We start from the raw sequence: 169,462 nt of genomic DNA on the forward strand, positions 1-169,462 counted from the left end.
AGGTCTCGTGGGCGACATCGGCGGGTGTCGCGATGCGGCCCGCCTTTGCCTCTGCCGCCGCCACGAAGACCCGCTGCGGAAGAAGAAGTTCGGCGTCCACGCCCGGCCAGTGCCCGGTTCCCATGCGGATCGCCACGTCGACGTCGGAACCGCGCAGGTCGACAAGCCCGCCCGAAGCGTCGATGCGGACAAGCACCTGGGGGTGCCGATCGAAATGGTAGCGCAGGCGCGGCACCAGCCACTTCGACGCGAAGGCCGGGGCGACCGAGACCACCAGCGTGTCCGAACCCGGCGAGCGCGCCTGCGCCACCGCCGCGTCGAGTTCGCGGAAGGCCGTGGAAAGCCGCGCGAACAGGGCAGCCCCGGTTTCGGTCGGCAAGAGCCCGCGCGCTGTGCGCAGGAAGAGTGCCGTGCCGATCTGCTTCTCCAGCCGGTTGACCTGCTGGCCGACCGCGCTGGCCGTCACCCCGAGTTCGTCGGCCGCGCCTTGCAAGGAACCCGTCCGCGCCACCGCTTCGACGGCGCGAAGCCCGTTCAAGTGGACGGAGTTAAGCGACTTGTTCAAGTTTTCCTAAACCAAACACATGAAGTTCTGGATCGAAGAGAACCGCATGAACGCCTATTTCAGTTGGCTCCAGATGGTTTTCGGGAGACTAGATCATGATGGAGTTTTTCTCAACTCTCCTCGCGAATGTACGGCGTCCCGGCACGGCCTTCGAAGCAGGTTGTCTCCCGTCGCGCGATGAGGACTCAGACATGCTGTCCCATCCGGAAATCGCCCGGATGGACCTTCGTCAGCTCGCCGACCTGCCGTTTCCGCGTCCCGGCCCGGAAGCTTCGCATGGCGAGATGCAAGACGGCCGGAAGTGCCGTTCGGCCTGAGCGAACTGGCGCAATCCACATCTCATCGTCGTCCGCGGCGCACATTTTTTGATCAGTGGCAACATTTCCGCTACAGGTCGATCTCGCCCCGTCCGGGCCTGTTCGTCGTCGGCCTCTCGAAAAGACCTTCTCCCGAAAGTCGCCCGGATATGCCACATCCGGCGCCCGCCCGGCGTCTGAGCAACATCGAGGAGGCAGATCATGTCCACTCCATCGGCCGACGCCGGCATCGACGACCACGGCCTCGAACCCGGCCAGGACAACGTCCAGATCCTCGGGCTCGACATTCACAACCCGGTTTTCTTCATCTCGGCGCTGACGATCATCGTCTTCGTAGCCCTCACCCTCATCTTCGGCGAACAGGCCGCTGCGGTGCTCGGCGGCCTGCGCGTCTGGCTCACTGACACCTTCGACTGGCTGTTCATGCTGTCGGCCAATCTCTTCGTGCTCTTCTGCCTCGTGCTGGTCGTCTCCCCGTTCGGCAAGGTGCGGCTCGGCGGGCCCGACGCGTTGCCCGACTTCTCCTATCCCGGGTGGTTCGCGATGCTGTTCGCGGCTGGCATGGGCATTGGCCTGATGTTCTTCGGCGTTCTCGAGCCGATGTATCACTTCAACAATCCGCCGCTCGGCATTGCCCCGCCCGTCGTCGACGGCGCGCTGGTGGCCGAGCGCGTGCAGGCCGCGCGCGACGCGGGCATGGCGGCGACGATCTACCATTGGGGCCTGCATCCGTGGGCGATTTACGCGGTGGTGGCGCTTTCGCTGGCGCTCGCCAGCTACAACAAGGGCCTGCCGCTCTCTATCCGATCGGCCTTCTACCCGATCTTCGGCGAGCGGGTGCGCGGCTGGACCGGACACGTCATCGACACGATGGCGGTGTTCGCAACGCTGTTCGGTCTGGCAACATCGCTGGGCTTCGGCGCTTCGCAGGCTCTGGCGGGGCTCAACGATCTTTACGGGGTCCCCGACACCGACCTCGCCAAGGTAATTCTGATCGCCGGCATCACCGCGGTCGCGCTCCTGTCCGTCGTCGCCGGACTGGACGCCGGGGTGAAGCGGCTTTCCGAGCTGAACATGGTGCTGGCGGTGTTGCTGCTCGTGTTCGTCATCGCGCTAGGCCCCACGCTCGCGATCTTCACTGGCTTCTTCGAGAACACCTGGCTCTACGTGAAGAGCCTGCCGGCGCTGTCGAACTGGGTCGGACGCGAGGACGACGCCTTCATGCACGGGTGGACGACCTTCTACTGGGCCTGGTGGATCTCCTGGTCGCCGTTCGTGGGCATGTTCATCGCCCGGGTCTCGCGCGGTCGCACAGTGCGCGAGTTCATCACCTGCGTCCTCATCATCCCCACCCTGGTCTCCATCCTGTGGATGACGACCTTCGGCGGCACCGCGCTCGACCAGTTCCTCACGGCCGGCTATGCCGGCGTGCAGCAGACGGTGGTCGACTACGTGCCGGAACTGTCGCTCTTCCGCATGCTCCAGCCCCTGCCGCTGGCCGGCATAACCTCGCTGATCGGCATCGTGCTCGTGATCGTGTTCTTCGTCACCTCGTCCGATTCGGGCTCGCTGGTGATCGACACCATCACGGCGGGCGGCAAGGTCGACGCGCCGGTGCGCCAGCGGGTCTTCTGGGCGATCTTCGAGGGGTTGGTCGCGATCGTGCTTCTCCTCGGCGGCGGCCTGGCCGCGCTTCAGGCGGGCGCCATCGCGACGGGTTTCCCCTTCGCGCTTCTCCTGCTTCTGATGATGTACGCCACCTGGATGGGCTTGCGCAGCGAGCATCGGGCGCTCACGGCCACCTGACGCCGTCCGGCGAGGGGCCGCCTTCGGGTGGCCCTATCGTTGGGCGCGGCCGCGGCATTGAAAGCACGGCGCGCCCGGATATGGTCGCGGCATGAACCCCGAGACGACCGCCCCCTTCCGCTACGCCATCGCCGGCATGATCGCCATGGCCGCCGCCATGGGCGTCGGCCGCTTCGTCTTCACGCCCATCCTGCCCGGCATGATGGAGGGCTTGCAGCTTTCCGCCTCTGATGCCGGCCTCATCGCTTCGGCCAACTATCTCGGCTACCTTGTCGGTGCCCTGCTGGCGGCGGGCGGCTGGGCGCACGGGCACGAGCGCCGCGTCATGCTGGCCGGGCTCGGGATCAACGCCCTCCTGCTCGGCTGGATGGGCATTGCCGACACGCTTCCCGCCTTTCTGCTAATCCGCTTCGTCGCCGGTCTGGCGAGCGCGTTCATGATGATCTTCATGACCGCCATCGTCTTCAGCCGCATCGCCGCCGCCGGCCGCGGCGACCTGCAGGCGGTGCATTTCGGCGGCGTCGGGGTCGGCATCGCCGTCTCCGCACTTCTGACCGGCGTGCTTTATCTGGGAGAGGCGGGCTGGCGGGCGGGGTGGCTCGCCTCGGGGGTCGTCGCCCTCATCGCCTTCGCCGTAGTCTATCTCATGGCGCCGGGCGGCACCCTTCAGCACGCTGGCGCCGGCGCGACGAACCGCGAGCCGGCGCTGCCTCGCAGTCCGGAACTGACCAGGATCATCCTCGCCTACGGCATCTTCGGCGCGGGTTACATCGTTACCGCAACCTTCCTCGTGGCGATCGTGCGGCAGGGCGGAGAGGGTCGGCTCTTCGAGTCCGCCGTGTGGCTCGCGACCGGTCTCGCCGCGGCGCCGTCTGTGTGGCTCTGGGGCAAGGCGGTGCGCGGCATCGGCCTGACGGCGACGTTCGGCATCGGATGCATCGTCGAAGCCGTCGGCGTGGTTGCCAGCGTCTCGATCCCCGGACCCGCTGGACCACTGGCCGGCGCGGTACTGCTCGGCGGCACCTTTGTGGCGATCACAGCCTACGGTCTCCAGGCCGGGCGGCAGTTGGCGGCAGCGGCACCCCGGCGCGCGCTGGCGCTGATGACAGCCTCCTTCGGAACGGGCCAGATACTCGGGCCGATCGCCGCCGGCTACGGCGCGGATTGGACCGGCAGCTTCGCGGCACCCTCGGTCGGCGCAGCGATGGCATTGCTCGTGGCCGGCGCGATCGCATGGTCGGCGGGGCGTCGGCCGTTGGCGACCTGACGCCGCGGCACGACGGCGGCTGGCGAGAACCGGGGATAAGCGGCGGGAAGGGACGGCGCGACGGCAAGGCCGCTTGCGAGAGCCTCCGGCTCTGAATAGCGTCTGCGTGCGGCCGGTAGCGCGGTCGCTGAGGCGCTGCCGACCGAAGGAAACCGCCGTGTTCGTATCGTTTTTCCCCAAGCCGAAGCTGTTCTTCATCTCCTTCGTGGCCTGGACCGCCTTGGCGGTGGCCGTCTGGTACATCTTCGGCCGGGATCTGGGAACGGCGTTCGGCCTCCCGCCGGCGGCGGCCGACGCTGTGCCCATCGTCGGTGCGCACTACTTCTGGGCACCGGAATTCCTCTGGTTCTACATCTATTTCGTCGTCACCACGGGCCTCTTCGCCGCGTTCTGGTACGTCTACTCGCCGCATCCCTGGGCGCACTGGTCGATCCTCGGCTCAGCGCTGATCCTGTTCTCGACCTATTTCTCCGTCCAGGTCAGCGTCGCCATCAACAACTGGCGTCGTCCGTTCTTCGACATGGTGCAGCAGGCGCTCACCCCGCCGGCGTCCGTCGCGCCGGGCGATCTCTATGCGCTGATCCTGGTCTTCGCGCAGATCGCCTTCCTGTGGATCGCCGTCTATGTCGCCACGCGCTTCTTCGTCAGCCATTACATCTTCCGCTGGCGCACCGCGATGAACGACTACTACATGGCCCACTGGCCGCAGTTGAGGAAGATCGAGGGCGCATCGCAGCGTATCCAGGAAGACACGATGCGCTTCGCCTCGACGGTGGAGGGGCTCGGCGTCGCCGCGGTCGACGCGGTCATGACGCTGATCGCCTTCCTGCCGATTCTCTACGTCCTGTCGGCGAACGTGACCGAACTGCCGGTCATAGGCGCGGTCCCGGCCCCGCTGGTCTACGCGGCGATCTTCTGGTCGCTCTTCGGCACCGTGCTCCTGGCGGTGGTGGGCATACGGCTGCCCGGGCTGGAGTTCCGCAACCAGCGCGTCGAAGCCGCGTACCGCAAGGAACTCGTCTACGGAGAGGACCACGAGGATCGTGCCGAACCGCTGACGGTGCGCGAACTCTTCGCCAACGTGCGGAAGAACTATTTCCGCCTCTATTTCCACTACATGTATTTCAACATCGCCCGATCGTTCTACATCCAGGCCGACAACATTTTCGCCTACTTCATCCTGATACCCACGATCGCGGCGGGCCGTATTACCTTCGGCCTGCTCCAGCAGATCCTGACGGCGTTCACGCAGGTGAGTTCGTCATTCCAGTATCTGGTCAACGCCTGGCCGACGATCGTGGAACTCCTGTCGATCTACAAACGCCTAAAGTCCTTCGAGGCGGTGCTGAGCGGTGAAAGGCTGCCGGAGATCGACCGCCGCTACATGGAGCGCGAGGCGGCGGGCGTTCCGCCGGAGGACCAGCCGGCAGCGTGAAGTGAGGCGCCGGTCAGCCGCCGGCGTGCATCTCGGCCGCCTCGTCGAGATGGTCGGAGAGGTCACCATAGGTGACGCATTCGACGTCGGCCTTGATACAGACTTCGCCGGCGAACCGCTCCAGCGCGCGCCAGTAGGCGCCGCCGTTCATCAGCGTGAAGTGGAAGCCTGCCTGGAAGGGGATACGCTCCCCGTCATACTGCCGTTGGAAGGCCGCCATGAAGGCGCGGTAGGTGCGATCCTCGAAGCTGCCGTCCACGTCGTCCCTCTCGAAGCCGCCGGAATGGCGCACGAAGAGATTGTAGTCCATGGCGATGATCCGCCGCTCCTCCGGCCCCTCGGGTACCATCGGCAGCGCGAAATGCCGCAGCCCGTTCTTGGCTGCCGGGAAGACCGGACCGCGCGAGACGGTACTGGCATCGTAGGTGAGGCCGCGCTCCCTGAGTGCTGCGTCGAGATTGTGCCCGGTCGATAGATACGGCGCCCGGAAGCCGTGGATGGCGGTCGACGCGAACGTCTGCCAGCCTTCGGGCTCGGGCTCGATGCCGTTGATCGTCCAGGCGTCGCGAAAGATGCGGTCGAACTCAGAGAATTCCGCCTTCCAGTCGGCGCGAGTCCACTCTTTCCCGTCGAAATGCCCGCAGCCATGGCTGGCGATCTCGTGGCCTTCGCCCCTCGCGGTCCAGACCTGCTCCAGCCGCTCCGCCACTTCCTGCCTCGACCTGGCGAAGCCGACATTCGATCTGCCGGCCTTCATTTCCGGCGGCCGATAGGTCTCCTTCGTCTCGGGCGAGAGCAGATAGACGCAAGACAGGAAATAGGTGAAGCGCGCCCCGATCGCCTTCGCGAGCGCACGACTGCGCTTCCACTGAGCGATCTCGTGCGCTCCATCGAACGAGATGACGACGTATTGGACCGGCTTCTCCGGTGTGTGTGAACCGGCAGGCGAGGCGAGGAACACGGAGGCGGCAAGACAGAGGAGGGCGCGCGAAGATACAGGCATTTATGAAACCGCTCGATTTGGAATGCCGCACGCGTGAGGGCGAAATGTGGCGAGGGTGGGGAGTGCGGCGACGTTTCCGGTTTCCAAGCCGCACCGGCCGCGATAGGTTCGCGTCCAACGATCCGCGGGGCTGACATGCTGATCCTCATACTGGGACTGATCCTCTTTCTCGGAATACACTCCGTGCGCATCCTCGCGCCCGCGTGGCGCGAGGCGCGGCTCGCCGGCATGGGCGAGAACGCCTGGAAGGGGACCTACTCTGTCGTCTCCTTCGCCGGCCTGATCCTCATCGTCTGGGGCTATTCGCTGGCATGGGCGACCGCACCCGTGCTCTACGAGCCGCCGGTGTGGATGAAGCACATCGCGGCGCTGCTGATGCTTTTTGCGCTGATTTCGCTCATGATTTCGTTCGCGCCGACGGGGCGCCTCAAGAAGGCGCTCAAGCATCCGACGCTGCTTGCGGTGAAAATATGGGCCCTTGCGCATCTGCTCGCGAACGGCGACCTGGCGTCTATCCTGCTCTTCGGCAGCTTCCTGGTCTGGGGCGTGCTCGCCCGCATCTCAGTCAAGCGCCGCGGCGACAACGGGCCGGCGGTGGCCGGTCCGGTGCGCAACGACGTGATCGGCGTCGCGGCGGGCGTGGCGCTCTACCTGCTGTTCATATGGCGGCTGCACCTGTGGCTTTTCGGCGCCGTGCCCCTGCCGGTCGCCTGAGCGGCATTTTCCGCGACCGGCCTTCCATATGGCGCATTTTCGGATAAAAGGCGCAGTCAACAAGACCCCGAACGAAAAGTGCGGGGAGGAAACCACGGTTGTATTGAATGTCGGACGACAGTTTCATCCGCGAGGTCAACGAAGAGCTTCGCCAGGACCAGGCGCGGGCGCTCTGGGACCGCTACGGCACCTATGCCATCGTAGTCGCCGTGATCGTGGTCCTTGCCACCGGGTCGTGGGTGGCGTGGGAATACTGGACCGAGCGCCAGGCAAACGCCTCCGGTGACGCCTTCTCGCAGGCGCTGACGCTCGCCGACGAGGGCAAGACGGACGAGGCGCTGGCCGAACTCGCGCGGCTGCAGGAGGAAGGTTACGGCTCCTATCCCGTTCTGGCGCGCATGCGTTCGGCGACGGTGCTTTCAGCGCGCGGCGATGGTGAAGCGGCGGTCGCCGCCTTCGACGAGGTCGCGGCCGACAGCTCGGTCGCCGAACCAATCCGCGACATGGCGCGTCTCCGCGCCGGGCTGATCCTGGTGGATCAGGGCTCCTACGCGGATGTCTCGGCGCGTGTCGAAGGACTTGCGGCCGACACCAACCCGCTACGGCATTCCGCGCGCGAGGCGCTGGGTCTCGCGGCCTGGAAGGACGGCCGCCCGGCCGATGCGCTCGTCTTCTTCGAGCAGATCGTTGACGACCAGGAAGCGCCGCGCAACACGCGCGAGCGCGCCACCCTCATGTCCGAACTGATCCGCGGTTCGGGCGTCTCGTCGTAACGGGGCCAGATGACCTTCAAGATCGCGATCGTAGGCCGGCCCAATGTCGGCAAGTCGACGCTCTTCAATCGGCTGGTCGGCAAGAAGATCGCGCTCGTCGATGACACGCCCGGAGTCACGCGCGACCGGCGCGTGCACGATGCCCGGCTCTATGACCTGCGCTTCGAGGTGATCGACACGGCCGGCTTCGAGGAAGCCGCCGCCGCGTCGCTCGAAGGCCGCATGCGCGCTCAGACCGAGCTTGCGATTTCGGAAGCCGACCTCGTGCTCTTCATGATGGACGCCAAGGCCGGGCTCACGCCGAACGACCGCGCCTTCGCCGACGTCGTCCGCCGCTCCGGAAAACCGGTCGTCCTCGTTGCCAACAAGGCCGAGGCGCGCGGTGCCGAATCGGGCATGTTCGAGAGCTTCGAACTCGGCCTCGGCGAGCCCATCCCGATCTCGTCCGAACACGGACAGGGAATGCCGGACCTGCGCGAGGCGATCATCGCAGCCCTCGGCGAGGAGCGCGTCTTCCCGGATGAGGACGAGGAGGAGACCGCCTTCGCGCTGGAACCGCTGGTCGGCGAAGACGTCGACCCGGACGCCGAAGAGGTGCCCGCCTACGATCCGACGAAACCGATGCGGATCGCTGTCATCGGCCGCCCCAACGCCGGCAAGTCGACGCTGATCAACGCACTCGTCGGCGAGGAACGGCTGCTGACCGGCCCCGAGGCCGGCATCACGCGCGATTCCATCTCCGTCGAATGGGAGTGGCGCGGCCGCGGCATCAAGCTCTTCGACACCGCCGGCATGCGCCGCAAGGCGAGGGTGCAGGAGAAGCTGGAACGTCTCTCGGTCGCCGATGGCCTGCGCGCCATCCGCTTCGCGGAGGTCGTCATCATCGTGCTCGACGCCACCATTCCCTTCGAGAAACAGGATCTGCAGCTTGCCGACCTGATCGTCCGCGAGGGCAGGGCACCCGTGATCGCCTTCAACAAGTGGGACCTGATCGACAATCCCCAGGTGCTGCTCGCCGAACTGCGCGAGAAGACGGAGCGGCTTCTGCCCCAGGCGCGAGGCATCCGTGCGGTGACCGTCTCGGCCGAGACCGGCCGCGGCCTCGACAAGCTGATGGACGCGGTTCTGAAGACGCACGAGATATGGAACCGGCGCATCTCGACGGGCAGGCTCAACCGCTGGCTCGAAGGCGTCATCGCCCACCATCCGCCGCCCGCCGTGGCGGGCCGCCGGCTCAAGATAAAGTACATAACCCAGGTCAAGGCGCGCCCGCCGGGTTTCGTGATTTCGTGTTCGCGTCCGGACGCGGTGCCGCAATCCTACATCCGATATCTGGTTAACGGCCTGCGCGAGAGTTTCGAGATCCCAGGCGTTCCGATCCGCATCATGCTGCGCGCGCCCGACAATCCGTATGCGGGCAAGGCGAAATCACGCGGGTAGGGGCTTTGAAAGCCCGTTCGACGGCCATATTGATGCCGTTAACTCTCCCTCAAGGTTAATTCCGCATTGTCACTCTCAGTCGTGTCGAGTGGCGTCCGGGAGAGTGCTGGTGAAACGGAAACTGGTGTCGCGGCAATCTGCCGCCACGACCCATAAGTCCCCCTTGGTATCCATCCTTCTCGTCGGTTTCGGTCTCTGGATCGGCTTCCCGACGTTGACAGCCCAGCAGGACATGGCGAGCTACGTCGTCGGCATCGAGGCGCCGAAGGCGCGCTGGGGTGCCGTGGTGGAGAAGGCCGTCGCCGGCTCCGTCCATTTGGCCGAGATGCGCTTCGCCGATGGCGACATCACCGGCTCGATCTCCGGCTCCGGCGTCCGGACGGAAGAGCTCGGCGCCGTCGCCTTTACCGGCAAGAACGGTTCGACCAGCGACGTCCCGGACGAGGAACGTGTCAACCGCGGCGACAAGAAGGACCGCATCGTCAACGTGGCGCCCGTTGCGCCGCCGAAGGACTTCAACGCCGGTTCGGTATTCAAGCGCACCAGCCTGCTCGAGCCTCCCGCGCTTGGCCAGGAGATCGTCATGGCCTTCGACAGGCCGGCCATCGCCGGCAAGGAGATCGAGATCGCCGCCGCCTTCCATCAGCGCACGGAAAAGAAGGTCGATCCCGGCGTTCCCGCGATGCTGGCCAGCCTCGTCAACAACGACAAAGCGGATATCCTCGCCACAGCCTACGCACCGCCGGAACCCGACTACGCCGAAGCCTCTCCTTTCGAATCGCTGCTCAAGGGCGAGACCGATCCGAACGCCGGCCGCTTCATTCCCCCGCTTGCCAAGGGCGACCACGCCTGGATGAGCCAGCCGCTGCCGCCCTCGGTCTTCTCGGACGGCGAGCAGAAATGCCTGACCGCTGGCGTCTACTTCGAGGCGCGCGGCGAGAACCTGAAAGGCCAGGCCGCCGTCGCCCAGGTGATCCTCAACCGCGTCCGCAACCCGACCTATCCGAATTCCATCTGCGGCGTCGTCTACCAGAACGACAGCTGGCGCAACCGCTGCCAGTTCTCCTTCGCCTGCGACGGCATCCGCGACCGCGTCGCCAGCCCGAGCCACTGGAAGACCGCCAAGGAGATTTCCATGGCAGTCACGGCCGGCAAGATCTTCATCCCGGAGGTGGGGTCGTCGACGCACTACCACGCCACCTACGTTCATCCGCGATGGGCGAATGCCATGCAAAAGATGAAGAAGATCGGCCTTCACGTGTTCTATCGCACCCATGGCGGCGGCTGGAACTGACCCGGCCGCACGGGCGATGCGCGGGGATTCGCCGCGCTGCCGGCGAACTTGATTCACGGACGTAGTGTCGCAGTGGATTAAGTCATTGAAATAAAATCCAAAAATGCTTCTGGTGCGGGTGCTTTCATTGGCTTGACTGCCAGAAGCGCCCTCACTATGGTGCGCGCGACTTTGAAGCGGGCAATCCGTCCAGGATTGAACGGGCAGGAGGTTGGGTCGCCATGTCGAAACGGCCAGGCGATACCGGTCATGAAATGCCCGGGCAGGACAGGGGCGCGGGGGGCCGCGAGGACGATCTCGACCGCAGGCGCAAGGACCTCGACGCAGCCATTCTGGCGCGCCGCCCTGCCGCAGGTGAGAAGGATCGCGCCGATGGGTCGAGTGGCATGGCCGGGATCGGCAACGCGCTGAAGCTTTCCAGCGAATTCATCGCGGGAATCGTCGTCGGTGCAGCGATCGGCTGGATAATCGACCGCCTGGCGGGCACGTCGCCTTTCGGGCTGGTCGTCTTCCTGTTGCTCGGTTTCGGCGCCGGGGTGTTGAATGCGCTACGGTCCGCGGGATTGATTACGCAGGCGGGGATACGTTCGTCCGGAAAGGACGAGGGCGGCCCCGGTCGGAAATGAATGGCGCCGCATGCGCGTCGATGTTGATGAAGGCGGGGTAACACGGTGGCCAACGATCCAATCCACCAGTTCCAGATCTCCAGATGGGTGCCGATCGAGATCGGCGGCCTCGATTTCTCCTTCACCAATTCGTCCGCCTTCATGGTGGCGACGGTGGTGGCGGCCGGGGGCTTTCTCTATCTGTCGACCGCAAGCCGCGGGCTGGTGCCGAGCCGCATGCAGTCGGTCGCCGAGATGTCCTACGAGTTCGTCGCCAACATGCTGAGGGACGCGGCGGGATCGCAGGGGATGCGGTTCTTCCCGCTGGTGTTCTCGCTGTTCATGTTCGTGCTCTTCGCCAACCTGTTCGGCATGTTTCCCTATTTCTTCACGGTGACCAGCCACATCATCGTCACCTTCGCGCTGGCGCTGCTGGTGATCGGAACCGTCGTCGTCTACGGCTTCATGAAGCACGGTTTCGGCTTCCTCAAGCTGTTCGTGCCCGAGGGTGTGCCGGGAATACTGGTTCCGCTTGTTGTCGCGATCGAGGTCATTTCGTTCCTCTCGCGCCCGATCAGCCTTTCGGTGCGTCTCTTCGCCAACATGCTGGCCGGCCACATTACGCTGAAGGTGTTCGCGGGCTTCGTGACGTCGCTCGGTGCGATGGGCGCGATCGGCATCGGCGGCGCCATCCTGCCGCTCGCCATGACCGTGGCGCTGACCGGCCTGGAATTTCTCGTTGCCTTCCTGCAGGCCTACGTATTCGCGGTGCTGACCTGCATGTATCTCAACGACGCGCTCCATCCGGGGCACTGACCTTTCACCGGCGGGTCGTCCGCCGCAACACCAACAACCGACCTTACGGACTTCAAGAAGGAGAATTCTCATGGAAGTAGAAGCAGCTCAGGCGATCGGCGCCGGTATCGCATGCCTCGGCATGGGTGGCGCGGGCATCGGCCTCGGCACCATTTTCGGCAACTACCTCGCCGGCGCCCTGCGCAACCCCTCGGCAGCCGACGGCCAGTTCGGCCGCCTGATCTTCGGCTTCGCCGTGACGGAAGCTCTCGGCATCTTCTCGCTCCTCGTCGCGCTGCTGCTGCTGTTCGCCTAAGAACCGGCCGCACGTCGCACGTTGCCGGCCGCGCATTCGCGGCCGGAGGGTTTTGACAGGAAGAGCGCATGTTTGTTGTACCGGCATATGCCCAGCAAGAAGTACCGGCGGGGCAGGACTCGGCACATGGCGAAGTGATCGAGGGGACCGAGACCGGTCACGGGGAAGGTTCCTTCCCGCCCTTCGAGCCTGCGTCGTATCCGTCGCAGATCCTGTGGCTGGCGATCATCTTCGGCCTCTTCTACCTGTTCCTGAAGCGCGTGGCGCTGCCTCGCCTGGGCGGCATCCTGGAGGTGCGGCGCGATCGCATCGCTCAGGACCTCGACCAGGCCGCGCGGCTCAAGCAGGAGGCGGACGAAGCCATCGCCGCCTACGAGCAGGGTCTGGCGGACGCCCGCAAGAAGGCCAACCAGATCGGCCAGAAGGCCCGCGACGCCGCCAAGGCGGACGCGGATGCCGAGCGCAAGAAGGTCGAGGCCGGCCTCGAGAAGAAGCTGGCCGAGGCCGAGACGCGCATCGGCGAGATCAAGGCTTCGGCCATGCAGGACGTCGGCGCCATCGCGGAGGAAACCACCGCCGCGATCGTGCAGGCGCTCATCGGCGGTTCCGTCGGCAAGGCCGAAGTGGCCTCCGCCGTCCGGTCGTCGTCGAAATAGGGGGGCGGAATGGACGCCACATTCTGGGCAACGGTCGCCCTCGTCATCTTCCTCGGGATCATGATCTACGTGAAGGTCCCGGGCATGATCACCAAGTCGCTCGACGACCGCGCCGACCGCATTCGCGACGAACTGGAACAGGCCCGCAGGCTGCGTGAGGAAGCGCAGGAACTGCTCGCCGAGTACCAGCGCAAGCGCAAGGAAGCCGAGAAGGAGGCCGACGACATCGTCACGGCCGCCAAGCACGAAGCCGAGCTCCTGGTTGGCGAGGCCAAGCAGAAGACCGAGGAGTACGTCGCGCGCCGCACCGCGCTCGCCGAACAGAAGATCAGCCAGGCCGAGCGCGAGGCCGTGAACGAGGTCCGCGCCAACGCCGTCGACATCGCCGTTGCCGCCGCGCGGAAGCTCTTGGCGGACCGGGTCGATGGCAGCGTCGCGGACAGCCTCTTCAAATCTTCGGTGCAGGATTTGAAGACCAAGCTCAACTGAGCTTTCAAGCGATCATCATCACATGAAAAATGCCGCTCACCGGGCGGCATTTTTCGTTTGTTGAGATGATGCTTACTCGAACTCCAGCGCCATCGGCTCGGCGTCGGCCTTGAGCGGCGCGAAGGTCATGCGGTGGATGCGCATGACAGCGCCGCTTTCGACGATCGCGGTGCGATGGCGCACGGTCGCGTAGCCCATGTGGAACTCGAAGCCGTAGGACGGGTGTACCGCGGCGCAGCGCGTCATCATGCGGTCGCGCGTCACCTTGGCCACGATCGATGCGGCGGCGATCGACTGCGAGCGCTGGTCGCCCTTGATCAGCGCGTCGGCATCGCAACCGAGCCCCGGCGGAATGTCGCGGCCATCGACCAGGGCATGGCGTGGCGTCACGCAGAGCGTGGCGGCGGCGCGGCGCATGGCTTCCAGGCTGGCGCGGAGGATGTTGATCGTGTCGATCCCATCGGCCGCGACCGAGGCTACCGAAACGGCAACCGCCTTGCGCACGATCTCCTCAAACAGGCGCTCGCGGTCGCAGGGCTTCAGCCGCTTGGAATCGTCCAGTCCCTTCGGGATTCGCTTCGGGTCGAGGATGACGGCAGCGGCGACCACCGGTCCCGCCAGCGGCCCGCGTCCGGCCTCGTCGAGCCCGCATACCGGACCCTTGCCACGCGCAATCAGCCGCTTCTCGATCGAGAAGTCGGGCGCCTGCGGCAGGTCGAAGAGCAGCGGGGCGGCGGTCTGGGGGCGATTCATCCTGCGCGGAGTCTTTCATCCGGCGCGGCTCGCCGCAAGACGGCGCAGTCCGATTCTCCCCGTTTTTCCTAGATCACCTTGCCGGGGTTCATGATGCCCGCCGGATCGAAACTCGCCTTGATGCGCCGCATCAGGTCGGTGGCGACAGGCGGGGCGGTGGCGATCAGTTCGTCGCGCTTCATGCGGCCGATGCCGTGCTCGGCCGAGATCGAACCGCCGAACCGCCGCACGACGCCGTGCACGATGTCGTTGACCTCGCGGTAGCGGGCCAGGAAGGCCTGTTCCTCCATGCCTTCGGGCTGCGAGATATTGTAGTGCAGGTTGCCGTCGCCCATGTGGCCGAAGGTGACGAGCCGCGCGCCCGGCGCGGCCTGAAGCACTGCCGCGCCCGCCTCGTGGATGAAGTCGGGAATGGAAGCCACCGGCACCGAGATGTCGTGCTTGATCGAGACGCCTTCCGGTTTCTGCGCCTCCGACATCGCCTCGCGCACTGCCCAGAAGGCGTCGGCCTGCGACAGGTTCTGGGCGATCACCGCGTTGTCGGCGAGTTCGCCTTCGATCCCTTCGGCGAGCACCTCCTCGATCAGCGCGCGCGCGTCCTCGGCCGAGCGGCCGGACGAGATCTCCATCAGCACCAGCCAGGGATGCTCACTCGCCAAAGGCGCGACGATGCCAGGGATGTGGCGGACGGAGAAGTCGACCGCGATCCGGGCGCAGAGCTCGAAGGCCGTCAGCCCGCTGCCGGCGCGGTCCGAGGCCAGCGCGAAGAGCGCCAGCGCGGCTTCGGGCGACTGCAGGCCGATCCAGGCGACCTCGCGCCCCTTGGGCTTGGGGAAGAGCTTCAGGACCGCGGCGGTGATGATGCCGAGCGTGCCCTCCGCGCCGACGAACAGGTTCTTGAGGTCGTAGCCGGTGTTGTCCTTCTTGAGCTTGCGCAGGTCGTCGAACACCTCGCCTGTCGGCAGCACGACCTCCACGCCGAGGCAGAGTTCGCGCGCATTGCCGTAGGCGAGCACACCCGTTCCGCCGGCATTGGAGGAGAGGTTTCCGCCGATCTGCGCCGTGCCCTGCGAGGCGAGCGACAGCGGAAACAGCCGCCCCGCCGCGTCGGCCGCCTCCTGCGCGCGCTGCAGCACCACGCCGGCCTCCACCGTCATGGTGTTGGAGGCGACGTCGACCTCGCGGATGCGGTCGAGCCGCGAAAGCGACAGCACCACCTGCCCGCCGCTCATGTCGGGCGTCTGGCCGCCGACGAGGCCCGTATTGCCTCCTTGCGGCACGACCGGAGTGCCGGTTTCGCTCGCCAGCGCCAGGATGCGCGACACCTCCTCAACGCTTCCCGGCCGCAGCACGAGGCTCGTCCGCCCGCCGAAGAGACCGCGCCGCTCACTCACGAAGGGCGCGATGTCTGCCTCGGCGACCAGCGCATGGCGCTCGCCGACGATTTCGGCGAAGCGGGCAACGAGGGAGGCGGAAAGGATCGGATCGCTCATCAATGCTCCTCCCCATCCCGCGGCGCCGCGGCGCGCGCCAGTCGGTCGTTGATCGCCTCGCCGATGCCCCGCATCGGCACGGGCTCCACCGCGATGGCGCGCGCGCCGGAGCGGTCGAGCCCGGCGAGATGCGAAAAGAGGCTGGCCGCCGCCTCGCGCAGGTCGCCAGTTTTCGAAAGGTTCTCCACCGCCACGGCCTCCCCCGCACCGGCGATCCGCTTCGGTCCGAAGGCGAGCAGCGCCTCTCCGCCACGCACCTCGGTCGCGTTCAGCCGCACAGCGGTATTCGGCGCGTAGTGCGAGGCGAGCATGCCGGGCGCTTCCACCGTCGCTTTGGCGCTTCCGCGCGCCAGCGGCGCGCCGATCACCGCCTCGATCTCCTCGGCCGCCACGCCGCCGGGACGCAGGAGCCGTGCCACACCGTCCTCAACCTTGACGATGGTCGATTCCACGCCGACCGCAGTCGCGCCGCCGTCGACGATGAGCGGAATGCGGTCGCCCAGCCCGGCATCGACGGCCGCGGCGGTCGTCGGGCTCACGCGGCCCGACGCATTGGCGCTGGGGGCCGCGATCGGCCGGCCCGTGCGGGCTGCGAGCCGTGCCGCGAAGCCGAGCGGCATGCGGATGCCGACCGTATCGAGCCCCGCCGTCACCAGCGGGCTCACCTGTGCGCCGGCCTTCAGCGGCAGCACCAGCGTCAGCGGACCCGGCCAGAATTCTTCGGCAAGCCGCGCCGAAACGGGATCGAACACGCCGATCTCCTCGGCCATCGCCCGGTCGCAGACATGCACGATCAGCGGGTTGAAGCGCGGGCGACCCTTGGCCTCGTAAATGCACGCCACGGCCTCGCCGTTCGTTGCGTCGGCGGCCAGCCCGTAGACTGTCTCGGTCGGCACGGCGACGGGACGGCCGGCGAGGATCAGCTCGCACGCCCGCTCCAGCGCCTGGTCTTCCCGGATGATGTCCGCCATCGGCCGCCTTTCGTCTCGACGGCGCTGCCTATCGCGCGCCACCGCCGACGGCAAGTGACGCGGCGTCATCCTTTTCTTAATTAGTCGAATGTTATGGATGGTGGCAACGGGAGTGAAGGCGCCTGCGTGCTAGGGGCCTTCCGTTGCATTTCCACGCCCTGAGTAAGGCGGGAGCGATATGAGATCTTTGGGCCTGGCCATGTTCGCATGCGGCCTGTTGCTGGCGCAGCAGGCGGGCGCCTCCTCGTTCGCTGTCGTCGGCGCGCCACCGTCGGGGCCGTCGCGCTCGATCATCATGCTCGGCGAACCCGCCGAGGAGGACCCGCAGGTGGTCCTGGCACCGACCGACGACATGATCCAGACAGCGGCCTTCTCCACCACCGACGAGACGTCGCGCGCCGCCGTCGCGCCGATCACCGACTTCGACGAGAGGGACAACGCTGCCTGGCCGCCGCCGCTCAGCACATCCATGGTCGCATATGGAGAACCTCCAGCCAGGCCGCGCAAGGAGGGTATGACCGGATATGGCGGGCAGGCCGGCCTGCCCATGGTGATCCGTGGCGGTCTGGTTGGCGAAGCCTATCCCACCGCTTCCGCGCCGCCCGCGCCCCCCGTCCTCCCCGCGCCGGAACCGCGCACGGAGCGCATCGAACGGCGCGCCGAACCGAAACCCGAGGCGTCGAAGGTAGCCGACCAGCGCGGCAGCCTGCCGCACGACGAGCCGCCGGGCCGCAACAAGTCGCCGGAACCCGCCGCACCACCCCCGGCCCCCGCGCCGCCCCCGCCGCCGACACAGCGGCTGGAGTAGCGAGCGGCGGTTCGGTCTGCCCTCAGCCGGCGATCCTGGAAAAATCCGCCACCTGGCCAGTGACGGTTCGGATGCCGGTCAAGAGTGCCAGCCGGTTGGCCCGGATCTTCTCGTCCGGATCGTTCACCAGCACGGTATCGAAGAAGGTGTCGATCGGCCCGCGCAGCCGTGCCATGGCGCGCATCGCGGCCGAAAAATCCTCGGCCCGGATCGCGTCGCCCGCCTCTTCGCCGGCCTGACCGATCGCTTCGAACAACCGCTGCTCCTCGGGCGCCACCAGAAGCGCGGGATCGACGGCCGGCGCGATCTCCGTCCCCCTCTTCTCCTCCGCCGCGATGATGTTCACCGCGCGCTTGGTTCCCGCAAGCAGGTTCTTTCCGTCTTCGGTATCGAGGAGGTCCCCAAGCGCCTTAACGCGCCGCACGATCATTAGGAGATCGTCGTTCGAGGCGGCGGCTGAGGCCTGCGATTGGCTGGTATCCCCCCTCCCGGGGGAGATGCCCGGGAGGGCAGATGGGGGCGCCTGGCGCGATCCTGCTTCATACCCCTCGACGACAGCAGCCCCGCCGCTCACCAGCACCGCATCGATCAGATCGTGCCGCGCGCCCTGATCGCGAAGATAAACTTTCAGGCGGTCGTGGAAGAAGGAGAGGAGATCTAGCGCGTATGTCTCCAGTACGCCTTGACCTTCAACGTGGCGCACAGCCTTCTGCAGCGGCGGTCGGGTTGTCGGATTGGCAATTATCGACTGGCTCAATTCGAGCAGGTTCAATCTTACGCCGTTCTCCACCAGGATCCGGATCACCCCTAGCGCCGCGCGCCGCAGCGCGTACGGATCCTTGCTCCCCGTGGGTTTCTCGTCGATCGACCAGAACCCAACCAACGTGTCGAGCTTGTCTGCCAGCGCGACCGCCATCGAGGCGGGGTCGGCCGGCACGGTGTCGGATGGACCCTGCGGACGGTAGTGTTCCTCGATCGCGGCGGCGACGCTCGGGTCTTCGCCCTGAAGCTCCGCATACTTGCGGCCCATGGCGCCCTGCAACTCCGGAAATTCGCCCACGACCTCGGTCTGCAGATCGGCCTTGGCGAGGATCGCGGCGCGGCGGGCGAGGGCGGGATCGGCGCCGACCATCGGGGCGATTTCCTCCGCCAGTCGTGCGATGCGCTCGACGCGCTCGCCCTGCGTGCCGAGCTTGGCGTGGAACGTCACGCCGAGATGATCCAGCCGTGCCATGCGCTGGTCGAGCGGCTTCTCGAGGTCCAGCCCGAACTTCTTCGCCGACTCCGTCAGCTGCCCGAGGTCGGGAAGGTCGGACTGATCGGTCTTCCAGAAATACAGCGCATCCGAAAGCCGCGCCCGCACCACCTTGCCGTTGCCTCGAGCGATCTCGGCTCCGCCGTCCGTCGCTTCGATGTTGGCGGTCAGGATGAAGCGGTTTGAGAGTGCGTCCTTCGAGGCCGGCTTCGCCGGCACCTCAGGATGAGGGCTTACGGTGGCAGGATCCGCGCCATCGTGCGTGGAAGGCCCGGGATGAAGGACGCCCGCACCATGGTCCTCATCCTGAGGCGCCGGCGAAGCCGGCCTCGAAGGACGCACCACAAAGCACTTCTGGTTGGCCCGGATCGTCAGCCGCACCACTTCCGGCGGGATCGCGAGATATTCCTCCTCGAATTCGCCCATCAGCACCACGGGCCATTCGACCAGTCCCGAAACCTCTTCCAGCAGCCCCTCGTCCTCGACGAGTTCCAGTCCGCTGGCGAAGGCGAGATTGCGGGCGTCTTCGAGGATGATGCTCTTGCGGCGTTCGCCGTCGAGCACAACCTTGGCCGCCTCCAGCTTGGAGACGTAGTCGTCGAAGCGGCGCACGGTGATCGCGTCAGGGGCGTGGAAGCGGTGGCCGTAGGTGACGTTGCCGGAGCAGATGCCGTCGACGGTGAAGTCGACCACCACCGGCTCCTCCGTCTCCGGCCCGAAAGTGCAGACGATCGATTGCAGCGGCCGCACCCAGCGCAGCGTCTCGCCGCCCTTGGCCTCGTCGCCGTAGAAGCGCGTCCCTTTTGGCGCCGACGCGCGGCCCCAGCGCATCGACTTCGGCCAGGGAAAGTTCCGGATGACGCCCGGCATCAGACCGGCGATGATCTCCTCCGTCGCGCGGCCCGGCCGCTCGACGACCGCGACGTAAAAATCTCCCTTCTTCGGGTCGGTCTGGACTGTCAGCTGGTCGGTCGAGGAAAGCCCCGCCTTGCGCAGGAAGCCCTGCACCGCCTGTTCGGGCGCTTTCACCGGCGGCCCCTTGATCTCTTCGCGCACGTCCTTCGAGCGCGCGGTCAGACCGCGCAGGTCGAGCGCCAGCCGGCGCGGCGTCCAGTATTCGCGCGCCGCCTCGTAGGTCAGGCCCGCCTCCACCAGCCCGTCGGTGACCAGCTTCCTCAGGTCGCCCGCCGCCTTGCGCTGCATGCGGGCTGGAATTTCCTCGGACCGGAGTTCGAGCAGGAGGTCGGGCATGGTGAAAAAGGTCCGTGTCAGGCCGGTTGGATGAAGGCCAGGGTGGCACCCGCCGGGTCGTCGAGAACCGCGATGCGTCCGAAGCCGGGCACGTCGAAGGGCGCCCGGCGCACATGCGCGCCGTTCGCCTTCGCCGCTTCGCAGCGCGCGTCGATGTCGTCAACGGCGAAATAGGTCAGCCAGAATTCCTGTGCGCCGTCGAACATCGGCGAGGTGTAGGTGAAGATGCCGCCCGCAAGTGCATCGCCCGAGCGCGCGAGGATGTAGGTCTGGCCGTCGCCGGTCGGCACTTCCTGGAACGTCCAGCCTAGCACGTCGCCGTAGAAGGCCTTCGCATCCTCCGGGTTCCAGGTGTTCAATTCGTTGAAGTAGACCGTTCCGCCGGGCATCAAACCGCCTCCGCCATCGCTCCGCTCGCTTCCGTCCTCAGAAACGCCTCGCCGCAGGCTTTCGCGAGGTTGCGCACCCGCAGGATATAACTCTGCCGCTCCGTCACCGAGATGACGCCGCGCGCGTCGAGCAGGTTGAAGGCATGGCTCGCCTTGATGCACTGGTCGTAGGCGGGAAACACCATTCTGTGAAGGCCGCGATCGACGTTGTCGGCAGGCGCCCCGGCATCGAGCAGCGCCTTGCATTCCTTCTCGGCATCCTCGAAATGCCGGAACAGGATCGCGGTGTCGGCATGCTCGAAATTGTGCCTGGAATACTCCTGCTCGGCCTGGAGGAAGACGTCGCCGTAGCTCACGCGGTCTGCGCCTTCGCCGCCGTTGAAGTTCAGGTCGTAGACGTTGTCGACGCCCTGCACGTACATGGCCAGCCGCTCCAGCCCATAAGTGAGTTCGCCCGAAACCGGGGCGCATTCGATGCCGCAGACCTGCTGGAAATAGGTAAATTGCGACACTTCCATGCCGTCGCACCAGCATTCCCAGCCGAGCCCCCAGGCGCCGAGAGTCGGGCTTTCCCAGTCGTCCTCCACGAAGCGGATGTCGTGGCGCAGCGCGTCGATTCCGATCGCCTCCAAGGAGCCGAGATAGAGCTCCTGGAGATTGGGCGGGTTCGGCTTCAGGATCACCTGGTACTGGTAGTAGTGCTGGAGCCGGTTCGGGTTCTCGCCGTAGCGGCCGTCCTTCGGGCGCCGCGAGGGCTGCACGTAGGCCGCCCTCCAGGGGCGCGGCCCCAGCGCCCTGAGCGTTGTGGCCGGATGGAACGTGCCGGCACCCACCTCCATGTCGTAGGGCTGCAGCACCACGCAGCCGTAGCGGGACCAATAATTGTGCAGCGTCAGGATCAGATCCTGGAAGGATCGGGTCGGGCGCAGCTCTGCTGAAAGATTGGCGTTCAAGAGGGGCTTCCCGGCGGTCGAATGCGGCGAGCACGTCGTAGAGACGCGCGGGTGATAGGTCAAGGATCGAGGCGGCGTCGCGAGAATGCTGGAACGCACGAGCCCGCTGTACTATTTGTGGAGGACAGAGGCCGCTTCGCGGCCGCCGCCGTAACCACTCGGATCAGAGGACACTTCATGTTCACGTCTCCCATCGCAAAGGCGCAGTTCGCGGCCTGCGTCGCCGGCATCTTCATGTCGCTGGCTATTCCGGCCTCGGCCCAGAACTGGCCCGATATCAACAGCAACACGCGCGACGACGTCACCGGCTACATCTGCGTGACGCCGGGTTGCGACGTGGTGCGGCTCCCGCAGTCCAACTGCCTGTGCCAGAAGGAAAACCCCGCCGAGAATGACTTGAGGAAGCTCAAGCTCACCTGCAGCACCACCGTCGGCCTGAAATGGGTGGCATGCCCGGTCAAGCCGCCGTTCGGCAACTGACCCCGCGCCGACGGCGCGGATATCCGCGTAACATGCCGGTCGCGTGGAAGTGATCCTTCCGACGCTGTCCCGTTACGGCAGGCGGACTACCTTCTCCCGGACCGGCGGCGAGTGAGTCGCACCCGCTGCGTCCCCGAAGGAGTTCTCCATGGTCCGCAATTCCCGCCATTCATTCCGCCTCATCGCGCGCTCGGCGCTGGTCGGCGGCGTCCTGCTTCTCGCATCCGCCCCCGGAGCCTTCGCACAGTCGAGCAGCCACGGACCGACCAGCGATTCGGTCACCGGATGGCGCTGCATCAATCCGTTCTGCGATACGATTGTGCAGCCGAAGACGCAGTGCCTGTGCCAGAAGAACAATCCGAATGAGACGGTCGCTTCGCGGCTGTCGCTGACCTGCGTCCCGCCGCGAGCCGGGCAGAGCTGCCCGGCGCCGCGCTTCGGCAGGTAGGCCAGGAACGGCCGATGTTCAGAACATATCTCGGAATAGCGGCCTAGACCCGAGAGGGCGGGCTGCGAACGTCGGCGTGCTGCCTCAGCCGGGCGGGAGTACCAGTTCCTGCCCGGGCCGGATGTTGCCGGGATTGCCGCGAAGACCCGGATTTAGTTCGAGGATTTCGCGGAAACGCTCGCCGTTGCCGAGCTCGTCCGCCGCGATCGACCAGAGCGACTGGCCGGGCCGCACCGTGTAGGTGGCGGACTGCGGCTCGGCGACGGCCTTCGGCGCCGGCACGTCGGGAAGCATGATCGGCGGGATTTCCGCCTTCTGCTCTTCCTTCAGCGGTGCCGTTTCGGGGGGCAGGCCTTCGGCCAGCTTGCGCTCGACCTCGACCAGCACGTCTGCGTCCGGCTTCAGGTCGCGCGCATGCGCCCACTGGAAAGTCGCCTCCAGCTTGCGGCCCGCGCGCCAGTAGGCGTCGCCCAAATGGTCGTTCAGCACCGGGTCGTCGGGCTTCAGCGAGACGGCGCGTTCGAGTTCTGTCACCGCCTCCTCGTAGCGCCCCATCCGGTAGTGGGCCCAGCCGAGTGAATCGACGATGTAGCCGTCGTTGGGGCGCAGTTCGACCGCCTTCCTGATGAGATCGAGGCCTTCCTCAAGGTTGATACCCATGTCGACCCAGGAATAGCCGAGGTAGTTCAGCACCTGCGGCTGGTCGGGATAGAGTTCCAGCGCCTTGCGGAAGTTCGGCTCGGCCTTGTCCCACTCCTTCAGCCGCTCGTAAGCGATGCCGCGCTGGTAGAAGAGGTTCCAGTCGGCCCGCTGCGGCTCGTCGATGCGCTGGAGAGCGCGATCATAGAGGTCGGCCGCCTCGCGATACTCTTCCTTCGAGGCGTAGACGCCGCCGAGCGCGAGATAAGCGCGCATGTCGTTCGGGTCGCTGTCGATCAGCGCCTTCAAATGCTCCTTGGCCTCGTCGGCACGTTCCAGGTCGGCAAGGTTCAGGCCGAGCTGGAGCTCGGCGATGCGCTTGAGCGGCGATGTCTCGGGAACCTGCTCGTAGAAGGATATCGCTTCCTCCGCGTGGCCCTGCTGCTCGGCGACTTGCCCAAGCTGGATGAGTACACCGTCGAGATCGGGCTTCAGCGCCCGCGCATACTGAAGGTAGAGCCGCACGAAGGCTTCGCCGCCGCCGCGGTTCAGCGCGCTGCCCATGTCGTAGAGCACTTCGGCCGCACCGTCGCGCACGCTCGCCACCATCGGAGCGATCTCGGCGCCCGCCTCGATCTCGGCGCGCAGCGCCACGATCGAGGGGCGGTTGGAAGCGAAGGCCTCGCTTTCGTCGAGAACGGCGAGCGCGTCGTCCTTGCGGCCCTCCCGCGCCAGCAGGCGCGCATAGGCCTCGACGGCGCGCAGGTAGGTATCGGGCGCGGCGCCTCCGGCGGCCGCGTTCTTTACCGTCTCGTCATAGGCCTTCAGCGCCTCGTCGGTAAGGCCGGCCCGGTCGGCGATCAGGCCTTCGTGGAAGCCCTTGAAGAGCGTGTACCATTCAGGCCCCTCGAGCGTGCGCACCTGCTCGAGCGCCTCCTGCGCCTCGCCGGCTCCGAGCATGGTCCACCCGGTCATCAGTCCGGTGATAAGCCGGTCGAGATCCGATTCCAGCGCCAGCTTCAGATAGTTCTGCGCGGCGCCGAAATCCTGCTTCTGGATCGCCGAGACGGCGAGCGCCAGCCGCGAGAAGCGCTCCACCTCGGGAACCGTCTTCAGCTTCTCCGCATAAGGCAGCGCCTCCTCGAAGGAGCCGCGCGAGATCAGCGCCAGCATGACGCTCTGCTGCAGGCCGAGATTGTCGCGGTCGAAGGAGAGCGCACGCTTGTAGTATTCGATCGCGCTGTCGAGGTCGTTGTCGACCTCGGCGACGCGCGCGGCCAGGAATGCGCCGGAGAACGAGCCGATCTGCACCGTCTCCTGGTCGGCCTTCGAAGCCGCGTCCTTGGCCGAGCCCGGCGTCGCGCCAATCGCGCCCGCCAGAGCGATCGCCGTCGCGATCAACCATTTGCCGCCAATTCGCTGCATGCTTTCCCTTCCTGCGCCCAGCGCCAGATCGGATCAATCTATGCCGCCGGAGCATGGCCTTTTTGCGGACGCACATCAACGTGCTTCCCGCCGTGCCGCCGTCACGCCGCGGCGGTCCCGAATCGATGTACTTCGGGCGGCTAGGATACACGATCGATGCAGAAGTCGATGACCTCCAGCAGCGCGTTCTTTTGCGGTGTATCCTTCAGCGGCGCCAGCGCGTCGCGTGCGATGTTGCCGAAATGCCGGGCGCGGCTGATCGTCTCTCCGATCGCGCCGTAGCGAGCCATCAGCGCGGTCGCCTTCTCCAGCGCCGCGTCGTCGTTGCCGGCGTCCTCGATGGCGGCCTTCCAGAACAGGCGCTCCTCCTGGGTGCCGCGCCGGTAGCTCAGGATTACCGGCAGCGTGATCTTGCCCTCGCGGAAATCGTCGCCCGTGTTCTTGCCGAGGTCGCGCGCATTCCCGCCATAATCCAGCGCATCGTCGATCAGCTGGAAGGCGAGCCCGAGATTGGTGCCGTAGGACCGCAGCGCCGCCTGTTCCGACTTGCTGGCGGAGGCGATCACTGGTCCGACCTCGGCCGCGGCCGAAAACAGGGCCGCCGTCTTGGCCTTGATGACCGCCAGGTATTCGTCCTCGGTCGTCTCGAGGTTCTTCGCCGCGGCGAGTTGCATCACTTCACCCTCGGCGATCACCGAGGCGGCGGAGGAGAGGATTTCCAGCGCCTTCAGCGAGCCGACCTCGACCATCATGCGGAAGGCCTGGCCGAGCAGGTAGTCGCCCACCAGCACGCTCGCCTGGTTGCCCCAGATCATGCGTGCGGTCTTCTTGCCGCGCCGCATGTCGCTCTCGTCGACCACGTCGTCGTGCAGAAGCGTCGCAGTGTGCATGAACTCGACGCTGGTGGCGAGCTTGACGTGGCCGTCTCCCCCGTAACCGAACATGCGCGCGGCCGCGAGCGTCACCATCGGCCTCAGCCGCTTGCCTCCCGAGGAGATCAGGTGGTTGGCGACCTCCGGGATCATCTCCACGTCCGAGCCGGCCTTCGACAGGATGAGCTCGTTGACCCGCGACATGTCGCTATCGGTCAGCGCGATCAGCGGCTGGATCGACGCCTGTTGCTTCTTGCCATCCTCAAGCGATACGACGACGCCCACCGACACTTCTCCACTCCGTACCCGCGCACGCGGTGACTTTTCGTCCTGACACTATGGTGCGCCCGCGCGGCCAGACAAGGGGCGAATTGGCGCGCCGGCAACCGCTGGACCGAGCAATATAAGTTTACAGGGTCGGGTCAAGCTGCGAACCTTGGCGGATGATCGAGCTTCTGCGTACCAACGACCCAGTCGTGATCTCCTACATCGAGGCCCTGATGCGCGATGCCGGCCTTTCCTTCTTCGTGGCCGACCAGAACATGAGCATCATGGAGGGTTCGCTCGGCGTCCTGCCGCGTCGCGTGCTCGTGGCTGAGGACGACGTGGAACAGGCACGCCGCATCCTGACCGACGCCGGGTTCGCGGACGAGATGCGCGACGGCTGAGCCCGGCCGCCGATGGAACCGGAAACGGCAGCGCCCGACGCCACGCTCGACGCGTTCCATCGCGGCGCGTTCTGGCTGGTCCAGCCGCGTACCGGCGGTCATCGGGCCGGCATGGACGCGATGATGCTGGCGGCGGCGGTTCCCGGCAATTTCACGGGACGTTTGGCCGACCTCGGCGCCGGCGCCGGAGGGGCGGGGCTCGCCGTGCTGGCGCGCTGCGGACGGGCGCAGGCCGTGCTCGTCGAGCGCGAGCCCGGCATGGCCGGCTACGCCGCGCGCACGCTCTCCCACCCTTCCAATTTCGCGATCGCCCCGCGCGCCTCGCTCCTGGTGGCGGACGTCTCGCTCGCCGGACACGCCCGCGCCGCTGTCGGCCTGGGCGACAATTCCTTCGACTTCGCCATCCTGAACCCGCCCTTCAACAGCGGTCGCGACCGTCAGACGCCGGACGAATTGCGGAAGGCCGCGCACGTCATGGAGCCGGACCTGTTCGAGCGCTGGATCAGGACCGCCGCCGCGATCGTGCGTCCCTCCGGCGGGCTGGCGCTGATCGCCCGCCCCGAATCCCTTCCGGCGATCCTGGCCGCGCTCGAGGGCCGCTTCGGCGCAGCGGCTATCAAGCCGATCCATCCGCGACCGGACGCCGCTGCGATCCGCGTCGTGCTGCGTGCCGTCCGGGCGTCGCGCCGGACAATGTCGCTCGCTCCGCCGCTCGTCCTGCACGAGAGCGGCGGCAACCGGTTTTCCGCCGAGGCGGACGCCATCAACAACGGCCGCGCCTCCCTCTTCGGCGACTGAACGCGGCGATCCGACGCCCGAGCGGGATTGCAGCGCGCCGCCGAGTTCCTACATCCGGTGGAAACCCTCCGAGACAAGGCACCCCGTGACCAGTTTCCTCAAGCGCCTACTCCCGAAGTCTCTGCGCGGCGACCAGGTGGTCGTTCCCGTGGTCAGGCTGCACGGCACGATCATGGCGACCAGCGGTCCGATGCGGCAGAACCTGTCACTCGCAAGCACCGCGGGGGTGCTGGAAAAGGCGTTCTCGTTCAAGAGCGCCCCGGCTGTCGCCATATCGATCAATTCGCCGGGTGGTTCGCCGGTCCAGTCGCGCCTGATCTACCAGCGCATCCGCGATCTCTCCGTCGAAAAGAAGAAGCCGGTTTTCGTCTTCGTCGAGGACGTGGCCGCCTCGGGCGGCTACATGATCGCCATCGCCGCCGACGAGATCGTCGCCGACCCGTCGTCCATCGTCGGATCGATCGGCGTCGTCTCGGCCTCCTTCGGTTTCCAGGAAATGATCAAGAAGATAGGCGTCGAGCGGCGCCTCTATACCGCCGGGAAGAACAAGGCGACGCTCGATCCCTTCTCGCCGGAGCGGAAGGAAGACGTCGACCACCTGAAATCGCTTCAGCTCGAGGTACACCAGACCTTCATCGACATGGTGAAGGCGCGCCGTGGCCCCAAGCTCGCGGAAGACGACGACCTTTTCACTGGCCTCTTCTGGTCGGGCATCCGCGGCAAGGAACTCGGTCTGGTCGATCATTTGGGCGACATGCGGGGCTTCCTGCGGCAGCGATTCGGCGAGAAGGTGAAACTGCGCCTCGTCTCCGCGCCGCGCGGGCTGTTCGGCCGCAAACTGGGCTTCTTCGGCATCCGCGGGGGCGCCGAAACCGCGGAACTTTCCGCCGGTCTGGCGAGCGGCGTGCTCGACGCCGCGACAGAGCGTGCGCACTGGGCCCGCTACGGCCTGTGACATTTTCGCGTCGGTCGCCGGCGCGGATCATGGTATGATGCCGGATGGGACGAGCCGGCCTTGCTTGAGGAGCAGGAAGACATGCCGCAGTTGATCTTCTTCGTCGTTATCGCGGCGGTCGGCTACATCGGCTACCGCGCCTTCATCAAGGAAGCCGAGCGCGTGTCGGCGCGGGTTCGCCGGGCCGAAAAGGAATCCTCTGTCGGCTCGACGGGCACGCTGGTGAAGGATCCCGAGACGGGCGAGTACAGGCTGGCAAAGGACTGAGCATCCGGGCTACTTGGCGCGGCATGCCTCCGGTTCCTTTTTCCCTGTGCGCTCCCGCCAAGATCAATCTCGCCCTGCACGTCACGGGCAGGCGGGCCGATGGCTACCATCTCCTCGAAACGCTCGCGGTCTTCTGCGAGCTCGGCGACCGGCTCGAGTTCCGCGCCGCGCGCAAGGACGCCTTCGCGATTACCGGCCGCTTCGGCGCCGGGCTTTCCGATGATGACAACCTCGTTCTTCGCGCCCGCGACCGCCTGCGGCAGAAAACCGGCGCCGCACGCTGCCCGCCGGTGTCCATCCTGCTCGAAAAGAATCTCCCCGTCGCTTCCGGCATGGGCGGCGGATCGAGCGACGCGGCGGCCACCCTGCGCGGCCTCTCGCGACTATGGGACCTGCATCTTTCCAATCCGGCACTCACCGAACTTGGCGCCGCGCTCGGGGCCGACGTGCCGATGTGTCTCGCCGCGCACCCCCTCGTCGCTTGGGGAATCGGCGAGAAACTCGCCCCGCTGGAGGACTGGCCGGCGCTGGACATGGTGCTGGTCAACCCGGCAATGGCCGTTTCGACCCCCGACGTCTTCCGCCGGCTCGAAAGCCGCGAGAACCCGCCGCTCGGCGTACCCCCGCGACAGGCGGATTACCGCGCCGCCTGTTTCTGGCTCGCCGGCACACGCAACGATCTCGAAGCCCCGGCTCGCTCGATCGTTCCGGAGATCGGGCAGGCGCTTGACGCGCTGCGCGAGGCGGGCGCAGGCTTCGCGCGGATGACCGGGTCGGGCGCCACCTGCTTTGGCCTTTTTTCCGGACCCCGGGCCGCCGGGCAGGCCGCGGCCGGTATCCGCGACCGGCACCCAGACTGGTTCGTGGAACCGACGAGAACCATGGGAGCGCCTGCATGAGCCTGGAACGTCTGGACGAGACCCGCCCCTTTCTCCCCGTCGGCATCGCTGTGCTGACCGTCTCCGACACGCGCACGATGGACGAGGACAAGTCGGGCCGCACGCTGGCCGAACGCATCGGCGAGGCCGGCCACCGTCTCGCCGACCGCGGCATCGTCACCGACGACAAGGAAAAGATTGCCGCGATCGTTCTGGAATGGTCGCGCGACCCCGCCGTCGACGTCGTCATCACCACGGGCGGCACCGGCTTCACCGGCCGCGACGTGACGCCCGAGGCGCTGGAGCCGCTGTTCGAGAAGCGGATGGACGGCTTCTCCGAAGTCTTCCACCGCATCTCCTATGACAAGATCGGCACTTCGACGATCCAGAGCCGCGCCACCGGCGGGCTGATCAACCAGACCTTCGTCTTCGTGCTGCCCGGCTCTCCCGGAGCCTGCCGGGACGCCTGGGACGGCATTTTGAAAGCGCAGCTCGACTACCGCCACATGCCGTGCAACTTCGTAGAGATCATGCCTCGGCTGGACGAGCACCTGAAGCGCGGCGGCACCGTCGTCTGAGGCCGGCTGGCTTCAGCCGATCTCCGAGATCCGGCGCCTGTTCTGCTTGATTTCGGCGGGGATGATTTCCGCACCGATGCGCTGGCCCGAGATGCGGCGGGCAAATGCGTCCACCTCGTCGCCCGGTCTCAGCTTCGCCAGCGCCTGCGGCTTGCTCACCAGCAGGCCTTCCGCCAGCGGCCGTCTGCGGGAAAACCAGCGCGAGGGGAACCACGCGTCGGACGACCGTGAGCGCAGGAAGCGTCCGGGCGTGGTACGGCGTCCGACATGGGCGACCACTGCGTCGATCCAGCCATCCGTGAGCTTCGCGCCGGGCTCCATGAACAGCAGCCAGTCGCCTTTGGCGCACCGCATTCCGGCGGCGAGTTCGCCGTTCGGGATCAGCGCGCAACCGGCATGGTCAGCGACTGCCTTGGTGTGGTCCGTCGAGCCCCTGTCGTGCACCAACACTTCGCGCACGACTCCTTCCACGGCGCCGGAAACCAGCGACATCAACGTGCGCGCGAGCGCATCCTCGTCGTTGCGCGTCTCGATGAGCACCGTCAACATCCCTTTCGCTTAGCCGAAAGATTAGCCGAATTCCAGCGCTGCACCGCACAACGAGAAAGTTCTTGATTTGTTCTCATTCGGTGAATAGGAATAGTTTCATCGAAACGACGATTCCCCGGGCCACCGGACGGAGACGAGAATGGAACAGATCGCACGCGCGGACATTGCCGCTTTTACAAGCGGAGACAGCGGATTGGCCAACGCCATGATCGAGCAGAGCGGTGTCAGGGTCGGCGGCGAACGGCGGCGCGGCCGCGCTGCGGGGATCAATCCGGCCGGCCGCTTCGAGGCGATCCGGCGCGACGTCTTCGACGACGGTTGGAACACGCTGGAAGACCTGCCGCCGTTCAAGACCGAGGTGCAGGCGGAAAAGCCGCGCACGATCATCACGCGCAACGAATCTCCCGACATTTCCTTCGATCGCTCGATCAATCCCTATCGCGGCTGCGAGCACGGTTGCGTCTACTGCTTCGCGCGGCCCACACACGGGTACATGGGGCTGTCCGCCGGGCTCGATTTCGAATCGAAGCTTTTCTCCAAGCCGGACGCCGCGAAGCTCCTGGAACGTGAGCTCGGCAAGGAGGGCTATCAGCCCAAGACCATCGCGATCGGCACAAACACCGATCCCTACCAGCCGATCGAAAAGCAGTACCGCATCATGCGCGAAGTGCTCGAGGTTCTGGAAGCGCACGACCATCCTGTCGGCATCGTCACCAAGTCGGCGCTGGTGACCCGCGACGCGGATATCCTGGGACGCATGGCGGAGAAGGGCCTCGCCAAGGTCGCATTCTCGGTGACGTCGCTCGACCGCCGGCTCGCCCGCACCATGGAGCCGCGCGCCGCCACCCCTACCCGACGCCTGGAGGCGATGAAGGCGCTGGCCGGCGCGGGGATACCGGTGTCGGTCATGGTGGCGCCCGTCGTGCCGGGCCTCACCGACCACGAGGTGGAGCGCATCCTGGAATCGGCCGAAGCCATGGGGGCCCGCGAAGCCGGCTACATCATCCTGCGGCTGCCGCTGGAGGTGAGCCCGATCTTCAAGGACTGGCTGCTCCGGCACTATCCCGATCGCTACCGGCACGTGATGTCGCTGGTGCGCTCCATGCGCGAGGGCAAGGACTACGATGCCAGCTGGGGAACCCGCATGAAGGGCACCGGTCCCTATGCCTGGCAGATCGGCCGTCGCTTCGAGATCGCCGCGCGCCGCCTAGGCCTCAACCGCTCCAAGCTGACGCTCCGCACCGATCTCTTCAAGCCGCCGGTCCGTGCTGGAGAGCAGTTGATGCTGCTCTGAGCCCGTCTCCGGAGAGCGCGAACAAACAGCATGAACTGGAAGCGTTGCGGACGGATCGCAAAGGTCTGCGCCGCTCCCGCTTCCCAGCCCGCCGCTCTCCGCAACAGCCTTCCGTCCGGCCCGTCCCCCCCGTCCCCGGCCTGACGGCGCCCTCCCGGTCCGCCCCTCCGGGAGGGCTTTTTTCCTTCGGTGCCCGCCCTTGTGTGGTCGCCGCACAGCCCGAAGAGCATGTGCTACGCCCGTGCCGGTTGCAATCCGCTAACCATCGAACGGATCAGCAAAATTTAACCCAACTTCTTAAGGCCGCCGGTAAGGCTGGCGCGCTAGTCTGCAGACATAACGAGGCCGGAAACAATCCGGCCCGCGAGGACCGCAAGAACGGCTCTCAGGGAAGCAGGAAGGCGAATGATGAACTCGGTGACCAACCCCGCGTGGGCTGGCCGCGCATTGCGGCTCGACCCTTTCAGACTGCCGCAAGTGACGAGCTTTTCCGCACGCGACGACATGGGCGAGGTCACCGTGACTATCGACCGGCGCGGCGCGGTGATGCGGCGCATGCTGGTGCGCTCGGGGCTGCCGGTGTCGATCCTGTTGCCGGCGCGCACTTTCAGAGGCGTCGCCGCGCGTGCGATCGAGGAGGGCGACGGCAGCGTCACGGTGACGCTCGAACTCCTCCACTCCGACCCCATGTTGTGCATACCGTTGCTGGTCGCCTACGATCTTGACGACGTCGCGGCCGACTGGCGGGCCTGGGCGGAAGCCTATCGCCTGCCGATGCTTCTCATTGAGGCCGACGGCATCGCCCGCACGTTGGAGGAATCGCTGTCGGCGGCCGCCAAGGCCGCGCCGATCCAGCGTCGCAAGCGCGTCGGTTCGCAGCCGCGCCGCCCGCGCTTTCTTGCCCGCCGCAAGGCCGCCACGCTCGGCCTGCGTCTCGTTATCAGCGGCGAGGAGATCATCGCCCGCTCGTGAGGCGGGCGGTTCCGCTCAAAACTGCGGGCTGATCGTCGCCCAGATCCCGGCACCGACGAAGCCCAGGAAGACCAGCCAGCCCACGACGTTGTTCGACCGGAATAGCCGCAGGCACTGGTCGGGATCGTCGATGTCGAGCGCTTGCACCTGACGCATCATGTGGGCGCCAGCCGCTAGAAGCCCCGCCAGTGCGGGAAACGGCGCCATGGCCGAGGCGCAGGCAGCCCCCATCAGTACCAGCGCCCCGCCGTAGAGGCCGATCAGCCAGGGCTTGGTCCGTTCACCGAACAGTCGCGCCGTGGAGCGAACGCCGACCACGGCGTCGTCCTCCTTGTCCTGATGCGCATAGATCGTGTCGTAGCCGATCACCCACAGGATCGAACCGGCGTAAAGCAGCAGCGCCGGCGAGCCGAGTTCCCCGAAGGCCGCCGCCCAGCCCATCAGCGCACCCCAGGAGAAGGCGAGCCCCAGCCCGAACTGAGGCCAGTCGGTGAAGCGCTTCATGAAGGGATAGATCGCCACGACGGCCAGCGAAGCGACGCCGAGCAGGATGGTGAAGCCGTTGAACTGTACCAGCACAACGAGCCCGATCAGCGCCTGCGCGATCAGGAACGCCCAGGCCTGCCGCCGCGTGACCTTTCCCGATGGCAACGGCCGCGAACGCGTGCGCTCGACGCCGGCATCGATGTCCTCGTCGGCGAGATCGTTCCAGGTGCAGCCCGCGCCGCGCATCGCCATCGCGCCGACGAGGAACAGCACGAGGTGCCACGGGTTCGGCAACAGGCTCAGCACCGGATCGCCCGGCCGCGCATGTGCGATCGCCGCGAGTGCCGCCGACCACCAGCAGGGCCAGAGGAGCAGCTGCCAGCCGATCGGCCTGTCCCACCGCGCCAGCTGCGCATAGGGCCAGGCCCGCTGCGGCAGGGCGCGGTAAACCCAATGCCGGCTCGGGGCATCGGCAACGCGCCCCTGGGCGTCACGGGATTGGATCGTCTCCATGCCGGGTTGAGTGGCAGGGCAGGGCGGGCGCGTCAAGAAGCCCTTTCCCTTGACCCGCCCCTCCCGCCGGCCTAGGCGGTCACGGCAACCGAGACAGCGGGGAACCGGGACATGAACGTGCTTCTGATCGGGTCGGGCGGACGCGAACATGCGCTGGCCTGGAAGCTCGCCGCCTCGCCGATGCTGACGAAGCTCTACGCCGCGCCCGGCAATCCCGGAATCGCACGCGAGGCCGAATGCGTGGCGCTGGACGCGGCCGACCACGACGCCATGTTGTCTTTCTGTCGTACGAACGCGATCGACCTCGTGGTGGTCGGACCCGAAGCGCCGCTGGTGGCGGGGCTCGCAGACCATCTGCGAGACGGCGGCATAGCCGTCTTCGGTCCCTCGGCCGAGGCCGCACGGCTCGAGGGCTCCAAGGGCTACACCAAGGACCTCTGCGCCCGCATGGACATCCCGACCGCCGCCTACCGCCGCTTCAACAACGCTCCGAAGGCGAAAGCCTATCTGAGAGATATCGGCGCGCCGGTGGTGGTCAAGGCAGACGGACTGGCGGCCGGCAAGGGCGTTACGGTGGCGATGACCCTCGAGGAGGCGCTCTCGGCCGTCGACGACTGCTTCGAGGGCGCCTTCGGCGGAGCAGGCGCCGAGGTGGTGGTGGAGGAATTCCTCACAGGGGAGGAGGCGAGCTTCTTTTGCCTGTGCGACGGAAAGATCGCGCTGCCCCTCGGGACCGCGCAGGACCACAAGCGCGTTGGCGAAGGCGACACGGGGCCGAACACCGGCGGCATGGGCGCCTATTCGCCCGCCTCGGTGATGACGCCGGAACTCGTCGACCAGGTGATGCGCGAGATCGTCGAACCCACCATGCGCGGCATGGCCGAGGCCGGCGCGCCGTTCTCCGGCGTGCTCTACGCCGGGCTGATGCTCACGTCGGACGGGCCCAAGCTTATCGAATACAACGTCCGCTTCGGTGATCCCGAATGCCAGGTGCTGATGATGCGGCTGAAGGACGACCTCCTGGTGCTCCTGAAGGCCGCCGCCGACGGCCAGCTCGGCCACATGTCGGTGCGCTGGCGCGACGAGGCGGCGCTCACCGTGGTGATGGCCGCGAAGGGCTATCCCGGTACGCCCGAAAAGGGTGGTGCCATCCGCGGCCTGGCCGAAGCGGGATCCGGTGGCGTCGAGGTCTTCCACGCCGGCACCGCGGAGAAGGACGGCGCGATCGTGGCCAATGGCGGCCGCGTGCTCAACGTTACCGCCACCGGCCGCACGGTCGCCGAGGCGCGCGACAAGGCCTATGCCGCGGTCGAGCGGATCGACTGGCCCCAAGGCTTCTGTCGCCGCGACATCGGCTGGCGCGAGATCGAGCGGGAGACGGCGGGCGCCTGAACGCCACTCTCGGAGGGAAGCCATCGGCCGTCGCAGCGGCACGCTGCTCTTGCGGCCTCACTCACCGCCCTTGCATTCGCCCCGGATAAGGCCTACCTGAAGAGTGCGTTGATTTGGCCGACTTGGCTGTAGCGGTGTCAGAGACCCGCCATTTACCCCCGAATTCACGATAGCGACCGCGCGCGCCGAATGGCGCGGCAGGTCGTTTCGTCCGGACACGGAACCTGTCCCGGCGCTGACCACGGATGTACTGGCAGCCCGGTGGCGTTCCGGTTCGGACACGAACAATAAGCGGCCCGCTTGCGTTGCCGCGGGGGAGCCGACCGTGACGACACGCACCACGCAGACCACCGTCGCCTTCTCCTCGCCCTTCCTGCTGCCCGGCTTCGACCAGCCGCAACCCGCCGGAGACTATCTCGTCGATCATGACGAGGAAGCGATCGAGGGGCCTTCCCACATCGCGTGGCTGCGTGTCGCCGCCTTTATCCACCTCCCCGCCGTCGGTGTCCGTTCGACGACCCGGCGCATGGTGCCCATCACTCCCGGCGATCTCGACGCCGCACTGGAAAAGGACCGCAAATGACCATTACTCCAATCAGGCCCGCGCCGCAGGTGGCCCGACCCGCCCGCCGCGAGGCGCCCACCCACCTCTTCACCATCGGCCAGGCAGTACGCTTCCGGGGTGGTTTCGGGCAGCAGCCCGCTCGGGCGGAGATCTACTACGTCACGCGCACGCTTCCGCCGCAGGGCGGAACACTGCAGTACCGCATCCGCAACGACGAAGAACGCCACGAGCGGGTGACGTCGCAGAGCGACCTTGAAGCCGTCCGCGAGCCCGCGGCCGACACCTCCCTCATGGAAAGGACCTTCGGTCATGGCTAAGGGACAGAAACGCAGCTCGCGCGAGATCAGAAAGCCGAAGCAGGAGAAGGTGGCTGCTAAGGCCGAACCGACGCTCGGGAGCCAGATCAAGCAGGCGACGAGCGGGACTTCGACGCTGGCGCGCAAGAAGAGCTGACACGGGACGCGGCGGCCGCCGCTGCGGAGCGGCTGGCCAACGGGACTTGATCGCCGCGTGCGCACAAGTGGCCAAGCGGCGAGACACTTGACATCAGCGAAAGCATATCCGATTAGTTATATAACTAAACGGATATGCTTATGCCCGACCCACTCTCTCAGACTTTTTCGGCGCTGGCCGACCCGACCCGACGGGCGATTCTGGCGGAACTGGCGCGCGGAGAGCGCACGGTGAACCAACTCGTCGAAGGCCGGGGGATGAGCCAGCCGGCGATCTCCAAACATCTCAAGGTCCTGCAGCGGGCCGGGCTGATCGAGCGCGGGCGCGAGGCGCAGACGCGCCCTTGCCGCATCGTGCCCGAAGGGCTCGAGGTCGCGCGGCGCTGGATCGATCGCTGCCGCGCCGACTGGGAAGAAGCCTTCGGACGGATGGACGCGCTGCTGGCGGCCATGCCGGCGCGGCAAGGGGAGGGAGACCAGCCATGACCGCGCTCGCGGACCGCCGCCACAACGTGCTTCGCCTGGAGCGCCGCTTCGCCGCCGCGCCCGATCGGGTGTGGCGCGTCTGGACGGATCCGGACTGCGTCTCGATCTGGTTTGCTTCCTCGCATGGTTTTCGCGCTCAGGTGCTCGAACTCGACCTGCGCCCCGGCGGATTGTGGCGGCTGGAAAACCGCAAGGACGGCGTGATCGAGCATCCGTGGGGCGTCTACCACGAGGTCGAAGCAGGCCGCCGGCTGAGCTATTCCTATCTCTTCGCCGGGACCGACTTCCACTCCACGGTGTCGGTTGATTTTTCGCCCGACGGCGACGGCACCCGCGTCGATCTCGTCCAGACCGGTTTCCCGGACGCCGAGGCAGAGCGGGAGCACGGCAAGGGCTGGCCGGTCGCGCTGCGGATCATGGAGGACGCGCTGCTTGCCGCCAGCGGCATCGGCTCCGTCGTGCCGTCGCTGCCGAAACGGCCTGCCTCGGGCGTTGTTGCCGATCTGGAGGAGGCCCGGCGCCGCTGGGAGAACGAGCGCGACGGCAAGCCGCCGGGAGAGCGCAGCTAGACGGACGTGTTCCTCATTCCATCGGATTGTCCGCCGGCCGTCGCGGCAGCGTACCCTCCTCGGCGCGGCGCTGCGTATGGGCGAGCGAGCAGGCCGGCGAGCACAGGACTCCGCGATCGCACCAGTAGGCCGGGCCGTTGTCCAGCTTGCCGTAGTAGTTTCGAAAGCCCTCCTGCCCGAAGGCCAACCCGCATTCGACACATCTGAACTTTTCCGGTCGCGCAAGCATGGGAGGACTCCTTCGGGCGGATTTATAACCGGAGGCGGCGAAACGGTCGAGCTTTCATCCGGCAGCGACGCATTCGCCGAGCAGGCATCGAGGGGACCCCACCCGTAACTCTGCCATCAGGGGGAAGGGGTATCCTGCGCCTCCGCACACCACAATCATCACACGGATTTGCCCGGCCTTCCCATGCGCTCTGATTGACGTAAACGTCAAAAAACACTAGCCGTGAGCGCGACGCATGCCGGCCGACTGGCCCGCGCGCCGAGGAATGCAGGAGGACCATCCATGTACCGTGCCCCCGTCGAGGACATCGCCTTCGCGCTGAACGACATCGCCGGCCTCTCCGCCGCGATCGAGGACGGGGCCTTCCCCGAACTGACGCCCGATCTGGTGGAGGCGATCCTGTCGGAGGCCGGACGATTTGCCGGCGAGGAGGTGGCGCCGCTGGCAAAAGCCGGCGACGAGCAGGGCGCGCGGCTGAAGGATGCGGCCGTCACCATGCCCGACGGCTGGAAGGATCTCTACGCGCGCTGGTGCGAGGGCGGCTGGAATGCGCTGTCCGGCCCGGAGGAATTCGGAGGGCAGGGGCTGCCGCAGATGCTCGGCGTGGCGGCGCTGGAGATGTGGAACTCCGGCTCGATGGCCTTCGCTCTGGGCCCCACCCTGACGATGGGCGCGGTCGAGGCGATCGAGAAGCACGCCAGCGAGGAATTGAAGGTGCTCTATCTGCCGAAGATGGTGTCGGGCGAATGGATGGGCACCATGAACCTGACCGAGCCGCAAGCTGGCTCGGACCTCGCCGCGCTGAGGACGCGGGCGGAACGGGCCGGCGACGGCACCTACCGCGTCTTCGGGCAGAAGATCTACATCACCTTCGGCGAGCACGATTTCACCGACAACATCGTGCACCTGGTGCTGGCGCGATTGCCCGACGCGCCGGCCGGCACGCGCGGCATCTCGCTGTTCCTGGTCCCAAAATTCCTGCCGGACGAACAGGGCAATCCCGGCGCCCGCAATGACGTCTTCTGTTCCTCGCTCGAGGAGAAGCTCGGCATCCACGCCTCGCCGACCTGCACGATGATCTACGGCGATGGCTTCGCCAAGGACCGCGAGCCCGGCGCGGTGGGCTTCCTGGTCGGCGAGGAGAACAAGGGGCTGGCCTGCATGTTCACCATGATGAACAACGCCAGGCTGGCCGTCGGTATGCAGGGCGTGGCGATCGCCGAGGCCGCCTGGCAGAAGGCGCACGCCTATGCCATCGAGCGCCGCCAGGGCAAGGCGCCCGGCTTCACGGGCGAGGGCATGGCGCCGATCGTGCTCCATCCGGACGTGCAGCGGAACCTGTTGACCATGAAGGCGCTGACCGCGGCCTCGCGCGCCATCGCCTATTCCTGCGCGCACGCCACCGACATGGCACGCGCGAAACAGGGCGATGCGGCGCGCCACTGGCAGGACCGCGCCAACCTGCTGACGCCCGTGGCCAAGGCCTTTCCGACCGACGTCGGGGTGGAGGTCGCCTCCATTGGCGTACAGGTGCACGGCGGCATGGGCTTCGTCGAGGAGACAGGGGCTGCCGTGCTCTATCGCGATGCGCGCATCGCGCCCATCTACGAGGGCACCAACGGCATCCAGGCAATCGATCTCGTGGTGCGCAAGCTTCCAACCGGCGGTGGCGACCACGTCGCGGGCTACATCGGCGAACTGCGCAAGGACGCCGAGGCGGTGCGGGCCTCGAACCTGCCGGAGTTCGGCCGCACGGCGGAAAAGATTTCGGCCGCGCTCGACGATTTGGAAGCCACGACGCGTTTCCTCATGGACAGCCACGAAAAGGGCTACACGCACGCCGCGCTCGCCGGCGCCACGCCCTACCTCCGCCTCTTCGCGCTTGCCGCCGGCGCCGCCTATCTCGGCCGCGGCGCGGTGGCGTCCAAAGCCTCCGACCGCATCGCGCTCTGCCGCTTCTTCGCGGAAAACCTTGCCGGCGAGACGGCCGCCCTGCGGGATCGCGTGGTCGACGGCGCCGACAGCCTCGCCGAAGCCGCGAAGGCGCTGGGCTAGCCCGGTAAGAAACAGCTGGGCTCGCCGAGGGGAGAAGAAAATGACCGACCACATCGATGTCACGCGGCAAGGACCGGTGCAGATCATCCGGATGAACCGTCCGGACAAGAAGAACGCCATCACTCGCGCCATGTATGCCGCGATGGCCAAGGCGCTGACCGAGGGCGACGCCGATGCGTCCGTGCGGGTCCATGTGATCCTCGGCGTACCGGGCGCCTTCTCCTCCGGCAACGATCTGTCCGACTTCATGGCGGTTGCGACCGGCGGCGAGGGCGGCATGGAGGTCTATGATTTCCTGCTGGCTCTGGCGAAGTCGCAGAAGCCGCTGGTCTCGGCGGTCGACGGCATCGCGGTCGGGATCGGCACGACCATCAACCTGCACTGCGACCTGACCTTTGCCACCCCGCGCACCGAGTTCCGCACGCCCTTCGTCGATCTCGGCCTCGTGCCCGAAGCAGGCTCCAGCCTGCTCGCGCCGGCGGTGCTGGGGCGCCAACAGGCCTTCGCCCTGCTCGGTCTCGGCGAGGGCTTTTCGGCGGAGCGGGCGAAAGCCGCCGGTCTCATTTATGCCGTCGTTGGCGAGGACGAACTCGAGGCCGCCGCGCTGAAGGCCGCCGAGGCCATCGCCGCCAAACCGCCCGAGGCGCTTAAGATCGCGCGCGACCTGATGCGCGGCGACCGAGAGGACGTGGTCGCCCGCATCAAGGAAGAAGGCACCCACTTCCGCGCCCGGCTGAAGTCCGACGAGGCCCGCCAGGCGTTCATGGCCTTCATGAGCCGCAAGAAGGGGTAGGGGCCGGTCGCCGCTGGCGCGCGAGCGTCGGCTCGTTCCCGCTACACCTCTTCGTAGCGCGCCATGAAGGCTGCGATCTGATCGGCAGACAACGCGTTCGCCTGCTCCGCCGTGACCGCCATCAGCTGGGCGCGCGTGAGGTTCGATATCGCCGCCGTCGACAGCCCCGGCAATGCTGAGATACTGATCGCGGCGATGTCTTCCGGTGAAAACGCGGTGATCCTGTCCGGTCGGATGGACGACATCTGCGTGGCGCTCAAGGAGGCGACCTGAGGTGCGGTCAGGGCGGCCACCTGGTCGAAGCCGAGCGCGCCGATCTGCGCCGGCGAGACGCCGCCGATCGCCTGTGGGGCGATGGACGCGATCTGCTCCAGCGAGAAGCGGTTCTGGATATCGCCGCCGAGCGCCGCCACCTGCAGTGCATTGAGCGCCCCGATCTGCGGGCCCGACAGGGTGCCGATCTGCGCCGGCGTCAGCGCCCTGAGCTGGTGGTAGCCCAGCGACGAGAATTGGCTGGTCGTAAGGGCAGCGAGCTGGTCGAGGTCGAGCGCAGCGACATTGTGGGTCGAGAGTCCCGAAATCGCCGACACGCTGATCGCCGCAATATCCTCCACCGACAACGTCGCCACCTGCTCGCTGGTGAGCGCGCCCAGTTGCGAAGCGGTCAGGGCCCCGATCTGGGCGGAGGACAAGGCGTCGACCTGCTGCGTCGACAGGAGCCCGACCTGCGTCGCCGTCAATCCGGAAACGGCCGAGGGCGTGATGGCTCCGATCTGCTCCGCCGAGAAGGCGAGAACCGCGTCCGGCGTCAGTGAGGAGATCTGCCCCGATGTCAGCGCGGCCACCTGCGTGGTGTCCAGCGCGGCGGCCTGGGTGGGCGAAAGGGCCTGGAGCTGCATGCCCGTCAGGGACGCGATCTGGGTCGGCTTCACGGCCGCCAGTTGCTCCAGCGTGAGCCCCGCCACGAGCCCGGGAGCGAGGCCGGAGATTGCGGCCGGCGCGATGGCGGAAATATCCTCGGGTTCGAAAGCCGAAAGCACGTCGGTACCGACCGAGGTCAGTTGCAGAGCGGTGAGGGCGCCGATCTGGGCCGGCGACAGCGCATCGATCTGAAGCACGCCGAACGCGCCGAGCTGCGCGGAAGTCAGGCCGGGTATGGCCTTCGTCGCGAGCGCAGCGACCTGCTCCGCCGTCAGGCCGGCGATGCTTTCCGCCGGAATCGCGGCGAGCTGGGCCGCGCCCATGCCCGCGATCTGGCTCCCGGTCAGCCCCTGCAACTGCGCCGGGCTGAAGGCTGCGACCTGTTCGGGCTTCAGGGCGCCGATATGGCCGGCGGTCAGCGCGCCGGTCTGCTCGGCGGTCAGCCCCGGAATCCGCTCCGGCATCATGCCGACGATCGCGGCGGGGGTGATGGCAGCTATGTCCTCGGGAGAAAACGTCGACAGTTGTGCCGGCGTGAGCGCTGCGATCTGCTCGGCGGCGAGGCCGCGAACCTGTACCGCCGTCAGCGCGTCCATCTGGTCTGCGCTGAGCGTCGCGATCTGCTGCGCGGTGAAACCGCCGACGGCCTTCGCCGTCAGACCGGCAATCTGCGCGGTGCCGAGCGCCGCGGTACTGTCCAGCGTCAACGCGGCAAGCTGCGCCGGGGAGAGCGCGCCCATCTGGGCCGGAGTGAAGAACTGTGTCTGCGAAACTGTCAAGGTGCCGATCTGGCTCGCCTTCAGCGCGCCGATTTGGGGCTTGGTCAGCGCGGCGATGTGGTCGCCGCTGAGTGCGGCGATGCTTGCCGGTGGCAGGCCCGCGATCGCACCGCCGGTCAGCGCCGAGATCTCGGAAGGCAAGAATGTCGCGATGTCCTCTGCCTCGAACGCCGCGACTTGGTTCGACGACAGGGTAGCAAGCTGGGCGCCGGTGAGCGCCTCGGCCTGCAGGGGTGTCAGCGCGGCCACCTGCGCGGTCGTGAGACCCCCGACGGCTTTGGGGCTCAGTGCCGAGATCTGATCGGTCGTCAGCGCGGCGAGGGCGTCGAGGCTCATCGAAGCCATCTGGCTGGCGCCCAGCGCCCGCATCTGGGTGGCGCCGAAGGCCGAGAACTGGTCGCTGGACAAGGCGGCGACCTGGTCCGGCTTCAGCCCGGCCGTCTGTGCCGGCGTCAAGGTCGCGATCTGGTCGGGAGAAAACGCGGCAATCGAGGCTGGGGCCAGCCCGGAGAGTGCCGACGGACTGATCGCGGCGAGTTCGCTGCCGACGAGTATTTGCAGCGCTGGGGCGGAGATTGCGTCGAGCTGCCGCGCCGTCAGGGCGGCGACCTGCTTGGCGGCCAGCGCGTCGACGTGGCTTTCGCTCAGCCCTGCCATCTGCTCCGTCGTCAGCCCCGGGATCGCCCTGACGTTGATGGCGCCGATCTGCGCCGGCGAGAACGTCTGCAACGCGTTCGTCTCCAGCGCGGCGAGCTGCAGCCCGCTGAATGCGCCGATCTGCGCCGTCGAAAGCGCCTCCACCTGCGTCGGCGAGAGCGCGGCGACCTGGGACATCTTCAGCGCGGCGATCTGGCTCGTGGTCAACGCCGATATCTTCTCGGGTTCGAACGCGGCGATGCTGGCCGGCGACAGGGCGGCGATGGATGCTGGAGGAATCGAGGCTACGCTGGCCGGCGGCAGGGCCTGCAATGCCTCGGCACCGAGTGCGGCCACCTGCCGGGAGCTGAGACGCGACACCTGTGCCGCGGTGAGCGACTGGACCTGGTCGGGCGTCAGCGCGCCGACCTGCGCGGTCCCGAGGCCCGCGATTGCGCGGGGATCGAGCGCGGCGATCTGGTTTGTGGCGAGCAGCGCGAGCTTCTCGGGCGCCAGCGCCGCGACATGCGCCGACGTCAGGGCGCGCATCTGGGACGCCGACAGCACATCGAGCTGGGAGGAGCCGAGGGCGGCGACTTGCCCCGTCGACAGGGCCGATATCTGCGACGGCGAAAGCACCCCGATCTTCTCGCCGCTCAGTGCCGACATCGTCTCGCTGGAGATTCCCCTGATCGCGAGCGGCTTCAGGAAAGCGAACCTCTCGCTTTCGATCGCCTCGATCTGCGCCCCGTCGAGCGACGACACCTGCGAAGCGCTCAGGGCGGCGATCTGTGCGGACGAGAGGGCGCCGAGCTGTTCGGCGGACAACGAGCCGATCTGGGCAGCCGAGAGACCGGGGAACGCCCGGGGCGAAATCGCAGCGATTTGCGTGGCCGAAAAAGCTTCGACGCTGGCCAGCGCGCCGACCTGGCGCGAAGTGAACGCCGCGATCTGGGAGGGGGACAGCGCCGGCAGCTGCTCCTCCGTGAATGCGCCGACCTGTCCGCTCTGGAGCGCGGCCACCTGGGCCGGTGTCAGTCCGGCGATCTGGTCGGCGCTCAGGAGGGAGATGACCTCGGACCTCAGGCCCGAAATGGCCCGGGATTGAATGGCGGCGATGTCGGTGGCGGTAAACGCTTCGACCTGCTCCGGCCCCAGTGCCGCGACCTGCCTGGCATTCAGCGCCGCGATCTGCTGGGGAACGAGCGCCTGCGCCTGATCGGGCGTCAGCGCTGAAATCTGGCCGACGGTCAGCCCCGGCACTGCGCCGGCCGCTACCGAGGCGATCTGGTCGGGCGACAGTATGGCCAGCCGCTCGCCCAGCGCCCCGATCTGCGTCGACCGCAGTGCAGCAATCTGCGATCCCGCAAGCACCGGGAGCTGTTCGTCCGTGAAGGCGGCGACTTGCTGGGGCGTCAGCGCCGACATCTGCATGGGGTTCAGGGCACCGAGCTGCTCGGCGGTCAAGGTCGCGACGATCTCGGGCGGGAGGCCGCGCAGCGAGGCCGGCCTGATCGCCGCGATGTCCTCTGGCGAGAAGGCGGCGATGTCCTCGGCAGAGAAGGCGGCGATCTGGCGGACGCTGAGACCCGCGATCTGGGTGGGCGTCAGGGCTTCGGCCTGCTCCGTGCTCAGGCCGGTGATCTGGTCGGTGGTCAGCGCCGAGACCTGGGACGAGGTGAGGCTCGCCACGTTGCCGGTCGATAGGACGCTCAGCTGGTCCATCGTCAGCCCGCTCATCGCGCTCGGCGCCAGCGCGCTGGTCTGCGTCGCCGTCATCGAATCGACGATGTCGGTCGACAGCGCCGAGACCTGCGTCGCCGTCAGCGCCGCCACCTGCCCGGGCTTGAGCTGGGAAAACTCGTCCGGCGTCCAGGCGCCGATCATGCTGGCCGACAGCGACTTGATTTGAAGGGTGGTGAGGCTTGAGAGCATCGAGGCGGGTTCCGGTATCGACGGCGAACATCCGACACCTGGTCTATCCCGTCCGGCCGCCGGGCGATCGCCGATGCAGCGGCGGCGCCACCTCCAGCCGAGCGCGTCCGGTCGGACCCTGCTTCGTCGGTGCGCCAGCCTATCGCGCCTGGCTTGCCCGAAGCTGCCGCGCAACGGCGATCGGGATCCGTTGAGAATCTCGTCCAACCGACGCTATGCAGAGAGGATCTCTGACCCGGCGCCGTGGTGGTACCTGCCCGACCTCCTGTCCGGCTCTCCGGCGCTGGCGCTGACTTGCCGGATTGGCTACATCCTCCTTGCCACCCGAAGGATCCCGCCATGGCCGCCACGACCCGAAAGCTGACCACGGTGTTCGCCGCAGACGTGCAGGGCTATTCGCGTCTGATGGAGCACGACGAGGAGGGCACGCTCGCTACGCTGAAGCAGTATCGCGAGGCGATGGGCCGGCTGGTGGAAACCCACAATGGCCGGGTGGTGAACACGTGGGGTGACGCGGTGATCGCCGAGTTCGGCAGCGTGGTCGAGGCGGTCCGCGCGGCGATCGACGTGCAGAACGAACTTGCCCAGCGCAATGCGGCGCGGCCGCAGGAAGCGCGGATGTTCTTCCGCATAGGCATCAATCTCGGCGACGTCATTGTCGACGGTGACGATATCTACGGCGACGGTGTCAACATCGCCGCACGGCTGCAGTCGGAGGCAGAGCCGGGCGGCATCCTGATCTCCAGCACGGTCTACGAGCAGGTCCGCAACAAGGTCGCCGTTGGCTTCGATTTCCTCGGCGACCTTGCCGTGAAGAACATCGAGGAGCGCGTGCCGAGCTATTCCGTGCGGATCGGCGGTGAGGCGGCAAGGCCGCGTCGTCCCGAGGCGCCGCCATCTGCGTCCGATCCAGCCTCCTGGGGCCGCAATGCACCCCCGGCGCCCGCGCCAGCGGGTAGCCTCGCCTCCCGGCTCCCGATCCCGAAAGAGTTTGCCGGCCTTGCCATCGCTGCGGCGGTGGTGACGGCCATCAACCTTTTCACATGGGGCGGCGATTTCTGGGCGAAATGGCCGCTGCTCGGCATCGCAGTCGCAGCCGCGATCCGGTTCTTGCGCTATTCCGGCCGCGGCCGGCGCGAGCGTTGACCGCTCCTGCCGCTCACGGATAGAGCCTGGTCTTCTCCCAGCCGCCGTCCCGGGCCTCGAAGCGCATACGGTCGTGCAGCCGGAATGGCCGGTCGTGCCAGAATTCCATCTCCTGCGGCATCAGGCGGAATCCCGACCAGTGCCCGGGGCGGGGAATTTCGCCGATCGCGTGGTGGGCCGTGAATTCCGCCACCGCCTTCTCAAGCGCGAAGCGGCTTTCGAGCGGGCGCGACTGCTTCGACGCCCAGGCGCCGATGCGGCTGCCGCGCGGGCGGGATGCATAATAGGCATCGGCTTCCTCGGCGGAGACGACCTCCACCGGGCCCCGAATGCGCACCTGGCGGCGCAGCGACTTCCAGTGGAAGCACATGGCCGCCTTCATGGAGGCGAGCAATTCGGTGCCCTTGGCGCTCTCGAGATTGGTGTAGAAGACGAAACCCTTCTCGTCGAAGCCCTTGAGCAACACCATGCGCACGTTCGGCAGCCCGTCCTGGTCGACGGTCGCTAGCGCCACGGCGTTTGAATCGTTGAGTTCGCTCTTTTCGGCATCGGCCAGCCACTCGGCGAAGAGCCGCAACGGCTCCGCGCTTTCGGTGAAGTCATGCTTCGTTAACTCTGTTTCCGCCATTGTTTCCCGGGAGGTGGTGAGGCCTGGGAAGGAGATGGCCCATTGTCGCGGCGCGTTCAAGCATTCCGGAGCGGTCTCCGGGCGGTTTTCGTCTGTGCCAGGCGTCCGCTGGTGGCTGCCGCGACAGTTGTTCTCGTGCTGTCGGGCTGCGCGTCCAGAGGGCTCGATCTCGACAGCCTGGCGGTCGACGCCACCATCACCACCAACGCGACCGGCGCTGGCAAGGCCGCTGCCCCCGACGCGGAAAGGCTCTCGGACGAGGTGTCGATCCGCAACGCCGTATCCTCCGCCAATCTCGACGAACTGCCCGACGGCCGCATCCACTGGGCCAATCCCGACACCGGATCGCGCGGCGAGATAAGCCGCATCGTCGAACGCCGCGAGGACACCACGCTCTGCCGCCGCTTCATCGTCTCGCGCGAGAGTTTCCAGGGCGTGGCGCTCCATTCCGCCGAGGTCTGCCTGGCGCAGGACGGCAGCTGGTTCACCCGCGTCTTCGAGGCGGCCTGAGTATCAAACTTTTTGCGACGGATTCCTGCGGCGAAAACTGGAATTTCTTCCTAGAACCCTCATATTGAGGACAATTCAGGTTCCTTTCACCACAGGCAGCTCACATGCGTGATCCCTACGAGACACTGGGCGTGGCCAAGTCCGCGAGCGCCAAGGACATCAAGTCCGCGTTCCGCAAGCTCGCCAAGAAGTACCATCCGGACCAGAACCCGGAGGATCCGAAGGCGAAGGAGCGGTTCAATGCCGCCAACCAGGCCTACGAGATCCTCGGCGACGAACAAAAGCGTGCGGCCTTCGACCGCGGCGAGATCGATGCCGACGGCAAGCCGCGCTACCAGGGCTTCGAGGGCGCCGCCCACGGCGATCCGTTCGCCGGTTTCCGGCGCGGGCCGGGCGCCGGCAGCACGCGCTTCGAGTTCCGCAGCGGCGGTCCCGACGGCGCCGGCCTCGGCTCGGAGGACATTTTCAGCGAACTGTTCGGCCAGGCCTTCGGCCGTGGCGGCGCGGGTGCCGCTGGTGCCGGTAACCGCCGCGCCGGCCCGCGTCCGGCCGACACCACGGCCACCCTCGACATCTCGCTCGAGGAAGCCGCGACGGGTGCGCATGTCAACGTCCTGTTCCCCGGTGGCCGCAAGCTCGCCGTCAAGCTGCCGCGCTACGTCGAGGACGGCCAGACGATCCGCCTGAAGGGGCAGGGCGAGAACGGCGGCGACGCGCTGGTCAAGCTACGGTTCCGCCCGCATCCGCGCTACCGCATCGAGGGCCGCGACCTTCACGCCGACCTCTTCGTCGACCTGAAGGATGCGGTGCTCGGCGCCAAGCTTCCCGTGGAGACGGTGGCGGGAAAGCTGGCGGTCACGGTTCCCGCATGGTCGGGCTCCGACAAGGTGCTGCGCCTCAAGGGCCGCGGCCTGCCGGAAAAGACCGGCGGCGAGGGCGATCTCTACGTCCACGTGCGCATCATGCTGCCGGAGGACCAGCGTTCCGACCTGGAGGTCCTGGCCCGCCGCATGGCTCACTGATCGCCGCCCTGTCCGCTTGTCCCGAGGGGATCGCTGTGCGATAGGCAGTGCCGCGAGAAAGCCAGTCCGGGAGAGAATGCGATGGCGACGGGTAATGGTCTGATGGCCGGCAAGCGCGGCCTGATCATGGGCATCGCCAACAACCGTTCGATCGCCTGGGGCATCGCCAAGGCCTGCGCCGACCAGGGCGCCGAACTCGCGCTCACCTACCAGGGAGACGCCTTCAGGAAGCGGGTCGGCCCGCTCGCCGAGGAGCTGGGCGCCCATCTCGCCGGCCATTGCGACGTCACCGATCCCGCCACCGTCGACGCCGTGTTCGACGGCCTGAAGGAGCGCTGGGGCGGTATTGACTTCCTTGTCCACGCCATCGCGTTCTCCGACAAGGACGAACTCGACGGGCGCTACGTGGAGACGACGCGCGAGAATTTCCTCCGCACCATGGATATCTCCGTGTACTCGCTGACGGCGGTCGCCAAGCGCGCCGAGCCGCTGATGACCAATGGCGGATCGATCCTGACGCTGACCTATTACGGCGCCGAGAAGGTCATGCCGCACTACAACGTCATGGGCGTCGCCAAGGCGGCGCTAGAAGCCAGCGTGCGCTATCTCGCGGTCGATCTCGGCGGCAGCGGCATCCGCGTCAACGCGGTCTCCGCCGGCCCCATCAAGACGCTCGCGGCATCCGGCATCGGCGATTTCCGCTACATATTGAAGTGGAACGAATACAACTCCCCGCTGAAGCGCACCGTATCGATCGAGGAAGTCGGCGATTCGGGCCTGTACTTCCTGTCCGACCTGTCTCGCGGCGTCACCGGCGAGGTGCACCACGTCGATTCGGGCTATCACGTCGTCGGCATGAAGTCCGTCGACGCACCGGACATCTCCACGGTCAAGGACTGACGCCCGTAATTCCGCCCCCCAACCGTCCCGGAACCAGGAAGCGATGCCCCCGCTCGTCTACTTCGTCCGCCACGGCCAGACCGACTGGAACGTCGAAAGCCGGTTCCAGGGCCAGCACGACGTCGACATCAACGCGACCGGCCGCGAACAGGCGCGCCGCAACGGCCGCAGGCTTGCCGAACTGATCGATGAACCGGCCCGGTTCGACTTTGTCGCCAGCCCCTTGAGGCGCACCCGCGAGACCATGGAAATCGTGCGGACCGAACTCGGCATGGAACCGCAGGGGTACCGGCTGGAACCGAGACTGATGGAACTGCATTTCGGCGACTGGCAGGGGCTGACGATCGACCGGATCGAGGCGGCATTTCCCGGCTCGGAGGAGGCGCGCGAACGCGACAAATGGGGCTTCCTGCCGCCGGGACCTTCCGCCGAGAGCTACGAGATGCTGTCGGAGCGCGTCCGTCCCTGGCTTGCCGCGATCGGGCGCGACACGGTCTGCGTCACGCATGGCGGTGTCATCCGTTCCATCTTCCTGCAGACCGGCACGGCCACCCGTGCCGAGGCCGAGATGATGGACGTGCCGCAGGACAGCATTCTGCGCTATTCCGACGGGCGGCTCGACTGGCTGTGAGCCGCCGCGTTCGCGGACGCCCCTATTCGTAGACCGCCATGTCGGTGATCTGCTTCACGCCGTTGATGACGTCGAAGGCGATGACGATGTCGATGCCGGGCTCGATGCCCGCGAGGTCGACCTCGCCGGGCAGCTTGTAGGTCTGCCCGTCCTCCAGCGTGATCGTCAGTTTCTCCTCGTCGACGGACTTGATCGTGCCTTCGGTCTGGTCGGCGAAGGCGGTCGCCGACATCAGGAGGAGCGCCGACAGGGCCGACAGCAGGATGCGCATGGGATACCTCGTTCGTGCTTGTCCGGCGCGTTCCGGACGGTGCTGTGGATCGGATTCGAGGAGAGCAGAAATACAAGGAATGTGTCAAAACTAATTCCGCGCCCCGACCGTTTGACCCTTTCTCCAAAGCTCAATAGAAGGCGGCGGGGCGCCGTCATCATTGCGGGCGTCCGCCGCCGGGATCTCCGCACCGCCATGTCTCACAACACTTTCGGCCATCTCTTCAGAGTGACGACTTGGGGCGAGAGCCACGGCCCGGCACTTGGCTGCGTGGTTGACGGATGTCCGCCCGGGATCCGCTTCACACTCGCCGACATCCAGACCGAGCTCGACCGGCGCCGTCCCGGGAAGTCGCGATTCGTTACACAGCGTCGCGAGCCGGACGCGGTCAGGGTGCTCTCGGGGGTGCTTGCGGAAGAGGACGGCGAGACGCTTGTCACCACCGGCACTCCGGTCTCCATGATGATCGAGAACGTCGATCAGCGCTCGAAGGACTACGGCGAGATCGCGCGGCAGTTCCGACCGGGCCACGCCGACTATACCTATGATGCCAAGTATGGCATCCGCGACTATCGCGGCGGCGGTCGCTCCTCGGCACGTGAGACCGCCGCGCGGGTGGCTGCGGGCGCCCTGGCGCGCAAGGTCGTGCCGGAATTGGTTGTGCGAGGCGCGCTGGTCTCCATGGGAGAAAAGTCGATCGACCGGGCCCACTGGGACTGGGATTTCGTCGACGACCCGGAAAACCCCTTCTTCACGCCGGATCCCGGTTCGGTCCCCGTCTTCGTCGACTATCTCGACGGCATCCGCAAGGCCGGATCGTCGGTTGGGGCGGTCATAGAGATCGTCGCCGAGGGCGTACCGGCCGGGCTCGGCGCGCCGATCTACGGCAAGCTCGACCAGGACATCGCCTCGCTCCTGATGTCGATCAACGCGGTCAAGGGCGTCGAGATCGGCAACGGCTTCGAGGCCGCGCGCATCACCGGCGAGGCCAATGCCGACGAGATGCGCATGGGCAATGACGGCCGCCCGATCTTCCTGTCCAACAATGCCGGCGGCATCCTGGGCGGCATCTCGACCGGCCAGCCGGTCGTCGCCCGATTCGCCGTCAAGCCCACCTCCTCCATACTCAGCCCCCGCCAGTCCATCGACGTCGAAGGCAACAACGTCGAAGTCGTCACCAAGGGCCGCCACGACCCCTGCGTCGGCATCCGCGCCGTCCCCATCGGCGAAGCCATGGTCGCCTGCGCCATCGCAGATCATTATCTGCGGCATCGGGGGCAGGTGGGAGAGAAGGCGGTCGACAATCGGCAGTCGACAATCGGAGACGGTTGACGCGGCCCGATCTGTCGCTACTCCCCGACTGCCGCGAACGAAGTGAGCCCCATGCCCTACGATCAGAAAAAAACCGTCGAAGCCCTGCGCGCATTCGAGCGCGGCGAGATCGTCGTCGTCATGGATGACGACGGCCGCGAGAACGAGGGCGACCTGATCGTGGCTGCGGTCCACTGCACGCCCGAGAAGATGGCCTTCATCGTGCGCCACACCTCGGGCATCGTCTGCGCGCCGATGGGCAAGGAAGACGCGCGCCGTTTGAACCTCCAGCCGATGGTCGCAGACAACGACGCGCCGCATTCGACCGCCTTCACCGTCAGCGTCGACTTCAAGCACGGCACCACCACCGGCATCTCGGCCGACGACCGGACGTTGACCGTGCGCAATCTCGCAAACGGAAACGTCGGCGCGTCGGATTTCGTGCGTCCAGGCCACATCTTCCCGCTGGTGGCACGCGAGGGCGGCGTGCTGATGCGCTCGGGCCATACGGAAGCGGCAGTGGATCTCTGCAAGCTCGCCGGCCTGCCCCCGGTCGGCGTCATCTGCGAACTGGTCAACGATAACGGCACCGTCATGCGCGGCCCGCAGGTGACGGCCTTTGCCGAGGCGAACGGCCTCAAGCAGGTCTCGGTAGCCGACCTCATCGCCTACCGCCAGCGCCAGGAAACATTCGTCCAGCGGATCGAGAGCTTCGACATCGACACTCCAGGCGGCCCGGCACGCGCCCACACCTACACGCTGCCGTGGGACCCGATGCACCACCTCGCCATCGTCTTCGGCGACATCCGCGACGGCGAAGACGTGCCGGTCCGGCTTCACCCGGAGGATGTGGTGCGCGACATGTTCGGCAAGACCGACCGGCTCCAGCGCATTATGAAGATCATGGGCGAACGCAAGCGCGGGGTCATCGTCTATCTGCGCGAAGGCTCCGTCGGCGTCGGCCACCACGAGCGCCACCGCCCGGGCCAGGGCGGCGGCGAGAACCACGAGGAAGCGGTCCGACGCGAGAGCGAATGGCGAGAGATCGGGCTCGGCGCTCAGATCCTGCGCGATCTCGGGATCGCATCTATCCAGCTACTCGCCTCGCGCGAGCGGCACTATGTAGGGCTGGAAGGGTTCGGCATCCACATCACGCGCACGGAGATACTGGAACGCGATTGAGACTCCTCGCCACTTTCCTCTCGCTGCTTTTATCGGCCGGTGCGGCCAGCACCGGCGAGGTCCGCGCGATCGAAACGCCAGCACCGGTGCAGCGGATCGAGGTGGCCGGCGACGCGGCGTTCCTCAAGACCGTCGCCGGCTCGGTCTTTCGTCTCAAGGCCTGTCCGGACCGTCTGATCTGCCTCGATCCCGCCGCCGCCATGCCCGAGCGCGCGAAGCCGCCCGCCGGCGGGCTGCCCGACGGCTCGACAGCCACGGCCACCTCGGGCGACATCGTCCGCGCATGGTACACGCGCCCGACCGGGCGCTACGGCCACGGTGTGCTCGGCGATGCAACCGAGGCGGGCGGCCTGAAGGTCGAGACGCAGTCCGGTGAGGAACTGGAATTCGTTCTTCCCGATACGCATGTCTTCGAGGACCTGACCCCCAGGATCGCCGATATCGACGGCGACGGGACCAACGAGGTGGTGACGATCCGCTCCTCGCTGATCAGGGGTGCCGCCGTCGCCGTCTATGGCCTGCGCGATGGGGCGCTGCGGCAACTCGACGTCGCGCCGGAGATCGGCCGCAGCAGCCGCTGGCTCAACATCGCCGGCATCGCGAAGTACTGGGGCTCCGATGCGCCGCTGATCGTGTGGGTGGAGACACCTCACATCAGGGGCACGCTGCGCATGGCACGCTTCCGCGATGGGCGCCTCGAGGTCCTCCCCGACGAGACGCGCGGCTTTTCCAACCACGTCATCGGCTCGCGCGAACTCGGGCTGTCGGCGACTGGCGATCTCGATGGCGACAACATCGAAGACCTCGTGCTCCCCACCGCCGACCGCCGCGGCATGGTGGTCCTGACCGCGCGGGGCTCCGACATCATCCCGCTGCCGGGTGCGGTGGCCCACCGCATCGTCATCGTTTCGGACATCGTGGTCTCGGCGACAGAGAACGGAAACCTGCTTGCGATAGTCCCTGAACCCGACCGCTAACTCTGGTTGGCGCCGCACAAAGGAACGGGGGTTCTCATGTGGGATTTCGACATCGGGCGCACGCTCGGCATCATGGCGCGCACCTGGCCCTTCATCGCACTCCGGCTCGTCGTCTATTTCGCCATCACGATGGGCTATGTGGTCGCGACCGGCACGGGAGCGGGGGTCGGCTACGGCGTCGGCCACGTCATGTCCGATCCCGACGGGCCGGTGACCTTCGCCTTCTGGGGCGGCATCCTCGGCTTCGGCGCGGTCTCGCTGCTGCTCTACTGGCTGCGCGAATACATCCTCTACATCATCAAAGCCGGCCACATCGCTGCGATGGTCCTCCTGATCGACGGGCGCGAATTGCCCGAAGGGCAGGGCCAGATCGCCTATGCCCGCGCGATCGTGACCGAACGCTTCGCCGAGGCGAACGCGCTCTTCGTGCTCGACCAGCTGGTGAAGGGTGTGATTCGTGCCATCACCGGCCTGATCGGCGGCGTCGCCGCGTTCCTGCCCATCCCGGGACTGCGGGGAATCGTCGGCTTCATCAACAGCGTCATCCGCATGTCGCTGACCTATGTCGACGAGATCATCCTCGGCTACAACATCAAGGTCGAAAGCGACGCACCCTTCGACACGGCGCGCGAGGGCGTCGTGCTCTATGCGCAGAACGCCACGACCATGGTCAGGAACGCCGTGTGGCTGTCGGTTTTCATGTGGTTGATCGCCATCGTCGTCTTCTTCTTCATGCTCGCGCCCGCAACGGCGATCCTCTACGCCATGCCAGGACAGCTCGCCGGATGGTCCTTCGTTCTGGCGATTGTATTCGCCTGGGCGCTGAAGGCGGCGCTGCTCGAACCCTTCGCCATCTCGGCGCTGATGTCGGTCTATTTCCGCACCATCGAGACGCAGACGCCGAATCCCGAATGGGATCGCAAGCTGACCGAGGCGTCGGAGCATTTCCGCGAGCTGAAGGCGAAGGCGGCGGCGCAGTTTCGACCCTCCGGTTCGTCCGGCCCATCCACGGCGCCCCGACCCGCCTGAGGCCGGCGTGGGCGTTCTGTCGCAACTCTGTTGAGGGAAACACGCCTGGAGCGGTTCGGAGGTGGCGCATCGCCGCGGGAGTGCTAAGTTCCCGCGCATGACAACACGCCTCTATACCCACCCGATCTATCTCGAACACCTGACGCCACCCGGCCATCCCGAACGACCGGATCGGCTGCGCGCGATCGCCAAGGCGCTGGAGCACGAGAGCTTCGAGACCCTCGATCGTGTGGAATCGCCGCAAGCCGACCCTTCCGCCGTTTTGCTGGCGCATCCGGAGGAGTATCTGGAGCGCATCCGCAAGGCCATGCCCGAGGAAGGCATGGTGCGCATCGACGCCGACACCTCGGCGAGTTCGAAGACCTGGGAGGCCGCGCTGACCGCCATCGGCGCTGCGACGGCGGCCGTCGACGACGTCTTCACCGGCAAGGCTGACAACGTCTTCGTCGCGGCGCGCCCGCCAGGCCACCACGCCGAGAAGCTGACCGCCATGGGCTTCTGTCTCTTCAACAACGCGGCCATCGCGGCGCGCAACGCGCAAAATAAGTACGACGCCGAGAAGGTCGCCATCGTCGACTGGGACGTGCACCACGGCAACGGCACGCAGGACATCTTCTGGGACGACCCGACGGTGCTCTATTGCTCCACCCACCAGATGCCGCTCTATCCCGGTACCGGCGCGAAGGACGAGACGGGGGCGGGCAACATCGTCAACGCGCCTCTCTCGCCGCACACCGGCAGCGACAATTTCCGCGAGGCCTTCCGCTCGCGCGTGCTACCGGCGATCGACCGATTCAAGCCGGACCTGATCATCATCTCGGCCGGCTTCGACGCCCATCACCGCGATCCGCTGGCCGAGATCGACCTCTACGAGGATGATTTCGACTGGGCCACCGGCGAGCTGATGGACCGCGCCGGCCGCTTCTGTTCCAACCGCCTTGTCAGCCTGCTGGAGGGCGGTTACGACCTCCAGGGCCTGGCAACGTCGACGGCGGTGCACGTCAGGCGGCTGATGAGGGGATAGGAAGCATGCCGGAACAGGCCAACGAGGATGTCAGGGCGATGAGCTTCGAGCAGGCGCTCGAGGCGCTGGAGCGCATCGTCGACGACCTCGAGAAGGGCGACGTCCCGCTGGAAAAATCGATCGCCATCTACGAGCGCGGCGAGGCGCTGAAGCGCCACTGCGAGCAGCTATTGAAGGCCGCCGAAGCCAAAGTGGAGAAGATCCGCCTGTCGCGCGACGGTCAGGCCGTCGGAACCGAGCCGCTCGATCCGGACTAGGCGGCACCCGGCGCCTTACGCCTCGGCTCGCCCGCCACGAGAATCACCACCGAAAACTTCCGGCCGCGCGGCGTAGAAGCGCGGCGGAGATGTCAATCTGTTGTGGGAAGCCTGTTCGAGCGGATGACGAAGGCGGGTTCGCTTTCATCCAGATTAGTTTGCCATCCCCTCTGACATGTATTATCTTGGTCAGGATTGGCTAAGGAGCGCAACGATGCCTGTCGTCAATATGCTGGAGGCAAAGACGAACCTGTCCAAGCTGGTAGACGCCGTCGAAAGCGGCGCGGAGGAAGAGGTTATCATCGCCCGCAACGGCAAGCCGGCGGCGAAGCTGGTTCAACTGGACGCACAGCCGAAGAAGCAACGGCAACTGGGCTTTCTTGCCGGAACGTATCCTCCGATGGATTTCGAGGGATTTCAGGCCATGGATGCCGAAATCGAGAAGATGTTTATCGGAGAAGAAGCTAGGCCTGAAGAGGAGTGAGACTTCTTCTCGACACTCACGTCGCGATATGGACGCTCACCGCCCCGTCGCGCGTAGCTCCGCACGTCTTCGAGTCGATTGGGGATGCCGACAACACGGTCTTGGTATCGGCGGTTGCTGTTTGGGAGATTGCTATCAAGCATCGTCTCGGTCGTCCCGACGGTCCTCCTTTCTCCGGCAATGAGGCGATCGGACACTTCCAGACCGCCGGCTTCTCTCTCCTCGACGTCACGGCTGGACACGCCGCAATGGTGGAGCGGCTGCCGCCGATCCACGCCGACCCCTTCGACCGCCTCATGCTTGCGCAGGCGATCATGGAAAATCTTCAACTGGTGACTTACGATCGGCACCTGGCGCGCTACGATGTCGCCCTGCTGACCTGGTCCTGACGAAGGGAACCCGCCATGAGCTTCTTTCCCGGCAACGACCCCGAGCCCGGCGATGCCTTCGCCTGCGATGCCATCGAGCTGATGGTCATTCCCAATGCCAAGGACATTGGCGGTTTCGAGGTTCGCCGTGCGCTGCCGACGGCGAAGCGGCGCCTCGTCGGTCCCTTCATCTTCTTCGACCGCATGGGACCGGCGATCCTGCGACCGGGCACGGCGATGGACGTCAGGCCGCACCCGCACATCGGGCTCGCCACCGTCACCTATCTGTTCGACGGCCGCATCCGCCACCGCGATTCGCTCGGCACCGAGATGGTCATCGAACCGGGCGACGTGAACCTGATGACGGCCGGGCGCGGCATCGTCCATTCGGAGCGTACGCCCGAGGAACTGCGCGGTTCGCCCATGTCGATGTCGGGCTTGCAGACCTGGATTGCGCTGCCTGACGACAAGGAGGAGGTGGCGCCGACCTTCGAGAACACCGGCCGCGCGCTCCTGCCGGAGTTCGACGACGACGGCGCGTCTGGCCGGATCGTCATCGGAAATTTCTCGGGCGTGCGTTCGCCGGTCCGCACGGCGAGCGACACCCTCTATGCCGACATCAGGCTGAAGCCAGGCGGGCGCGTGCGCGTCCCGGCCGATGCGGAGGAACGGGCGATCTATGTGCTCGACGGCAAGGTGACGATTACCGGCGACCGCTTCGGCGCCGATCGCCTGCTGGTCTTCCGACCCGGCGACGAGATCGTGGTGGAATCGGAAGAGGGCGCGCATTTCATGCTCTTCGGCGGCGCCTCGCTTGGCTCGCCGCGCCACATCTGGTGGAACTTCGTCTCGTCTTCGAAGGAACGCATCGAGCAGGCCAAGAACGAGTGGCGCACCCGCCGCTTCGACATCGTGCCTGGCGACGCGGAGGAGTTCATCCCGCTGCCGGAATAAGGAGCCCAGCGCGTTTACTTTGGCCGGTCGAGCCCCTATCTGCTAGGATCAGCCAAAGCAAAAGCACGCCATGAACTCCAAATCGCCACCCGATACGCCGCTGCTGGACAAGGTTTCCGTCCCGGCAGACCTCCGGAAGCTTCCGGAGGCCGATCTCCCTCAGCTCGCGAGCGAATTGCGCGCGGAGATGATCGACGCGGTCTCCCAGACGGGCGGCCATCTCGGGGCGGGGCTCGGCGTGGTCGAACTGACGGTGGCCATCCATTACGTCTTCGACACGCCAGCGGACCGGCTGATCTGGGACGTCGGCCATCAGGCCTATCCGCACAAGATCCTGACCGGGCGGCGCGATCGCATCCGCACGCTGCGCCAGGAAGGCGGCCTGTCGGGCTTCACCAAGCGCGACGAGAGCGAATACGACCCGTTCGGCGCGGCGCATTCCTCCACCTCGATCTCTGCTGGTCTCGGCATGGCCGTTGGCCGCGACCTGAAGGGCGGCAGGAACAACGTCATCTCGGTCATCGGTGACGGCGCGATGTCGGCGGGCATGGCCTACGAGGCGCTCAACAATGCCGGGGCGCTCGACGCGCGGCTGATCGTCATCCTCAACGACAACGACATGTCGATCGCGCCGCCGTCCGGCGCCATGAGCGCCTATCTCGCGCGGCTGGCCTCGGGGCGCACTTATCAGGGCTTCCGCGAGTTCGGCAAGAAGCTCACCTCCTATCTCGGCAAGGCCGCCGACCGGGCCATTACCCGCGCTGTCGAGCACGCGCGCGGCTACGTCACCGGTGGCACCCTGTTCGAAGAAATGGGCTTCTTCCACATCGGCCCGATCGACGGGCACAATCTGGAACATCTGATCCCGGTGCTGAAGAACGTGCGCGACAATGCGCACGGACCGGTGCTCATCCATGTCGTTACCCAGAAGGGCAAGGGCTACGGCCCGGCCGAGGCGGCCGACGACAAGTATCACGGCGTCGGCAAGTTCGACGTCATCACGGGCGCGCAGGCCAAGGCGCCCGCCAACGCGCCGGCCTATACCAAGGTCTTCGCCGAGAGCCTCATCCAGGAGGCGCGGGAGGACGACACGATCGTCGCCGTCACAGCCGCCATGCCGGGCGGCACGGGCCTCGACCTCTTCGGCGAGGCGTTTCCGAAGCGCACTTTCGACGTCGGCATCGCCGAGCAGCACGCGGTCACCTTCGCCGCGGGCCTGGCGACCGAGGGCCTGAAACCTTTCGCCGCGATCTATTCGACCTTCCTCCAGCGCGCCTACGACCAGGTGGTCCACGACGTCGCCATCCAGCGCCTGCCGGTGCGCTTCGCCATCGACCGCGCTGGCTATGTCGGCGCCGATGGGGCGACGCATGCCGGCTCCTTCGATGTTGGCTATCTGGCGATGCTGCCGGGGTTCACCGTCATGGCCGCCGCCGACGAAGCTGAATTGCGCCACATGGTGCGTACGGCGGTGGAACATGGAGACGGCCCGATCGCCTTCCGCTATCCGCGCGGCAACGGCGTGGGCGTCGACATGCCGGAACGCGGCACTGCGCTTGCCATCGGCAAGGGCAGAATCATGCGCGAGGGCACCAAGGTGGCTCTTCTTTCGCTGGGCACGCGGCTTGCCGACTGTCTGACGGCGGCCGAGGAACTGGACGCGGCCGGTCTTTCGACCACCGTGGCCGACGCGCGTTTCGCCAAGCCGCTCGACAGCGACATGATCGCCCGCCTGGCAAGAGAACACGAGGTGCTGATCACCGTCGAGGAAGGGTCGGTCGGCGGCTTCGGCAGCCACGTGCTGCAGTTCCTCGCGCATGAGGGCCTGCTCGACAACGGGCTGAAGGTGCGCCCGTTGGTGCTGCCGGACGCGTTCACCGACCAGGCGAAGCCTGAGAGCATGTACACCAATGCCGGGCTCGATTCTGCCGGCATCGTGCGTGCCGTCTTCGCGGCGCTCGGCACCGCCTCGCGGGCCGCACGCGCCTGATCCAGAAGGCCGGCATGCTCCTAACGGTCTGTTTACGCTGACCGTTTGCCTCCCGCTTACCCTTTCCCTTGGCCGAATCTTAGCGCGCCTGCGCTAGACAGGCTCCCGGGACAGGGAGATAAGAAAATGAAGAAGCTCTTGGGGGCAGCGGCGCTGGTCGCCGTCATCTGCTCGCCCGCTGTCGCGGACGAGAAATACGACCGCTCGATCGACGAAGCCGCGGCGCGCATCCTGGCGCAGAAGATCGGCGACATCCGCGGCAGCTTCGCGCCGGACGCGGAGCAAGTCTTCGTGCCGGCCGCGATCGACCATACGGCCTCCGTCGGCTCCACCCGGCGCTGGCCGGAGGGGCTGGTACGGGCGCGCGATCCGCTGGTCGCGGTCAACGTCGCTTTCTGAATTCGTTCAAGCGCTGCTTGCCTTGCGGCGGTGCATCCCCCAATGAGTGCGGATGCTGCCCAGCGAAAACCATTCCGGCAAGCGCCGCCTCGATGACCTGCTCGTCCGGCGCGGCCTGTTTCCGTCGCGCTCGCGGGCGCGCGACGCGATCCTGCGCGGTACCGTCTCGGTTGACGGCAGAGCTGACGTCAAGCCGGGCCAGTCCGTCCCCGACACGGTCGCCGTCGAGGTCCGCGATCCCGCGCGCGGCTACGTCTCGCGCGCCGCACTGAAGCTCGCCGCCGCGCTCGACCGTTTCGGCCTCGATCCGAAGGGCGCGACTGCGCTCGATATCGGTGCCTCCACCGGTGGCTTCACCCAGGTACTGCTGGAGCACGGCGCGGCAAGCGTCATCGCGCTCGATGTCGGCCACGGCCAACTTCACGAGGACCTTCTGCGCGACACGCGCGTCAGAAACGTCGAGGGGCTGAACGCCCGCGACCTGATAGCCCATGGCCTCGGAGGTATTGCGCCCGATTTCCTTGTCTCCGACGTCAGCTTCATTTCCCTTCGCCTCGCGTTGCCGCCTGCGCTTGCGCTCGCCGCCCGGGGCGCGCGCGGCGTCTTCCTGGTCAAGCCGCAGTTCGAGGCCGGACGCGCGGCGATCGGCAAAGGGGGCATCTTGCGCGATCCAACCGAGGGCGCACGCATCGCCGCCGACATGCCAGCCTGGCTGGAGACGCAGCCGGGCTGGCGGGCGCTCGGCACCGCTGCCTCGCCGATCGAGGGCGGCGACGGCAACCGCGAGTTCCTGCTGGCGGGAGTAAAGGACCGATGAGGGAAGTGAGCACCCGCCTGAAGATCGGCCGCCTTGGCGGCCAGGGCGACGGCATCGCATGGACCGAGCGCGGCCAGGCCTACGTTCCCTTCGCCCTCCCGGGCGAGACCGTAACGGCCGCCGTGGAAGGCGAGCGAGCCACCATGATGGCGCTCATCGAGCGCTCGCCGCAGCGCGTCGAGCCCCTGTGCCGCCATTTCGGTGTCTGCGGCGGCTGCGTGCTGCAGCATCTCGAACCGTCCGCCTACCGCAGCTGGAAGCGCGACAAGGTCGTGCAGGCGCTGAAATCGCGCGGCATCGAGGTGCCGGTCGACGATCTCGTCGCCTGCGCGCCTGAAAGCCGCCGCCGCGCCGCCTTCACCGCCCGCCATACGGAGAGCGGCCTGCTGCTGGGCTACAACGAGGCGCAGTCGAACAGCGTGGTCGACATCGCGGAATGCCCGATCCTCCTGCCCCAGATCGTCGAGGCGCTGCCGGAACTGCGCAAGCTCGCTTCCATCGTCGCCATGACGAGTTCTCCGTTCCGGCTGCTTGTCACCGCGACGGCCTCCGGCCTTGACATCGCCTCCTCCGACCAGGGCACCCTGTCGGAGGAGGCGCGTCATGCCGCAGCCCGTTTTGTCCTGAAGGCCGGGTTCGCGCGGCTGTCGGTCGACGGCGAGATCGTGGTGGAGCCGCGCAAGCCGGCCGTCATGGCGGGCGAGTTGGCGATCGAGCCGCCGTCGGGCGGCTTCCTTCAGGCTGTGGCCGCCGCAGAGGACGCGATGGCCGCGCTGGTCGTGCCGCACCTCGCCAAGGGAAAGAAGGTGGCCGATCTGTTTTCGGGCGCCGGCGCCTTTGCGCTGCGGCTTGCCCGTCATGCCGAAGTGCATGCCGTGGAGACGGACGAGGCCGCGCTCGGCGCGCTCGACCGTGCCTTCCGCCAGGCGACGGGGCTGAAGCGCGTCACCACCGAGAAGCGCGAACTCTTCCGCCGTCCGCTGACCTTCAAGGAACTGAACGCCTTCGGCGGCGTCGTCTTCGACCCGCCGCGCGCCGGCGCCGAGGATCAGGCGAAGCAGCTGGCGCGCAGCGACGTGCCGAAGCTCGCCGCCGTCTCCTGCAATCCGCTGACGCTGGCGCGCGACCTGAAAATCCTGATCGACGGCGGATACCGGCTGCAACGCATCGTGCCCATCGACCAGTTCCTCTGGTCGGCCCATGTCGAAGCAGTCGCCTTGCTGGAGAAGCCGAGGAAGCGCCGCTGAGTCAGGCGCGCTCGGCAACCACGAAGTCGCGCCCGAGAAGGCGCGCGAAAACCGCCTCCGCATCCCCGTCGTCCGCGCCGCGCCAGGCGACGATCTGGTCCGGTCGGATCAGCACCAGCGGCCGCTCGTAGAGCGCCGCGACCGCTTCGTCGGAGATGCGCACCACCGCGAGATCGATCCCGATGCGCGCGGCTTCGCTGATAAAGCCTTCAGCATCGGGCGGATTGCTGCCCAGGCGCAACAGCGTCCATTCGAAGCCGAAGACATCGTAAAGCGATTTGCCCGGCGCCAGCCAGTAGTGCGGAGGGCGTCCTCCGGGCACCGCTGAGGGTCTGTATTCGTTGACGAGGTCCTCCGGCGGCGTCGCTCCGTCGGAGAGGATCGCCGGCGAGCCGTCGTAGCGCGCGCCGAAGGTGATGCCGGGAATGTTGAACTCCCTGCGCCCGTGCGCTTCCAGATAGGCGCCGGCCTCGCGGCGCGCCACCTCGCCCGCCTCTGTCTCGTCCTCGATCTCGGGGGCAGGCACGTAGTTGCCGAGCGAATCGGCGAAGGCGCGTGCAAAGCGCGTGTTGCGCACCGCTACCGCGCGGCGCTCGGTCGCGTAGCTGGCGAGCAGCGCGGGGCCAGCGACGCCCTTCAGCGCGGCGGCGAGCTTCCAGCCGAGATTGACCGCATCCTCGATGGCCGTGTTGTAGCCGAGCCCGCCGGCGGGCGTGAAGAGATGCGCGGCATCTCCGCCGATGATTACGCGCCCCTCACAAAACCGGTCGGCGACCAGCGCGTGGCCGGCCGTCCAGCCGGTCTTCGACAGGATCTCGCAGTCCACCAGCACGCCGACGGCGGTCTGGAACATGCGCCGCGCATCGTCGTCGGTGATCGCCTCCTCGTCCTCGCCGTCGCGCAACTGCGTGTGGAAGGCGAACTCCCCGCGGCCATCCACCGCTGCCATGAAGGCGCGTCGGTCCTCGTTGAAGGTGCAGTTCATCCAGGCCGGCGCATGCGGCACCACTGCGTAGAACTGCGGACAGCGCAGGTAGATCGCGAACATGCGCCCGCCGAAGAAGTGGCGCCGCACGCCGGTCTCGCCGCCATAGGTGATACCGAGCCCGCGCCGCACCGAGCTGCGCGGCCCGTCGCCTCCGACCAGATACCGCGCGACGATCTCCCGCGCCTCCGATCCATCGTTGCGCTCCACCCAGGCGCGTACCCGCTCGCCCTCGTCCTCGAACCGGGTCAGGCGCCAGTCGAAACGGACCTCGATGCCGGGAAGCGCCTCGGCGTGGCTGCGCAGCACGCGCTCTACGTACTTTTGCGAGACCCGGTGCGGCGGCTCCGCCGCGTTCCACGACCCGGCATTGCTGGCGGTGGTCCTGTGCGCGTCTTTTGCCGACGGCAGCTTGAAGCGCGCCAGTTCGTGGCCAGCGTAGCGGGTGAAATAGGCGATGTCGGTCGGGTAGTCCGGCGGCAGGCCGAGCCGCCTAATCTCGTCGGCGAAGCCGAGGCGGCGATAGTGCTCCATCGTGCGCGCTTGCGTGGCGTTCGCCTGCGGATTGAAAGCGGTCGAGGGCTTGGCGTCGAACAGCGCCGCCGTCACCCCGCGCCGCCCCAGTTCGTTCGCCAGCATCAGCCCGAAGGGACCGCCGCCCGCGATGAGGACGTCAACCTCCTGCTCGTTCATCCGCAGTGCCTCCCTTCGCCGGGATATCGCGCAAGACCGCCGGTGCCAAGCCAGGGAGGAGGGCCGTCACGTATTCGGCGTCTAGCCCCGAGCGCCGAGCAGCCGCTCAACATACTTGGGAACGATCTCGGTCGCCTTACCGTGCTCTGCTTCAGTGAACAGGGAAAACCCCTCCGACGGTTCGAGATTGAGCTCCACCGTGTGGGCGCCCGCACGCTGCGCCTCCTGCACGAAGCCGGCGGCGGGATAGACGTTACCGCTGGTGCCGATCGAGACGAACAAATCGCAGGCCTCGAGCGCCGCCTGGATGTGCTCCATGTGGTACGGCATCTCGCCGAACCACACGACGTCGGGCCGCATGTATCCCGTCGACCCGCAGGCCGGGCATAGCGTGTCGGTCGCCATGTCTGCGGCCCAGGCGTGCCGGTTGCTGCAATTGGCGCACAGCGCCTTGCCCAGTTCGCCGTGCATGTGGATCAGCTTCGAGGACCCGGCGCGCTCGTGCAGGTCGTCGATGTTCTGGGTCACCAGCAGGAAATCGCCGTCGAACTTGCGCTCCAGCCGCGCCAGCGCGGCGTGCGCCGCGTTCGGCTCCACCCCGGCCATCCCGCGCCGCCGGGCATTGTAGAAGTCGTGCACGAGCGCCGGATCGCGCGCAAATCCTTCGGGGGTCGCAACGTCTCGATAGTCGACCTTCGACCAGATGCCACCCTTGTCGCGAAACGTGTCCACCCCCGATTCCGCCGATACGCCGGCTCCGGTGAGGATGACGATGGAGGAGGGGGGGTTCATGCCGCACTACCTATGGCCGTCAGCGATGCAATGGAAGTTCCCGTTTGATGTGCAAAGCCCTGCTGCCGCGGACGAACGCTTCCTAGCTCTGAGCCCTCACACCGCCTGCGTGCCGCCCACCGTCATCCGGTCCATCCTGAGATGCGGCTGGCCGACGCCGACGGGCACGCCCTGGCCGGCCTTGCCGCACATTCCGATGCCGGTGTCGAGCTTCATGTCGTTGCCGATCATGGAGACGCGGTGCATGGCGTCGGGGCCGTTGCCGATCAACATGGCGCCCTTGATCGGCTGGGTTACCTTGCCGTCCTCGATCATGTAGGCCTCGGTGCAGCCGAACACGAACTTGCCGCTGGTGATGTCCACCTGTCCGCCGCCGAAGGAGACGGCATAAATGCCCTTCTTCACTGAGGCGATGATCTCCTCGGGCGTCTTGTCGCCGGCGGTCATGAAGGTGTTGGTCATGCGCGGCATCGGTTGGTGGGCATAGCCCTCGCGCCGTCCGTTGCCGGTGGCGGCAACCCCCATCAGGCGCGCGTTCTGGCGGTCCTGCATGTAGCCGACGAGCTTGCCGTCCTCGATGAGCACGTTGCGCGCCGAGGGCGTGCCCTCGTCGTCGATCGTCAGCGAGCCGCGCCGCTCGGCGATCGTGCCGTCGTCGACCACGGTGACGCCTCTGGCCGCCACCTGCTGCCCCATGAGGCCGGAGAAGGCCGAGGTCTTCTTGCGGTTGAAGTCGCCTTCGAGCCCGTGGCCGACCGCTTCGTGCAGCATCACGCCCGGCCATCCGGAGGAAAGAACGATGTCGAAGGTGCCGGCGGGCGCCGGGACAGCCTCGAGGTTCACCAGCGCCTGGCGCAGTGCCTCGTCAGCCGCATGCTTCCAGGATTCCTCGGCGACGAACTCCCCAAAGCCCTTGCGGCCGCCCATGCCGTAGGAGCCGCTCTCCTGGCGGTCGCCGTCTCCGACCACCACCGACACGTTCATGCGCACCAGTGGGCGGATGTCGCGCACCAGATGCCCGTCGGCACGCAGGATCTCCACCTGCTGCCACGAGGCCGCAAGCGAGGCCGTCACCTGGCGCACGCGCGGGTCCTTGGCGCGCACCCAGCCGTCGATCTCCTGCAGAAGCTTCGCCTTCTCGGCGAAACCGGGCGCCGCGATCGGGTTGACGTCGTCGTAGAGCCGGCGGTTCGTGCCGGTCGGCGCCGCGGCGAGCGAGCCTGAATACCCGGCCTTGACTGTCGATACCGCGTCGGAGGCGCGCAGCAGCGCCGCCTGCGAGAGTTCGCTCGCATGGGCGAAGCCCGTCGCTTCCCCAGCGACGGCGCGCAGCCCGAACCCCTGGTCGGTGTTGAAGTTCGCCGTCTTAAGCCGTCCGTTGTCGAAGACGAGCGCCTCCCCTTCGGAGTATTCGAGGAACAGTTCGCCATCGTCGGCGCCCGAGATAGCGTCGGAGACGATTCGGCGGACGGTCTCTTCGGAGACGTCGAATTTCTCAAGCAGGCTCTGGGTCATGCGGGTTCCCGATCGGACTTGGTTCGCTTTCCTGCTAGATAGGCGAAGGTCGGGATCATTCCCACACCCCGGGAGGCATTTGGCGATGGCTTACACGCAAAAGACTTTGCCGACGGATGCCAGCGTTGCGGACTTCGTGGCCGCAATCGCGGACGACCGTCGCCGCGACGAGGCCGCGCGCCTGGTGCCGATACTGGAACGCGCGAGTAGCGAGGCGGCGCGCATGTGGGGCGTATCGATGGTGGGGTTCGGCGAGTATCACTACAGGCACCCGGGCGGCCAGAGGGGCTTCTGGTTCCTGACCGGCTTCGCGCCGCGCAAGGCGGCGATGACCATCTACGTCATGCCGGGGTTCGAAGGATGGCCGGACCTGATGGGCCGCCTCGGCCGCTTCACCACGAGCAAGTCGTGCCTCTACCTGAAGCGGCTGACCGACGTGGACGAAGAGGTGCTGGAAGAACTCGTGCGCAGGTCGGTGGATCTCATGCGCGAGCGCTACGCAGTGCGCGAGTAATCGTGCCCGAAAGGCCGCCGCCTCAAGGCAGCGCGGCGAATCCTTCGCCGAAGCCCTTCAGGTCCACGGGGATGCCGATGCCTTCCTCGGGTGTCTGGAAGACGATGAAGGTTGCCGAGGTGCCGGTCTTCAGCGTCTCCAGTAGCGGCTCTTCGAGAATCACCTCGGCATAGCAGCCGTCCTGGAAGCAGCGGACGAAATAGGCGCGGCCGATGTCCTTGCCGTCGACGTTGAGGCCCAGCCCGTTCGGCAACAGCACGCCGAGCGGCGCCAGCACGCGCAGGATCTCGGCCTTGTTGTCGGCGGTCTTCAGCACCACGACCGAGAGACCCACCTCCGGCCTGTCCTCCGCCACCACGTTCTGCATCATCACACATTGTTCGCCGGTGGCGCCCGCCGGTATGTCGCAGATGATCGACCAGGCACCGTGCGTGGAGCGGGCGGGGCTGGTCTGCTGCGCGCCGGCTGGCAAAGTCGCGATTGCGAAAGCAACGGCGCCGAGGCCGGTGAGAAAAGTCCGTGCGGGAAGGATGCTCATCTGCGCTCCGTGGCGAATCAGGTGGAATGTACCGCGCGGCACGCGCCGGACCAAGCGCACACATCGGCATCGCGGATTACTCGTGCCCTACTGTGCGGGGAATTTGCCCGAATTGCGACGCGGGGGCGATTCGCCGCGCGCGCTCGCCTCTTTGTCTGCTATTCGCAGCGCACCGGCGCCCCAATCTGCCACCACGGACGGGGTGCCGATTTGATCTGGCGCAAAAATGCCGCACGGATGGCAGCGGGCGTTTTGTTGCGGTCCGCGAGAGAGTATGGTTTTAACGGCGCGAGTCATGCCGGGCCTTTCCAGCCCGGCTGGGAAATGTGCGCGGCGGCCCTTCCGACCGCGGCGATCGAGGAGAAATCGAGCGTGACGAGAAAGTTCCTGACGCTGGTGTCCGGCACGATTGCGCTTATGGCGGCGGCGACAGCCGCGGTGGCCAACCCCGTCGACTGGCAGACGACCATGAATCCGGCGGCCACGCCGATCATGGAAGAGATCCGCTGGTTCGAGCAGTACACGCTGTGGTTCATCACGCCGATCACGCTCCTTGTGCTCCTGCTCCTGGCCTGGGTGATCTTCCGCTACCGCGCCAGCGCCAACCCGGTGCCGTCCCGCACCAGCCATCATACGGTCATCGAGGTGATCTGGACGGTCGGTCCTGTGGTGATCCTGCTGTTCCTGGCCATTCCCTCGTTCCAGCTGCTCACGGCGCAGTATACGCCGCCTGAGGAGCCGGAACTCACGATCAAGGCGATCGGCAACCAGTGGAACTGGGACTACGAGTATCAGCTCGAAGAGCCTTTCAATTTCAATGCCGCTCTGCTGCAGGATGGCGCTCGCGCCGAACTCGGCAAGGAGGACCTCGTCGGCTATCCGCGGCTCCTGGCCGTCGACAACGAGGTCGTGGTCCCGGTCGATACGACCGTGCGCGTCCTCGTGACGGCCAGCGACGTGCTGCACGCATTCGCCATGCCGTCCTTCGGCATCAAGGTCGACGCGGTCCCCGGCCGCATCAACGAGACCTGGTTCAAGGCGACCAAGGAAGGGCTCTATTATGGCCAGTGCTCGGAACTCTGCGGCAAGGACCATGCCTTCATGCCGATCGGCATAAGGGTCGTGAGCCGCGAGCAGTATGATTCCTGGCTGATTGCCGCGCGGGAGGACCTCCCCGGTGCCAACCGGGCCCTCATGGCCCAGATCGAATCGAAGACGAAGCTAGCGGCCGCCGGCGACTGATCCCGGGCCCTGACAGAATGACAATGGAGCGGTGAAGATGGCAGGCGCTGCAGCTCACGACCACCACGAGCACAAGCCGTATGGCTGGACGCGGTGGGTCTACTCGACCAACCATAAGGATATCGGAACCCTCTATCTGATCTTCGCGATCTGCGCCGGCATCATCGGCGGCGCGCTCTCGGTCGTCATGCGGTGGGAACTCGCCGAGCCCGGCATCCAGATCTTCCATGGCCTGGCGGGCATGGTCTACGGCGTCGAGGGCGACGCCGCCGTCGATGCCGGAAAGTCCATGTACAACGCCTTCACGACGGCACACGGGCTGGTCATGATCTTCTTCATGGTCATGCCGGCGCTGATCGGCGGCTTCGCCAACTGGATGGTGCCGATCATGATCGGCGCGCCGGACATGGCGTTCCCGCGCATGAACAACATCTCCTTCTGGCTTCTGCCGCCGGCCTTCATCCTGCTTCTGATGTCGGCCTTCATGCCGAGCGCTCCCGGCGCCCACGGCGTCGGCGGCGGCTGGACCATCTACCCGCCGCTCTCGACGTCGGGCCAACCGGGTCCTGCGATGGATTTCGCCATCCTGTCGCTCCACATCGCCGGTGCGTCCTCGATCCTCGGCGCGATCAACTTCATCACCACGATTTTCAACATGCGCGCTCCGGGCATGACGCTGCACAAGATGCCGCTGTTTGCCTGGTCGGTGCTGATCACCGCCTTCCTGCTGCTTCTGTCGCTGCCGGTCCTGGCGGGCGCCATCACCATGCTACTGACCGACCGCAATTTCGGCACGGCATTCTTCGCGCCGGAAGCCGGTGGTGACCCGATCCTGTTCCAGCATCTGTTCTGGTTCTTCGGCCACCCCGAGGTCTACATCCTGATCCTGCCGGGCTTCGGCATCGTCAGCCACATCGTCTCGACCTTCTCCAGGAAGCCGATCTTCGGCTATCTCGGCATGGCCTATGCGATGGTCGCGATCGGCGTCGTCGGCTTCGTCGTGTGGGCGCACCACATGTACACGACCGGTCTTTCGCTCGACACGCAGCGCTACTTCGTCTTCGCCACGATGGTTATCGCGGTGCCGACGGGCGTGAAGATCTTCTCGTGGATAGCAACCATGTGGGGCGGATCGATCTCGATGCGCACGCCGATGCTGTGGGCGATCGGGTTCATCTTCCTGTTCACGGTCGGCGGCGTGACGGGCGTCCAACTCGCCAATGCGGGCCTCGACCGGGCGCTCCACGACACCTACTACGTTGTCGCGCACTTCCACTACGTGCTGTCGCTCGGTGCCGTGTTCGCCATCTTCGCGGCCTGGTACTACTGGTTCCCGAAGATGACCGGCTACATGTACTCGCCGCTGATCGCGCGCACCCACTTTTGGGTCACTTTCATCGGCGTCAATCTCGTCTTCTTCCCGCAGCACTTCCTGGGTCTTGCCGGCATGCCGCGCCGTTACATCGACTATCCGGATGCGTTCGCCGGATGGAACATGGTGTCGTCCTACGGGTCCTACCTCTCGGCGATCGGCGTGCTGATCTTCCTCTACGGCGTCTTCGAGGCCTTCTCGAAGAAGCGCGAGGCCGGCGCCAATCCCTGGGGCGAAGGTGCGACGACCCTGGAATGGCAGCTCTCGTCGCCGCCGCCCCACCACCAGTGGGAACAGCTGCCGAAGATCAAGTAGGCTGCGCATCGACATCGAAGCCGCCGCGACGACGGCGGCTTCGCATTAACAAGAAGAACGAAGACTGGAAACGTTTGAAATGGCAATGGCCGGACTAGACAGCCGCTTGGAAGACGGCGTCCATCTCTCGGAGGCGACGCCCGGTGACTATTTCGCGCTTCTGAAGCCGCGCGTGATGGCGCTCGTGGTGTTCACGGCCGTCGTGGGGTTGCTCGCGGCACCCGTCGCGCTGAACCCCTTGATTGCGCTCATCGCCATCCTATCCATCGCCGTCGGCGCGGGCGCGTCCGGCGCGCTCAACATGTGGTACGACGCCGACATCGACGCGGTGATGTCACGCACCGCGAGCCGTCCTGTCCCGTCCGGCCGGGTCCTTGGCGGCGAGGCGCTGGCCTTCGGCCTGGTGCTCTCGGCGCTGTCGGTAATGACCCTCGGTGTCCTGGTGAACTGGCTCGCAGGCTCGCTGCTCGCCTTCACCATCTTCTTCTACGCCGTCGTCTACACCATGTGGCTGAAGCGCTCGACGCCCCAGAACATCGTCATCGGCGGCGCCGCCGGCGCCTTTCCGCCCATGATCGGCTGGGCTGCGGCGACCGGTTCCGTCGGCCTGGAGAGCGTAATCCTGTTCCTGATCATTTTCCTGTGGACGCCGCCGCATTTCTGGGCGCTGGCGCTCTTCAAGTCGGGCGAATACGGCCGCGCCGGCATTCCCATGATGCCGAACGTCGCCGGCGAAGCATCGACTCGCCGGCAGATCTTCGCCTATTCGCTGGTGGTCGCCGCCGTCGGCGTGGCGCCGTGGGTGTTCGGCTTCTCGAGCGCGGCCTACGGCGTCTGCGCATCCGCGCTCGGCGTGGGCTTCGTTTGGTACGCCTGGGGCGTGCTCAACCAGCGCGACGAAGACCGGGTCATGAAGCCGGCCAAGGCGCTGTTCGGATATTCGATCGTCTACCTGTTCGCCATCTTCGCGGCCTATCTGATCGATGCGGTCGTCGCCCGCGCGCTGGTGGCATGAGGATGATGGTCTTGGCCGAAAAAGAGAACGAGGGCATCACGCTCACCGAGAAGCAGCGCAAGGCGCGTCGCGCCCGTTCGATCGCGATCGGGCTCGGGCTCGCCGCGCTGGTGATCATTTTCTACATCGCGACGATCGCCAAGTTCGGCCCTGCAATCCTCCAAAGGGCGCTGTGAGGCGGCGATGGCGGACGCGATGAAGAGCGGCAACGAAAGGCTGAGGACGCGGTCGAACCTGATCGTGGCCGGTGCCTGCCTGGCGACCTTCGCCGGCATGGTCGGTGTCTCCTTCGCCGCCGTTCCGCTCTACAAGATGTTCTGCCAGGTCACCGGCTATGGCGGCACCACGCAGCGCGTCGAGCAGTATTCCGACAGTGTGCTCGACCGGCAGATCACGGTCGGCTTCGACGCCAATGTGGCGGGGAACCTGCCGTGGGAATTCAAGCCGGTCCAGCGCGCCGTCAAGATGCCGATCGGCGAGACGACGCAGGTTCACTATACAGCGACCAATCCCTTCAGCCGCACAACGCGCGGCCGCGCCACCTTCAACGTCACGCCCGAGATGGCCGGCGCCTACTTCAACAAGGTCGAGTGCTTCTGTTTCACCGACACGGAACTGAAGCCGGGCGAGACCCTGGACATGCCGGTCGTGTTCTACGTCGATCCCGCGATCGACGAGGTGCCTGAACTGAAGAACATGACGACGATCACCCTTTCCTACACATTCTTCGCAATCGACGAGGAACCCGCGGCAGCCAACGCCGCCGCGGTCTCGCCCGACGCGACCACCAACAAGTCCAGCAATCTCGGGGGCTGAAATGGCTGACGCACACGCCAAACCGCAACACGACTACCATATCATCGACCCCAGCCCCTGGCCCTTCATCGGCTCCGTCGGTGCCCTGGTGATGGCCATCGGCGGCATCGCATGGATGCAGAGCATGAAGTCGGGCTCGGTGCCCTTCCTGGGCCTCGACCTAGCGGGTGCCCGTTACTGGATCTTCGCGGTCGGCTTCATGATCGTCATCTACACGATGATCTCGTGGTGGTCGGACACGATCAAGGAAGCGCACGAGGGGCATCACACCCGTGTGGTGTCGCTGCACCTGCGCTACGGCATGATCATGTTCATCGCCTCCGAGGTGATGTTCTTCGTCGCCTGGTTCTGGGCTTTCTTCGATGCCGCGCTCTTCCCCGGCGAGGCGGCGCAGGTCGCACGGGCGGAGTTCACCGGCGGCCAGTGGCCTCCGCAGGGCATCGAAGTACTCGATCCCTTCCACCTGCCGCTCTACAACACGATCATCCTCCTGCTTTCCGGCACGACGGTCACCTGGGCGCACCACGCGCTGCTGCATGATGACCGCAAGGGCCTCATCTGGGGACTGGTGCTCACGGTCGGGCTCGGCGTGCTGTTCTCCTTCGTCCAGGTCTACGAGTACATGCACGCACCGTTCGCCTTCGCCGATTCGATCTACGGCGCTACCTTCTTCATGGCGACCGGGTTCCACGGCTTCCACGTGCTGATCGGGACCATCTTCCTGCTCGTATGCCTGTTCCGTGCCATGGCAGGCGACTTCACGCCCAAGCAGCATTTCGGCTTCGAAGCGGCGGCCTGGTACTGGCATTTCGTCGACGTGGTCTGGCTCTTCCTCTTCGCCTCGATCTACGTCTGGGCGTCCGCCGGAGCGACCATCGCCGCCGGCCACTGACGCCCGCGAACAAAGACAACAAACGGCCGCGCTAGCGCGGCCGTTTCCTTTTTATGGCCACCGCAGCGCACCATATGAGGTGTCGAACGACAGCGGAGCGGGAGAACGATGAGCGAAGACAAAGCCCACTATCCCCCGGTCGATCCTGTGTCCGCCGGCCTCAAGGGCCGCTGCCCTCGGTGCGGCGAGGGAAAGCTGTTTGACGGCTTCCTCTCTGTCGGCGACAACTGCGCTAACTGCCGGCTCGATTATTCCTACGCGGACGCCGGCGACGGCCCGGCCGTCTTCGTCATCCTCATCATCGGCTTCGTGGTCGTCGGCCTAGCGCTGTGGATGGAGGTCACCGTCAATCCGCCGCTGTGGGTACACTTCCTCCTCTGGATTCCGCTGACCATCGTGCTGGGCCTGGTATCGTTGCGCCTCATCAAGGGCGTGCTGCTGACCCTGCAATACTCCAACAAGGCGGCCGAGGGGCGCCTGGACCGGGAATGATGACGGGGACCCATCCCCTGCGCTCCGGCGCACGACGGCGTTGGATCGCGCTCGCCGCCGGCCTCGTCGTCTTTGCCATCCTCATCGGCCTCGGCACCTGGCAGGTGCAGCGCCTGCACTGGAAGGAAGCGCTGATCGCGCAGATCGACGAGCGCACGCATTCGCAGCCGGTTGGAATCGCCGACATCGAGGCGATGGGGGAACGGGAAGGCTCGCTCGAATACACGCCGGTGACCGTGCACGGCCGGTTCCTCAACGATCGCGAGATGTTTTTCTTCGCCACCAGCGAGGGCCAGTCGGGATGGTACGTCTATACGCCGCTGGTGCTCGCCGACGACGAAAGCCAAGCGGCGGGAGACACGGTCATCGTCAACAGGGGTTTCGTCCCCTACGACCTGCGCGACGCCGCGCGCCGGCCAGGCTCGCAGCCGGAGGGCGACGTGACGGTAACCGGCCTGGTCCGCGAAAGGCTCGACGGCAAGCCGAGCTTCATCGTGCCGGACAACAAGCCCGAGGAGCGCACCTTCTTCTGGAAGGACTGGTCGACAATGGCCTCGATCTCCGGCCTCGACCCGGCTGAAACGGTGCCGTTCTTCATCGACGCCGAAAAGGGCGGCGATTCGAGCATGCTGCCGGTCGGCGGCGTCACAATCATCGACCTGCCCAACAACCACCTCCAGTACGCCGTCACATGGTACGGGCTTGCCGCCGCGCTCGCGGCCGTGCTGGCGGTGACGCTTTGGCGGGACGAGCGGCACTGACCATCGCCCGCAACGGGTCCCGCCCTTGACAGGGTGGGGGAGGGCACATCATGTCCGCCCCGGAGATGTTTGAAATGACGCAGCCCCCGAACAAGCCGCCCCTGACGATCCGCCTGTGCGAGCCGCGCGGCTTCTGCGCCGGCGTAGACCGCGCGATCCAGATCGTCGTCCTGGCGCTGAAGAAGTACGGCGCGCCGGTCTATGTCCGCCACGAGATCGTACATAACCGCTATGTCGTGGAAGGGCTCCAGACGCTCGGCGCCTTCTTCATCGAGGAACTGTCGGAGATCCCGCCCGAACACCGCGAATGCCCGGTCGTCTTTTCCGCCCATGGCGTGCCGAAATCGGTGCCCGAGGACGCCAGGGCGCGAGAACTCTTCTATCTCGATGCCACATGCCCGCTGGTTTCCAAGGTCCACAAGCAGGCCATGCGGCATCAGCGGCAGGGACGGCACGTCGTACTGGTCGGCCATGCAGGACACCCCGAGGTGATCGGCACGATGGGGCAACTGCCGGATGGCGCCGCCACCCTGATCGAGACCGAGGCGGACGTCGCAGTCTTCGCACCGGAGGACCCCGCGGCGCTCGGCTTCGTGACGCAGACCACGCTTTCGGTCGACGACACGGCGGGCATCCTCAAGGCGCTCCAGGCGCGGTTTCCCGCGATCCAGGCGCCCGCGGCCGAATCGATCTGCTACGCCACCACGAACCGCCAGGACGCGGTGAAGGAAACCGCCGCAGGCGCCGATCTCTTTCTCGTCGTCGGCGCGCCGAACTCGTCGAATTCCCGCCGCCTGGTGGAGGTCGCCGAACGCGCCGGGGCGAAACGCGCGCACCTCGTGCAGCGCGCGGCCGATATTCCCTGGGACGACACGCACGGCATAGCGGTGCTGGGGCTTTCCGCCGGTGCGTCGGCGCCCGAGATTATCGTCAACGAGATCATCGAGGCGTTCCGCGATCGCTTCGACGTCACGGTCGAGCTTGCCGTGACCGCCACCGAGACGGAGGAGTTCCCCGTGATGCGCACCTTGCGCGACGTCGAGCTCACGCGGGCCGACATGGCCTTCGTCAACGGCTGACCACGGAAATGGCCGTCTACACCGACGTCTCGGAAGAAGAGCTCTCGGTATATCTGCGCGATTACGCGCTCGGCGACATGATGTCCTACAAGGGCATCGCCGAAGGCTCCGAAAACTCCAACTACCTCCTGCACACCACCGTCGGCACCTACATCCTCACGCTCTACGAGAAGCGCGTCGACGGAGCCGAACTGCCCTTCTTCCTCGGCCTGATGCAACATCTGGCGCGCAAGGGCATCAACTGCCCCCTGCCGGTCGAGCGCCGCGACGGCGGCCTGATCGGCACGCTCGCCGGCCGTCCGGCCGCGATCATCACATTCCTGGAAGGCGTCTGGATGCGGCGCCCGACCGCCGCGCATTGCCGCGAGGTCGGCAAGGCGCTGGCCGGCATGCACCTTGCCGGCGGCGATTTCGACATGCGGCGTCAGAACCGCCTCTCGGTCGAGGGCTGGAAGCACCTTTGGGAGATGACACGTCCGCGCGCCGACGAATACGAGGCCGGCCTCGCCGCCGAGATCGACGCGGAGTTCGCCGCCTTCGCCGAAGCCTGGCCGGGCGACCTGCCCTCGGGCGTCATCCACGCCGACCTCTTCCCCGACAACGTCTTCTTTCTCGGCGAGCGGCTGTCGGGCCTGATCGACTTCTATTTCGCCTGCAACGACCTCTTCGCCTACGACGTGGCGACCTGCCTCAATGCCTGGTGTTTCGAGAAGGACAATTCCTTCAACCTGACCAAGGGCCGCGCCCTGCTCGCGGGCTACCAGAGCGTCAGGCCGCTGGAACCGGCCGAGCGCGAGGCGCTGCCGCTCTTGGCGCGCGGCTCGGCGCTGCGCTTCATGCTGACGCGGCTCTACGACTGGCTGACCATTCCCGACGGTGCGCTGGTGCAAAAGCGCGACCCGTCGGAATTCATCCGCCGCTTGCGGTTCCACCGCCACATCTCCTCCGCCACGGAATACGGACTGACCTTACCATGAAGACCATCGAGATTTTCACCGACGGCGCCTGCTCGGGCAATCCGGGCCCCGGCGGATGGGGCGCCGTCATGCGCTACAACGGCAAGGTCAAGGAACTCTCGGGCGGCGAGGCCGCCACCACCAACAACCGCATGGAGCTGATGGCCGCTATCTCCTCGTTGAACGCGCTCAAGGAGCCGTGCACGGTGCTCATGCACACCGACAGCAAATACGTGATGGACGGCATCAACGGCTGGATCCACGGCTGGAAGAAGCGCGGCTGGAAGACCGCCGACAACAAGCCGGTGAAGAACGTCGAGCTGTGGCAGGCGCTGGACGAGGCCAACCGCCGTCACAAGGTCACGTGGCACTGGGTACGCGGCCATGCGGGCCATGTGGAGAACGAGCGCGCCGACGAACTGGCGCGCATGGGTATGGCGCCGTTCAAGCGCGGCGGGGCGGAAAAGCCCCGCACGCCTGCCGTAGGCTGATCAGAGTTGTTCGAGGATCTTCGCGGCGCCCGATTCGATGGCCTTGCCCGGCATGTCCTCGATGTTGAGAGCCGCGACCTTGCCGTCCTCAACGATCATCGAGAAGCGCTTGCAGCGCAGGCCGAGCCCGCCGCCGCTCGCATCCATCTCCAGGCCGGTGGCACGCGCAAAGGCGCCGTTGCCGTCGGCCAGGTAAAGCAAGCGTCCCTCGCCGCCAGTAAAGCGAGCCCAGGCGCCCATCACGAAGTGGTCGTTGACCGAAACCACCGCGATCGTATCGACGCCCTTGTTCAGGATGGCGTCGTGGTTTTCCAGGTAGCCCGGCAGGTGGTTGTTGCTGCAGGTCGGGGTGAATGCGCCCGGCACACCGAACAGCACCACCTTCTTGCCGGCGAAGATTTCGTCGACCGTGATGTCCTTGGCGCCGTCCGCCGTCATTGTCTTGAACGTCGCTTCCGGCAGCTTCTCGCCAACTGAAATCATGATCCGCAAATCCCCGAATGAATCCCCCGGAATTCCGGGTCGTTGTCCCTTCATTACCGAGCCGATGGCGTTTGTCCAGTTCCGCAAGGTCAGGGGAGCTGGAATTCGCCGGAAGCTGCTTTGCCGCCCGCAACCAGCGTATAGGCGATGGAGGCAGCGCCATCGCCGTCCTTCGGCTTTGCCATGACCGGAAGTTCAAAGGCGGCCTTTCCCGGCGCCATTTCCGTTCGGTGCGGCAAGCCGAACACGTAGCCGTCGCTGCCCGCCACGAACAGCTGTGCGTCCGCCGCGTTGGCCGGCAGCACCGCCTCGATGGTCACGGCGTCATCCGAGACGTCTGCACCGACGATCCCGAAGTCCTCGCCGGCGGGGGCGGGCAGTCTCGCGAAGGCCGCGTCGACGAACTGCCTGTCCAGAAGATTGTCCGGATCGCTCCCCGGTTCGACCGAAAGCGTCGCATGCACCGGCACGCAGATGTCCTCGCAAATGCCGAGAAACAGGTCCGCCTCGATCAGCGAATAGCGGTCCGGCGCCGGAATGGAAAAGGTCACCGGCAGCGTCACCGAACCGCCATAGCCCGCCCAGGCGCCGTAGCTGTCCTCGTGCCATTCGGGTGCCGGGAAGTGCAACTCCGCGCCAGACACATTCAGACTTTTGGACACGTCGATCTGCGGCGGCACGCCGGAGGAGCCCGGCTCGCGCCAGTAGGTTTTCCATCCCGGTTCGAGGGCGATCTCGATCGCCCCGCGAAGAGTGCCGTCCGGTCCGGCGAGGCCTGTGGTCACCAGGCGCAGCGCCCCACCCTCGGTGCGGTAAACATCGCTGGAGGACGCGCCTGCGGGCGCGGGAAGAAGGACGGCGAGCGCGATGGCGGCCTGGGTGGCGCGAAGCGGAATCATGGCACGAGTTGGTCCAAGATGCCCCCGCTTATCAACCCAATTCCAACCACGCGGGTTCATTTCTGCGTGACGCACTAGTTCTGCGCGGTGGCGGCGGGAGGAATCGCCTTTCAACGCCGGGCAAAAGGCTGTAAATTTCGCGCATGGACATGCTGCGCCAGAAGAAGGGTCCCGCTGCGAGCGGCTTCCTGGACGACCAGTTCCTGATTGCCATGCCGGGCATGCAGGACGATCGCTTCGCGCGTTCCGTAGTTTATATGTGCGCCCACAGCGAGGAGGGCGCCATGGGCATCATCATCAATCAGGCCCAGCCGATGCGCTTTCCCGACCTGCTGGTGCAACTCGGCGTCGTCGACGAGAAGCAGGCGATCCGACTTCCGCCCGGCGCGCGCGATCTTCCGGTCCGCAACGGCGGCCCCGTCGATCGCAGCCGCGGTTTCGTGCTCCATTCCGATGATTACGTGGTGGAATCTTCGCTGCCGGTCTCGGAGGACGTCTGCCTCACGGCTACTATCGACATCCTGCGCGCCATCTCGGCCGGCAAGGGGCCCCGCCATGCCCTGATGGCGCTCGGCTATTCCTGCTGGGGCGCGGGCCAGCTCGAGCGAGAGATCGCCGACAATGGCTGGCTGACCTGCCCGGCTTCGGCCGATTTCCTCTTCGACGGCGACATGGACCGCAAGTACGACCGCCTGCTCGCCTCGCTCGGCATCGACGTGACGCATCTCAGCCCGGTGGCCGGTCACGCCTGAGTGAGCGGGAACTGCTCCTTGAGCATCCGCGTGACCGCGTCGGCGGTCATCGGCGATCCGAACATGAAGCTCTGTACGTATTCGCAGCCCATCTGCCTGAGCTGAAGCGCGTCGGCCTCCGTCGACACGCCTTCCGCCACGACCGAGAGCCCGAGGTCGTGCGCCATGCTCACCATCGACTTCAACAGCACCGGCTTCTTGGCGCTCTGGTCGTCGATGAAGCTCTTGTCGATCTTTATCGTGTCGAACGGAAAGCGCGTCAGGTAGGAAAGCGACGAATAGCCCGTTCCGAAATCGTCGAGCGAGAGGCCGATCCCAAGCTGGCGCAGCTTGTCGAGGATGTGCGTGGAGCGCTCCGGATTGTCCATCACCAGCGATTCGGTGAGTTCGAGCCGGAAGTAGATCGGCTTCAGGTTGGCGCGCGCCAGCACGGAGCGGACGTCCGACACGAGATCTTGGCGCATCAGCTGCCGGCTGGACAGGTTGACCGAAACCGAAAGCGGTGTCTCGCCCGTCTGCTTCTGCCAAGAGGCCAGGTCCTCGGCGGCCTTCTGCATGGCGAAGAAGCCGAGCTGGACGATGAGTTCGCAGCTCTCGGCGATCGGGATGAAGTCCGAAGGCGGGATCATGCCGCGGCGCGGATGTTCCCATCTCAGCAGTGCCTCGAACCCGGCCACCGACGTGTCCTCGAGACGGATGATCGGCTGGTAGGCGAGGCGGAACTCGCCGCGTTCCAGCGCCCGCCTCAGATCGGATTCGAGCTGCAGCCGATCGGTGCCGTATGCGCGGAACGCCGGACGGAAGGGCTCGATGCGGTCGCCGCCGAAGCGCTTGGCCTGGTGCATGGCGAGCTCCGCGTCCTTCATCATGTCCTCGGCCGTCGTCTGCGGCGAGGTCCACGAGATGAGGCCGAGCGAGGCGGTGAGCACGATGTCGCGCTTGGCGAAGTTGATCGGCGCGCGGATCGCCTGCTTCACTGCATCGGCGAAGGCCGCGACGCGGGCGGGATTGTGTTCCGAAAGCAGGATCAGCCCGAACTGGTCGCCCGAAAGCCGCGACAGCGAATCGTTCGGCTTTAACAGCCTGTGCAGGCGGCGCGCGATCGTCAGGAGCATGGTGTCGCCCGCCGACATGCCGAGCCCTTCGTTGACCTGCTTGAAGCGGTCGATGTCGATGATGAAGACTGTCGGCCTGACCGTTTCCTCGGTGCCGGCAATGGAAATGACGGTCTCCAGCCGGTTCATGAAGAGTTCGCGATTCGGCAGCCCGGTCAGGTTGTCGTGGACGGCGTCGTGGAGAAGCCGCTCCTCCGCCTTCTTCTGCTCCGTCACGTCGAACAGCGTACCCACGCAGCGGATGATCTCGCCGTCCGAGCCGATCACGGGGCGGGCGCGCAAATTGTACCAGTGATAGTAGCCGTCGGCGCCCCGGAGGCGAAAGCTCAGCGAGACGCGGCCGCGCCGGTGCTCCAGCACCATGTCGAGCGTGGTGCGGAACGTGTCGCGGTCGTCCGTGTGAAGCGCCGGCAGCCAGTTGCGTGCCGGGCCGTGCAGGCTGTTGAGCGGAAGGCCGAGCGGCTCGCCGATATCCGGCCGCGTGACGACGCGGTCCCGAAGCACGTCCCAGTCGAACACGATGTCGCCGGACCCGGTGATGGCCAGCGCCTGACGTTCCATGTCGCTGAACAAGCCCTGGTGCAGCGCTCCGCCCGAGAAGGCATGCTGCATGACGGTGAAGCCGATCAGGAGGATGATGAGGATCAACCCGCCGCCCAGTGCCGGCTGCACGATGTCGTTGTCGAGCACGCCGGTGATGGCCATCCACGCCCCGGCGAGCCAGACCAGCACCATCAGCCAACTCGGCACCAGCATGATGGCGCGGTCGTAGCCGCGGAAGCCGAGGAGCACGATCAGGAAGATGCCGACCACGGCGGTGGTGGCGAAGGAGATGCGCGCGATGCCCGCCGCGATAGAAGGCTCGATGACGGCGACGCCCGCGATCATCATCAGGCCGAGGATCCAGGCCACCGCGCCGTAGCTGAAATGGCCGTGCCAGCGGTTGAGGTTGAGGTAGGCGAACAGGAACACCACGAAAGTGCCGGCGAGCGCCACTTCGGTACCGGCCCGCCAGATCTGTTCGTTGCCGGGCGCGATCTCGATCACCTTGGTCAGGAACCCGAAATCGACGCACACATACGCGAGCACCGCCCAGGCAAGCGCCGCCGTGGCAGGGAACATCGAGGTGCCCTTGACCACGAACAGGATGGTCAGAAACAGCGCCAGCAGGCCGGCGATTCCGATGACGATGCCGCGGTAGAGCGTGTAGGAATTGACTGTGTCCTTGTAGGCCTCCGGCTCCCAGAGATAAACCTGCGGGACTTCGGGCGTGCTCAGATCGGCGATGAAGGTCACCACCGCGCCCGGATTGAGCGTGAGCAGAAAGACGTCGGCGTCGGCGCTCGGCTGGCGGTCGAGCCTGAAGCCCTCGCTCGGAGTGATCGCGGCGATGCGGCTTGAGCCAAGGTCGGGCGACAGGATCCCGGAATTGACCAGCCGGTAGTGCGGAGCGACGATCAGCCTGTCGATCTGCTGTTCGGTGGTGTTGGCAAGGGCGAAGACCGCCCAGTCGCCGCTCGATTCCTGGTCCTTCGCCTCCACCTCGATGCGGCGCACGATGCCGTCGCTGCCCGGAGCGGTCGAGACCTGGAAATTGGCGCCCTGGTTGGGATGAAAGTCCAGCGCACCCGACAGGTCGAGCGCGACGTCATCCCGCGATATCTTGATGGGCTCGATCGCCATAGCAGGAGCGATGAAGGCGACGACGGCCACGAGGAGAGCGGCAAGCGCCGTCAGGAAGGCCTTTGGCGGTCGACGATATCTCGTTTCAGCTTCCAACCGCCTGATCCCGATATTCCTGCACGTGATACTCTCCGGCTATGAGCGAGTAAAGGTAATGGTCCTGCCACAGGCCGTTGATCTTGAGGTAGGACCGCAACAGGCCTTCGCGGGTAAATCCGGCTTTTTCAAGCACGCGAACCGAGCGCTCGTTGCCGGGGATGCAGGCCGCCTCGATCCTGTGCAGCCGCAGCGGCCCGAAGCAGTGGCCGACCACCAGCCGCACCGCCTCCGCCATCAGCCCGCGCCCCGCGAACGGCTCGCCCATCCAGTAGCCGATCTGGCCGCTCTGGGCGACACCGCGCCGGATGTTGCCCACCGAAATGCCACCGACGATCTCGCCCGTCTGCTTCAGCACGATCAGGAACGGCACGCCGTTGCCGCGGGAAAACTCTTCGCGATAGCGCCGCACCCGCATGCGCCAGGCCGATCGCTCCAGCTCGTCGCTCCCCCATTTCGGCTCCCATCGTTCCAGGAAGCCGCGGCTGCGCCGCCGCAGTTCGGCCCATTCCGCGAAGTCGGAATTCTGTGGAAAGCGCAGCACGACCCGCTCGCCCGTCACCCGGGGAAGTTCCCGTCCGAAGTGGGGCAGGCTCAGCATGGACTGCCGGCAGGCCGGAACGGCGGCTCAGACGGCGAGCTTGCGCATGGTGAACGGCGGCGCGGTCAGCATGCCCGCGACATCCTCGAAGGCCGCCAGTGTTCCCACCGGTCCCACCGCCGCCACGGTCGGCTTGGTCGTGAAGAGCCGCGACGACAGGTCGGTCAGCCGCTCGATGGTGATGCCCGCCAGCCGCTCCATCAGCTCTTCCTTCGCCACCGGGCGCCCGAACAGCATGATCTGCCGCGCGATCTGCGAGGCCCGGCTCGCTGCACTCTCGCTCGACATCATCAGGCCCGCCCGGTACTGCGCGCGCGCACGGTTGAGCTCGTCCAGGTGGATGAAGTCGCCGGTCTTCTGCAGTTCGCCGAGCAGCACCGGGACCAGTTCCTCGATGTCCTCCTTGCCGGTTGCGGCATGGATGCCGAACACGCCGGTGTCCGAAAAGCCCCAATGGAAGGCATAGACGGAATAGCACAACCCGCGCTTTTCCCGCACCTCCTGGAAGAGCCGCGACGACATTCCGCCGCCGAGGATCATGGACAGGAGCTGCGAGGCGTAGAAGTCGCGCACGTGGTAGGCGCGTCCCTCGAAGCCGAGCACGATCTGCGCGTCCATCAGGTCGCGGTCTTCCCGGTAGTCGCCGCCGACGTAGTTTGCGCTGGAGGGCGCCTCGCCCGGCGCCTTCTCGCGGAATGAGCCGAGGCGCTTTTCCACTTCGCGCACGAACTCGTCGTGCTTCACCGCGCCGGCCGCCACCACCACCATCCGGTCGGCGCCGTACTGCCGCGCCATGAAGTCGTGGATCTGTTTCGGCGTAAACGACTTGACCGTTTCGGGCGTGCCGAGGATCGAGCGGCCGAGCGTCTGGTGCCGGAAGGCCGTCTCGGTGAAGCGGTCGAACACGATGTCGTCGGGCGTGTCGTGCGCGGCGCCGATCTCCTGCAGGATCACGTGCTGCTCGCGCGCCAGTTCGTCGGCGTCGAAGCGCGAGTCCATCAGGATGTCGGCCAGGAGGTCGATCGCCAGTGGAATGTCGTCGCGCAGCACCCGGGCGTAAAACGACGTCGTCTCGACGCTCGTCGCCGCGTTGATTTCCCCGCCCACGTCCTCGATCTGCGACGCGATGTCCCAGGCGGAACGGCTGCCCGTTCCCTTGAACGCCATATGCTCGAGCAGATGGGCGATCCCGTGTTCGTCGTCGCGTTCGTTACGAGAGCCGGATTTCACCCAGACTCCGAGGGCGACGGTCTCGATGTGGGGAAGGTTTTCGGTTGCAACCGTCAGGCCGTTCGACAGACGGCTTACCTCAACTCCCATATAAGGCGAACTCCTCGTACTCCCTAAGCCGCCGTACGTGCACGGCTGCTTATGTGATCTTCCACCATTTTCACGTCGGATGGAAGGACCGTGTACTTTTCCTCCCGTTCCATAAGCCCGGCCAGCCATGATGGCAAGTTCGGGCGGATTCCCGCGGCCGCTTCCACCGCGTCCGGAAACTTAGCCGGATGCGCCGTCGACAAGACGATCATCGGCGCAGAACCCGCCGCTTCCCGCCGTGCGACCGCGAGTGCGGTGGCCGTATGGGGGTCGGTGAGATAGCCGCAGTCGGCGAGCGTATCGGCGATCGTCGCGGCGGTCTCGTCCATCGACGAGCGCCCGGCGGAGAACTCCGCACGGATCGCGGCGAGCGTGGCTTCCGGCACCGTGAAGGCGCCGGACTGCTTCAGTCCCTCCATCGCCGAGACCGTTGCCTCGGCCGAGCGGCCCGCCGCCTCGAAAAGCAGGCGCTCGAAGTTCGACGAGATCTGGATGTCCATCGACGGCGAGGTGGTGGCGATCACCGAGCGCGTCTCGTAGCGCCCCGTCTCCAGCGTGCGGGCCAGAATGTCGTTGTCGTTGGTGGCGATGACCAGCCGCTCGATCGGCAGGCCCATGCGCTTGGCGGCATATCCGGCGAAGATGTCGCCGAAATTGCCCGTCGGCACGGTGAAGGAGACCGGACGATCGGGCGCGCCGAGGCTGATCGCGGAAGAGAAGTAGTAGACAATCTGCGCCATAATGCGCGCCCAGTTGATCGAGTTCACGCCCGACAGGCCCATGCGATCGCGAAAGCCGTGGTCGTTGAACATCGCCTTCACGATGCTCTGGCAGTCGTCGAAATTGCCCTCGATCGCCAGGGCGTGCACGTTGGGCGCGGCCGAGGACGTCATCTGGAACTGCTGCACCGGCGACACCTTGCCGTGCGGGAAGAGCACGAAGAGATCGGCCCGGTCGCGTCCCGCGAAGGCCTCGATCGCGGCGCCGCCGGTGTCGCCCGAGGTGGCGCCGACGATGGTTGCGCGCTCGCCGCGCTCGGCCAGCACGTGGTCCATCAGCCGCGCGAGCAGCTGCATGGCGACGTCCTTGAAGGCCAGCGTCGGACCATGGAAGAGTTCCAGCACGAACTCGTCCGCCCCCGTCTGCACGATCGGGCAGGTGGCGGGATGGCGGAACGTCGCGTAGCTCTCGTTGACGATGCGCGAGAACGTCGCCGCGTCGATCTCCCCACCCAGGAACGGCGTCAGGATGCGGATGGCGATCTCTGGATATGACAACCCGCGCAGCGCCCGGATATCCGCCGGCGACAACTGCGGCCACGTCTGCGGCAGATAGAGCCCGCCGTCGCGCGCGAGGCCGGCGAGCAGCACGTCGCCGAATCCGAGAACGGGCGCAGTGCCCCTGGTGCTGATGTAGCGCATGATTTCCTTGCCGATGCTGGACGCGGCCGCGTCGTCGAAAAACCTTATTCGTTCGGTCGCATTTGTCGCGCGGCGTTGATATAGAACGTCCGCTTTGCCAAGGGGAAGTGCGGTAGATGGCCTTTGTTTCAAGGATTGCACGTTCCGGTGCCGGAATCACCGGCCTGGTGTTGACGATGGCGCTGGCGGGCTGCCAGTCGGGTGCCGGCGGCCTGGGCCTCGGGCTCGGCGGCGGCACGAAGACGCAGGACGTAACCCAGCAGGAAAAATACAACGCCGACGAACTGCGCGCCTATTGCCCGCGCGTGACGCTGCAATCTGGAACCGCCTTCTACAACTCCTTCGAAAAGGGCGCAGAGGGCGACCGCGACAGGATCGTCTACCAGGCCTCGATAACGGACGTGACCAGAAGCTGCGCCTACGGCGCCGGCACCATGACGATCACGGTGGCCGCCGCCGGAAAGGTCGTGCCCGGCCCTGTCGCCCGCGACGGCACCATCACCATGCCGATCCGCGTCGCGGTGGTACGCGGCGAGGAAGTCCTCTATTCCAAGCTCCATCAGTATCAGACCGCCATCGTCGCCGCGTCCCCCGCCACCCAATTCGTCTTCTCCGATCCCAACGCGACGATCCCGACGCCGGACGGCCACGGGATACGAGTGCTGATAGGGTTCGACGAAGGTCCGGCGCGGTAGGGTGAAGCTGGCGGTCTGGGGCTGCTGGGGAATGGGGAAATCGACCCATTGCCACGATAGCCCGAAAGCTGCCGTTGCTAGCCAATCCACCTCTCGGCAGCTACGAGGCCGAGAACGGAATGTCGGCAGCTGAGGAAAAATGACTTCCGCAGCGGACATTCCAGTCCGCCCGTTTGCGTTGTTTCTCGCCGTGCGCGCCTTCCCCGATAGGTATTGAGGCCGGAGAGTTCCTTGGAAGATTCTCCAGGATCTGTACGATGGACCTGAAACTTTCGCGATGGCGTGCGGCAAGGTAGACAGCCACCATCGAAGGACCCGAGGGCGAAGTGGGCTTTCTGCACCGGTCGACCGGCACGGGACATGTGCTGCGGAACCGTTCGGCGAACTGGGGCCGTGTGATTCGGCATCTGCCTGGCGTGTTGATAGTTCTGTTTTCGGCGGTGCTGTACCAGCCATCCCAGGGCAATGGTGCTCCGGGAGAGCGACCGCTACGGTTGGGCCACGGCGTCACGACCGATCGGATTGGCGACCACGCAGCATACTTGGAAGTGCGCCGGGCTTCCGTCGACCTGCGGACCGCACGGGACATGTTCACCCGCGGTCTCTTCATGGCCGTCCCCGATCCGGACTTCTCGTTCGGACTTACGCACAGTGGATTCTGGCTGACGTCACTGCTACGCAATGAAGGCTCGGTTGCAGAAGAGTGGGTTCTCGATGCCGGACGACCTTACTTGCGCAAGCTGGAGGTCTGGCTTGAGGTCATCGGGCAGACCCGCAAGATTCTCGATGAGGATGATGAAACACCGTTCTACGATCGGGCTGTGCTCTCTCGGCATCTCGTAAGCGAGGCCTTCTCGCTCGGTCCGGGAGAGGCGATCCGTCTCTGGCTCTATGCCGAGTTCGATGGTCCCGCGACGCTGCCCCTGTCGATTTACCCCTCCTCCCGCGCGGCGGAGGTCAATCTCGCCCGGGAGATCCCGCTCGCCATCTTTTATGCCGCCGCACTGGTTCTGCTCGTTTTCATCCTCACCTTCGCCGTTGCGCTTCGCTCAAAGGTTGCTGCGCTCTACGCGGGGGTTTTCTTGTCGGTCATGGCTTACAATGCCCAGCTCGACGGCACACTGTTCGCTCATGTCTGGCCGGCTCTGCCTGAATGGAACGCGGTTGCATCGCATGTGATCGGACTCGTCGCCGTCTGCTTCGCGCTGCTCATGGCGCGCGAATTCATTAAGACGGGGAAGCGGCACGCCATCCTCAATGGATCGATCATGGTGCTGCTCGCCGTGGCGATCTGCTACATGCCGGCGCCGATCTTCCTGCCACTCGTTACGGTAAAATCGTACGCCGGTCTCATCGTGCTCGGTTTCCTGGTACTCCAGATGGCAGCGTCACTCGCGGCCGTGCGCGACAGAATTCCGGGCGGCGCTTTCTATCTCCTCGGGTCGCTCGTTCTTTTTGGCTATGTCGGGGCATTCACTGTTCTCTCGCAGATGGAATCGTTGTTACCGCCAGGACAGAAGGAGGCGGTGCTGCGATACGGGCAGCTGCTGGACGGCTTCGTCTTTTCCCTGGCGGTTGCGCGCCAGACCTGGGTGCTGCGTCGAAGGGAGAGACAGTCCCGCGATCTTGCAGTCCAACGCTCGCTTGAACTCGATACCACCCGCCACGACATCCGGCAGCCGCTCCTCTCCCTGCAGATTGCCGTCGAGCGAATGTCAGACGATCCCGGCATGGGTGGAGCGGAGACACGCGTGCAATTGTCCGAAACCCTCGCCTACCTTCAGCAACTGGTCGATGTCCGGCGACCGGCGCTCGACGAACCCGCTGCGGAGAAACGCGGGTCGCCCGATGATGCCATCAGCAATGAAGAGTTTCCTCTTTCTGCGCCCATTGAGAACGCGGTCTTCATGTTCACCGACGAAGCGACATCGCATGGAATAGACCTGAGGGCTGTGAAGACCTCCCTACGTGTTCACGCCGACCCCGTAGACCTTCTGCGGGTCCTCACAAACCTCGTCTCGAACGCGATCATGCACAGCGGATCGGACCGGATACTGATCGGCGTACGCAGGAGGCTCGATGGCGTGGCGATCGATGTCGTCGATCGCGGCAAGGGAATTCTCGACCAGGGAGAGGCAGACCCTGACGCTGCGGTGCAGCGCCGCCGCGGAGAAGGGCTGGGGCTCGAGGCAGTGAGCAGGATATGCGCGAAGAACGGCTGGGCCTTCTCGCAGATCGCGACGAACCGGCGTGGATCGCATTTCCGGATTTCGGGCCTGAAGCCCTCGATCCTTGGTCAGCCGGTCGAATGACACGCCATTCAGTACTTGAAGCCGGGCGGGTTGCCGCCGCCCGGTCTGAGATCGGACATGACGATTGCGTTCGCTACTTCAGCACCCAGCAATTCTTGCGCTTCCCCATCACCGGGTCGCCGAAATTGTGGTTGTCGCACCAGATGCCGCCGTTTCCGGCCTTCTTTTGGTAGTATCGCCCGGACTTGTGCGGGCTGGTGCCGTAGCGGACGGACGTGCCGGCACCGACCTTGCAAAAGCCACCCTCGTGTGTGCACGTTTCCCAGTTCGGGTAGTAGGCATCACAGTTCTTGCGCCTTCCCGGGGCAGGATCTCCGAAGGTCTGATTGGTGCACCAGGCACCGCCGGTGGTGTTCTTCACTTTCCACCTGCCATTGACGCCATAGCGGATCTTCGTCGTGTAACCGGACGGGTTGCAGAACCCGCCTTCATGGTTGCAGTTCTTCCACTGGCCCGCGATGGCGGTCGTGGTCGTCGTTGCAAGGCCGGCGAAAGCGGCGCTCGAGGCGATCAATGCGGCGCAAAGTATGTTCATCTTCATGTCGTTCCTCCTTCCAGGGTTGCCCTTCGGGAACGTACCTATCTGCTCCACTGGATACCCTGCATGAGGTCCACACCCTATTCGAGGGGGGGCGAACCCGACTTTTTCGGAGGTAGCGCCACAGCCGGATTGGAGCTCGCTGCCGGCTAAGCCTGGCGCGCCGGCTCCAGCAGTCCTTCCTTCAGGGCGTAGGCAACCAGTTGCGCTACGGAATGGACGCCAAGCTTGGCCATGAGGCTGGAGCGATGATTGTCCACGGTCTTCGGACTGATCGAGAGCTTATCGGCGATTTCGGCATTGGAAAGTCCGAGAGTGACCTGATGGAGGATCTGCCGTTCCCGCAGGGTGAGCTCGACAACCTGCTGTCGATCATCGAGGAGGCAACGGATGTCGCGCTGGAGATAGGTGCTCCCGGCAAGTATCCGGCTAAATCCTTCCCGCAGTTCCGTCGGTTCAGAACTCTTGAGAAAAAGTCCGTCCACACCAGCCGATCGCCAGTCGGAGAGACTGCCCACTGACGTGAATCCCGTCACCACGCAGACCCGGGTCTGGGGCGACCAGCGTCGCAATTCGCCCAGGACCTCCATGCCGTTGCACATCGGCATCCCGGCATCGAGTGTCATCATCGAAGGCTGATACCTCTTGCCATATGCGATGGCTTCGAGGCCGTTCTGGGCTTCTCCGACGATCCTGACGCAGGGGAGGGAGGACAGGATTTCGCGCAAGCCGGTGCGAACGACCGAATGATCGTCGGCAATGACGACGGTCCACTCTGTTTCAGAACCGGGCATTGGAGCGCTGTCCGATGTTCCCATACCGCGACGTTGCGAAGAACGCTTCGTCAAGTCAACCCACGGGAAAAGCGCGAGACTTCGTCGCCGACTCCGCCGCCCCGCTTAAACCGCCTCCGACCACTCCGACAGCGCGGCCACCGTCGCGGTAAAATCGACCCACCGGTTGATGACCGTCTCAGCCCCGGCTTCCGTCAGCCGGTCCGCGTGGCCGGGATAGGAGTGGCTGGCGCCGGTGAAGCCGATGACGCGCATGCCGGCGGCCTTGGCGCCCATGACGCCGTGGACGGAATCCTCGATGACGAAGGTCGCGGCTGGGTCTTTCGACATCGCCTGGGCGGCATGCAGGAAGACGTCGGGCGCCGGTTTGGTGCGCTGCGAGGGGGTGTCGCGCGCCGAAAAGATGCGGCCTTCGAACAGCGGCAGCATGCGCGTGCGCGTCAGCATGGCCTCGATGCGCGAAAGCGCGGAGTTCGAGCAGATGCAGTAGGGACCTTGCACTGCCGCCACGGCCGCCGCGGCGCCATCGATAGCGCGCACGTCGCTCGCGAGCTTTCGGTCCAGCGTCTCCTTCATGCGGTCGAGCAGGCTCGCCTGGAACGGCACCTGCGATTCGGCCTCGATGCGAAACAGGATGTCCTTCGTGGTCAAGCCGGAATAGCGCTCCATCATCTCCTCGGGCGTGATCGCGAAGCCGGCCTCCGAGATCATGGCGGCCTCGACGCGCGCGGCGATGATCTCGGAATCCACGAGGACGCCGTCGCAGTCGAAGATGATGAGTTGTGGCTGCATTTCAGGCTCTAGGTTCGAAAGGGGAGGGGCGCGGCCGGCGCGCGTCGGCTGCATCCGAGATAGTGCCGCAAGCCCCGCGACGCAACGATGCGCGGCATTTCACCGAATGTTTACGCTAAACGGTAACCATGTCGGCCAGTAGAAGCGTTTCCAGCGTTCCAGGTGTGTCCATGTCTGCCATTCGCCTCGTCGACGATCTCGCGCCGTCCTCCGCAAGCGCCGAATGGATCGACAGCATCCTGAAAGGCGACTGCGTGGCGGCGATGGAGCGGCTGCCGGAAAAGTCGGTCGACGTTATCTTCGCCGACCCGCCCTACAACCTTCAACTCGAGGGTGACCTGCACCGCCCCGACCAGTCGAAGGTCGACGCGGTCGACGACGCCTGGGACCGGTTCGAGAGTTTTGCCGCCTACGACGCCTTTACCCGCGCCTGGCTGCTCGCCGCGCGCCGCGTGCTGAAGCCCAGCGGCACGATCTGGGTGATCGGCTCCTACCACAACATCTTCCGCGTCGGCGCGTCCTTGCAGGACCTCGGCTACTGGATCCTGAACGACGTCGTCTGGCGCAAGACCAACCCGATGCCGAATTTCCGCGGCCGCCGCTTCCAGAATGCGCACGAGACCATGATCTGGGCGACCCGCGACCAGAACGCCAAGGGCTACACCTTCAACTACGACGCCCTGAAAGCGGCCAACGACGACCTGCAGATGCGCACGGACTGGCTCTTTCCCATCTGCACCGGCGGCGAGCGGCTGAAGGACGAAGCCGGCGCCAAGGTGCACCCCACGCAAAAGCCCGAGGCCCTTCTCGCCCGCGTGCTGATGGCGTCGAGCCGGCCGGGCGACGTGGTGCTCGACCCCTTCTTCGGCTCGGGAACCACGGGCGCGGTCGCTAAGCGTCTCGGCCGCCACTTCGTCGGCATAGAGCGCGAGCAGGCCTACATCGACGCCGCAACGGCGCGCATCGCCGCCGTCGAACCGCTGGAGGCACCCGAACTCGCCTCGATGACGGGAAAGCGCGCCGAGCCGCGCGTCGCCTTCGTCAGCCTCATCGAAAGCGGGATGATTGCGCCGGGGACCCTCCTGTCGGACGCCCGCCGCCGCTGGACAGCCAGCGTGCGTGCCGACGGCACGCTGGCGATCGGCTCCGAGGCCGGCTCAATCCACCGCATGGGCGCCCGCGTCCAGGGCCTCGACGCCTGCAACGGCTGGACCTTCTGGCACTACGAGGCAGGCGGCAAGATGCAGCCGATCGACGACCTGCGCCGGCAGGTCCGGGACGGGATGGTCGCAGCTGGGGCTTGAGACTCAGGCTTTGTAGTGGAAGCGGCAACTGACGATCGCGATCGCCTCGTGGTCGCCGGCTCCGGTGATGCGATAAACGAGACGATACGCGATCCGAGCGAAATCAATTTCGCGCGGCGACCGGCCATACGCCGGCCCGCCCGAGATCGCGCCTCAGCGTGTCGGGATCGGTGAACAGCACCGCCTGCCAGCCGGCCGCCTTGGCGCCCTCGACGTTCTTCGGGCTGTCGTCGATGAACAGCGACCCCGCCGGGTCGAGCCCGAAACTCTCGGCGTGAAGGTCGTAGATCGCCCGGTCAGGCTTGATCAGCTTCACCTCGCCCGAGACCGTCACGCCGCGCGGCCGCGTCAGGAAGGGAAACCGCGCCTGCGCCTCCGCAAAGGTGTCGGTGGCGAAGTTGGTCAGCATGGTCACGTCGCGGCCGGCCTCGATCAGGCCCAGCATGATCTCCACCGACCCGTCATAGGCGTGCGGCACCATCTCGTGCCAGAAGCGCCGGAAGGCACGGATGTTCTCCTCTTCGTCCGGATGCTGCGCGATCAACAGCGCCTCGGCCTCCTCCCAACTGCGGCCGCGGTCCTGCTCAAGGTTCCAGTCCGACGTGCAGACGTTGGCGAAGAACCACTCCCTCTTCGCCTCGTCGGGGATAACGCGGCTGAACGGCAGGTTCGGATCGTAGTGGATCAGCACCCGGCCGATGTCGAACACGATATGGCGGATCTCCGGCATCAGTTTCTCCGTTGCTGGCGGTTCTGGACCGGCTTCAGCGTCGCGCCCGGTATCGCAGCTTCGATCGCCTTTTTCATGACGGTTGGCAGGGCCTCGCTGTGGATATCGGCGGCGGCCGACCACCAGCAGCCGTCCGGCGCAGCGCGGTCGATGTTCGCCCGGTAGACCGAAAGACGAAGCTCGAAATGCGTGAAAACGTGGCCGACCATTCCCGCCGGCTCCCATTCGGCCTCGAACGGCGCGGCCTCCAGCCCCGGCTCCCCGTCCTGCCGCGAGGTCCAGCCCGAAGTCGGCGGCTCGCTCATGCCGCCTAGCAGGCCGGTCTCGGGCCGCTTGCGCAGGAGGATCGCGCCGTCGTTTCGCTGCGCGACGAAGGCGGCGCCGAGCCGCTTGGGCTTCTCCGCCTTCGGCGCCTTCACCGGAAAGCGCTCCGGCTCGTCCCCGAGAAAGGCGAGGCAGTCCCCATTCACCGGACACAACGCGCAGGCCGGTCGCCTGGGCGTGCAGATCGTGGCGCCGAGATCCATCGTCGCCTGCGCGAAATCGCCGGGGCGTGCGGCCGGCAGGATGGACTGCACGAAGGCGCGGATCTGCGGCTTGGCCGCCGGAAGCGGTGTGGCGATCGAGCGCAACCGCGTCGCGACCCGCTCGACATTGCCGTCGACCACCGCGACCGGACGATCGAAGGCGATCGCGGCAATCGCCGCCGCGGTGTAGTCGCCGATGCCGGGCAGCGATTTCAAAAGGTCGAGATCCGCCGGAAATTCTCCGCCGAACCGCTCCACCACCGCCTCGGCGCATTTCTTGAGGTTCCGTGCCCGCGAGTAGTAGCCGAGCCCGGCCCATACCTTCATGATGTCGTCGCCGGGCGCGCCGGCCAGCGCCCGCACGCTCGGCCAGCGGCTGGTGAAGGTCTCGAAATAGGGCTTCACCGCCTGCACGGTCGTCTGCTGGAGCATGATTTCGGACAGCCAGACGCGGTAGGGGTCGGGCCGCTCGCCTGCGGCGATGCGGGCCGGCGGCAGGCGCCAGGGCAGGCTGCGGTGGTGCCGGTCGTACCAGGCAAGCAACTGCGCCCCGGTGGCGCGCGCATCGGCGGATGCACCCTTTGGATTTAACTTCGCCATAGACATGCGGTAGGGTCGCGCTCCAGCGGCATCAGGATCGGTCGCGGCATAGCAGACCCGCCGCCGGTCAGGAACAGCATCATGGCGGCCAGACCCCGCAGCAACCAGCCCGTGCCCGTCAGCGATCTGGCGAGCGACATCATCGACCCGGTCCTGCGCAAGCGCGCCGGCGTCTCGATCGGCCTCGTCCAGTCCTGGGACGAAATAGCCGGGGCGAAGCTCGCGCGGTCGAGCCGACCGGAAAAGATCGTATGGCCGCGGCGGCTGCACGAGGAAGACCCTTTCGAACCGGCCACGCTGGTCATCGCCTGCGAGGGCGCGGCGGCCCTGCATCTCCAGCACGAGACCGGCGAGATCATCGGCCGCGTCAACGCCTTTCTCGGCTTCGCGGCGATCGGACGTATCAAAATCGTGCAGAAGCCGGTGCTCGCCCATCGCGGGCCCGAGCCCGCAAAGTTGCGCGAACTCGACCGAGAGGAGGCATCGCGGCTTGCGCGATCCGTCGGCGGCATCGAGGACGAAAGCCTGCGCGCATCGCTGGAGCGGCTTGGGCGTTCGGTGCTCGGCTCCCGCAAGTAAACTCCGAGATTCCGGATCGCCGGGGGCGTCATAGCGCCATCGTGAAGCCCGGCACGCGGATTCGTGCTGGGAACCGGCGCCCGCTTGCCTTAAATACCGCCCAACTATGGCTTATTGAATGCAAGAAGCCGCACAATCGCAACAATGGTCGGGTGATTCGCAAATGGTACGTTCGATTTCGCGTCGTCAGGTGGTCGGTGCGCTGGCAATGTTCTCGGCTCTTCCGCTGATCGCTTCGTGCAGCGATTCGGTGGGTGAAGCGCAGGCGCAGTCGCCCACCGGAACTGCTCCCAAACCGGCCGGCACCGTCGACATGTCGGATCTGATGAAGCCCGGCGCGCTGCCCGACAAGGTGATGGGCCAGCAAGACGCGCCGGTCACCATCGTCGAATACGCATCGATGACTTGCCCGCATTGCGCCCATTTCCACGAGGCGACGCTTCCGGCGCTGAAGGAGAAGTACATCGACACTGGCAAGGTGAAGCTGATCCTGCGCGAATTTCCCTTCGACCCGCGCGCCGAGGCAGGCTTCATGCTGGCGCGCTGCGCCGACGACAAGTATTTCCCGATGGTCGACGTGCTGTTCGCCCAGCAGGATGCGTGGGCGCCGGTCAAGGATGCTCGCACCGCGCTCCTGCAGATCTCGCGCCTGGCCGGTTTTTCACAGGAGTCCTTCGAGGCTTGCTTGACGAACCAGCAGCTTCTGGAGGATGTCAGGTCGGTGAAGGACCATGGCGTGGAACTGGGCGTGGATTCGACACCGACATTCTTCATCGACGGCAAGCGGTATCCGGGGGCGCTCACGATTGACCAGATGTCGGCGATCATCGATCCGCTGCTCTGACGTCGCCCTGACGGGCGGGCGGGGCAAGACCGCGCCCGCATTGCGCGGCGGGCCGGCCTGATGCACTTTTCCCGCCTCCGTCTCCTCGGTTTCAAATCCTTCGTCGAGCCCGCCGACTTCATGATTGAAGGCGGGCTGACCGGCGTGGTCGGCCCCAATGGCTGCGGCAAGTCCAATCTTGTCGAGGCCCTGCGCTGGGTCATGGGCGAGAATTCTTACAAGAACATGCGCGCGTCCGGCATGGACGACGTCATTTTCTCCGGCTCGGGCACACGGCCGGCACGCAACACGGCCGAGGTCACGCTCTTTCTCGACAATGCCGAGCGCAAGGCGCCACCCGCCTGGAACGACGCCGACGAGTTGCAGGTTTCGCGCCGCATCGAGCGCGAGGCTGGCTCCGTGTACCGCATCAACGGCAAGGAAGCACGTGCCAAGGACGTACAGTTGCTCTTCGCCGACCAGTCGACCGGCGCGCGTTCGCCTTCGATGGTCGGGCAGGGCCGCATTGGCGAACTGATCCAGGCCAAGCCCCAGGCGCGCCGGGCGCTGCTCGAAGAGGCGGCCGGTATCTCCGGTCTCCACTCGCGCCGGCACGAGGCGGAGCTTCGCCTGCGAGCAGCGGAGCAAAACCTCGAACGGCTCGATGACGTCACCCGCGAACTCGAGGCCCAGATCGAAAGCCTGAAGCGCCAGGCGCGGCAGGCCTCCCGCTTCAAGAATCTGTCGTCCGAAATCCGCCAGGCCGAGGCGATCCTGCTCCACCTGCGCTGGTCGCAGGCCAAAGCGCAGGAAGCCGAGGCGCAGTCGGCGCTCTCGGCCGCGACTTCGCTCGTCGGCGAACGTGCGCAGGCGCAGATGAACACCGCCAAGGATCAGGCCGTCGGCGCCATGAAACTGCCCGAACTGCGCGATGCCGAGGCTGCCGCGGCCGCCGCGCTCCAGCGCTTGACCATCGCCCGTACCCAGATCGAGGAGGAGGCCGAGCGCCTGCGCGCCCGCACCGCCGAGCTCGACAAGCGCATTGCCCAGCTTGACGCCGACATGGCGCGCGAGGAGCGCATGGTGCGCGACAATGCCGAGACGCTGGCGCGGCTTAGCGAGGAAGAGGCGGTCCTGAAGAGCGAGCAGGCCGGCTCCACCGATCGCGAGGCCTCCGCGCGTCTCGCGCTGGAGGAGGCGACGCAGCGCCTCGCCGCCAGCGAAGCCGCGCTTGCGAAGGTCACGGCGGAACGCGCCGAGGCCAATGCCGCGCGCACCCAGTTCGAGCGCGCCGTGCGCGAGCATTCCGAGCGCAGGACGCGCCTCGACCGACAGCTTGGCGAGGCCAGGGCCGAAATGGAGACGATCGCCGCGCGGCTTTCCGCGCTGCCGGACCCGGCCGAGAAGAAGCGCCTCGTCGAACAGGCAGAAGTGGCAGTCACGGAAGCCGAGGCGGCTGCGGTCGCCTCCGAACGGCGGGTGAGCGAGGCGCGCTCGAAGGAAGGATCGCTGCGGCCGCTGGTGCAGGAAACGCGGGCCGCGTTGCAGCGCATCGAGACCGAGGCGCGCACGCTGGCAAAGATCCTGAATGCCGGCTCCTCCGATCTCTTCCCGGCGGTGCTGGAGCAGATAAAGGTGGATCGCGGATACGAGACCGCGATGGGTGCCGCCCTCGGCGAGGACCTCGACGCACCGCTCGACCGGGCGGCGCCCGCGCATTGGGGGGGGATCGACGTCACTGACGGTGACCCGCGACTTCCCGAGGGCGTTTCGCCGCTGGCCGACAAGGTGCGCGCGCCGGGCCAGCTCGCCCGTCGCCTGGCGCAGATCGGCATCGTCGACAAGGACGACGGTTCTCGTCTCCAGGCGATGCTCGCGCCCGGCCAGCGCCTCGTCAGCCGCGAGGGTGCCGTCTGGCGCTGGGACGGGTTCGTCGCCGGTGCCGACGCGCCGACCGCCGCCGCGCAGCGGCTGGCGCAGAAGAACCGGCTGGCCGAGCTCGACCAGGAGGCATCAGCGGCCGGCGCCAAGGTGCGGGAGGCGGAAGCCGTGCTCGCCGAAGCGGAAGCCGCCGTACGTTCGCTGGTCGACGCCGAGAAGGCGGCGAGAGAGGCCTGGCGTGCCGGCCAGCGCGCGCTCGGCGCGGCCCGCGACGAACTCGCCAAGGCGGAGCGTTCCGCCGGGGAGCTCGCGACCCGCCGGGCCGCCTTGCAGGAAGCACTGGCGCGCATCGAGGAAAGCCGCAACGAAGAGTCGCGACTGCTCGGAGAGGCGGAGGCGGCGCTGTCTGGTGCGCCCGATCCTCGCGACCTCCAGTCCGCCTTCGAGCGACAGACCGCAATCGTGGCGCAGGATCGCAGCGCGGTTGCCGAAGCGCGGGCGGCCAACGATGGGCTGAAGCGCGAGGCCGAGGCCCGTGAGCGCCGACTGGAAACGATCGCAAAGGACCGCGCCACCTGGATATCGCGCGCGGAGAATGCCGACCGCCAGATCGCCGCGCTCGGCGAGCGCCGCACCGAGGCGGCGGCCGAGCGCGAGGCCATGGCCGACGCTCCGGACGACCTCGACCAGCGCCGCCGCGCCCTCATGTCACAGCTATCGGAAACCGAACGCAAGCGCCGCGAGGCCGCCGACCGGCTGGCGGAAGCCGAGACGCGGCAAGCCGCGCTCGACAAGGCCGCCAACGCGGCGATCCAGGGGCTGGCCGAATCGCGCGAGGCGCGCGCCCGCGCCGAAGAACGCCTTACCGCAGCCGACGAACGCAGCCGGGACGCCGAGGCGCGTATCCAGGAGGCTCTGGGCGTCCAGCCGCACCTGGTGATCCGCCAGACCGGCCTCGCCCCCGGTGATCCGCTCCCCGACATGGTAGAGGTCGAGCGCAAGGTCGATCGGCTCAAGATCGAGCGCGAGCGGCTCGGTGCCGTCAACCTGCGGGCGGAGGATGAGCAGCGGGAACTGTCCGACCGCCTGGAACTGATCGTCTCGGAGCGCGAGGACATCGTAGAAGCGATCAAGAAGCTGCGCCAGGCGATCCAGAGCTTGAACAAGGAGGGCCGCGACCGGCTGCTCGCCGCCTTCGACCAGGTCAACGCCCAATTCCAGCGGCTGTTCACCCACCTTTTCGGCGGCGGCACGGCGGAACTCCAGCTGATCGAATCGGAGGATCCGCTGGAAGCCGGTTTGGAGATTGTCGCCCGCCCGCCCGGCAAGAAGCCGCAGACCATGACGTTGCTTTCGGGTGGCGAGCAGGCGCTGACGGCGATGGCGCTGATCTTCGCCGTCTTCCTCACCAATCCCGCGCCGATCTGCGTGCTCGACGAGGTCGACGCCCCGCTCGACGACCACAATGTCGAGCGCTTCTGCAACCTGATGGACGAAATGGCGCGCACCACCCAGACGCGCTTCGTCATCATCACCCACAATCCCATCACCATGGCGCGCATGAACCGCCTCTTCGGCGTCACCATGGCCGAGCAGGGCGTCAGCCAGCTGGTCTCGGTCGACCTCCAGACCGCCGAACGAATCCGTGAAGCGGGATGACTGGCGGGAGACGGCCAGACATTCTCCGACGCGCTCCTGACGCGCGGTCGAATCAACTTGATTGAAGCCATGGTCTTGCGCACGGCCGCATGGCTCGCATCGAGGAAATACCATGGCGACACAGACGAACCCAAGCGCGGAGCACGCCGCGGCACTTTCCTCGGCCCTGCAGGAACTGCACCGGGCGCTGATTCGTGCAGAGATCGGCGACGATCCCACGCTCGACAATCCCTACACGATGCTGTTCGCGCTGATCGGCGACCCGCGATTCGCCTGGATGAAGCCCCTGTCGGAGCTGATCGCCGGCATCGACCAGAGTGTAGTCGACGGGGATGTCGACGAACCCGGCCGGCTGACGACGATCCGCGACGAGGCTGCCGGTTTTCTGGGCGAAGGCCCCAACCCGCCGGCCGGCTTCAGGCTCCGCTACCTGATGGCGGTGCAGAAGGAACCTGCGGTGGGGCTGGCGGCGGGCCGTTTGCGCAAGACGATCGCCGCGATGCCCGGAAAGTCCGGTTGAAAGGTCCGGATCGCATACCCGTCAGATGTGGCGCGGAGGTGGGCCTCCGGCACCATTCTTCGACTCTCGAACCTTATCCGCACTTCCGCCTGGCGATCGAGCGGTCCATCGCCGCGACCTCGCCGATCGCCTTACCGCGTTCCTTGTCGCTGGCGCTGCGATAGTCCGGCACGATCATGCCGACCCCGGGCTCCAGATACTTCGGCCTCTCGCCGGGGACGAGCGCTGGCCCGCTCGCGGTGATCGCGTAGCGCGCAGCGAGCGAATTTCGTTGCGCGATGAGGTCCGGACAGGCGATGGAGTCGTAATGCATCGACGAGACGATCTCGTCGTCCAGCGCCGACGACATGCATCCGCACAGGGCAAACAGCGGCACGGCGAGGACCAGCGCGAACTTCATGGGCTTCTCCGACGGGCGACCAAAGCGGCGGCGTTTCGAAGACTATCCAGTAAATTCCGCCGAAAGAACGACCAATTTCGCGCTACCGCGCCTTCGTGGACCGGCAGATCCCGTCTAGAGGTCGCCCCCGGCCAGCCACCGCCGTCCGCGTTCGTACAGCTTTTCGACCTCCGTACCGGTAAGACCCGGCATGTCGCGCTTGACCTCGTAGCCGATGCCGGTCTGGAGGTAAGCCAGATGGCGATAGCCTTCCGGAAACCGGGCCAGAAGCTCGGGGTCGAGCTTCGGGGCCTTGGTCGGGTCGATCGGGTCGAGCCGGTCCTTCTCGTAGATCGGCTGGCGCAGCACCACGCCCCAGCGGCCGTCGCGCTTTTCCAGGAAATCGTAGAAGCGGCCGGTGCACACCACGTCGCACTCCACGCCTTCCACCGCCGCACGCTGGCTGATCGTCATCTTGGTCTGGGCGATCGCGCGTACCCCGGAGAGGTCGATCGAGGTGCCGCCGAGAAAGTGCAGGATACGCACGCCGTTCTCGAAGCCCTTGCGGCTAACGGCGATGAACTGGTCGGCCGTGCCCTGGAACCAGGTCGCCATCATGCGTCCGTCGTCGTGCCACACGCCGCGGAAGCGCTCCCAGTCGCCGGCGTCGCGCCAAACCGCCCAGTTCTCCACCAGATCCCGGATGGCGAGGCGGTCGATCAGGACGTCGTTCATCGGGCGGTCTCGCGATTTCGATCGTTGGTGACGCCCCTTCTAGGTACCCGGCGCTACCGCGTAAAGGCGGCGGAGCCGCGCGCCTATTCGCCCGATTGGAGAAAATCCTCCCGATGCAGCATCACCATCCGGTCGAGCGCCGCGGCGTCCAACGCATGCGCGAGGCGGTAGATTGTGAGCGTCTTTTCGGGCGACGGCACGCCGCCGTCCCTCAGCGCCGCGAAGAGTCCGTCCATGGCCTCGTGCTGTGTCGTCTCGCCGTAGCTCTCGACCAGGATCGCCCCTTCGCGCGGAAAGTCCGGCGCTGCGCCGCCGATCGAAAACGGCACCTCCGGGACGCCGGCATCCCGTTCGATCACGTGCGCGGCGATGAACGGTGTCCGCGACAACAGCTTCGCCAGCGCGCCGTGCAGCCGGTCTCCCCGGAGATCGACCGTGTCGTCCACTACCACCGTGGCGAGCGCCCCGCCGAGGCCGCCGCCATGCGAGCCGATACGCCGGCCGCAAAGCCGCATGAAGCCGCGGAAATTCGGCCGCATGCTCCGCGACCAGTCCGTCGGATTGTCGAGGAGCTTCCGGTAGGGCGCGCTCTCCAGCACCCCGGTGTCCGCTAGGTCATAGAGCGTCAGATAGTCTGGAAGCGGACCCCCGACGCGGCCGTAGCGCCGCGCCCCGATCATCCCCGGCACCGAGATTCGCTCGGGCACGTGTTCGCGGCTGTGCCAGGCGTCGTATTCGCGCCGCACCGCGGGGTCGACGCCGTTCCATAGCGCCAGCATTGCCTTGCCTGAAAGATCGATCGTCCGGCTCCCTTGTCCTGTGTGGACCGTCGAATTGCGCATGCTGTGCCATTAGCGGTCGCAAAAGCGTTTGATCAAGCTTTCCCCGCCCCCTAGTGTTCCGGTCCCCGTTCCGCGCGCCACACAGCTCAGGCGTTGGCGCCGGCCGGACGAGGAAACAGCGAAAGCGCAAACCGTACCCGTTGCCGGTATCAGCGCAGGACGATCGACGAAAGGGAGGAAGACCATGCTGAATCTTACGAGAAGGCGCTTCGGCGCCTGGGCCGCCGCCACGATGCTCTTTGTGGGCGGCACCTTCGCCGCGGACACGAGCCTTGCCGCGAACGTCGCGCCGCTCGATCCGCCGCAGACCGTGAAGGTCGCCTACGTGCCGATCATGAAGTTCGCCACGGCCTACGTGGCCAAGCAGCGCGGCATCTTCGACAAATACGGGCTCGACGTCGAGTTCGAGCGGGTGAAATCCGGCACGGAGGCCATCGCCTTCCTCGACCAGGGCAATGTCGATGTGGGCGGCATCGCGATCGTCTCCTCGCTCTGGTCGGCCTGGGACCGGGGCCTCGACATCCGCATCATCGCGCCCGGCGCGCTCGACCCGATGGAGAACGGCCCGACCAAGCTCCTGGTGCGCAAGGACCTGGCCGACTCGGGCGCCATCGGATCGATCGCCGACCTCAAGGGCAAGCGCATCGGGGCTGCGGGCGGTCCGGGCAGCGGCGGCGAGTTCTTCGTCAGCAAGGCGCTCGAACAGGCCGACCTCACCATCCGCGACGTCGAACTCATGAACATCGGCAATGCCGACATGCCGGCTGCGCTGGAGGCGAAGTCGGTTGACGCGGCGCTGCTCAGCTCGCCCTTCTCCGACCAGGCGATTTCGTCGGGCACCGCCGAGGTGCTGGCGCAGGACTTTACCCCGGGCCTGATGACCGTCGCCTTCGTGGCGTCCGGAAAATTCATCAAGGAGCGGCCGGAAGCCGCCGAACGCTTCGTGCTGGCGCTCGCCGAGGCGGCACGGATGATGCAGGGCGACGATTATCTCGCGTCTGAGAACATCGAGGCCTATCTCGCCAACACCGCATCCACCGAGGAGGCGATCCGCCAGGGCAACCCCGTGATATACGATCCCAACGTCGCCATCCCCGTCGAGGGCCTGGCCGACGTCGAGCGCGTGCATCGCGAGAACGGCCGTACCGAGTACGAGGAGCCGCTCGACCTGTCGAAGGCGGTCGACGAGACCTTCACCAGGAAGGCTATCGAGACGCTCGGCAGGATGTGATGCCGATGACGTTTCCGATGCGGGCGGAGTCCTTCCGCCCGCGTCGGCTCATCCGGAACCCCGCATGACCGACCATGACCGCGACGGCCGCGCCGGCGCCGCCAAGATTTCGGCGCGCAACGTGACCAAGACCTATCCGACGCTCGACGGCTCCATCGTGGCGCTCGAGGATTTCAGCCTCGAGGTCGCGGACGGCGAGTTCGTCTGCATCGTCGGCCCCTCCGGCTGCGGCAAATCCACCTTCCTGCGTATGCTGGCCGGGCTGGAGGAGATCTCATCCGGAACGATCGAGATCCGCCCCGGCGCCGAACCCGGAAAACCGCTCAACAGCGTCGTTTTCCAGGAGTACGCGATCTTCCCGTGGAAAAGCGTCATCGACAACGTTGCCTTCGGGCTCCAGATGCGCGGCATCGGCCGGAAGGAACGCAATGAGACGGCGCGCTACTGGCTGGACCGTGTCGGCCTCGGCAAATTCGCCGACTACTACCCGCACCAGATTTCGGGCGGCATGAAGCAGCGCGTTTCGATCATCCGGGCGCTCGCCAACGACCCCGAAGTCCTCCTGATGGACGAACCGCTCGGCGCGCTCGACGCGCAGACGCGAGTGGTCCTGCAGGAGGAACTGCTGCGCATCTGGGAAGAGACCCGCAAGACGGTCGTCTACATTACCCATAGCCTCGACGAGGCGGTGCTGCTCGGCGACCGGGTCATCCTGATGAGCGCCCAGCCGGGGCGCCGGCTGGCGACCTTCGACATCGACCTTGCCCGCCCGCGCAGCATCGACGCCATGAACACGCCGCGCTTCGCCGAGTATCGGGCCGGCATCTGGGAGCGGCTGTCGAGCGAGGTCACCCGCGCCATGGAGCTGCAGCAATGAGCGACGTCGCCGTCAAGCCCGTTCCCGTTTCGGCCGAACCCGCCGCTCGCGCCGCCAAGCATACCGCCGATCGCCGCGCGATCCTCGTTCTCGCCGCCGGCATCGTGGCGCTCAATGCCGTGCTGGCGCTCGCAGGCCTCTGGGTTCCGTTCGCCTGGTTCGCCATCGTTGCGAGCTTCGTGCTCCTGGTGATGATCTGCGAGCGCCTCGGTCGCATGGTGCCTCTGCGGAGACGCGCGGCCTACGAGCGCGCGCTTGCCTTCGGCTTCCCTGCGCTGGTGCTCCTGCTTTGGCAGTTCTCGGCGCAGACGGGCCTCATCAATCCCACCTGGTTCCCGCCGCCGACCCGCATCCTCGCCGGCCTCTGGGACATGACGGTGCGCTACGATAAGTTCTCCCAGACCAGCCTGATCGGCCGGCCATGGCTGATTCCCGAATATTTCGGCCGCGACGGCCTCGCCGGCGTGTGGACCCTCCTGTCGGAAAGCCATGTGCTGGCAACGATCAGCCGTGTCCTGATCGGCTTCGTGCTCGGCTCCATCCCCGGCATCCTGCTCGGCGTGGTGATGGGCGTGAACCAGACCGTGCGCCTGATGCTCGACACCACGCTCTCGGCCATCTACGTGCTGCCAAAAATAGCCATCTTCCCTATAGTCATGCTCATCTTCGCCGATCCCTTCGGCGAAGGGCCGAAGATCCTTGTCGTGGCGCTGGCCGTCTTCATCCTCATGACCATCAACACCATGGCCGGCGTGCGAGGCATCGACCGGGTCTACCTTATGGCCGGCCGCAACTACGGCGCCAATGGCTGGCAGATGATGCGCCATGTCATCCTGCCCGGTGCCATGCCGGTCATCTTCGCGGGCCTCCGGATCGCGCTCGGCACGGCCATGATCGTCATCATCTCGGTCGAGTTCCTGCGTGCCAGGCAAGGCGTCGGCTACATCACCTTCTATTACTGGGAAGTGCTGAACCCGGAGAAGATGTATGCCGGCCTGCTGGTCGTCATGATGCTCGGCGTGCTTCTCACCTATCTCTTGCAATGGCTGCAGCGGAGGCTGATGCCATGGCAGCGTTGATGCCGCAGCTTCCCGCCGTCGTCTCGAAGGATCGCTCATGAAGGTCGCGCTCGTCACCGGAGGCGCAGGCGCGGTCGGCGCCGCCACCGCGCGGATGCTGGCCGAAGACGGCTTCGCCGTCGCCATCGCCGATCTCGACGGCGAGGCCGCGACGTCCGTCTGTGCGGAGATTTCTCGCGACCAGGGCGTCGAGACGCTCGCTATCCCCGCCGATCTGTCCGATCCGGCCTTCGCCGCGCCGCTGGTGGAAAAGTTCGCCAAACGTTTCGGCCGGCTCGACTGCCTCGTCAACAATGCCGGCCGCTCCGGTGCGCCGCGAATCGGCGAGGTCGATCTCGACGTCTGGAACGCGGTGCTGGCGCTCAACCTCACCGCCCCCATGCTGCTCGTCCAGGCGGCACTGCCCTTGATGCGCGCCGCCGGCGGCGGCAGCATCGTCAACGTCGCCTCGCGCGTCTACCTGAGCGGCACCGGCATCGGATACGCGTCGAGCAAGACGGGGCTCATCGGGCTCACCCGCACGCTGGCGGTCCAGCTCGGTCGGGACAACATCCGCGTCAACGCCGTGGCGCCGAGCTATCTCAAGACGCCGTTCAACATCGGCAGCGCTGAAAAGCTCGAAGCGACCGCCGACGCATTTCGCGCGGTCACGCCGCTGGGGCGGCTAGGCACGCCTCGGGACGTGGCCGGCGCCATCGCGTTCCTGGCATCCGACCGCGCCTCCTTCGTCACCGGCGACGTCATCCACGTCTGCGGCGGCTCACAGCTCGCTCCCACCCCGCAAGGCTGACGCGGTCCGGCCCGTTCCGCTCAGGCGGCTTCGCCCAGCGGGATCAGCCAGTGGTGGCGCAGGCTGTCGAGCGTCTCGGCGATGTCGCCCGCCTCGATCGAGACGAGGTCGGTGTGTCCGAAGCCCTTCGAATAATCGAGGATCGAGATCATCGTCGGCCTGACCCGCATGACCTTGACCGCACCCGGCTCAACCGGCTCCACCGAGGCGATCTGCGGAAAGCGTTCGGTCATCAGCGTCCAGACCTGTTCCAGTTCGCCGGGCGCGGTGACCTCCTCGGCGATCGCCGCGATCGACAGGCCCCGGATCTTCATCCAGTCGTCGTAGGGCGCCGTCATGGTGACTGAGATGCGCGGCTCGCGCGCGATGTTCTTCGCCTTCTGGGAATCGGCGCCGCAGCCGAAATAGATCAGCAGGCCGTCATGCGCGAAGGACACGACGGTCGCCTGCGGTGCGCCGTCCGGCCGCACCGTCGCGACACTCATGTCGACGCACGATGAAAGGATGTCGAGGGCAGTCCGCTGCAGGTCATGTTTCATGGCAATCTCCATAAAGGTTGCCGGAAACGGTGCGCCCGATCGCCAGGCGCCCGATGTGGTTCTCGCGGAGCCCTGCTCCGCGACGTTCTCCGGAGCCTTCATTCTGGCTGTAGACGGCACTTCCACCTTGACGAAGATCAATGGATCGCGGCTGGCGCATGACGAAAAAAGCGGCCGGACGCGAAGGTCCGGCCGCAAGGGGGCCTCAGGGTGTTGCCCGAGACGCCGCGCCGCTCGGGAGGATGCGACGCAACTCAGTTGGACAGGAGCCGGTTCACCGAACTTGCATCGAGCAGCCGGCGGGTGACGCCGCCGAAAGCCCATTCGCGCAGCCGGCTGTGGCCATAGCCGCCCGACACGATCAGGTCGGCGCCGATTTCGAAGGCCGTCGTCGACAGCGTATCGCCAAACTCCTCGTCGGCCGGAAGCAGACACTCCGAGCGAGCCGCCACGCCGTGCTTCTTCAGGAAGCGCACGACGTCGGCCAGGCTTTCCTTCGAGCGGGCCCGTTCGTTCTCGTCGACGGTGGCGATCAGCACGTCCCCGGCGCGCGCCAGGAACGGCATGGCGTCCGCGACCGCCCGGCGCGCCTCGCGCGTATCTTTCCAGGCCACCAGCACGCGTTCGGCCTTGAGGAGCTGCTCGGCCCCCGAGGCGACGAGCACCGGGCGCCCCGCCGCCAGGATCAGCGCCCCAAGATCGACGGTATGGGCGGTGTCGCGCGCACCCTTCTTCGGGATGCCGGTCACCAGAAGGTCCGCTGCCCGCCCATGCTCCGCGAAGAGCCGCGTCGGATCGCCGACCATGCAGCGGAACGACGCGCTCGCGCCGCCGCCCGCGACGCGTTCGAAGGCCTTCTCGATCTCGCCCAGCCTCGTCTCGATCTCCTCGCCCTCGCGCCGGATCAGTTCGGCACTGACGATCGCACCGTCCATCGGCGCGATCGACGCGTGCGGCTCGGCCGCGCAAAATCCCACCAGATCCGCCTCGAAGCGCGTCGCGACGTCGAGTGCGAACCGTGTGCGCGGTTCCGGCGCTTCGTCGAGACCGAGCTGGACCATCACGGTGCGGTAGTTCATGGCGGCAATCTCCTGCGGAATTTGATCCATCCGACCATGGCAGGGAGACGGCGGCATTGATGCGCATCAAACCGGGGTGTGCCCAGATCCGGCAGGGAGGTGGCCGAGGGTGTCGAACCCTTCGTCGTAAGACCCGGCTGTCGCCGTCTGTCCGCGCGCCGCGCTAGGCGTCGACGGACGTTGCCGGACGTGGCGCGTCCGGCTCCAGGCTTTCGCGCGTCGCGACGAAGATGTCCCATACCGCGATGAACATCGCGGCGATCATCGGCCCGATAACGAACCCGTTGAGGCCGAACACGGATATGCCGCCGAGGGTGGAGATCAGCACGACGTAGTCGGGGATACGCGTCGACTTGCCCACCAGGTAGGGCCTGAGCAGGTTGTCCACGAGCCCGATCACCAGCATGCCGAAGGCGATCAGAATGAGGCCCTTAAGGACCGATCCCGAGACCAGCAGGTAGATCGCCACCGGCGCCCACACGAGCCCCGAGCCCACCAGCGGTAAAAGCGCGAGGAACGCCATCAGCACCCCCCAGAGCACCGGCGCGTGGATGCCGAGCAGCCAGAAGATCAGCCCGCCAAGTGCGCCTTGCGCTGCCGCGACCAGCAGCGAACCCCGGACCGTCGCGCGTACCACCACGGCAAATTTTTCGAGCAGCGCGTCGCGCTGGCGCGGTCGCAGCGGTATCGCGCGCTTGATGCGACGGGTCAGCCCCGCGCCGTCCCTGAGCAGGAAGAACAGGAGATAGAGCATGACCCCGATGCCGACGAAGAATTCCAGCGTGCTCTGCCCCACGATGAGCGCTCGCGACACGAGCACCTGCAGGAACTGCGTGAACGTCTCGGACAGCCGGTCGCGGATGGCGTCTAGGCTGGTCAGGTCGAGCGCGGCGAGCGGCTCCTTCATCCAGGCCGGGATGCCGTCGAAGACGCTCTTGAGGATCTGCCCAAGATCGACCTGACCGGACTGGATGTTTTCGTAAAGTGTCGTGGCCTCGAGCACCAGCGAAGAGGCGATCAGCATCAACGGCACGATGACCAGGAGCACGGTCAGCACCACGGTGACGATCGCGGCAAGCCCGGCCCGGCCGCCCATTGCCCGCGTCAGCCGACGCTGAACCGGCAGGAAGAGGATCGCCGCGATCACCCCCCACAGCACGGCGCCGAAATAGGGCCACACGATGATACCGAACGCGATGGAGGTGAGCAGCAGAAGCCAGAGGAACGCCTGGTCCTCGATCGTGCGCATCGTGGGTATCCGTATGCCTGAGCCGGTCGTGCATCAGTACAGGCAGCAGCGGCGAAGACACAATCGGTTTCGAGAAGGAGATCGTCATGCCGGCGGCGCGACAGGCGGGAGAACAGATGCCGGACGGGCAGCGAACGCATCGGTAGATCGCGAGCGCTCTCGGGCAGGCTCCGCCTGACCGACTGGGCGACGCAATGAAATGCGCTGGCTGGGGCGCCTGGATTCGAACCAGGGAATGGCGGTACCAAAAACCGCTGCCTTACCACTTGGCTACGCCCCAATCGCGGTGCCGCGGGCAGACCGGTCTTATATGGAGATGGCCGTGCGAGCGCAATATGCCGTCGCCCGGTTCGAACGGTTCGCGGCGGCTCATGTTCCTCGAACTAGGTACCGAACGGCATCGCGGATACGCGCGATGTTTCCGTGCGTTTTTTAGCCCGTACAGCATTTGCGATGGATATTGCGCGTGCAACGCAATATCACGCATCCGGCACTGACGATGGAGGAGCCGGCATGGCGAAGTGGGTCTATGGGTTCGGTGGCGGCAAGGCCGACGGTGGCGCCGGGGACAAGAACCTGCTCGGCGGCAAGGGGGCCAATCTCGCCGAGATGAGCGGGCTCGGCCTGCCCGTCCCCCCCGGCTTCACCATCACCACCGAGGTCTGCACCCACTACCAGGCCAGCGGCCATTCCTACCCCGACGAACTCGACGACCAGGTCGACGCCGCCCTCGACCGCATCGGCGAACTGACCGGCAAGCGCTTCGGCGACCCCGACCGCCTCCTCCTCGTCTCCGTCCGCTCCGGCGCTAGGGCTTCTATGCCTGGCATGATGGACACAGTTCTGAATCTTGGCCTGAACGACGAGACGGTGGAGGCGTTGGGGCGGGATGCGGGGGACCGGCGGTTTGCTTATGACAGCTACCGCCGCTTCATCCAGATGTATTCCAACGTCGTGCTGGGGCTCGAGCACGAGATGTTCGAGGAGATTCTCGAAGAGGAGAAGGCGCGGCGCGGGGCGGAGTACGACACCGAGCTGACGGCGCAGGACTGGGCCCGCGTCACCGAACTCTACAAGGCGAAGGTCTTCGAGGAGATGGAAAAGCCCTTCCCGCAGGACCCGCGCGAGCAGCTGTGGGGCGCCATCGGCGCCGTGTTCTCCTCATGGATGAACCCCCGCGCCATCACATACCGCCGCCTGCACGACATCCCCCAGAGCTGGGGCACGGCCGTCAACGTCCAGGCGATGGTGTTCGGCAACATGGGCGACACCTCGGCCACCGGCGTCGCCTTCACGCGCAACCCCTCGACCGGCGAGAAGAAGCTCTACGGCGAGTTCCTGGTCAACGCGCAGGGCGAGGACGTGGTGGCCGGCATCCGCACGCCGCAGAACATCACCGAGGAGGCGCGCATCGGCGCCGGCTCCGACAAGCCCTCGCTCGAAAAGCTGATGCCGGAGGCCTTTCGCGACTTCGTCACCATCGCCGACCGACTCGAGGGCCACTACCGCGACATGCAGGACCTCGAATTCACCATCGAGCGCGGGCGGCTGTGGATGCTCCAGACCCGCTCGGGCAAGCGCACGGCCAAGGCCGCGCTCAGGATCGCCGTCGACATGGCGGGCGAGGGGCTGATCGGCCAGGAGGAGGCCGTCTCGCGCATCGAGCCCGGCTCGCTCGACCAGCTTCTCCACCCCACCATCGACCCGAAGGCCGAGCGTGACGTCATCGCCATCGGACTGCCCGCCTCTCCGGGGGCCGCCACCGGCGAGATCGTGTTCTCCTCCGACGAGGCCGAGGAGCTGAAGGCCGCCGGCCGCCGCGTCATCCTGGTGCGCATCGAGACCAGCCCGGAAGACATCCACGGCATGCACGCCGCCGAGGGCATTTTGACCACGCGCGGCGGCATGACCAGCCACGCCGCCGTGGTGGCGCGCGGCATGGGCAAGCCCTGCGTGTCGGGCGCCGGCCAGCTGCGCGTCGACTACCGCAACCAGACGCTGACGGCCATGGGCCGCACCTTCAAGAGGGGCGACGTCATCACCATCGACGGCGCCAACGGCCAGGTGCTGGCCGGCCAGGTCGCCATGCTCCAGCCCGAGCTTTCGGGCGATTTCGCCGCCATCATGGAATGGGCCGACAAGATCCGCCGCATGAAGGTGCGCACCAATGCCGAGACGCCGGTCGACGCCCGCACCGCGCGCTCCTTCGGCGCGGAGGGCATCGGGCTCTGCCGCACCGAGCACATGTTCTTCGAGGACGACCGCATCAACGTGATGCGCGAGATGATCCTCGCCGACACCGAAAGCGGCCGGCGTTCCGCGCTGGCAAAACTCCTGCCCATGCAGCGCTCGGACTTTTCCGAGCTGTTCGAGATCATGGCCGGCCTGCCGGTGACCATCCGCCTGCTCGACCCGCCGCTGCACGAGTTTCTGCCCAAGTCCGGCAAGGAGATCTCGGAGGTCGCGGCGGCCATCGGCGTGTCGCCCGAAAAGCTGCGCCAGCGTACCGAGGCCCTGCACGAGGCCAACCCCATGCTCGGCCACCGCGGCTGCCGGCTCGCCGTCTCCTATCCCGAAATCGCCGAGATGCAGGCGCGCGCCATCTTCGAGGCGGCGATCGAGGCCGGCCGCAAGACCGGCGCGCCGGTGGAGCCCGAGATCATGGTGCCGCTGGTCGGCATCGTGAAGGAGCTCGACTTCGTCAAGGCACGCATCGACGCCGTGGCGAAGGCGGTGATGGAGGAGACGGGCGAGACCATCGCCTATCTCGTCGGCACCATGATTGAGCTGCCGCGCGCCGCCATCCGCGCGCACGAGATCGCGCAGGCCGCCGAGTTCTTCTCCTTCGGCACCAACGACCTGACGCAGACCACCTTCGGCATCAGCCGGGACGACGCCGCCGCGTTCATGGAAACCTACCGCCAGAAGGGCATCGTCGAGGCCGATCCCTTCGTCACCCTCGATGTCGAAGGCGTGGGCGAACTGGTCCGCATGGCCGCCGAGAAAGGCCGCACCACGCGGCCCGCCATAAAGCTCGGCATCTGCGGCGAACACGGCGGCGACCCGGCGTCCATCCGCTTCTGCGAGGAAGTTGGGCTGGACTATGTGTCGTGCTCGCCGTTCAGGGTGCCGATCGCGCGGCTGGCGGCGGCGCAGGCGGCTGTGGGAAAGTAGGGAGTGCGTTGTGCGTAGGGAGTAGGGAGTCGGGAAGCCGCCACCCCTTTCCTCCCTCCCAACGGGGGAGAGGTGGCTCGCGAAGCGAGACGGTGATGGTTTCTTTCCACGGCGATGAGCCATGCCGCTCCGCCGGCATCTCGCTCAGCCTCTCCGCTCCCACAAGTAAGCCGCTCACGCGCCAGCCTTCTGGCTGATGCGTCGTGGCAGTGCGGGGAACGTCAGAGCGATATGTGAGAATGTCGTCAACGGGGCCGATTCCGGATGGTCCGCTGTCGCAACAGTTCAGCGTGGAAGCGGACGTCCGCGGTCACAGTGCAACAGGAGGCGCGGCTAAGCCGATTGCGGAGGGAGTCCGCAAACAAATCCGGTGCATCGGCTGAAGGGAGATTATACAGGTCCAGCGGTGCTAGGTTTCGGCAATTCGCCCTACAGCATGTCCCTTCAAGTCGGAAATTTCCCGTTCGGCTAGCTTCAGAAAGTCAGTGACGGAGCAGCTTCCACTAAAATTCGCTCCAGTAAATGAATGAGGAAATTAACTCTCCATAAAGGTTCGGATCCTCTTCTCCACTCAAATCCACGACAACCGCATCAACGGAGATCGCGCCTGGCTTACATTTATGCTCCTGCAAGTTTATGACTCCAAAATCTTCCATTCCGGGACAGAGCTCGCTATCTCCGCCCATCAGCATGAACGAAAAATTCCTATACATACCCGGACGACCAAAATAACAACTAGGCGTCCATCTGTAATTATACCTCGCGTCCCCCTCCGAGGTTTCGCCTCCGCAGCTACCTGACAGAAGCGCGAAATCTATATCGCTAAGAACATTATAATCCCGATCACCGATTGACATATGCAAAAAAGGTATCCGGGCATTTTCTGGTTTTTCGAAGGAATACAATCCTACATTTTTTACTTTCTTCATATCCTGATCGTATATAATATAAAAATTCAAAGAGACGCCTTGATACTCCTCCATTGCAGCGAATTCGTTCCGCGCAACGCGAGAAGGATTTCCAAACATTTCAACAACTGCCGCCCTAGGTGTATACTCGGTATACCCCTGCATGAATTTAAACTGCTCTTTGCACTCAAAAAAGCAACTTTCTTGCGTGTTGCCGTCCACGGGCGCTGACAGACACAGCGCAAGAGCTACCGCAAAAGGAGCACTTAATCCGGTTGGGTGACGCACCAACGAGCGTAGTACCTTCAGAGGACCGCGCTCACTCTCGACTCTCTCCCGATACTGTATTACTTCTGATTTCATTGGGTCCTACCAACCGAAGGTGTCTCGGATGCGAAGCGTGAACACGATCCTACTATTACTGTTTTCCGCATTCTTGTCGACACCGTGTCTTGCTCAACACGGTACATTCAGCGGCGAACTTGTGGTGGTCCTGGAGGGACCTCGCAATGCACGTCTGCTGACTGACTTTTCCTATACGGATCCGAACGGCGAGAGATGGACAGCTCCTAAGAATGCAATAGTTGACGGCGCGTCTATACCACGTGTTTTTTGGTCCGCTGGCAGTCCATGGGTAGGCCCCTATCGACAAGCATCTGTTATACACGATTATTATTGTGTAACTAAAGTTCGCCCATGGAAGGAGGTGCATCGAATGTTCTATAATGCCGCCCTTGCCGGCGGTACATCTGCTTCGCAGTGACCTGCCACTGAGTTTTTCCTCCACCTGGAGTTAGAGTCCGGCTCTCGATCAAAGGACGGACAGATGAAGCGAAAGCGATTTACGGAAGAGCAGATCATCGGGGTTCTACGCGAGCACGAGGCGGGTGCGAAGGCAGGTGACCTGGCCCGCAAGCACGGGGTCTCTGAGGCGACGCTGTATAACTGGAAGGCGAAGTATGGCGGCATGGACGTGTCCGACGCCAAGCGCCTGAGGGCTTTGGAAGACGAGAACGGGAGGCTGAAGAACCTGCTCGCCGAGCAGATGCTGGAAGCCTCGGCCCTTCGCGAGCTCCTGTCAAAAAAATGGTAGGGCCCGCCGCCAAGCGCGAAGCCGTCGCGCATCTGCAGGCCGTCATGGGTCTGTCGGAGCGTCGGGCCTGTTCCATCGTCGGTGCCGATCGCACGATGATCCGCTACCAGTCGTGCCGGGCGCCGGAGACCGAACTGCGCGGCCGGCTGCGCGATCTCGCCAACGAGCGCCGGCGTTTCGGCTATCGGCGCCTGTTCATCCTGCTGCGGCGCGAGGGCGAGCCATCAGGGATCAACCGCATCTATCGGCTCTACCGCGAGGAGGGGCTGACAGTGCGCAAGCGCCGGGCGCGGCGACGCGCGGTGGGCACGCGGGCGCCGATCCTGGTCGAGGCGAGGCCGAACGCGCGTTGGTCGCTGGACTTCGTGCACGACCAGTTTGCCTGCGGGCGGCGGTTCCGCGTGCTCAACATCGTCGACGACGTGACCCGCGAATGCCTGGGCGCCATCCCCGACACGTCGATCTCCGGTCGTCGGGTGGCCCGTGAGCTGACCGATCTGATCAGCCGTCGCGGCAAGCCGGACATGATCGTTTCCGACCACGGCACGGAGTTCACCTCGAACGCGATCCTCGCCTGGTCGAAGGATCATCGCGTCGAATGGCACTACATCGCGCCGGGCAAGCCCATGCAAAACGGTTACGTCGAATCCTTCAACGGCCGGATGCGCGACGAACTCCTGAACGAGAGCCTGTTCTTCGGCCTCGACCACGCCCGCAACGCCATCGCCGAGTGGCGGCAGGACTTCAACTCTGCGAGACCTCATTCCTCGCTCGGATACCAGACCCCGGCGGCCTTCGCCGGAACTCTCGCCGCAACCGCCTCCGACGCTTCGCTCGATAAGGGCTTCGCGTCTCCACCGGTTGCTCGAACCGCGCCCTACGGCGTAACAGAAACGGCCAAGGCTCTAACCGCCGCTGGATGAAAGTTCAGTGGCAGGTCAGCAGGCGAAATTAATGTACGCTGCGATAGTCTATTTCGGCCCGAAATGGAAGTTTGAAGACGGTCTGGACGGTTCTGTATTATTCGAATGGCGCAACCCCTACAATGAGGACTCGTACGAAACGCTGAAGAAGTGGGTTGCGGAAACAAATCCTTCTCTAGCCGAAATAGACAGTCTTGGTGATTAAATCATGTCCATTGACCTTTCTCGCCGTACATTGATAAAATCAATTCCGCTTTTTGTTAGCCCTATCATATGCTTGGGCAATAGACCTCATGCTTTTGCGAGCTCCGGTTGCGACGACGCTCAGAACGGACAAGCCTGCGGAGCTTTAAATGACCTACAAGGATGCGATGCCTCAGCCGACGTTTTATCAAGGTTTACGTCTTACGTGGATAGGCCGTCTGTAGTGAAGGTACCTTGGAGCAAGCGGGAAATAATTGAGGAATCAGGTCGACCTGCGTTCGACGATTCACTTTATATGAACGTCCTAAACCCGCTAAGTGAGCTTTTTAATGTAAAACCCGGCTTCGGATACTATGATGAAGAGGATGCTGATGGCCAGCCCAACGCGCTCGCGTCGCGGCATACCCAAGTGCCCGGGACTGAGGGTACCGTCCTTGTAGGGCTTTTGCTCCTTGAGAAAATGCTTGCGCGTCCAGACGGAGACTATGCACTCATGGCTATCTGCGCCCATGAGTACGGTCACATATTACAGTATAAGATGCCATGGGAAGCGGGGTACTTTGACCGTTTTCCATGTTACAATTCTGAGTTGCATGCAGATTTTTTAGCGGGTTTTTTTCTTTCTTCATATCGAGTACGCTTTTCGACATCAGACTTTGAGGGTATCGGACAGGCTTGGCTTAGTTGGAGCACGAACTCCTGTAGCCACGGTGACCCTTCGCAACGCTTGACGGCTATCGAGGCTGGATATGGTTTTGGACGGAGGCGCTCGGGGAGAACTTATCGGGATGCTGCGCTAGCCGGACTTGATCATATCAGCCAGTACAGACGTGCGTGATATTCGCTCGCATCGGAAAAACTAAAGCATGGGTGAACGAGAGTCTCGACTGGCCTGCCCGCTGGAAAGTTCTCTAGACGGTCTGGCCAAGGTTTCCGTTTCGGGTCTGCGCCTTTGCCGGGTTCAGGGATCTCTCTGCAGTCGATCGGTCTCGGTAGCTTTTCACCGCCGATGCCGAGGAAATCGATAAGTGCCAGCCGAGCATAGACGAGCCGATCGCCGCAATTGATGGGCTACACCCTTGAATGTCTGCTCACCATCCTGGTGGATGCAGACCGTTCTTTCGCTCGCCCGAGAAGGTCGGTTCATAGTGCAACCATGCCGATCCGGAGCTTCCGGGAATGTCAGCTTACAGGCGGCGACCACTCTGGGCAGAACGGCGAGTTTGGGGGCGCGCTCAGCTGAAACAGTAATTCTATCCACGTCCCTACGGTCCTCCCGTATCCTTCAAGCAGTGTCGGACACATGCGGCCCCCGGTGGCGGTGGCCATTGTCTGGCCGGTGAGACGACCGGCCGGCTTTTCTTTTCCGGCACGTTCCCTGAAACGCTATCGAGGAGACTGAGATGCCGGATGCTTTGCCGGACGAACGCTGGGCGGGAATTCGGGCGCTGTGCGAGGGTCAGCCGCCGACGCATGAGCGCGTCGCGATGGCCTGTGGGGTCGGGCCGAAGTCGATCGCCAAGCGCGCGGGACAGGAGGGCTGGAAGACGCTCGACTTCCGCTTCAAGCGCGTGCGCGGCGCCTGGAACCAGGCGATGGAGCTTGCCGCGCGGGCGGGCGCCGGCGAGGAACTCGACCGCGAGATGGAGCCTATCCCCGACGAGCCCTTCGAGATGGCCCCGGCCGAGGTGTTCGATCCGGACGAGGAGGACGACCCCGAGGGCCGCATCGAACGCATCGGCGCCATGCTCTCCTTCCGCGCCGAGGCGATGCTGAAGAGCGCGGTGGCCGGGCGGCCGCTGGAGGCCCGGCAGGTCGCGGCGCTCTCGGCCATGGTCCAGCTCTCCGACCGGCTGGCGGCGATCGCGCGCGAGCACGCGCAGAAGCGTCAGGTGCGTAGCGACGAGGAACTCGCCGAGGCTTTCCGGCTCATCGACGAGCGCATCATCTACATGGCGCGCTGCGAGGCGCGGCGGCTTTTGACCGACGTGTTCGGGATCGCGCAGGCGGAGGTGGACGCGAAAGTGCCGGACCCGGACGCGGAACCGGAGCCGGAGGGGCGATAGGGCGGGCGCGGGAAGGCGCCTCCGCCGGCGCGCCGTGTCAGGTCGTCTCGATTGTCACGCGGTCGGGATAGAAGGCCGCGTGGTCGCGGATCGCCGCCATCTCGTCATAGGGGTTCTCGTAGGCCCACATGGCGTCCTCGCCGCGGTCGCCGGCCGGGCGCACGCGCCAGTAGGTGGCGTCGCCCTTCCAGGGGCAGTGGCTGGTCCTGAGCGTCTTTTCGAGCTGCAGGAAGTCGACGTCGGCGAAGGGGACGTAGAGCACCGGCGGGTAGGGCGCCTCGGTCAGCACCTGGGCATGGTCCGAGCGGGCGATGGTGACGCCGCCGGCCGTGACGGTGACCGTGCCGGGATGCGGCTCGACGGTGATGACCTTGCCGGGGTTCTTCGCGAAGCCGGGGGAGGGGTTTGCCATGGGGAGTTCCTTCTCTTCGTTCCGCCTCAGGTAGGGCGCAGCCCCGCCTTCGCCACCCAGGCCTCCGCATCGGCGAGGCCTTTTTCGAGGCGGTCGAAGAGCTCGGTGAGCTCGGCCTCGGTGATGACCATGGGCGGGCAGAGCGCGATCGTGTCGCCGATGGCGCGCAGGATGGCGCCGTGGCCCTCGAGGATGCGCGCCACCTGCGGGCCGACGCCGCTCTTGGGGTCGAAGGGTCGCTTCGTGGCCTTGTCGGCGACGAGCTCGACGCCGCCCATCAGGCCGCAGTAGCGCGCCTCGCCGACCAGCGGGTGCTGCGCGACCCTGTCCATGCGCGCGGCGAAGACCGGCGCGAGTTTTCGCACGTGGCCGATGATGTCGCGGCGCTGGTAGATCTCGATTGCCTTGACGCCCAGCGCGCAGCCCAGCGGATGGCCGCCATAGGTGAAGCCGTGGCCGAAGGTGCCGATCTTCGCGGAATGGTCGACATAGGCCTGGTAGATGTCCTCCGGCACCATGACGGCGCCGAGCGGCGCGTAGGCGGCGGTCATCTGCTTGGCGGCGGAGATGGTGGTGGGCGTCATGCCGAGCGACTGGCAGCCCCACCACTCGCCGGTGCGGCCGAAGCCGTTGATCACCTCGTCGTCGATCAGGATGATGTCGTGCGCGTCGAGCACCTCCTTGACGGCGGCGTAGTAGCCGGCCGGTGGCACGATGACGCCGCCCGCGCCCATCACCGGCTCGGCAATCATCGCCGCGATGGTGTCGGGGCCCTCGCGCTCGATCAGGTCGGAGAGCGATTTCACGATGCGCGCGGTGAACTCCGCCTCGCTCTCGCCGTCCTGGCCGAAGCGGTAGTAGTGCGGGCAGTCCGTGTGGAGCACCCGGTCGACGGGAAGGTCCCAGCCCATGTGGTTGTAGGGCAGGCCGGTGAGTGAGGCCGACATGATCGTCACCCCGTGATAGGCCTTCTGCCGCGAGATGATCTTCTTCTTCTTCGGCCGTCCGAGCGCGTTGTTCATGTACCAGGCGAGCTTCACCTGCGTGTCGTTGGCCTCCGAGCCCGACGAGGTGAAGAAGACCTTGGAGATCGGCACGGGCGCGATCTCCTTCAGCTTCTCGGCCAGCTCGATGGCCGGCTCCATGCCCTTGCCGCCGAACAGGTGGTAGTAGGGCAGCGTGCGCATCTGCTCGGTTGCGGCCTCCACCAGCTCCTCCTCGCCGAAGCCCAGCCCCGCGCACCACAGGCCCGACATGCCCTCGATGTATTCCTTGCCGCGCGTGTCGTAGACATAGACGCCCTTGCCGCGCTCGATCACCGTCGGCCCGTTCTCGCGTAGCTTGTGCAGCGGCGTATAGGGATGCAGCAGCGCCTCGACGTCGCGCGTCTGGATGTTGGAAAGCGGCGGATGGGTGTTCATGGGGGAGCTCCGGTGGATCGCGCGATGCTATCGTGTGTGCGGTGCGAATTGAACCCGCGCCGCGTACTGGTGCAATCGATTTGCCGCAGCGCTCCCGCCTTGCCTCAGCGCGTGCGCAGGCCGTCAACGAACACGTCGACGAGGCGCAGCGCCGCCGGCTGCCAGTCGCCGGACCCTTGCGAATAGTAGATGCCGAGCAGCGTGCGCAGCAGGTCTTCGGGCGGGATGTCGGAGCGCATGGCGCCGGCCGCCACCGCGCGGTCGAGCAGGAGGCGGATCGCTCCGGTCAGTCGCTCGAAGGAATAGGCCCTCAGGCCAGGCGAGGCGGCCGCGACGAGCTGCAGCGCTTCCATCATGCCCTTCTTGGTGGCGACGAGCCGCACGTTGGCGTGAAACCACCGGCGCAGCGCCTCCACCGGATCCGGGTCCTGGGCATACTGTTCGGCCAGCGCGCCGAGATGGTCGACCTCGTGGCGGTAGACCGCCTCGAACAGGTCCTCGCGGGTCGGAAAGTGGCGGTAGAGCGTCGCGATGCCGACGCTGGCCTGCCGCGCCACCGCTTCCAGGCTCGCCTGCGGGCCGCCCGCGCTGAAGATCTGCGCGGCCGCCTCGAGCAGCCGTTCGCGGTTGCGGATGGAGTCGGCGCGGAGCTTTCGTTTTGCCTTGTTCGGTTCCTGCACCATCTTTTTGTCCCGCGGGGCTGCTCGCCCTCTTGATAAACGGAGGCTCCCTCCGTATAAATACACCTATCGGGAAACGCACTTCCAATCACGAATCCCGTCCGGGGGTCGCGACCGCGACCGGCCCGCCTCGACTTTCCAAGCCGCCGAGCGGCGACTTCGTTCCCAACATACATCTTCTGATCGGAGTACCACATGTCACTCTCCATCAGCATTACCCTCAATGGCCATCCGCACGAAATCGCGCTGGACGACCCGCGGGTGACGCTTCTCGACCTCCTGCGCGAACGGCTGGACCTGACCGGCACCAAGAAGGGCTGCGACCGCGGCCAATGCGGCGCCTGCACCGTGCTTGTCGACGGGCGGCGCATCAATTCCTGCCTTTCGCTTGCCGCCAGCCTCGACGGCGCCGAGATCACCACCATCGAGGGCCTTGCCGACGGCGATGTGCTGCATCCGGTGCAGGCCGCCTTCATCGAAAACGACGCGTTGCAGTGCGGCTACTGCACGCCGGGCCAGATCATGAGTGCCGTTGGGCTGATCGCGGAAGGCCATGCGGGCGACGACCCCGAGCGCGTGCGCGAATTGATGAGCGGCAATATCTGCCGCTGCGGCGCCTATCACGGCATCGTCGAGGCGGTGCTGGAAGCGCAAAAGACGATGGCGCAGGACAAGGGGAGGGCCGCGGCATGAACCGCTTCGATTTCATCCGCCCCGCCAGCGTGGCAGAGGCGGTCGCGGCGGCTTCCGAGCCGGGTTCGGCCTATCTCGCCGCCGGCACCAACCTCCTAGACTTGATGAAGATCGGCGCCGAGCGGCCAGATCGGCTCGTTGACATTACGCGGCTACCCGGCCTCGGAAGTATCGAGTGGGATGCCGAAGGCGGCGTGCGCATTGGCGCGATGGTGCGCAATTCCGATCTCGCCCATGACGAGCGCTTCGCCCGCACCTTTCCTGCCGTCGCCGAGGCGCTGCTTTCGGGGGCTTCGGCACAGCTCCGCAACGCCGCGAGCGTGGGCGGAAATCTCCTCCAGCACACGCGCTGCGCCTATTTCCAGGATACCGCGAGCGCCTGCAACCGCCGTGTGCCCGGCTCGGGATGCGACGCGAGGGAAGGCGAGAACCGGCTTCACGCGGTGCTCGGCTGGAGCGAGCACTGCATCGCCACGCACCCGTCGGATTTCTGCGTGCCGCTGGCCGCGCTCGACGCGGTCGTCGAGGTGGAAGGCCCCTCCGGCCGCCGCGACGTCGCGGTCGACGACCTCCACCTTCTGCCCGGAGACACGCCGCAGGCCAGGACCGCGCTTGCGCCGGGCGAACTCGTCGTGGCACTGCGTATCCCCGCCGGGGCGACGGCCTTCGCGGCACATTCGCGATATCTGAAACTGCGCGAGCGCACCTCCTATGCCTTCGCGGTGGTGTCGGCGGCGGTGGCGATCGAGATGCGGGGCGACACGATCGGCGGGGCGCGAATCGCGCTCGGCGCCGTGGCCGCAAAGCCCTGGCGTGCCCGGGCCGCCGAGGCCTCACTGGAAGGGGCGCGCCCGTCGGCGCAGGCCTTCGCGGAAGCGGCGAAGATCGCGCTGGCCGACGCACGACCCTCCGGCGACAACGCCTTCAAGATCGAACTGGCGCGCCGCCTCGTCGCACGCGCGATATCCCTCGCTTCGCAGGGAACGCCGGAAGACATGCCCGCTCTTCCGGCCTCGCCCTTCTCGACAATTCCGGGAGCCACCAATGTCGCCTGAGACACCATCCCCACAGACAGTCCGCTTCGGATCGAATGCTGGCCAGCCCCTGACGCGCCGCGACGGCGTCGCCAAGGTCACCGGCCGGGCGACCTACGCGGCCGACAATCATCCCGACGGGATACTCCATGCGGTCGCGGCCGTGAGCAGGATCGCGCGCGGACGCGTCACCTTCATGGACGTGGAGGCGGCGAAGGCGCATCCCGGCGTCGTGGATGTGCTGACGCCGTCGAACCGGCTGACGCTTTCGCACGATCCGAACGAAAAGATGCCGCCCTTCGGCTTCCGCGTCGAGGTGCTGCAGGACGACACGGTGCGCTACGTCAACCAGCCGATCGCGCTGGTGGTGGCCGAGACGCTCGAGGCCGCCGTCGAGGGTGCCGCGCTCCTCAACCCGAAGTACGACGCCGAACCCGCCCGCACGACGCTCGGAAACGGCGTGCGCTTCGACCCGCCGGCCGTCGGCGTCGGCGCTCCTCCGCGCACCGCCTATGGCGACGTGGAAGCGGGGCTGGCGGCGGCATCCAAGGTGGTCGAGTTCGACTGCGACACGCCGGCCCAGTACCACAATGCGATGGAGCCGCATGCGGTGGTCGCCGAGTGGGACGGCGACCGGCTGATGCTCGACATGCCGAACCAGGCGCTGGCGATGAGCTGCGCCTCCTACGCGGCCTATTTCGGCATCCCGGCCGCGAACGTGACGATCCGCTCGCCCTTCCTCGGCGGCGGCTTCGGATCGAAGGCCATCATCAATGGTCCGCAGATCCTCGCCATCATGGCCGCGCGCATGCTGAAGCGCCCCGTCAAGCTCGCGCTGCCGCGCGCGCAGATGTACGGCCCGGTCGGTCATCGCGGGCGCACCTGGCAGAAGCTGCGGCTCGGCATGGACGATGCTGGCCACCTGACCGCGCTCCATCACCGGACCATCGCCGCTACTTCAAGCTTCGACGACTTCCTGGAGCCGGCGGCAAACGCCTCGCTGCCGCTCTATGCCAGCCCGGCGATCCTCGCCGAGCACCAGGGCGTGCGTCTCGACACGGGCACGCCCGGGCCGATGCGCGCGCCGGGCGAGGCGTCGGGATCGGCGGCGCTCGAAGTGGCCATGGACGAGGCGGCCGAGGCCTGTGGCATGGACCCGCTCGCCTTCCGCCTCGCCAACTATGCCGAGACGGAGCCGGGCAGTGGAAAGCCGTTCTCCTCCAAGGCGCTTCGTGACTGCTACGAGCAAGGAGCGGAGCGCTTCGGGTGGTCATCCCGCCCGCTGGCGCCGCGCCAGATGCGCGACGAGGACGGTTTCCTCGTCGGCTGGGGCATGGGTACTGCGGTCTTCCCTTGCCCGCAATTCCCGGCTGCGGGCCGCGCCACGCTGCGTGCCGATGGCACGGCGCTGGTGGAGACGGCGGGCGCCGACATGGGGCAGGGCGCGTGGACCGCGCTCGCCCAGGTCGCCGCCGAGGCGCTCGGGCTCGATCCCGAAAAGGTCGAACTCCATTCAGGCGTCTCCACCCTTCCCGACGGCGGCGTGGCAGGCGGCTCGGCCCATACGGCCAGCGCCGGACTGGCGCTGCACAATGCCGGCGCGGAGGTGATCCGGGAACTGTCGGAGCTTGCCACCGCCGATGCGGCTTCGCCGCTCTTCGGTGCCGGCAACATCGGCGTCGTGGCGCGCGCCGGGCGGCTCCACCGCCGCGACGACGAGAGCCGCAGCGAAAGCTATGCCGACATTCTCGCCCGCGCCGGCAAGCGCGAACTCGTCGGCAACGCCAAGGCGGCGCGCGATCCGGCGGATGCTGCGGCGCATGCGATGTATTCGCACGGCGCCGTCTTCGCCGAGGTAAAGGTCGATCCGGATCTCGGGCAGATCCGCACCACGCGGCTCGTGGGCGCGTTCGCAGCGGGCCGCATCATCAACCCGCGGCTCGCCCGCAGCCAGTACTTCGGCGGGATGATCTGGGGTATCTCCTTCGCGCTGCTGGAGGAGGCGATCACCGACGAGAGGACCGGCCGGATCATGAATGCGGATCTCGCCGAGTACCACGTGCCGGTCAATGCCGACGTGCCCAGGCTCGATGCGATCCTGGTTCCGGAGGAGGATGCCTTCGTCAATCCGCTCGGCATCAAGGGCGTCGGGGAGATCGGCGTCACCGGCACGGTCGGCGCCATCGCCAACGCGGTCTGGCATGCGACCGGAGTCAGGCCTCGCCGCTTCCCCGTCCGGATCGAGGACGTGATCGGCGGACTGTAGACCGAAAGCTCGAGGCCGGCGGGACGGGTGCGTTTCGCCGGCCGGGAGACGGGCGGCTCAGGCTGCCATGCTTTCGGGCAGGTCCTTGAGGTGCCTCAGAAGACCGCCATAGGAGAGCGCCATGCCCGCGAAAGGGTTGGCGCTTCCTTCGGCGTCTTCGATGCGGACGGAGCGACCGTCGTCCTGGAGCAGGACCAGCACGGTCGACCGATCGTCGCCGCCGCCGACGCTGACGGCCGCGACGCGCTGGCAATCCTCGATCATGTGGGCGGGCATGAGGAACAGGAAGTGGCCGTCGGCCTTGTCGGCCGCATGGCGCACCGCGGCCTCGAAACCGCACTCGGCAATATCCTGCGAATTCAGGGAAAGTTCGAACTCGACGACTTCCAGGGGCGCGCCGTCATTGTTCTGGTTGTTTGGCCGCGTTTCCATGCGGGGTACTCCGTCTTCCTGATCGCCCCCGCATTTCCAAGCATGACCGTCAGAATGGCGTTATTGTGGCGCGGTCAAGGGCGGCGCTCCATCCGCCGGGACGACCGGGGTGCGGACCTCGTTCGCCTCGACGGGGTCATCTCGCCCGTTTGAATTCCCGCGCCGGAACCACGGAGCCCGTGGCCGGTTTGGGGAGGAACCCGGAAGGATTTCCATGCAGATCGGTGCCGCAACGTGGTAGAATGGCTTCTGGCCACAGTGCCGATCTTCAAGGCTGTGCACATCGTGTGCCTGAGCATCTGGTGCGGCGGCCTGATCGCCCTGCCGATGATGCTGGCGCGGCACGATCCGGCGATCGCACAGGACGATTATCATCTCATCCGCCGCGCCACTCACCTGACCTATACGATGCTCGTCACCCCCGCCGCGGTGATCGCGGTGATCGCGGGGACATGGCTCATATTCCTGCGGCAGGCCTTCGTTCCCTGGCTGTTCGCCAAGCTCGTCTTCGTCGCGCTGCTGCTGGTTCTCCATGCCTGGGTCGGCCACAGCATCGTGCGCATCGCCGAGGAGCCGGGCAAGCACAGGCCGCCCAATCCCTATCTGCCGCTGGCCGGAGTGCTCGCCTGCGCCTGCGCGATCCTGGTTCTCGTGCTGGGCAAGCCGGATCTCGGCTGGATCGGCTTTCCCGACTGGATGCTTCGGCCGAGGGGCGGTCAGCTGCCTTTCGAAGTGCCGAGACGATAATCGAAGACGAGCTTGCCGCCATGCCACCCCGTGAACCCCACGATGACCACGCAAAGCGCCGACAGGAGGATGCCATAGGGCAGCACCGCGTCTTCGTAGCCGTAGAGCCTGTGGCCCCAGTTCGTGCCGAGGAGCGCGAGCAGCGTCACGGCGATGATGAAGTGCGTCCAGGCCGCAGCGCGGGCGCGGATGCCGGAGACCAGAAGCAGTTCCGCCGTGCCGGAGAGGCCGGCCAGCATGCCGAACAGGAACCCGGTTCCCGCCGCCCACAGTGCGGCGCGCGCCCAGAAGGCTTCGCCCGTCCACCAGTAGAGGATGTCGGCACCGAAGGCGCAGAAGGTGAGCGCGACCGGAAACGACACGCTCATGGCATGGATCGGATGGCCCAGGATGGCGATCTGGGACTCGGTCTGGTCGTATCCCGGGTCCTGCGCGACGGGATCGATGAGTTTCTCGTCTTTCCCCTGGAATTCTTCGTTCGGCATCGCCGCCGTCTCCTTCGCGCTCTCCCGCTTCTCACAACGGTGGTTCTCGTTTCCGGTTGCGCCGGCCCGCTCTCGACCGTGGATCCCGCCGGACCCGCCGCGCGCGACATCGCCACGCTGTGGTGGGTCATGCTCGCCGGGTCGCTCGCCATCCTGGTGCTCGTGCTCGTCCTGCTCGCGCTGGCGTTCCGCCGCGGCCGCGACCCCGGCGCGGGGGACGAGGCGAGGCAGGAACGCCGCTGGATCGTCGGTCTCGGCCTGGCGTTCCCGGTCGCGGTCCTGCTCGCCCTCTTGGCCTACGGGCTGGTGATCGGCGAGCGCCTCCTGCCGCGTAGCGGGGCGGACGTCGTGGCGGTCGCGGCCGAGGCGCGGCGGTGGGAATGGTCCTTCTCCTATGACGACGCGCCCGGCCGCTCGACCCTCAACGTGCTGCACATACCGGCCGGCCGTCCCGTCGCCGTGGCGATCACCACGGCCGACGTCATCCACAGCTTCTGGGTGCCGCGCCTGGCCGGCAAGCTGGACGCGATCCCCGGCCACGTCAACGTGCTGCGCATCGAGGCGGACGCGCCCGGCATCTATGCCGGACGCAGCGCCGAGTTCAGCGGCGTGGGCTACATGGACCACGCCTTCACCGTGGTCGCCCACGATGCCGAAGCATGGCAGGCATTCCTCGGAGGCGCCGAATGAACGCTCTGAAGCGCCATCGCCGGCTCGATGCGATCTGGTCGTCACAGCCCGGCTGGAAGGGCTGGTTCTCCACTGTGAACCACAGCGACGTCGGGCGGATGTTCCTGGCGACGGCGTTCTTCCATTTCCTCGTCGGCGGCGTGCTGGCGATGCTGATCCGCGCGCAATTGGCCACGCCGCACTCGGCCTTCGCGGGGCCGGAGATCTACAACCAGCTCTTCACGATGCACGGGACCATCATGATGTTCCTGTTCGCCATCCCGACCTTCGAGGGCCTGGCGATCTACCTGCTGCCGAAGATGCTGGGCACGCGCGACCTCGCCTATCCGCGCCTCACCGCCTATGGATTCTGGTGCTACTTCTTTGGCGGCGCCATGCTCCTGCTCTCGCTGGTGCTGGGCATCGCGCCGGACGGCGGCTGGTTCATGTATCCGCCGCTGACGGGACCGATCTATTCGCCGGGCATCAACACCGACTTCTGGCTGATCGGCATCACCTTCGTGGAGATTTCCGCGATCTGCGCCGCCGTCGAGTTCACCGTCTCGATCCTGAAGTACCGCGCGCCAGGCATGTCGCTGGCCAAGATGCCGATCTTCGCCTGGTACGCGCTGGTCACCTCGCTGATGATCCTGACCGGCTTTCCGCCGCTGATCCTGGGGTCGATCCTGCTCGAGGTGGAGCGGGCGTTCGGGTTGCCCTTCTTCCAGGCCGAGCACGGCGGCGACAGCCTGTTGTGGCAGCACCTGTTCTGGCTGTTCGGCCATCCGGAGGTCTACATCATCTTCCTGCCGGCCGCGGGCGTGGTCTCGACGATCATCCCGGTGATGGCCCGCACGACGCTGCTCGGCTATGGCTGGGTGGTCGCCGCGGTGGTGGCGCTGGCCTTCCTGAGCTTCGGCCTGTGGGTCCACCACATGTTCGCCACGGGCATCCCGCACATGGGGCTCGCCTTCTTCTCGGCGGCCTCCACGCTGGTCGCAGTGCCGACGGGCATCCAGATCTTCGCCTGGATCGGCACGCTGTGGAAGGGGCGGCCGCAGCTCCATTTGCCGATGCTGCACATCCTGGGCTTCTTCGTGACGTTCGTCATCGGCGGGCTGACGGGGGTGATGGTCGCGGTGGTGCCGTTCGACTGGCAGGTCCACGACACGGCCTTCGTCACCGCGCACCTGCACTACGTGCTGTTCGGGGGCTTCGTCTTCCCGATGCTTGCCGCCATCTACTACTGGCTGCCGCTGGCGACCGGGCGGAAGCGCTTCTTCCGCCTGGGCGAGGTCGCCTTCGCGTTGGTGTTCTTCGGCTTCCACCTCACCTTCCTTGCCATGCACTGGGTCGGGCTCATGGGCCAGCGGCGCCGGATACCGACCTACGCCCCCGAGGACGGCTGGACGACGATCAACCTGATCTCCTCGATCGGCGGCTTCATCATGGCGATCGGGCTTGCGATCGTGTTGCTGGAGGTCGTCCTGCACATGACCACCCGCCACCGGGTCGCTCGCAATCCCTGGCGGTCCGGGTCGCTCGAATGGGCCATGACTTTGCCGCCGCCGGCCTACAACTTCGCCAGCCTGCCGCATGTCGAAGGCCGCGACCCGCTCTGGGCAGACGAGGCACTCGCGGTGCGCCTGGCGCGCGGCGAGGGGTATCTCGGCGATCCGCCGGACGGGCAGCGCGAGACGCTGACGGTCGACATCGCCACCGGCGACCCGGACTACCACGTCGTCTACCCGGCCAACACGCGCCTGCCGATCGTCTTTTCGGCGGTGACGGGCCTGTTCTTCCTGTCCCTGCTGCTCAAGGTCTACTGGCTCACGCCCCTCGCCGTGGCGGGGGTGGCGGCGGTCGGCTGGGGATGGGTCTGGACGCTGGGGCGCAGGGAGGATCCGGGCACGCAGGATGTCGGCCGCGGCGTGCGGCTGCCGAGTTCCGATTCGGTTGCCCGTTCGCCGGGCTGGTGGGGATCGCTGTTCCTCCTGGTCGCCAACGCCACCTTCTTCGGCTCGCTGCTCTTCGGATACGCCTTCCTGTGGACCGTCGCACCGGACTGGCCGCCGCCGGCCCTGATCGCCCCGTCGCTCTTCGTCGTCGCCGTCGCGCTCGCCGGGGCCGCGTTCGGCGTCGCCGGTATCGCACTTGCGGACCGCGCGAACCGCCGCGGCGGTGCGCCGGTCTCCGGTCTCGGCATTGCCCTCCTCGGCACGCTGGGAAGCGCGGCGGCGTTCGCCTGGCTGATGATCGGCACGCCCGATCCTGCCGGACACGCCTATGGCGCGACGCTCTTCGTACTCGGCGCATACGGCCTCTTCCATGCCGCGCTCGCTGTCCTCATGACCTGCTTCCTGATCGCGCGGCTGCGCAGCGGCTTCATGGCGCCTGGCCGAGCGGCTGGGCTACCCATCGTCGGCCTGTGGATGGCCTACCTCGCCCTCGTGACGGTTCCGATCCTGCTGGCGGCCTATCTGCCGTGGGTCCTCGCATGAACGACCTGCTGCGTATCCTGGCCGGTCCGCTCCTCTGGCTCGCGACGTTCAGCGCCGTCTACGGGCTGAACGGGGTCGTTTGCGGCGTCTGCGCCGGAGGAACCGCGTTCGGCGACGTGTCCTTGCCGCGCGTGATCTTCGCGGTCGCATGGCTGGTCGCGATCGGCCTGCAACTCGGCCTCGTGGCGGCGCTCCACACGGCCCGCTTGGGTTCGCGCTCAAGCTTCGTGCGCGTCGTCAGCCGCACGACCGGATGGGTCGGCCTCGCGGCGAGCCTCTGGACGCTCTTCCCGACCGTCGTCACGTCCTCCTGCCTCTGATCGCTTCCAGCGGCTCCGTTCTCTGCCGTCTGCTTCGCCTGCGACACGGCGCAAATTGCGCCGCAGTGCGAATGCGGCTACTGGACAAAGGAACGGCCGCCTTGAGAATGGCGGCCAGGAGAGCGCCGAACCGGGAGGTCGTTTCATGCAGGGTCTGATGCAGCAGTGGCCGCTGCTCTGTCACAAGATCATCGATCACGCCGCGCACCAGCACGGCGACCGCGAGATCGTCTCGCGCTCGGTCGAGGGGCCGATCGTTCGCACCACCTACCGCGAGGCGAGGGAGCGCTCGCTCAAGGTGTCGCAGCGCCTTTCGCGCGACGGCTACAAGCGCGGCGACCGCATCGGCACGCTCGCCTGGAACACCGCGCGGCATCTCGAAAGCTGGTACGGCATCATGGGCATGGGCGGCGTCTACCACACGCTCAACCCGCGGCTCTTCCCCGACCAGATCGCCTGGATCATGAACCATGCCGAGGACAGGTGCCTCTTCGTCGATCTGACCTTCATGCCGCTCGTGGAGAAGATCGCGCCTTTGGTGCGGAGCCTGGAGAAGGTGATCGTCTTTACCGACGCCGCGCACATGCCGCAGACCGCGCTGCCGAACGTCGTGGCCTACGAGGAATGGCTGGCCGAGGCCGACGGCGACTTCACCTGGGTGGAGACGGACGAGAACGAGGCGTGCGGCATGTGCTACACGTCTGGCACCACGGGCGACCCGAAGGGCGTGGTGTACAGCCACCGCTCGAACGTGCTCCACGCCATGATGGCCTGCATGCCCGATGCCATGGGCATCTCCTCGCGCGACGTTATCCTCCCGGTTGTGCCGATGTTCCACGCCAACGCCTGGGGCCTTGCCCAGAGCGCGCCGATGATCGGCGCCAAGATGGTGATGCCGGGCGGCAAGATGGACGGTGCCTCGATCTACGAGATGCTCGACACCGAGAAGGTGACATTCACCGCCGCCGTGCCGACGGTGTGGCTGATGCTGCTCCAGTATCTCGAGGAGACCGGCAAGAAGCTGCCATACCTGAAGAAAGTGGTCATCGGCGGCTCGGCATGCCCGCGTGCCATGACGGAGAAGTTCCAGAAGAACTACGACGTCGACGTGATCCATGCCTGGGGCATGACGGAGATGTCGCCGCTCGGTTCGCTCGGCACCATCAAGCCGGAATACGCGAACCTCGAGGGCGACGCGCTGCTCGACGTCAAGGAGAAGCAGGGCCATGCGCCGTTCGGCGTGGAGATGAAGGTCACCGACGACGAGAATCGCGACCAGCCGTGGGACGGCAAGACCTTCGGCCGGCTGAAGGTGCGCGGGCCTGCGGTGGCATCGTCTTATTACGGCGGGGCGGGTGCCGAGCAGTTCGATGCCGAAGGCTGGTTCGACACGGGCGACGTCGCCCATATCGACCCCCTCGGCTACATGCAGATCACCGACCGGGCCAAGGACGTTATCAAGTCGGGCGGCGAGTGGATCTCGACCATCGACCTGGAAAACCTCGCAGTCGGCCACCCCGACGTGGCGGAAGCGGCGGTCATCGGCGTCGCACATCCCAAGTGGGACGAGCGACCGCTGCTGGTCGTGGTCAAGAAGCCGGGCAAGGAGCCGACGCGCGAGGCAATCCTCGACTACATGAAGGGCCGCTGCGCCAAGTGGTGGCTGCCCGACGACGTCGTGTTCGTGGCGGAGATTCCGCACACGGCCACCGGCAAGATCCAGAAGACCACGCTGCGCGAGCAGTTCCGCGACTATCGGCTGCCCGCGGCTTGAGGAACGGCGTGCATCATGCCCTGCCGTGACGCCGGCCAGCCGGCTGGGCGTTCCGGCCGGTCCGGCCACGGGTCGCAGTGACGATGGCAACGAGAGTGACGATCGAACGGCGTCCGTCGCGGGCCTGCGAATGGGCGTCGCGGCTGGCCAGGTTCGCGGCGGTGCTCGCGATCGTCGGCGGGCTGTCGCATCGCTACGGGCTCCTGGAGACCGTCCCGTTCTTCTGGGTCCTCGGCATCATCGGCGTGCTCGCGGTGGTCGCGGTCGGGCTGGCGATCGCCGGCTTCATCGACGTTTGGGAACATGGCGACAAGGGCGGACGCAAGGCGCTGGCCGCGGGGCTCCTCGCCTGCGCGATCCTCGTGCCGTTCGGCCTCGGCGGCTGGCGCGTCTTTGAGTATCCGCGCCTGGTCGACGTCACCACCGACACGGAGGACCCGCCGTCCTTCCGCTCGCTGGCCCTCCTGCGGCCTCCCTCGGCGAATACGATCGGCGCGATCGACGCCAACACGGCCAACCTCATCGAGACGAGCTACCCCGACATCAGCGGTCGTCGCTACGCGGTGTCGCCCGACCGCGTCATGCAGGCGGTTCTGGCGATCATGGCCGAGCGGGGATGGCAGGTCGTCGCGACGCGCGGCATCCCGCAACAGGACAGCGAGATGACCATGGAAGCGCGGGCCTTTTCCCGGTTCATGCGGTTTCCCGCGGACGTGGCGGTGCGGCTGACCGACGAAGGCGCCTCGACCTTCGTCGACATGCGCTCTGCCTCACACTATGCCCAGCACGACCTCGGCGACAATGCCGACAGGATCAGTCGGTTCCTGACCGAACTCGACGCGGCAATGGAAGCGGGCACGCAGTAGGGCTACGGCAGCAGGCTCAGGTCTCCGGAGGCTGTTCCGGTTCCTCCTGCACCACCTGCTCGACCACGAAAGCGGCGGTGAGGCCGTGGATGAGGGTAGACAGAAGGATGGTGAGCGCGATCGTGGCCCATAATTGCCCTTCGTTGACGAACTCCAGATGGCTGGCGGCATAGCCCAGATAGTAGATCGAGCCGACGCCTCGCACGCCGTAGAACGCGATCACCATGCGTTCCTTGGTGCGGGTGTCGGTGCCGAGCAGCGACACCCAGGCGCCAACGGGCCGCACGACCAGGAGCAGGCCGATCGCGATGGCGGCGTGGCGCCAATCGAGTTCGGACCAGAGTTCGGGGAATATCCCGCCGACGAGCACGAGGAGCAGCGCGGTCAGCGCCAGTTCGATCGCCTCGTTGAAGCTGTGAAGTTTGCCATGAAACGCATGCTCGGCCTTGATGCGCCGCATCGTCAGGCCGGCGACGAAGCAGGCGATGAAACCGTAGCCTTCCAGGATCTCCGTCGCGCCGTAGCTCACGAGCACGCAGGCGAATGCGAGCACGCCCGAGCCGGTATTGGCCAGCACGTTGTTCCTCGGGATTGCGAAGAGGACGCGACCGAGCAGCCAGCCGGTGGCGACGCCCATCGCGCACCCGACGGCGATGCGGTAGAACACATCGAGCAGCAGCCAGTCGCCGAGGATGGCAGGGATGGAAAATCCGACCGAGCCGACGAGAAGCCCTAGATAGACGAAGGGGAAGGCGAGGCCGTCGTTCAGCCCGGCTTCCGTGGTGAGCGCGAAACGGATCGGATGTTCACCGCCTTCCGTCGGCGGCCCTACCTGCACGTCGCCGGCCAGCACCGGATCGGTCGGCGCGAGTACGGCACCGAGCAGGATGGCTCCGGCAAGCGTCATCCCGGCGAAATTGTAGCCCATGAAGGCAACGGCCGCGATGGTGATCGGCATGGCGATCACGAGCAGCCGCACGGTTGGCTGCCAGCGGCGGTAGCTCGACAGGTTGTCGATCCTGAGGCCTGTGCCGAACAGGGCCACGATGACTGCAAGTTCGCTCGTCAGCTCCCAGAAGCGCGGTGAGTCGCGCGGATCGAGCGCCTGGGGCATGCCCGGGACGAGCGAAAAAGCCGCCATGCCGAAGAGGATCAGAAGGCCCGAGGCCGCGGGCTCGCGGCCCGAAAAGAATCGCGGCAGCCACAACGCCAGGACGATGCCCAGCCCGATCGTGAGCATGGCTACGTGGTAGGTGTTGAAACCGAAGAAGGGCTCGTCCTGCATTTTGCCTCAAGGTAGGAGGCGCTAGCGCCCTGCTGGCCGATCAACACCCGATGCGACCGACGGTTCCCATCGCGCCGACGCACCCGCATTGCCGGCCACGACAGTGTGGGTCAGCCGCCAAAACCGAAGTACCAGACCGCGACGGGTACCGCCAGCAATACGATCAGCGAAAAGACCACGAGTGCGCCGTCGCGGGTGAGCAGACCGGCAGCGAAAAGCGCGATGACGGCGGAAGCGATCGAACCGGAGGTGGGGATGACCTCCATGAAGGGCATGAAGAGCGTCAGCCCCAGGATGAGGAGCAGCGGCAGGAACAGCCAGGGGCGATGCAGGAAGAAGGTCAATCGCGCCTTTAGGAAGCGCTCGACGAACGCGATCGGCTTGCGCAGCCAGGCGATGCCCTTGCAGAGCTTTTCCGTCGACATGCGGCGGCGGGTGATGAACGATGGCAGCCAGACGCTGTCGCGCCCGAAGATCATCTGGACGACCAGGATGAAGGTGATCCCCGCGACCACGGTGGTGATGCCGGGGATCGCGCTCGCCGGCGAAGTCGAGATCAGCGCGAAGACCAGCATCAGCGACGCAAAGGACTTGTGACCGAGTTCCTCGATGACTTCCTGTACCGTGATGCTGTCGTCGTGGGTGGACTTCTCGAGACGGTCGAGAACGTCGCTCAGCGCATGCGTACGCTCCTTCGGCATATTCACTCTCACTTCCGTTCGGCGGGAAACGCCGCAGCGTGAAGAGGCGTTCCCTCGGTGGGGCGGCTTTGTCGCCACTGGAAGCGGGACGGCAATCGCGCTCAGGCAGGGAAGTAGCTGGAGTCGATGGAAACCTCGCCCTCGGTGGTGACGCAGCTTCGTGCGACGAGGTCCTCCAGATGGGCGAGCAGCGACAGCCCCGCCGCGCCGTGCAGCCGCGGATCGGTGTCGCGGTAGATCGTGCGCACCATGTCCGGAATCGTCCGGTCGCCCGACCGGAGCCGGTCCATGATCGCGGCTTCGCGCATCTTGCGGTGGGCGCGCAGCGCGCGCACGAACTCGGCCGGCTTGTGCACGGGACCGCCATGTCCGGGGAAATAGATTTGGTCCTGCCGTTCGAGCAGTTTCGTCAGCGACGTCATGTAGTCCGACATCGATCCGTCCGGCGGGGCCACGATCGAGGTCGACCAGGCCATCACGTGATCGGCGGAAAACAGGATGCCCGTGCCCTCGAGCGAGAAGGCGCAATGGTTGGCCGCGTGGCCGGGCGTGTGCACGGCGCCGATCGTCCAGCCGTCACCCTCTACCGCCTCGCCGTCGGCAAGCGTCCGGTCGGGGCGGAATTCGGTGTCGGCGCTCGCATCGAGCGGATTGACCTCGCCAATCCTCAAAGGCCGCGCGGCGCGGTGCGGGCCTTCCGCGCAGACGATCGCCCCGGTCGCCTCCTTCAGCCGTGCAGTCAGCGGCGAATGATCCCGATGCGTATGGCTGACGAAGATGTGGCTGACGGGACGGTCGCCGATGGCGGCGATCAGCGCCTCGAAATGCGCGTCGTCTTCCGGCCCGGGGTCGATCACGGCGAGCGTGTCGGTGCCGACGAGATAGCTGTTGGTGCCGTGGAAGGTGAACGGACCCGGGTTGTTCACCGTCAGCCGGCGCACGTCGGGAGCGACCTCCACGGGTTCGCCGTAGGCGGGTTCGAAAGCCGTCACGAAATCGATGGCCATCTAGCGGAGGAAGAGATTGGGGAAGGCATGATGCATGGCGGTTGTCGGATAACACGGAACCTCATATAGGGGAACCAGCGGCCCGTCGGGTCCCGTTCAACACAATGGAGTCGTCCATGTCGGCAGCGATCGCAATGCGTCCCCTCGCCAGCCTCGCCATTCCGCAGAGCGGGGCCTCCCGCTTTGCCGTACAGGCACTGCTCGTGATCGGCGGGACTCTCCTGCTGACGCTTTCGGCCAAGACGAAGGTCGTGCTGGGCCCCGTCGACATGTCGCTGCAGACGCTTGCCGTGCTGCTCATCGCCACGGCTTTCGGCGCCCGGTTGGCCGTCGCTACCGTGATTCTCTACCTGGTCGAGGGCGCGATGGGCTTCCCCGTCTTCCAGAGCACGCCGGAAAAGGGCATCGGCCTCGCCTACATGATGGGCACCACCGGCGGCTACCTCGCCGGCTTCCTGGTCATGGCCGCCATCGCCGGATGGGCCGCGGACCGGGGTTTCGACCGCTCGCCGTTCAAGCTCTTCGGGGCGATGCTCGTCGCTGAAGCCGTGATGCTGTCGATGGGCTTCGCGTGGCTCGCCACCTTCATCGGCTTCGAAAAGGCCTGGTTCTTCGGCGTCCAGCCCTTCCTCGTGCCCGACCTGATCAAGGTCGCGCTCGCCGCCGCGATCGTGCCGGCGGTCTGGAGCCTCGTCCCGCGCAAGGGCTGACCGAAGACCCGCTCCTTCCGGTCCGGGCCGTTGCAGGCCTGGACCTTGCTGCTACGACCGGCCCGTTGAACGCGGGTCTGGCGCGTTCGCGCAATTCTCAGATCGCGTGGATTGGGCGGGAGAGAGCGAACGGCTGATAGACCTGGGGCAAACAAGATCTATCAGCCGGGTGAATTGCTCGCGAGCCTTCCACCGCGACGGTCAGTATCCGTTCTCCTTCCGCAACGCCACACATGTTTGGCGTGAGCGTCAGCTTTAAGTCTGCGGGGACGTCTGGACCCGCCTCATGCCGGCGTGACCGTCGCCGAGCCGTCCAGCACGTGCCAGGGATCGGCGGCCGCGGTTCCGGAGGCGCGCAGCGCGCGGTTGTCGGTCGTGTCCCAGACGATCAGACCTTTGAGCTTTCCGGTCGTGTTCACCGCGTGGGCCACGTTGGCGATGTTGGCGCCCGAATACTCCGAGCTCGCGCCGATGACGAAGCGCCGGCTGGCGTCGATCACCGTGTCGCGCGCGGCGCCCATCTGGAGGGCGCCGGTCTCGGCGACCGTAACGCGCACCGCCACCGTCGCCGTGCCGTCCGTGGTCATGAAGTCGATGCGGCCGGGCGTGCGTTCGGTGCCCGGCGTACCGGCGACGCTGACGTTGATGCGGGCGGCCTCGCCCTGGTTCCCGCTCGATGCGACGCCGGCGAACGAGAAGGTGGCGAGATCGTCGCCGGCCTGCACGACGGTGTTGTCGCCGACATTCGCGCCGCGGGACTTGGCGAAGAACAGGTACGGCGCGCCCACGTTGTTGGCGAAGCGCGCCAGCATCAGGGAGGCATCCGGGCCGGTCGAGAGGATCTGCATCTTCGGCGTCACGACGGTCAAACCGGTCCCGCCGGTGCGGGTGCCATAGGCGCTCGATCCGCCGATGAGGAAGTTTCCGGACGTACCGAAACGCGCCTGCTCGGTCGCGCCGGTGACGAAGGCGAGCATGTTGTCGCCACCGGCCAGGCCGCTGTCGCTGTCGCCGACCTTCAGCGCCGGCGAAGCGGCGGACCCGGCCGGCAGCCGCACCGCGCCGGTAGTCTTGTCGACGAGGATCGCCGTCGTCCAGGCCGATCCGTCGGCGGAGACCTTGAGCGTAAAATCGTCGTCGCCGATCAGGCCGAGTTCGGCGCGGCCGGAGAAGCCGGTCTGCATGAGCAGCGAATTAACGTCGCCCTCCGTCTCCTTGTTCATCGTGTAGCGCAGGTCGCCATCGCCGCCTTCGCCGGCGCTCCTGGCGGTCCACAATGCCTTGTTGAGCTTGGCCGAGAAAGGGTTGGTGGCATCGGCGGCGGTTCCGACACCGAGCAGCGAGAGGTTCTGGAACACGGTGAGGGCGGAGGTGAGCCCGGCCCAGGCCGACCCGGTCCAGTAGCAGAGCTGCGCCTCGTCGTTGACCCAGGCGACCCAGCCCGGCAGCGGCGTGAAGAACAGCCAGGCGTCGTCCCGGAAAACCGCGATCTTGTCCTCCTTGCCTGCCCAGTCGCCGGTCGCCGTGGCCGCGACGATGTAGCGGTCGCCCTCGCTCTCGCCGCCGGGCGGTGCCGTCAGGTCGCGGTCGATCACCGAGAGCTGGACCAGCGCGTCCAGCATGGCGATCGCCTCGTTGTGGGTGACGTGCTTCTGCGCCTGGGAAGGCATGATGTAGGGGAGGGCGAGATGGGTGCTGTTTTCCACGGGGGATGCTCCAAGCATTTTTCGTCCCCATGATGCTACGGGAGCGGGACGGCACGTGGATCAAATGGGCGCATTCTTTCGCGATCGACGACCCCAGCGGGACACACCGACCGCGCCCCCCCGAGGCGACAAGTCCCAAAAAACCGGGCGTTCACGGCGAGCGGGGGACGGGACCTGGCGTTCGGCGACGCTTCCTCCACCACGAGATGGCGCGGAATCTGTTCACGCCGTTTTCCCGCGCGGCTCGCGAAAAGCGGTGCGTCACGGCCAGTCGGCGAAGCTGGCTGGCGGGGCGAGTTCGCCCTGTCGCCGTGCCTCGCCGCGTTGGCGGCGGTAGGCGCCGGGCGATATGCCCATCATCCGGCGGAAAAAGTTCGAGAAATGCGCCGGGTCGTTGAAGCCCAGCGAGTGGCCCAGTTGCTGGATGGTCATGGCCGACCGGTCGAGCCGAAGTGCGGCCTCGTGCGCCAGCCGCTCGGAAACCAGCGCCTTGGGTGACTTGCCGATGCCGCTGGTGCACACGGCGTGCAGCCGGTCGGCCGAAATACCGAGTGCGGAAGCGTACTGGACGATGCTCCAGTGGCTGCGAAAGTTCATCTCGACGAGTTGCCGGAACCGCAGCAGGAGCCCGGCCTTCTCCCCGGTGCCGACCAGCGAGGTCTCGTGCGCCCCGGAGAGGCGCATCATGGTGACGAGCATGATGCGGAGCAAGGCCGCGAGCAGCAGCGGCGATCCCTCCTGCGGCTGCCGCAATTCGTTGAGAACGCCGTTGAAGCAGCGCGCGATTACCGAGGCCTGCTCGCCCTGCCCGGCGAGCGACAGCACGAAGTTGCGGTCGACGAGATAGCGCAGATCGACCGATTCGGCCTGGTCGCCGATCGCGTCTACCAGGAAGGCATTCGCCACGTGGCCGCGATAGCCGGTGCTTCCGGCTTCGACGCGCAGGCGCCCCGGCTGCTGGTCGCCCAGCCACAGCAGTGCCGGGGCCTCGATCGAAAGGCGATCGTCGCCGGCCTCCGCCTCGCCGCTGCCGTCGGTGAGCAGCACGACTTGGCGTTCCGCCAGGTCGCTCAGGCGGTTGAGCGACCAGAATCGCCGCTGCAGGCTGCTTTCGATGCGTTCGGCCTTCACCTGTCTTCCGCGTCCAAGCCTGATCCGGGATGTAAAACCGTTCGATGGCCACCGTTTTACCAGTTTCTTGCAATCAATAGCCAGAAATTTGCCTTCTACAAGAGGCCGCTTGGCTGTTCTGTGAATGGCATGCAGTGGCAAAGGGCTCGGCAAGAGGCCCGTACCGCCAGATTGCGCCGGCAAATCAGGCCGGACGCGGGAGGAATCGGAATTTGGCAGGCGCATCGACGGCGATCGCCCGAAGCAGGATGACGGCTGGCGGTGCGATCCTCGAGAGGATCAGCCCGGTCACCGGCGACGTCGTGACCCGCGTTCCGGCATCAAGCCCCGACGAGGCCCGCCACGTGGCGAACCGCGCCGCCGCCGCTTTTGCGCAATGGTCCAGGGTTCCCCCGTCGGAGCGGCGCGCGCTGCTCGACCGCGCGGCCGACCTGCTCCTGGCCCGCTCGCACGACTTCGTCGAGGCGATCTCGGCGGAGACGGGCGGGACCTGCGCCTGGGGCGAACTCAACTGCCGCCTGGCCGCTTCCATCCTGCGCGAGGCGGGCGCGCTGACGACGCAGGTGACGGGCGAGGTGATCCCCTCCGATCGGCCCGGCGCCCTTTCGATGGCGATGCGCAGGCCCTGCGGCGTGGTGCTGACGCTGGCGCCCTGGAACGCGCCGCTCATCCTCGGGGTGCGCGGACTGGCCATGCCGCTCGCCTGCGGCAACACGGTGGTCTTCAAGGCCTCCGAACTCTGCCCGCGCACTCACCAGATGATCGGCGAGATCTTCGCGGAAGCGGGATTTCCCGACGGGTGCGTCGGGGTCGTCCACAATGCCGAGCACCACGCCACCGAGATCGTGGAAGCGCTCGTCGCGCATCCGGCGGTGCGACGCGTGAACTTCACCGGTTCGACGCGGGCTGGCCGCGTCATCGCGGAACTCTGTGCCCGACACCTGAAGAGGCCGCTGCTGGAACTGGGAGGAAAGGCGCCGCTCGTCGTGCTCGACGACGCCGATGTCGAGCAGGCGGTGAAGGCGGCCGCCTACGGCGCCTTCTTCCATCAGGGCCAGATCTGCATGTCGACGGAACGGGTGCTCGTCCATGACGACATGGCCGACGATTTCACCGCCCGTCTCGCCGGACACGCCGGCCGGCTGAAGGCGGGCGATCCACGCTATCCCGGCAATGCGATCGGGCCGATGGTCAGCGAACAGGCGGCGCAGCGCGTGAAGGCCCTGATCGACGACGCGGTGGACAAGGGCGCGCGACTGGTCGCCGGCGGAAAGCTGCGCGGCGCCTACCTGGACGCGACGATCCTCGACGGGATGACGCCCTCGATGCGCATCTACTACGAGGAATCCTTCGGGCCGGTGGCCTCGGTCATCCGCTATTCCGACATCGACGAGGCCGTCTCGATCGCCAACGACACGGAGTACGGCCTCGCCGCCGCGGTTTTCGGCCGCGACGTGACGCGCGCGCTGGAGGTGGCGCACCGGCTGGAGACCGGCATCTGCCACATCAATGCTGCGACCATCCAGGACGAGCCGCAGGTGCCGTTCGGCGGCGTGAAGGCGTCCGGCTACGGCCGCTTCGGCGGACGCGCGGGCATCGACGAGTTCACGGAACTGCGCTGGATTTCGATCCAGGGCGGCCGCGAGGAGTATCCGATATGAGTGCGCGGGGAGGGGTGGAACCGCGCGGCGAGACGGCAGGCTGGACGGCGCGCGACGGGTTCGTCGCCGCTGCCGCCGCTCGCGGCGACGGGCGCTGCTTCATGTATACACCACCGCCTGCCGGCGTGACGCCCGGCATGTTCGAACCTCACGCCCGGCATCGTCCCGCGGCGCGCGCAAGCACCGTGTCGGCAACGGCACGTCCGGTTGGGTCGCGGCAAGGGTCGGCAGGGCTCCTTGCGCGATGTGTATACATGGCATCTGATTGCGCGGTGACAGGCCGGCAGAAAAATTCTATTGTCTCCGGCGGCCGCGCCATCGGGCGGGAGAGAGCGGAGCCGCTGTTCCGTCGCCCCATGCGAAAGACGGGATTGCGTGTCCCGGCGCGGCGTGCCGAGGGAGGATTGCCATGAACGTGATGCACAGACCCGTCGCGGGCCCGAAGGCGCCCGAGCGCTTCTTCATCGGCGGACGCTGGATCGACCCGATCTCCAGGCAGACGCTCAAGGTGGTCTCCCCGACTACCGAGGAACTGCTCATGACCTATCCCGAAGCGGGGCCGGCGGACATCGACCGCGCGGTGTCGGCGGCGCGCGACGCTTTCGACAACGGACCCTGGCCGCGCATGTCGCCGTCCGAACGTGCCGGCTACCTTCGCCGTGTGGCCGGGCTCCTGTCTGAGCGGCTGGAGGACATCGCGCAGGCCTGGACCGTCCAGGTCGGCGCGCCGATCTCGCTGACCCGGAAGCTGGTCGGGCAGAACCCGACGCTCTTCAACTACTATGCGGACCTGATCGAGACCTACCCCTTCGTCGACGACCGCACCCGCGACGACGGCGGCAAGGTCAAGGTGGTGAAGGAGCCGGTAGGCGTCTGCGCCGCGATCACGCCGTGGAACGCGCCACTGGTGCTCCTGAGCTACAAGGTTTCGGCCGCCCTTGCGGCGGGCTGCACCATGGTGGCGAAGCCGTCGCCGGAAACGCCGCTCGAGGCCTACATACTGGCCGAATGCATCGAGAAGGCGGGGCTGCCCGCGGGCGTCTTCAACATCGTGCCGGCGGGGCGCGAGGGCGGCGACTACCTCGTGCGCCACAAGGGCATCGACAAGGTCGCCTTCACCGGCTCGACGGGGGCAGGCAAGCACATCGCCGCGGTCTGCGCCGAACGGCTCGCCCGCGTCAGCCTCGAACTCGGCGGCAAGTCGGCCGCGGTGCTGCTGGACGACGCGGATTTCCAGGCGGCACTGCCGAGCCTCATGGTCTACACCATGCCGATCACCGGCCAGGTCTGCTTCTCGCTGACGAGGGTGCTGGTGCCGGAACGGCGCGAGAAGGAGTTCCTCGACCTCTACCTGGGCGCCGTCTCGAACATCAAGGTCGGCGATCCCATGGATCCGTCGACCCAGATGGGACCGCTGACCATGGCAAGACAGCGCCAGCGCGTGGAAGGCTACATCGCCGCCGGACGTGCCGAGGGCGCCCGCATCGCCTGCGGCGGCGGCCGGCCCAAGGGGCTCGACCGCGGCTACTATGTCGAGCCGACGGTCTTCACCGGCGTCACGCCCCACATGAAGATCGTCCAGGAGGAGATTTTCGGGCCGGTCGTGTCGGTCATGACCTACCGCGACGAGGACGAGGCGGTCGCCAAGGCCAACAACTCGCAGTACGGCCTGAGCGGCGCGGTCTACACCGCCGATCCGCAGCGCGGCTACGAAATGGCGCGCAAGATGCGAACCGGCAGCATCACGATCAACGGCATGATCGTCGATCCCAAGCACCCCTTCGGCGGCTTCAAGCAGTCCGGAATGGGCCGCGAGGGCGGACCGGAAGGCCTCGACAACTACGTCGAGACCAAGACCATCCACTTTGCCGGATGAGGAGCTTCAAGGTCATCCGGTCGAGACGGTAACGAGCAGAGACAGTCACGTCATCACAGGGAGGAAAAATATGCTGAGACGTTCATTCATCACCCTTGCCGCCTCGGCGGCTGTTCTGGCGGGGGCGGGCACATCCGGCTTCGCGCAGGAGGAGACGATCAAGCTCGGCGCCAGCGCGCCGAAATCCGGCCCGCTGGCCGGCGGCGCGGCCATGACGCATTGGCCGAACATCCAGCTGTGGATGAAGGAAGTGAACGATGCCGGCGGCCTCAAGGTCGGCGACAAGCAGATGAAGATCGAACTCGTCGAATATGACGACAAGACGAGCGGCGAAGAGGCGATCAAGAACATCCAGCGGCTCGCCACCGTCGACGAGGTCGACTTCCTCGTCGCGCCCTATTCCACGGGCCTGAACATCGCCGCCGCTCCGGCGATCGCGCGCTACGGCTATCCGCAGATCGCGACGACCGCCGCCACCGATGGCGTCAAGGAATTCGCCGAACGCTGGCCGAACTCCTTCTGGATGCTCGGCACGTCGACGCAGCTTGCCAACGGCATCGTCGACACGATCTCCAAAATGAAGGAGAAGGGCGACATCGGTAACAAGGTCGCCCTCGTCAACGTCGCCGACGCCTTCGGGCTGGAACTGATCGGAGCCGCCAAGCCGGCGCTGGAGAAGGCCGGGTTCGAGATCGTCTACGAGACGTCCTATCCGCTCGGCACACAGGATCTCGCTCCGGTTATCAGCCAGGCCAAGGCCGCCGCGCCCGACGCCTTCATCGCCTTCTCCTATCCGGGCGACACCTTCGCGCTGACCGAACAGGCGCAGGTGCAGGGCTTCGACGTTCCGGTCTTCTATACCGGCGTCGGCACCGCCTTCCCGCCCTTTGCCAAGCGCTTCGGCGACGCCGCGAACGGCATCATGGGCATCGGCGGCATCAACAGCTCGGACGAGAACGTCAAGGGCTACCTCGACATGCACAAGGCCGACCTCGGCTCAGACCCGGACTTCTGGGCCAGCGCGACGACCTATGCCGGGCTGCAGATCCTGGGGCAGGCGATCGAAAAGGCGGGTTCCCTCGACAAGGCCGCCGTCGTGGAGGCGATCAAGACCGGTACGTTCGACACGGTGATCGGCCCCGTCTCGATGCCCAACAACGTCAACGAGAAGGTCTGGACCGTCGGGCAGTGGAACAACGGCGTCTTCGAGGCGGTCGCCGCCGAGGGAATGCCGGTCGCCGCCGAGCCGGCGAAGAAGTCCGGCTGGTAGCAGGGGGCGGCCGCCTTTGGCGGGATCGACCCCCACTCCGTCCGCTTCGCGGCCACCTCTCCTCCGGTCGACGGGGGAGAGGAAGCACGGGCGGTCGGGCACCGCGCTCTTTACCTCTACCCCTGGAAGGGGGAGAGGTGGTTTGCGAAGCAAACCGGAGTGGGGGTCGACCGCCGTCCAGCGGCACTCCCGGCCTGACGTCCGGTCGCGGTTTCCATCGACGGCTTATCGTCAAGCAGGACGGATAGAAACATCCTCATGAACATCCTCGTCACCGGCATACTCCTGAGCGGCACCTATGCGCTGATCGCGCTGGGGCTGACCATGCAGTATGGCGTCGCCCGAATCATGAATCTCGGCAATGGCGAGACGCTGGTCGCCGCCTGCTTCGTGGCCTTCTGGCTCTACACGGGTCTCGCGATCAATCCGCTGATCGGGCTCGTCATCATCGCGCCGGCGGCCTTCGTCATCAACTGGGGCATCTATGCGGTGGCGCTTCGGCCGCTTGTCAACCGCGCCAAGAACCGGGGGCAGCTGGAGGTGGATTCGATCCTCGCCACCTTCGGGCTCCTGTTCCTGCTTCAGGGGCTGATGATCGTCGGCTTCGGCGGCGAGTACCATTCCTACACGTTCCTTGCCGAACGCTTCGAGATCTTCGGCAATTCCTACGGCCTGAACCGCGTCGTCGCCTTCGCCGCGGCGGTGCTGATCTTTGTCGCGCTGTGGCTCTTCCTCTACCGCACGCGGCAGGGGACCGCGCTGCGCGCCGTCGCCGTCGATCCGGACGCGGCAAACCTCGTCGCCATCGACGTGGCGCGGACCGCCGCCTTCGCCTTCGCGCTCGGTGGCGCGCTGACGGCCTGCGGAGGCGCGCTGCTTTCCACTTTCTACACCTTCAACGCCTCGATGGGCGTGGTCTTCACCATGAAGGCGCTGATCATCGTCATCATGGGCGGGGTCGGCGACGTGCGCGGCGCGGTGCTCGCCGCCCTGATACTCGGCGTCTCCGAGACGCTGGTGGCGAGCCTGATCGATCCCGGCCTGACGCTGGCCGCGACCTATACGCTGTTCATCCTGGTGCTTCTCTTCCGCCCGCAAGGCATCTTCGGGAGGGCGCCGACGTGAACGGCATCACCCGCGATGAAATCCGCGGACTGGCGATCGGCGCGGTGCTGGTGGCGCTCGCCGCCGCGTTGCCGCTGTTAGACAAGGGGTTCTACCTGTCGATCTCCGTCAACATCATGCTCTACGCCGCTCTCTGCACCGCCTGGGCGCTGTTTTCGGGACCGACGCACTACGTCTCGCTGGCGACGGCCGCCTTCTACGGGCTGGGCACCTATTCGGTCGGCCTTGGCATCGACATCCTGCCCTTCCCGCTGCTGCTCGCCATCGCGGCGGCGGCCGGCGCGGTTCTGGCGGGGCTGGTCGGCGCGGCGACGCTGCGGATCTCCGGCGTCTACTTCGTCATCTTCACCTTCGGCCTTGCGGAACTCGTGCGGCAGGTGGTGACGTGGACGCAGACCAAGCTCGCGACCGCCATGGGTCTCTACGTCTTCACCGACTTCACCGAGAGCCACATCTACTGGATGCTGCTGGCGCTGGCCGCCGCCGTCTTCCTGACCGGCTGGGCGATCAACCGCTCGCGGCTGGGCTTTGCCATGCAGATCATCGGCAATGACGAGACGGTGGCGCGCCACGTCGGCATCGACACGGCGCGTTCCAAGATCCTGCTCTTCATGATCTCGGGCGCCTTCATCGCGGTGGCAGGCGCGATCATGGCGCCGCGCTATTCCTACATAGAGCCGCCGGCGGCCTTCAATCCGATGATCTCGTTCCTCGTCGTCATCATGGCGCTCCTCGGCGGGACCAAGCGGCTGTGGGGACCGCTGGTCGGCGTCATCCCCTTTACCATCGTCATGGACATCATCTCCTCGCAGTTTCCCAACCACACCTCGATCGTGATGGGGCTGGCCTTCCTGACGATCGTCTACTTCATCCCCAACGGAGTGACCGGCCTGATCGAACAGGGCCGCGAACGTTGGCGAAGGAGGGTCGTCGTGGTGGGCGAGGAGAAGACGGCGTGACCGCCGCGCTGACCGTCAACTCGGCGCGGAAAGCGTTCGGCGGCCTGATTGCCGTCAACGACGTGTCATTCGAGGTTCGCCGCGGCGAACTGCTGGGGCTGATCGGGCCGAACGGGTCGGGCAAGACCACCATGCTCAACCTGATCTCCGGCGCGCTGAAGCCGACTTCGGGCGAGATCATGCTGGAGGGCAGGCGCATCTCGGGACTGCCGGCACATGCGATCGCGCGGCAGGGCGTGGCGCGGACCTTCCAGCTCGTGCGGGTGCTGCCCTCGCTCGACGCGGAGCAAAACGTCATGGCGGGCGCGGTCTTCGGCCACGTACGCAGCTGGGGCGCGGATGCGAGGAAGACGTCGCGGGCGCTGCTTGACCGCGTCGGGCTCGGCGCGCGCGCCCACATGCCGGTGTCGGCGATGACCTATATCGACCAGAAGCGGGTGGAACTGGCGCGCGCGCTGGCCGCCAACCCGCGCATCCTGCTGCTCGACGAGTGGCTTGCGGGGCTGAACCCGAGCGAACTGAAGATCGGCATTTCGCTCGTCGACGAGTTGCGCCGCGAAGGCCGCACCATCATCATGGTCGAGCACGTGATGGACGCGATCCGCTCGCTCTGCGACCGCTGCGTGGTGATGAGTTCGGGCCGCACGATCGCGCAAGGGGGCGTGGAGGAGACGCTGTCGGACCCGGAGGTGGTACGCGCCTATCTCGGAGACGAGGATGCTTGAGGTCCGCAATCTGGCCGTCAGCTATGGGCGCCACCGCGCGCTCGAGGGCGTCAGCGTACGCGTCGACAAGGGCGAGATCTGCGTCATCCTCGGCGCCAACGGGGCGGGCAAGTCGACGCTTCTCAAGACCATCGCCGGCATGGTGAAGCCGGACGCCGGCGCCGACATCGTCATTAACGGCAAGGCCATCGCCGGCATGAAGCCGCACAGGATCGTGGAGGAGGGCATAGCGCTGGTGCCCGAGGGGCGGGGCATCTTCGGCGAGCTTTCCGTCGCCGAGAATTTGCAGCTGGGCGCCTTCGCCACGCGAGCGCGGAAATCGGAACGCGAGACGCTCGACCTGATCTACCGGCTGTTCCCGAAGCTCGCCGAACGCAAGCGCCAGATGGCGCGCACCATGTCGGGCGGCGAGCAGCAGATGGTGGCGATCGGCCGTGCTCTGATGTCGAAGCCGGACATCCTGATGCTCGACGAGCCGTCGCTCGGTCTGTCTCCGATCCTGACCAAGGAGCTGTTCAAGTCGCTGAGGCAGGTGGCGGCGACCGGCGTCGGCATTCTCCTGGTGGAGCAGAACGCCAAGCAGAGCCTCGCCATCGCCGACCGGGGCTATCTGGTCGAGAACGGGCTGGTGACCGGAGAGGGCAAGGCGTCCGACCTCGCCAGCGATCCGGCCGTCGTCAACGCCTATCTCGGCGGCACCGGGAAGGAGGGCAAGCGAACCGCTCCGGCGCGCGGGATATCGATCCGCCTGCCGGCCTCCATTCCGCTGCCGATCGATCTTTCCGCCATGCGCGACGCGCTGTCCGGTCTGGCGATGCGGGCGAGCCGCATCCAGTCGGCGTTCGTGCGTTCCCTGCGGCGCGCGGGCGCTATTCCGAGCGCGTTCGTCGGCCGCTACGACCCGAAGGCGGGGACCGATCCTTGGGAGGAGGCCGCATCCATGCCAAACGAGCTGATCGTGTCGCGTAAAGCCGGGCGGCGGCCCGTCCGCGTCGACGTGAACCCGGCGGACCTCGCCGACCGCGCAAGCGCGCGGCTCGCCAGGCACATCAGGACCACGCGGCTTTCCTCGCCCGCGCCGTCGGCCTTCGCGAATGCGCTGACGACCGCCCCTGCGGCCGAGGCGGAGAACCATGTCCGCCAGACCGCCAACCACGACCAGACCGCGGGGAGGGTGGTTTCCCGGCCCGAAGACCGGCCGCGCGCGGAAGGATCGCAAGATCCCGCCGCACTGGCACGCCGCGCTTCCGATAGGCTGGCGGAGCATGTCGCGGCCCGGCGCAAATCGATTCCTGTCCCGTCCGCTTTCGCCGGAAAAACCGGTGCAGAAGCAGAGCCTCGGGACGAGCAGGAGGTTTCGTCCCGTGCGGGTGAGCAGAAGTCACCCAGCGATCCCGGCGGCGAGCGGGGAAACCGCTCAGGCAGCACCAACCCGCTCGAACTGGCGCAGCGCGCGACCGCGCGGCTCGCCGAGCAGGTGCGCGCTCGGCGTGCGTCCAGGCCGGTGCCGTCGGCGTTCGCGAGCCTCGCGGCTGTTCGGCCGCCGGAGGCGGATCGCGACCAACCGCGCAGCGGCCGCGGGCTCATCGGCCACAACAGTGCCGGCTTCGACGTCGAGGCAGACGCGCCGGCGGCGCCCGCAAATCCGAAAGGCGCGCCTGCCATCGCCGATCTCGTCGCCCGGGCGGCGGCCATTCATACCGCGCATGTGGCGGCGAAACGGCGCAAGCTGACCGCATTCGTCATTCCGGCGCGGCCGGACAATGAAACCGAAGATTCCGCTCCGGGGCGTCCGGCGGAAAGAACGCAAGGAGACTGACAATGGCTCGCGTATTCGAAGGCATGTACATCGGCGGCGGCTGGTCCGCGACGCAGAAGACCTTCAAGGACCTGAACCCCGCCGACGGATCGGTGTGGGCCGAGGTGCCCGATTCCGGCCGCGCCGAGACGGCCGCCGCGATCGACGCGGCGCACGCCGCCTTTCCCGAATGGTCGCAGCTGCCGTTTTCCAAGCGCGCCCACATCCTGATGAAGGCCGCCGAGATCTGGGAGCGGCGCAAGATGGAGATCGTCGAGGCGATCCAGGCCGAGGGTGGCGGATGGTTCGGCAAGGGCATGTTCGAGACCGGCTACGTGACCGAGATCTTCCATGCCGCGGCCGGCTCGGTGTGGCAGCCGACCGGCGAGGTCCTGCCGTCGGAATACGGCAAGGTGTCGATGGCCGTGCGCCGGCCGATGGGCGTTGTCTCTGTCATCAGCCCGTGGAACTTCCCCTGCATTCTCACCGCGCGCGGCTTTCTCTTCCCGCTGGTGGCGGGCAACACGATCGTTCTGAAACCGTCGGAGGAGACGCCCTATCTCGGCGGACTGCTGTTCGCTGAAATCTTCGAGGAGGCGGGGCTGCCCAAGGGCGTGCTCAACGTGGTCACCTGTTCGCGCGACAACGTGGCCGAGGTCGGTGACGAGCTGATCGAGCACCCCTACGTGAAGGGCATTTCCTTCACCGGCTCGACCGCCGTCGGCCGCCAGGTCGCGGCGAAGGCGGGCGCCCACCTGAAGAAGTGCTGCGTGGAGCTCGGTGGCAAGGATTCTCTCATCGTGTGCGACGACGCCGACATGGAACGCGCCACGCAGGCGGCCAATTTTGGCTCCTTCATGCACCAGGGCCAGATCTGCATGTCGGTCGAGAAGGTGCTGGTGCACGAGAAGATCTTCGACGAGTTCCTCAAGAAGTTCGTCGAGCGAGCCGGCAAGCTCAAGGTCGGCGATCCGACAAAGAGCAAGGAGCACATCATAGGCCCGCTCATCAACGACAAGCAGCTCGGCAAGGTGAAGGAACAGCTCGAGGATGCCATTGCCAAGGGCGCCAAGGTGGTGCTCGGCGGCAAGATAGACGGTCGCTACGTCGAGCCGACGATCCTGACGGGCGTCACGCCCGACATGAAGCTCTACCAGGACGAGACCTTCGGCCCCGTGGTGCCGGTGATCCCCTTCCGCACGGATGACGAGGCGGTGCAGATCGCCAACGACACCGAATACGGCCTGTCGGCCGGCGTCATGACCCGCGACGAGGTGCGGGGGCTGGCGATCGTCAACAAGCTCGACACCGGCAACTGCCACATCAACTGCTCGTCGGTGAACGACGAGCCGCATGTGCCCTTCGGCGGCTTCAAGGCTTCGGGCTCGGGCAAGCATGGCGGGCGCTGGTCGCTGGAGACCTTCACGGAAACCCGCTGGATCACGCTCGACCGCGGCGGCAGGCCGTATCCGCCGATGTTCTGACGCGTCGGCTCCGCCGCCCGCTCCGTCCGGGCGGCGGAGCCTTGAATGCTTCAGGGATTGCCGATCAGCGGTTCGCGGAGCGGTGCGTCTGCCTTTCGAAGCCTGCGCCGGCCTGCCGACGTGACGTGCCCCGGCCTCGTTCGAGCCGTCGCTCGGCTTCAACGCCGAGTTCCTCCAGGCTGCCGTAGCCGGTCATCTCCAGGGCCTCGTTGCCGGTGATGACGCGCTCACGCCACGCTCTGAGAATGTCGTCCCTTCTCATGGCCGTCCTCCGTGGTTCCCCATGCAGGTAGGGTTTTTATTCGGAGCGAGAACCCCTCGGACGCGGCAAATTTGCCGGGCAACGAAAAACGCCCGCGCCATCAGATTTCAGCGCGGGCATGGAGATGGATGTGCCGGCCAACGCAAGGGCCTTTCGATGAGAATCGGCGCAGCCTCTCATCCGGCCCTTCGGGCCACCTTCTCCCCGTGAACGGGGAGAAGGGGCGGTTTCATCGAGGCCTTCGCCAATCGTGAAGTTCATAGGTCGGGCGCCAGCATCGCGGCCGGCGTCCCTTCTCCCGGCTTGCGGGGAGAAGGTGCCCGAAGGGCGGATGAGGGGCGGCGCGAGGGTCGAATGAAGCCGTTGGGAGATCAGGCCGGCTTCTTCGTGCGCCAGCTGTCGGCGTAGTTCTCGCGCGCCTCGCGGGCATAGGGCGTCGGCGAAACGCGCACACGGATCTCCGCCTGCTTGTGGCGTTCGGTGGAGCTCTTGCCGCTGCCGCCGTCGGGCTCGCCCCAGACCAGCGTCAGTACGTCGCCTTCCTTGACGTCCGGATCGACGATGCCGAGCGACAGCATGCAGCGCTCGTTGAAGGAGTAGCCGTTGAACATCGAGAGCCCCGCCAGCCGGTCGCCGATCATCACCCGGTCGAAGCCCGAGGAGGCATAGTTCGGCTGCGGCAGGTCGAGCCACTTGTAGTTTTCCTCGCCCGGCCGGAAGGCTGAGTGGATGACCTTCATGACGTCCTCGTCGTTCCACTCGAAAGTGACCTTCTTGCGCGACGGCTTGTCCTTCATGGCCGCGAGGGCGTCCTTGCCGATGAAGTCGTCCTTCTTCCAGCCGATGTAGAAGCCGTAGCCGAGTTCGAAGGGGGTGGTGTAGTAGTCCTCTATGTCGTCGGAGACGAAGCTGCCGCCGATCGAGCCGTTGGCCTCGTAGGAATCGGCCCCCAGCCATTCGCGGTATTCCTCCATCATGCCGCCGCCGGTGTAGATGGCGGGCAGGGGGGAGGGGATCCAGCCGGATTCGAGCGTGTTGGTGGAATAGGCGCGCGAGCCGACGCGGCGCAAGTCGACGCCGGCGTCCTGCGCGGCTTGCAGGATCACCGACTGGACGTAGGCCTTGTCCTCGTAGGGGCCCCAGACCTCCAGCCCCGGCGCGCCGGCCATGCCGTGGCGCAGGGCGCGTACCTTCTTCGAGCCGGCGTTGATCCAGTCGACGTGGAAGAACTTGATCTCCTGGACAGGGCCGCCGTTCATGGCGTCGAGCACCTTGTTGGCGTCGGGTCCCTGGATCTGGAAGCGGTAGTGCGTCCGGTAGATCGCCTTGCCGTCGGGGCGTGAATCGGAGCGTGGGTCGCGGTGCAGGCGCACGTTCCACTTACCGACCGCCTGCTGGAACTGCACCCAGTTCGCTGTTGGCGCCCGACCGACCAGCACGAACTTGTCGTCGCGCTCGCGGAAGATGATCATGTCGCCGATCACGTGCCCGGACGGCGTGACCGGCACGAAGTGCTTTGCGCGGTTCAGGTCGAAGTTCGAGAAGCTGTTGACGCCGACTTGGGAGAGAAATTCCGCCGCCTGCGGCCCCTCCACGATCAGTTCGTCCATGTGGTGGGTCTGGTCGAACAGCACGGCGGTCTCGCGCCAGGCGCGCTGCTCGTCGCGCCAGTTGGTGAACTCGTTCGCCACCACCGGGTATACATACATGCCGATCTTCGAATTGCGCAACATCTCGACGACGTTGCCTTTTTCGCGCATCAGCGCCTGCAGGCTGTGGTTTGCCACTGGTGATCCTCCCTGATCGACTGCCGTCATGTATACATAGTCATGCCCGGCCGGGGCTGAAATTGCAAGCGGGCGAGGAGCCGCGGATGCCGCGTTTCGCCTCCCGATATCCGCGTCGATCGCCTCGGATGTCAGCTGACGACGAGGGCGAGACCGGGCACGTGGCTGATCAGGCCGCGGTCCTTCACCAGCACGTATTCGAGGTTGTGGCGTGCCGTGCGGGCGTGTTCGCGCGCGAGCGCCTCGGCGCGCGCGCCCTCGCGGGCGGCGATGGCGGAGATGATGGCGCGGTGCTGCTCCTGGGCGGAATTGAGCGAGCGGCGGAAGGCGTGGATATCGGCCTTGTTGGGCAGGAAGGCGGACGGCGAGGCGAAGGGTAAGCGCGAGGCGCGCTCCACCTCGCGGCAGATCATGTCGCTGCCCGAGAGTGCCGCGAGCTGATGGTGGAACTCCGCGTTGAGTTCGGAATAGGCGTCGAAATCCACGTCGCCGGGTGTTTCGCCGAAACAGCGGTCGAGCCTGGCGACGACGTCGCGGATGCGGGCCAGTGCGGCAGGCTCCACGCCCCGTTCGGCGGCGAGCCGGGCAGCGGTGCCTTCCAGCACGCCGCGCAGCTCGATGGCATCGACGACGTCGGCATAACCAAAGGAGCGGACGACGAAGCCGCCGCCGCGAACGCGCTCCAGAAGGCCCTCCTCGGCCAGCCGCGACATGGCCTCGCGCACCGGCGTGCGCGAGATCTTCAGTTCCTCGGCCATGGGGACTTCGAACAGGCGCGTGCCGCCCGGCAGTTCGCCGCTGAGAATCTTCTTACGCAGTTCGATGAGCGCCCGCGTGGCGTGGGTCCTGGCGGAGGTCTGATCCATGGGGGCCGTCATCCTCAAATAGGTCCGCATGCCTCGTATACACTTCGGGGCGCGGACGCGCCAATCCGCCGGCCGTTCCGTGGCCGGTCCAAACCTCTGCTCACCCGGGTTCCAGGTTCATTCCGATGTAGCGATCGAGCGTCTTTTCGTCCTTCAGCAGATCGGCGGACCGCCCACGGTGCGCGACCACGCCGCGCTCGATGACGATGGCGTCCTCGGTCAGCCCGAGCGCGACGGTGGCGTGCTGCTCGACCAGCACCAGGGCGATGCCCTCGTCCTTGGCCATGCGGGTGATGGCGGCGGTGAGTTCCTCGATGATGATGGGCGCCAGGCCTTCGAGCGGTTCGTCGAGCAGCAGCACGGACGGATTTGTCATCAAGGTGCGGGCGATTGTCAGCATCTGCTGCTCGCCGCCGGAGAGCTGGTTGCCCATGTTGGTCCGCCGCTCGCGCAGCCGCGGGAAGAGCGAATAGACGGCGTCGAGATCCCATCGCCCCTTGCGGGCGGCGACGGTGAGATTTTCCTCGACCGTCAGCGAGGGAAAGATGTCGCGCTCTTGCGGCACCCAACCGATCCCTCTGCGGGCGCGCTGGTGCGGATGCATCGCTGAAACATCCTCGCCCGCGAAGAAGACGGCGCCCGCGCGCAGCGGCACGAACCCCATGATCGTGAGAAGCAGCGTCGTCTTGCCGACGCCGTTTCGCCCGAGCACCGCAAGGCTCCCCGCCTTCGGGACCGACGCGGAGACGCCGTCGAGCACGATGCCCTCGCCGTAGCCCGAGCGCACGTCGCGCAGTTCCAGGATCGCATCAGGCATGGTGGCCGTGTCCCAGATAGACTTCGCGAACGCGGCTGTCGGTGCGGATCACGTCGGGCTCCGCCTCCAGCAGCACCTCTCCCGCCACCAGGACGACGATGCGGGTTGCGAAGTTGAAGACGATGTCCATGTCGTGCTCGATGAACAGCACCGAAATGTCGTCCGGCAGGGCCGCGATCACCTGGAAGAGTTCGCCGCTCTCGGCCTTCGGGACGCCTGCGGCGGGCTCATCGAGCAGGAGCACCTTCGGCCGGGTGGCGAGCGCCAGGCCGATCTCGAGCAGCCGCTGCTGGCCGTAGGCCAGCGTACGCGTGGTGCGCGTCGCGACATCCCCGAGGCGCAGCTGCACCAGGATTTCGTAGGCCTCCTCGACGGCGGAGGCGTGAGAGGCGAGGCCGCGCCAGAACTGGCCGGACGTGCCCTCCCGCTCGGTGATGGCGAGCATCGTGGCTTCCAGCGGGGTGAGGTCGGGAAACAGCGTGTTGATCTGGAACGTGCGTGTCAGGCCGCGCCGCACGCGCGCGGCGGTCGCCAGACCGGTTACGTCCTTGCCGTCGAGCAGGATGCGTCCCGTATCGGGTCTCAACTGGCCGGTGATGAGGTTGATGAGCGTGGTCTTGCCCGCACCGTTCGGGCCGATCAATGCGTGCCGCGCGCCGCGCGGGAGCTTGATCGATACATCTTTCGACACGACGAGCGAACCGAAGCGCTTGCCGATGCCTTCGGTCTGGAGCGCAATCTGGCCGGGCTCGCTCATCCGTTCCTCCGGACGAGGCGGGACAGGCCGCCGAGGATGCCCTTGGGCAGGAACAGCACGACGATCATCAGGAGCAGGCCGATCCAGAAATACCAGTACTGCGGATTGAGCCCCGCCGCCTGGTCCCGCACCAGAAGAAAGATGATGGAGCCCAGGATGGCGCCGTAGAGCCGGCCAGTGCCACCGAGGATCAGCATGACCACGACGTCCGCGGAGCGCTGGAAGCTCAGCACCTCCAGTGCCACCGTGTTGGTGGACTGGGTAAGCAGGGCGCCTGCGACACCGGCCATGGCTGCGGAGATGGTGTACACCTTCTGCAGGTGCCAGCGATGCTCGGAGCCGATCGCCGGCATGCGGCGCACGTTCTCCCGTATGCCGCGCAATGCCAGCCCGAACGACGAATTGACGATGCGTCGACTGATCAGGAAGCCGAGGAGCAGCACGACCAGGGAATAGGAATATGCGGTGTATCCCCAGAGATCGAAGCGGAAATGATTGAAGATCGGCCAGGTGTTCACGCCGCTGAGGCCGTCGGTTCCACCCGTCAGCCAGGTCATCGCGTTGGCGAGCTCGTAGGTCAGGAAGCCGAGGCCGAGCGTCACCATCAGTAGCGCCATGTGCTGGACGCGCACGATGAGGTAGCTCGCCACGAAGCCGACCAGCCCTGCGAAGGCACCGGCGATGAACAGTCCCGAGATCGGTTCGCCCCAGCCCAGACGGGCGCTCAGCAGCCCCGCCACGTAGGCGCCCAGCCCGAAGAACATGGCGTGCCCCAGCGTGACGATGCCGGCATAGCCAAGGATCAGATCCACCGAGATCGCGAAGAGGGCGGTGATCGCAACCTGGCTTGCGAGCGTCAGGTAGGTCGGAAAGAAGAAGAAAGGCAGAAGCATTGAGAGCCAGAACACGATCTCGAAGACCGACAGGCGGCTCCGCCGCCTGAGCCATGCGACCGGGTCGCTCGATGCAGGGGCCACAGCGCTCATCGGGTTCTCACCGCTTGCCGAACAGGCCCATCGGCCGCACCAGGAGGATCGCCACCAGCAGCAGATAGATCAGGAAGGATCCGATTTCCGGCACGAAGTACTTGCCCGCGACGTCGCCGATGCCGAGCAGCGCCGCTCCGACGAAGGAACCGGTGACCGACCCGAGCCCGCCGACGGCCACGACGATGAGGACATAGACCAGGAAGTGGAACCCGAAGGACGGGTCGAGCCCGACGATCTCGATGGCCAGTGCGCCGCCGAGCCCGGCAAGGCCGCTTCCCAGCGCGAAGGTGATCGCGAAGATGCGCTCGACGTTGAGCCCGAGCCCCTGCGCCACCCGCTGGTTGTCGACCGCGGCCCTGATCTGCGCACCGAAGCGGGTCCGCTCGAGCGTGAAATAGAGAAGCCCCGTAATCGCCAGGGCGACCACGATCAGGAACATGCGATAGATGCCGAAGCGCAGGCCGAAGAGTTCCACGGACCCGCGCAGCCAGTCGGGCAGGACGATCGGCTGTTGCCCGGTACCGAAGACGAAGGTGGCGCCTGCTGCCGCGACGAACACCAGACCGATGGTGAAGAGCACCTGGTTGAGTTCGCCGGCCCCGTAGAGCCGCCGAAAGAGCGTCCGCTCGAAAAGGATGCTGACCGCCGCCGCGGCCAGGAACGCCAGGGGCAAGGTCAGCAGGAAGGGAAGGCCGAACTGGCGCATCAGCCACACCGCCGTGTAGCCGCCCAGCATGGCGAAAGCGCCGTGCGCCAGGTTGATGAAGTTCATCAGCCCGAGCGTGACGGACAGGCCGACCGACAGGACGAACAGCAGCATCCCGAAGGCTAGGCCGTCGAAGAGCACGATTGCGACGCTGCTGATCACTGGGTAGGCCGCCGTATGGGTTCAGGCCGCGGAACCGCCCCTCGCCACGACCGTCTCCGCGGAGGCGGGCTGAAGAGGGGCGTTCGCATCAGGCAGGGCGCTTTACTTGGCGGCGCCGTGCAGCGGGTCCTTGACGTTCGGAATCTGGTCGATGATCACGTTCTGGTATTTGCCGTCGACCTCCTGGACCTCGCGGATCCAGACCGTCTGCACGATTTCCCGTGTCTCCGGGTCGATCGAGATCGGGCCGCGCGGGCTGTCCCAGGCCATTCCCTTGGCGGCTTCGACGAGCTTCGCTCCGTCGGTATCGCCACCGGTCTTCTTCAGTGCCTCGTCGATCAGGTGCATCCCGTCGAAGCCGCCCACCGAGAAGATGTCGGGGCTGCGACCGTTGTTGGCGTCGCGGTATGCCTTCACGAATTCATTGTTGAGCGGATCGTCGCGCTCCATCGTGTAGTGGAAGGTCGTGATGATGCCCTTGGCAGTATCGCCCATGCTCTCCAGCGCCTCGGGCAGCGTGAGTTCGCCCTGACCGAACACCTTGACGTCCGGCGGCGTCAGGCCGCGATCGGAGAGCGCCTTGCCGATCGCCGGCGGTTGCGCGCCACCGGGAATGAAGATGTAGACGGATTGGGGATTGGCGTCCTTGATGCGCTGCACGAAGGCGGAGAAGTCCGGATTGGCGACAGGGCTGGCATCGGCGCCGACGATGGAGCCGCCGGCTTCGGTAAAGCCCTTGGCGAAGGCCTTCTCTGCGTCGTGGCCCGGGCCGTAGTCCGCCACCAGTGTATAGGCGCTGTTCACGCCGCCTTTTTCCACGGCCCACTTGCCGAAGGCGTAGTTGAGCTGGGGAATGGTCAGCGAGGTGCGCACGATGAGCGGCGATTTCTCGGTGATGACCGACGTCGCCGCGTTCATGACGACCATCATCTTGTTGCCTTGCGTCGCGATGTCGGCGGCGCCCAGCGCCTCCGGCGTGAGCGTGAAGCCGGCGATGATGTCGACACCGTCGCGCACGACCAGTTCCTGGGCCAGACGCTGGGCGACATCGGCTGCCGGGCCGCCCGTGTCCTTCTTGATCAGTTCGACCTTCTTGCCGCCGACCATCCCGTCGTGCTCGGCCAGCCACAGATCGATGCCGGCCTGCATCTGGTTCGCCGTGTCAGCGAACGGGCCGGAATAGGCCATGATCAGGCCGATCTTCACGGTCTCCTGCGCCAGGGCCTGATATGATACCGACAGTCCGGCTGCCAGTGCGATTGCGTAGGTGGTCTTTGCGAACATCTGCGTGCTCCTCCCAGATTGCGCGTCAGTTGAGGCCTGAATGTATACACGGCGTTGGGGAAAGCAATGGGTTTCGGGCGATTTGATCGGCTAGCCAGCCTAGGTCGCACGGCGCGCCGCCGCTGCACAGCAAAGCGTCTGAAACGGCGATCCGCCTCAATTTTCCGCAAGCCATGCGCAAGCGGCGCTTCTACGGGTGCGGTAGGGCTGCGCTGCGCGGCAATGGCGTCGGCGGTAGCGCATCGGCCCCGCGATGCTGCGGTGCATACAACGGTTGATGCCTCACCACCTGCGGGAGCATGCAGATGCCGATGGCCGACTGGCCGGTCCCTTGGCCCTGTCGATGGACAAAAAAAGGGCGCGCCGGTTGTCGGCGCGCCCCTTCTGAAACTTTGGAACGACTGAAAACGGGTCAGTCGGCCCAGTCTTCGAGCGCTTCCACCTGCTCCTGGGTCAGGGAGGTGACGAGATCGTCGCCCTGCAATTTCAGCTGATCGAGCGGGAACACCACCTCGCTTTCGCCGATGCCGAGGAACCCGCCGACCTCGACCGAGACGGCCGCGATCGCGCCGCTGGCGTTCATCAGCACGTCCTCGACTTCGCCGATCTCTTCTCCATTGGCGCCGACGACGTCCATGTCCTCGAGATCGTCCGCGGAAATGTTGAACGGCATGACGATCATGGTGTCGTCCTCGACCTCGGTGTAGGCCGTCTGCGCGAGCGACAGGCTGGTTCCGGCGGCAAGGGCGGCGGCTGCAACGAGAATGGTTCTCATGATATGGTCTCCTCTGGTTTCGTCCTACTCCGAACGGTGTGCCGGCGCGTGAGTTCCCTGAAACGACAAGCGTTTACTCCGGGGTCGCTTCCCACGGGATTTGGCGCTTCCGCTTAACTCTCTCTTTCGTTGTAGCTCCTATGGTCGCCCCTGAAGCAGACGATCAGGCGGATCCATGGCCAAGAAACGGGATAGCAGCGGGGGCGAGCGCAGCGTGTGGCAGCACGCGCTCGAGCAGGCGCGCCTCGGCATGTGGGACTGGAACATCCAGACGGGCGAGTGTTCCTATTCGGACACCTGGTTCCGCATGCTCGGATACGAGCCGGGGGAACTGGCGAGCACCTCCGACCTTTGGCTGACACTGGTTCATCCCGACGACAAGGACGAAGCGATCGCCAGCGGCGACAGGCACATCAAGGGCGAGTGCGACGCCGTCGAGACGGAATTGCGCCTCAGGCACAAGGACGGGCACTGGATCTGGGTCCTGGATCGTGGCGGCATCGTGGAACGGGACCAGGACGGCAATCCGGTCCGGATGATCGGGGTCCAGACCGACATCACGCGGCAGAAGGCGGCTGAGGCGTCGCTGGCGGAGGTCAACGAGCGGACCCGACTGGCGCTGGCCGCCAGCGCATCGGGTATCTGGCACTTCGACATCGCAACCCGGCAGAGCGACTGGGATCCCCGCACCCGCCAGATCTTCGGACTGGAGCCGGGGACGGGGCCGCTTCCGCAAGCCACCTGGCACGGCTTCCTCCATCCCGACGACCGGGAGGAGGCTGAGAGGAAACATCTCGATCCCGCGCTGTTCGACCATGGAAGCATGGAGATGCGGTACCGCATCGTGCGTGGCGACGGCGAGGTCAGGTATATCGAGACGCTGGCGAAGTTCTCGCCCGAACCGGCGCCGCTCGGAAGCATCGTCGGTACCGTCCGGGACGTCACCGACGAGGTCGCGGCCGACGAGGCGCTGCGCACCGAAAAGGAGCGCCTGCGCATCACGCTGAAGGCGATCCGCGACGCGGTCCTGAGCACGGATGTCGACGACCGCATCACCTTCGTGAACCCCGCCGCCTGCGCGTTGCTCGACCGCTCCGAGGAGGAACTCGTCGGCTTGCGGCGCCGCGAGGCTTTCCGGGCCGTCGAGGGGCTTGAAGAGATCGCCTCGGGCGCGACGGTCAGCGGCGAACTGGTGACCCTGCATCGCCGGGACGGCGAAAGGTTCGTGCGCTTCAGCGCCAGCCCGATCCTGTGCAGCGCCAAGCGCGACAGTGGCGTCGTCTACACCTTGCAGGACTTCACCAGCGAGCACCGCAAGCAGCAGGAACTCGCCTACGCGGCGTTGCACGACCCGCTGACGGGGTCGCTCAACCGCGCCGCCTTCGATACGGTCCTGTCCGACAGCGTGGCGGAGGCGTCCGAACATCCGTTCGCGCTGCTCTACATCGACCTCGACTACTTCAAGGCGCTGAACGATTTCGCAGGCCACGCGGCGGGCGATGCGGCGCTGGTGAGGATCGCCGACGCGATACGGCACTGCCTGCCGCCCAACGCCGCCGTGGCGCGGCTCGGAGGCGACGAATTCGCCGCGCTGTTCGCCACGCGCAGCCTCAAGGAGGCGGAATGGTGCGCTGAGTGCATCCTGTCGGCGATCCGGACGGCCGATCTCGGCGTGCATGCCGGCTATCGCCAGCTCGGGGCCAGCATCGGCATCGTCATGGTGCGCGAGAGCGGTCTTGGCGCGGCCGACGTGCTGGCGCATGCCGACGACACCTGCTACGCGGCGAAATCGGCCGGACGCAACCGCTACATGGTCTTTTCCGAGGACACGGGCCGCCTGTCGACCAGCCTCACCGCCGCGCGCATCGTCGGGGACATCGCCGATGCGATGGATGAGGACCGGCTCGTGCTGTTCGGCCAGGAGATCCGACTGCTGAGCGATCCGATGCGAAGCATTGGGAAGGTCGAGGTGCTCGTCAGGCTGGTGAACCGCGAGGGCAGGATGTTGTCGCCCTGCGAGTTCATCCCCGCCGCCGAACGCTTCGGCCGCGCTTCGTCTCTGGACCGTTGGATCATCCGCAATGCGCTCTCGCGCTTCGGCGGGGTCATGGCGGCGGGTGCCCTGGATCTCGGGTTCAATCTCTCGGCCCAGACGCTGAGCGATCCGAAACTGTGGGCATTCGTCGAGGACACGGTTCGCGCCACCGGCGCGCCTTTCAGCCGGATCGTCTTCGAGATCACCGAGACGGCAGCAGTCACCAATTTCGAGGCCGCCGAGCGCTTCGTGTCACGCGCCCGCGCCAACGGCTGCCGGGTGAGCCTCGACGATTTCGGCGCCGGCCTGAGTTCGTTCGATTATCTCAGGCGCTTCCCGATCGACAGCCTGAAGATCGACGGTTCGTTCATACAGAACCTGACATCGAGCGAGTACGACCGGCAGATCGTCACATCCATCAACCGCATCGCCCAGGGGCTGGGATACGATCTGGTGGCCGAGAGGATCGAGAACGTCGCTACGCTCGAAGTGCTCGCCGGCATGGGAATAAAACACGGCCAAGGCTATCTGTTCCATCGTCCCGAGCCGCTCGAGGCGATCGTGGAGCGGATCGAAGCCGGCCGCGCCCCGCGCAGCAGCCGGCTCGCCACCGCGAGTTAAGTCCGTCTCAGATTGCGAGGTATTCGTTGCGCAGCTCGACATTGTCGAGCACCGCCTGCGCAGAGCCGTCGAAGACGATCTGGCCCATGTCGAGGATCAGCGCGCGGTTGGCGAGTTCGAGCGCGGCGACGGCGTTCTGCTCGACGATGATCGTGGTGATGCCGAGCGCCTTGATCTGCTCCACGATGCGTTCGATCTCCTGCACGATGACGGGCGCCAGCCCCTCGTAGGGCTCGTCGAGGAGCAGCAGCTTCAGGTCGCGGGCAAGAGCGCGCGCGACCGCCAGCATCTGCTGCTCGCCGCCCGAAAGCGTGACGCCATCCTGCTTGCGGCGTTCCGCGAGCCGCGGGAAGTGGTCGTAGATCTTTTCGATCGACCAGCCCTTCGGCTCGGTGATCTGTGCCAGCTTCAGGTTCTCCTCGACCGTCAGGCCGGGGATGATGCGGCGGTCTTCCTGGACGAGCTGGATGCCCCTTCCGGCCGCCTCGAAATCGCGCAGCTTGTGGATTGCCTCGCCGTTCAGCCAGATCTCGCCGCTCTTCAGCTGCGGATCGAGAGCGCGGGCCAGCGTGCGCAGCGTCGAGGTCTTGCCAGCGCCGTTTCGGCCGAGAAGCGCGACGATGTCGCCTTCCTGGATCTCGAAGCTGACGCCCTGGACGATATAGCTCTCGCCATAATAGGCATGGATGTCGCGAACGCTGAAGAACGGCGCCTTTTCCGCTGCCTTTGTCTCGTCGGGCATCGTCATGGCGTTCATCAATGTGCTCCTCCCAGATAGGCTTCCTGGACCACGGGGTTGCCCCTGACCTCGTCCGGCTTGCCGTCCGCGATGATGCGACCCTGCGCGAGAACGGTAACACGATCGGCCAGCGAGAACACGACGTGCATGTCGTGTTCGATGATGACCTTCGTCATGCCGCGTTCCTTGAATTTCTTGAGGAGATCGATCGTAGCGTTTGTGTCGTGGCGCGACATGCCCGCCGTCGGCTCGTCGAGCAGAAGCAGGCGCGGACGCTGGACCAGGCCCATGGCGAGTTCCAGCCGGCGCTTGTCGCCGCGCGACAGGCTGGCGGCGAGCGTTTCGCGCTGCTTGTAGAGCCCGACGTCTTCCAGCCAGTGTTCGGCCTCCTCGCGGATCGCGCTCTGGCCCGACGTCAGCTGCAGCGCGTTGAGGCGGAAGGAACCGTCGCGCTTGGCGAAGGCGGGAACCATGACGTTCTGCAGGAGCGTCAGGTCCGGGAAGATCTCCGGCGTCTGGAACACCCGCACGACGCCCATCTGGTTGATCTCGTGCGGCCGCTTGCCGGTGATCACCTGTCCGTCGAAGACCACCGCGCCGGTATCGGGCGCGATGCGCCCGATGCAGACGTTGAGCAGCGTGGACTTGCCGGCACCGTTGGGCCCGATGATGGCATGGGTCGTGCCTTCCATCACCTGGAGGTCGATATCCGACAGGGCCCTCAATCCGCCGAAGCTCTTGTGGACGTCGGCGACGTGGAGAACTGCGTTACTCATCTGGGCCGATCCTCATTCCGCCGGGGCGAACTTGCCGGTCTCTTCGCGAGCGGCGGGCTTGCGCGTGAAGGCTGTACGTATCCTGCGCACGCCTTCCATCAGGCCGCCGGGCAGGAAGATGACGATGAGCATGAAGACGATGCCGAGCGTCAGGTGCCATCCCTCGCCGACGAAGGGCGCGGTGATCGCGACGAAGAAGTCCTCGAGCCCGTCGGGCATGAACGAGAACGCCTCGTGAAGCTTGGCCTCGTGGAAGGCGGAGAAGATGTTCTCGAAGTACTTGATGACGCCGGCGCCGACGACCGGTCCGACGAGCGTGCCGACGCCGCCCAGGATCGTCATCAGCACCACTTCGCCCGACGCGGTCCACTGCATGCGCTCGGCGCCGGCAAGCGGGTCGGTCGCGGCGAGCAGCCCCCCGGCGAGACCGGCATACATGCCCGATATGATGAAGGCGGCCAGCGTGTAGGGCTTGGTGTTGAAGCCGGTATAGGCCATGCGGGTCTGGTTCGACTTGATCGCCTTCAGCATCATGCCGAAGGGCGAGCGGTCGATCCGCATCGCCAGGAAGAAGCACAGGATGAGGAGCACGGCACAGAAATAGAAGCCGCTCAGCCCGACGAGCTGCTCCCCGAACAGGCTCGGCGCCGGGATGCCGGGTCCGGCGGACGAGAGGGTCCTGTCGAGTATCCTCGGATCGTCGAGCGCCAGCTGCAGGCCCGTCTCGCCGTTGGTGATGGGCGTCAGCACCGAATAGGCGAGGTTGTAGGACATCTGCGCGAAGGCCAGCGTGAGAATCGAGAAGTAGATGCCCGAGCGGCGCAGGCTGATAAAGCCGATCGCCGCGGCGAAGACACCCGCGATGATGACCGCGAAGATCACCGCGGGTATGACGCTCATCGTCAGGAGCTTGAACGACCAGACCGCGGCATAGGAGCCGACGCCGAGGAAGGCGGCATGGCCGAACGAAAGATAGCCGGTCATGCCGAAGAGGATGTTGAACCCGATTGCGAAGATTCCGTAGATCGCGATCTTCTGCATCAGGTCCGGATAGGCCGCGCCTATCGGCTCGAGCCACAGCGGCATCGTCAGCACGACCAGCGCGAAGGCGGCGAGCAGGACGAGATCGTTTCTCAGCATCGCCATGTCAGCTCTCCATCACGCCTTTGCGTCCCAGAAGGCCGCGCGGCATGGTCAGCAGCACGACGACCGCGACCAGATAGATGATCACCTGGTCGATTCCGGGAACGATGTTCTTGACCTCGTTCATGGCGGCGAAGGACTGCAGGATGCCGAGCAGGAAACCCGCAAGGACCGCGCCGGGCACCGAGCCCATGCCGCCGACGACCACCACGACGAATGACAGGACGAGGAAGTCCATGCCGATGTTGTAGTTGGGCGGGACGATCGGCGTGTACATGACGCCCGCGACGCCGGCCACTACCGCGGCCATGGCGAACACGACGGTGAACCGGCGCTGGATGTCGATGCCGAGGAAGCCGACCGTCTGGCGGTCCTCCATGCCGGCGCGCACGACCATTCCGTAGGTGGTGAAGCGCAGGAACGAGATGACGAGCCCGATGATCAGCAGCGCGAAGGCAAGGTAGATCAGCCGCCACCAGGGATAGTAGATGCCGGCGAGACCGACCCATGCACCGACGTCGGCGCTGCCGGACAATTGGGCGGGGGCCGCGACGGGGATCGGGTTGGCACCGAAATAGGCCTTCACGATCTCCTGCAGGACGATCGCGAGCCCGAAGGTCACGAGGATCTGCTCGGCGTGGCTGCGGCGATAGAAATAGCGGATGAGGCCGCGTTCCATCGCGATGCCGATGATCAGCATCACGGGAATGGCGAACAGGATCGACAGCGGCACCGACCACTGGACCAGGAAGGCGCCGAAGTCGCCGAGCCAGGCCTGGACGAGCGGCGTGCGTATCTCCATGGGCGATCCCCACGGTGTCAGCTTCTCCGGATCGACCGTGACGGTCTCGAGCTGGAGCAGCCGGCTGAAGACGACGGCGCAGAAGGCGCCGATCATGAACAGCGCGCCATGCGCGAAGTTGACGACGCCCAGCGTGCCGAAGACCAGCGTGAGGCCGAGGGCGATGAGAGCGTAGGCCGCGCCCTTGTCGAGGCCGTTGAGCAGTTGCAGAACGAATTGGTCCATGGTGTTTCCGCCCCGCGCGGGGGAGATGGGGATGCCGCAAAGGTCAGGCGGCCGGCCCCCTTGGCCGGCCGCCCGAATTCACCGGATCAGCACTTGCTGGCGACTGGGCCGAGTTCGCCGCCGAAGATCGACGGATCGTAGGTCACGACTTCGGTATCGACCTGCTTCACGACCTGGAGGAGATCGTACTTGTCGCGCGGGTTCTCCTTGCCCTGCACCACGAGCACCGGCTTGAAGCACTGGTGGTCGGCGGCGCGATAGAGCGTCGGACCGTTGCCGAGGCCGTCGAACTCGAAGCCTTCCAGCGCCTTCACGACGCCCTCGGGATTGAAGGTGCCGGCCATTTCGCAGGCATTGGCGTAGAGCAGCGCCTGGGCATAGCCCGTCTGGGCGGCCTGGGAGGGCGGCGTGCCGTATTCCTCGCCGAACGACTTGGTGAAGGCCTTCGTGCCCTCGTTGTCGAGCTGCCAGTCCCAGTTGGCGGTGCCGTAGATGCCCTTGATGGCATCGCCGGCGCCCTGGGCCATAAGCTCGGAGAACAGCGGAACGACGATCTCGAAGTTCTTGCCGTTGGCCTGCTTGTCGCGCATGCCGAACTGCACCGCCTGGCGCAGAGAGTTCACCATGTCGTTGCCGTAGTGGTTGAGGACCAGAACGTCGGCGCCCGAGTTGAGGACCGGCGTGATGTACTGCGAGAAGTCGGCGGCGCCGAGCGGGGTGCGCACGGCCGCGACCGTCTCCCAGCCGAGAGCCTCGGTGGCGTTCTTGATGGATTCTTCCTGCGTCCAGCCCCAGGTGTAGTCCGCCGTCAGGTGATAGGCGCGGCGGTCCTTGCCGTAGGCTTCGGCCAGCACCGGCGCGATGGCCTGGCCGGACATGTAGGCGTTGAAGAAGTGACGGAAGCCGTTGGCCTTCTTGTCTTTGCCGGTCGTGTCGTTGGAATGGGTCAGGCCGGCCATGAAGATGACGCCCATGTCCTGGCAAAGCGACTGCACCGCGACCGCGACGCCCGACGACGAGCCGCCGCTGATCATCACCGCCTTGTCGCGCTCGATCATGCGCGTCGCCGAGGCGCGCGCCGCGTCCGACTTGGTCTGCGTGTCACCGGTGACGTACTCGACCTTCTTGCCGAGAATGCCGTTGCCCTTCAGGCTGGAGCCCTTGAAGGTGTTGAGCATGCCGCCGTCGCCCTCGCCGTTGAGGTGCTTGACCGCGAGCTGGTAGGCCTTGAGCTGATCCTTGCCTTCTTCGGCGTAGGGACCGGTCTGCGGGACGTTGAAGCCCAGCACGACGCTGGAGCCGGTCGGCGCGTTGCAGAATTCCTGCGACCAGGCGCGGCTGGTGAAGATCGTCGGCATTGCGAGGCCGGCGCCCGCGATGGCGCTGCTCCTCAGGAATATACGGCGATTCATCTTGTCGAAGTTCATGGAGTTCCTCCCTGGGTGTCGCTTCGGTTCGTGAAACGGACGGGGCGACTCGTGCGCCGCCTGCCCCCATTCTTACTAGGCATTGTAAACATATCAATAAGCCTTTGGTTTAATTGAGGAAAACTGTAAATCTGTACTATCGGAGCGGCCGGTGGTAGTAAATGCTTTACAAGCCTTAGCGGAGTCGCCCTTGAAGAACGCCGTTCCCGGATGGAAAGTCAGGAACCTGCGCAAGGCGCAGGGACTGTCGCAGGCAGAGCTCGCTCGCCGGTCCGGCTTGTCAGCGCCCTACCTCAACCTGATCGAACGCAACAAGCGTCCGGCCACCGGTCCGCTGCTCGACAGGATCGCCGAGGAACTCGGCGTTGATCGGGCCGTGCTCGATGGAGAAGCCGAGCGCAAGCTGACCGAGGAACTCGGCGAGATCGTGCTGGACCCGGCGCTGTCGCGTCTCGTCTCTCCCGACGACATCGGAGAACTGGTGGGGCAGTCGCCGGAATGGGCGCGGCTCGTGCGCAAGCTCTACCGCGCCTATCGCGACCAGAACGAATCCGTCATCGCGCTGGCCGACCGGCTCAACCACGATCCCTTCCTCGGCGAGAGCGTCCACCAGCTCGTGACGCATGCCGCCTCGATCCGCTCGGCGGCCGAAATCCTGGCCGGCCTCTCTCCGGCCGACAACGCCGACCGGATGCGGTTCCTATCGATCATCGCATCGGACACCAGCAAGCTCTCGGATGCCGCCCGGTCCCTGGTGGACTTCTTCGACAATGCCAAGACAAGGGTCCGTTCCGCGACGTCGATGGAACACGTGGATGCCTTCATCTTCGAGACGAACAATTATTTCGACGAACTCGAAGGCGCGGCCGCGGAATTCCGGCGCACCTTCCGGGAGGATGAGACCGCCAGGGCCGCGGCGCGGCGAATGCTCGGGCCGGAAGTGGACGACGAGGCCGGCGCGACCCTGTCCGCGCCGTCACGCCAGTTCTCGCTCGTGCGAGCGGCGATGAACCGAATCGCCGGAGCGGAAATCGACCGGATCGTCGTGAGCCACGAGGCCCTGCCAACGGAGGAGGCGCGCGACCTCGCCCGCTCCGCACTGCTCGGCTACGCGGCCGCCGCCGTCCTGATGCCTTACGGGGACTTTCTCGAAGCGGCGCGGCGCGGCCGCTACGATCTCGATCTTCTCTGCGGCCGATTTGGAGTGTCCTATGAACAGGCCGCGCATCGGGTGGCGACACTGCGCCGGCCGGGCTCGGAGGGCGTCCGCTTCGCCTATATGCGCTCCGATCCGTCGGGCTTCGTGACCAAACGTCTGCCGCTGCCGGGGCTGCCGCTGCCGCGCTACGGCACCGCCTGTCCGCTGTGGCCCGTCTACGGCGCCTTCCAGTCGCCGGGCGTCACGGTGCGCAGTTTCGGCGAGTTGCCGGGGGGAGAACAGTTCCTCTTCTTCGCCCGCGCCATCGACAAGGGGCCGCCGATGGTCGGCCGGCCGCGCCACCTGCTGTCGATCATGCTCGCCTGCCCGGTCTCGGATGCAGCCGAGGTTGCCTATGGCGACGGCCTGGAGAAGCGGACTGCGATGGTGCCGGTCGGCACGATCTGCCGCCTGTGTTCGCGCCTCGGTTGCGGCGCCAGGCAGGAGGCGCCGCTGATCGCCTGAGACTGGCGGCGCGCCCGCGCGCGTCCGACGAAAGGCCTATGGCCCGGCGTCGCGGTAGATTATAGTGGTTGTGGTGCAGGGAGGCATTGCAAGTTGACACAGGCGACGATCCTGGTCGTCGAGGATGAGCCGAACATCGTGGAATCGCTGCGGTTCATCCTGAGCCGGGCGGGATTCGCGGTGGAGGTCGCGTCCGACGGCGCCGATGCGCTGCGGCTCATGCGCGCGCAGACGTTCGCGGCCGTCATCCTGGACATAATGCTTCCCGGTCTCAACGGCTTCGACGTGCTGAAGACGGTGCGGTCGGACGAGGAACTCGCCAGCCTTCCGGTCATCGTGCTGACGGCGAAGGGTCAGGTCAAGGACCGCCAGAATGCCGAGGAGATCGGCGCCTCGGCATTCATCACCAAGCCGTTCTCCAACGCCGAGGTCGTGGACCGGGTGCGCGAACTGGCGGTCGCCCGGTGAGGGAACACGATCCCGACAACCGGGGTGCGCGCGACGCCTCGGCCATCCTTCCCTTCCTGGGCGTCGTGCTCCTGTTCCCGCCGCTGGTCTATATCTTCACCGCGCCCGTCACGGTCGGCGGCATTCCCCTGATCGTCGTCTACGTGTTCGGCGTATGGGCGGCGATCATCCTGGTCGCCTTCCTCGTCTCGCGCCGGCTGGAACCGGACGCGTCCGAGGCCGCGCGCCTGCCGGGGCCGCCCGAGACGCGCTGATGCTGCCCGCCAATCTGGTCGTCCTCGTCTGCCTCGGCTACGTGATGATCCTTTTTGCGGTCGCCTTCGCCGGCGATCGCCGCGCGCGGAAGGATCCCGGCGGCTGGCTTTCCTCGCCGCTGGTCTACACGCTCTCCATCTCGATCTACTGCACCTCCTGGACGTTTTTCGGCGCAGTCGGCTCGGCCGCCCGCACGGGGCTGGAATTCGTCACGATCTATCTCGGCCCCACCATCGTCTTCGTCGGCTGGTGGATCTTCCTGCGCAAGCTGGTGACGATCGGCCGGATCTATCACACCACATCGATCGCCGACCTGATCTCGGCGCGCTTCGGCAAGAGCCCGGCGCTCGGCGCGCTTGTGACGATCGTCGCCCTGGTGGCGACGGCGCCCTACATCGCGCTCCAGCTCAAGGCGCTGACCGCGAGCTACCAGGTGATCACCTTCCACGCCGGCGCGGTCACCGCCGCCAACATTCCGCTCGAACCCGACTACGCCACGGCCTTCTGGGTCGCCGCCGGCCTTTGCCTGTTCTCCATCATCTTCGGAGTACGCAACATCGACGTGAACGAGCGCCACCACGGCGTGGTCGCGGCCATCGCGCTGGAGGCCATCGTCAAGCTTGTGGCGCTGCTCGTCGTCGGCGTCTGGGTCGTGGCGGCCTTCGCGGATTTTCCCGCCGAGGTGCTGCGTCATGCACCCGCCAGCCTGCTCAACGCGGAACAGACCTTCGGCACGCGCTGGGTCACGCTCTGCTTCCTCGCCGGCGCCGCCGTCATATGCCTGCCGCGACAGTTCCACGTCACCGTGGTCGAAAACTCCTCCGAACGGCAGCTTCGAACCGCATCCTGGCTCTTCCCGCTCTATCTCTTCCTCATCTGCATCTTCGTCATCCCGATCGCGGTGGCGGGGCTGGGCCGCCTGCCGGAAGGGTCGAACCCGGATCTCTTCGTCCTGACGCTTCCCTTGAGTTCCGAACAGAACACGATCGCCATGCTGGCCTTCCTCGGCGGGTTCTCCTCGGCGACCTCCATGGTGATCGTCTCCTCGATCGCGCTTTCCACCATGATCTCCAACCACATCGTCATGCCGCTGGCGCTGCGCTTCTCGCTGGTGCCGGAGGCTAGCACGCAGATGATGCGCAGCTTCATCCTCGGTGCGCGGCGCGCCAGCATCGTCTTCATCATCCTGCTCGGCTTCCTCTATTTCCGCCTTTCGGGGACGTCGGAAGCGCTGGCGGCGATCGGCCTCATCTCCTTCTGCGGGGTGGCGCAGTTCCTGCCGAGCCTCGTCGGCGGCCTCTATTGGCGGCGCGCCACGCAGGGCGGCGCCATCGCCGGCCTGGCCGCGGGCTTCGCCATCTGGGCCTACACGCTGTTCCTGCCGAGCTTCGGCGGCACGTTCCTCATGAGCGACGGCGTCATCGCCAATGGGCCGTGGGGGCTGGAATGGCTGCGCCCCTATTCGCTCTTCGGCCTCAATGGCTTCGACAGCCTGGTCCACGCGGTCATCTGGAGCATGCTGGTCAACATCGCGCTGTTCGTCGGCGTGTCGATGCTGTCGGAACCGACCCCGCTGGCGCGCTACCAGTCGCGCCTGTTCATCGACGTCTTCCGCCGCCAGACCGAGGGGGAAACGAGCGTCATGCGCCGCACCGCGCGCATTTCGGAACTCCGCCAGATCGCCGATCGCATCCTCGGTCCCGCCGAGGCGCTAAGCCTGTTCCCGCGCGGCGTGCCGCGCGACGAGGGCGCGGTCGCCAGCGACGATCTGATCTCGCAGGTCGAGCATCGCCTGGCCGCGAACGTGGGCGCGGCGACCGCCCGTTCGCTGGTCTCCAGCATCGTCACCAGCGAGAGCATCAGCGTCGACGAGTTGAAGCGCCTCGCCGACGAGACCGAGCAGATCCGCGCCTACTCTGCCGAACTGGAGCGCAATTCGAGAAAGCTCGAGGACGCCGCCGCCGAACTCACCCGCGCCAATGCGCAGCTTCGCGAGATCGACGTACAGAAGGACGAGTTCCTGAGCCAGGTGAGCCACGAGGTGCGCACGCCGATGACCTCGATCCGCTCCTTCAGCGACATCCTGCTCGCCAATCCGGACCTGCCGCCCGAGCATTCGGACCGCTACCTGCGCATCATCCAGAACGAGAGCCTGCGGCTGACGCGGCTGCTGGACGGCATCCTTGACCTGAACCGTCTGGAAAACCGCGCCGACGAATGGGAGATGAAGCCCTTCGATCCGGAAGCCGCGCTGGAACGGGCGGTGGAAAGCTGCGAGGCGCTGGCGCAATCGGCGGGGGTGAAGCTGAGGCGGCGCGGTCGCGCACGCAAGGTTCTGATCGAAGGCGACGGCGACCGACTGACGCAGGTCTTCATCAACCTGATTTCCAACGCGATCAAATACAACACCAGCCCCGGCCCGGTCGTCACGGTGTCGAGCGCCGTGCGCAAGGGCGTCTACGAGGCTCGGATCGGCGACAACGGGCCGGGGATCCCGAAGAGCGAGCGGGAGCGGATATTCGTAAAATTCGCGCGAGGACCGATGCCGCGACAGGTGGGAGCGGGCCTGGGGCTGGCGATCAGCCGCCAGATCGTGGAACGTTTCGGGGGGCGCCTGGAACTGGCGACCCCGAAAGGAGGCGGCGCGGATTTCGTCGTCACCCTGCCGCCCTGTTCGGACAAGGGGGCCTCCGCCCCTTCTTGAGAAGCGGAGCCGTGCGTTACTGCGCTTCCGCGACCTCGATCTCCTCGGCGACGGCCGAAGTCACGAAACCGCTCTCCACCCATCTGAGCACGGAAGCCACCACATCGTTGGCCGGATTGCTTCTGCCCATGGCAATGCGCCGGAACTCCATATCCTCGTTCGGCTCGGGCAGGAACTTGCCGCCGACGACGCGAATGTCGCGCTGGCCGGGCGTCAGGGCGCGCGGCTCGGCCAGACGGGCATAGGCACGAAGAGCGGCCGCGGCATCGAGGCTCTTTCCATACGCCACGTATTCGGCGCGATAGGCTTCCGCCGGAGACAGGGGCCGCGGCGAGGGGACAGGAATGTTGCCGGCCACGTCGCGCACCGGATTTGCCGAAGGATCGACCCGCACGACCCGAGCCACCCGCTCGACCGGCTGGCTATTTCGCGGAGCATAGCATTCGTTGGCGCGCAGGGCCGCCTTGATCCGAGCCCGGGTGGCGCGCTGGTCGCGGGCTGCCACGGCGGATCCTGCCATGTCGCGCAGCTGCCGGATGCGGTTGGCATGAGCGCGGCAATGGCTGTTGCGGCCGACCACGTAACCGCCGTCGCATCCGTCGACCCGCGCCATATGCAACGCCCGCGACAGACGGGCGTCGGCAGCCGGCCGGGACGGCGCGGCGACACTATGCAAGCGGTTTTCGAGCTGGCGGCAGAAGGAGTTCGAGGCGGCCGAAGCGCCCGTGGGGGCGAAAGCCATCGTCAGCGACAGGACGGTCATGGAAAGGACGAAACGTGTCTTCATGGCAAATGCTCTTCTTCTCCCGGCGTCGAAACGCCGCGGCAGGTGTCCCTATTTTTTCAATGGTCGAGCCGTTGGTTCGGTCGGGTGAGGAATGCACGCGACTCCCGGAAGTTCCCGCTCGAATCGGCCAAACCGCCCGGCGCTTCCGGATTTTCCCGTAAGAGGGACCTCGCAGAACACGACCTTGCAGAGGCGGGAAGGCGGCGGAATGTGCCGGGAAAGCGGCGAAAACGCGCCTTTTCCGCGCAGGATCACCGAGGGTCCTATCGGGCTGGCGATTCAGCTCGAAAATCGGTTAACCCAACGGCAGATTAACATTTTTAATCCCGACCGGGAACTACCGCACGTGGCGATGGTTTGCCGGATGGAGTGGGATATATGGAAAAATCACAACCAGCCTTGGTGCTCATTGTCGAGGACGAGATGCTGATCGCGCTCGATCTCGAAATGCAGATCGAGATGTTCGGGTATCGCCTGACGCGCTACGCGAGTTCCTATGACACCGCCCTCGCCGTCGCGACAGAAACGCTTCCCGACATCGCGCTGATCGATGGAAATCTGGCCGACGGACCGACCGGCGTCCGCATCGCGGAAATGCTGGACGAGCGCGGCGTCTACTGCATCGCGGTGTCTGCCAACCCGGAGATTTTCGCCGAGTGCGAGTGCATCGGCACGTTCCTGAACAAGCCTTACGAAGTGGGCCAGCTTAAAGCGGCGCTCCGGCAAGCGGAAGCGGCGGTGGCGTCACGGCGGACCGGGCAGGGCGGCGAAGCTTGACCGGTTGA

At 66.2% G+C, this 169,462-nt stretch carries 166 protein-coding genes and 1 tRNA gene (1 of these 167 running past the window's edge); 103 read left to right on the forward strand and 64 right to left on the reverse strand.

Translation table 11 applies throughout. The annotated features are described in order from the left end of the window. Positions 1-565, reverse strand: partial view of a LysR substrate-binding domain-containing protein gene (locus tag BSQ44_RS07010; protein WP_072602551.1) — the 5' portion only. 350 nt of this gene lie to the left of the window's left edge; 565 of the gene's 915 nt are visible here — the first part of the coding sequence; the start codon lies at positions 563-565; the stop codon falls past the left edge of the window. Positions 566-660: 95 nt separating this feature from the next. On the opposite strand from BSQ44_RS07010, the gene BSQ44_RS26810 reads away from it, so the two are divergent. The 4 genes from BSQ44_RS26810 to sbmA all read left to right on the forward strand — a co-directional run bounded on the left by BSQ44_RS26810 (position 661) and on the right by sbmA (position 5,390). Beyond that, positions 661-882 (forward strand): hypothetical protein, encoded by a 222-nt coding sequence (locus BSQ44_RS26810; protein ID WP_157894536.1) that lies wholly within the window; start codon positions 661-663, stop codon positions 880-882. 201 nt (positions 883-1,083) lie between these two features. Further along, on the forward strand, positions 1,084-2,688 hold the full coding sequence (locus BSQ44_RS07015) for a BCCT family transporter (RefSeq protein ID WP_072602552.1): 1,605 nt from the start codon (positions 1,084-1,086) through the stop codon (positions 2,686-2,688). A gap of 91 nt (positions 2,689-2,779) precedes the next feature. After that, positions 2,780-3,955, forward strand: coding sequence for a YbfB/YjiJ family MFS transporter (locus BSQ44_RS07020; RefSeq protein WP_072602553.1), 1,176 nt, complete (start codon positions 2,780-2,782; stop codon positions 3,953-3,955). 157 nt (positions 3,956-4,112) lie between these two features. Beyond that, a complete protein-coding gene (gene sbmA, locus BSQ44_RS07025; protein ID WP_072602554.1) occupies positions 4,113-5,390 on the forward strand; it encodes a peptide antibiotic transporter SbmA in 1,278 nt (425 codons plus the stop codon). 13 nt (positions 5,391-5,403) lie between these two features. Here the strand turns inward: sbmA and BSQ44_RS07030 are convergent, their stop codons facing one another. Further along, complete coding sequence (locus BSQ44_RS07030) at positions 5,404-6,393, reverse strand: polysaccharide deacetylase family protein (protein ID WP_072602555.1); 990 nt, start codon at positions 6,391-6,393, stop codon at positions 5,404-5,406. Positions 6,394-6,528: 135 nt separating this feature from the next. Between BSQ44_RS07030 and BSQ44_RS07035 the strand changes: the two genes are divergently transcribed. From BSQ44_RS07035 to BSQ44_RS07075, 9 genes are all read left to right on the forward strand, one after another. After that, entirely contained in the window at positions 6,529-7,107 is a 579-nt protein-coding gene (locus BSQ44_RS07035) for an NnrU family protein (protein ID WP_072602556.1), read from the forward strand. 107 nt (positions 7,108-7,214) lie between these two features. After that, entirely contained in the window at positions 7,215-7,880 is a 666-nt protein-coding gene (locus tag BSQ44_RS07040; RefSeq protein ID WP_072602557.1) for a tetratricopeptide repeat protein, read from the forward strand. Between the two features lie 9 nt (positions 7,881-7,889). Then, positions 7,890-9,320 (forward strand): ribosome biogenesis GTPase Der, encoded by a 1,431-nt coding sequence (der, locus tag BSQ44_RS07045; RefSeq protein ID WP_072602558.1) that lies wholly within the window; start codon positions 7,890-7,892, stop codon positions 9,318-9,320. Between the two features lie 106 nt (positions 9,321-9,426). Continuing rightward, positions 9,427-10,614 carry a cell wall hydrolase gene (locus tag BSQ44_RS07050; protein ID WP_072607913.1) on the forward strand — a complete coding sequence of 396 codons (1,188 nt, stop codon included), beginning with the start codon at positions 9,427-9,429 and terminating at the stop codon, positions 10,612-10,614. Positions 10,615-10,835: 221 nt separating this feature from the next. Further along, positions 10,836-11,240 carry an AtpZ/AtpI family protein gene (locus tag BSQ44_RS07055; RefSeq protein ID WP_072602559.1) on the forward strand — a complete coding sequence of 135 codons (405 nt, stop codon included), beginning with the start codon at positions 10,836-10,838 and terminating at the stop codon, positions 11,238-11,240. Positions 11,241-11,285: 45 nt separating this feature from the next. Beyond that, positions 11,286-12,035: a F0F1 ATP synthase subunit A gene (locus BSQ44_RS07060; protein WP_072602560.1), complete on the forward strand. Its 750-nt coding sequence runs from the start codon at positions 11,286-11,288 to the stop codon at positions 12,033-12,035. 70 nt (positions 12,036-12,105) lie between these two features. Continuing rightward, on the forward strand, positions 12,106-12,330 hold the full coding sequence (locus tag BSQ44_RS07065) for a F0F1 ATP synthase subunit C (protein ID WP_072602561.1): 225 nt from the start codon (positions 12,106-12,108) through the stop codon (positions 12,328-12,330). 68 nt (positions 12,331-12,398) lie between these two features. Beyond that, entirely contained in the window at positions 12,399-12,986 is a 588-nt protein-coding gene (locus BSQ44_RS07070) for a F0F1 ATP synthase subunit B (RefSeq protein ID WP_072602562.1), read from the forward strand. A 9-nt stretch (positions 12,987-12,995) separates the two neighbouring features. Next, positions 12,996-13,475: a F0F1 ATP synthase subunit B gene (locus tag BSQ44_RS07075; protein WP_072602563.1), complete on the forward strand. Its 480-nt coding sequence runs from the start codon at positions 12,996-12,998 to the stop codon at positions 13,473-13,475. A gap of 72 nt (positions 13,476-13,547) precedes the next feature. On the opposite strand, the gene BSQ44_RS07080 is transcribed toward BSQ44_RS07075, so the two are convergent. From BSQ44_RS07080 to BSQ44_RS07090, 3 genes are all read right to left on the reverse strand, one after another. Continuing rightward, positions 13,548-14,228 carry a ribonuclease HII gene (locus tag BSQ44_RS07080; RefSeq protein WP_072602564.1) on the reverse strand — a complete coding sequence of 227 codons (681 nt, stop codon included), beginning with the start codon at positions 14,226-14,228 and terminating at the stop codon, positions 13,548-13,550. Positions 14,229-14,296: 68 nt separating this feature from the next. After that, entirely contained in the window at positions 14,297-15,721 is a 1,425-nt protein-coding gene (locus BSQ44_RS07085; protein WP_072602565.1) for an FAD-binding oxidoreductase, read from the reverse strand. Next, positions 15,721-16,692, reverse strand: a complete 972-nt coding sequence (locus BSQ44_RS07090; protein WP_072602566.1) for an L-threonylcarbamoyladenylate synthase — start codon at positions 16,690-16,692, stop codon at positions 15,721-15,723. The genes BSQ44_RS07085 and BSQ44_RS07090 overlap by 1 nt, the downstream gene beginning before the upstream one ends. 178 nt (positions 16,693-16,870) lie before the next feature. On the opposite strand from BSQ44_RS07090, the gene BSQ44_RS07095 reads away from it, so the two are divergent. Further along, positions 16,871-17,500: a hypothetical protein gene (locus BSQ44_RS07095; RefSeq protein ID WP_157894537.1), complete on the forward strand. Its 630-nt coding sequence runs from the start codon at positions 16,871-16,873 to the stop codon at positions 17,498-17,500. A gap of 22 nt (positions 17,501-17,522) precedes the next feature. Here the strand turns inward: BSQ44_RS07095 and glyS are convergent, their stop codons facing one another. Genes glyS through BSQ44_RS07110 form a run of 3 tightly spaced genes read right to left on the reverse strand, consistent with a single transcriptional unit; the run spans position 17,523 to position 21,348 of the window. After that, entirely contained in the window at positions 17,523-20,006 is a 2,484-nt protein-coding gene (gene glyS, locus BSQ44_RS07100; RefSeq protein ID WP_072602568.1) for a glycine--tRNA ligase subunit beta, read from the reverse strand. Between the two features lie 17 nt (positions 20,007-20,023). Further along, the gene (locus tag BSQ44_RS07105) at positions 20,024-20,395 is read right to left on the reverse strand and encodes a VOC family protein (protein WP_072602569.1); all 372 of its coding nucleotides are present in this window, start codon (positions 20,393-20,395) and stop codon (positions 20,024-20,026) included. Next, positions 20,395-21,348 (reverse strand): glycine--tRNA ligase subunit alpha, encoded by a 954-nt coding sequence (locus BSQ44_RS07110; protein WP_072602570.1) that lies wholly within the window; start codon positions 21,346-21,348, stop codon positions 20,395-20,397. The genes BSQ44_RS07105 and BSQ44_RS07110 overlap by 1 nt, the downstream gene beginning before the upstream one ends. A 177-nt stretch (positions 21,349-21,525) precedes the next feature. Between BSQ44_RS07110 and BSQ44_RS07115 the strand changes: the two genes are divergently transcribed. Next, positions 21,526-21,828 carry a hypothetical protein gene (locus tag BSQ44_RS07115; protein ID WP_072602571.1) on the forward strand — a complete coding sequence of 101 codons (303 nt, stop codon included), beginning with the start codon at positions 21,526-21,528 and terminating at the stop codon, positions 21,826-21,828. Between the two features lie 148 nt (positions 21,829-21,976). Beyond that, complete coding sequence (locus BSQ44_RS07120) at positions 21,977-22,276, forward strand: hypothetical protein (RefSeq protein WP_072602572.1); 300 nt, start codon at positions 21,977-21,979, stop codon at positions 22,274-22,276. Positions 22,277-22,360: 84 nt separating this feature from the next. Here BSQ44_RS07120 and BSQ44_RS07125 read toward each other — a convergent pair whose 3' ends face one another. Both BSQ44_RS07125 and BSQ44_RS07130 read right to left on the reverse strand, forming a co-directional pair. Beyond that, the gene (locus BSQ44_RS07125) at positions 22,361-24,340 is read right to left on the reverse strand and encodes a tetratricopeptide repeat protein (protein ID WP_072602573.1); all 1,980 of its coding nucleotides are present in this window, start codon (positions 24,338-24,340) and stop codon (positions 22,361-22,363) included. 140 nt (positions 24,341-24,480) lie between these two features. Next, the gene (locus BSQ44_RS07130) at positions 24,481-25,497 is read right to left on the reverse strand and encodes a polyprenyl synthetase family protein (protein WP_072602574.1); all 1,017 of its coding nucleotides are present in this window, start codon (positions 25,495-25,497) and stop codon (positions 24,481-24,483) included. Between the two features lie 158 nt (positions 25,498-25,655). Here BSQ44_RS07130 and BSQ44_RS07135 point away from each other — a divergent pair, with 158 nt between their 5' ends. The 6 genes from BSQ44_RS07135 (at position 25,656) to moaB (ending at position 29,356) form a co-directional block, all read left to right on the forward strand. Further along, positions 25,656-25,880, forward strand: a complete 225-nt coding sequence (locus BSQ44_RS07135; protein ID WP_072602575.1) for a putative signal transducing protein — start codon at positions 25,656-25,658, stop codon at positions 25,878-25,880. A gap of 12 nt (positions 25,881-25,892) precedes the next feature. Then, entirely contained in the window at positions 25,893-26,678 is a 786-nt protein-coding gene (locus BSQ44_RS07140) for a tRNA1(Val) (adenine(37)-N6)-methyltransferase (protein WP_072602576.1), read from the forward strand. An 85-nt stretch (positions 26,679-26,763) separates the two neighbouring features. Next, positions 26,764-27,633 carry a S49 family peptidase gene (locus tag BSQ44_RS07145; RefSeq protein ID WP_072602577.1) on the forward strand — a complete coding sequence of 290 codons (870 nt, stop codon included), beginning with the start codon at positions 26,764-26,766 and terminating at the stop codon, positions 27,631-27,633. Between the two features lie 81 nt (positions 27,634-27,714). After that, positions 27,715-27,900 carry a hypothetical protein gene (locus tag BSQ44_RS07150; RefSeq protein ID WP_072602578.1) on the forward strand — a complete coding sequence of 62 codons (186 nt, stop codon included), beginning with the start codon at positions 27,715-27,717 and terminating at the stop codon, positions 27,898-27,900. Positions 27,901-27,923: 23 nt separating this feature from the next. After that, positions 27,924-28,799: a 4-(cytidine 5'-diphospho)-2-C-methyl-D-erythritol kinase gene (locus tag BSQ44_RS07155; RefSeq protein WP_072602579.1), complete on the forward strand. Its 876-nt coding sequence runs from the start codon at positions 27,924-27,926 to the stop codon at positions 28,797-28,799. Between the two features lie 2 nt (positions 28,800-28,801). Next, positions 28,802-29,356, forward strand: coding sequence for a molybdenum cofactor biosynthesis protein B (gene moaB / locus BSQ44_RS07160; protein WP_072607914.1), 555 nt, complete (start codon positions 28,802-28,804; stop codon positions 29,354-29,356). Positions 29,357-29,368: 12 nt separating this feature from the next. Here moaB and BSQ44_RS07165 read toward each other — a convergent pair whose 3' ends face one another. After that, positions 29,369-29,905, reverse strand: a complete 537-nt coding sequence (locus BSQ44_RS07165) for a glycosyltransferase (RefSeq protein ID WP_072602580.1) — start codon at positions 29,903-29,905, stop codon at positions 29,369-29,371. A gap of 139 nt (positions 29,906-30,044) precedes the next feature. On the opposite strand from BSQ44_RS07165, the gene BSQ44_RS07170 reads away from it, so the two are divergent. Continuing rightward, positions 30,045-31,199 carry a PA0069 family radical SAM protein gene (locus tag BSQ44_RS07170; RefSeq protein WP_072602581.1) on the forward strand — a complete coding sequence of 385 codons (1,155 nt, stop codon included), beginning with the start codon at positions 30,045-30,047 and terminating at the stop codon, positions 31,197-31,199. A gap of 408 nt (positions 31,200-31,607) precedes the next feature. Then, positions 31,608-32,171 carry a DUF6101 family protein gene (locus tag BSQ44_RS07175; protein ID WP_072607915.1) on the forward strand — a complete coding sequence of 188 codons (564 nt, stop codon included), beginning with the start codon at positions 31,608-31,610 and terminating at the stop codon, positions 32,169-32,171. 15 nt (positions 32,172-32,186) lie between these two features. Here BSQ44_RS07175 and ubiA read toward each other — a convergent pair whose 3' ends face one another. Continuing rightward, complete coding sequence (gene ubiA / locus BSQ44_RS07180; RefSeq protein WP_072602582.1) at positions 32,187-33,170, reverse strand: 4-hydroxybenzoate octaprenyltransferase; 984 nt, start codon at positions 33,168-33,170, stop codon at positions 32,187-32,189. 111 nt (positions 33,171-33,281) lie between these two features. Here ubiA and purD point away from each other — a divergent pair, with 111 nt between their 5' ends. The 6 genes from purD (at position 33,282) to BSQ44_RS07205 (ending at position 36,634) form a co-directional block, all read left to right on the forward strand. After that, on the forward strand, positions 33,282-34,562 hold the full coding sequence (gene purD / locus BSQ44_RS07185) for a phosphoribosylamine--glycine ligase (protein ID WP_072602583.1): 1,281 nt from the start codon (positions 33,282-33,284) through the stop codon (positions 34,560-34,562). A 325-nt stretch (positions 34,563-34,887) separates the two neighbouring features. Beyond that, complete coding sequence (locus BSQ44_RS07190; protein WP_072602584.1) at positions 34,888-35,145, forward strand: hypothetical protein; 258 nt, start codon at positions 34,888-34,890, stop codon at positions 35,143-35,145. Further along, positions 35,142-35,444 carry a hypothetical protein gene (locus BSQ44_RS07195; protein ID WP_072602585.1) on the forward strand — a complete coding sequence of 101 codons (303 nt, stop codon included), beginning with the start codon at positions 35,142-35,144 and terminating at the stop codon, positions 35,442-35,444. The genes BSQ44_RS07190 and BSQ44_RS07195 overlap by 4 nt, the downstream gene beginning before the upstream one ends. Next, entirely contained in the window at positions 35,437-35,580 is a 144-nt protein-coding gene (locus tag BSQ44_RS27195) for a hypothetical protein (RefSeq protein WP_169858323.1), read from the forward strand. Before BSQ44_RS07195 ends, BSQ44_RS27195 begins: the two co-directional genes overlap by 8 nt. Before the next feature lie 140 nt (positions 35,581-35,720). After that, a complete protein-coding gene (locus BSQ44_RS07200) occupies positions 35,721-36,065 on the forward strand; it encodes an ArsR/SmtB family transcription factor (protein ID WP_114579932.1) in 345 nt (114 codons plus the stop codon). Further along, the gene (locus tag BSQ44_RS07205) at positions 36,062-36,634 is read left to right on the forward strand and encodes an SRPBCC family protein (protein ID WP_072602587.1); all 573 of its coding nucleotides are present in this window, start codon (positions 36,062-36,064) and stop codon (positions 36,632-36,634) included. The genes BSQ44_RS07200 and BSQ44_RS07205 overlap by 4 nt, the downstream gene beginning before the upstream one ends. A 13-nt stretch (positions 36,635-36,647) precedes the next feature. Here the strand turns inward: BSQ44_RS07205 and BSQ44_RS07210 are convergent, their stop codons facing one another. Continuing rightward, positions 36,648-36,863, reverse strand: coding sequence for an LIM domain-containing protein (locus tag BSQ44_RS07210; RefSeq protein WP_072602588.1), 216 nt, complete (start codon positions 36,861-36,863; stop codon positions 36,648-36,650). A 282-nt stretch (positions 36,864-37,145) separates the two neighbouring features. Between BSQ44_RS07210 and BSQ44_RS07215 the strand changes: the two genes are divergently transcribed. Together BSQ44_RS07215 and BSQ44_RS07220 are read left to right on the forward strand one after the other, a co-directional pair. Beyond that, the gene (locus tag BSQ44_RS07215; RefSeq protein ID WP_072602589.1) at positions 37,146-38,918 is read left to right on the forward strand and encodes an acyl-CoA dehydrogenase; all 1,773 of its coding nucleotides are present in this window, start codon (positions 37,146-37,148) and stop codon (positions 38,916-38,918) included. 40 nt (positions 38,919-38,958) lie between these two features. Next, positions 38,959-39,711, forward strand: a complete 753-nt coding sequence (locus BSQ44_RS07220; protein ID WP_072602590.1) for a crotonase/enoyl-CoA hydratase family protein — start codon at positions 38,959-38,961, stop codon at positions 39,709-39,711. A 41-nt stretch (positions 39,712-39,752) separates the two neighbouring features. Here the strand turns inward: BSQ44_RS07220 and BSQ44_RS07225 are convergent, their stop codons facing one another. Next, positions 39,753-43,982 (reverse strand): hypothetical protein, encoded by a 4,230-nt coding sequence (locus tag BSQ44_RS07225; protein ID WP_072602591.1) that lies wholly within the window; start codon positions 43,980-43,982, stop codon positions 39,753-39,755. Between the two features lie 339 nt (positions 43,983-44,321). On the opposite strand from BSQ44_RS07225, the gene BSQ44_RS07230 reads away from it, so the two are divergent. Next, on the forward strand, positions 44,322-45,128 hold the full coding sequence (locus tag BSQ44_RS07230) for an adenylate/guanylate cyclase domain-containing protein (RefSeq protein WP_072602592.1): 807 nt from the start codon (positions 44,322-44,324) through the stop codon (positions 45,126-45,128). Between the two features lie 13 nt (positions 45,129-45,141). Here the strand turns inward: BSQ44_RS07230 and pdxH are convergent, their stop codons facing one another. After that, positions 45,142-45,756: a pyridoxamine 5'-phosphate oxidase gene (gene pdxH, locus BSQ44_RS07235; RefSeq protein WP_072602593.1), complete on the reverse strand. Its 615-nt coding sequence runs from the start codon at positions 45,754-45,756 to the stop codon at positions 45,142-45,144. Between the two features lie 111 nt (positions 45,757-45,867). Here pdxH and BSQ44_RS07240 point away from each other — a divergent pair, with 111 nt between their 5' ends. The 4 genes from BSQ44_RS07240 to BSQ44_RS07255 all read left to right on the forward strand — a co-directional run bounded on the left by BSQ44_RS07240 (position 45,868) and on the right by BSQ44_RS07255 (position 48,819). Beyond that, positions 45,868-46,266 carry an RT0821/Lpp0805 family surface protein gene (locus BSQ44_RS07240; protein ID WP_157894538.1) on the forward strand — a complete coding sequence of 133 codons (399 nt, stop codon included), beginning with the start codon at positions 45,868-45,870 and terminating at the stop codon, positions 46,264-46,266. A gap of 104 nt (positions 46,267-46,370) precedes the next feature. Beyond that, the gene (locus BSQ44_RS07245) at positions 46,371-47,288 is read left to right on the forward strand and encodes a DnaJ C-terminal domain-containing protein (protein WP_072602595.1); all 918 of its coding nucleotides are present in this window, start codon (positions 46,371-46,373) and stop codon (positions 47,286-47,288) included. An 81-nt stretch (positions 47,289-47,369) separates the two neighbouring features. Continuing rightward, positions 47,370-48,188, forward strand: a complete 819-nt coding sequence (gene fabI / locus BSQ44_RS07250; RefSeq protein ID WP_072602596.1) for an enoyl-ACP reductase FabI — start codon at positions 47,370-47,372, stop codon at positions 48,186-48,188. Between the two features lie 43 nt (positions 48,189-48,231). Beyond that, entirely contained in the window at positions 48,232-48,819 is a 588-nt protein-coding gene (locus tag BSQ44_RS07255) for a histidine phosphatase family protein (RefSeq protein ID WP_072602597.1), read from the forward strand. 22 nt (positions 48,820-48,841) lie between these two features. Here the strand turns inward: BSQ44_RS07255 and BSQ44_RS07260 are convergent, their stop codons facing one another. After that, a complete protein-coding gene (locus BSQ44_RS07260) occupies positions 48,842-49,090 on the reverse strand; it encodes a DUF1344 domain-containing protein (protein ID WP_072602598.1) in 249 nt (82 codons plus the stop codon). Positions 49,091-49,285: 195 nt separating this feature from the next. Between BSQ44_RS07260 and aroC the strand changes: the two genes are divergently transcribed. From aroC to BSQ44_RS07325, 13 genes are all read left to right on the forward strand, one after another. Further along, complete coding sequence (gene aroC, locus BSQ44_RS07265) at positions 49,286-50,422, forward strand: chorismate synthase (protein ID WP_072602599.1); 1,137 nt, start codon at positions 49,286-49,288, stop codon at positions 50,420-50,422. 51 nt (positions 50,423-50,473) lie between these two features. Continuing rightward, entirely contained in the window at positions 50,474-51,583 is a 1,110-nt protein-coding gene (ribB, locus tag BSQ44_RS07270; protein WP_072602600.1) for a 3,4-dihydroxy-2-butanone-4-phosphate synthase, read from the forward strand. Beyond that, positions 51,580-52,560, forward strand: coding sequence for a hypothetical protein (locus BSQ44_RS07275; RefSeq protein WP_072602601.1), 981 nt, complete (start codon positions 51,580-51,582; stop codon positions 52,558-52,560). Before ribB ends, BSQ44_RS07275 begins: the two co-directional genes overlap by 4 nt. A 36-nt stretch (positions 52,561-52,596) precedes the next feature. Then, positions 52,597-53,589, forward strand: coding sequence for a hypothetical protein (locus BSQ44_RS07280; protein WP_072602602.1), 993 nt, complete (start codon positions 52,597-52,599; stop codon positions 53,587-53,589). A gap of 97 nt (positions 53,590-53,686) precedes the next feature. Further along, the gene (locus tag BSQ44_RS07285; protein WP_072602603.1) at positions 53,687-54,613 is read left to right on the forward strand and encodes a histone deacetylase family protein; all 927 of its coding nucleotides are present in this window, start codon (positions 53,687-53,689) and stop codon (positions 54,611-54,613) included. A 5-nt stretch (positions 54,614-54,618) separates the two neighbouring features. Next, on the forward strand, positions 54,619-54,870 hold the full coding sequence (locus BSQ44_RS07290; protein WP_072602604.1) for an exodeoxyribonuclease VII small subunit: 252 nt from the start codon (positions 54,619-54,621) through the stop codon (positions 54,868-54,870). Between the two features lie 214 nt (positions 54,871-55,084). Then, positions 55,085-55,354, forward strand: coding sequence for a type II toxin-antitoxin system Phd/YefM family antitoxin (locus BSQ44_RS07295; RefSeq protein WP_072602605.1), 270 nt, complete (start codon positions 55,085-55,087; stop codon positions 55,352-55,354). Next, positions 55,351-55,743, forward strand: coding sequence for a type II toxin-antitoxin system VapC family toxin (locus BSQ44_RS07300; RefSeq protein WP_072602606.1), 393 nt, complete (start codon positions 55,351-55,353; stop codon positions 55,741-55,743). Before BSQ44_RS07295 ends, BSQ44_RS07300 begins: the two co-directional genes overlap by 4 nt. A 15-nt stretch (positions 55,744-55,758) precedes the next feature. Then, positions 55,759-56,676 (forward strand): pirin family protein, encoded by a 918-nt coding sequence (locus BSQ44_RS07305; RefSeq protein ID WP_072602607.1) that lies wholly within the window; start codon positions 55,759-55,761, stop codon positions 56,674-56,676. 70 nt (positions 56,677-56,746) lie between these two features. Then, complete coding sequence (dxs, locus tag BSQ44_RS07310; protein ID WP_072602608.1) at positions 56,747-58,666, forward strand: 1-deoxy-D-xylulose-5-phosphate synthase; 1,920 nt, start codon at positions 56,747-56,749, stop codon at positions 58,664-58,666. A 126-nt stretch (positions 58,667-58,792) separates the two neighbouring features. Next, positions 58,793-59,065 carry a hypothetical protein gene (locus tag BSQ44_RS07315; RefSeq protein ID WP_072602609.1) on the forward strand — a complete coding sequence of 91 codons (273 nt, stop codon included), beginning with the start codon at positions 58,793-58,795 and terminating at the stop codon, positions 59,063-59,065. Positions 59,066-59,117: 52 nt separating this feature from the next. Continuing rightward, entirely contained in the window at positions 59,118-59,882 is a 765-nt protein-coding gene (locus tag BSQ44_RS07320; RefSeq protein ID WP_072602610.1) for a TlyA family RNA methyltransferase, read from the forward strand. A 5-nt stretch (positions 59,883-59,887) separates the two neighbouring features. Next, complete coding sequence (locus BSQ44_RS07325; protein WP_072607916.1) at positions 59,888-61,129, forward strand: class I SAM-dependent RNA methyltransferase; 1,242 nt, start codon at positions 59,888-59,890, stop codon at positions 61,127-61,129. A 1-nt stretch (position 61,130) separates the two neighbouring features. On the opposite strand, the gene BSQ44_RS07330 is transcribed toward BSQ44_RS07325, so the two are convergent. The 3 genes from BSQ44_RS07330 to tldD form a co-directional block, all read right to left on the reverse strand. Next, positions 61,131-62,807: an FAD-dependent oxidoreductase gene (locus tag BSQ44_RS07330; RefSeq protein WP_072602611.1), complete on the reverse strand. Its 1,677-nt coding sequence runs from the start codon at positions 62,805-62,807 to the stop codon at positions 61,131-61,133. A gap of 81 nt (positions 62,808-62,888) precedes the next feature. Then, complete coding sequence (locus BSQ44_RS07335; RefSeq protein WP_072602612.1) at positions 62,889-63,599, reverse strand: NAD-dependent deacylase; 711 nt, start codon at positions 63,597-63,599, stop codon at positions 62,889-62,891. Positions 63,600-63,695: 96 nt separating this feature from the next. Further along, a complete protein-coding gene (gene tldD, locus BSQ44_RS07340) occupies positions 63,696-65,114 on the reverse strand; it encodes a metalloprotease TldD (RefSeq protein WP_072602613.1) in 1,419 nt (472 codons plus the stop codon). Positions 65,115-65,199: 85 nt separating this feature from the next. Here tldD and BSQ44_RS07345 point away from each other — a divergent pair, with 85 nt between their 5' ends. Continuing rightward, positions 65,200-65,628 carry a DUF1801 domain-containing protein gene (locus tag BSQ44_RS07345; protein ID WP_072602614.1) on the forward strand — a complete coding sequence of 143 codons (429 nt, stop codon included), beginning with the start codon at positions 65,200-65,202 and terminating at the stop codon, positions 65,626-65,628. 22 nt (positions 65,629-65,650) lie between these two features. Here the strand turns inward: BSQ44_RS07345 and BSQ44_RS07350 are convergent, their stop codons facing one another. Beyond that, on the reverse strand, positions 65,651-66,166 hold the full coding sequence (locus tag BSQ44_RS07350) for an invasion associated locus B family protein (RefSeq protein WP_072602615.1): 516 nt from the start codon (positions 66,164-66,166) through the stop codon (positions 65,651-65,653). A gap of 417 nt (positions 66,167-66,583) precedes the next feature. Here BSQ44_RS07350 and coxB point away from each other — a divergent pair, with 417 nt between their 5' ends. From coxB to rnhA, 11 genes are all read left to right on the forward strand, one after another. Then, positions 66,584-67,408, forward strand: a complete 825-nt coding sequence (coxB, locus tag BSQ44_RS07355) for a cytochrome c oxidase subunit II (protein WP_072607917.1) — start codon at positions 66,584-66,586, stop codon at positions 67,406-67,408. Positions 67,409-67,445: 37 nt separating this feature from the next. Then, positions 67,446-69,095, forward strand: a complete 1,650-nt coding sequence (ctaD, locus tag BSQ44_RS07360; RefSeq protein WP_072602616.1) for a cytochrome c oxidase subunit I — start codon at positions 67,446-67,448, stop codon at positions 69,093-69,095. An 85-nt stretch (positions 69,096-69,180) separates the two neighbouring features. Continuing rightward, on the forward strand, positions 69,181-70,110 hold the full coding sequence (locus BSQ44_RS07365) for a heme o synthase (protein ID WP_162276756.1): 930 nt from the start codon (positions 69,181-69,183) through the stop codon (positions 70,108-70,110). A gap of 11 nt (positions 70,111-70,121) precedes the next feature. Continuing rightward, on the forward strand, positions 70,122-70,286 hold the full coding sequence (locus BSQ44_RS26815; protein ID WP_162276723.1) for a hypothetical protein: 165 nt from the start codon (positions 70,122-70,124) through the stop codon (positions 70,284-70,286). 7 nt (positions 70,287-70,293) lie between these two features. Further along, entirely contained in the window at positions 70,294-70,926 is a 633-nt protein-coding gene (locus BSQ44_RS07370; RefSeq protein ID WP_072602618.1) for a cytochrome c oxidase assembly protein, read from the forward strand. A 1-nt stretch (position 70,927) separates the two neighbouring features. Then, on the forward strand, positions 70,928-71,818 hold the full coding sequence (locus BSQ44_RS07375) for a cytochrome c oxidase subunit 3 (RefSeq protein ID WP_072602620.1): 891 nt from the start codon (positions 70,928-70,930) through the stop codon (positions 71,816-71,818). A 108-nt stretch (positions 71,819-71,926) separates the two neighbouring features. Then, complete coding sequence (locus tag BSQ44_RS07380) at positions 71,927-72,310, forward strand: DUF983 domain-containing protein (RefSeq protein ID WP_072602622.1); 384 nt, start codon at positions 71,927-71,929, stop codon at positions 72,308-72,310. Next, the gene (locus tag BSQ44_RS07385; protein ID WP_162276757.1) at positions 72,310-73,071 is read left to right on the forward strand and encodes an SURF1 family protein; all 762 of its coding nucleotides are present in this window, start codon (positions 72,310-72,312) and stop codon (positions 73,069-73,071) included. Before BSQ44_RS07380 ends, BSQ44_RS07385 begins: the two co-directional genes overlap by 1 nt. Before the next feature lie 74 nt (positions 73,072-73,145). Then, positions 73,146-74,150, forward strand: coding sequence for a 4-hydroxy-3-methylbut-2-enyl diphosphate reductase (ispH, locus tag BSQ44_RS07390; protein WP_072607918.1), 1,005 nt, complete (start codon positions 73,146-73,148; stop codon positions 74,148-74,150). Positions 74,151-74,158: 8 nt separating this feature from the next. Next, complete coding sequence (locus BSQ44_RS07395; RefSeq protein ID WP_072602627.1) at positions 74,159-75,127, forward strand: homoserine kinase; 969 nt, start codon at positions 74,159-74,161, stop codon at positions 75,125-75,127. Beyond that, entirely contained in the window at positions 75,124-75,597 is a 474-nt protein-coding gene (gene rnhA / locus BSQ44_RS07400) for a ribonuclease HI (RefSeq protein WP_072602629.1), read from the forward strand. Before BSQ44_RS07395 ends, rnhA begins: the two co-directional genes overlap by 4 nt. Here rnhA and BSQ44_RS07405 read toward each other — a convergent pair whose 3' ends face one another. Both BSQ44_RS07405 and BSQ44_RS07410 read right to left on the reverse strand, forming a co-directional pair. Then, positions 75,598-76,083: a peroxiredoxin gene (locus BSQ44_RS07405; RefSeq protein ID WP_072607919.1), complete on the reverse strand. Its 486-nt coding sequence runs from the start codon at positions 76,081-76,083 to the stop codon at positions 75,598-75,600. It lies immediately after the preceding gene. Positions 76,084-76,169: 86 nt separating this feature from the next. Then, the gene (locus tag BSQ44_RS07410) at positions 76,170-76,979 is read right to left on the reverse strand and encodes a protein-disulfide reductase DsbD domain-containing protein (protein ID WP_072602631.1); all 810 of its coding nucleotides are present in this window, start codon (positions 76,977-76,979) and stop codon (positions 76,170-76,172) included. Positions 76,980-77,122: 143 nt separating this feature from the next. Here BSQ44_RS07410 and BSQ44_RS07415 point away from each other — a divergent pair, with 143 nt between their 5' ends. Next, the gene (locus BSQ44_RS07415) at positions 77,123-77,731 is read left to right on the forward strand and encodes a YqgE/AlgH family protein (RefSeq protein ID WP_072602633.1); all 609 of its coding nucleotides are present in this window, start codon (positions 77,123-77,125) and stop codon (positions 77,729-77,731) included. On the opposite strand, the gene BSQ44_RS07420 is transcribed toward BSQ44_RS07415, so the two are convergent. The 4 genes from BSQ44_RS07420 to thrC all read right to left on the reverse strand — a co-directional run bounded on the left by BSQ44_RS07420 (position 77,722) and on the right by thrC (position 83,967). Further along, the gene (locus tag BSQ44_RS07420) at positions 77,722-80,529 is read right to left on the reverse strand and encodes an EAL domain-containing protein (RefSeq protein ID WP_083534969.1); all 2,808 of its coding nucleotides are present in this window, start codon (positions 80,527-80,529) and stop codon (positions 77,722-77,724) included. The two genes, BSQ44_RS07415 and BSQ44_RS07420, sit on opposite strands and share 10 nt — an antisense overlap. A gap of 85 nt (positions 80,530-80,614) precedes the next feature. After that, a complete protein-coding gene (locus BSQ44_RS07425) occupies positions 80,615-81,226 on the reverse strand; it encodes a GNAT family N-acetyltransferase (protein ID WP_072602635.1) in 612 nt (203 codons plus the stop codon). A 27-nt stretch (positions 81,227-81,253) separates the two neighbouring features. Beyond that, the gene (locus tag BSQ44_RS07430) at positions 81,254-82,546 is read right to left on the reverse strand and encodes a M16 family metallopeptidase (protein ID WP_072602637.1); all 1,293 of its coding nucleotides are present in this window, start codon (positions 82,544-82,546) and stop codon (positions 81,254-81,256) included. 23 nt (positions 82,547-82,569) lie between these two features. Beyond that, the gene (gene thrC, locus BSQ44_RS07435; protein ID WP_072602639.1) at positions 82,570-83,967 is read right to left on the reverse strand and encodes a threonine synthase; all 1,398 of its coding nucleotides are present in this window, start codon (positions 83,965-83,967) and stop codon (positions 82,570-82,572) included. A 116-nt stretch (positions 83,968-84,083) separates the two neighbouring features. Between thrC and BSQ44_RS07440 the strand changes: the two genes are divergently transcribed. Both BSQ44_RS07440 and BSQ44_RS07445 read left to right on the forward strand, forming a co-directional pair. Then, on the forward strand, positions 84,084-84,662 hold the full coding sequence (locus BSQ44_RS07440) for a hypothetical protein (RefSeq protein WP_072602641.1): 579 nt from the start codon (positions 84,084-84,086) through the stop codon (positions 84,660-84,662). A 326-nt stretch (positions 84,663-84,988) separates the two neighbouring features. Then, positions 84,989-86,974: a sensor histidine kinase gene (locus BSQ44_RS07445; protein ID WP_083534561.1), complete on the forward strand. Its 1,986-nt coding sequence runs from the start codon at positions 84,989-84,991 to the stop codon at positions 86,972-86,974. Between the two features lie 73 nt (positions 86,975-87,047). On the opposite strand, the gene BSQ44_RS07450 is transcribed toward BSQ44_RS07445, so the two are convergent. The 3 genes from BSQ44_RS07450 to BSQ44_RS07460 form a co-directional block, all read right to left on the reverse strand. Beyond that, positions 87,048-87,515, reverse strand: a complete 468-nt coding sequence (locus tag BSQ44_RS07450; protein WP_072602645.1) for a hypothetical protein — start codon at positions 87,513-87,515, stop codon at positions 87,048-87,050. 146 nt (positions 87,516-87,661) lie between these two features. Then, the gene (locus BSQ44_RS07455; RefSeq protein WP_162276730.1) at positions 87,662-88,360 is read right to left on the reverse strand and encodes a LuxR C-terminal-related transcriptional regulator; all 699 of its coding nucleotides are present in this window, start codon (positions 88,358-88,360) and stop codon (positions 87,662-87,664) included. A 51-nt stretch (positions 88,361-88,411) separates the two neighbouring features. Next, positions 88,412-89,098, reverse strand: coding sequence for an HAD family hydrolase (locus BSQ44_RS07460; RefSeq protein WP_072602649.1), 687 nt, complete (start codon positions 89,096-89,098; stop codon positions 88,412-88,414). A 170-nt stretch (positions 89,099-89,268) separates the two neighbouring features. Between BSQ44_RS07460 and BSQ44_RS07465 the strand changes: the two genes are divergently transcribed. Further along, complete coding sequence (locus BSQ44_RS07465; protein ID WP_072602651.1) at positions 89,269-90,402, forward strand: site-specific DNA-methyltransferase; 1,134 nt, start codon at positions 89,269-89,271, stop codon at positions 90,400-90,402. A gap of 103 nt (positions 90,403-90,505) precedes the next feature. Here BSQ44_RS07465 and BSQ44_RS07470 read toward each other — a convergent pair whose 3' ends face one another. Together BSQ44_RS07470 and mutY are read right to left on the reverse strand one after the other, a co-directional pair. Next, the gene (locus tag BSQ44_RS07470) at positions 90,506-91,132 is read right to left on the reverse strand and encodes an HAD family hydrolase (protein WP_072602653.1); all 627 of its coding nucleotides are present in this window, start codon (positions 91,130-91,132) and stop codon (positions 90,506-90,508) included. Continuing rightward, positions 91,132-92,259, reverse strand: coding sequence for an A/G-specific adenine glycosylase (gene mutY, locus BSQ44_RS07475; RefSeq protein ID WP_235633413.1), 1,128 nt, complete (start codon positions 92,257-92,259; stop codon positions 91,132-91,134). Before mutY ends, BSQ44_RS07470 begins: the two co-directional genes overlap by 1 nt. A gap of 81 nt (positions 92,260-92,340) precedes the next feature. On the opposite strand from mutY, the gene BSQ44_RS07480 reads away from it, so the two are divergent. The 4 genes from BSQ44_RS07480 (at position 92,341) to BSQ44_RS07495 (ending at position 97,721) form a co-directional block, all read left to right on the forward strand. Then, positions 92,341-92,838 (forward strand): DUF721 domain-containing protein, encoded by a 498-nt coding sequence (locus tag BSQ44_RS07480; protein ID WP_072602657.1) that lies wholly within the window; start codon positions 92,341-92,343, stop codon positions 92,836-92,838. A gap of 163 nt (positions 92,839-93,001) precedes the next feature. Next, entirely contained in the window at positions 93,002-93,682 is a 681-nt protein-coding gene (locus BSQ44_RS07485; RefSeq protein WP_072602659.1) for a DsbA family protein, read from the forward strand. 60 nt (positions 93,683-93,742) lie between these two features. Next, a complete protein-coding gene (locus BSQ44_RS07490; protein WP_072602661.1) occupies positions 93,743-97,201 on the forward strand; it encodes a chromosome segregation SMC family protein in 3,459 nt (1,152 codons plus the stop codon). 112 nt (positions 97,202-97,313) lie between these two features. Beyond that, positions 97,314-97,721: a hypothetical protein gene (locus BSQ44_RS07495; protein WP_072602663.1), complete on the forward strand. Its 408-nt coding sequence runs from the start codon at positions 97,314-97,316 to the stop codon at positions 97,719-97,721. Between the two features lie 73 nt (positions 97,722-97,794). On the opposite strand, the gene BSQ44_RS07500 is transcribed toward BSQ44_RS07495, so the two are convergent. From BSQ44_RS07500 to BSQ44_RS07510, 3 genes are all read right to left on the reverse strand, one after another. After that, on the reverse strand, positions 97,795-98,121 hold the full coding sequence (locus tag BSQ44_RS07500; protein ID WP_072602665.1) for a hypothetical protein: 327 nt from the start codon (positions 98,119-98,121) through the stop codon (positions 97,795-97,797). A gap of 114 nt (positions 98,122-98,235) precedes the next feature. Then, positions 98,236-98,835 carry a nuclear transport factor 2 family protein gene (locus tag BSQ44_RS07505; RefSeq protein ID WP_072602667.1) on the reverse strand — a complete coding sequence of 200 codons (600 nt, stop codon included), beginning with the start codon at positions 98,833-98,835 and terminating at the stop codon, positions 98,236-98,238. Between the two features lie 83 nt (positions 98,836-98,918). Further along, positions 98,919-99,677: a hypothetical protein gene (locus BSQ44_RS07510; RefSeq protein WP_157894540.1), complete on the reverse strand. Its 759-nt coding sequence runs from the start codon at positions 99,675-99,677 to the stop codon at positions 98,919-98,921. 184 nt (positions 99,678-99,861) lie between these two features. On the opposite strand from BSQ44_RS07510, the gene BSQ44_RS07515 reads away from it, so the two are divergent. The 4 genes from BSQ44_RS07515 (at position 99,862) to BSQ44_RS07530 (ending at position 103,654) form a co-directional block, all read left to right on the forward strand. Continuing rightward, on the forward strand, positions 99,862-100,908 hold the full coding sequence (locus BSQ44_RS07515) for an ABC transporter substrate-binding protein (protein WP_072602672.1): 1,047 nt from the start codon (positions 99,862-99,864) through the stop codon (positions 100,906-100,908). Positions 100,909-100,972: 64 nt separating this feature from the next. Beyond that, positions 100,973-101,785: an ABC transporter ATP-binding protein gene (locus BSQ44_RS07520; RefSeq protein ID WP_072602674.1), complete on the forward strand. Its 813-nt coding sequence runs from the start codon at positions 100,973-100,975 to the stop codon at positions 101,783-101,785. Next, positions 101,782-102,864, forward strand: a complete 1,083-nt coding sequence (locus tag BSQ44_RS07525) for an ABC transporter permease (protein WP_072602676.1) — start codon at positions 101,782-101,784, stop codon at positions 102,862-102,864. The genes BSQ44_RS07520 and BSQ44_RS07525 overlap by 4 nt, the downstream gene beginning before the upstream one ends. 37 nt (positions 102,865-102,901) lie before the next feature. Further along, complete coding sequence (locus BSQ44_RS07530; protein WP_072602678.1) at positions 102,902-103,654, forward strand: SDR family NAD(P)-dependent oxidoreductase; 753 nt, start codon at positions 102,902-102,904, stop codon at positions 103,652-103,654. Positions 103,655-103,674: 20 nt separating this feature from the next. Here BSQ44_RS07530 and BSQ44_RS07535 read toward each other — a convergent pair whose 3' ends face one another. From BSQ44_RS07535 to BSQ44_RS07550, 4 genes are all read right to left on the reverse strand, one after another. Then, positions 103,675-104,193 (reverse strand): pyridoxamine 5'-phosphate oxidase family protein, encoded by a 519-nt coding sequence (locus BSQ44_RS07535; RefSeq protein ID WP_083534970.1) that lies wholly within the window; start codon positions 104,191-104,193, stop codon positions 103,675-103,677. Positions 104,194-104,447: 254 nt separating this feature from the next. Continuing rightward, on the reverse strand, positions 104,448-105,272 hold the full coding sequence (locus BSQ44_RS07540) for a universal stress protein (RefSeq protein WP_072602681.1): 825 nt from the start codon (positions 105,270-105,272) through the stop codon (positions 104,448-104,450). Between the two features lie 163 nt (positions 105,273-105,435). Beyond that, positions 105,436-106,521 carry an AI-2E family transporter gene (locus BSQ44_RS07545; RefSeq protein WP_072602683.1) on the reverse strand — a complete coding sequence of 362 codons (1,086 nt, stop codon included), beginning with the start codon at positions 106,519-106,521 and terminating at the stop codon, positions 105,436-105,438. A gap of 205 nt (positions 106,522-106,726) precedes the next feature. Next, positions 106,727-106,801, reverse strand: a tRNA-Gln gene (locus tag BSQ44_RS07550). Positions 106,802-107,034: 233 nt separating this feature from the next. Between BSQ44_RS07550 and ppdK the strand changes: the two genes are divergently transcribed. After that, positions 107,035-109,695 (forward strand): pyruvate, phosphate dikinase, encoded by a 2,661-nt coding sequence (gene ppdK / locus BSQ44_RS07555; protein ID WP_072602685.1) that lies wholly within the window; start codon positions 107,035-107,037, stop codon positions 109,693-109,695. 503 nt (positions 109,696-110,198) lie between these two features. Here ppdK and BSQ44_RS26820 read toward each other — a convergent pair. Beyond that, a complete protein-coding gene (locus BSQ44_RS26820) occupies positions 110,199-110,966 on the reverse strand; it encodes a hypothetical protein (protein ID WP_157894541.1) in 768 nt (255 codons plus the stop codon). Positions 110,967-110,994: 28 nt separating this feature from the next. Between BSQ44_RS26820 and BSQ44_RS07560 the strand changes: the two genes are divergently transcribed. From BSQ44_RS07560 to BSQ44_RS07580, 4 genes are all read left to right on the forward strand, one after another. Then, positions 110,995-111,366: a DUF1353 domain-containing protein gene (locus BSQ44_RS07560; RefSeq protein ID WP_072602687.1), complete on the forward strand. Its 372-nt coding sequence runs from the start codon at positions 110,995-110,997 to the stop codon at positions 111,364-111,366. Positions 111,367-111,429: 63 nt separating this feature from the next. Then, a protein-coding gene (locus BSQ44_RS07570) for an IS3 family transposase (protein WP_114579923.1) occupies positions 111,430-112,619 on the forward strand; the annotation gives its coding sequence in 2 pieces (ribosomal slippage) (positions 111,430-111,682 and positions 111,682-112,619; 1,191 coding nt in all). A gap of 7 nt (positions 112,620-112,626) precedes the next feature. Beyond that, a complete protein-coding gene (locus tag BSQ44_RS26825) occupies positions 112,627-112,824 on the forward strand; it encodes a hypothetical protein (RefSeq protein WP_157894542.1) in 198 nt (65 codons plus the stop codon). Positions 112,825-114,226: 1,402 nt separating this feature from the next. Beyond that, on the forward strand, positions 114,227-114,889 hold the full coding sequence (locus tag BSQ44_RS07580; protein ID WP_072602692.1) for a hypothetical protein: 663 nt from the start codon (positions 114,227-114,229) through the stop codon (positions 114,887-114,889). A 37-nt stretch (positions 114,890-114,926) separates the two neighbouring features. Here BSQ44_RS07580 and BSQ44_RS07585 read toward each other — a convergent pair whose 3' ends face one another. The 3 genes from BSQ44_RS07585 to BSQ44_RS07595 all read right to left on the reverse strand — a co-directional run bounded on the left by BSQ44_RS07585 (position 114,927) and on the right by BSQ44_RS07595 (position 117,405). Continuing rightward, on the reverse strand, positions 114,927-115,301 hold the full coding sequence (locus BSQ44_RS07585) for a DUF427 domain-containing protein (RefSeq protein WP_072602694.1): 375 nt from the start codon (positions 115,299-115,301) through the stop codon (positions 114,927-114,929). A 26-nt stretch (positions 115,302-115,327) separates the two neighbouring features. Then, complete coding sequence (locus BSQ44_RS07590; protein ID WP_072602696.1) at positions 115,328-116,722, reverse strand: aminotransferase; 1,395 nt, start codon at positions 116,720-116,722, stop codon at positions 115,328-115,330. A gap of 104 nt (positions 116,723-116,826) precedes the next feature. Next, positions 116,827-117,405: a TetR/AcrR family transcriptional regulator gene (locus BSQ44_RS07595; RefSeq protein ID WP_072602698.1), complete on the reverse strand. Its 579-nt coding sequence runs from the start codon at positions 117,403-117,405 to the stop codon at positions 116,827-116,829. A 192-nt stretch (positions 117,406-117,597) separates the two neighbouring features. Between BSQ44_RS07595 and BSQ44_RS07600 the strand changes: the two genes are divergently transcribed. Genes BSQ44_RS07600 through BSQ44_RS07610 form a run of 3 tightly spaced genes read left to right on the forward strand, consistent with a single transcriptional unit; the run spans position 117,598 to position 121,395 of the window. Beyond that, a complete protein-coding gene (locus BSQ44_RS07600; protein WP_072602702.1) occupies positions 117,598-118,095 on the forward strand; it encodes a (2Fe-2S)-binding protein in 498 nt (165 codons plus the stop codon). Continuing rightward, complete coding sequence (locus tag BSQ44_RS07605; protein WP_072602704.1) at positions 118,092-119,150, forward strand: FAD binding domain-containing protein; 1,059 nt, start codon at positions 118,092-118,094, stop codon at positions 119,148-119,150. The genes BSQ44_RS07600 and BSQ44_RS07605 overlap by 4 nt, the downstream gene beginning before the upstream one ends. Beyond that, positions 119,140-121,395 (forward strand): xanthine dehydrogenase family protein molybdopterin-binding subunit, encoded by a 2,256-nt coding sequence (locus tag BSQ44_RS07610; protein ID WP_072602706.1) that lies wholly within the window; start codon positions 119,140-119,142, stop codon positions 121,393-121,395. The genes BSQ44_RS07605 and BSQ44_RS07610 overlap by 11 nt, the downstream gene beginning before the upstream one ends. 57 nt (positions 121,396-121,452) lie before the next feature. Here the strand turns inward: BSQ44_RS07610 and BSQ44_RS07615 are convergent, their stop codons facing one another. Then, positions 121,453-121,827: a hypothetical protein gene (locus BSQ44_RS07615; RefSeq protein WP_072602708.1), complete on the reverse strand. Its 375-nt coding sequence runs from the start codon at positions 121,825-121,827 to the stop codon at positions 121,453-121,455. A gap of 234 nt (positions 121,828-122,061) precedes the next feature. Between BSQ44_RS07615 and BSQ44_RS07620 the strand changes: the two genes are divergently transcribed. Continuing rightward, on the forward strand, positions 122,062-122,574 hold the full coding sequence (locus BSQ44_RS07620; RefSeq protein WP_072602710.1) for a CopD family protein: 513 nt from the start codon (positions 122,062-122,064) through the stop codon (positions 122,572-122,574). Here BSQ44_RS07620 and BSQ44_RS07625 read toward each other — a convergent pair. Continuing rightward, positions 122,544-123,059 (reverse strand): DUF2231 domain-containing protein, encoded by a 516-nt coding sequence (locus BSQ44_RS07625; RefSeq protein ID WP_072602712.1) that lies wholly within the window; start codon positions 123,057-123,059, stop codon positions 122,544-122,546. The genes BSQ44_RS07620 and BSQ44_RS07625 overlap by 31 nt on opposite strands. A gap of 39 nt (positions 123,060-123,098) precedes the next feature. On the opposite strand from BSQ44_RS07625, the gene BSQ44_RS07630 reads away from it, so the two are divergent. From BSQ44_RS07630 to BSQ44_RS07650, 5 genes are all read left to right on the forward strand, one after another. Beyond that, complete coding sequence (locus BSQ44_RS07630) at positions 123,099-123,749, forward strand: cytochrome c oxidase subunit II (protein ID WP_235633362.1); 651 nt, start codon at positions 123,099-123,101, stop codon at positions 123,747-123,749. Next, on the forward strand, positions 123,746-126,229 hold the full coding sequence (ctaD, locus tag BSQ44_RS07635; RefSeq protein ID WP_072602714.1) for a cytochrome c oxidase subunit I: 2,484 nt from the start codon (positions 123,746-123,748) through the stop codon (positions 126,227-126,229). Before BSQ44_RS07630 ends, ctaD (BSQ44_RS07635) begins: the two co-directional genes overlap by 4 nt. After that, positions 126,226-126,549 (forward strand): hypothetical protein, encoded by a 324-nt coding sequence (locus tag BSQ44_RS07640; RefSeq protein WP_072602716.1) that lies wholly within the window; start codon positions 126,226-126,228, stop codon positions 126,547-126,549. The genes ctaD (BSQ44_RS07635) and BSQ44_RS07640 overlap by 4 nt, the downstream gene beginning before the upstream one ends. Positions 126,550-126,694: 145 nt before the next feature. Beyond that, entirely contained in the window at positions 126,695-128,323 is a 1,629-nt protein-coding gene (locus BSQ44_RS07645) for a fatty-acid--CoA ligase (protein ID WP_072602718.1), read from the forward strand. Between the two features lie 95 nt (positions 128,324-128,418). Continuing rightward, complete coding sequence (locus BSQ44_RS07650; protein ID WP_162276731.1) at positions 128,419-129,189, forward strand: DUF1499 domain-containing protein; 771 nt, start codon at positions 128,419-128,421, stop codon at positions 129,187-129,189. A 16-nt stretch (positions 129,190-129,205) separates the two neighbouring features. On the opposite strand, the gene BSQ44_RS07655 is transcribed toward BSQ44_RS07650, so the two are convergent. From BSQ44_RS07655 to BSQ44_RS07665, 3 genes are all read right to left on the reverse strand, one after another. Beyond that, positions 129,206-130,474 carry a cation:proton antiporter gene (locus tag BSQ44_RS07655; protein WP_072602722.1) on the reverse strand — a complete coding sequence of 423 codons (1,269 nt, stop codon included), beginning with the start codon at positions 130,472-130,474 and terminating at the stop codon, positions 129,206-129,208. 110 nt (positions 130,475-130,584) lie between these two features. Further along, positions 130,585-131,175, reverse strand: a complete 591-nt coding sequence (locus BSQ44_RS07660) for an exopolysaccharide biosynthesis protein (RefSeq protein WP_072602724.1) — start codon at positions 131,173-131,175, stop codon at positions 130,585-130,587. 101 nt (positions 131,176-131,276) lie between these two features. Continuing rightward, the gene (locus BSQ44_RS07665) at positions 131,277-132,182 is read right to left on the reverse strand and encodes an MBL fold metallo-hydrolase (protein WP_072602727.1); all 906 of its coding nucleotides are present in this window, start codon (positions 132,180-132,182) and stop codon (positions 131,277-131,279) included. 116 nt (positions 132,183-132,298) lie between these two features. Between BSQ44_RS07665 and BSQ44_RS07670 the strand changes: the two genes are divergently transcribed. Then, positions 132,299-132,892: a biotin transporter BioY gene (locus BSQ44_RS07670; protein ID WP_072607923.1), complete on the forward strand. Its 594-nt coding sequence runs from the start codon at positions 132,299-132,301 to the stop codon at positions 132,890-132,892. A 284-nt stretch (positions 132,893-133,176) separates the two neighbouring features. On the opposite strand, the gene BSQ44_RS07675 is transcribed toward BSQ44_RS07670, so the two are convergent. Continuing rightward, a complete protein-coding gene (locus tag BSQ44_RS07675; protein WP_072602729.1) occupies positions 133,177-134,598 on the reverse strand; it encodes a DUF2793 domain-containing protein in 1,422 nt (473 codons plus the stop codon). A 261-nt stretch (positions 134,599-134,859) separates the two neighbouring features. After that, positions 134,860-135,729 carry an AraC family transcriptional regulator gene (locus BSQ44_RS07680; RefSeq protein WP_072602731.1) on the reverse strand — a complete coding sequence of 290 codons (870 nt, stop codon included), beginning with the start codon at positions 135,727-135,729 and terminating at the stop codon, positions 134,860-134,862. Between the two features lie 248 nt (positions 135,730-135,977). On the opposite strand from BSQ44_RS07680, the gene BSQ44_RS07685 reads away from it, so the two are divergent. From BSQ44_RS07685 to BSQ44_RS07720, 8 genes are all read left to right on the forward strand, one after another. Further along, positions 135,978-137,390: an aldehyde dehydrogenase gene (locus tag BSQ44_RS07685; RefSeq protein ID WP_072602733.1), complete on the forward strand. Its 1,413-nt coding sequence runs from the start codon at positions 135,978-135,980 to the stop codon at positions 137,388-137,390. 409 nt (positions 137,391-137,799) lie between these two features. Continuing rightward, positions 137,800-139,266, forward strand: a complete 1,467-nt coding sequence (locus BSQ44_RS07690; RefSeq protein ID WP_072602735.1) for an aldehyde dehydrogenase — start codon at positions 137,800-137,802, stop codon at positions 139,264-139,266. Positions 139,267-139,336: 70 nt separating this feature from the next. Beyond that, positions 139,337-140,536: an amino acid ABC transporter substrate-binding protein gene (locus tag BSQ44_RS07695; RefSeq protein WP_072602738.1), complete on the forward strand. Its 1,200-nt coding sequence runs from the start codon at positions 139,337-139,339 to the stop codon at positions 140,534-140,536. A 258-nt stretch (positions 140,537-140,794) separates the two neighbouring features. Continuing rightward, on the forward strand, positions 140,795-141,661 hold the full coding sequence (locus tag BSQ44_RS07700) for a branched-chain amino acid ABC transporter permease (protein WP_072602740.1): 867 nt from the start codon (positions 140,795-140,797) through the stop codon (positions 141,659-141,661). Beyond that, positions 141,658-142,620 carry a branched-chain amino acid ABC transporter permease gene (locus BSQ44_RS07705; protein ID WP_235633363.1) on the forward strand — a complete coding sequence of 321 codons (963 nt, stop codon included), beginning with the start codon at positions 141,658-141,660 and terminating at the stop codon, positions 142,618-142,620. Before BSQ44_RS07700 ends, BSQ44_RS07705 begins: the two co-directional genes overlap by 4 nt. After that, entirely contained in the window at positions 142,617-143,345 is a 729-nt protein-coding gene (locus tag BSQ44_RS07710) for an ABC transporter ATP-binding protein (RefSeq protein WP_072602743.1), read from the forward strand. The genes BSQ44_RS07705 and BSQ44_RS07710 overlap by 4 nt, the downstream gene beginning before the upstream one ends. Continuing rightward, positions 143,338-145,164: an ATP-binding cassette domain-containing protein gene (locus BSQ44_RS27830; protein WP_072602745.1), complete on the forward strand. Its 1,827-nt coding sequence runs from the start codon at positions 143,338-143,340 to the stop codon at positions 145,162-145,164. Before BSQ44_RS07710 ends, BSQ44_RS27830 begins: the two co-directional genes overlap by 8 nt. Positions 145,165-145,166: 2 nt before the next feature. Then, positions 145,167-146,627 (forward strand): aldehyde dehydrogenase family protein, encoded by a 1,461-nt coding sequence (locus tag BSQ44_RS07720; protein WP_072602747.1) that lies wholly within the window; start codon positions 145,167-145,169, stop codon positions 146,625-146,627. 64 nt (positions 146,628-146,691) lie between these two features. Here the strand turns inward: BSQ44_RS07720 and BSQ44_RS07725 are convergent, their stop codons facing one another. The 9 genes from BSQ44_RS07725 to BSQ44_RS07765 all read right to left on the reverse strand — a co-directional run bounded on the left by BSQ44_RS07725 (position 146,692) and on the right by BSQ44_RS07765 (position 155,032). Next, positions 146,692-146,889, reverse strand: coding sequence for a hypothetical protein (locus BSQ44_RS07725; RefSeq protein ID WP_072602750.1), 198 nt, complete (start codon positions 146,887-146,889; stop codon positions 146,692-146,694). 371 nt (positions 146,890-147,260) lie between these two features. Continuing rightward, entirely contained in the window at positions 147,261-148,676 is a 1,416-nt protein-coding gene (gene ligM, locus BSQ44_RS07730; protein ID WP_072602752.1) for a vanillate/3-O-methylgallate O-demethylase, read from the reverse strand. Positions 148,677-148,807: 131 nt separating this feature from the next. Then, a complete protein-coding gene (locus tag BSQ44_RS07735; protein ID WP_072602754.1) occupies positions 148,808-149,542 on the reverse strand; it encodes a GntR family transcriptional regulator in 735 nt (244 codons plus the stop codon). 100 nt (positions 149,543-149,642) lie between these two features. Continuing rightward, on the reverse strand, positions 149,643-150,359 hold the full coding sequence (locus BSQ44_RS07740) for an ABC transporter ATP-binding protein (RefSeq protein ID WP_072602756.1): 717 nt from the start codon (positions 150,357-150,359) through the stop codon (positions 149,643-149,645). After that, on the reverse strand, positions 150,352-151,116 hold the full coding sequence (locus tag BSQ44_RS07745; RefSeq protein ID WP_072602758.1) for an ABC transporter ATP-binding protein: 765 nt from the start codon (positions 151,114-151,116) through the stop codon (positions 150,352-150,354). The genes BSQ44_RS07740 and BSQ44_RS07745 overlap by 8 nt, the downstream gene beginning before the upstream one ends. Beyond that, a complete protein-coding gene (locus BSQ44_RS07750) occupies positions 151,113-152,102 on the reverse strand; it encodes a branched-chain amino acid ABC transporter permease (protein WP_083534572.1) in 990 nt (329 codons plus the stop codon). Before BSQ44_RS07750 ends, BSQ44_RS07745 begins: the two co-directional genes overlap by 4 nt. Before the next feature lie 7 nt (positions 152,103-152,109). Next, a complete protein-coding gene (locus BSQ44_RS07755) occupies positions 152,110-152,925 on the reverse strand; it encodes a branched-chain amino acid ABC transporter permease (RefSeq protein WP_235633414.1) in 816 nt (271 codons plus the stop codon). A 150-nt stretch (positions 152,926-153,075) separates the two neighbouring features. Further along, on the reverse strand, positions 153,076-154,257 hold the full coding sequence (locus tag BSQ44_RS07760) for an ABC transporter substrate-binding protein (protein WP_072602765.1): 1,182 nt from the start codon (positions 154,255-154,257) through the stop codon (positions 153,076-153,078). A 412-nt stretch (positions 154,258-154,669) separates the two neighbouring features. Further along, positions 154,670-155,032, reverse strand: coding sequence for a PRC-barrel domain-containing protein (locus BSQ44_RS07765; protein ID WP_072602768.1), 363 nt, complete (start codon positions 155,030-155,032; stop codon positions 154,670-154,672). Between the two features lie 175 nt (positions 155,033-155,207). Between BSQ44_RS07765 and BSQ44_RS07770 the strand changes: the two genes are divergently transcribed. Then, positions 155,208-157,688, forward strand: a complete 2,481-nt coding sequence (locus tag BSQ44_RS07770; protein ID WP_072602770.1) for an EAL domain-containing protein — start codon at positions 155,208-155,210, stop codon at positions 157,686-157,688. Positions 157,689-157,695: 7 nt separating this feature from the next. On the opposite strand, the gene BSQ44_RS07775 is transcribed toward BSQ44_RS07770, so the two are convergent. The 5 genes from BSQ44_RS07775 to BSQ44_RS07795 form a co-directional block, all read right to left on the reverse strand. Further along, entirely contained in the window at positions 157,696-158,445 is a 750-nt protein-coding gene (locus tag BSQ44_RS07775; protein WP_072602772.1) for an ABC transporter ATP-binding protein, read from the reverse strand. Continuing rightward, positions 158,445-159,203, reverse strand: coding sequence for an ABC transporter ATP-binding protein (locus tag BSQ44_RS07780; RefSeq protein ID WP_072602774.1), 759 nt, complete (start codon positions 159,201-159,203; stop codon positions 158,445-158,447). Before BSQ44_RS07780 ends, BSQ44_RS07775 begins: the two co-directional genes overlap by 1 nt. Before the next feature lie 12 nt (positions 159,204-159,215). Continuing rightward, entirely contained in the window at positions 159,216-160,349 is a 1,134-nt protein-coding gene (locus BSQ44_RS07785; protein ID WP_072602777.1) for a branched-chain amino acid ABC transporter permease, read from the reverse strand. A 1-nt stretch (position 160,350) separates the two neighbouring features. Next, positions 160,351-161,373: a branched-chain amino acid ABC transporter permease gene (locus BSQ44_RS07790; protein ID WP_072602779.1), complete on the reverse strand. Its 1,023-nt coding sequence runs from the start codon at positions 161,371-161,373 to the stop codon at positions 160,351-160,353. 86 nt (positions 161,374-161,459) lie between these two features. Beyond that, positions 161,460-162,800 (reverse strand): substrate-binding protein, encoded by a 1,341-nt coding sequence (locus tag BSQ44_RS07795; protein WP_072602781.1) that lies wholly within the window; start codon positions 162,798-162,800, stop codon positions 161,460-161,462. 190 nt (positions 162,801-162,990) lie between these two features. Here BSQ44_RS07795 and BSQ44_RS07800 point away from each other — a divergent pair, with 190 nt between their 5' ends. From BSQ44_RS07800 to BSQ44_RS07815, 4 genes are all read left to right on the forward strand, one after another. Further along, the gene (locus tag BSQ44_RS07800) at positions 162,991-164,463 is read left to right on the forward strand and encodes an XRE family transcriptional regulator (protein WP_072602783.1); all 1,473 of its coding nucleotides are present in this window, start codon (positions 162,991-162,993) and stop codon (positions 164,461-164,463) included. 93 nt (positions 164,464-164,556) lie between these two features. Then, positions 164,557-164,931 carry a response regulator transcription factor gene (locus tag BSQ44_RS07805; RefSeq protein ID WP_072602785.1) on the forward strand — a complete coding sequence of 125 codons (375 nt, stop codon included), beginning with the start codon at positions 164,557-164,559 and terminating at the stop codon, positions 164,929-164,931. Next, positions 164,928-165,185: a hypothetical protein gene (locus tag BSQ44_RS07810; protein ID WP_072602787.1), complete on the forward strand. Its 258-nt coding sequence runs from the start codon at positions 164,928-164,930 to the stop codon at positions 165,183-165,185. The genes BSQ44_RS07805 and BSQ44_RS07810 overlap by 4 nt, the downstream gene beginning before the upstream one ends. Further along, the gene (locus BSQ44_RS07815; RefSeq protein ID WP_114579933.1) at positions 165,185-167,890 is read left to right on the forward strand and encodes a sensor histidine kinase; all 2,706 of its coding nucleotides are present in this window, start codon (positions 165,185-165,187) and stop codon (positions 167,888-167,890) included. The genes BSQ44_RS07810 and BSQ44_RS07815 overlap by 1 nt, the downstream gene beginning before the upstream one ends. 16 nt (positions 167,891-167,906) lie before the next feature. Here the strand turns inward: BSQ44_RS07815 and BSQ44_RS07820 are convergent, their stop codons facing one another. After that, positions 167,907-168,677: a hypothetical protein gene (locus tag BSQ44_RS07820; protein WP_072602789.1), complete on the reverse strand. Its 771-nt coding sequence runs from the start codon at positions 168,675-168,677 to the stop codon at positions 167,907-167,909. 423 nt (positions 168,678-169,100) lie between these two features. Here BSQ44_RS07820 and BSQ44_RS07825 point away from each other — a divergent pair, with 423 nt between their 5' ends. Continuing rightward, positions 169,101-169,454 carry a hypothetical protein gene (locus BSQ44_RS07825; RefSeq protein ID WP_157894543.1) on the forward strand — a complete coding sequence of 118 codons (354 nt, stop codon included), beginning with the start codon at positions 169,101-169,103 and terminating at the stop codon, positions 169,452-169,454. The last annotated feature ends 8 nt before the right edge of the window (positions 169,455-169,462 follow it).

Origin of the sequence: Aquibium oceanicum, assembly GCF_001889605.1 — a bacterium.
Taxonomy (GTDB): Bacteria; Pseudomonadota; Alphaproteobacteria; order Rhizobiales; family Rhizobiaceae; genus Aquibium; species Aquibium oceanicum.

Bases quoted from the DNA above. Each gene is read 5' to 3' on its own strand.
- BSQ44_RS26810 (WP_157894536.1), top strand. From the start codon at position 661: ATGATGGAGTTTTTCTCAACTCTCCTCGCGAATGTACGGCGTCCCGGC.
- BSQ44_RS07015 (WP_072602552.1), top strand. From the start codon at position 1,084: ATGTCCACTCCATCGGCCGACGCCGGCATCGACGACCACGGCCTCGAA.
- BSQ44_RS07020 (WP_072602553.1), top strand. From the start codon at position 2,780: ATGAACCCCGAGACGACCGCCCCCTTCCGCTACGCCATCGCCGGCATG.
- BSQ44_RS07030 (WP_072602555.1), bottom strand. From the start codon at position 6,393: ATGCCTGTATCTTCGCGCGCCCTCCTCTGTCTTGCCGCCTCCGTGTTC.
- BSQ44_RS07035 (WP_072602556.1), top strand. From the start codon at position 6,529: ATGCTGATCCTCATACTGGGACTGATCCTCTTTCTCGGAATACACTCC.
- BSQ44_RS07040 (WP_072602557.1), top strand. From the start codon at position 7,215: ATGTCGGACGACAGTTTCATCCGCGAGGTCAACGAAGAGCTTCGCCAG.
- der (WP_072602558.1), top strand. From the start codon at position 7,890: ATGACCTTCAAGATCGCGATCGTAGGCCGGCCCAATGTCGGCAAGTCG.
- BSQ44_RS07055 (WP_072602559.1), top strand. From the start codon at position 10,836: ATGTCGAAACGGCCAGGCGATACCGGTCATGAAATGCCCGGGCAGGAC.
- BSQ44_RS07065 (WP_072602561.1), top strand. From the start codon at position 12,106: ATGGAAGTAGAAGCAGCTCAGGCGATCGGCGCCGGTATCGCATGCCTC.
- BSQ44_RS07070 (WP_072602562.1), top strand. From the start codon at position 12,399: ATGTTTGTTGTACCGGCATATGCCCAGCAAGAAGTACCGGCGGGGCAG.
- BSQ44_RS07075 (WP_072602563.1), top strand. From the start codon at position 12,996: ATGGACGCCACATTCTGGGCAACGGTCGCCCTCGTCATCTTCCTCGGG.
- BSQ44_RS07080 (WP_072602564.1), bottom strand. From the start codon at position 14,228: ATGAATCGCCCCCAGACCGCCGCCCCGCTGCTCTTCGACCTGCCGCAG.
- BSQ44_RS07085 (WP_072602565.1), bottom strand. From the start codon at position 15,721: ATGAGCGATCCGATCCTTTCCGCCTCCCTCGTTGCCCGCTTCGCCGAA.
- BSQ44_RS07090 (WP_072602566.1), bottom strand. From the start codon at position 16,692: ATGGCGGACATCATCCGGGAAGACCAGGCGCTGGAGCGGGCGTGCGAG.
- BSQ44_RS07095 (WP_157894537.1), top strand. From the start codon at position 16,871: ATGAGATCTTTGGGCCTGGCCATGTTCGCATGCGGCCTGTTGCTGGCG.
- glyS (WP_072602568.1), bottom strand. From the start codon at position 20,006: ATGCCCGACCTCCTGCTCGAACTCCGGTCCGAGGAAATTCCAGCCCGC.
- BSQ44_RS07105 (WP_072602569.1), bottom strand. From the start codon at position 20,395: ATGCCCGGCGGAACGGTCTACTTCAACGAATTGAACACCTGGAACCCG.
- BSQ44_RS07115 (WP_072602571.1), top strand. From the start codon at position 21,526: ATGTTCACGTCTCCCATCGCAAAGGCGCAGTTCGCGGCCTGCGTCGCC.
- BSQ44_RS07120 (WP_072602572.1), top strand. From the start codon at position 21,977: ATGGTCCGCAATTCCCGCCATTCATTCCGCCTCATCGCGCGCTCGGCG.
- BSQ44_RS07125 (WP_072602573.1), bottom strand. From the start codon at position 24,340: ATGCAGCGAATTGGCGGCAAATGGTTGATCGCGACGGCGATCGCTCTG.
- BSQ44_RS07135 (WP_072602575.1), top strand. From the start codon at position 25,656: ATGATCGAGCTTCTGCGTACCAACGACCCAGTCGTGATCTCCTACATC.
- BSQ44_RS07140 (WP_072602576.1), top strand. From the start codon at position 25,893: ATGGAACCGGAAACGGCAGCGCCCGACGCCACGCTCGACGCGTTCCAT.
- BSQ44_RS07150 (WP_072602578.1), top strand. From the start codon at position 27,715: ATGCCGCAGTTGATCTTCTTCGTCGTTATCGCGGCGGTCGGCTACATC.
- BSQ44_RS07155 (WP_072602579.1), top strand. From the start codon at position 27,924: ATGCCTCCGGTTCCTTTTTCCCTGTGCGCTCCCGCCAAGATCAATCTC.
- BSQ44_RS07165 (WP_072602580.1), bottom strand. From the start codon at position 29,905: ATGTTGACGGTGCTCATCGAGACGCGCAACGACGAGGATGCGCTCGCG.
- BSQ44_RS07170 (WP_072602581.1), top strand. From the start codon at position 30,045: ATGGAACAGATCGCACGCGCGGACATTGCCGCTTTTACAAGCGGAGAC.
- BSQ44_RS07175 (WP_072607915.1), top strand. From the start codon at position 31,608: ATGAACTCGGTGACCAACCCCGCGTGGGCTGGCCGCGCATTGCGGCTC.
- ubiA (WP_072602582.1), bottom strand. From the start codon at position 33,170: ATGGAGACGATCCAATCCCGTGACGCCCAGGGGCGCGTTGCCGATGCC.
- purD (WP_072602583.1), top strand. From the start codon at position 33,282: ATGAACGTGCTTCTGATCGGGTCGGGCGGACGCGAACATGCGCTGGCC.
- BSQ44_RS07195 (WP_072602585.1), top strand. From the start codon at position 35,142: ATGACCATTACTCCAATCAGGCCCGCGCCGCAGGTGGCCCGACCCGCC.
- BSQ44_RS27195 (WP_169858323.1), top strand. From the start codon at position 35,437: ATGGCTAAGGGACAGAAACGCAGCTCGCGCGAGATCAGAAAGCCGAAG.
- BSQ44_RS07200 (WP_114579932.1), top strand. From the start codon at position 35,721: ATGCCCGACCCACTCTCTCAGACTTTTTCGGCGCTGGCCGACCCGACC.
- BSQ44_RS07205 (WP_072602587.1), top strand. From the start codon at position 36,062: ATGACCGCGCTCGCGGACCGCCGCCACAACGTGCTTCGCCTGGAGCGC.
- BSQ44_RS07210 (WP_072602588.1), bottom strand. From the start codon at position 36,863: ATGCTTGCGCGACCGGAAAAGTTCAGATGTGTCGAATGCGGGTTGGCC.
- BSQ44_RS07215 (WP_072602589.1), top strand. From the start codon at position 37,146: ATGTACCGTGCCCCCGTCGAGGACATCGCCTTCGCGCTGAACGACATC.
- BSQ44_RS07220 (WP_072602590.1), top strand. From the start codon at position 38,959: ATGACCGACCACATCGATGTCACGCGGCAAGGACCGGTGCAGATCATC.
- BSQ44_RS07225 (WP_072602591.1), bottom strand. From the start codon at position 43,982: ATGCTCTCAAGCCTCACCACCCTTCAAATCAAGTCGCTGTCGGCCAGC.
- BSQ44_RS07230 (WP_072602592.1), top strand. From the start codon at position 44,322: ATGGCCGCCACGACCCGAAAGCTGACCACGGTGTTCGCCGCAGACGTG.
- pdxH (WP_072602593.1), bottom strand. From the start codon at position 45,756: ATGGCGGAAACAGAGTTAACGAAGCATGACTTCACCGAAAGCGCGGAG.
- BSQ44_RS07245 (WP_072602595.1), top strand. From the start codon at position 46,371: ATGCGTGATCCCTACGAGACACTGGGCGTGGCCAAGTCCGCGAGCGCC.
- fabI (WP_072602596.1), top strand. From the start codon at position 47,370: ATGGCGACGGGTAATGGTCTGATGGCCGGCAAGCGCGGCCTGATCATG.
- BSQ44_RS07255 (WP_072602597.1), top strand. From the start codon at position 48,232: ATGCCCCCGCTCGTCTACTTCGTCCGCCACGGCCAGACCGACTGGAAC.
- BSQ44_RS07260 (WP_072602598.1), bottom strand. From the start codon at position 49,090: ATGCGCATCCTGCTGTCGGCCCTGTCGGCGCTCCTCCTGATGTCGGCG.
- aroC (WP_072602599.1), top strand. From the start codon at position 49,286: ATGTCTCACAACACTTTCGGCCATCTCTTCAGAGTGACGACTTGGGGC.
- ribB (WP_072602600.1), top strand. From the start codon at position 50,474: ATGCCCTACGATCAGAAAAAAACCGTCGAAGCCCTGCGCGCATTCGAG.
- BSQ44_RS07280 (WP_072602602.1), top strand. From the start codon at position 52,597: ATGTGGGATTTCGACATCGGGCGCACGCTCGGCATCATGGCGCGCACC.
- BSQ44_RS07285 (WP_072602603.1), top strand. From the start codon at position 53,687: ATGACAACACGCCTCTATACCCACCCGATCTATCTCGAACACCTGACG.
- BSQ44_RS07290 (WP_072602604.1), top strand. From the start codon at position 54,619: ATGCCGGAACAGGCCAACGAGGATGTCAGGGCGATGAGCTTCGAGCAG.
- BSQ44_RS07295 (WP_072602605.1), top strand. From the start codon at position 55,085: ATGCCTGTCGTCAATATGCTGGAGGCAAAGACGAACCTGTCCAAGCTG.
- BSQ44_RS07305 (WP_072602607.1), top strand. From the start codon at position 55,759: ATGAGCTTCTTTCCCGGCAACGACCCCGAGCCCGGCGATGCCTTCGCC.
- dxs (WP_072602608.1), top strand. From the start codon at position 56,747: ATGAACTCCAAATCGCCACCCGATACGCCGCTGCTGGACAAGGTTTCC.
- BSQ44_RS07315 (WP_072602609.1), top strand. From the start codon at position 58,793: ATGAAGAAGCTCTTGGGGGCAGCGGCGCTGGTCGCCGTCATCTGCTCG.
- BSQ44_RS07320 (WP_072602610.1), top strand. From the start codon at position 59,118: ATGCTGCCCAGCGAAAACCATTCCGGCAAGCGCCGCCTCGATGACCTG.
- BSQ44_RS07330 (WP_072602611.1), bottom strand. From the start codon at position 62,807: ATGAACGAGCAGGAGGTTGACGTCCTCATCGCGGGCGGCGGTCCCTTC.
- BSQ44_RS07335 (WP_072602612.1), bottom strand. From the start codon at position 63,599: ATGAACCCCCCCTCCTCCATCGTCATCCTCACCGGAGCCGGCGTATCG.
- tldD (WP_072602613.1), bottom strand. From the start codon at position 65,114: ATGACCCAGAGCCTGCTTGAGAAATTCGACGTCTCCGAAGAGACCGTC.
- BSQ44_RS07345 (WP_072602614.1), top strand. From the start codon at position 65,200: ATGGCTTACACGCAAAAGACTTTGCCGACGGATGCCAGCGTTGCGGAC.
- BSQ44_RS07350 (WP_072602615.1), bottom strand. From the start codon at position 66,166: ATGAGCATCCTTCCCGCACGGACTTTTCTCACCGGCCTCGGCGCCGTT.
- coxB (WP_072607917.1), top strand. From the start codon at position 66,584: ATGGCGGCGGCGACAGCCGCGGTGGCCAACCCCGTCGACTGGCAGACG.
- ctaD (WP_072602616.1), top strand. From the start codon at position 67,446: ATGGCAGGCGCTGCAGCTCACGACCACCACGAGCACAAGCCGTATGGC.
- BSQ44_RS07365 (WP_162276756.1), top strand. From the start codon at position 69,181: ATGGCCGGACTAGACAGCCGCTTGGAAGACGGCGTCCATCTCTCGGAG.
- BSQ44_RS07370 (WP_072602618.1), top strand. From the start codon at position 70,294: ATGGCGGACGCGATGAAGAGCGGCAACGAAAGGCTGAGGACGCGGTCG.
- BSQ44_RS07375 (WP_072602620.1), top strand. From the start codon at position 70,928: ATGGCTGACGCACACGCCAAACCGCAACACGACTACCATATCATCGAC.
- BSQ44_RS07380 (WP_072602622.1), top strand. From the start codon at position 71,927: ATGAGCGAAGACAAAGCCCACTATCCCCCGGTCGATCCTGTGTCCGCC.
- BSQ44_RS07385 (WP_162276757.1), top strand. From the start codon at position 72,310: ATGACGGGGACCCATCCCCTGCGCTCCGGCGCACGACGGCGTTGGATC.
- ispH (WP_072607918.1), top strand. From the start codon at position 73,146: ATGACGCAGCCCCCGAACAAGCCGCCCCTGACGATCCGCCTGTGCGAG.
- BSQ44_RS07395 (WP_072602627.1), top strand. From the start codon at position 74,159: ATGGCCGTCTACACCGACGTCTCGGAAGAAGAGCTCTCGGTATATCTG.
- rnhA (WP_072602629.1), top strand. From the start codon at position 75,124: ATGAAGACCATCGAGATTTTCACCGACGGCGCCTGCTCGGGCAATCCG.
- BSQ44_RS07410 (WP_072602631.1), bottom strand. From the start codon at position 76,979: ATGATTCCGCTTCGCGCCACCCAGGCCGCCATCGCGCTCGCCGTCCTT.
- BSQ44_RS07415 (WP_072602633.1), top strand. From the start codon at position 77,123: ATGGACATGCTGCGCCAGAAGAAGGGTCCCGCTGCGAGCGGCTTCCTG.
- BSQ44_RS07420 (WP_083534969.1), bottom strand. From the start codon at position 80,529: ATGGCGATCGAGCCCATCAAGATATCGCGGGATGACGTCGCGCTCGAC.
- BSQ44_RS07425 (WP_072602635.1), bottom strand. From the start codon at position 81,226: ATGCTGAGCCTGCCCCACTTCGGACGGGAACTTCCCCGGGTGACGGGC.
- BSQ44_RS07430 (WP_072602637.1), bottom strand. From the start codon at position 82,546: ATGGGAGTTGAGGTAAGCCGTCTGTCGAACGGCCTGACGGTTGCAACC.
- thrC (WP_072602639.1), bottom strand. From the start codon at position 83,967: ATGCGCTACATCAGCACCAGGGGCACTGCGCCCGTTCTCGGATTCGGC.
- BSQ44_RS07440 (WP_072602641.1), top strand. From the start codon at position 84,084: ATGGCCTTTGTTTCAAGGATTGCACGTTCCGGTGCCGGAATCACCGGC.
- BSQ44_RS07450 (WP_072602645.1), bottom strand. From the start codon at position 87,515: ATGAAGATGAACATACTTTGCGCCGCATTGATCGCCTCGAGCGCCGCT.
- BSQ44_RS07460 (WP_072602649.1), bottom strand. From the start codon at position 89,098: ATGCAGCCACAACTCATCATCTTCGACTGCGACGGCGTCCTCGTGGAT.
- BSQ44_RS07465 (WP_072602651.1), top strand. From the start codon at position 89,269: ATGTCTGCCATTCGCCTCGTCGACGATCTCGCGCCGTCCTCCGCAAGC.
- BSQ44_RS07470 (WP_072602653.1), bottom strand. From the start codon at position 91,132: ATGCCGGAGATCCGCCATATCGTGTTCGACATCGGCCGGGTGCTGATC.
- mutY (WP_235633413.1), bottom strand. From the start codon at position 92,259: ATGGCGAAGTTAAATCCAAAGGGTGCATCCGCCGATGCGCGCGCCACC.
- BSQ44_RS07480 (WP_072602657.1), top strand. From the start codon at position 92,341: ATGGCGGCCAGACCCCGCAGCAACCAGCCCGTGCCCGTCAGCGATCTG.
- BSQ44_RS07485 (WP_072602659.1), top strand. From the start codon at position 93,002: ATGGTACGTTCGATTTCGCGTCGTCAGGTGGTCGGTGCGCTGGCAATG.
- BSQ44_RS07490 (WP_072602661.1), top strand. From the start codon at position 93,743: ATGCACTTTTCCCGCCTCCGTCTCCTCGGTTTCAAATCCTTCGTCGAG.
- BSQ44_RS07495 (WP_072602663.1), top strand. From the start codon at position 97,314: ATGGCGACACAGACGAACCCAAGCGCGGAGCACGCCGCGGCACTTTCC.
- BSQ44_RS07500 (WP_072602665.1), bottom strand. From the start codon at position 98,121: ATGAAGTTCGCGCTGGTCCTCGCCGTGCCGCTGTTTGCCCTGTGCGGA.
- BSQ44_RS07505 (WP_072602667.1), bottom strand. From the start codon at position 98,835: ATGAACGACGTCCTGATCGACCGCCTCGCCATCCGGGATCTGGTGGAG.
- BSQ44_RS07510 (WP_157894540.1), bottom strand. From the start codon at position 99,677: ATGCGCAATTCGACGGTCCACACAGGACAAGGGAGCCGGACGATCGAT.
- BSQ44_RS07515 (WP_072602672.1), top strand. From the start codon at position 99,862: ATGCTGAATCTTACGAGAAGGCGCTTCGGCGCCTGGGCCGCCGCCACG.
- BSQ44_RS07520 (WP_072602674.1), top strand. From the start codon at position 100,973: ATGACCGACCATGACCGCGACGGCCGCGCCGGCGCCGCCAAGATTTCG.
- BSQ44_RS07525 (WP_072602676.1), top strand. From the start codon at position 101,782: ATGAGCGACGTCGCCGTCAAGCCCGTTCCCGTTTCGGCCGAACCCGCC.
- BSQ44_RS07530 (WP_072602678.1), top strand. From the start codon at position 102,902: ATGAAGGTCGCGCTCGTCACCGGAGGCGCAGGCGCGGTCGGCGCCGCC.
- BSQ44_RS07535 (WP_083534970.1), bottom strand. From the start codon at position 104,193: ATGAAACATGACCTGCAGCGGACTGCCCTCGACATCCTTTCATCGTGC.
- BSQ44_RS07540 (WP_072602681.1), bottom strand. From the start codon at position 105,272: ATGAACTACCGCACCGTGATGGTCCAGCTCGGTCTCGACGAAGCGCCG.
- BSQ44_RS07545 (WP_072602683.1), bottom strand. From the start codon at position 106,521: ATGCGCACGATCGAGGACCAGGCGTTCCTCTGGCTTCTGCTGCTCACC.
- ppdK (WP_072602685.1), top strand. From the start codon at position 107,035: ATGGCGAAGTGGGTCTATGGGTTCGGTGGCGGCAAGGCCGACGGTGGC.
- BSQ44_RS26820 (WP_157894541.1), bottom strand. From the start codon at position 110,966: ATGAAATCAGAAGTAATACAGTATCGGGAGAGAGTCGAGAGTGAGCGC.
- BSQ44_RS07560 (WP_072602687.1), top strand. From the start codon at position 110,995: ATGCGAAGCGTGAACACGATCCTACTATTACTGTTTTCCGCATTCTTG.
- BSQ44_RS07580 (WP_072602692.1), top strand. From the start codon at position 114,227: ATGCCGGATGCTTTGCCGGACGAACGCTGGGCGGGAATTCGGGCGCTG.
- BSQ44_RS07585 (WP_072602694.1), bottom strand. From the start codon at position 115,301: ATGGCAAACCCCTCCCCCGGCTTCGCGAAGAACCCCGGCAAGGTCATC.
- BSQ44_RS07590 (WP_072602696.1), bottom strand. From the start codon at position 116,722: ATGAACACCCATCCGCCGCTTTCCAACATCCAGACGCGCGACGTCGAG.
- BSQ44_RS07595 (WP_072602698.1), bottom strand. From the start codon at position 117,405: ATGGTGCAGGAACCGAACAAGGCAAAACGAAAGCTCCGCGCCGACTCC.
- BSQ44_RS07600 (WP_072602702.1), top strand. From the start codon at position 117,598: ATGTCACTCTCCATCAGCATTACCCTCAATGGCCATCCGCACGAAATC.
- BSQ44_RS07605 (WP_072602704.1), top strand. From the start codon at position 118,092: ATGAACCGCTTCGATTTCATCCGCCCCGCCAGCGTGGCAGAGGCGGTC.
- BSQ44_RS07610 (WP_072602706.1), top strand. From the start codon at position 119,140: ATGTCGCCTGAGACACCATCCCCACAGACAGTCCGCTTCGGATCGAAT.
- BSQ44_RS07615 (WP_072602708.1), bottom strand. From the start codon at position 121,827: ATGGAAACGCGGCCAAACAACCAGAACAATGACGGCGCGCCCCTGGAA.
- BSQ44_RS07625 (WP_072602712.1), bottom strand. From the start codon at position 123,059: ATGCCGAACGAAGAATTCCAGGGGAAAGACGAGAAACTCATCGATCCC.
- ctaD (WP_072602714.1), top strand. From the start codon at position 123,746: ATGAACGCTCTGAAGCGCCATCGCCGGCTCGATGCGATCTGGTCGTCA.
- BSQ44_RS07640 (WP_072602716.1), top strand. From the start codon at position 126,226: ATGAACGACCTGCTGCGTATCCTGGCCGGTCCGCTCCTCTGGCTCGCG.
- BSQ44_RS07645 (WP_072602718.1), top strand. From the start codon at position 126,695: ATGCAGGGTCTGATGCAGCAGTGGCCGCTGCTCTGTCACAAGATCATC.
- BSQ44_RS07655 (WP_072602722.1), bottom strand. From the start codon at position 130,474: ATGCAGGACGAGCCCTTCTTCGGTTTCAACACCTACCACGTAGCCATG.
- BSQ44_RS07660 (WP_072602724.1), bottom strand. From the start codon at position 131,175: ATGCCGAAGGAGCGTACGCATGCGCTGAGCGACGTTCTCGACCGTCTC.
- BSQ44_RS07665 (WP_072602727.1), bottom strand. From the start codon at position 132,182: ATGGCCATCGATTTCGTGACGGCTTTCGAACCCGCCTACGGCGAACCC.
- BSQ44_RS07670 (WP_072607923.1), top strand. From the start codon at position 132,299: ATGTCGGCAGCGATCGCAATGCGTCCCCTCGCCAGCCTCGCCATTCCG.
- BSQ44_RS07685 (WP_072602733.1), top strand. From the start codon at position 135,978: ATGACGGCTGGCGGTGCGATCCTCGAGAGGATCAGCCCGGTCACCGGC.
- BSQ44_RS07690 (WP_072602735.1), top strand. From the start codon at position 137,800: ATGAACGTGATGCACAGACCCGTCGCGGGCCCGAAGGCGCCCGAGCGC.
- BSQ44_RS07695 (WP_072602738.1), top strand. From the start codon at position 139,337: ATGCTGAGACGTTCATTCATCACCCTTGCCGCCTCGGCGGCTGTTCTG.
- BSQ44_RS07700 (WP_072602740.1), top strand. From the start codon at position 140,795: ATGAACATCCTCGTCACCGGCATACTCCTGAGCGGCACCTATGCGCTG.
- BSQ44_RS27830 (WP_072602745.1), top strand. From the start codon at position 143,338: ATGCTTGAGGTCCGCAATCTGGCCGTCAGCTATGGGCGCCACCGCGCG.
- BSQ44_RS07720 (WP_072602747.1), top strand. From the start codon at position 145,167: ATGGCTCGCGTATTCGAAGGCATGTACATCGGCGGCGGCTGGTCCGCG.
- BSQ44_RS07725 (WP_072602750.1), bottom strand. From the start codon at position 146,889: ATGAGAAGGGACGACATTCTCAGAGCGTGGCGTGAGCGCGTCATCACC.
- BSQ44_RS07735 (WP_072602754.1), bottom strand. From the start codon at position 149,542: ATGGATCAGACCTCCGCCAGGACCCACGCCACGCGGGCGCTCATCGAA.
- BSQ44_RS07740 (WP_072602756.1), bottom strand. From the start codon at position 150,359: ATGCCTGATGCGATCCTGGAACTGCGCGACGTGCGCTCGGGCTACGGC.
- BSQ44_RS07745 (WP_072602758.1), bottom strand. From the start codon at position 151,116: ATGAGCGAGCCCGGCCAGATTGCGCTCCAGACCGAAGGCATCGGCAAG.
- BSQ44_RS07750 (WP_083534572.1), bottom strand. From the start codon at position 152,102: ATGAGCGCTGTGGCCCCTGCATCGAGCGACCCGGTCGCATGGCTCAGG.
- BSQ44_RS07755 (WP_235633414.1), bottom strand. From the start codon at position 152,925: ATGCTGCTGTTCGTCCTGTCGGTCGGCCTGTCCGTCACGCTCGGGCTG.
- BSQ44_RS07760 (WP_072602765.1), bottom strand. From the start codon at position 154,257: ATGTTCGCAAAGACCACCTACGCAATCGCACTGGCAGCCGGACTGTCG.
- BSQ44_RS07765 (WP_072602768.1), bottom strand. From the start codon at position 155,032: ATGAGAACCATTCTCGTTGCAGCCGCCGCCCTTGCCGCCGGAACCAGC.
- BSQ44_RS07770 (WP_072602770.1), top strand. From the start codon at position 155,208: ATGGCCAAGAAACGGGATAGCAGCGGGGGCGAGCGCAGCGTGTGGCAG.
- BSQ44_RS07775 (WP_072602772.1), bottom strand. From the start codon at position 158,445: ATGAACGCCATGACGATGCCCGACGAGACAAAGGCAGCGGAAAAGGCG.
- BSQ44_RS07780 (WP_072602774.1), bottom strand. From the start codon at position 159,203: ATGAGTAACGCAGTTCTCCACGTCGCCGACGTCCACAAGAGCTTCGGC.
- BSQ44_RS07785 (WP_072602777.1), bottom strand. From the start codon at position 160,349: ATGGCGATGCTGAGAAACGATCTCGTCCTGCTCGCCGCCTTCGCGCTG.
- BSQ44_RS07790 (WP_072602779.1), bottom strand. From the start codon at position 161,373: ATGGACCAATTCGTTCTGCAACTGCTCAACGGCCTCGACAAGGGCGCG.
- BSQ44_RS07795 (WP_072602781.1), bottom strand. From the start codon at position 162,800: ATGAACTTCGACAAGATGAATCGCCGTATATTCCTGAGGAGCAGCGCC.
- BSQ44_RS07815 (WP_114579933.1), top strand. From the start codon at position 165,185: ATGCTGCCCGCCAATCTGGTCGTCCTCGTCTGCCTCGGCTACGTGATG.
- BSQ44_RS07820 (WP_072602789.1), bottom strand. From the start codon at position 168,677: ATGAAGACACGTTTCGTCCTTTCCATGACCGTCCTGTCGCTGACGATG.
- BSQ44_RS07825 (WP_157894543.1), top strand. From the start codon at position 169,101: ATGCTGATCGCGCTCGATCTCGAAATGCAGATCGAGATGTTCGGGTAT.